The following is a 209122-nucleotide window of genomic DNA, read 5'->3' on the forward strand; positions in this document are numbered from 1 at the left end:
TAAGCCGATATGGCCAGAAAACCCGCCTCAATCGGCCAAAATCCCACCGCACGACAGCCAGTCTGTAAAAAATCAGACCCACAGCAAGCAACTGCGCCAACGCAGAGCGAATTTCAGCAGCCTGCTAAATCATTCGCCGGATTTCGTTGACAAGAGGTGCCAGCTCGCGGTGGAAGCTTTTGATCATCGCTTGTAGAAACGGCCCAGGGCGTAGTTCGCCTTCATCGACCTCATATCCTGCATTGCGCGCCAGCATCGTGAGGAAGACCAGCTGGATACGTCCATTGCCCTCACGGAATGGATGGATCGCGTTGATTTCCCCCAAAAACCATGCGGAACCTTCGGCAAAGGCGTCCTTTGTTTCGGCCGTTGCGAGATATCCGCGGCTTGCCAATTGAGCAAACAGTCGTTTGGCCTCCGCCTCGATGTATTCGGGAAAACCGAACCAGTTGTCACCCTTGCCTGTGCGGATGGTACGAATATTCCCGGCCCAGCCGTATACATCCTGGAAAAAATGGTAGTGTAGCGCGCCATAATGCGCGAAATCCAAGTTGCCGTTCGGGAGGGATTCCGTGGCACGAGAGTCGAACATGAGCTGCTCGAATTGGTCAAGCTGATCCTGATCTTCGATATCGGCTTTATTGACCAGGACGTGAGTGCCCGGATAACAGAGCGGGTCCTCGACGGCATTGTAGCGGACCACCCGTCAGACTTTCTTGAAAGCTTTGACTATCTCTCGGCGGTAAGCGTCCCCCTTAAGGTCGCCGGACGTCAGTTTCTGCGACAGCGCCTTGGAACCGGCACTCAGCTTCAAACCTTCGACCTCGGCAAATTTCGCCGCCTTCTTTTCACCGATCGGACGTGTGACAAATCGACCGGATTCAGCAGGCCGACCTGATTTCGTTTCTTTTGTCATATCGCATCGTAACATCCAGCCAACCCTCACGCGATCATAATTATCGGAGCCGCGGCCAGATTCGTCCGTCTGTCGCCGCGAGGACAAACCGGTCGAGCCGCCACAACTTCCGTCAGTGACGTCTTACTCAGCGAAAGCCGAAGAAACTCAAAATCGCGAGCACGATAACGACAGCGCCGACAAGCCAGATCAAATTGTTCATTGGGAACCGTTCTCCTGTTTGAATTGAGCCAACCGTGACCCGTTGACCTAACTGCGGGCGGGGCTTGCGGTTCCCTAACCATTCCCGTTGCTGCAGCGCGCCTCACGACGCGGTGATACCGCGGCTGCTCTCCTGGGAAGCGGGGTTCAGCAGCATCTCGCACTTCGGCGGCCCGGCAATCTCAGCGAAGCGCTGAACGAATGTCGGGCGCCAGCGCCATCAATAACTGCACGAGCGCGCGTTACCGGGCCTGAAGCCACCCGCGCATGCCGGGTTTACCGATGTATCCCGTTGATACTGAAAATCTTCGCGATCGTGCTTGCTGGGCGAGGTGCAGGAAGACGTGATCGCAGACACACCGATCAGCATTCCGGCAGCCACCAATGTGAGAAATCGATTCATTGAACGTCTCCTTGCGAGGTTGATCGTGGTCACAATCTACCATGCCGTCACGTTAGCTTGTGGAGCCTTGAAGCTAGATCGCTGATCAATTCACTCAAGATAATCTGATCGAGCTATTCTGTCATTATGGAAGTAGTTGCCGATGGTTTCAGCGAAAAACAGCCGTTTTTGTCTTGAATAAATTATGGTTTTTCAGTAATATTATCCCATAAAAAAGTAATATAAATGGGAGGAATACTATGAATGAAACTCGGTTCGATCCGGTTTTGCTTCATCGTCAGCATTTCATCGCTGAGATCACGTGTCTCGATGAAATCTTCGATATTCTCGGTGAATGGCCGGAGGACAAGCGAGGTCTGGCATATGACACGCTGTTGAAGGCGTGCAGAGACACGGCCAGCGGCCGTTTCCCGCTGAGTGCTGCGCGCGAGAATTTCCGGCGGTTTCTGAAGATGTCGGGTGTGCTGGCCAAGGTCGAGGGCACCCCCAAATTCGAACAGCTGATGGGCGATCGAAATATCGGCAATGCCTGATGATACTGAGTAGGCAGGGGCGCGCCGTCACATCATGTGCGGCGCGTCTTGCGTTCGATGTCGGCTGCCCCGCCCTCGCCACAAAGCGTCACGTCAAGCATGCCCGCCATTCGCCCATTCGCATCGGAAGACCATCATAGGCTTCGAAAACCCCTTGAGCCGACGGCGCGTGGCGTGGCCGAAGAGATCGGCGGCACCATACTCCCGGAAAATATTCTCCGAGACGAGAATCTGGTCGCTGGCGGCAACCGCACAAAGGCGCGCCGCAAGCTGCACCGTCGATCCGAAGAGGTCATTGCTGTCCTCGACCGGCTCGCCGCAATCAAGCCCGATGCGGATGTGGATCGGCTCGGCGTTTCCGCCGTTGTAACGCTTGAATTCCTGCTGGATCGTCATGGCGCATTCGACGGCGGCTGATGTGGCGGAAAAGGCGGCCATGATGCCGTCGCCGGTGTGTTTCACTTCCCGGCCTGACGTTTGGCCAAGGCATCGGCGCACGATCGCGTCATGGGCTCTCACCATTTCGGTCCCTATGCGGTCGCCGAGCCGCGCCGTCATCTCGGTCGATCCGACGATATCGGTGAAGAGGATTGCCCGGTGGCCGGGATCCACCTGCGCCGAGGATTGGCCAGCCGCCGGCTCGAGGTCATGAATTCGGCCGAGAAAAGCCTCGACCGCAGACAACGCGACCTCGACGATCTCGTTGGCGACGAAACCGTGCGCATCGCGATGCACACATTGGGCGGTCTCCATGTCAGGCGCATCGACGAGACAGAAGACGGTCCCGCGCTGCTGGTCGAACCAATAGGTGAGAAATTTGACGTCGTAGCGATCCTGAATGTCGAGATCCATGCGGTGCGCCCGGGCAACGTCGGCCGCCGACGTTCCCTCGAGAAAGTGCCGGTCCATGAAGATAGGCATCGCGCGTCCTCCCAGAAGGGATGGCATTGTACGATCTGGATGCGGCTGCGTCCACCTTTGGGACAATCAATATCCGATCATTTCGGCCTGTTGCTTCCAGAAATGCCAATGAAATCCTGTCAGTTCTATAGAATACTAGGGAAGAGATTGATTTTAATGAGTAGGTTCGGGAGGGAAAGCCTGATATTTACCATAATCTGTCGTTTGATAACTGATCGCCGGGTTCTCTGCGCCGATCGGGACGGTTCAAAGGTTGCATGTTCTCAAAGCGCCTGGCTGGAGGGACGAGGAGACATAGTTGCCCCGCAGGCGAGCGGCCCGCCAACGGCACGCAAATTGCATTGTTACTGGTACGCTCACCGAAATTGGGAAAAGCTGTAGCAAAGTGAGACAGACGGCACATTTTCGACCGGTCGGCTTGGCCTCAATAGGGCTCGGCCATTATGCCGTTATTAACTCTGTGTGGGATGCCGCGCGCACGCTGCTGCACGATTGGCCAGTAGACGACGGCGAAGAATATTTCGAAGCCGTGAAATCCTGCCTGGATGCGATCATCGGCGATCTCCCGCCGGATGAGGTGCGGGCATCCTTCATCAGGGCTGCGCAGGAAGCCGGCATCGCCGTCATCGAAGCTGCGGACTGAACGCCCGCCGTGTTTCTACCCCAGGCTCCGGCCTGATCCCGTTGAACACCCAAATCCCTCCCGACTTGACTTTTCCGGCCGAGGTTCTATTTTAGAACAAATCAGGAACATCGGAGATGGTCATGACGCATACGGAACAGGTGATCGCCAACGCCCTAGCTCTTGTCGAAGCGTCCCGCGCGGCGCGCGAGCGGGATCAGCTGCGGCGCGCCGCCTGGCAGAGAAAGGTCGAACTCAGCCGGCCGCTGCCGCCCTTGCCACGCCCGGTTCAATTGCCACTGGCGCTAAACTGATGCAGCCGGCAAAGATCTTGCAACCCGAGCCGGCTTGGCCCGATTCAGCGCGGCCCGATCCGGCTTGGCCCGATACAGCTTGGCCAGATCCGGCGTGGGAAGTCGAAGCCGTGCTTGCCTGGCATGACGACAATGCCAAGGCGGCGATCCGCTCGCTGCTCGACGACTGCAAACATCTGCGCCAGCAACTGGCGCTGGCGGAGAGAGCGATCAGCCGGGGAATGACCCGCGGTTGGACGCCGCGATACGAGCGCGACGCCCTCTGAAACATTTGCGCTGCGCGCCATTGGGGATCGGCGATCCGCCTGGCGGCGGGGCGACCGGCAGCCTGGAACGGGATGGTTTCAGGCCGGGTCCGCCTCAAATAGAATTCTGCTCCAAGCGGCTCAGGCATCATGTTCCAAGGCCGACATTTGCCAGATAGGCATCCAGCGCCAAGGCATCAGACGATCCGACGATGGCGCCGACATAGCCGTCCGGGCGCACGAGCGCCCAGTCACCTGGGGTCAGAGCGTAGGCGTCACGGAAGTGCCCGGCTTTATCAAGGATATCGCCGCGCCGGCCGATCCTGTGGATGTGCAATCCGCTGCGCGGCGGCACAGTGACTTGCTCGACCTCGTAGCCGAGCAGCGTCCAGTGCGCGCCGCTGAACAGTTCGAACAGCCGTCTCGGCTGGCCGGCCGCACCCGTGAGCGGCGCATCCGGCGCGCGGTCGCCCGCCAGCAGGCCGCCGCGGCGCTCCGGCTTTTCCAGCGCGATGGAGGATTCGGGATAGCCGATATCCAACTGATGGACCTCGCGGCCGCGCCGCATCTCGCCCCGCTTGAGTTGGTCGAGAAGATCTGTGGCAAGACCCAACATCGCCGCGGCGACCGGGCGACGCTCTTCCTCATAGCTGTCGAGCAGTGCATCAGGGCCGCCGGCGACGACTGCAGCCAGCTTCCATCCGAGATTATAGGCGTCCTGAACGCTGGTATTGAGGCCCTGTCCGCCGGTCGGCGGATGCGTATGGGCAGCATCGCCGACCAGGAACACGCGGCCGAGCCGGTAGCGATCGGCAAGCCGGGCGTTCATGGTGAAGGCCGAAGCCCAGGAGACCGAGTGGACGTGAATATCGTCGCGGCCGGTGCGCTCCGCGACCAAGGCGGTCAACCATGAAGCGGAAAGGTCGATCTCGCCTTCGAGCGGAATGGGTCCCTGGATCTGGAACAGTTCCGTTCCCGCGAGCGGGCAAAGTGCGATCTGTCGCCGCATGTCGCCTTCGCCGAAGCGATGCCAGGCGTCGCGCTCCAACCCCGTCAGCATGACATCGGCGACGATGGCGCGCACGCCGAGCGTCTTGCCGGGAAAACCGATATCAAGCGCGTGGCGTACGAAGCTGCGCCCGCCATCCGCGCCGATGAGCCATCGCGCCTGAATAGTCTCTTCGCCAAATGGTCCCGTGAGCCGCGCCGTCACGCTTGCCTCGTGCTGTTCGAAGCCGATGAGTTCGCATCCGAACTCCGGCTGGTGCCCCAGTTCGAGCAGGCGCTCGCGCATCACGCCTTCGGTCAGGAACTGCGGCACCATCAGCGGAAGATGGTAGGGCTCGGCGGGCGTCGGCTCCCCACGCAGCACGGCTTCGGATTCGCTGAAGATTCCGTCGTCGCGATATTCTCGCTGCAGGGGATAGGCGCCGCCGAGCGCGACGATCTGGTCGAGAATGCCGAGATCCTCGAAGACCTCCTGCGTTCTTGGCTGAATTCCCTTGCCGCGGGAGCCGCGGAACGGGTCGTTCAATTTCTCGATCAGGCGGAAGGATACGCCGCGCCGCGCCAGCTCGATCGCCAGCGTCAGCCCGGCCGCGCCGGCGCCTGATATCAGCACGTCGACTGAAGAATTCTGTGTCATTGCGATCTCCATATGTGTATTATGCACATAATAGGAGAATGGATATGGCGTCAACAAAAAACGTGCAAAATACACATATGTCCGAAAGGTTGCGCGAGTTGCATAGGGCATTGATCGAGATCGTCAGCGTCATGAACCGGCCCCAGCGCGATGAGCAGATGGTCCGCGAGGCCGGTATTTCGCTCGATCGCGCCCTGTTTCCGCTGCTGGTCACGGTGGAACGGCTTGGTCCGATCGGGGTGGTCGAACTTGCCGATCGCGCCGGGCGTGACTACACCACCGTCAGCCGCCAGGTCGCCAAGCTTGAAAGTCTTGATCTGGTGGAGCGCCGCGGCAGTACTGCGGATCGGCGCGTGCGCGAGGCGGTCATTAGCCCGAAGGGCAAGGCCATGACCGATCGCATCGACGCCGCGCGCGAGCGCATGGGCCGCGCCATCTTCGAGCGCTGGGACGAGCACGACTTCAATGAACTGGTGCGGCTGATGCGGAAGTTCGCCCGTGATATTAGTGGCGATATCGGCAATGGCGCCGAGGAGCCGCAGACAGAAGGCGGCTGACCGGCGGACGACCCGAGAGGCAATGTCAAAGCACTTTGGCGGCCGTGACTTCGACTTCCACGAGGAATTCGGGGCGGGTGAAGCCGCTGATGATGATCAGCGTCGAGGCCGGCTTCGGATCGAGTGTATAGCGATCGCGCATGGCCATATAGGCAGGGAAATCCTCACGCTTCGTCACGAAGCCTGAGATGCGGATGACGTCGGCAAAACTCATTTCCGCCTCGGCGAGAATTGCTTTGATGGCCTCGAAGCAAAGTTCTGCCTGTGCGCCGATATCTTCCGGCACTTTCTCGTCGAGACCGATCCCGAGCTGCCCCGAGGTCACGAGCAGCGAGGCCCCGGCCGGCACCAGCAGCCCGTGATTGTAATTTCCGAATGGACGACGGACAGACGCCGGATTGAAAATCTTCTTCATGGGCATTCCTTGCTTCAATGAGGATGCTACCACGACCAACCACCCGGTCGGGTCTTAAAACCGCTCCATCGCCATCTTTACCTTCTCCAAAAACCTGGCCCGGGTTTCCGGCGTGCAGTTGTTCATGTCGTAATGGGCAAGAAAGGTGACCGGCCGCAGCGGATTGATCTGCGCCCTCAGCACACGCTTGACGATCTTCTTCGGCGGGTTGCCGGCGGCGAAGGCGCGAAACGGCGTCGCGCCGTATGTCAGCACGGCCGCGAGTTTCCTGATGTGGCGCAGCCGCGATTCCACCTTGCCGTCGGCCAACTCGAAGGAGACGCCAGGAAGCCAGACGCGGTCAAAATAACCCTTCAGGATCGCCGGAAAACCGAAATTCCAGATCGGCGTCACCAGCACCAGCGCTTCGGCCTGCTTCAGCCGCTCGACATAGGATTTCACCAGCGCGGTATTGCCGGGATAATCGTGATAGGCGAGCCGGTCGTGGCGGGAGAGCACCGGATCGAAATTCTCGGCATAGAGATCGCACGCATCCACCTCGTGACCGGCCTCTCGCAGGCTTTCCAGCGTCTGTTTGTAGAGCGCCTTGCCGTAGCTTTCCTCGACCGGATGCGAATGAAGCACGAGAACTCTCATTAGGCCTCCATGACGCTCGCAAGCCCGGGGAAGAGATAATTCTTGCCGGCATTGAAATCGAAATCGGGATTCTCCCAGGCGATCATCTTGCCGGGGTTCAATAGCCCTCTCGGGTCCGTTTCCTGCTTGAAGGCGAGCTGTACTTTGTCGGTGCGCTTCATGCCGCCTTCCTCTAGCGTATAGCGATGCGGATTGAAGATCGGGCAGCCGTGATCCTGGTGGATCTTGATGATCTCCTCGAGGCGCTCCTCCGTGGTATAGCGCACCAGCGGCAGGCCGGAGCATTGGATCTGCCCGTCGAACCTGATGAATTCGAGATGTCCAGGCACTTCGTCGCCGAAGATCTCGACCATCTTGGCAACCTTGGCGACGTGATCCGGGCCTGGATACTGAACCTGCAGATAGGTGAAGCCGGGATCGACCTTCAGCGCACGCAGCGTCGTGTGGTTCCAGGCAAGCTCATAGGCATGCGGAATACCTTTCATGCTTTCGACCGTGTCGGAGCGGAAGATGATCTCGCCCTTGTTGGCGGCGGCAAAGGCGAGGAAAGCGTCCATCGAATGCGGCGCGATCATCAGCACCACCACTGACTGGCCCTTGCGGATATAGGGCCTGTGGCGGGTGAAATAGTCGTGCGGGATCGGTGCCGCGATCGGCGCGATTTCCTTGACGAGGATGCCGTTGCATTTGGCCAGCGCATCCGAGAAGCGCACCGATGCCATGAAGTCGTCATAGCCGACAAGCACGTCGACCCAATCATAGGCAGGGGCGAGCGGCATTTCGATTTCGGTGATGATCCCGTTGGTGCCGTAGGCATGGCTGACCTTCTGCAGGTCCCAGCCAGTCAGGTCGAGCACGCGCGGCTCGGCCTCCATGGTGACGACGCGCAGACGCAGGATATTGCCGAGATCGCGCAGACCGCCCCAGGTGATCGACCCGACGCCGCCGGAGCCGCCGGCGATAAAGCCGCCGACCGTCGCCGTCTGCGCCGTCGACGGGTGGAAGCGCAGCTCCTGGCCGGAATGCGCTTTGGTCTGCTTGTCGAGCTGGGCAATGACGATGCCCGGTTCGCAGACAACCCGGCCGGGATGGATTTCCTTGATTTTGTCCATGGCGGCAAGGTTGAGCACAATGCCGCCGGAAAGTGGCATGGCCTGGCCGTAATTGCCGGTGCCGGCACCGCGCGGCGTTACCGGCACGCCGTGCGCGAAAGCGACCTTCAGCGCCCGGATGACCTCTTCTTCGTTTTTCGGCGTGACGACGAGATCGGCCGTGACATTGTCGAGCTGCGCCTTCAGGATCGGCGAATACCAGTAGAAATCGCGGCTTTTCTGACGCACCAGCGCCGGATTGTCCTCGACGGCGATGCCTTCGAGTTGCTTTTTGATCGTCTGATAATCCGGCATGTCAGGCTCCAACGACGCTGTCGAGTTCACGGTAGTCCGGCAGGCTGCGGTCGATCACCTTGCCGCGGCGAAGCACGACGCGGTCAGACTGCGGACGGGAAAGAAATTCGCTCCAGCGCCGGGCGCTGAAGAGCACGAGATCGGCCAAGGCGCCAGCGGCGATGCGCCCCTTGTCGGGCCGGCCGAGAATATCCGCAGGCGAGGTGGTGACGACGCGCGCGGCCGTGTCTAGCGGATGATCGAGATGCAGAATGCGCACCGCCTCGCGCAACACCTCGACCGGGTCGAGATCACCATACGCATAGAAGGGATCACGCGTATTGTCGGAGGCCACTGCCGTCGCAACGCCGGCCGCCGCCAGTTCCTTGAACAGGGTGACGCCGCGCCAGCGAGGCGTCCGGCCGGGGTAGCGGTCCTGCAGATAGAGGTTGCACATCGGCAGCGAGACGATGGAAAGGCCGGCTTTTGCGACGAGCTCGACCGTGCGTTTTGCCGTCTCCTCGTCCTGCCTGGCGAGCGAGCAGCAATGGCCTGATGTCACCTTGCCGTCGAACCGATTGCGCAGCACGGCTTGTGCGATCGCCTTCAGCGTCTCGGCGGCAGGATCGTCGCTCTCGTCGACATGAAGATCGACGTCGAGGCCGTTATCGGCGGCAGCCCTGAAAAGCACATCGAGTTGGCTGTCGAGATCGGCGGTCATCCGGGTGACGCCGCCGATCAGCCCGCCTTTTTCGCGGACGACGGTGACCAGGTCGGCGAAATAGGTCGCGTCCACCATATTTTCCAGCGGGAAGAGCGCCACCGCCTGCAGCGTAATCCTGTCTTTCCAGGCCTCGCGCATCTCGGCAAAAACCTCGAAGGAAATACGGTGCTGCGGCGCCAGCGAATCGAGATGCGTGCGGATCAGGCTGGTGCCGTGCGCATAGGCCGAACGCAGCGAGAATTCCATGCGCTTGCTGACATCAGCCGCCGACCAGTGCGCCTCCCGGTCCGTCCGCACCGCGTCCAGGGCGCCGATGAAGGTGCCGTCGGGATTGGCGTTGCGCGGCCAGATATGCCCCTTGTCGAGATGGGTGTGCATGTCGGTGAAGCAGGGCCAGACCATGCCGTCCTTCAGATCGGATCGTGGCAATTCCACCGGCGCTGCGCCCGCCGGCAGCAGCGCGGAGATGACGCCATCGGCGATGACGATATCCGCCTTGACCAGCCCGTCGATCGCCGGCGCGTCAAATCCCTCGACGGCGACGGCAGGCAGCGTCGCATTGTTCAGCACGAAGCGGCCGGCATTGGGCGGCGAAAGGAAGGAATAGGTCATCAGTTTTCTCGTTTCAGGCTGCTCTCATGCCAACGGTGCAGGGCGAGCCAGGAAATGAAGGAGGTGACGGCGAAGATCGCCACGCCAAGCAGGGAGAGCATCAGCAGCGCGGCGAAGAGGCGCGGAATGTTGAGCCGATATTGTGCTTCGAGCAGCCGGAAGGCGAGGCCGGAGCCGGCGCCAGCCGAGCCTGCCGCGAATTCTGCGACGACGGCGGCGATCAGCGCCAGACCGCCGCCGATCCTGAGGCCCGTCATGAAATAGGGTTGGGCGGCGGGCAGTTTCAGAAAGAGCAGCGTCTGCCAGCGCGAGGCGCCGTAAAGCTCGAAGAGGTTGATGAGATTGTGGTCGACGCTCTTCAGCCCCTGGACCATGTTCGAAAGGATCGGGAAGAAGGCGACGAGGAAGGCGCAGATCAGCAGCGCCACCTGGGTCGACGGCGCATAGATCAGGATCAGCGGCGAGATCGCCACGACAGGCGTCACCTGCAGGATGACGGCAAGCGGATAGAAGGCAAGCTCGATCCAGCGCGACTGCACCAGGAAGATCGCAAAGCCGACGCCGCCGACAAGGGCCAGCATCAGCGACAGGAAGGTGATCTTGGTGGTCACCCAGAGGGCAGGGGCAAGCGTACCCCAGTCCGTCACGAAAGCGTTTGCCACTGCGGCCGGACCCGGCAGGATATAGGGCGGCACGCCCGAGAGCTTCACATAGGCGTACCAGATCAGGATCAGCAGACCGATAACGAGGAAGGGGATGGTGATGCGCAGGGCGAGATCGCGGCGCCTTGCGCCTGCGACATGGGGAATGGCATTTGCAGCAAGGTGAGGGAGCTGCGGCGGCGTATCAGTTTGGTCACGCATCAATGCTCTCCCGCCGCGTTGATTGCCCCGATCAGCGAAAGGGAGACCGTCTCACACGCCTTCCGGTATTCTTCCGAGGTGCGGTAATGCTCGTCGCGTTCCAGGCTGGTGGTCAGAGGAACATCGGCATGCACGCGTCCGGGCCTTGCCTTCATCACAACGATGCGGTTCGAGAGATAGGCGGACTCGAAGACCGAATGGGTGACGAAGATGACGGTGATGCCGGTCGCCTTCCAGAGCCGCAGCACGTCGTCGTTCAGCCTCTGCCGAGTGATTTCGTCAAGCGCCGCGAAGGGCTCGTCCATCAAAAGCAGCTTCGGTTTCGTCACCAGCGCGCGGGCGATAGAGACGCGCATCTTCATGCCGCCGGAAAGTTCGCGTGGATAGGCTTTGGCGAAATCCTGGAGGCCGACGGTGGTCAGCACCTGCATGATTTCTGCATGCGCTGACGCCTTCGAAATCCGCCTCAACCTCAGCGGCAGGTGGACATTGTCGAACACGTTCTTCCACGGCATCAGCGTCGGCTCCTGGAAGACGAAGCCGATATCGCCCTCCGGCAGGCCCTTCGAATTGATGCGCGAACTCGGCCAGTCGATCGTTCCCGACGTCACGTCGCCAAGGCCGGCGATGATGCGCAGCGCCGTCGACTTGCCACAGCCCGAAGGGCCGAGCAGGCTGACGAACTCGCCGCTTTCGACAGTGAGCGACATGTCGGAAAGGGCAACGGTGCCGCTGGAAAAGACCTTCGAGACCGACTGCATCGCGACCAGCGGCCGCTTGCGCGTCTCTTGCGGGGATCGGGCCTGGGCTTCTGCTAAGGGCATGCCTGTCTCATTCACCAGGGGAGGATGGGGTCCGCCACCTCAGGCGGACCATCGGCCGACGTCGGAGGGCTTACTTCTTCATCGCCATTCCGGTGCTCTTGCAGACGAATTTCGTCGTGAAGGCCTTGGTGTAGTCGGTCTCCGGCTTGAACACCTTGATCGCCACCATCTCGTCGAAGAACGCCTTGTAATGCGCGTCGGTGATGCAGCCGATGCCCTTGTCCAGGCTGTCACCGGATTCGATGATGCCGTATTCCTTCATTTTGGCGATGGAGTAGGCGATCTGGCCATCCGTCATTTCAGGATTGTCCTTCTTGATCAGCTCGTTCGCCTTGCTGTTGTCGCCGTAGAGGTAGTTGTACCAGCCCTCGATCGAGGCATCGACGAAACGCTGGACGACATCCGGTTTGCTGTCGACCATCGTCTGCGTGGTGGTGATCATCGTCGAATAGGGCGAATAGCCGTTATCGGCGAGCAGGAAGACCTTCGGTTCGAAGCCGGCCTGCTTCTGGATCTCGTAGGGCTCGGAGGTGAGGTAACCCTGCTGGGCGGATTCCTTGTCGGCAAGGAATGGCGCGGGGCTGAAATTGTAGGGCTTGTACTGCTCGTCCTTGAAGCCCTTGTAGTTCGCCTTCATCCATTCGAAATAGGTGAGGTAACCGTCCTTGCCGAGAAACAAGGTCTTGAGCTTGGCGAGGTCCGCGAATTTGTCGATACCCATGTCCGGATGGGCGATCAGGACCTGCGGATCCTTCTGGAAGATCGCTGCGACGTCGACCAGCGGGATGCCCTGTTCGACAGCCGATATCTCGCCCTGCGGCCCACCCATGTAGAAATCGATCTTGCCGGAGATCAGCAGCGCGCTGTTGGCCGCGTTCGGGCCACCCTGGACGATGGTGACGTCGAGGCCGTGTTTCGCATAGGTGCCGTCGGCGACCGCCTGGTAGAAGCCGCCGTGCTCGGCCTGCGCCAGCCAGTTCGTGCCGTAGCTTACCTTATCGGCCGCATGCGCCGAGACAGCAGCGGCGAGCGCGCCGCCAAGGCCGATGAGCGCGGAAAAGACCGTATTCTTCAGTGCATTGGGCATGATCAGCGTTCCCCTTCTGAGTTCGGAACGCCCATTGCGACGCCCGATTTTCTTCATTGGAGCGATTGCTTTGCTCTTTGAAAAGCATCAAATTTCGTGCGCAATGATGCCTTTTCGGCATCTCATCAGAAGCCTGTGCCTAATTTGTGCTGTCTGCTTTAATTTTATGCAACGAGGTTGCGATGCTGCACTCCAGAAAGCTTATCTACATCAATGAGATCGCGCGCTCCGGCTCGATCCGCAAAGCCGCAGCGCGGCTGAACGTGGCGTCATCGGCGATCAACCGGCAGATTCTGGCGCTGGAGGAGGAAATGGGCGCTCCGCTCTTCGAGCGCCTGCCGCGCGGCCTGCGCCTGACGGCGGCCGGTGAACTCTGCATCGAACATATTCGCGAGGTGCTGAAGAATTACGAGCGGCTGGAGGGGCGCATCCGCAGCCTGAAGATGCAGCAGGCGGGCAAGATCCGCCTGGTCACCACGGTCGGCCTTGCCGCTGGGCCGCTGCCGGAGATCATCGCCCGGTTCCAGTCGGAACATCCGCGCGTCTTCATGCAACTGCGCAATGATGCCGGCACGACAACGGTCAATCCGGTGCTGTCGGGCGAGGTGGATATCGGCCTCGGCTTCAATATCCCGGCGACACCCGGCATTCGAACGCTCGGCAGTTTCGATATTCCGATCGGCGTGGTGCTGCCGCCCGGCCATCACCTGATCGGTTCGGGTCCGATCAACCTAGCCGATATCGTCCAGGAACGCCTGGTGCTGGCCCAGCAAGGCACCAGCCTGCGTGAAGTGATCAACCTGGCGCTGGCGCGTCTCGATGTGCATGTCGAGCCGGTGCTTGAAACCAATGCGTCGGAGATGCTGAAGAAGCTGGTCAAGTCAGGGGCGGGGCTGACGATGCTGAACCCGCTCGACGTCATTACCGAATGCCGGCAGGGCGAGCTCGTCTTCCGGGCGATTGCTGAACCGCACGCGCGCCAGCAGCCGATGAAGCTTTTTGCCCGCGCCCGTGCGCCGCTCGATTCCGCCACCAGCCTGTTCGTTGAATATCTGCTGGCCGAACTTGCCGGCCTCGTGCAGGAACTGCAGGCCAAGGGCCATATCGCGATGGAAAAGCCGATCACCCAGTAGGTCGCCCTGGCCGGCGCTATTGTGAATAAAGGTTGGAAAGCGGATAGCGCGTCAGGTCGTAAAGCAACTCGATGAAGCCCCTGACTTGATGGCGGCAGATCGCTTCGCCTTTTTTGACGGTTCCGAGCGAGGCGTCGCCGACGACGCCGTTCGGATTGAGGTCGTGGGCGATCCAGGCGAGCGAATGGGGCGGCAGCGGCTGGATGTATTTCGATTGCTCGCGCATCCATTCGGCCTTGGACGCAAAATTCTGCGCCTTGTCCATCCGCACCAGATCGGGGCGGAAATGGAGCATCAGCGAGGTCTCGACCTCGCCGCCATGGATGCCGTATTTCAACTCGTGCTCGCTGATCATGCCTTCGGGATGGCCGAAGCGGCCCCATTGCGTCGAGATGACGGCCATCTGGTAGCGGACGCGCAGCTCGCGCGCGACGATACTCATGATGTCGACATTGCCGCCATGCGAATTGACGATGACCATCTTGCGGATGCCGGCTTCGGCAACCTTGGCGCCGATCGCCGTCCAGACTGGAATGAGCAGCTCAGCGCCGAGCGACAGCGTTCCCGGTCCGTAGATATGTTCGTTCGCCTTGCCGATCTCTTGCGTCGGCAGAACCAGGAAATCGAGATCGTCAGGCTTCTGCTTTCGCAGTTCGGCCAGCATGCCGTTGGCGATCGCCACATCGGTCGCGATCGGCAGGTGCGGGCCGTGCTGTTCCGTCGAGGCGATCGGCAGGATGGCAATGGTCGTATTGGCCGAAAGTCCGGCGAAATCGGAGCTGTTCAGTTCGTTCCAGTAAAATGGCATTGCCATCGCCGCGCCTCTCATTGCCGTTTCGACAGTGAGTAGGAAATATCGCTGCACGCGAAAAGCATCAATTTGCGCCCGCACCGATGCCTTTTTGCGGATGATACAGCAACGAGGGCCGCGCAGAGGGCAGAGAGCGGGGGCAGGCGGTAACCATTGCATAAGCCCTGGATGCGGCTGGGAACTCACTGGAGCCATTGCGCCGGCGCGCCTGCAATGGTTTTCTAGCGCCTCTGCAATTCAACGCTCTCCGGTGATTCCCAATGTTCGATATTCTGTGGCGCGGCCTGGCGATCGGTGCTGGCGCAACCATCCTCATGGACCTCTGGGCGATCGTGCTCACCAAGGTTTTCGGCCAGACGGCGCCCAATTGGGCCCCGGTCGGCCGCTGGTTCTGGCACCTTCGCCGCGGCAAGGTCTTTCACGACAGCATCGCCGATGCCGAGCCCTATACGCATGAACTGGCGCTCGGCTGGATCAGCCACTACGCCGTCGGCATTCTCTATGGCTTGATCTTTGCGCTCATCATGGGGCAGGCGTGGCTGGCGGCACCGACATTTCTCCCCGCCTGGATCTTCGGTATTCTCACCGTCGGAGCAGGGTGGTTCCTGCTGCAGCCCGGCCTCGGCATCGGCTGGGCCGCATCGAAACATCCGACGCCGAACAAGGTGCGGTGCTTCAATTTGCTCGCGCATACGGTTTTTGCGCTCGGGCTCTACGGCACGGCGCTGATCATTCGCTGAGACTGAGGCCTGCCCCTCACCCAGCCAACCGGGGTCGAGCCACTCGTCTCGACCCGTCCTTCGGACCGCCGTAAAAAACGGGGAGAGGGGACGTGCCGTGCGAGAGCTAGCGGGGAACGGAGAGGTCGCGGCTTGTCCCCTTCGCCCCGTTTACGGGGAGAAGGTGGCGGCAGCCGGATGAGGGGCCGCCGTCCGCGCGAACCTCGCCCTACCGCGCCGCCCAGTTGGCGCCGCGGCGGAAGATGGTCTTCATCTCGGGCACGTCGAATTCCTTGGCCTGGTGGCCGAGTGAAGAATAGAAGACCCGGCCCTTGCCGTATTTCCGCTTCCAGACGACGGGCATGACGACGCCGTCGATCCAGTAGGCGTGGTTGCCGGTGAATTTGGTCGTCGCCAGAACCTCGTTCGAGGGGTCGACATGCATGTAATATTGCTCCGACGTGTAGGGGAAATCGGCAATGCCCTCCATCAGCGGATCGTCGGGCCGGGTGATGTTGACGGTATAGTCGATGATGTTGCCGGGGTGCGCCACCCATTGGCCGCCGATGATGAACTGGTAATCGACCGAGTCGCGGAAGGCATCGCCCGCGCCGCCGTGATAACCGGCGATGCCGACGCCGCTCTCGATGGCGGCGGCGAGGTTCTTGACCTCCTCCTTCTCGATCTTCGACATCGTCATGATCGGCACGACGAGGCTGAGATCGTGGACCGAAGGGTCGGCAAGCGCCTCGGTGCCGTGTTCGAGATAGACCTTGAAGCCGTCCTCCTCGAGCATGGTCTTGATGACTTCGGCGCATTCCTGCGGCTCGTGGCCGCTCCAGCCGCCCCAGACGATCAGTGCTTCACGCATAGTCTTTCCTCCTGAATTTATTTCGCCAGCCGTCCGTCGACGATGGAATCGGACAAGGGGGCGGGGCGCACCACCGCCGTGGTGATCGCCACCGTGCGCCCGGTCGCAGACGCGGTGTGGAACGCTTCCATGACTTCGAGCACATGCAGCGCCAGATCGCCATTGGCCCGATGCGGCCGGTTGGAGCGGATCGCATGCGCCATGTCGGCAACGCCGAGCGAGCGATAATTGCCGTCGGCATAGGGTGCTGTGAGTGGCTGGTCCTCGAATTCGCCGCCCTTCTTCAGATATTCCACCGGGCCGCCGAATTTGTTGGGATCGGGGACTATAAGCGTGCCCTCGGTTCCGTAGATTTCGAGCGGCACATGCTTGTGGCCGGCGACATCGAAGCTCATGGCGATCTGCACGACGGCGCCGTTCTCAAAACGCATCATGCCGGCGACATGCGTCGGCACATGCACGGGAATATGTTCGCCGTTGCGCGGCTCGCTGGTCACCAGCCGCTCTGTACGCGGCGTCGACGCAAAGCCGACAACCTCAGACACCGGCCCGAGCAGATTGACGAGATCGGTGATGTAATAGGGCCCCATATCGAGCATCGGCCCGCCGCCGACTTCGTAATAGAAGGCGGGGTTCGGATGCCAGCGCTCATGGCCCGGGCACATGAAGCTTGCCGAGCCGCCGACCGGCTGGCCGATGACGCCCTGGTCGATCAGGATGCGGGCCGTCTGGTGGCCGCCGCCGAGGAAAGTATCGGGGGCCGCACCGATGCGAAGATTCCGCGCTTTGGCGGCGTCGGCCAATTTTTTCCCTTCTGCGAAATTAATCCCGAGGGGCTTTTCCGAATAGGTATGTTTGCCGGCTTCGAGGGCCTGCAGCGCAACAGCGACATGGGCTTTCGGGATCGTCAGATTGACGATGATCTCAACCTTGGGGTCGGCGAAAAGTTCCTCGACGGTCTTTGCCGGAACGTTGAATTCGATAGCCTTTGCCTCTGCCAGTTCCCGGTTGAGATCGGCGACGCCGCGGATATCGAGAATGGGAAAGGATGCCATCGCCTTGAGATAGGCGCCCGAAATATTGCCGCATCCGATGATGCCGATACCGACTTTATCCATGAAGTCCTCCATTCATTATGATTGTGCTGCTCGTCAGAGCGCCGGCCCCGTCGTGCTCCAGGGCGATTCGTAGAGTTCGTAGAGCGCCACCGCAGCCGCACCCTGGGCCCAGAAATCATCGGTCGAATCGTCGAAGACGAGTTCGCTGACGCCGCGCAGCGACGGCGGAATGGCGAGCGCATAGGCATCGCGCAGGCTGTTCAAAAACGGCTCGCCGAGCGCCAGGCTCGATCCCACCAGAATGACCCGTGGCGGCGCAAACAGCGTGACGATGTTGGCAACGGTCAATCCCACCGCTTCGCCGGCGCGGATGGCAGCACCAATCAGCCGGTCGTCATCGGCCTTGATCAGCGCCTGGGCATGGTTCATGCCGCGCCCGAGTCGGATCGCTTCGGCAAAACGCCCATCGGCCAGCTGTTCGCCGAGGATTGCGCTTTCGCCGGCCTGGCTGAACAGCCGCACGACGCCATTCGGTCCTGTGCCGAGCACGAGGTCGCCGAGATTGTGGCTGAGGCCACCGGCGCCGCGGAACAGGCTGTTGCCGTGCAGCACGCCGAGCCCCAGCGTCTGTTCCAGCGAAATCAGCACCATATCCTCGAGATCGCGCGCCTTCCCGAACCAGTGATGGCCAAGCGTGATGGCGTGGGCGTCGCTTTCGACGATGGTCGGTGTCGAAAGCCGCGTCGACATCTCGGCGGCGAAATCGACATTGGTGTCGCGAAAGATCGGGCTGCTGCGGATATAGCCGGTGCGGTGCTCGATGACGCCGGGAAAACCGAGGCAGACGCTGTCGACGTCTTCAAGCGACAGCCCGGCATCGACGACACAGCGCCTGACGCCATCCTCGACCAGATCGGCAATGACGCCGATCGGCTGCCGGTCGAGGCGGATCGGCAAAGCCAGCTTCGACAGCACGTCGCCGCGGAAATTGGTGACGACGAACACCATCCGGTTGGCGGCGATCTTGCCGCCGACCACACGCGCCGCATCGGGATTGAGTTCCAACATCACCCGCGGCCTGCCGCGCACCGCCTCATTGCGGATATCGCCTTCGTGACGCGGCAGGATCAGCCCGTCGTCGAGCAACGAGGCGGTGATGGCCGAAACCGTGGTGGTGGAGAGTTCGGTGCGCTCGCTGATCTCGATCCGCGAGATCGGCCCATGGCGTCGGACGGTATCGAGCACGTTCAAGCGATTGATCGCGCGCATTAATTCGGGATCTGCGGTCTTCATGAGAACTAGCCAGGCAAGCGTTTCGTTGGGCGGAACCCAAATATTTATAACGGGTTACGAAATAAATAGCCGGCAATTTCGTGGCCCTGTCAAGCGCATTTGATAAAAATAGCGGCATTGGGTTGACATTGGATGAAAGCTCCGGTGAATTAATCCGCATAGGGGAAAAATTGTGAGGATAGACCCCTGGGAGGAAAAATCATGAATTTTATGCACAAAAGCGCCGCTCTCGGCGGCAGGCGCATCGCATCCGTGGCCGCGGCAGCCGGCCTGTTGCTGTTGGGGGCAGGCGCCGCCTCCGCGACGACGGTGGTCAAGTGGCTGCATCTCGAGCTCGACCCGAAAAACGTCGCGGCCTGGGAAGACATCGTCAAGAAATACGAAGCCCAGCATCCCGACGTCGATATCCAGATGCAGTTCCTCGAAAACGAAGCCTTCAAGGCCAAGCTTCCCACTCTGCTGCAATCCGACGACGTGCCGGATTTCTTCTTCAGCTGGGGCGGCGGCGTCTTGAAGCAGCAGTCCGAGACCGGCGCGCTGCAGGATGTGACGGCAGCCCTCGATGCTGATGGCGGCAAACTGCGCAACGCCTATACCCCGGCCTCGGTCAACGGCCTGACCTTTGACGGCAAGACCTGGGCCATCCCCTATAAGGTCGGTCTGGTCAGCTTTTTCTACAACAAGGCGCTGTTTGCCAAGGCCGGCGTCAAAGCCGAGGACATCAAGAGCTGGGCCGATTTTCTCGCCACGGTGAAGAAGATTAAGGCGGCCGGCATTGTGCCGATCGCCGGCGGCGGCGGTGAGAAATGGCCGATCCATTTCTACTGGAGCTATCTCGTCATGCGCGAAGGCGGCCAGAAGGTTTTCGACGCGGCCAAGAAGGGCGAGGGCGAAGGTTTCCTTGATCCCGCCATCATCAAGGCCGGCGACGATCTCGCCGAACTCGGCAAACTCGAACCTTTCCAGCCCGGCTATCTCGGCGCGACCTGGCCGCAGACGCTCGGCGTCTTCGGTGACGGCAAGGCGGCGATCATCCTCGGCTTTGAAGCAACCGAAGCCAATCAGCGCAAGAATGCCGGCGACGGCAAGGGCCTAGCACCTGACAATATCGGCCGTTTCGTCTTCCCGACGGTCGATGGCGGCGCCGGCAAGCCGACGGATACGCTCGGCGGTCTGAACGGCTGGGCCGTTACCAAGAAGGCCTCCAAGGAAGCGATCGATTTCCTCGCTTTCCTGACGAGCGCGGAGAACGAGCGGGTGATGGCCAAGGCCGGCATGCTTCTGCCCGTTGCCGTCGGCGCCGATGATGGCGTCGTCAATCCGCTGCTGGCCGAATCGGCCAAACAGCTTGCGGGTTCGACCTGGCATCAGAACTTCTTCGACCAGGATCTCGGTGCTGCCGTCGGCCGTGTCGTCAACGACGTCTCGGTGGAAATCGTTTCCGGGCAGATGAATTCCAAGGACGGCGCCCAGATGATCCAGGACGCTTTCGAACTGGAACAATAACCAGCGCCAGCAGACCCTTCCCGGCGCTCCCAGCTAAAGAGCGGGAGCGCCGGCATTGCTGCCGACGACATGCGAAAGCAGGACCCATGGCCAATATTTCAGTCCCATCGATGACATCAGCCGCACGGCCGGCACGGAAAGCCGCAAACGCCAGGAGCTCGGTCGCCCATGACCGGCTGACGGTGCTGCTGATCTTTCTGCCGCCGGCGCTCTTGCTGTTCACGCTTTTCGTCATCATGCCGATGGGCGAGGCGGCCTGGTACAGCCTCTACAAGTGGAACGGCTACGGGACGCCGACCGAGTTCATCGCCCTGCGCAATTTCCAGGTTCTGTTTCGAAATGCGGCTTTCACCCAGGCGCTGCTTAATAACGGCCTGATCATCGTGATCTCGATCTGCATCCAGGTGCCGCTGGCCATCTGGCTTGCCACCATGCTGGCCCACCGCATTCCCGGCGTCGTCGCCTACCGCCTGATCTTCTTCCTGCCCTATGTGCTGGCCGACGTTGCCGCCGGCCTGATCTGGCGCTTCGTCTATGATGGCGATTACGGTCTGTTTGCCGCTGTTTCCAATTTCTTCGGTTTCGCCAACCCTTATGTGCTCGCCGATAAGGACCTGGCGATCTATGCCGTGCTCGGCGTCATCGTCTGGAAATATTTCGGTTTCCACATGATGCTGTTCATCGCCGGCCTGCAATCGGTCGACAAGAGCGTGCTGGAGGCAGCCGAGATCGACGGCGCCACCGGCTGGCAGAAATTCCGCTATGTCACGCTGCCGCTGCTCGGCTCGACCTTGCGCCTCTCGATCTTCTTTGCCGTCGTCGGCTCGCTGCAGCTCTTCGACATGATCATGCCGCTGACCGGCGGCGGGCCATCCAACTCAACGCAGACGATGGTCACCTTCCTCTACACCTACGGCGTCATGCGCATGCAGGTCGGCCTCGGCAGCGCCGTCGGCGTGGTGCTGTTCATCATCTGCGTCACGCTCGCCTTCGGTTACAAAAGGATCTTCATGCGCCATGACTGATATGAGTTCTTCCATCCGCATGCGCACCTCGACCCGCGTCTATCTCTACGTGTCGCTGAGCCTGATTGCCGCGATCGTACTCGTGCCGCTGCTGACGACGGCGCTCGGCGGCTTCAAGACGTTGGGCGACCTGCGCACCAATCCCTTCGGCCTGCCGATAGAGTGGCAATGGGCAAACTATACCGACATTCTGTTCGGCGAGCGCTACTGGCTGCAGATCGGCAATTCGCTGGTTATCGCCGCGCTCACCGTGCTCTTGACGCTGATCGTTTCGTCGATGGCCGCCTTCGCCTTTGCCCATGTCCGCTTCTTCGGCTCCTCCTTCCTGCTCAATTATTTCCTGCTCGGCCTGATGTTTCCGGCGGCAACCGCAATCCTGCCGCTCTTCATCCGCATCCGCGATCTCGGCCTGCTCGATACCTATTGGGGCGTGGTGCTGCCGCAGGTGGCCTTCGGCCTCGGCATGAGCATCCTTTTGTTCCGAAACTATTTCCGCAACCTTCCGGAAGAATTGTTTCAGGCGGCCTTCGTCGACGGCTGCGGCTATCTCAGATTCTTCTGGCATATCTCGCTGCCGCTTTCCCGGCCGATCGTCGCCACCGTCAGCATCATCTCCTTCGTCGGCAGCTGGAACAGCTACATCCTGCCGCTGATCATGTTGAACTCCGAATCGAAATATCCCTGGCCGCTCGGCATCATGGTCTATCGCGGCGAATACGGCACGGAATGGCAGCTGGTGCTGGCCTTCATCACGCTGACCATCCTTCCCACAATCATCGTCTTTTTCGTCGCCCAGAGACACATCATCGCCGGCCTGACCGCGGGCGCCGTGAAGTCCTGAGCCGAACCCTTGGAGGTGCATTTATGGCATCCGTTGAATTGAACGATATTCGCAAGACCTATGGCGCCGTCGATGTCATCCACGGCATCTCGCTGGATATTCAGGATGGGGAATTCGTCGCCCTGGTCGGGCCTTCCGGCTGTGGAAAATCGACGCTGCTGCGGATGATTGCCGGCCTTGAGGAAATCACCGATGGCGACATCTCCATCGGCGGCAAGGTCGTCAACGCCATGACCCCGCGCGAACGCAACATCGCCATGGTCTTCCAGTCCTACGCGCTCTATCCGCACATGACCGTGGCTGAAAACATGGGCTTCAATCTGAAGCTCGCCGGCGTTGCCAAGCCGCAGATCGAGGCCCGCGTTGCCGAGGCCGCCCGTATGCTCGATCTCGCCGAACTGCTCGACCGCAAGCCGGCCCAGCTTTCCGGCGGCCAGCGCCAGCGCGTCGCCATGGGCCGCGCCGTCGTGCGCAATCCGGCCGTGTTCCTGTTCGACGAGCCGCTGTCCAACCTCGATGCGAAACTCCGCGTGCAGATGCGCTCGGAAATCAAGACGCTGCACCAGAAGGTGAAGACGACCTCGATCTATGTCACCCACGACCAGATCGAAGCGATGACGCTCGCCGACCGCATCGTCGTGCTCAATCAGGGCAGGGTGGAGCAGCAGGGCACGCCGCTCGAACTCTACCGGAAGCCCGCCAATCTCTTCGTCGCCGCCTTCATCGGATCGCCGGCGATGAACATGCTCGACGGCACCGTCGACGGCGAAAATGGCGAACCCGCCGCCCGCCTGACCGACGGCACGGCAATCCGCATCGCGCCCGACCGCAAGGTCAGGCGCGGCCAGGCCGTCACCATCGGCCTGCGCCCCGAACATCTCATTCCCGGCATATCAGCCGGCACGCCGCTTGCCGGCCGCACCATGCTGGTCGAACCCACCGGCGCCCAGACCCATGTGGTTTTCGACCTTGCCGGACAGCAGGTGACCGCCATCGTCGACGGCGAATACCCCGTCCGCTACGGCGCGGTGTTCGAGGCAAGCATTGCCAGCGATCAGGTGCACGTCTTCGACCGCAACAGCGGCGTGGCGCTCTGAAGTGGATCGCATGTAGGTATCGCAAAATTGCTGCGCACTTTGCGCGACATGCCGTAGGCGTGATTTAACGGATGCCTGACAACGACAAAACCGCCGAGCAAGCCCGGCGGTCGTGACTGCTGATAAAGACAGCCAGAGACTATTCCGCCGCGATCCGCGAGACGCCGTTGGCCTGGACGATCTTGTCGAGCAGCGCTAGCTCTTCCTGAGTGAGATCCGTCAATGGCGGGCGCACCGGGCCCGGGTTCTGCCCAAGGACGCGAAGGCCGGCCTTGATGATCGAGACGGCATAGCCCTTCTTGCGGTTGCGCAAGGCGACGAACGGGAAGAAGAAGCTCTTCAGGATCTCGTCGACGGTCGCCTGGTCGCCGGTGCGCAAGGCGCCGTAAAAGCGCTGGGCGAGGGCGGGCACGAAGTTGAAGACGGCCGAGGAATAGGTCGTCACGCCGGCGGCGAAATAGGCCTGGGCATAGACTTCATGGGTCGGCATGCCGCCGACATAGACGAGACGGTCGCCAAGCAGGGTCGTGATCTCGATGACCTTGTCGACATCGCCGACGCCGTCCTTGAAACCGATCAGGTTCGGGCATTCCTCGGCAAGCCGCGCGATGCTTTCGGCCGTCAACACGGCGTTGTCGCGATTATAGACGATGACGCCGATGCCGACCGATTGGCAGATCGCCTTGACATGGGCGACGAGGCCGGCCTGTTCCGCAAACATCAGATAGGGCGGCAGCAGCAGCAATCCGTCCGCGCCTGCCTTCTCGGCCGCCTGTGCGATCTCGATGGCGAGCGACGTGCCGTAGCCGGTTCCCGAGATGATCGGCGTCTTGCCGGCCGACGCCTTGGCGGCCCTGATAACCTGCGGAATCTCGGCGGGATTGAGGGAGAAGAACTCTCCCGTGCCGCCGGCGGCAAATAGTGCAGCCGCATCGTAGCCCGCAAGCCACTCGACATGGCGGCGGTACTTCGCCTCGTCGAATTTCAGCTGATCGTCGAAATGCGTCACCGGAAACGACAGGAGACCGCTACCGACGGCCTTCTTCAATTCATTCGGGTTCATCATCAAGTCCTGTTCTTTACGTGTTGAATGTTGACCGTTCAGGCGCTTTCGAGCGCCTGCAGAAGGGCCGCGATATAGCCGTAGCAGTAAGCAAATGCGGTGGCGGAAGGATCCGTGCCGCTGACGGTCGGCACGTGGTCGGGCATCAGCATGTATTTGAAGCCGACTTCCTTGTAGATCCTGACCGAGCGGACCATGTCCATGTCGCCTTCGTCGGGGAAGGTCTCCATGAAGGAAAGCTTGCCGCCGCGAATGTTGCGGAAGTGAACATTGAAGATCTTGCCGCGCTGGCCGAACCAGCGAATGACATCGTCGATCTCCTTGCCGGGATTTTCGAGCATCTCGCCGATCGAGCCCTGGCAGAAATTGAGGCCGTGATAAGGGCTTTCCCGCATCAGCACGAATTTCTTCAGGCCTTCGACGGTGCCGAGCACCCGCGTGACGCCGCGATAGCCGGGCGGGGTATAGGGGTCGTGCGGATGGCAGGCGAGCCGGACGCGATTGCTGGCAGCGACAGGCACGACGCGCTCGAGGAAATAGTCGATCCGTTCCCAGTTTTCGTCTTCGGACAGCACGCCGGCAAGGCCGGGTTCGGCCTGCTGATCCGTCTTGTCCCAGCGGAAGCTGGCATTCATCGACCCGCCGCGTCCCGGTTCATCGGGTGTGCGGGGAATGCCGATCAGATTGAGGTTATATTTCACCGCCGGAATGCCGGCCGCCGCGGTATTCTCGATCAGCTTGCAGACGGCGTCGATCTGCCTGTCGCGATCGGGGCCGGCAAGCAATATATCGGGATAGGACGCCTTCTCGATCGGCTGCGAAGGCAGCGGCAATTGGATCATGTCGAGGATCAGGCCGAAGCTTTCGACCTTGTCGCGATGACGCTCGAGATCGGAAAGCGTCCAACTGCTGGGTTTTCCCGGCGGGTCGGCGTTGATATGCTTCACACCCAGTTGCGCGAAGATACGATAATCGTCGTCGTCCCGCGCTGCGACCTGTGTTCCCAGATACATTTGAGTCTCTTTCGAAATTACACAATGTCATATGACATAATATGAATTTCTGAGAGAGTCGAGCCCTATTGCTGCTCGGAGAGCATCCGATAGCGACGTTGACTGGCCATCATATGGGCGCGCATCGCCTGGCGGGCGCGATCCGGATCCTGATCGGCGATGGCCGACAGGATTTCGACATGTTCGGCATAAACCTTTTGAAGATAGTCGCGGTCATTGGCCTCGGGCAGCGTCGGAAACTGGCCGCGGGGGATGGCCTTGGGGCCGAATTGGCGCAGGACATCGACATAGAATCGGTTGTTCGTGGCGGCGGCAATCGCCATGTGGAAGGCGTAATCCGCCTCCACCGTCTGCTGCCCTGTTTCGATCAGGTTTGCCATTCTGCGATTGGCATCACGAATGGCCGCCTCCTGCTCGGCGGTGCGGCGATAGGCGGCAATCGCCGCCGCTTCACCCTCTGCCGCCATACGAAACTCCAGCAATTCCAGGGTCTCCGGAATGCTTTTGATTTCCACCGGCGTCAATGACAGGACAGAATTTGCCTTCGGATCTGCGACAAACACCCCTTTGCCCTGGATCGGCTTGACGAAGCCCGCCGACCTGAGATCGGCAATCGCCTCGCGCACCACGGTGCGGCTGACGCCGAACGTCGCTTCAAGCTGCGGCTCGGTCGGCAGTTGGTCGCCGACCCGCAGCTTCCCCGTCTCGATCTGCGCCCGCAGCTGATCGATGACCTGTTGCGCCAGTCTTTCTCGCCCACGGCCGAGTGTCGTCATCTTCCGTTCCCCAATCCCTTTGCACTCAAGTCTCCCGCTCGGGCCTTGTCAACCGTATCAGACTTCGCTAGATCATAATACGACATACGGGCGACATAATATGTCTCCTACAGTAATCCAGGGAGGAGTGACAATGAAGCATTTTTCTAAAGGCTTGTTCGTCGGCGCCGTTTTCGGCGCCCTGACGATCGCCGCACCGCAGCTGCAGGCCGCCACGCCGCAGGACCAGCTGGTGATCGGAACATCGCTGGCCCAGGTTCTGTCCCTCGATCCGCAGCAGGCGACCGAAGGCAAAGCGGTCGAGATCATGTCGAATCTTTACGACCGGCTGGTCGCCAGCACGGCGGACGGCAAGATCCTTCCGCAGCTGGCGGAAAGCTGGAAGGTTGACGACAAGGGCATCACATTTACGCTGCGCAAGGCCAATTTCGCCTCCGGCAACCCGGTCACCTCGAAGGACGTCGTCTATTCGCTGGCACGGCTCTTGAAGATGGATCAGGCCGCTGCCGCCAACCTCAAGCGCGTCGGTTACGACAAGAACAATGTCGAAAAGCTCGTCAAGGCGGTCGACGACCAGACTGTGCGCATCGATCTCTCCGACCAGGTGACCGCGGAGCTTCTGCTCTACCGGCTGACGACGACCACCACCAGCGTGGTCGACAGCGTCGAGGTCGAGAGCCACGCCGTCGACAATGACTACGGCAACGCCTGGATGCGGACGCATTCGGCCGGCTCCGGCCCGTTCACCCTCAACCGCTGGTCTCCGAACGAGCTTGTCATTCTCGACGCCAACAAGGGTTATGTCGCCGGCGCTCCGAAGATGAAGCGCGTCATCGTCCGCCATGTACCGGAAAGCCAGGTCGAGCGGCTGATGCTGGAGCGCGGCGATATCGATATTGCCAGTGCGCTCACGGCCTCCGATCTTGCGACCTTCCAGGCCAAGCAGGGCTTCGCCATTCAGCGTATTCCGACTGGCGGCTTCTACGTGCTGTCGATGAATGCCGGCAACCAGTACCTCGCCAATCCCAAGGTCCGCGAGGCCATTGCTTACGGCATCGACTACAAGGGCATCGAGAAGACGATCATGGGGCCTTACGGACGGGCAAGAACCGTTCCCGTTCCGGAGAACTTCGAATATGCGATCCCGAGCCCGGATTGGCATCTCGACGTCGAAAAGTCCAAGCAGTTGCTGAGCGAGGCAGGTTTCAAGGACGGCTTCTCGTTGACGCTGAAGACCATTGCGCAAACGCCGCGCATCGATCTTGCCACCGCCATCCAGGCATCGCTTGCCCAGGTCGGCATCAAGATCGACATCCAGCAGGGCAACGGCTCGGAAATCATTGCCGCCCATCGCGCCAGGGATTTCGATCTGCTGATCCCGCAGACCAGCGCCTACATGCCGAACGTGCTCGGTTCGATGGAGCAGTTTTCCTCCAACCCCGACAACTCGAAAGAGGCCAACAATGCCGGCAATTTCGTCTGGCGCTCGGCCTGGGACATTCCCGAACTGACGGCCCTGACGGCGAAGGCATCGATGGAGCCGGACGCCAAGAAGCGCGGCGAACTCTACGTTCAGATGCAGAAGATGTTCATCGAGCAGAAGCCGGCCGTGCTTCCGCTTTTCGAGCGCTTTGAGCCGATCGTCCTGACCAGCAAGGTTCAGGGATATGTCGGGCATCCGTCGCAGTTAACGCGTCTCGAGAACGTGACCAAGGTAGAAACCCAGTAAAGACTCCCAGGACAGCCGATCATGAAGGAACTCTCCGTAGCCGAATTTGGCCGACGCCTGGCGCATTTGCTGGTCAGCCTGTTCATTCTCCTCTGTGTGACCTTCGTGATCGGCCGCGTCTTGCCCAACGATCCGGTCGGCGCGATTGTCGGCGAGCTCGCCGATCCCGCCGCCTACGCGGCGATGCGGGCCCGCCTGGGGCTCGATCTGCCGATCTACCAGCAGTTTTTCCTCTATCTGAACGGGCTGGCGCATGGTGACTTCGGCACTGCCGTGCTCACCGGCAATCCCGTCTCCTCAGACCTCGCCCAAGCGTTTCCGGCAACATTCGAACTGGCGACGCTGGCGGTGATCATTTCGACATTCGTCGGCGTGCCGCTCGGCCTGGTCGCAGCTTTGTTTCGCGACAGCTTCATCGACAAGATAGCCCGGGTGGTGGCGCTCGTCGGGCATTCGATCCCGGTCTTCTGGTTCGGCATCGTCGGGCTCGTCATCTTCTATGCCGGCCTCAACTGGGTCGGCGGGCCGGGCAGGATCGATGTGTTTTATGAAGGCCTCGTCACGCCGAGGACCGGCCTGCTGCTGATCGACAGCCTGCTGCAGGGCGAGACGGAAATCTTCTGGAATGCGCTCGGCCACATCATTCTGCCTGCCATCATCCTCGCCTATGCGGCGATGGCCTATATCACCCGCATGACACGCAGCTTCACCCTGGAGCAGTTGAGCCAGGATTATGTCATCGCAGCCCGCGCAAAGGGTGTGAGCCCCTTCGGCACGATCTGGCGCCACGTCCTGCCGAACATTGCCGTGCAGCTGATTACCATCCTGGCCATTTCCTATGGCGGGCTGCTCGAAGGCGCTGTCGTGACCGAAATCGTCTTCTCCTGGCCGGGCATCGGCCAGTACATGACGAACGCCCTCATGATCGGCGACATGAACGCCATCGTGGCTGGCACCATCATCGTGGGATTCATCTTCATGCTGTTAAACTTCCTCGCCGACGTCGCTTACGCCGTCTTCGATCCGCGCATGCGGGAGGCAGCCCGATGAGTGACGCCATCCGCACTGACATTCATATCCGCCCGCCAAGCGTGTCGACCCGCATCGCGGCGTCGTTTGCGCGCGCCGGCCGCAAATTGGCTGCCGAGCCGCTTGGCCTTGCCGGTTTCATCATCCTCGGCCTACTGTGCCTGATTGCGATCTTTGCGCCGCTTCTGGCGCCTTATGATCCGGTCGTGCAGTCGCTTGGCGATGCCTTGCAGGCCCCGAGCCTCGCGCATTGGGCCGGCACCGACGAATTCGGCCGCGACATCCTAAGCCGCCTGATCTTCGGCACGCGCATCACCATTCAGACCGTGCTTTCGATCTCCCTGATCGTCGGGCCGATCGGCCTGCTGATCGGGGTCGTCGCCGGCTTCTTCGGTGGGCGCACCGATGCGCTGCTGATGCGGGCGACCGATATCGTTCTGTCCTTCCCGTCGCTGATCCTGGCGCTGGCTTTTGCGGCAGCGCTCGGCGCCGGCCTGACCACGGCAATCATTGCGATCTCGCTGACCGCCTGGCCGCCGATTGCCCGGCTTGCGCGCGCCGAGGCGCTGGTCGTCAGAAACGCCGACTATGTGGTCGCCGCCCGCCTCTACGGCGCCTCGCCGTTGCGCATCCTTCTCCTCTACATCGCGCCGATGTGCGTTCCATCGGTCATCGTTCGCCTGACACTCAACATGGCCGGCATTATCCTGACGGCGGCGTCGCTCGGCTTCCTCGGCCTCGGCGCGCAGCCGCCGGCGCCGGAATGGGGCGCGATGATCTCCAACGGCCGCAAGTTCATGCTGGATTACTGGTGGGTCGCCGTGATGCCGGGTGTCGCCATCCTCCTCACCAGCCTCGCCTTCAACATCGCCGGAGATGCTCTGCGCGACCTTTTGGATCCCCGCCATGCCCGATCGTGAAATGAATGACCATGATCTGCAACCCGTTCTGTCCGTCAAAGGACTGAGCGTTCGCTTCGGCCGTGGCGCCGTGCCCGCCGTTTCCAATGTCAGTTTCGACGTCGGGCGCGAACGTGTCGGCATCGTCGGAGAATCCGGTTCTGGCAAATCGACGACGGGCCGCGCCATCATGCGCCTTCTGCCGCCCGCAGCGGTCGTCACCGCCGAACGCCTGGACCTCGGTGGCGATCCGTTGCTTTCCAAAAGCGAGCGGCAAATGGGTGCGCTTCGCGGCAAGGATATCGCGCTGATCATGCAGGATCCGCGTTATTCGCTGAATCCGGTGCTCTCGATCGGCAAGCAGGTCGCCGAAGCCGCCCGCCTTCATCTTGGTCTTGGCAAGACCCAGGCGCTTGACGCGGCCCGCGCCATGCTGGAGCGCGTGCGCATCAGCGATCCGGATCGGGTCATGGCGCTTTATCCCCACCAGATATCGGGCGGCATGGGCCAGCGCGTCATGATCGCCATGATGCTGCTGGCGCGGCCGAAGCTTGTTATCGCCGACGAACCGACCTCGGCGCTCGATGTCAGCGTTCGCAAGGACGTGCTGCTGTTGCTCGATGAACTGGTCCGCGAGAACAATTCCGGCCTGCTGTTGATCAGCCACGACATTCGCATGGTGGCGGCCTTTTGCGAGCGCATCATCGTCATGTATGCAGGCCGCATCGTCGAGACGCTGACCAGTCTCGAAGCGGCCCGCCATCCCTATACGCGCGGGTTGATAGCCGCGTTGCCCGACCCGAAGAACCCGGTTCGCCGGCTGGCGGTTCTCGACAGGGCGAAACTCGATCTGGAGACGGCGCAATGATCAATGTCCGCGACCTCGATGTCGTCTTTGCCTCCGGCAAATCCAGCAACCATGTCGTCAGGGGCATCAGTTTTCAAGTCGCCCAGGGAGAGACGCTCGGCATTGTCGGCGAATCCGGATGCGGCAAATCGACGGTGCTGCGTTGCCTTGCCGGAATGGAGTCCGGCTGGGCCGGGCAGATCGAGCTTGGCGGCAGACCGATCGGCAAGCAGCGCTCCCGCGAGGAACTGAAGTTTGCCCAGATGGTCTTTCAGGACCCTTACGGATCCCTGCATCCGCGCCATCGCATCGGCACCGCGCTCGCCGAGCCGCTGCGCGCCATGCGCCATTCCGATATCTGGTCGAAGGTCGAAAAGGCGTTGATCCAGGTGGGACTGCCCGCGAGCTTCGCCAATCGATTTCCCCATGAGCTTTCCGGCGGTCAGCGGCAGCGCGTGGCGATCGCCCGAGCGCTGATCCTGTCGCCGCCCATCCTGCTGCTCGATGAGCCGACATCGGCGCTCGATGTCTCGGTCCAGGCCGAAATCCTCAACCTGCTTGCCGATCAGCGTGAGGAAAAGGGACTGACCTATTTGCTCGTCAGCCACGACCTCGCGGTCATCGCCCATATGTGCGATCGGGTGTTGATCATGAAGAACGGTTGTTTCGTCGACGAACTGAGCAGGGAGGATCTGCAGGCCGGCACCACGCATGATGCCTATGCGCGCGAACTGTTCGAAGCGAGCTTCATCGAAGCCTGATATTTGGGCTGACGGCTGCGACGCTACGCCTTTCGACGAGGTGGCAGGCAAGCTCGACGCGGCGGCGCGGCGCGGCCAGGCCGAGCATCATGTCGCGCAGCAGATCGAGGGCGGTGGCGCCGAGTTCGCGCATCGGGATATGCACCGTCGACAGTGGCGGATTAAGAAAGGCCGACTGCGGCAGGTCGTCGATACCCATGACGGAGACATCTTGCGGCACGGCATAACCCATCGCCTGCAATCCGCGTACTGCGCCGTTGGCAAGGCTGTCGCCCGCCGTCAGGACGGCGGTGAAGGAGAGGCCCTTGTCGCGGACAAGTCGGGTGAGAGCCTCGGCGCCGAGTTCCGGCAGCCAGTCGTCGACCTCGAGCACCAGATCGGTATCGGCCTTCAGCCCATGATGCTGCAGGGCATCGCGCCAGCCTTCCAGACGCCGCTCGATCGTTCGCCGTCCCGGCCGCAGCATGAATAGGATGCGTTCATGCCCTGTTTTGATCAGGTGCTCGGCGGCGATGAAGGCGGCCGAGCGATTGCAGGGCGTCACGCTCGAAAGCCGCATATAGGGATCGTCGCTATTGACGAGCACGACGGGCTTGCCGAGACCGGCGGCTGCCGCCAGCATATCCTCCTCGTCGACGGTCAGGATCAGCATGCCGCCGAAACTCGGATCATCCCGCATCTCGGCGACGACGCGCGCTTCATCCCCCTCGTCGGCGACCGGTCGCATCGCCAGTTCGATGCCGAGGGCCGCCGCCCGCGCATTCAGGCCTTCGAGCACATAAAGCGTGAACTGGTTGCGCACATAATCGATCATCGCCGCGCCGGAGGCGACGAGCATGACCTTTTTGCCGGCGACGCTTCCCGGCACGGCGTAGCTGACGGCACTTGCCGTTTCCAGCACCAGCTTGCGAATGTCCGGCCTGACGCCCTTTTCGCCGGCCAGCGCCCGCGACACCGTGCTGATCGAGACGCCGCACCGGGCGGCGATATCGTCGAGACGCGTGCGTCTGCCTTTTTTCTCGTCCGCCGCCATGTCGTTCTCCTCGCTCCCATTCCTTTATGCAAAAATCTTTCAGATTGCGCAAACGGAATGCCTATGCACAATTGCCCAAGAGGAGTCCGCGACAAGCGGCAGAGCAGGGAGGCTTTGAAGATGCGGCTTGACCGCCAGTCCATGCGTCGGCGTTTCCGACGTCTCACGGCTCGAGCGAGCTGAAGCATGACCGCTGAGAAATCCCATCTTCGCCGCGCCACCGGCAAGCAGAGCCCGATTGTCTATTGGCAGCTCGGCCACCTCTCGCAAGAGCGCTACGACGTCGCCGACCGGCCGATGGAAGGCAGGATGGATCCGTTTTTCTTCGTCACCAAGACGAAGAACTTCATCCCGCACGAATATCCCTGCCGCACCGAATTCAAAAAATCGTTCTCCGGCCGAAGACCGAAACCGACCGCCGTATTCGAACCCGTTCGCTGGTGGCTTCCCTTTGCCTCGCCGCGTGTCGATCTCTCCGGCTTCTGGTTTCGCCCGACCCGCATCGGCTGCTGGGCGCGCACTTTCCTCGATGCCCGCTCAGCGGCGCGAGCCACACTTCGCCTGTCGACCTGCGGCGGCGCCATCCTTTTCGTCAATGGCCGCGAGCAAGGCTTCATGGCGCCTTACGAGCGCAATCTGGAAGCCCAGCAGCTTTTCGAGGTCGAGCTTTCGGACGGCCCCAACGAGATCCGCATCTTTTTCGACGATCTCGCCGAACGCGACGCCCGCTTCTATTTCCAGCTGGATTATCTCGACGGTCCTGAGGTCGAAACCGCTGTTCCTGTTCCGATCGCCGCCGATGCTGCGGACGGCCTGGAGGCGATCCTCGAAGGCATGCGCTTCGACCGCACCGCCTATCTCGGCGAGGACGTGACGATCCTTTTCCCCGTGCCGCTGCCGGTGGCGCTGAGCTGCCATGTCGAGATCGAAGGCGACTTCATGTCGAGCGAGCGCTTCGACTATGACTTCGCGCTCGAGGAAGGCGCTACCAAGCTGGCGCTTGGCACCTCGGCGCGGATGCCCGCCGATTTCCGCCATTTCCGCATCACCTTCAAGGCAGGTGAACTTTCCGTCGGCCGCACACTCGGCGTCGAGATCTGTCATCCCCAACGCCAGGGGCAAGCGCCCGCCGCGCTGGAGGACCGCGTCGCCGAGGCACTTGAAGAAGTCGCCGCTCATTCAGAGCCGGATACTGTCTGCGCTTTCGCGCGTTTGGCTCTGGGGCAGGGCGGTGAGGAGACCGAAGCGATGATTTCGGCCATGCTGCCGGTCATCGAGGATTGCCACGACTGCGCCGATTTCGTGCTGGTGCCGCTGCTCTTTGCCTATACCCGCTGGAGCGATCTGCTGTCGCAGGCTCTCAGGCAGAGGATCGAACACGCCGTTCTCAATTACCGCTATTGGATGGACGAGCCGGGCAACGACGTTCAGTGGTATTTTTCGGAAAACCACGCGCTCCTCTTCCACACCGCCGCCTATCTCGGCGGCAAGCTTTTCCCCGATGCCGTCTTCGTTCGTTCCGGCCGTACCGGCGCCGAGCAGATGAAGGTCGGCGAAGAGCGCGTCCGCGCTTGGCTCGATCATTTCGAGCGCTGGGAAATGGCCGAGTGGAATTCCGTTCCCTATTTCCCGATCGACCTCAAGGGCCTGACGGCGCTCGCCGCCTGCGCGCCGGATGAGGCGATCCGCGCCCGGGCGAGTGCCAGCATCGTCCGCCTGATGGAGATCGTCGCCCGCTCGGCCCATCACGGCATGCTGACCGGCAGCCAGGGCCGCTCGTACGAACATACTCTGCGTCCCGGCCGCTCGGTGGAACTGTCCGCCATCGCCCGGCTGCTCTGGGGCCGCGGCTGGTACGGCCGGCGCGTCCATGCGCTGCCGCAGCTTGCCGTCTGCATCCGCGATCATGGCCTGCGTTTTCCAGAAGCACTTGCCGAAATCGCCGCGCACCAGTCCGACGACGCGCAGGAATGGACATTCTCGCAGGGCGAGAACAGTTTCGCCGCGCTCTATCACTATAAGACGCGCGACACCGCGCTCGGCACCATCGCCCATTATCGCCCCGGCGCCTGGGGTTATCAGGAGACGGTGCTGCATCTGCGCTTGGGCGACCGGCCGGAAGCGCAGATCTGGATCAACCATCCCGGCGAAACCATTCAGTTCGGCTACGGCCGGCCAAGCTTCTGGGGCGGCTGCGGGACGCTGCCGCGTGTGCACCAGTATCGCGATCTGGCGATCCTCGATTTCGCCATCCATGAGGGCCAGCCGGATTTCACCCATGCCTGGTTTCCCCTCGAAGCCTTCGACGACACGATGGTTGAAGGCAACCTGGCGCTCGCCCGCTCCGGCAACGGGTTTGCAATGCTGATCGGCAATGGGGCGCTGGAGCCGGTGAAGCAGGGCCCGACCACCGATATCGAACTGCGCCTCGCCGGCCGTAACGGCCGTTGGATCGTCCGCCTCTCCGATCTTGAGCGCGAGGGTGGCCTCGACGGAATGCAGGCGCGTTTCGCCACGCTTTCGGCCCGCCGCGATGACGAGGGCGCATTGATCGTCGTCGATCCGGATTATGGCCAGGTCGTCTTCGAGGAGGACGGCACTGTGCGCGCCGAAGGCCGTATTCTTCGTCCTTCGGACTGGTCGGTGCGGGGAGACGCGGTACATTTGGAAATACCCGGCAGGCAGCCTCGGCGCGCCGCCTCGTAGACGAGATGTCCGGCAGGCGGAGGACCGGCCGGGCAGGGGAATTCATCGGTCAAGAGGAGGAGAAAATGACCAGAATGAAATCGATCGGCGCGGCTTTGGCTGCTGTTCTCATGAGTTCCGTTGCCGCCCATGCCGGCGACGTGCGCATCATGTGGTATTCCGACGGCGGTGAAGGCGCTGTTATCAAGGATCTGCTGGCGCGCTTCTCCAAGGCCAATCCCGACATCAACGTCATCCTCGACGAGGTCTCCTACGACGTCGTCAAGGAACAGCTGCCGGTGCAGCTCGAAGCCGGCAAGGGGCCGGATATCGCCCGCGTCACCAATCTGAAGGCGCAGGCGCAGCACTGGCTTGATCTTCGCCCCCTCCTTGCCGACGCGAAATATTGGGACGACAATTTCGGCGCCCAGGCCGACTGGATGCGCCCTGACGGCTCGAACGCCATCACCGGCTTCATGACGCAGCTGACGCTGACCGGCGGCTTCGTCAACAAGACGCTGTTCGAGCAGGCCGGTGTCGAAATCCCCGGCCCGAAGGCAACCTGGGATGACTGGGCGGCGGCCGCCAAGAAGGTTGCGGACAGCCAGAAGGTCTTCGCCATGGCGATCGACCGCTCCGGCCACCGCGTCTCTGGCCCGAACATTTCCTACGGCGCCAACTATATCGCCGCCGACGGCAAACCGGCGCCGATCGATCAGGGCGCCAAGGAATTCCTCAGCCGCTTCGTCAAGTGGAACGAGGACGGCATCGTCAACAAGGATGTCTGGGTGAGTGCTGCCGGCACCACCTATCGCGCCGCGGCCGAAGACTTCATCAATGGTGGCCTTGCCTATTATTATTCGGGCAGCTGGCAGATCTCGGGCTTCGCCCAGAAGATCGGCGACAGTTTCGATTGGGTGATGGCGGGAAGCCCCTGCGGTACGGCCGCCTGCACCGGCATGCAGGGCGGCGCCGGTCTCGTCGCCGTCAAATATACCAAGAACCCGAAGGACGTCGCCAAGGTGATGGATTACCTGGCAGGCGCCGACGTGCAGAAGGAATTCGCCGAGCGGAGCCTGTTCATTCCGGCGCATAAGGCGGTGGCGGCCGGCCAGATGGACTTCAAGACCGACAATCCGCATGTGCAGGCGGCGCTGAAGGCCTTCGTCGAATCCGCCGGCCAGACGGCCGCACCCGCCATGAAGCTGCCGGGCTGGAAGTGGTCGGACGCCTATTACAGCGCCATCGTCGCCCGCATCAGCCAGGTGATCGCCGGCGAAATGAAGCTCGACGACGCCTATGCCCGCATCGACGAGGACATCAAGGCCAAGGTCGCCGGCAACTGACGGAAGAACAGATGGCGGAGAAGACGGTTACTTCTGAACCGCCGGCGAAAGCCGGTCTGCGGCAGGCGCTCGTTGCGCCTGTCCGGCTTGCCATGGGGCTGGTCGACGTTCCCATGCGCGCCTGGCAGAAGCTGACGGGGCTGAACGGCATGGCGGGTGTCTTCCTGGCGCCCAACATGCTGATCTTCACCGTCTTCGTGCTCCTGCCGCTGGTCATCAACTTCCTCTATTCGACGACGAGCGGCAGCGGCATCTTCCTGCAGAACAGGACCTATGTCGGCGCCGACCAGTATCGCATCCTCTTCGATTGCGGCTCTTATCTCGACCCTTCGACCTGCGCGGCCGACACCTTCTGGGCGGCTGTGCGCAACACCGCCGTCTTCGTCGTCTTCCAGGTGACGGCGATGCTGATCGCGGCGCTGGCAACGGCTTTGATCCTCAACCGCGAGCTTTCCAATCGGGGCTTCTGGCGGGCCGTGTTCTTCTTTCCGGTGCTGCTGTCGCCCGTCGTCGTCGGCCTGATCTGGAAGTGGATCTTGCAGCGCCAGGGCCTGCTGAACTATGCGCTGAGCCCCTTAGGCTTCGAACCCTTCTCCTGGCTCAGCGATCGTTTCTGGGCCTTCTTCTTCGCCGTCTTCGTCTCGGTCTGGGCGCATATGGGCTTTTACGCGCTGATCCTGCTCGCCGGCCTGCAGGCGATCCCGCGGGATCTCTACGAGGCGGCTGCGATGGACAAGGCAAGCCCCACCCGCATCTTCCGGCGCATCACTTTGCCGCTGCTGATGCCGAACCTCATCGTCGTCCTGGTCCTGGCGTTGATCCGCGCCGTGCAGATCTTCGACGAGGTCTTCGTGCTCACCGGCGGCGGGCCGGGCACCAGCACCATGTACATCACCCAATATATCTACGAGACCGGCTTTGCGAGTTCACTGCGCAATCCGGGGCTCGCTTCGGCCGCCTCGATCCTGATGGGCATCGTGCTCGTCATCCTGACGCTGGTCCAACTCGGAGCCAGCAGCCGTAACGAGAAAAAGGGAACACGCCAATGAGCGCTGTCGGCACGTTCCTGCTGCGCCGCCGCGGCCGCGGCTGGCACTGGACGGATGTCGTCACCTGGATCTGGCTGATCTCGGGCGTCTTCCTGATGTTCGGCCCGGCCGTCTGGCTGGTCTTCTCCTCCTTCAAGACGCCGGCCGCCCTTGCCGAGTTCCCGCCATCCTTCCTGCCCTATGTCACCGAACAGGCCGTGGTGCCGGGTTACGACAAGCCGCTGCCGCTCTATACCGTGACGATGCCCGATGGCAGCAGCCGTGTGCTCGCCGAAGTCCGCCGCATCGGCATCATCGGCCAGATGGTCGATCCGAAACAGCCGGGTGAAATCGTCAAGGCGAACATCAAGGACCGCACCCCGGTGCGCCAGGTCGAATTCGCCGCCGGCAATTACACCGAGCCGTTCCAGCGCTTCGATTTCTTCCTGTTCCTACGCAACTCCGTCTTCGTGACCGTCATCGCGACGGCGATCACGCTGCTGGTCAATTCAATGGCCGCCTTCGCGCTGTCGAAATACCAGTTCCCCGGCCGCACTGCCGTTATGCTGATGATCCTGGCGACGCTGATGGTGCCGCTTTCGGTCATCGTCGTGCCGCTCTATTCCGTCATCGGCACCTTGAACCTCTTCGACAGCCTCTGGGGCGTCATCCTGCCGACGGTCGCCACCCCGACGGGTGTCTTCCTGCTCCGGCAATATATGCTGACCATCCCCGACGAGCTGATCGACGCCGCGCGCATGGACAAGGCCAGTGAATGGCAGATCTACTGGCGCATCATCCTGCCGCTGTCGGCGCCGGCGCTTGCGGTGCTGGCGATCTTCTCGGTCGTCTGGCGCTGGAACGATTTTCTCTGGCCGCTGATCGTGCTGTCGCGCAAGGAACTCTATACGCTGCAGGTCGGTCTCAACGTCTATGCCGGCGAGCTCAACGTGCAATGGCACTACATCCTCGCCATGACGGTCGTCTCGATGATCCCGGTCGTGCTGATCTTCGTCTTCCTGCAGCGCTTCATCACCACGGGCATTGCCGGCTCGGGACTCAAATAGTCAAACAGGAGAGTGCATGAGCGGGCTCGAGCTCAGGAACATTGTCAAGAATTTCGGCACCGTCGAGGTCATCCGTGATGTCTCGCTTGCCGTCGACGATGGCGAGTTCGTCGCTTTCGTCGGCCCTTCCGGTTGCGGGAAATCGACGCTGCTACGTCTGATCGCCGGCCTCGACAAGCCCACAGGCGGCAGCATCGCTATCGACGGCAAGGATGTGACCGAGATCGGCGCCGCCGACCGCGGCCTTGCCATGGTCTTCCAGTCCTATGCGCTCTATCCGCATATGAGCGTGCGGGAAAACCTGGCCTTCGGTTTGGAGAATACCAAGGTGGCCAAGGCCGAGATCGAAGCGCGCATCGCTGACGCCGCCCGCATGCTGGAAATCGAGCCCTTCCTGCAGCGCCGTCCCGGTCAGCTTTCCGGCGGCCAGCGCCAGCGCGTGGCGATCGGCCGCGCCATCGTCCGCCGGCCGGATGCCTTCCTGCTCGACGAGCCATTGTCCAATCTCGACGCCGAACTCCGGGTCAGCATGCGCGCCGAACTCGCCGCCCTCCACGCCCGCCTGAAGGCGACGATGATCTACGTCACCCACGATCAGGTCGAGGCGATGACGCTTGCCGACCGCATCGTCGTGCTTCGAAGCGGCAGGATCGAGCAGGTGGGAACGCCGTTGGAACTATACAACACGCCGGCCAACCGCTTCGTCGCCGGTTTCATCGGCGCGCCGCACATGAATTTCCTGGAAGGTGCGATCATCGGCCATGAGAATGGTTTCGCCGAGGTGGAAACCGTCGGCGGCCACCGTCTCTCGGTGATTGCCAAAGAGACGCGCCCAATCGGCGAAAGGGTCAGCATCGGCATCCGGCCCCAGCACATCACCCTTGCCGATGGAACTGGTGCGCGCAAGCTGGACACCCGCATCACTCTTGTCGAGGAACTGGGCTCGGAGACCGTCGTCCACGCCGACGCAGGTGGAAAGAAGCTCATCGCCGTTTTTGCCGGCCAACAACGGATGAAATCAGGCGACAGCCTGCCGCTCCATCTCGATCCCGCTGTGCTGCACCTCTTTGGCGAGGACGGCCGGCGTCTGTCTTGAGCGCGCAAGAAAGGCCCGCGCCGAAGCGCGAGCCGGAAATTTTCAAATCAAGACAGCTTTACTGGCTGTTCTTGTGGCTCTGTTGACCAGCTTTTACATGCTGTTCATGGCTGCCGCCGCGGGTCCCGCTGGACTGCGCGTCGCTGCCACCTGAAGAGGAGCTGCGGGCGTTGGAGTCGTTCTTGTGACTCTGCTGCCCAGCTTTGACGTGCTGTTCGTGGGTTCCACCTTGGTTTGCCATACGGTTCTCCTTCGGTTTGAACGAGGCCACGTCGACCCCGAGGGAAGAACCTCGCTGAGGCGCATGTGTTCCCAATTTTAATATTTCGTGACCTCGTTTCGAAAACAGCGATGAGGAAGCGGACCGGGCGGGTAGGGAGCTCGCCTGCCATTTCGTTGGCCATCGGGAGAAAGCGGAAAAATCCCGATGTTTTCCAGCACCGTCGCGTCCGCTTAGCGCGGCCCGCAACCTCGCTTTGACAATGCCCGGTGGTGGCGGGAAGGTTCCGCAATCCACCCGATCCACCCATGCCGGAAGAGCCGCTGCAGCCCGCCGCCTCTTTCCAATTGACCTTGTCGCACTAGCTTAAAAGGCATGCAAAGAAAGGAGAAACCCATGTCCGACGCACCGAATACGGCGACCCCGGCGCGAAGAGTGTTGCGTGGGCGCCCCTATAGCATCAGCGAATTTGCCAGGAAATACCGGCTTGATGACGAGGAGGCCAAGCGCCTCTACGAGAAGTTCGGCCCCTCCGCAACCGAACTCGATCTGCTGATGGCGGCCAAGCGGCGCCCGCCGGGCTTGCCCACCAGTCTCGACGCCTGACGGCCGCCCCATGAGGATCCGCACCGGAAGCTGTCTATGCGGGGCGGTTGCCTATCGCGTGGAAGGCGAACCGCTTCGTGTCGGCCTCTGCCACTGTGCCGATTGCCGCAAATCGAGCGGCTCCGCCTTCGTCTTCTTCGCGGTCTGGCCGCGCCGGGCTTTTTCCCACAGCGGCGAGATCGCCACCTTCGCCGGTCGCAGCTTCTGCCCCGCCTGCGGCGGCAGGCTGTTCTGCCTGCAGCAGGAGACGACAGAAATCCGCCTCGGCTCGCTCGACGATCCGCCGAGCGACCTTGCGCCGGACTACGAAGTCTGGATTAAACGGCGCGAGCCCTGGCTGCATCCGCTGCCGGGCGCGGGGCAATATGCCGAAGATGCTGACTGACGTGCGCTTCCCCGCCAAAACTTGACTTTCCTTACCAATATTTCATTTCCCCCGTCCGCAATTCCGTGCCACTTCGGCGGCAATGCTAATGCCCGGTTCATCTGCGCTGTGCTTATTTCGCAGCGGGGCCGAGACGGCTCCCGACTGATCGAGGATGACATGAACGATACCGGAGCCAGCAAGAAGACCGGGGCAGAGACAAACGGCGCGTCCGATCTCGCAGCGGTCCTTGCCGCATCGGGACGGCAGGGCAAGCGCAGCCGCTGGCGCGGACGTCTGCTTATTCTGCTGATTCTCGTCGCTGCTGCAGCCGGCGCCGCATACTTCTATGTGGGGCGCGGGCAAAGCGAAGTGAGCTATGCCACCCAGCCGGCAAAACGCGGCGACCTGACGGTGCTCGTCACCGCCACCGGCTCGGTGCAGCCGACCGAGCAGGTCGATATATCGAGCGAACTTTCCGGCACGGTCCGCGACGTCAACGTCGATTACAACAGCACGATCAAATCGGGCGACGTGCTGGCGCAACTCGACACCAACAAGCTCGAGGCGGATGTGAAGAGCTCACGCGCCAAGCTCAATTCGGCCAAGGCGAATGTCGCCAAGGCCAATGCCGACCTGCAATCAGCAAGCACCTCGCTCGAGCGGCTGAAGAGCCTGGTCAAGAGCAACGTCTCCACCCAGCAGAGCCTCGACGACGCCAGCTACAAATATGATTCCGCCGTCGCCGCCAAACAGATCAACGAAGCCGAGGTCCTGGCCTCGGAGGCCGATCTGCAGCTTGCCGAGGTCAATCTCGCCAAGGCGAAGATCATCTCGCCGATCGACGGCGTGATCCTCACCCGCGCCGTCAATCCGGGTGCGACGGTCGCAGCCTCGCTTTCGGCGCCGATCCTTTTCACCATCGCCGGCGATTTGAAGAAGATGGAGCTGCAGGTCGATGTCGACGAGGCCGATGTCGGCCAGATCGCTGTCGGCCAGAAGGCGAAGTTTTCAGTGGACGCCTATCCCGACCGGAGCTTTCCGGCTGAGATCGAGCAGATCCGCTTCGCCTCCGAAGTGGTCAACAATGTTGTGACCTATAAGGCGGTCCTCTCCGTCGACAATGCCGACCTCTTGCTACGTCCCGGCATGACGGCGACGGCCGACATCACCGTCGAAGCTGTCAAGGACACGCTGATGGTGCCGAACACCGCGCTACGTTATGCTCCCCCGCAAGCCGAAAGGCGCGGCCGCGGCATTTTCGGGATCTTCGGCCCACCACGTCAGCGCGGCGGCAATTCAGGTCAGGCGTTGACGGGAGCGCAGCGGCGCGTCTGGGTGCTGCGCGACGGCCGGCCCACGCCTGTCGTCATCCAGGTCGGCTCGTCCGACGGTCAGTTCACCCAGGTCGCCTCCGGTGACCTCAAGGAAAACGACGCATTGGTGACCGACGCCACGACGCGTGCGAACTAGGCGGAGAGACGGATGGCAAGCCCGCCGCTCATCGAATTCAGGCAGGTCTCGAAAATCTACGGCGAAGGCGAAGCGGCGATCCGCGCGCTCGACCATGTCGACCTTGCAATCAACACTCACGAATTCGTCGCGATCATGGGTCCATCGGGCTCCGGCAAGTCGACGGCGATGAACATCCTCGGCTGCCTCGACGTGCCGAGTGCTGGCGATTACATCTTCGAAGGTATTCCGACTAGCGGCTTCGACCGAAGCCAGCTGACGCTTCTGCGCCGCCATATGCTCGGCTTCGTCTTCCAGGGCTTCAACCTGTTGTCGCGCACCTCGGCCGTCGAAAATGTCGAGCTGCCGCTGATCTATCGCGGGATGGCGGTGCGCGAGCGGCGCGAACGGGCCCGCGAAGCCCTGGCGCTGGTCGGGCTGTCCGGCCGCGAACATCACAAGACCCAGGAACTATCGGGCGGTCAGCAGCAGCGCGTCGCCATCGCCCGCGCCATCGTCACCGAACCGGCGCTGCTGCTCGCCGACGAGCCCACGGGCAATCTCGACACGAAAACCAGCATCGAGATCATGGATCTGATGACCCGGCTGAACCGCGAGCAGGGCATCACCATCGTCATGGTCACGCACGAACCCGATATCGCCGCCTATGCCCAACGGCTGCTGCGTTTTGTCGACGGCAAGCTGGAGACCGAGGTCGAGCATCGCAGGAGGGCGGATCATGTTCTTTGAGACGCTGAAGCTGGCGCTGCGCGCCATCAGCCGAAACATGCTGCGCTCGTTCCTGACTGTGCTCGGCGTCGTCATCGGCGTCGCCGCCGTTATCGCGCTGGTGACGATCGGCAATGGCACGACCGCACAGGTCTCGACCGAACTGTCGCGGCTCGGCACCAACATGCTGTTCGTCCGCCCCGGCCAGTTCGGCCCCGGCCGGGCGAGCTCCGAGGCCAAACGCTTCAGCGTCAAGGATGTCGCCGCCATCCGCGATCAGATCGGCGGCCTTAGAGCCGTGGCGCCGCTCAACCAGTCCACCGCGACCGTGATTTTTGGCGGCCAGAACCATTCGACCAGCGTCTCCGGCACCACCAACGACTATTTCGTGGCGCAGGATTGGAGCCTGGCGCTCGGCCGCAATTTTACCCCCGCCGAGGAACGCGGCCAGTCCCGCTGCATCATCGGCGAGACGGTGCGTTCGCAGCTCTTCGGCGCCGCCGATCCGATCGGTCAGCAGATCCGCGTCGGTAAGGTTTCATGCCCGGTTATCGGCGTGCTCGCCAAGCGCGGCCAGTCCGGCATGGGCACCGACCAGGACGATGTCGTCATCATGCCGGTCAAGGTGTTCCAGCGGCGCATCAGCGGCAACAGCAACGTGCCGCAGATCATCATCTCGGCGCGCGACGGCGTCTCCACAGCCAAGGTGCAGTCCGATGTCGAAGATCTGCTGCGCGAGCGCCGCAAGATCGTGCCCGGCCGGCAGGACGATTTCAACGTCAACGACATGACCCAGATCGCCGAGGCGATGACCGGCACGACGACGTTGCTGACCGGCCTGCTCGGCGCCGTCGCCGCCATCAGCCTGCTCGTCGGCGGCATCGGCATCATGAACATCATGCTGGTCTCCGTCACCGAGCGCACCCGCGAAATCGGCATTCGCCTGGCGATCGGCGCGCTCGAAAACCAGGTGCTGACCCAGTTCCTGGTCGAAGCGGTGGCGCTGTCACTGTTCGGCGGCATCACCGGCATCGTGCTTGGCCTGAGCCTCGGCTTCGGCGCGGTGACGCTCCTAAAAGTCCCCTTCGTTTTCAGCCCGATGATGGTCGCCGTCGCCTTCCTCTTCTCCGCCGCAATCGGCATGATCTTCGGCTATTTCCCGGCAAGACGGGCGGCACAGCTCAATCCGATCGAGGCGCTGCGGCATGAGTAAAAGGCGGGCGACCAATGGCTAGAGAGATGCAAGGGCGCGTGCCATGCGTCCCAACGCTTCCGCGAGGACTGAGCGCGGACAACCGACGTTGAGGCGGATGAAGCCTTCTCCACCTGGCCCATAGACGCGTCCATCGTACAAGTTGACCCCAGCCCGTTCGACGAAGAATCGATGAACGCCTCCCACTTTTGCGTCTAACCCCCGTGCGTCCAGCCAGATCAGATATGATGCGTCCGGTCGCATGGGCCTGATGCCCGGAAGATCGCTGGCCGCGATGCTCGATACGAGATCGACATTCTCCTGGACATAGGATGTAAGGCCGTCGAGCCACTGATCGCCCGAGCTATATGCGATTTCAAGTGCTAACCGCCCGAAATAATTCGCGTTCAGCATGAACGATGCTTGCATGGCTTGGAACAGCTCCTCGCGGCGTTTCGGGTCCGCAACCGAGAGGGTAGCCGCAGGTACACCGGCCAAGTTGAATGTCTTGGTGGGAGCAGTGCAGATGAAGGATTTCGCTGCCGCGGCGTCGCTGATAGAGGAGTATACCGTGTGGGGGCGGTCGTTTAGTCGAATATCGCAGTGAATGTCGTCGGAGATGACCAGAATGCCATGGCGCTCACACATCGCGTCGAGGCTCTGAAGCTCCTCACGTGTCCAGGCCTTTCCAGCAGGGTTGTGCGGATTGCACAATAAAAATGCGCGGGCACCGCTTGCAGCTTGCCGTTCAAAATCCTCCAGATCGAGCTCGTAGGCGCCGTCCACAAGCCTCAGGCGGTTGATGAGGAGGTTCCTGCCGTTCTCGCGGATGACTTGGAAATATGGGGAATAGACCGGAGCTTGAACGATGACGCCGTCACCGGGCTGCGTAAAGGTGCGTAAAATCACCGCGACTGAGGGCATGATCGCCGGAGCAGGAAGCAGCGTCTCGATATCAACGTTCCAGCCGTGGCGGCGCTCGAACCACGATTTTACGATTTCGTAGTGGTGCGGATCGCGCTTCGTATAGCCATAAATACCATGGTCAACGGCCTCGCGCAGGCGTGCAATCACCGGCTCTGGCGCACGAAAGTCCATGTCGGCCGTCCAAAGCGACACCAGTCCATCGCCCTCGACGCGGGGAGAGAATTCATCCCATTGGTTGGCCCATTTCGCTGACCCGAACTGGCTGCGATCATGAACAACATCAAAGCTCAACTCCGTAGCGGCCAGTTTCCTGGTCGCCGGCACACGTGACTGTATCATCGGCTTAGATTCCTAGTAGTAATGTGTGCGCCAGCCGCGCGATTGAACGGGCGGGACGATCACCTCAGGCCTGAAGCTCAACTGCGGTCTCGACGTCACCAGCCGGCGCGTATTTCGGATTGTCCAGCATCGAGATTTCCTATGATTTGTGACCGCGCGCGAGATGACGTTCCACGGACATGGAATACCGAGACATCCCAAAGCAGAAGATCCAGTAGACAACCGCGGCGAATAGGTAGCCGGTTGACGAGATCGTTGGCCCCGCCCAGGTCGGATCGATGCGGGCCGTTTCAATCGCTCGCAGGAAGTCCGCTATGCCGACAATCGCGACGAGCGTCGTATCCTTGAAAAGTCCTATGAATGTCGAAACGATGCCGGGAATCACGATCGCGAGCGCTTGAGGCAGGATGATGAGCCGCATGATCGTGAAGTAGCCGAGGCCCAGAGCCTGAGCGCCTTCGTATTGCCCACTGGGGATAGCCTGCAGGCCGGCACGCACCACCTCGGCCATGTAAGCCGCGGAGAAGAGGGCAGTGCCGATCATCGGGCGCAAAAGCCTGTCCGGCGTAAGCGCCTCAGGCACGAAGAGGGGCATCATGAAGTTCGCCATGAAGAGCACGGTGATAAACGGTACGCCTCGGACAACCTCGATATAGAAGACGCAAACGGCTTTGACGATAGGGAGTTCGGAACGTCTGCCGAGCGCGAGAACGATACCAAATGGCAGCGAAAACACGATCCCTATGACGGACATCAAGAGGGTGATCATCATCCCGCCCCAGAGGGTGGTGTCTATGACCGGTAGGCCAATCGTTGCCACGCCACGAAGCAGCGCAAACGCCACAATGGGATAGATTCCGAAAAACAGCAGTGCTGCCATGTTCCGACGCGGGGCATTCCGCCATAGGAGCCAACCGATCAAGGAAGCACCAACCACCTGCGTTAAGTCGACGCGCCAGCGCTCGGTTGCTGGATATGCTCCATAGCGAAGATAGTTCAGTTTAGCGCCGATAAAGGACCAGCATGCACCGTCGGGATTGATGCGACAGGCTTCGCTGTCACCGCTCCACACCGCCTTAAACAACGCAAAGCTCAGGAATTGCGAAACGAGCCACACCGCCAGACCGGTGAAGCACACGGTCAACAGGCAGGAAAAGGGACTTGAGAACAGGTTCTTTCGTGTCCAAGTCACGAGGCCGGGCTGGATGTCGCCCGGAGGCGGGACAGCAGGCAGATATTCATGCTGATATGGAGCCGGTGCATGAAGAGTTTCGTTCATCTCATCTCTCCACGAGCGCGAAACGCTGATTGAAGCCGTTCATGGCGGCCGATGTGATCAAGGAGATGACGAGATAGACTGCGAGCGTTATGGCCATCACCTGGACCGCCGCTCCCGTTTGGTTGAGCACCGATCCTGCGAAGACCTGAACGAGGTCGGGATAACCGATGAAAACAGCGAGCGACGAGTTCTTGATCAAATTCAGATATTGACTGGTCAGAGGCGGGATGATGATCCGCAAAGCTTGCGGGACCACAACGAGGCGCAACGTTTTGCCGTTCGAGAAACCGAGTGCGTGGGCTGCTTCTGTCTGCCCCCTGGAAACGGCCTGAATGCCGCCACGGACGATCTCGGCGATGAATGACGCGGTGTAGACAGAAAGACCGATCAGGAGAGCCGCGAACTCGGGATAGATTTGCAGGCCGCCGCGGAAATTGAAACCCTTCAATTCCGGATAGATGAAGGTCCAGGGGTTGCCCACCACCAGAGAAGCAAGCAGGGGCAGCCCGATAAGGGCGATTAGGGTGACGAGTAAGATCGGAAGCTGCTTGCCCGTTCGCTTCTGGACCGTCCGAGTGTAGGCTCCAAATGCGACAGCCACAGCCACCGCGGCAACAACTGCCACACCGATCCAGCCGGCCCCTGCCTGAAGCTCAACCGCCGGCATTATTATTCCGCGGTTGTTGAGGTAGATTCCCCCTGGAAGGGAGATCGATGCCTTTGGAGCAGGCAGCGGCTTGAGGACTGCATTGTACCAGAACAGAAGTTGAAGCAGCAGCGGGACATTGCGGATGACTTCGACATATGAGGCCGCGACCTTGGCTGCTATCCAGTTGGCGGAAAGGCGAGAAATACCGACGAGGAAGCCGATGACCGTGGCAAGCATGATACCGATTGCGCTGACCAGGAGCGTATTGGCAACACCCACCCAAAAAGCCTGGCCGTACGTCGATAAGCTGTCGTATGGGATCAGCGTCTGATTGATCTGGAAGCCTGACGTCTGCTTCCAGAAATCAAAGGTAAGAGGAATGCCGCGCTGTTTCATGTTGGAAACAGTTTGGGTTGCAACCCCGGCGATGATCACTGCAAGGCTCACAGCCAATGCGGTTTGATAAGCGATCCCGCGAAGCTTTTTGTCATAGAACGAGAAGTTCCTGCGCACCTGCGTAGGCTGAGAGATGGCAACCATTCGTTCCTCCAACTATGAAGAGGCCGCCGCTCCTCGTGGCGGCCTCGTGGATCAACGGATGGGGGGTGCGTACTGAAGGCCACCGGCGTTCCAGAGCGCATTCACGCCACGTTCTATCTTTAAGGGAGATTCCTTGCCGATCGAACGCTCGAAAATCTCGGAATAGTTGCCGACCTGCTTGATGATGTCCTGAGACCAGGTTTCTCCGAGCCCGACGTCCTTGCCGAAGCTTCCTTCGACGCCCAGGAGGCGGCGAATGTTCGGATCGTCGGAATGCTTCATTTCGTCGATATTCTTCGAGGTGACGCCGAATTCTTCGGCAGCCAGCATAACATTGAGCGTCCACTTGGCGACGTTCAGCCACTGGTCGTCACCCTGGCGGACTGCCGGACCCAGCGGCTCCTTCGAAATGATTTCAGGGAGCACAACATTCTCTTCGGGCTTCGCCATACGAATGCGCGCAGCGTTCAAGCTCGATGTGTCTGCGGAAAAAACGTCGCAACGCCCTTCTTCGTAGGCCTTGATAACAGCCTCTTCATCCGCAAAACCGACGGCACTGTAGCTCATGCCGTTGGTGCGGAAATAGTCGGCAAGGTTCAACTCGGCAGTAGTCCCCTGCGAAACGCAAATCGAAGCACCATCCAGATTCTTAGCAGACTGTATTTTCTCGGACTTGCGAACCATAAAGCCTTGGCCGTCGTAGAAATAAGTGCCGGCAAAGATGATACCAAGGGAGGTGTCGCGCGAGGATGTCCAGGTCGCATTATGGGCCAGGATGTCGATCTCACCGGACTGGAGCGCAGTAAATCGATCCTTGGCGTTGAGCGGTATGAACTTGACCTTCGTGGCATCGCCGAGGACGCCAGCGGCCACAGCACGGCAGTAGTCGACGACGAAGCCTGTCCATTTCCCATCGTTGTCAGGGACGCTGAAACCCGCCGTTGCCGGATTTGTCCCACATGTGAGCACACCTTTTGCCTTAACGTCGTCCAATGTCCCCGCCCAGACGGGGCATGCATGGGCGGCGATTGCTGCGCCGAAAACTGTAGCCAGTAATTTTCGCATTGAATGATCCCCTTTTTTAATTCTGTAAAAGAGGGTGGCTCGCTGGCGGCTAATCGTCAAATTGATTGTCGTCATCAACTTTATGAATGAAATTCATTCGGTGCCGCGGCCGTAATTTCCTCGCATCCATATCTAACGCCGGGCACACAGCCGGATGATGACGCTTGGATGCTTGTCGACGCTCCTCATCGCGCGACGATATTGTTTGCCAGTATGAGTTCGTTTTTTCGGATTTGAGCGGCGTGGTACAATTCGGTTATCAATCGACGCAGCCAGAGTGTTCCCTGATCGGCAGACATCTGCCGATGAGTGACGAGGTTCGTGCTGACTGAGGGAATGGGAATAGGCGGCGACAGGAGTGTCACCTCGCTTGCTTCATCAAGCATTTGAAAAATGCCGTCGCCACAATGCGTGATCAAGTCGGTCCCTCTGAGCACCCAGGGCATCACCAAGTAGTTCGAAATGGTTGCAACGACCTTTCGCCTAAGGCCACGCTCTTTGAGTGCCCCATCCGCCAACCCCTCAGAAAGACCATCGGCGGAAATTTGAAGGTGAGAGGCTGTAAGGTAATCTTCCAAACTCAACGGAACCTTGGCGATTTGGCTGCCACTCCAAACGGCACACAGCATCCTGTCCTGTCCAAGCTCGGTTTTTGTCAGGTTGGGGTCGTCTTTCAGACTTGCGCCCGTCAAAGTGCAGTCGACCTGGCGGAAATAATCTGCGCTTTCGGCTTCGGCGCGGTTCGCAGGGATGACATTCAGGGTGGCGTGTGGCGCCTGTCTGGAGAATTCCCGGATGAGACCCGGGAGGAAAATCATCGCATGATAGTCGGTGAGCCCCACGCGGAACTTTCGTTCGGTCGTTGCCGGGTCGAACAGTTTATATCGTCCGATCGACGTGCGAATTTTTCCGAGGGCATCAGATATGCCCCCGATAAGCTCTAATGCGCGCGGCGTTGGCCTCATCAATCCGCCGTCGCGGGTAAAAAGCTCGTCCTTGAAAATGATGCGAAGCTTGGCGAGCGAGTGACTGACCGCGGATTGGGTCCGGCCCAGATGATCGGCAGCGCTCGTCACGCTCCGCTCTTGCATCAGGACATCGAATACGCGCAGAAGATTGAGATCAACGTCGTCAGAAGACATTCCAGACTCCATGAAACTGCCTCATGGCTTCCATCGAAGCATTTCGTCTCGCGCATGACAATCGTCGGGTGCGGGACGTCGATATCTCATAGCGAGTTCGATGGCACTGAACGCTGAAGGGATAGGCTTCCACGAAGCCATCCTTCATGGGCACTTAGCCTTGAGACGGGTGGTTAACATGTTGTCGGCATGATGATATATCAGATGACCGCGCCGGATGCGGCACGCACATAAGATATATCAGTGGCATTGGACTCCAGCATGCAGACGTCACAGAGCCATCTAGCTTATCTCGCGCTCGAGCATCTGATCGTCACGCTGGCGCTGAAGCCCGGGGCGCTGGTTACCGAAAAACAGCTAATCGATATGGCGGGCCATGGGCGTACGCCGGTGCGCGAGGCGATCCAGAAGCTTGCCTGGCAGGGGCTGATCCTGGTGAAGCCGCGCGTCGGGCTGCAGGTGGCCGAGATCGCGCCGGAGGACCATGGCAATGTCATGCAGGTGCGCCGCGAGCTGGAGCCGATCGCAGCTAGCCTCGTTGCCAAACATGCAACCGACGAGCAGCGTGAACGCCTCATCGACTGCGCGCGTGCGATGGAGGAATGCGCCGTCACCGGCGATCTCGCCGGCTTCTTCGCCGCCGACAAGGCTTTCGACGAAATCCTTGAGGAGGCCTGCCCGAACGGCTTCATCATGGCAGCGCTCGGCCCGGTGCAGACGCATTCACGTCGCCTCTGGTATTCGACGGCAAGCCCGGAGCGCATGGATCGCGCCATCGCGCTGCATGTCGCCGTCATCCGCGCCATCCATCAGGGCAATCAGGATGAGGCGCGCGCCGCGATGGCGGTGCTGATCGACTATCTCGCCCAGACATAGAAACGGCCCCGTTTCCGGAGCCGCTGTCAGATCTGATTGTCGGAAAACGTCAGCCGACGAAAGCGCGTTCGATGACGAATTCGGCGGGCTTGCTGTTGGCGCCTTCATCGAGGCCGGCCTTTTCGAGCAGTTCCTTGGTATCCTTCAGCATCGCCGAGGAACCGCAGATCATGCCACGGTCGATCACCGGGTCGAGCGGCGGCACGCCGAGATCGGTAAACAGCTTGCCGGAGGAGATCAGGTCGGTGATGCGGCCGCGATATTCGAAATCCTCGCGCGTGACCGTCGGATAATGCCGCAGCTTGTCGCCGACGACTTCCTTCAGCAACTCGTCGTTCTGGATCTCGTGCACCAGGTCGAAGCCGTATTTCAGCTCGGCGACATCGCGTGTCGTGTGGGTGAGGATGACTTCCTCGAACTTCTCATAAGTCTCTGGATCGCGGATCAGGCTGGCGAAAGGCGCAATGCCCGTTCCCGTCGAGAACATGTAGAGACGGCGGCCGGGGGTCAGCGCATCGAGCACCAGCGTGCCGGTGGGCTTCTTGCGCATCAGTACCTGGTCGCCCGGCTTGATCGCCTGCAGATGCGAGGTGAGCGGGCCGTCCGGCACCTTGATCGAGAAGAATTCAAGCTCTTCGGCCCAGGCTGGGCTGGCGATCGAATAGGCGCGGAAAACCGGCTTGCCCTCGACCATCAGGCCGATCATCGCGAATTCGCCGGAACGGAAACGGAAGCCCTGCGGCCGGGTCATCGTGAAGCGGAAGAGCCGGTCGGTATAGTGGGTGACATCGAGCACCGTCTCGGCATAGACGCCGGCGGGGATGGACAAGGCGAAGTCTTCGGTCTTTGCAGGCGCGTTCATTGCGGTAGCGGATCCCGTATTCGTCGGATGAACTGTCGGATGCGAGCGAGATATTACAAATCGCGCCCGAATTAAAGGTATTCCATTCCACGCACCACTCCTGAAGGGAAATATGCATGCCATTGTCAGGATTCAATGGCTCGCGGGCAATGTCGTATTTCCCGCTGGCGAAGCCCGGCAAAGGATGCATATTAGGGCGGCGCGCCTGATATCGATGCCGGTTTTCGGCAAAAACGGTGCGACAACAAAGACCTACGGCGTCGGGACCCGATTCAGCAAGAGGGGTCCGGTGATAGTTGGCGAAAAAAGATGCTTGCCGGGGCGAGCGCGATAGGGCGGTCGGGGGAATATGAAGATTTTCAAGTACAAGCGTGTTCCTTACGCGGAGATGCGCGCCTTTTCCGTCCATATCCTGACGGCCTCCGGCTCCTTCCTTGCCTTTCTCGGCGTCGTTGCCGCCGCTGAGCACCGCTTCATCGACATGTTCTGGTGGCTGGGCCTTGCCCTTCTCGTCGACGGCATAGACGGGCCGATCGCCCGCAAGGTGCGCGTCAAGGAAGTGCTGCCGAACTGGTCTGGCGATACGCTCGACAATATCATCGACTACGTCACCTATGTGCTGCTGCCGGCTTTCGCGCTCTATCAGAGCGGCATGATCGGCGAGCCCTGGTCCTTCGTCGCCGCCGGCATGATCGTCATCTCAAGCGCCATTTACTATGCCGATATGGGCATGAAGACCGAGGAGTACTTCTTCTCCGGCTTCCCTGTCGTCTGGAACATGATCGTTTTCACGCTGTTCGTCATCGATGCCAGCGCGACGACGGCGCTCGCCGTCGTCATCGTTTCGGTGGTGCTGACCTTCCTGCCGATCAATTTCCTGCACCCGGTCCGCGTCAAAAGGCTGCGCCCGCTCAATCTCGGCGTCTTCTTCCTGTGGTCGGCGCTGGGCATCTTTTCGCTGCTGATGCACTTCGACACACCCGAATGGGCGCTCATTCTCTTCATCGTGACCGGGCTCTATCTTTACGTCATCGGTGCGGTGCTGCAATTCTTCCCCGCTCTCGGACGCGAAGCATAGGACAAGCCAGATGACCAAAACGCAGGCGGTTTCATTCTCGAGGACGGGCGGGCCGGAGGTTTTCGATTATGTCGAGCTCGATCTTGCGCCGCCCGCGGCTGGTGAGGTGCAGATCCGGCAGGCCGCCGTCGGCCTCAATTTCATCGACGTCTATTTCCGCAACGGCTCCTACAAGGTGCCGCATCTACCTTTCGTCACCGGCAAGGAGGGCGCCGGCACCGTGACATCGGTCGGCCCCGGCGTTACCGATTTCAAGCTCGGTGACCGTGTCGCCTATGCCAGCGCCGACGGCGCCTATAGCGCCGAGCGCAATATCGAGACCCGCCATCTGGTGCATGTGCCTGACGGCATCGAGCTCGAAACGGCGGCGGCGATGATGTTGAAGGGCATGACTGCCGAATATCTGCTGAACCGCACCTTCAAGGTCGGCCCTGAGACAGTGCTGTTGTTTCATGCCGCAGCAGGCGGTGTCGGGCTGATAGCCGGCCAATGGGCAAAGGCGCTCGGCGCCACCGTCATCGGCACGGCGGGCTCCGAAGACAAGGTCCAGCTGGCGCTCACCCATGGCTATGATCATGTGATCAACTACAAGAGCGAGGACTTCGCCGTCCGCGTCCGCGAGATCACCGCCGGCAAAGGCGTCGATGTCGTCTATGATTCGATCGGCCGGGATACTTTTCCACAGTCGCTCGATTGCCTGAAGCCGCGCGGCCTTTTTGCCTCCTTCGGCCAATCCTCCGGGCCGATCGAGAATTTCACCCTGGCGATGCTGGCGCAGAAGGGGTCGCTGTTTGCGACGCGGCCGACGCTCTTCACCTACATCGCCGCGCGCCAGGAATTGATCGACAGTGCAAAGGCGCTATTTGATGTTGTGCAAAGCAACAAAGTGCGTATCAATATCAATCAAACCTATCCGTTACGTGAGGTTGGGCAGGCTCACGCGGATCTGGAAACAAGAAAAACAACAGGAACGACGCTGCTGATTCCATGAGATCCGAACGGACCGGTTGGCAGAAGAAATGAGGGGAACGTGTCGCCATTGAATGTGCCGGAGTCCGGTGCGTTATTATCCGTCCAGAAGCTGACGAAGTTCTTCGGTGGCTTTGCAGCCTGCAATGAAATCGATCTCGATATCGCGCCGGGCGAAATTCATGCGCTTCTCGGCGAAAATGGCGCCGGCAAATCCACCCTGGTAAAGATGCTGTTCGGCGTGCTGGAGCCGACGGACGGGCATATCCTCTGGCAGGGCAAGCAGGTCTCGATCACCTCGCCGGGTGAGGCCCGCAAGCTCGGCATCGGCATGGTCTTCCAGCATTTTTCGCTGTTCGAGGCGCTGACGGTTGCTGAAAACATCGCGCTCTCGCTCGATGACGCCATACCGATCGACAGGATCGCCGAGGAGGCGAGGGCACTGTCGCAAGCTTACGGCCTGCCGCTCGACCCGCATGCCCATGTAGCCGATCTCTCGGTCGGCGAGCGCCAGCGCATCGAGATCGTCCGTGCGCTGCTGCAGAACCCGAAGCTGATCATTCTCGATGAGCCGACCTCGGTGCTGACGCCGCAGGAGGCCGACAGGCTGTTCGAGACGCTGTTCAAGCTGCGCGCCGAGGGCCGTTCGGTTCTCTATATCAGCCACCGCCTGGAAGAGGTGCAGCGTATCTGCGACCGCGCCACCGTGCTGCGCCATGGCCGCGTCACCGGTGCCTGCGATCCGAAGCAGGAAACGCCCGCCTCGCTCGCCCGCATGATGGTTGGCAGCGAGGTGGCGACTGTCACCCATCCGGAGCGCAGCGACAAGGGCGAGGTGCAGCTTGCCGTTGCCAACCTTTCCGTCGCCGCCCGCACGCCTTTCGCCATGCCGCTGCGTGACGTCTCGATGACGGTCCGCGCTGGCGAAATCCTCGCCATTGCCGGTGTCGCCGGCAACGGCCAGAGTGAACTCTTCGACGCACTGTCCGGCGAATATCCAGTCGCTTCGGCACAAGCGATCATCATCCGTAAAAAGCCGGTCGGCACCCAGGGCATCACCGCTCGCCGCCTGCTCGGCGCCGGCTTCGTGCCGGAGGAGCGTCACGGCCATGCCGCCGTTTCCGCCATGAAACTGTCGGACAATCTGGTGCTCGCCCGCAGCCAGTCGGACCGCAAGGCGTTTCTCGGCCTGCTCGGCATCATCCGCCATGGAGCGGTGAAATCTGCCGCGCGGCGGATTTCCGAGGCCATGGATGTCCGCAAGAGCGGCGATGATCCGGCCGCCGGCTCCTTGTCCGGCGGAAATCTGCAAAAGTTCATCGTCGGCCGCGAGCTCGACCGCCAGCCGGCGGTGCTCGTCGTCAACCAGCCGACCTGGGGCGTCGATGCGGGTGCTGCTAGCCGCATCCGCCAGGCATTGGTCGATCTGGCCAGAAGCGGTTCGGCGGTTGTCGTCATCAGCCAGGATCTCGACGAGATCTTCGAAGTGGCGACCGATATCGCCGTCATCTGCGAAGGCCGCCTTTCCAGCCCGGCTGCGGCCGGCGAGCTGACGCGCGAAAAGATCGGCCTGCTGATGGGTGGCCTGCACCAGAGCGGCAATGCCCCGGAGGCGCGCCATGCGCATTGAAGAGGCGCCCCATGCGCATTGAAGAGGCGCCCCATGCGCATTGAAGAGGCAGCCCATGCGCATTGAACTCGAAAAACGCCCCGACATCTCGAAGCTCTACGCTTTCGTCTCGCCGCTGCTGGCCCTTGTGCTGACTCTGATCTTCGGCGCCATCATGTTCGCAATGCTCGGCAAGGACCCTGTGGAGGCGCTGAACGCCTTCTTCGTCGAGCCGCTGCTCGAGGTCTGGTCGCTGCACGAACTGGCGATCAAGGCAGCACCCCTCATCCTGATCGCCGTCGGCCTGGCCGTCTGCTATCGCTCGAACAACTGGAATATCGGCGCCGAAGGCCAGTTCACCATCGGCGCCATCACCGGCTCCTATCTGCCGATCGTCTTTTACGATTGGCATTCGCCGCTGGTGCCGCCGCTGATGCTCATCCTCGGTGCGCTCGGCGGTGCGCTTTTCGCCGCCATTCCGGCGCTGCTGAAAGCGCATTTCAACACCAATGAGATCCTGACATCGCTGATGCTGGTTTATATCGCCCAGCTCTTCCTCGATTGGCTCATTCGCGGCGCCTGGCGCGATCCGAAGGGCTTCAACTTCCCGGTCTCGCGCGATTTCGCCCCTGAGGCGGTGCTGCCGGCGATCTGGGAAGAATCGGGCCGGGCGCATTGGGCCTTTATCTTCGCCATAGTCGCGGCCATCGGCGTCTGGTTCATGCTGCGTTATACGCTGAAAGGCTTCGAGATCGTCGTGCTCGGCCAATCGGAGCGGGCAGGGCGCTTTGCCGGCTTCTCGTCGAAGAAGATGATCTGGTTCAGCTTTCTGTTTTCGGGCGCTCTTGCCGGCCTTGCCGGGATAGCCGAGGTCTCCGGCTCGATCGGCCACCTGCAGCCGGCGATCTCGCCGGGCTACGGCTTCACCGCCATCATCGTCGCCTTTCTCGGCCGCCTCAATCCGCTCGGCATCATCGCCTCCGGCCTGGTGCTGGCGCTGACCTATCTCGGCGGCGAGGCGGCACAGCTGTCGCTCGGGGTCTCCGACAAGGTCACCCGCGTCTTCCAGGGGCTGTTGCTGTTCTTCGTGCTGTCCTGCGATACGCTGATCTATTACAAAATCCGCATTGTCTGGTCGCGGCTAAGGGGCGAGGCGGCATGAGCATCTTCGAAGCCATTCTGCTGACGGTCATCACCGCCTCGACGCCGCTCGTCATCGCCGCCCTCGGCGAACTCGTCACCGAGCGTTCCGGCGTGCTCAATCTCGGCGTCGAAGGCATGATGATCATGGGCGCGGTTGCCGCTTTTGCCGGCGCGCAAATGTCGGGCTCGCCCTATGTCGGCATCGTCTGCGGCATTGCGGCAGGCGCGCTTTTCTCTCTTCTCTTCGCCTTCCTGACGCTGACCCTGGTGGCAAACCAGGTGGCGACGGGATTGGCGCTCACCCTTCTCGGCCTCGGCGCCTCCGGCATGCTTGGCGAGGCCTATGTCAGCGTGCCCGGCATCCGGCTGGGAGAGATCGTTATCCCGGGCCTGTCGGATATTCCGGTCATTGGCCACGTTCTCTTCAGGCAGGATCTGGTCTTCTACCTGTCGATTGCGCTTGTCGTCGGTGTCAGCTGGTTCCTGTTCCGCAGCCGCGCCGGGCTGAAGCTGAGAGCGATCGGCGACAGTCACGGTTCGGCCCATGCGCTCGGCATTCAGGTTATCCGCACGCGATATCTGGCGGTGATGTTCGGCGGCGCCTGCGCCGGTCTTGCCGGCGCCCAACTGTCGCTTGTCTACACCCCGCAATGGGCGGAGAACATGTCGGCCGGCCGCGGCTGGATCACGCTGGCGCTGGTGGTGTTCGCCTCCTGGCGGCCGTGGCGGGTTTTTGCCGGCGGCTATCTCTTCGGCGCGGTCACCATCCTGCAGCTGCACGCGCAGGCATTCGGTCTCGGCATTCCCTCGCAGTTCCTCTCGATGCTGCCCTATGCCGCGACTATTGTGGTTCTCATCATCATTTCCCATAATCGGCGCACGACGTTGATCAATACGCCCGCCTCGCTCGGAAAAGCCTTCGTGCCGGAGCGATAAGGCAAGAACACAAAGACGGGTTCCGCAATAACTTCAAACCAACAGGGGTCACCATGAAGAAGTTCGCATTCACACTCGCCGCCTCGGCCGCCGCCGTGATCGGCATCTCGTCCGCCGCAGAGGCTGCTGATAAGACCAAGGTCTGCTTCGTCTATGTCGGTTCGCACACCGATGGCGGCTATTCGCAAGCCCACGATCTCGGCCGCCAGCAGGTCCAGGCCGAGTTCGGCGACAAGATCGACACGCCTTACCTCGAAAACGTACCGGAAGGCCCGGATGCCGAGCGCGCCATCGAGCGCCTTGCCCGTTCCGGCTGCAAGCTGATCTTCACGACGTCCTTCGGCTTCATGGATGCGACCGTCAAGGTCGCCGCCAAGTTCCCGAAGGTCAAGTTCGAGCACGGCACCGGCTACAAGTCCGGCCCCAACCTCGCCACCTACAATTCGCGTTTCTATGAAGGCCGCTACATCCTAGGCCAGATTGCCGCGAAGACCTCGAAGAACCACGGCGCCGCCTACATCGCCTCCTTCCCGATTCCCGAAGTGGTGATGGGCATCAATTCGTTTGAGCAAGGCGCCAAGTCGGTCGATCCGAGCTTCAAGCTGAAGGTCATCTGGGTCAACACCTGGTTCGACCCGGGCAAGGAAGCCGACGCCGCCAAGGCGATGGTCGACCAGGGCGTCGACGTCTTGACCCAGCACACCGATACGACGGCGCCGATGCAGGTTGCCGAAGAACGCGGCATCCACGCCTTCGGTCAGGCGTCCGATATGATCGCAGCCGGTCCCAAGGCGCAGATGACGGCGATTGTCGACACCTGGGGCACCTACTACTCCAAGCGCATCCATGCGCTTCTGGACGGCACCTGGAAGTCCGAGCAGAGCTGGGACGGTCTCAAGGACGGCATCTTGAAGATGGCGCCCTACACCAACATGCCCGACGACGTGAAGAAGATGGCAGAGGAAACCGAAGCCAAGATCAAGTCAGGTGAACTGCATCCCTTCACCGGCCCGATCAACAAGCAGGACGGCACACCCTGGCTGAAGGCCGGCGAAAAGGCCGATGATGGCACGCTGCTCGGCATGAACTTCTATGTCGAAGGAGTCGACGACAAGCTGCCGGCGCAATAAGTCGCCTTCAATTCGCAGTTGCGAAGAGCGCCCCTTGTGGGTGCTCTTTTTTTGCTGCAGTGCATGCCAAGATTCCGATTTACAAAAGTAATACTATATGATTTTTTGACCCTGCGCCGCGAGATGCGGCTTGGGAGGAAATCATGAAATTGAAGACTGCACTTTTGAGTGCCACGATTCTTGCTGCCTGCATGTTCGGTTCGGCTTCGGCCGGCGGACTGACCGTCGGCTTCTCGCAGATCGGCTCGGAATCGGGCTGGCGTGCGGCTGAAACGACCGTTACCAAGGAGCAGGCCAAGAAGCGCGGCATCGATCTGAAGTTTGCCGATGCACAGCAGAAGCAGGAAAACCAGATCAAGGCTTTGCGCTCCTTCATTGCTCAGGGCGTCGATGCCATTCTCATTGCGCCGGTCGTTGAAACCGGCTGGGACGACGTTCTCAAGGAAGCCAAGGAAGCCAAGATTCCGGTCATCCTTCTCGACCGCACCATCAAGGCTCCGGACGATCTCTACCTGACGGCTGTGACCTCCGACCTGGTCCATGAAGGCAAGGTCGCAGGCGACTTCCTGGTCAAGACTGTCGGCGACAAGAAGTGCAACGTCGTCGAGCTGCAGGGCACGACCGGTTCGTCGCCGGCCATCGCCCGCAAGAAGGGCTTCGAAGAGGCTCTCGCCGGTCACGACAATCTCAAGATCGTTCGCAGCCAGACCGGTGACTTCACCCGCACCAAGGGCAAGGAAGTCATGGAAAGCTTCCTGAAGGCCGAGAATGGCGGCAAGGACATCTGCGCACTCTACGCCCATAATGACGACATGGCCGTCGGCGCCATCCAGGCGATCAAGGAAGCCGGCCTGAAGCCAGGCAAGGATATCCTCGTCGTCTCCATCGATGCCGTTCCCGATATCTTCAAGGCGATGTCCGAAGGTGAAAGCAATGCCACGGTCGAGCTGACGCCGAACATGGCAGGCCCGGCCTTCGATGCCCTCGATGCCTACCTGAAGGACAAGAAGGCTCCGGCGAAGTGGATCCAGACCGAGTCCAAGCTCTACACCCCTGCCGACGAGCCGATGAAGGTCTACGAACAGAAGAAGGGTCAGGGCTACTGATCTGATTTGACACCGCTGCATAATCCCTGAATCGGGATCGATTTGAGGGTAGAATTATGCAGCATTCAAAGCGCTGCAGCGTCACGCGCCTGAAAAGTCGCCTGACGCTGTAGAACCGCACCGGCCCGTCATGGACCGGTGCGGAACTGCCTTGCCGCCTTGGGACCTCATGTCCGGCCGCGGCGCGGCCTTTGCGGTCAATATCAGGAAAACAGACCCTTATGACTGACGATTTCGAGAACGTTCTCGCGGCTTCCGGAATATCGAAATTTTTTCCCGGCGCAGTGGCGTTGGACAAGGTCGATTTCACGCTGCGCAAGGGCGAAGTGCACGCGCTGCTTGGTGAGAATGGCGCCGGCAAATCGACGCTGATCAAGTGCATCACCGGCGCCTATCATCGTGACGAGGGCAGTCTGACGCTCGACGGCCATGAAATCAATCCGGCCAATACACTCGCCGCCCAGAAGCTTGGCATCGGCACCGTCTACCAGGAGGTCAACCTCCTTACCAATCTGAGCGTCGCCGAAAACCTGTTTCTCGGACGCCAGCCAAGGCGTTTCGGCATGACCGACGTGCGCGCGATGAACCGCAAGGCGCGCGACCTGCTGACCGGCTACGGCGTCGATATCGACGTCACCGCCGAGCTTGGCCGTTTTTCCGTCGCTGTCCAGCAAGTGGTTGCCATCGCCCGCGCCGTCGATCTTTCCGGTAAGGTGCTGATATTGGACGAGCCGACGGCAAGCCTCGACAACCAAGAAGTGGCGCTGCTCTTCCGCATCATCGAGGACCTGAAGAAGCGCGGTCTGGGCATCGTCTTCATCACCCATTTTCTCGAGCAGGTCTATGCGATCAGCGACCGCATCACCGTGCTGCGCAACGGCAAGCTCGTCGGCACCCGCGACGCCGCCGATCTGCCGCGCCAGGGCCTGATTGCCATGATGCTCGGCCGCGAACTGGCTCATGTCGAGGAGACGGTCAGGGAACGCAGCGTTGCGGCCGGCGAAGTCCGATATCGTTTTGCAGGCTACGGCAAACGCGGCAAGGTCAAGCCCTTCGATCTCGACGTGCGCGCCGGTGAGGTGGTCGGCATTGCCGGGTTGCTAGGTTCCGGCCGCACCGAAACCGCCGAACTGCTCTTCGGCATCGAACATGCCGATAGCGGCAGCGCCACGATCGACGGTCAGCCGGTGGCGCTTTCGAGCCCGCGCGCCGCAATCGAAAAAGGTTTTGGCTTCTGCCCCGAGGACCGCAAGACCGACGGCATCGTCGGCGACCTGTCGATCCGGGAGAACATTGCCTTAGCGCTGCAGGCCCGCCGCGGCTGGACGCGGCCGCTGTCGCGCGCCGAGCAGAATGCGCTTGCCGATCGCTATATCAAGGCGCTCGACATTCGCACCACCGATCGCGAAAAACCGATTCGGCTGCTCTCCGGCGGCAATCAGCAGAAGGCGATCCTCGCCCGCTGGCTGGCGACCAATCCCAAGTTTCTGATCCTCGACGAGCCGACCCGCGGCATCGATGTCGGCGCTCATGCCGAGATCATCAAGCTCATCGAACAGCTCTGCGCCGAGGGCATGTCGCTGATCGTGATTTCCTCGGAACTTGAAGAACTTGTCGCCTATAGTTCACGTGTCATCGTACTTCGCGACAGGCAGCATATCGCCGAACTGACAGGCGAGCGCATCACCGCCGCCGGTATCGTCGATGCCATCGCCGCCGCCGAGCACAAGACGGAGCATGCATGAAGTCCTCGCTGAAGACGCTGGCATATCGCCTGGCGCCGCAATTAATCGCGCTCGTTGTCATTCTTCTATTGAATTTCATAACGTCACCGCAGTTTTTTAATGTTGTGGTTCAAAATGGCCGCCTCTATGGCAGCCTGATCGACGTCCTGAACCGCGGCGCGCCGGTGGCGCTGTTGGCGATCGGCATGACGCTGGTGATTGCCACCAAGGGCATTGATCTATCGGTCGGAGCCGTCGTCGCCATCTGCGGCGCCGTCGCCGCCTCGTCGATTGTCGCTGGAAATTCAGTTGCCTACACCGTCATCCTGACGCTTGCGATCGGCATTGCCTGCGGCGTCTGGAACGGTTTCCTCGTGGCAGTCCTCAATATCCAGCCGATCATCGCCACGCTGGTGCTGATGGTCGCCGGCCGTGGCATCGCCCAGCTCATCACCGAAGGCGCTATCCTGACCTTCAACGATGACGGCCTGACCTTCTTCGGCAGCGGTTCCATGGCCCTGCTGCCGATGCCTGTTGTCATCTGGCTGCTCGTCGGCCTGCTCGTCATCCTGCTCGTCCGCCGCACGGCGCTCGGCATGCTGATCGAGGCCGTCGGCATCAATCGCCGCGCCAGCACGCTCTCCGGCATCCAAACGCCGGTACTGCTGATGGCGGTCTACATGCTGAGCGGGCTCTGCGCATCGATTGCAGGCATCATCGTCGCCGCCGACATCAAGGGCGCCGACGCCAACAATGCCGGCCTCTGGCTGGAACTCGACGCCATCCTCGCCGTCGTCGTCGGCGGCAATTCGCTGCTCGGCGGCCGCTTCAGCATTCTCGGATCGCTGATCGGCGCGATGATCATCCAGGCGGTGAATACCGGCATTCTGTCCTCTGGATTCCCGCCTGAATTCAACCTGATCATCAAGGCCGTCATCATTATCGTCATCCTCGTCATCCAGTCGCCGGCGGTGCAATCGCTCGCCATCTTCGCCAGCCGCCGGCAGAGCGGCAGGGAGCAGCCGAAATGAACTCCAAATACCTGCCGCTGCTTGCGACCATCGTCATTTTCGTGCTCGCTTATGCCGGTTGCACGCTGCAATATCCGAACATGCTGTCGACGCGCGTCATCGGCAATCTCCTGACCGACAACGCCTTTCTCGGCATCGCCGCCGTCGGCATGACCTTCGTCATCATCTCGGGCGGCATCGATCTGTCGATCGGGTCGGTCATCGCCTTCACCGGCGTCTTCCTTGCGGTGATCCTGCAGAAGACCTCGATCCATCCGCTGCTCGCCTTCGCGCTTGTGCTCGTCATCACGACCGCCTTCGGCGCGGTCATGGGCGCAATCATCCACTATCTCGAAATGCCGGCCTTCATCGTCACGCTCGCCGGCATGTTCCTGGCGCGCGGCATGGCCTTCGTGCTCTCGATCGACAGCATTCCGATCGATCATGAATATTATTCGACGCTGACCAGCCTCTATTATCGTCTGCCTGGAGGCGGCCGGCTGACGCTGATCGGCGGCATCATGCTTCTGGTCTTTGCCGTCGGCATTTTCATCGCCCAGCGCACCCGTTTCGGCACCAATGTCTATGCACTCGGCGGCGGCCCGCAGACGGCGCGGTTGATGGGTGTGCCGGTCGGCCGCACAACAATCCAGATTTATGCGCTGTCCGGCTTTCTGGCAGGCCTTTCCGGGATCGTTTTTTCGCTGTACACCTCTGCCGGATATTCTCTTGCAGCAGTCGGCGTCGAACTCGATGCCATTGCGGCCGTCGTCATCGGGGGGACGCTGCTGACCGGAGGAGCGGGATTCGTGGCGGGAACCTTGATCGGTATCCTGATCCAGGGGCTCATTCAGACCTACATCACCTTCGACGGCACGCTGTCGAGCTGGTGGACCAAGATCCTGATTGGCCTTTTGCTTTTTGCATTCATCCTGATGCAGAAAGCCATCCTGTTCGTTTCCAGTCTGAACAAGAGGTACGCCTGAGGGGAGAGGGATCGCTTGCGCAACAAATTGGACGAGACCCGCAAGACGGGGCGCAGAGCCCGGACGAGCCACGCGCAGGTGGTCGACGAACTCGGCAAGGGTATCGTCGCCGGCACCTATCCTGTCGGCTCGATCCTGCCTGGCGACACCGAACTGGCGCAACGCTTCAAGGTGTCCCGTACCGTCTTGCGTGAGACGATGAAGACGCTTGCCGCCAAGGGCATGGTCGTCGCCAAGGCGCGGGTCGGCACGCGTGTGACCGAGAAGAACCTCTGGAACATGTTCGACAGCGAAATCATCGCCTGGCACTTCGACAATGGTGTGACGGAAGAGTTCCTGCTACAGCTCTACGATATTCGTCTCGCCTTTGAACCCTTCGCCGCCGGTCTTGTCGCCGAACGGGCGAATGCAGAGGATATCGAGACGCTGCGCGGACTGGCGCTCGAGATGGCGGCGAGCGGCCACACTGCCGACAGCCTGGCACTTGCCGACCTTAACTTTCACCTGGCACTCGCCGAGGCCTCGCACAATCCTTTCATGCGCACCTTGGGCAGCCTCATCGAAGCGGCCCTCGTCGGCATGTTCCGCATGAGCACGCCGCCATCCGAAAACGGTTTTGCCAATATCGCCGACACCCATATGCGCATCGTCGACGCGATCGTTTCCGGCGACGGCCTGGCTGCGCGCCGAGCCATGGAACTCGTCATCCTGGATGGCCGCCATCATGTGCACGAGGCCTTCGCTGCCCGCGGTGCGGAGACCGTCATAGTGCCGATTTCTGCCGAAATTTCACACCTGTAGAGACTTTGCTTATCTGAGAGCGCCGCGCGTCTTTTTCGGGCGCGCAAGGGATGTGCAAGACCTTCAATCCACGAAGCCTGCTTTCCGAAAATCGATTCCGATTTCAGAAATTATGCAGTATGAGGCATCAAAGCCGCCTCATGGCACGGATTCGCGGAGCACATCATGGAACGCACTTGTCTTGCCGTCATCCTTGCCGCCGGTGACAGCACGCGGATGAAATCCTCGAAATCGAAGGTGCTGCATCCGGTCGCCGGCCGGCCGATGATTGCGCATGTGGTCGAGGCAGTCGCCTCCGCCGGCATCTCGTCCGTCGCCCTCGTCGTCGGCCGCGATGCCGAGGACGTGGCAAAGGCCGCAAGCATTGGCGGTGTCGGCATCGAATCCTGCCTGCAGAAGGAACGGCTTGGCACCGGCCACGCGGTATTGGCGGCGCGCGAAGCGATTGCCAAGGGTTACGACGATATCCTCGTCACCTATGGCGACGTGCCGCTGCAGACCGACGGCCCCCTCAAGGCCGCCCGCCAAGGCCTTGCCGACGGCAGCGATATCGTCGTCATCGGCTTCCACACCGACCGCCCGACCGGCTACGGCCGTCTGCTCGTCAAGGACGGCGAACTCATCGCCATCCGCGAGGAGAAGGACGCGACCGATGCCGAGCGTACCGTCACCTGGTGCAACAGCGGGCTGATGGCGATCAACGGCCGCAAGGCGCTCGATCTTCTCTCGCGCATCGGCAACGCCAACGCCAAGGGCGAATTCTATCTGACCGATCTCGTCGAGATCGCCCGTTCGCTCGGCGGACGCGTCACCGCTGTCGATGCCCCTGAAATCGAGATGACCGGCTGCAACACCCGGGCCGAACTCGCTGTCATCGAGCGCTTCTGGCAGGAGCGCCGGCGCCACCAAATGATGCTTTCAGGCGTCACCATGATCGCGCCGGAAACGGTCTTCCTCTCCTACGACACCGTCATCGGCCAGGATGCGCTGATCGAGCCGAATGTGGTCTTCGGTCCCGGCGCGGTGATCGACAGTGGCGCCGTCATCCATGCCTTCTCGCATATCGAAGGCGCTCATGTCAGCCAGGGCGCGACCGTCGGCCCCTTCGCGCGGCTGCGGCCGGGCGCCGATCTCGGCATCGGCGCCAAGGTCGGCAATTTCTGCGAGGTCAAGAATGGTCGGATCGGCGAGGGCGCCAAGGTCAATCACCTGACTTATATCGGCGATGCCGTCATCGGCGCCGGCAGCAATATCGGCGCCGGCACGATCACCTGCAATTATGACGGCGTCAACAAGAGCGAGACGGTGATCGGCGAAAACGCCTTCATCGGCTCCAACTCCTCGCTGGTCGCGCCGGTGACGATCGGCGACGGCGCCTATATCGCCTCCGGCAGCGTCATCACCGTCAATGTGCCGGCCGATGCGCTGGCACTCGGCCGTGCCCGCCAGGAGATCAAGCCCGGCCGCGCAACGCTGCTGCGCGAGCGCGCGCTCGCCATCAAGGCGGCGAAGAAGGCGAAGGCTTGAGCCTGCTTTGCGTAACCGGCGGAAATTGAAAGTGACCGCCGAGGTGATTGAGAAATAAGCGGAAATCGTTAGGACTGGCCTCGTTATCGAAGCCTTATGGGGATGTTTTATGTGCGGCATTGTCGGGATCGTCGGAACTGCGCCTGTTGCCGGGCGCCTGGTCGATGCGCTGAAGCGTCTCGAATATCGCGGTTATGATTCCGCCGGCGTCGCCACCATCCATGAGGGCGTGATGGATCGCCGCCGCGCCGAAGGCAAGCTGTTCAATCTGGAAAAGCGCCTGGACGCCGAACCGCTGCCCGGTGTGGTCGGTATCGCCCATACGCGCTGGGCGACCCACGGCGTTCCGAACGAGACCAATGCCCATCCGCATTTCGTCGAAGGTGTCGCCGTCGTCCACAACGGCATCATCGAGAACTTCTCCGAGTTGCGCGACGAGTTGACGGCGGAGGGTTCGGTCTTCGAAACCCAGACCGATACCGAGGTCGTCGCTCAGCTGATGGCGAAATACCTGCGCGAAGGCCTGGAGCCGCGCGCCGCAATGTTGCAGATGCTGAACCGGCTGACCGGCGCCTATGCGCTTGCCGTCATGCTCAAGGCCGATCCCGGCACGATCATGGCCGCCCGTTCGGGGCCGCCGCTTGCCGTCGGTTATGGCCGCGGCGAGATGTTCCTCGGGTCGGATGCGATCGCACTGTCGCCCTTCACCAACGAGATCACCTATCTCGTCGACGGCGATTGTGCCGTCCTCACCCGCGACGGTGTCGCCGTCATCGATTTTGCCGGCAAGCCGGTCAAGCGCGCCCGGCAGATCTCGCAGGCGACCGCCTATGTCGTCGACAAGGGCAACCATCGCCATTTCATGGAAAAGGAAATCTACGAGCAGCCGGAGGTGATCTCCCACGCGCTCAGCCATTACGTTGATTTCGCCGAGAACACCATCGGCGCCAACGCCGCCGCGATCGACTTCAAGGCGGCGACCGGCCTGGCGATCTCGGCCTGCGGCACCGCCTATCTCGCCGGCCTCGTCGGCAAATACTGGTTCGAGCGTTATGCCCGTCTGCCGGTCGAGATCGACGTCGCCTCCGAATTCCGCTACCGCGAAATGCCGCTGTCGCCATCGCAGGCCGCTCTCTTCATCTCGCAGTCCGGCGAAACCGCCGATACGCTGGCATCGCTGCGCTATTGCCGCGACAACGGCCTGAAGATCGGCGCCGTCGTCAATGTCCGCGAATCGACGATCGCCCGCGAATCCGATGCCGTCTTCCCGATCATGGCCGGCCCCGAAATCGGCGTCGCCTCGACCAAGGCCTTCACCTGCCAGCTTGCCGTGCTGGCATCGCTGGCGATCGGCGCCGGCAAGGCGCGCGGCACTGTGAGTGCCGATGAGGAGAAGACGCTGGTGCGCCATCTCGCCGAAATGCCGCGCATCATGAGTCGCGTGCTGAACCTCATCCAGCCGCAGATGGAAAGCCTGGCGCGGGAGCTGTCGAAGTGCAAGGACGTGCTCTATCTCGGCCGCGGCACCAGCTTCCCGCTTGCTATGGAAGGTGCGCTGAAGCTCAAGGAAATCTCCTATATCCACGCCGAGGGGTATGCCGCCGGCGAATTGAAGCACGGACCGATCGCGCTGATTGACGAGAACATGCCCGTCATCGTCATCGCCCCCTACGACCGCTTCTTCGAAAAGACCGTCTCGAACATGCAGGAGGTCGCAGCCCGCGGCGGCCGCATCATCTTCATCACCGACGAAGCCGGTGCGGCGGCCTCGAAACTGCCGACCATGGCGACAATCACCCTGCCTGTGGTCGACGAAATCATCGCGCCGATGATCTTCTCGCTGCCGATCCAACTGCTCGCCTATCACACCGCCGTCTTCATGGGCACCGATGTCGACCAGCCGCGTAATCTGGCGAAATCCGTAACCGTTGAATAAGCCCGCGACAACCCGATCTTCGCGCCGAAACATATTGTGCGACGCCTCGAATTCTGGCAATTTTGGTCTGCGGACAAGGGGGAAGGGCCGGCGTTCCGGCCTGTCCAGGACTGAGATGGAGTTCATCAGTAGAGATGACCGACAACACCCCCAGAATGCCGGTGGCGACCCGGTTGAGGAACAATTTTCTCGCAGGCCTGATCATCTGCGCGCCGATCGCCATTACCATCTGGCTGACCTGGACCTTCATCCACTGGTCTGACAGCTGGGTCAGGCCCTATATTCCGGCGCGCTGGAATCCGGAAAGCTATCTCAATTTCGCCATTCCCGGTTTCGGCCTGTTGACCGCTATCGTGTTGATCACCGTCGTCGGTTTTCTCGGCAAGAACCTGATCGGCCAGAGCATCGTCCGTTTCGGCGAATCGATCGTCCAGCGCATGCCGCTGGTCCGCACGATCTATAGAAGCGTGAAACAGATTTTCGAAACGGTGCTGAAGGAACAGGCGAATTCCTTCAAGAAGGTCGGCCTCATCGAATATCCAGGCCCCGGCCTCTGGGCGCTGGTCTTCATCGCCACCGACGCCAAGGGCGAGATCGCGTCGAAGTTCAACGCCATGGGCCAGGATATGGTGGCCGTCTTCCTGCCGCCGACCCCGGTGCCGACGGCAGGTTTCCTCGTCTTCGTGCCGCGCGAAAAGATCGTCCTGCTCGACATGAGCCCGGAAGACGCCGCCAAATTCCTGATTTCCGGCGGTCTCGTTGCCCCCGGACACAAGCCGCCCGAGCCGAAGCAGAAACATTTGCCGCGGCCGAAGCCGGTGGCGGTTTCAAAGGCGGATTGAAGCATGTCGCCCAAAAGTGTCAGCGGTTTTGGGATAACGACATGCATGTAACAAAGATTTAAAGCGCGTCGCGGCGCGCTTTATCCCGCTCTCAGAAACCGGATCGCCTCGTCGCGGCGGAAGAGATAGAGCAGGGTGCGGATCGCCGTTCCTCTGTCACTGGTCAGCTCCGGATCGCGCTCAATGAGATAGGCCGCATCCTTGCGGGCGATTTCCAAGAGGTCGGCATGCGCCTCGAGGCTGGCGATGCGGAAGCCCGGCGTGCCGGACTGGCGGGTGCCGAGCAATTCGCCTTCGCCGCGCAGCTTCAGGTCCTCTTCGGCGATGCGAAAACCGTCCTCCGTCTCCCGCATGATCGACAGCCTCGCATGGCCGGTCTCGCCGAGCGGTCCCTTGTAGAGCAGGATGCAGGTCGAGGCCTGGTCACCACGCCCGACGCGGCCGCGCAGCTGATGCAATTGCGCCAAGCCGAAGCGTTCGGCATGTTCGATCACCATGATCGTCGCATCCGGCACATCGACACCGACCTCGACGACGGTGGTGGCGACGAGCAGCCGCGTTTCGCCGTTCTTGAACGCCAGCATCGCCGCGTCCTTCTCCGGGCCGTTCATCCGGCCATGGATGAGTCCGATACCCGGGCCGACATTGGAACCGAGCGCGGCGACCAGTGTCGCGTGCCGCTCCTCGGCCGACATCAGGTCGAGCTCTTCGGATTCCTCGACCAGCGGGCAGATCCAGTAGGCCTTCTTGCCCTCGGCGATCGCGCCCTGCAGCCGCCCGACGATTTCGCCGGTCCGCTCCATTGGCACGGTGATCGTCTGGATCGGTTTGCGGCCGGCCGGTTTCTCGGTGAGTTTGGAAACGTCCATATCACCGAAGGCGGCAAGCACCAGCGTGCGCGGGATCGGCGTCGCCGTCATCACCAGCATGTGCGGCGAGATGCCCTTGGCGGTCAGCCTCAGGCGCTGATGCACGCCGAAACGGTGCTGCTCATCGACCACGGCCAGCATCAGCTTGGCGTAGGCGACGCTGTCCTGGAACAGCGCATGCGTCCCAATGATGATCTGTGCTGCGCCCGAGGCGATGCGCTCGAGGATTTCCTCCCGCTCCCGCCCCTTGGTGCGGCCGGTCAGGATCTCGATGCCAAGTCCGGCGGAGGCGGCGAATTTCGAGATCGTCGCATGGTGCTGCCGCGCCAGGATTTCGGTCGGCGCCATCAGCACGGCCTGGCCGCCGCTTTCGATCACCGCCGCCATTGCCATCAGCGCCACCAGCGTCTTGCCGGAGCCGACATCGCCTTGCAGCAGCCGCAGCATGCGCTCGGCTCTGGCCATGTCCTTCAAAACACCGGCGATCGCCTCGTTCTGGCTTGATGTGAGCGAGAAGGGCAGGGACTTCAGAATCTCACCGCTGATGTCTCCCGTCGCATGCACCGGCTGGCCCGCCACCTTGCGCAGCCTCTGTCGCACCAGGCTCAGCGACAGCTGGCCGGCGAGGAATTCGTCATAGGCAAGCCGCCGCCGGGCAGGAGCCTGCGGGTCGATATCGGCAGGATCGTGCGGCTCGTGCAGCATATGGAAGCTGTCGCGGATCGACGGCAGGCCCTCTCTCTGCGTCAAGGCGAGGTCGACCCATTCCGGCAACTCGGGAAAACGCGGCAGGGCGGCGTCGATGATCTTGCGCAGCGTCTTCGGCGAAAGCCCCGCCGTCAGCGGATAGATCGGCTCGACCAGTGGCAGGTTTTCCGCCTCATCGGCCCTGACGATATAGTCGGGATGCACCATCGAGGCGCGGCCGTTGAACCAATCGACCTTGCCGCTGACCGTCACTTCCGCATCGATCGGCAGTTGTTTTTCCAGCCAGGCGGCCTGGCCGCGGAAGAAGACCAGCGTCAGCTCGCCGGTCTCGTCATGCAGGAAGACGCGATAGGGAATATTGCTTTTGCCGCGCGGCGGCACCTGGTGCCGGTCGACACGCGCCGTGATCGTCACGATCGCGCCCTGCGGCGCGCGGGCGATGCCCGGCTGGTTGCGCCGATCGATCAGCGAAAACGGCGCGTGGAAGATCAGATCGATGACCCGGCAATCCTCCGGCGTCTCGCGGCCGAGCAGCTTGACCAGCAGGTCGGCGATCTTCGGGCCGACGCCCGGAAGGCCCGAAATTGGGGAAAACAGAGGATCGAGAATGGCGGGGCGCATGCGGCCAAAATGCGATGAACAATGCGGCCTTGGCAAGGCTGACAAGCCGCTTTCCAGGGTCTATAGAGGCGCATCAACAGGAAGGTAATGCCATGACAGGTGTCACGCTCACCAGTGCCGGTCTCGACCCGCGCCGCCGCCGGATCCTTTTCCGCTGCTGGCACCGCGGCATCCGCGAGATGGACCTGGTCTTCGGCCAGTTCGCCGAAGCCGAGATCGCGACGCTTTCGGAAGCCGAGCTTGACGAGTTCGAGACGATCATGGCGGAAGAGGACAATGACCTTGTTCGCTGGATCATGGGAACATGGCCGGTGCCCGAGCGTTTCCAGACACCGATGTTTACCCGCCTTGCCGCCTACACACCCGATTTCGACCAGCCCCTCAGGACGCCGGAATGATCCCTGGTTTCGATGCGAAGAAGCTTGCGGCCATTGCCGAGCCGCTGACGATCGGCAATGTGCCGTCAGGTCTGGAACCGCTGCTGCTGGCCGAACTCGCCCGAGCGGGAGAGCCGGTCGCTTATGTCATGTCCGACGGCCACCGCATGGCCGATCTCGAGCAGATGCTGGGCTTTGTCGCCCCCGACATTCCTGTTCTCACCCTGCCGGCCTGGGACTGCCTGCCTTATGACCGCGTTTCGCCGAGTGCCGATACCTCGGCCCGCCGGCTTGCAGCACTCGGCGGCCTCATCGCCCACCGCAAGAAGCCGCATGCCGCCATCGTCCTCGTCACCGCCAATGCCATGCTGCAGAAGGTGGCGCCGCAGGATGTCATCGAAAGCCTGACTTTTTCAGCCCGTCCCGGCAACCAGCTGCGCATGGACGATCTTGCCGGCCGCCTGGAGCGCAACGGCTTCGAGCGTGTCGCAACCGTGCGCGAGGTCGGCGAATATGCCGTGCGCGGCGGCATTCTCGACGTCTTCGTGCCGGGTTCGGAAGAGCCGGTCCGCCTCGATTTCTTCGGCGACACGCTGGAATCGATCCGCTGCTTCGATCCGGGAAGCCAGCGCACGACGGGCCAGGTGCGCTCCCTCGATCTCAACCCGATGAGCGAGGTGACACTGACCCCGGATACGATCAGCCGCTTCCGCAAGAATTACCTCTCGGCTTTCGGCGCCACCACGCGCGACGACGCGCTCTATCTCGCCGTCTCCGAGGGTCGGCGTTATCCGGGCATGGAGCATTGGCTGCCGCTCTTCTACGAGAAGCTCGATACCGTCTTCGATTATCTCAGCGGCTTCCGTGTTGTCACCGACCATACGGTGCGTGAGGCAGCCGAGGAGCGCTCCAAGCTGGTCTTCGATTATTACGACGCCCGGCTGAATTCCGGCCAGCCGGCCAAGGGCCAGATGGCGCAGGGCACGCCCTACAAGCCGGTGACGCCGGGCCAGCTCTATCTCGACAGCAAGCTTTTCGCAAAGACCCTCGACGCGCTCGGGGCGATCCGCATCAGCCCCTTCAACGAGCATGAGGGCGAGGCGCGCCGCGTCGTCAATATCGACGCCCGCCAGGGCCAGCGCTGGGCTCGCGCGAATGCCGAAGGCGGCGGCGATGCAGAACGCATCAACATCTTCGACGTCGTCGTCAAACATATCGCCGACCGCCGCGCCGGCGGCGCGAAAGTGCTCGTCACCGCCTGGACCGAAGGTTCGCTGGAGCGCCTGCTGCAGGTGCTGAACGAACACGGCCTGGAAAAGGTCAAGCCGGTCGAGGCGCTGAAGGATCTCGGCTCGTTGGCGAGAGGCGAGGCGGCCGCCGCCGTACTCAGTCTCGAAGCCGGCTTCGAGGCCGGCGACCTCGTCGTCATCGGCGAGCAGGATATCCTCGGCGACCGCATGGTGCGCCGCTCCAAGCGCCGCAAGCGCGCCGCCGATTTCATCTCGGAGGTCGCGGGCCTCGACGAAGGCTCGATCGTCGTTCACGCCGAACATGGCATCGGCCGCTTCATCGGGCTGAGGACCATCGAGGCCGCAGGCGCCCCGCATGCCTGCCTCGAACTGCAATATGCCGACGAGGCCAAGCTTTTCCTGCCGGTCGAAAACATCGATCTTCTCTCGCGCTACGGCGGCGAGGGCACCGAGGCCCAGCTCGACAAGCTCGGCGGCGGCGCCTGGCAGATGCGCAAGGCCAAGCTGAAGAAGCGCCTGCTCGACATGGCCGATGCGCTGATCCGCATCGCCGCCGAGCGCCTGACGCGCCATGCGCCGATGCTGACGACGCCGGAAGGTCTCTACGACGAATTCGCCGCCCGCTTCCCCTATGACGAGACCGAGGACCAGGATGCCGCCATCGAGGCCGTGCGCTCCGATCTCGGCGCCGGCCGGCCGATGGACCGTCTCGTCTGCGGCGACGTCGGCTTCGGCAAGACCGAAGTGGCGCTGCGTGCCGCCTTCGTCGCGGCGATGAACGGCGCCCAAGTCGCCATCGTCGTGCCGACGACATTGCTCTCCCGCCAGCATTTCAAGACCTTTTCCGAGCGGTTCCGCGGCCTGCCGGTGCGCATCCAGCAGGCCTCGCGCCTGGTCGGGGCCAAGGAGCTGGCGCTGACCAAGAAGGAAGTGGCCGAAGGCAAGACCGATATCGTCGTCGGCACCCATGCGCTGCTTGGCGCCGGCATCAAATTCGCCAATCTCGGCCTGCTCGTCATCGATGAGGAGCAGCATTTCGGCGTCAAGCACAAGGAACGGCTGAAGGAGCTGAAGAGCGACGTGCATGTGCTGACGCTGTCGGCGACGCCGATCCCGCGCACGCTGCAGCTTGCGATGACCGGCGTGCGCGAACTGTCGCTGATCACCACGCCGCCGGTCGACCGCATGGCGGTGCGCACCTTCATCTCGCCCTTCGACAGTCTGATCATCCGCGAGACGCTGATGCGCGAGCATTATCGCGGCGGCCAGAGCTTCTATGTCTGCCCTAGGCTTGCCGACCTCGAGGACATACATGCCTTCCTGCAGTCGGATTTGCCGGAGCTGAAGGTCGCCGTCGCCCATGGCCAGATGCCGGCCGGCGAACTCGAAGACATCATGAATGCCTTTTATGAGGGCCGTTACGATGTGCTGCTGTCGACCACCATCGTCGAATCCGGCCTCGATGTGCCCACAGCCAACACGCTAATCGTCCACCGCGCCGACATGTTCGGCCTTGCCCAGCTCTATCAGCTGCGCGGCCGCGTCGGCCGCTCGAAGGTGCGCGCCTTCGCGCTCTTCACCCTGCCTGTGAATAAGGTGCTGACGGCCACCGCCGAACGCCGGCTCAAGGTGCTGCAGTCGCTGGATACGCTCGGCGCGGGCTTCCAGCTGGCCAGCCACGATCTCGATATCCGCGGCGCCGGCAACCTGCTCGGCGAAGAGCAGTCCGGCCACATCAAGGAGGTCGGCTTCGAGCTCTATCAGCAGATGCTGGAAGAGGCGGTCGCCGAGGTCAAGGGTATCGACGAGATCCACGACACCGGCTGGTCGCCGCAAATATCGGTCGGCACGACGGTGATGATCCCGGAGGGCTACGTGCCCGACCTGCATCTGCGCATGGCGCTCTACCGCCGTCTCGGCGAAATCACCGAACTCAAGGAGATCGACGGCTTCGGCGCCGAGATGATTGACCGTTTCGGGCCGATGCCGATCGAGGTCCAGCATCTCCTGAAGATCGTCTACATCAAGTCGCTCTGCCGCACCGCCAATGTCGAAAAGCTCGATGCCGGCCCGAAGGGCGTCGTCGTGCAGTTCCGCAACAAGGAATTCCCCAACCCGGCAAACCTCGTCGGCTACATCGGCAAGCAGGGCGCGATGGCGAAAATCCGCCCCGACCACAGCGTTTTCCTGACCCGCGACCTGCCGACGCCGGAAAAGCGCCTGCAGGGCGCTGCCGTTATCATGACGCAACTGGCCGAGATGGCGAAATAAACGGAAGGACTTGAGGATGGCGACATACGGCGCAAGGATCGCTTGGGACCGGAACGGCGAGACATTCACCGACAACCGCTACAGCCGTGCCCACCGCTGGAGCTTCGACGGCGGCATCGAGGTCAGGGCGTCCTCCTCGGCGCATGTCGTTCCGCTGCCCTATTCGGTCGAAGACGCCGTCGATCCGGAAGAGGCTTTCGTCGCCTCGCTCTCCAGCTGCCACATGCTCTGGTTCCTGTCGATTGCCGCCAAACAGCGGTTCTGCGTCGACAGCTACACCGATGCCGCCGAGGGCATCATGGAGAAGAACGCCGAAGGCCGCCTCGCCATGACCGTCGTGACGCTCCGTCCGCATGTCGTCTTCAGGGGCGACAAACAGCCTTCCCTGAGTGAGCTCGAAAGCCTGCACCATCGCGCCCATGACGACTGCTTCATCGCCAATTCGGTGAAGACCGAGGTGCGCTGCGTTCCAGTTCTGGGCTGACGCTGAAATCGTTGCCGGCCCTTTGCCGTCTGCTAGTTGAGCCCGGATCGCGCCTCGGCCTTCGCTTTGGCGATATCGCGCAACGCGTTTACTAGCACGTCGGGCGTCTGGGCGCCGCTGACGGCATATTGCTGGTCGAAGATGAAGAACGGCACGCCGTTGACGCCCATCTCCTGGGCCGCCGTGATCTCGGCAACGATCAGATCGCGATCGGCATCGGAGGCGAGCAGCGAGGCGGTGGCCGGGCGGTCGAGGCCGGCCTTCTCGGCGATATCGAGCAGCACCGCATGGTCGCCGACATTGCGGCCTTCCTCGAAATTCGCCGTGAACAGGGCGGCAACCACTTTGTCCTGCTTCTCGCGGCCTTCGATCATCGCCCAGTGGATCAGCCGATGTGCATCGAGCGTATTCGGGCCGATCCTGATCGCCTCGAAATCGAAGGCGATGCCGACCTCGCGGCCCAAATCGGTGAGCATCTTGTGGGCCTGCGCCACGCGTTCCTCGCCGCCAAGTTTCTCCGCCAGCGCCTTCTTCTGGTCGACTCCCTCCTTGGGGTACTCGGGATTGAGCCGGTACGGCCGCCAGTTGATGTCGACGCCGATTTGGTCCTGCACCTCGGCAATGGCAAGCTCCAGCCGCGCCTTGCCGAGATAGCACCAGGGGCAGACGACATCCGAGACGACGTCGATGGTGATACGCTCCATGATGATTTTCCTTATTCTCTGCGTCTCAGAACGGAGACATTCAGCCGGCCCGATTCGGCTCTTCTTACTGCACGCTCGTATCCCACCATACCGGCAGCTGATAGCCATTGAGCGGCACGCTCTCGGGATGGCCGATGCGCTTGCTGCGTGCCAGCCATTGCTGGTCCATATGGTAGAGCGGCAGCACGTAATGGCCGGAAAGCAGCAGCCGGTCATAGGAGCGCACCGCCGCGGTGAAATCCTCGGCGGAGCGCGCCCTGAGCAGATGGTCGATCAGCGTGTCGATATCGGGATCGGCGACACCGGCGAAACTGTCGGTGCCTTCGCGGGTCTTGGCGGCGGAAGACCAACGGCCGAGCTGTTCGTTTCCAGGCGATAGCGACGAAGTGTAGGACTTCATGATCATGTCGTAGTCGAAGCTGTTCGTCCGGCTCTGATACTGCGAATCGTCGACGGTGCGGATCGAAGCGGCAATGCCGATCGTCTGCAGCGATCGCTGATAGGCGACGGCGAGCTTCTCCTGGTCGGCATTTTGCGTCATGATTTCAAAGGCGAGCTGGCGGCCGGAGGCATCCACCATCTTGCCGCCCTGGATCGCATAGCCGCCCTCTTTCAACAATCCAACAGCCTGTTTCAGCACATTGCGGTCGCGGCCGGAACCGTCGGTGACCGGCAGCTTGTAGGTGCCGTCGAGAATGTCGGGCGCGATTTTGCTTTTGATCGGCCCGAGCAGGGCAAGCTCGGCGGCATTGACGGGTACGGCGAAGCTCGACAGCTCGGAATTCTGCCAGAAGCTCTGGGTGCGCTTGTAGGCGCCGGAATAAAGGTTCTTGTTCGCCCATTCGAAATCGAACACCAGCGACAGGCCTTCCCGCACCTTGAGATCGGCAAAGATCGACCGGCGCGTGTTGAACACGAAGCCGAGCATGCCGCTCGGCAGTTTCGGCGTGAACGTGTCCTTGAGGACAGAGCCCGAGGTGGCTGCCGGGAAATTATAGGCATTGGTCCAATGGCCGGGATTGCCGTCGGGATAGACGTCGACATCGCCCTTCTTGAAGGCCTCGAATAGCGTCGTATCCTGCAGGAAATACTGGACGGTGATCGTGTCGTAATTGTCGGTGCCGACCTTGGCGGGAATGTCCTTGCCCCAGTAATTCGGATCACGCTCATAGGTGATGCTCTCGCCGGGCTTCACCGTCCTCACCTTGTAGGGACCGGAGCCGATCGGCGGCGTCAGCGACGAACGGTCGAAGGTTTCCGGATCGATCGCATGTTTCGGCAGAACCGGGAAAAGGCCGAAGATCAAAGGCGTCTCCCGGTCAGCCTTGTCGTTGAAGGTGAAGCGCACGCTGTGTTCGCCGACCTTCTCCATCTTGGCGACGACGTTGAGGCGGTTGGCGAAGGGCACGCGGCCCTTGTCGCGCATCAGTTCGAAGCTGAACATCACGTCCTCGGGCGTCACCGGCTGGCCATCGGCCCATTTCGCCTTCGGATTGAGGTTGAACTGGATGAAGCTCCTGTCGTCGTCCCATTCGACCGTCTCGGCCAGCAGGCCGTAGAGCGTGAACGGCTCGTCCCTGGAGCGCTGCATCAGCGATTCGTAGACGAGATTGCCATATTCCGGATCCCACATTCCGCGCGCCGTCGTGCGCATGCTCTTCAGGATAAACGGGTTGAGGCTGTCGAAGGTGCCGACGACGCCGTAGGTGATCTTGCCGCCCTTTTTCACATCAGGATTAACGTAAGGGAAGTGTTTGTAATCCGCCGGCAAAGCCGGCTCGCCGTGCATCGCGATGCCATGCAGCGGCTCGGCGGCGACAGCGCCGCACAGCAGCGACAGGACGAGGGGGACGACGATCCGGAGCATTCGGCAATCCTTGAGACCACGAAAACGGGCATGATTCACCGCGGAGATTATCATGGGGTCGAGCGATTCCAACACGGAGCGCCGATTTCTTTGGCATCGCGACGAAATGCTCCTCAAATTGCCAAAGAAATGCTGGATATCTTGAACGCTGCGATGTAACAGGTGAACCCGAAGTTTCGGGGTCATGCATTTGCCTTATTTTTTTAAGAGGTGAGTGCCGAACGACCCGAGGTTGGGGCGGCAAGTCGCTGTCCTGAACGGATATCAGGAGACGGAATTCGTTATGATGTTCAAGTCTGAAAAGAAAATGCGGGCAGCGCTGTCCGTTCTGGCAGTGATGTTCGGCGCCGCTTCGGCTCCGGTCTCCTCCTTCGCCCAGGAAGCCGCGGCTCCTGCCGATGGCCAGGCGCAGGCCGCCGGCGCGCCGAAGCTCGGCTGGTACAAGACCTGCAGCAAGCAGGAAGACAACGACATCTGTGTTGTCCAGAACCTGATTCTCGCCAATGGCGGCCAACTCGTCACGGCCGTCGGCCTGATCTCGGTTTCCGGCAAGATCAACCGCAAGCTCCTGCAGGTCTCGGTTCCCACGGCACGCCTGATCCCCCCGGGCGTCATCATGCAGATCGACGGCGGCAAGGGCCAGAAGCTCGACTACGCCGTCTGCCTGCCGGACAAGTGCACGGCCGAAGTTCCGCTGACCGACGCGATGATCGCCAGCCTGAAGAAGGGCAGCGACGTGATCTTCACCTCGATCAACTTCCGTCGCGCCCCGAACCCGATCAAGATCTCGCTCGAAGGCTTCACCGGCGCTTATGACGGCGAACCGGTTTCCGAAAACAAGCTCGCCGCAAGTCAGCGCAGTTTGCAGGAAGGCATGCAGAAGAAGGCCGAAGAAGCCCGCAAGAAGCTGGAAGACGCCCAGAAGGCAGCCAAGGCGCAGTAATCCTGCCGCCATACTGAATAGAAACCCGGCTAAGCCGGGTTTTTTGTGCGCAAGGAAAAGGCCTCGTCGGGAACGAGGCCTTGAATGATGCTGCGGTCAGACCGAGTTTAGTGGGCGAAGCTCATCTTGGGTTTGAACTGCCCTGACGGGGCCTGATCGAAAATCTGGTAGATCTGCGGGTTGCGAAGCGGCGTGCCGCTTTCATCGTTCATCAGATTCTGCTCGGAGACATAAGCGACATATTCGCTTTCTTCATTTTCCGCGAGCAGGTGATAGAAGGGCTGGTCCCTGCTTGGGCGCACCTCGGCCGGAATGGAATTCCACCATTCCTCCGTATTCGCGAACTCCGGATCAACGTCGAAGATGACGCCGCGAAACGGGAAAACCTTGTGCCGGACCACTTCGCCGATACTGAACTTTGCTACTCTTTCTTTCATGGTACGACTTCCTTTCATCACCAAATTTGGTGATTGGTGCCGCGCAAATCAAGATTTTTGCGCAAGCTCGTCACATGAACGTCATATCCTCCTCCTGCATAATTCCTTAGATCGGCATCGATTTAAGGATGAAATTATGCAGCATTTCAAAGTGTTACAGCGTCTTTGTGCGTCTGAAAAGACGCGCGGCGCTGTGATGGCGTCCATGACCCTGGGAGGTGAAAGCCCCGGCGAACCGGGACTTTCCGTGTTCAGGCCAATCAGGCCGAATAGTACATGTCGTATTCGACAGGATGCGGCGTCATTTCGAAACGCATCACCTCAGCCATCTTCAGCTCGATGAAGGCATCGATCTGGTCGTCGTCGAACACGCCGCCGGCCGTCAGGAACTTGCGGTCCTTGTCGAGGCTTTCGAGTGCTTCGCGCAACGAGCCGCAGACGGTCGGGATCTTCTTCAATTCCTTCGGCGGCAGGTCGTAGAGATCCTTGTCCATAGCCTTGCCGGGATGGATCTTGTTCTTGATGCCGTCGAGGCCGGCCATCAGCATGGCGGCAAAGGCGAGATAGGGGTTGGCGGTCGGATCCGGGAAACGGACTTCGACGCGCTTTGCTTTCGGGTTGGTGCCGAACGGAATGCGGCAGGACGCCGAGCGGTTGCGAGCGGAGTATGCCAGCAGAACCGGTGCTTCGTAGCCCGGGACGAGACGCTTGTAGGAGTTCGTTGACGGATTGGTGAAGGCGTTGATCGCCTTGGCATGCTTGATGATGCCGCCGATGTAGTAGAGGCAGCTCTCGGAAAGACCGGCATATTCATCGCCTGCAAAGGTCGGCTTGCCGCCCTTCCAGATCGACTGGTGCACGTGCATGCCCGAGCCGTTGTCGCCGAAGATCGGCTTCGGCATGAAGGTTGCCGTCTTGCCATAGGCATTCGCCACCTGATGCACGACGTATTTGTAGATCTGCATCTTGTCGGCGTTGCGCACCAGCGTATCGAACTTGATGCCGAGTTCGTGCTGGGCGGCGGCGACTTCATGGTGATGCTTTTCGACGACGACGCCCATCTCGGAGAGAACCGTCAGCATTTCCGAACGCATGTCCTGGGCGCTGTCGACCGGCGGAACCGGGAAATAGCCGCCCTTGACGCGCGGGCGATGGCCGAGGTTGCCGGTTTCGTAGTCGGTGTCGTCGTTCGACGGCAGTTCGGTCGAATCGAGCTTGAAGCCGGTGTTGTAAGGATCGGCCTTGTACTTGACGTCGTCGAAGACGAAGAATTCCGCTTCCGGGCCGACGAAGATCGTGTCGCCGATGCCGGATGCCTTGAGATAGGCTTCGGCCTTCTTGGCAGTGCCGCGCGGATCGCGGTTATAGGCCTCGCCGGAAACCGGATCGAGAATATCGCAGACGATGACCATGGTCGACTGTGCGAAGAACGGGTCCATATGCACCGTCTCGGTATCGGGCATCAGCACCATGTCGGACTCGTTGATGGCCTTCCAGCCGCCGATCGAGGAGCCATCGAACATCACGCCGTCAGCGAACATGTCCTCGTCGACGCAGACAACGTCCATCGTCACATGCTGTAGCTTGCCCTTCGGGTCGGTGAAGCGCAGATCGACGAACTTCACGTCGTTCTCCTTGATCTGCTTCAGAATTTCGCTTGCGGTCGCCATTAAATACCTTCCTCCGATTTGCGATGACAATACATGGCTGCGCTGACCGTATCGAACTTTGCGCGCCAGGCAAAGTGGGTCAGATGGCGTCGATGCCGGTCTCGCCGGTACGAATGCGGATGACCTCTTCGACGTTGGAGACGAAGATTTTTCCGTCGCCGATGCGGCCGGTCTGCGCCGCCTTGCGGATCGCGTCGATGACCGCCTCCGCGTTCTCGTCGGCCAGCACGACCTCGACTTTTACCTTCGGCAGAAAATCGACGACGTATTCGGCTCCGCGGTAAAGTTCCGTGTGACCCTTCTGACGGCCGAAACCCTTGGCTTCTGTGACCGTGATACCTTGCAGGCCGACTTCCTGAAGGGCTTCCTTCACTTCGTCCAGCTTGAAAGGCTTAATGATCGCTTCGATCTTTTTCATGAGAAAATGTCTCTCCGCTTCTCCCGTTATGGCAGGAATTTTCCCGCTCGCCGGATATGATGCAGATATCGTGCCAGTTTGAAATCCATCTTCTTAAAAAAATACGAGGATTTTGCCGAAACCGCCGCATTTGTGGGGATTTTGATGACGGTTTGGCGGCAAACCAGCGGGAAAACTCGGTCCTTCGATCAAAATCATATCGAAAATCGAAAAAGACATGAGTTTAAGGAGTCGCGCAACTATGTCTTAGTGGGGTGAAAATATAGGCAATTGCACAAAATAGGCTCTTTTCTTTGGTGTTTCAGGCGGTTGTTTTTTAGGCGTTTTTTGATTGAATAGGCCGATGAGCCATGAACTGTCCGATCTTCTTCTCACGCCTGCCGAGATGGCCGCGGTCGACGCTGCCGCTGCCGCATCCGGCATCGATTCCTTCGCTTTGATGGAAAGGGCAGGGGCGGCGGTCGCGGCGGCTGCCTTGCGCCTTCATCCCGGAGCTTTGCGCTTCGTCGTGCTTTGCGGGCCCGGTAACAATGGCGGCGACGCCTACGTCGCGGCAAGACATCTGCGGGAGAGCGGGGCGACGGTGGCGCTCTTCCATCTCAGCGACCCCGCCAGGCTAAAGGGCGATGCGGCTCGCGCGAGAGCCGGATGCGCGATCCAGGGGGAACAGCTCCACCTCTATAATCCCGAAACCGGCGACGTCGTCATCGATGGCCTGTTCGGTGCAGGGCTCGGCCGTGAAGTGCCGGCCGATGTCCGCACGGTCATAGAGTGCGTCGCCGAGGCAGGTCTTCCCGTGCTTGCCATCGATCTGCCCTCCGGACTGGATGGCCGCACCGGCAGGGTGTTGGGGGCCGCCTTCCGGGCCTGCAACACCATCACCTTCATGACGCGCAAACCCGGCCATCTCCTGATGCCGGGCAGGGAGCTTTGCGGCGAGTTGGAGGTTTTCGATATCGGCATTCCCGCCCGCATCGTCAGGGCTGCGGCGGGCGGCGTCATCGCCGAGAACAGGCCGGATGCCTGGAAGGGTGTGCTGCCGGCCGAGCAGTTGGAAACCCACAAATACAAGCGCGGTCATCTGGTCGTCTTCTCAGGCGAGGCCGACAAGACGGGGGCCGCGCGCATGTCGGCGATCTCCGGCCTGAAGGCCGGCGCTGGCCTGGTGACGATCGCAGCCCCGCGCGCGGCGATGGCCGCCAATGCTGCGCATCTCACCGCCGTCATGCTGCACGCAATCGACGACGCGGCCGACCTCGACGATTGGCTCGCCGACAAGCGGTTGCAAAGCTTCGTTCTAGGCCCCGGCTTCGGCATCGGCGTCAGAGCGCGCGGCTTTGTCTCGGCCCTTGCCGAGCGCCATCTCGTGCTCGACGCCGACGGCATCTCCTCGTTCAAGGAAGACCCACAGCAGCTGTTTGATCTTTTCCGGGGTGAGCCGCGCTTGGTGCTGACGCCGCACGAGGGCGAGTTCGCCCGGCTCTTTCCCGATATTGCCGGCGACGATGGGCTCGGGAAGGTTGATAAATCAGTGGCCGCTGCCCGCCTCGCCAATGCCGCGATCGTCTACAAAGGCGCCGATACCGTCATTGCCGCGCCGGACGGACGTGCGCTCATCAATACCAACGCGCCGGTCTGGCTTGCCACCGCCGGTTCCGGCGACGTGCTCGCCGGCATCATCGGCGGATTGCTCGCCCAGGGCCTGCCGGCCTTCGAGGCCGCGGCCGCCGGCGTCTGGCTGCACGGAGAGGCCGGCCAACGCGCCGGCAAGGGCCTGACGGCGGAGGAGCTCGCGACCCACGTCTCGCCGCTTTAACCCGCCGATGCTTCAGCTTCGAGCCGCCGATGCTTCAGCTTCGAGCCGCCGATGCTTATGTCTTTAGCGCAAATCTCAGCCCGGCCTATTTTGCCAGCGCCTGCTGCAGGGCGATTGCCCCATGCGGCGCATTGACCTTGCCCTCGTGGATCATGAAGGCGAAGACGTCGCGTGGCTCGGCCTTCACCTTGCGATCCCCATCGATCAGCGGCAGATCGTCCGGGACCTTGCCCTCCGCCCAGGTCTCCAGTCGGCTTGCCCAGGCCTTCAGGTCCTTATCAGGATAGCAGGTCGGGATATCGTCCGATCCCTTTTGCAGCCTGGCATAGACGAAGTCGGCCGTGACATCGGCGATCATCGGATATTCGAAATGTTCGGCGCAGACCGGCGCCACGCCGTATTTCGCCAGCAGTGCCACGAATTCCGGCACTTTGAAGGAATCGTGGCGCACCTCGACCACGTGGCGGAGCGCCAGCCCGTCCTGCTTTGCCGGCAGCTGCTTCAGGAAGGCCTCGAAATCTTCCGGATCGAACTTCTTCGTCGGTGCGAACTGCCAGAGCAGCGGCCCGAGATGATCGCCGAGTTCGCTGATGCCCGAGGACAGGAAGCGTTCCATCGATTCACCGGCTTCGGCAAGCACCCGCCGGTTGGTGACGAAACGCGTCGCCTTTAGCGAGAAGATGAAACCGTCGGGTACGTCGGCCGCCCATTTGGCGAAAACCGCCGGCTTCTGCGTGCTGTAATAGGTACCGTTAACCTCGATAACCTTCAACTGGCGGCTGGCATAATTCAGCTCGTCCTTCTGTTTCAGGTCATCGGGAAAGAAATGCCCGCGCCAGGGCTCGAAGGTCCAGCCGCCGATGCCGGTGCGGATAGTGCCGGATTTGGTCATGTCGTCCTCCCTGTTTGCAGCCGTTCAGGCCGCATCGATCTGTTTCGCCATGTCGACGAGCGTCCATCCTGGCCGATATGGGTTCGGCCGGCGACCCGTTTCGTGAAATCCGACGGCGCGATAAAGGGCGATGTTCCGCTCCATCAGCGCATTGGTGTAGAGCCGGATTTCCGGCTTTGCCCACTCGCGCGCCTTGCCCTCCAGCCACTTGAGCATCGCCAGACCATGTCCGGCCCCCTGAAAGGCCGGCGAGACCGCGATGCTGAACAGCATGAGGTGATCGGAATGCCGCTCGACAACCATCAGCCCCGCGGTTTCGCCGCCGACCTCGCGGAGCCATACCTCGCCGCGTTCGATGCGAGGCGCGTAATCCTCCGTCATCAGGATCGGCGGAGCGCCGAACAGTTCGGTATAGGGCCGATAGGCGGCTGCTGTCAGCGTCGTGATCCTTTCCAGATCTTCGGGCGACGCCGGCCGCATCGTCATTCCGCCGCAGCCGCCCTCTTCGCCGGCCGCCGTTCCAGCAATTCCTTGAGGAAGTGCCCGGTATAGGAGCGCTTCTCCTTGACGATCGCCTCGGGCGTGCCGAAAGCCACAATCTCGCCGCCGCCATCACCGCCTTCGGGACCGAAATCGAGCACCCAGTCGGCCGTCTTGATGACTTCGAGATTGTGCTCGATCACCACCACGGAATTGCCCTGGTTGACCAGTTCGTGCAGCATTTCAAGCAGCTTGGCGACGTCGTGGAAATGCAGGCCGGTCGTCGGTTCGTCGAGAATGTAGAGCGTGCGCCCCGTCGAGCGTTTCGACAGCTCCTTGGCCAGCTTGACGCGCTGTGCCTCGCCGCCCGACAGCGTATTGGCCTGCTGGCCGACCTTGATGTAACCGAGGCCGACATCCTTCAGCGACTGCAGCTTGTCGCGCACGGCCGGCACCGCCGCGAAGAAGTCGACGCCTTCCTCCACCGTCATGTCGAGCACGTCGGCGATCGACTTCTGCTTGAAGGTGACATCGAGTGTCTCGCGATTGTAGCGCTTGCCGTGGCAGACGTCGCAGGTGACGTAGACATCGGGCAGGAAGTGCATCTCGATCTTGATGACGCCGTCGCCCTGGCAGGCCTCGCAACGCCCGCCCTTGACGTTGAAGGAGAAACGCCCCGGCTGGTAGCCGCGCGCTTTTGCCTCCGGCAGGCCGGCGAACCAATCGCGGATCGGCGTGAACGCGCCGGTATAGGTCGCCGGGTTCGAGCGCGGCGTGCGGCCGATCGGCGACTGGTCGATGTCGATCACCTTGTCGATATGCTCGAAGCCGTCAATGCGGTCGTGATCGGCCGGGTTTTCGCGCGCGCCCATGACGCGGCGCGCTGCCGATTTATACAGCGTCTCGATCAGGAAGGTGGATTTGCCGCCGCCGGAAACGCCGGTCACCGCCGTGAACACCCCGAGCGGGATTGCCGCCGTGACGTTCTTCAGATTGTTGCCGCGGGCGCCGACCACCTTGATCTCGCGGCCCTTCTTCTGTCTGCGGCGCTCGTTGGGAACGGGAACGCCGAGTTCGCCCGAGAGATATTTTCCGGTCAGCGACTTCGGATTGTCCATGATATCCTGCGGCGTGCCGTGGGCGATGACCTCGCCGCCATGAATGCCGGCGGCCGGGCCGATATCGACCACGTCGTCGGCCGTCATGATCGCATCCTCGTCATGTTCGACGACGATGACGGTGTTGCCGATGTCGCGCAGGTGCTTCAGCGTGTCGAGCAGCCGGGCATTGTCGCGCTGATGCAGGCCGATCGAAGGCTCGTCGAGCACATAGAGCACGCCGGTCAGCCCCGAGCCGATCTGCGAGGCCAGCCGGATGCGCTGGCTTTCGCCGCCCGACAGCGTGCCGGAATTGCGCGACAGGCTGAGATATTCCAGGCCGACATCGTTGAGGAAACGCAGCCGGTCGCGGATTTCCTTGAGGATGCGCACGGCAATCTCGTTCTGCTTGGCGTTGAAGCTGGTCGGCAGCGTCTCGAACCAGTCGCGGGCGACGCGGATCGACATGGCAGTCACTTCGCCGATATGCAGCGTGGCGATCTTCACCGCCAGCGCTTCCGGCTTCAGGCGGAAGCCGTTGCAGGAAGGGCAGGGTGCTGCCGACATGAAGCGCTCGATGTCCTCACGCGCCCAGGCGGAATCGGTCTCCTTCCAGCGCCGCTCGAGATTGGTGATGATGCCCTCGAAATTCTTCTGCGTCGTATAGGAGCGGGCGCCGTCGGCATAATGGAATTCGATCTTGTCGTCGGTGCCGTTGAGAATGACGTCCTTGGCCTCGTCGGAAAGATCGTTCCAGCGGGTGCCGAGCTTGAAGCCGTAATGTTTGCCCAGCGCTTCCAGCGTCTGATTGTAATAGGGCGAGGTCGACTTGGCCCAGGGCGCGATCGCCCCGTCGCGCAGCGTCCGTTCCGGCTCGGGCACGATCAGGTCGCGATCGATCTTCTGCTGGGCGCCGAGGCCGTCGCAGGTCGGGCAGGCGCCGAAGGGATTGTTGAAGGAGAACAGTCGCGGCTCGATCTCCGGAATGGTGAAGCCGGAAACCGGGCAGGCGAATTTTTCCGAAAACAGCACGCGCTCATGCGTCTCGTTGAGCGACTTGTTGGCCGAACCGCCGGCCGAGGTCTCTTCCAGCGGCAGCGGCTTGTCGGCGAATTCGGCGACCGCCAGCCCGTCGGCGAGCTTCAGGCAGGTTTCCAGGCTGTCGGCTAGGCGGGCCGAGACATCCGAGCGCACGACGATGCGGTCGACCACCACGTCGATGTCGTGCTTGTATTTCTTGTCGAGCACCGGCGCCTCGGCAATCTCGTAGAACTGGCCGTCGACCTTGACGCGCTGGAAGCCCTTCTTCATCAGCTCCGCCAGTTCCTTCTTGTATTCGCCCTTGCGCCCGCGCACGAGCGGCGCGAGAATATAAAGACGGGTGCCTTCGCCGAAATCGAGCACGCGGTCGACCATCTGGCTGACGGTCTGGCTTTCGATCGGCAGGCCGGTCGCCGGTGAATAGGGCACGCCGACGCGGGCAAAGAGCAACCGCATATAGTCGTAGATCTCGGTCACGGTGCCGACCGTCGAGCGCGGGTTGCGCGAGGTGGTTTTCTGCTCGATCGAGATCGCCGGCGACAGTCCGTCGATCTGGTCGACGTCGGGCTTCTGCATCATCTCGAGAAACTGCCGGGCATAGGCGGAGAGGCTCTCGACATAGCGCCGCTGGCCCTCGGCATAGATCGTGTCGAAGGCAAGCGAGGATTTGCCGGAGCCCGAAAGCCCGGTCATGACGATCAGCTTATTGCGCGGCAGATCGAGATCGATGCCTTTGAGATTATGCTCGCGCGCGCCGCGGATGGAGATCGTCTTCAGTTCGCTCATCGTCTCAGCTTGGTCCTTTGGGATAACAGCCCTTATTTAGTGATGCCGAACGGCGAGTCGAGGCTGAATGTCCGCAACACTGAAGGTTTTCGATTCTGTTGACAGGATCATACGGATAAACTAGAACAAAGAAAGAACAAAAATCCTGATGGATGCATGCGGTGTTCTGACGGAGAAATATGTGGATTAAGTGCCGCCCATGCGCATCGGCGGTCGTTGATGGTTTAAGGTGCGCCGATCGATTGAAACGCCGCCGGGCAGGGCGGCAGGTAGGGTGAGAGCATGGCTGGTAGCGTAAACAAGGTAATTCTGATCGGAAATGTCGGTGCGGACCCGGAAATCCGCCGCACCCAGGATGGCCGGCCGATCGCCAATCTTCGTATTGCGACCTCGGAGACCTGGCGCGACCGCAATTCCGGCGAGCGTCGTGAAAAGACCGAATGGCACACTGTCGTCGTCTTCAACGAGGGCCTGTGCAAGGTCGTCGAGCAATATGTGAAGAAGGGCGCCAAGCTCTATATTGAAGGCCAGTTGCAGACCCGTAAGTGGCAGGACCAGCAGGGACAGGACCGCTACTCGACGGAAGTGGTGCTGCAGGGCTTCGGTTCGACGCTGACCATGCTCGACGGCCGCGGTGAAGGCGGCGGTGCAAGCTCCGGTGGCGGCCGTGGCGGCAGCAGCAGCAATGATTATGGCGACGACTACGGCGCCCCGGCTCCCTCATCATCGCCAAGCCGCGGCGGTGGCGGCGGTGGCAACTTCTCGCGGGATCTCGACGACGACATCCCGTTCTGATCGGCCGTTCGTGGTTTATGATTTATCCGAGAGCATGACGTCTTTAACGGCGTCATGCTCTTTTTCTTTGATCTCGCGGCGGATGCCGTTTTCAGTGCGGCGTTGCGCTGATCAGATTGAACGCCGATTTCGCCCCGTCGACGACGAACTGTGCGGCAAGGGCCGCGAGGATAACGCCGAGAAGCCGCGTCAGAATTGCCCGGCCGGTGACGCCGAGGAAACGGTCCAGCCGTTCGGCGATCAGCAGCATTAGGAAGGTCAGCAGCAGATTGGCGGCAATGACGCCGATCAGTTGGGCTTTCCCGATGGAGGTGGCGAGCGTGCCGGCAAGCAGGATCGTCGCCGAGATGGCGCCCGGGCCGGCAATCAGCGGCAAGGCTAGCGGGAAGACGGCGATATTCTCGATGTGATCCTTGGTGATGGCCGCTTCGGTGGCCTTCTCCTTGCGTTCCTGGCGTCTTTCGAAGACCATCTCGAAGGCGATCCAGAACAGCAGCAGACCGCCGGCGATGCGGAAGGCGCCGATCGAAATCCCGAGCACGCCGAGTACGCCGGCCCCAAACAGCGCGAAGACGGCGAGGATGATGAAGGCGATAACCGAGCCGCGCAGCGCCACCTGCGTGCGCTGGGCGCGGCTCATGCCCATCGTCAGCCCCAGGAAGATCGGTGCGAGCCCCGGCGGATCGATGGTGACCAGCAGCGTCGTGAAGGCGTTGATCAATTGGTCGGCGCTTGCCATCGTCTCTCCGGAACCCCATATAGTCGGGTGGTTTTTATGCGTGGTTTTATGATTGTGAAGCGGCGATTCCGATTTGGCAAATATCCCGCGGCGGCCCGCGGCGGATTTGTCCGGTTCGGCCGCGCAACTTGCATGTTTTACCCTCTTTAAGCCGCAAAAGCCTGTTCAAAACGCCCGGTGAAATTGGCGCTGCAACGGGCTTTCCGCTATAAATCTTCAAGTGATTCTAGAAGAGATCGTGATCTGTTTTGACTGAGCAAACACCCCCCGGCGGCGGGAAGCTCCCGCCAGGCATCGAGCCCATCTCCATCATGGAGGAAATGCAGCGGTCGTATCTCGATTACGCCATGAGCGTCATCGTTAGCCGCGCGCTGCCCGACGTGCGCGACGGCCTGAAGCCCGTGCACCGGCGCATCCTCTACGGCATGTCCGAGCTTGGCATCGACTGGAACAAGAAATACGTCAAATGCGCCCGCGTCACCGGTGACGTGATGGGTAAATTCCATCCGCACGGCAATTCCGCGATCTATGATGCGCTCGCCCGTATGGCGCAGCCCTGGTCGCTGCGTCTGCCGCTGATCGACGGCCAAGGCAATTTCGGCTCGGTTGATGGTGACCCGCCGGCGGCCGAACGGTACACCGAATGCCGCCTCGAAAAGGCTGCCCATTCGCTGCTCGACGATCTCGACAAGGAAACCGTCGATTTCCGCGACAACTATGACGGTACGCTCTCCGAGCCGGTTGTGGTGCCGGCCAAATTCCCGAACCTGCTCGTCAATGGCGCAGGCGGCATCGCCGTCGGCATGGCGACCAACATCCCGCCGCATAATCTCTCCGAAGTCATCGACGGCTGCATCGCGCTGATCGACGATCCGGCAATCGAGCTGCAGGATCTGATCCAGATCATTCCCGGCCCCGATTTCCCGACGGGTGCGAAGATCCTCGGCCGTGCCGGCATTCGCTCCGCCTATGAGACTGGCCGCGGCTCGGTCATCATGCGCGGCGTCGCCGCCATCGAGCCAATGCGCGGTGACCGCGAGCAGATCATCATCACCGAGATTCCCTACCAGGTGAACAAGGCGACGATGATCGAAAAGATGGCCGAGCTGGTGCGCGACAAGCGCATCGAAGGCATCTCCGACCTGCGCGACGAATCCGACCGCCAGGGTTATCGCGTCGTCGTCGAATTGAAGCGCGACGCCAATGCCGAGGTCATCCTCAATCAGCTTTATCGCTATACGCCGCTGCAGACGTCCTTCGGCTGCAACATGGTGGCGCTGAACGGCGGCAAGCCGGAACAGCTGACCCTTCTCGACATGCTGCGCGCCTTCGTCTCCTTCCGCGAAGAAGTTGTTAGCCGGAGAACAAAATTCCTGCTGCGCAAAGCGCGCGACCGCGCCCATGTGTTGGTCGGTCTCGCGATTGCCGTCGCCAATATCGACGAAGTCATTCGCGTCATCCGCCAAGCGCCCGATCCGCAGTCGGCCCGCGAAGAATTGATGACCCGCCGCTGGCCGGCCGAAGATGTCGAAAGCCTGATCCGTCTGATCGACGATCCGCGCCATCGCATCAACGAGGACCTGACCTACAATCTCTCCGAAGAGCAGGCCCGCGCCATCCTCGAACTGCGCCTTGCCCGCCTGACGGCCCTTGGCCGCGACGAAATCGGCGACGAACTCAACAAAATCGGTGAGGAGATCAAGGATTACCTCGATATTCTCTCCTCGCGCGTCCGCATCCAGACCATCGTCAAGGACGAACTCCTCGCTGTCCGCAATGAATTCGGCACGCCGCGCCGCACCGAGATCATCGATGGCGGCCTCGAAATGGACGACGAGGATCTGATTGCTCGTGAAGACATGGTCGTCACCGTCTCGCATCTGGGCTATATCAAGCGCGTGCCGCTGACCACCTATCGTGCCCAGCGCCGCGGCGGCAAGGGCCGCTCCGGCATGACCACCCGCGACCAGGATTTCGTTAGCCGGCTATTTGTAGTCAATACGCATACGCCGGTTCTGTTCTTCTCCTCGCGCGGCATCGTCTATAAGGAGAAGGTCTGGCGCCTGCCGATCGGCACGCCGACCTCGCGCGGCAAGGCGCTGATCAATATGCTGCCGCTTGCACCCGGCGAGCGCATCACTACCATCCTGCCCTTGCCCGAGGACGAGGAGAGCTGGGACAATCTCGACGTGATGTTCTCGACGACGCGCGGCACGGTTCGCCGCAACAAGCTGTCGGACTTCGTCCAGGTCAACCGCAATGGCAAGATTGCCATGAAGCTCGAGGAGGAGGGCGACGAAATCCTCTCCGTCGAGACCTGTACCGAAAATGACGACGTGCTGCTGACGACGGCGCTCGGCCAGTGCATCCGCTTCTCCGTCGACGACGTCCGCGTTTTCGCCGGCCGGAACTCGATCGGCGTGCGCGGCATCAGCCTTGCCGGCGGCGACCGCATCATCTCGATGACCATCGTCCGCCATGTCAATGCCGAGCCGTGGGAGCGCGCCGCCTACCTGAAGCGCGCCGCCAACGACCGGCGTCTGACGACGGGTGAGGCCGAGGAGATCGCGCTGGTCGGCGAGGAAGTCACCGAGGAGGGACAACTGAGCGACGAGCGTTACGAAGAGCTGAAACAGCTTGAGCAGTACGTTCTCACCGTCTCCGAAAAGGGCTTCGGCAAGCGTTCGTCGTCCTACGATTTCCGCATCTCCGGCCGCGGCGGCAAGGGCATTCGCGCCACCGATACGTCGAAAACCGGCGAGATCGGCGAACTGGTCGCGGCATTCCCCATCGAGGACGGCGACCAGATCATGCTGGTTTCCGATGGCGGCCAGCTGATCCGCGTGCCGGTCGGCGGCATCCGCATCGCCAGCCGCGCCACCAAGGGCGTCACCATCTTCTCGACGGCCAAGGACGAGAAGGTCGTCTCGGTCGAGCGCATCAGCGAGCCGGAGGAGGACGAGACGGAGGAGGCCGTCGAGGTCGCCGACGGCGCCGCTATTACCGACGAAGATGCTGCGGGCGAAGCGCCGATTGCCGATGGCGATCCGGGGCCTGCCGAGGAATGATCAGATGAACGGGGCGGCTTCAAGCCGCCCTTTTCTTTTCAGTCCGGGGAATGGTTTAAAGCCACGCCCAAAGAAAAAGCCGGACGCTGGGTGCATCCGGCTTTGAATGGCCTTAGGCGACGGAAGGGTGCCGCTCAAGGTGGGGAAGAGGGAAGTAAAAAAGGAAAGTCAGAACGCTCTATGTTTTTCGTTCAGCGCCTTTACCTCTTCGCCTTCGCGCCGGAGCGCTGATATCGTCGAGGTTACTGACACGATGAACATGACGCTGATAAGGGCCGTGAGCACTGTCAAGATCGTGAACATAGGCATTCCTTTCCTGGGGAGTTGCGTTCCCGCCCCTCAGTACTGGCCCAGTACGGCCGTCCGGGCCGAAGCATAGGGACCATAAACCTTGGACGTATCAATCTTCTGATCATAGAGAGCGACAGTTGCAGTCAGCATGCCCGTGACCATTACCATCCAGAGCACGTTAATCATCGTAATCTTGCCGGGCATCTTTAGTCCTTCCTGCCGCGATAATCGCATCTATGTGTCGGTTGAATGAACGCATCCGTTTTAAAATGGTTCCGCCGGATGTTGACGGGTGTTTACCAACGCCGATCTGAAGCCTCCTTGAATGTCTCGTTCATCTGGCGTTCAGATTCGAACGTCGTTTTTCGCGCAGCCGGCCTTGAGCGCGCACGATCGCCGCATGCTCGGCAAGCGCCGGCCGCACCCAGCTCACCTCGTAGCGATCGGCGAAATAGCCATAGGCCAGCTCGGCGGCGAGGGAGGAAACGACGGCAAGTGCAACGAGCACGATCAGCATGGACTTGGTCTTTCGAGGGGGCGCCGGATGCCGGAATGGCATCGGCCGTCTTGATGATTTGAGTTAAGCAGATCCCGTCTGAAACCGCCTTGAACGGGCCATTCATCCGCCGTTCAACCGTCCGGGACGATTGGCCAAATCACTTGCGGCAAGGCGGCATCCGTGACAAAAGGCGTCAAACCAACGGTCGGGCCAGATGACGACAGCTTTTTATCCGGGGTCCTTCGACCCGATCACCAATGGGCATGTGGATGTTCTGGTCCAGGCGCTGAACGTCGCCGAAAAGGTGATCGTCGCGATCGGCATCCATCCCGGCAAGGCGCCGCTCTTTTCCTTCGAGGAGAGAGCCGAACTGATCCGCCGTTCCCTGGCGCAAGCGCTGCCCGGCAAGACCGGCGACATCGACGTCGTCGCCTTCGACAATCTGGTTGTCGATGCCGCCCGCAGCCATGGCGCCACGCTTCTGATCCGCGGTCTTCGCGACGGCACCGATCTTGATTACGAAATGCAGATGGCCGGCATGAACAGGACGATGGCGCCCGATATCCAGACCATCTTTTTGCCGGCGGGCACGGCCTCGCGGCCCATTACCGCCACATTGGTCCGCCAGATCGCCGCCATGGGCGGCGATGTCAGCGCTTTCGTGCCGGCCGCCGTCTTGCAAGCCCTCACATCCAAGCGCCCAGAATAGCAAGCGCCAAAACCAACGAACGCAAAGACTAGCAAGCGCAAAGACCAGGCGGAACCCGCCGCAACGGAGCCCATATGAAACTGTTTTATCTCACATTTGCCGGCGTGCTGTATCTCGCCTCCTTCGCGGGGGATGCGTTCGCCCAGTCGGCTGATCATTATCTCACCATCCAGCTGAAGAACGGCCCTGTCGTCATCCAGCTGATGCCTGAGGTTGCGCCGAAGCATGTCGCTCAGATCGAGGCGCTGGCCAAGAAGGGCGAATACGACAACGTCGCCTTCCATCGCGTCATCGACGGCTTCATGGCCCAGACCGGCGACGTCAAATACGGCAACATGGAAAAGGGTTTCGATGCGAGCCTCGCCGGCACCGGCTCCTCCGATATGCCTGATATTCCGGCCGAGTTCTCCAAGACCCCGTTCGTGCGCGGCACCGTCGGCATGGCTCGTTCGCAGGATCCGAATTCCGCCAATTCGCAGTTCTTCATCATGTTCGCCGAAGGCTCCTTCCTCAACGGCCAGTACACCGTCGTCGGCAAGGTCGTTTCCGGCATGGAGAATGTCGACAAGATCAAGCGCGGCGAAGGCCAGAACGGCGAAGTCAAAAGCCCCGACCGGATGGTCAAGGTTACCCTGGGCAAGAAGTAAGTTACCAGAGAAACAAGAGGAGAAGACAATGGCCGAGATCAAGGATCCCGAAAACACCGTCATTCTGGAAACCACCAAGGGCAAGATCGTCATCCAGCTTTTGCCGCAGGTCGCCCCGGAGCATGTCGCCCGCATCAAGGAACTCGCCCGCGAGAAGGCCTATGACGGCGTCGTCTTCCACCGCGTCATCCAGGATTTCATGGCCCAGACGGGCGACGTCGAATTTGGCAAGAAGGGTTCGGAAACCTTCAATCCCGGCCGCGCCGGCATGGGCGGCTCCTCCAAGCCGGATCTGAAGGCTGAATTCTCCGCGACGACCCATACGCGCGGCACCTGCTCGATGGCCCGTTCGCAGAACCCGAACTCGGCCAATTCGCAGTTCTTCATCTGCTTCACCGATGCACCCTGGCTGAACAAGCAGTATTCCGTCTGGGGCCAGGTCATCGAAGGCATGGACAACGTCGACAAGATCAAGCGCGGCGAGCCGGTTTCCGATCCGGATTCGATCGTCTCGATGCGGGTTGCCGCCGACGTCTGATTGTGATTTCTGCTGAAACCCGCTCTTGCGCCTAACCGCGTGGGGGCGGGTTTCGCTTTGAAAGTACCCTTATGCGCGTAGACCTTTTCGATTTCGATCTGCCCGATGAACGCATCGCATTGCGGCCCGCCGAGCCGCGCGACAGCGCGCGCCTGCTCGTCGTCAATCCCCACGCGGAAAGCGTGCCCGATGCGGAAAGCCTGCTCTCTGATCATCGCGTCGGCGATCTGCCATCGTTCCTGCGGGCGGGCGACGCGCTGGTCTTCAACGATACCAAGGTCATTCCGGCCCAGCTCGAAGGCATCCGCCACCGGGACGGCGCCAGCGGCCAGCAGGTGTCGGCAACGCTGCACATGCGCGTCGGCCCAAGCCGCTGGAAGGCGTTTGCCAAGCCCGGGAAGCGTATCAAGCAGGGCGACCGCATTGCCTTCGGCCATAGTGGCGAGAGCTGCTTGCTCGGCTCGCTTGACGCCACCGTCGAGGAAAAGGGCGAGGCCGGCGAGGTGACGCTCGCATTTGATCTTTCCGGCCCGGCGCTCGACGAGGCGATTGCCGCCGTCGGTCACATTCCGTTGCCGCCCTATATCGCCGCCAAGCGGCCCGAGGACGAGCGCGACCGCGCGGATTACCAGACGATCTATGCCCGCGAGGAGGGCGCCGTCGCTGCGCCCACCGCCGGCCTGCATTTCACGCCCGGCCTGTTCGAGACGCTCGACAAAGCTGGCATTGAACGCCATTTCGTTACGCTGCATGTCGGCGCCGGCACCTTTCTGCCTGTCAAGGCCGACGATACCGACGATCACCGGATGCATCTGGAAAGCGGCACCGTCAGCGCTGAGACCGCCGCCCGGCTGAACGCCGTCAAGGCAAAGGGCGGGCGTATCGTCTGCGTCGGCACCACCTCGCTGCGGCTGATCGAGAGTGCTGCGGAAGAGAGCGGCGAGATCCGCGGCTGGAGCGGCGCCACCGGCATTTTCATCACGCCCGGCTACCGTTTCAAATCGGTCGACATGCTGATGACCAATTTTCACCTGCCGCGCTCGACGCTGTTCATGCTGGTCTCGGCCTTTGCCGGCTTTAAGACCATGCATGCGGCCTACAACCACGCCATTGCGACGGGCTACCGCTTCTACTCTTACGGCGACGCGAGCCTTCTTTTCCGGAAAGACAAATGACAGAGAACTTTCAATTCACACTTGACAAGACCGATGCCGGCGCGCGCCTCGGCGAGATTTCCATGCCGCGCGGCACGATCCGGACGCCGGCCTTCATGCCCGTCGGCACGGTGGGAACCGTCAAGGCGATGTATCTCGACCAGGTGCGCGAAACCGGTGCCGACATCATCCTCGGCAATACCTATCACCTGATGCTGCGCCCCAGCGCCGAGCGCGTCGCCCGCCTCGGCGGCCTGCACAAGCTGATCCGCTGGGAGCACCCGATCCTGACGGATTCCGGCGGCTTCCAGGTCATGTCGCTGTCCGGCCTGCGTAAGCTTGATGAGCAGGGCGTCACCTTCAAATCGCATGTCGACGGCAGCCTGCATCATATGTCGCCGGAACGCTCGATTGAAATCCAGGGGCTGCTCGGCTCCGATATCCAGATGCAACTCGACGAATGTGTGGCGCTGCCGGCCGAGCCGAAGGAGATCGAGCGCGCCATGGAAATGTCGCTGCGCTGGGCCGAGCGCTGCCAGGTCGCCTTCGGCGAACAGCCTGGAAAGGCAATGTTCGGCATCGTCCAGGGCGGCGATATTCCGGCGCTGCGCATCCGTTCGGCTGAGGCGCTGAGCCAGCTCGATCTCAAGGGCTATGCCATCGGCGGCCTTGCCGTCGGCGAGCCGCAGGACGTCATGCTGCAGATGCTGGAAACGACGCTGCCCGTGCTTCCTCTGGAGAAGCCGCGTTACCTCATGGGCGTCGGCACGCCGGACGATATGCTGAAATCTGTCGCTCGCGGCATCGACATGTTCGATTGTGTCATGCCGACCCGTTCCGGCCGCCATGGCCTGGCCTTTACCCGCCGCGGCAAGGTCAATATCCGCAATGCCCGTCATGCCGAGGATATGCGCCCGCTCGACGAACAGTCGAATTGCCCGGCCTCGCGCGACTATTCGCGCGCCTACCTGCACCATCTCGTCCGCGCCAACGAGGCGCTCGGCGGCATGCTCCTCTCCTGGCACAATCTCGCCTATTACCAGGAATTGATGCAGGGTATCCGCAAGGCGATCGCCGAAGGCCGCTTCGCCGATTTCATGGCGGAGACGCAGGAAGAATGGGCAAGAGGCGATCTTCAACCCGTTTGATCTATCTCTCGCTCTATGCGACGCCCTTTAATCAGGGAGCTGGTGTGCAGCTCCCGACATCTGCCGGCTTGACGCGGCCGGCCTGAAGATCGCTCCATTGCGGTATGGACGGATCAGGGCCACCGATCGATGCCTCAAACGCGGCGCGGTTCAGCTTGATGAGCCGTCCGCTTGCAAGGATGCTCACCATCTCTTTCTTGTTGACATAAGCGAGGCTGGCATCCAGCCGGCAGAAGAACCGCTTGCTGCCGTTCGAGACGACCCAGCCGTAGCCGCCGGACTTCCCCTTGGTGAGTTTTCCGATGGCGTAATCCCGCCGTGCAAGCATTGAAAAGGATTCCGCCTGCGCAACACCCGGCATGACGGCAAAGCCGATCGCCGCGGCGGTGACCAACCACTTGAATGAAATGAGCATTGAGTTTTCAACCCCTGGGACAGAACCACATGAGCCCGTACGTTCCAGCAGCGCCGGACACAACTTTAATCTGCAGGGATGCTTAATCCGCTAAACCGCGTCGCGATCTTTCAGGTGCGGCTGTCGCGCTCCAGCTCTTTATTTTCTCGCATGTCGTTATCGCAAAACCGCTGCCCGCTTTTGCGCGACATGCTTTAGATGCCCTTGCTGTCGGCATCCGGCATGATCTGCACGCCGTTGATCCTGTAGCTGCCGTCGGGCTGTCGAGTCATCTGGTAGATCGCCGTCCAGTCCTTGCCGTCGCGGCCTGAAATCAGCACCTCGTGGTAGATCAGCGCGCCGTTGTCGATCGAGCGGCTGCGGCCGAAGGCGTAGTTGCCGGGATGATAGACCGGCTCGTAGCTCTTTTTCACCATGGCGAAGAACAGGTTCTTGTCGGGATACATCGCCCTGATGCCGGGAGCGGCGAAGGAATAGGCGGTCTCGGCATCGTCCTTGAGGAAGGCCGTGATCTGCTCCTCGATCATCGTTCGTGTCGTGGCGATCGGATCTTCGGCAAGGGCCGAGACAGCGGGGAGGATGGACGCGGCACACAGAATGAGAACTGCGAAGAAGGCGCGCATGGGGGTCTCCGGCTCTATCGAGGAAAGGACCCCGATAGCGCAGAAGTGTAGGCCATTTCTGGCGCAAGAAAAGTGGACTTTATGACCAGCGCCGAAAGAGGGCGCTGGCATTCACCCCGCCGAAGCCGAAACCGTTGGTGATGGCATAGTCCATTGCCAGCGGCCGCGCCGTCTTGCCGACGATATCGATGCCGTCGGCATCAGGGTCGGCCTCATCAAGGTTGCGGGTCGGCGGCGCGATTTGGTCGCGCAGCGCCAGGATGGTGAAGATCGCTTCCAGCCCGCCGGCGGCCCCGAGCAGATGGCCGGTGGCCGATTTTGTCGCACTGACGGCAATGTCGCCATTGCGGCCGAAGACCGTGGCGATCGCCGCGATCTCGCCCCGGTCACCGACCGGTGTCGAGGTCGCATGCGCGTTGAGGTGCTTGACCTCCGAAGCCGGGATCTTCGCCTGCTTGAGCGCTGCCTCCATCGCCCGGCGCGCGCCGTCGCCGTCTTCGGGGCCTGAGGTCATGTGGTAGGCGTCCGCCGCCGTGCCGTAACCGACGAGTTCGGCGAGCGGTGTGGCGCCGCGGGCAAGCGCGTGTTCGAGTGTTTCGATGACCAGGATGCCGGCGCCTTCGCCCATGACGAAACCGTCACGCGCCGTGTCGAAGGGCCGCGACGCCAGCTCCGGGGTGTCGTTGAAACCGGTGGAAAGCGCGCGAGCGGCGGCAAAGCCGCCGAGGCTTACCTTGTCGATACAGGCCTCGGCACCGCCGCAGATTGCCACATCCGCTTCGCCGGAGCGGATCAGCCGCGCAGCATCGCCGATCGCCTGGACGCTGGCCGCACATGCCGTCACCGGAGCGCCGAGCGGCCCCTTGAAGCGGTAGCGGATGCTGACTTGGCCGGCAGCGAGGTTTACGAGGAAGGAGGGCACGGTGAAGGGGGACAGCCGCCGCACGCCGCGCGTCTCGCCGATCCGCACCGCTTCGGCGATCGCCGGGAAGCCGCCGACGCCCGAGGCGATGATCGTTGCGGTGCGTTCGCGTTTCGCTTCGTCGGTCGGCATCCAGCCGGCCTGCTTCACCGCTTCCTCCGTCGCCGCCATGGCGAACTGGATGAAGCGGTCCATCTTCTTCTGGTCCTTGGGGGTGATGTAACGGTCGGGATCGAAACCGCTCTCTGCATCCTCGGCGCTGCCGGGAACGATGCCGCCGACCTTGGCCGGGAGTTCGCCGACGACACCGTCCGAAAGCACCCTCAGCCCCGAACCGCCGTCAAGAAGCCGCTTCCAGGCGAGCTCGACGCCGGTGCCGAGTGGTGACACAAGTCCCATGCCGGTGACAACGATGCGATCCATGATATTTTCCTCTTTATGCGTCGATGCCGAGATACCAGGCGCGCATGCGGGCGATCCGCTTGTGCACCTCGTCATCGGCTGCGGGGCCTGCAAGCAGGCTGGTGTTTTCGGGTGTCACTTGTTCGCCGGTCCGTGTGTCGACCAGCAGCGTCTCGCGCGCTTTGCCGGAGGCGGCATCGCCAAGCAGATAGGCAAGGTCTTCCTCTGGGATGTGCCGGCTTCCCCAGGAAAATAGGGACATCAGCACCGGAAAGAAATCGCGGCCCTTGTCCGTCAGCCGGTATTCGTAGCGGGCAGGGCGCTGATGGTAGAGCCGCCGTTCGAACAGTCCCTGATCCGTTAGGTGTTTCAGCCGCCGCGTCAGGATGTTCGGCGCCACACCGAGGCTCTTCTGGAAATCGTCGAAGCGCGACAGCCCCTGAAAGGCGTCGCGCAGGATGAGGATGCTCCACCAGTCGCCGACGCTGTCGAGCGCGCGCGCCGCCGGGCATTTGAATTGGCTGAAGCTCGTCCGCTGCATGGATCACGTCACTACAGTAGTAACTATCATCATGCAAGTTACTACATCAGCTGTCGCCGTCGAAAATCCGGGCGAGCAGGAGGCCGGTGACAAGCATGCCGGCCGCGAGGAAGATCGTATCGCCCGGCGTGCCGATATAGAGTGGCCCGATATTGGCAAACAGCAGGAAGGCAATGAGAAAATTCGCCCAGCCCCAGACGACATTCGTCGTCGGCGAACTGAACTGCGCCCGCGGTCCGAACGGAATGCGGAAACGCCGGCCGCTGACGCCGTTGACGAAATGCGGGATGCCGTTTGTCAGAAATGCCGCGGCGATGAAATGGGCGATATAGGCGATCCAGGGCAAAGGCTTCTCCGGTGCTGCGAGTTGCGTCAACGGAGGAATGTGGCCGGGAATATCACGCCGGCAAGGGGTGCCCGGAAACGCGCATGTGCGCTCGCACGCCGTCAGAAGACGACTGGCCGGCCGCATCAGACAAGCCCGAAATCTTTGAAGTGAAGCGCCGCAGAATTGTCGAGATCCGCAACATGGACTGCCGCACCCGCCGCACTTCCATCCGCGTCATAGAAGAGTCTGCCGCTGGCCTGATCGTAGATCAGCTTGTCATCCGCCTCGAGCGCTCTCGTTCCCTGCACGAAATTCTCATCCGAAAATCGAGATAGGCTGAGCGCGGCGAAAATCGAATGGTCGAGCAGCAGCTTGTCGCCCGCCGCGGAGGAGAAATCCGTAATCTTGTCAACGCTGACATTATCGGGCTTCACATCGAAGACGAAGCTATCGCCTCCACCGCCGCCGGTCAGCGTGTCTGCGCCGGCTTTGCCGATCAGCTTGTCGTTACCGAGCCCGCCGGTAAGCTGGTCGGCGCCTTTGCCGCCATTGATCGTGTTGCTGCCGTCGTTGCCGGTGAGAACGTTGGCGGTGTTGTTGCCTGTCGCGCTGAGATTGGCCGTTCCGGTCAAGGCGAGATTCTCGATCGTACCGGCCGCGTGCTTCACATCGGCCAGGCTAAAGGAGGTCGAAGCCTTGACGGTGTCCTTGCCGGATGCCCCTGTTTCATCGACAAAATCGCCCGCATTGTCGACCACATAAGTATCGTTGCCGGCATGGCCCGACATATGGTCGGCGCCAGTGCTGCCATCAAGGATATTGTTGCCGGAATTGCCGACGAGAGCGTTTGCCAGGCCATTGCCGGTGCCGTTCAGATTGGCGGTGCCGGTCAGCGTCAGGTTCTCGACGTTGCCGATCGTATGCGTCGTATCCTTGAGGCTGAAGCTGATCGACGACATGACCGTATCGGTTCCGCCGCCTCGGCTTTCGTCGACGATTTGAGTGGGGCTGCTCACGGTGAATATGTCGTTGCCCCTGCCGCCATAGATATGGCTGGCGGCCGTTGGCGGCGTGCTGGCGCTGCCGCCGCCGATGTCGATGATAACCGGATGGTCGACGACATCCACTGTCAGCGACGACACATTGCTGAGGCTTTTGATCGCCGTCGTCCCGCTCACCGGGTCGAAAACCTTCACGGAGCCGAACGAGGCCCCGAGATTGACCTTGACGCCCGTCGTCGCGGCCTGAATGGCCGTGTCGGTGGACTGGTTCCAGATGTCGGGCTCGTTCCAGATAATGATCTGGTAGCTGCCGTCCGATTTTTCGGTGAGCAAGCTGTGGGCCGAAGACGGCATGCCGTCGATCGAATAATTGAGGGCCCCTGCGCTGAAGCTCGCCTTTGCCGCGCCGTCGTCCGCCAGTATTTCAGTGAGATTGTGGATCGCCGTTGCCGCCGGCTTGGCTGAATAGTCGAGATGAAAAAGCCCGAAATGCTTCTCCTGGTTGGCGCCCTGCGGATCGGAATAGGCGTCCAGCAGCTCGTAGATGAATGTCTGCTTCGATCCGAGTGCTGCGCCGTCCATCAGCGTGTTGAGCACCAGCTTTGCCTGCGTCGCTTCACTGACGCCTTCCCAGCCGCCATTGGTGTCGGCGGTGAGGGAGGTGTGGTAACCGGTCTCGGTGATTGCCAGCGGCTTGCCCGGATCGGCAGCGCGCTGAACGCCGGCTTCGCGGGAAAGCCACGAGAATGGCTGGTCGCCATCCTTCGCATAGGTATGGATCGTCGTGTAGTCGGAGGCGGATGCGACCGTATATCCGGTAAAGCCGAGAACCGGGATGTTTTTCAGCAAGGGATCGGCGTTGACGGCGGCAGACAGGTCCTTTTGATAGGCGACCGCGGCTGCCTGGCCGCTAAGACCGTGATAGCTGACCGGCCAGTTATTGACTTCGTTCGGCCCCTCGATGCCGACGACCGACCCCGGATGGGCCTGCACGAAAGTATGCAGCCGCTGGGCGAGCGTGGTGGGGTCCACTTCCCGCTGGGCGCTGAAGACGAACTGCACGCCGGCTTCGGCAGCATCGCCGAGATGGGTTTGACCGTTAGGATCGGAAGCGGAGTTGGGGGCGTGATCGCGGACCGCATCAAGGCCAAGATAGTCTAAAACTTTGACAACTTCTCCGACATTGGAATATTTTCCGTCGGTGTAGTCGATATGCGTATCAATTCCAAAGGATTGAATAATATCGTTTATTCTAACGGCTTGAGCCATAAGTTTTTCTCCCAGTTGTAGAGGGAATCTGCGATGGGAATATATCCCCATTTCTGCTGCCGATTCGATTTAATACACGAGGAGGGGCCGTGCAGTATTGCCCGTTAACCATGATATATTGTCTTGAATGTGGCTCGTGCTGGATCGCCTTGAATGCCGAATCGGTGCTTGCATTTTGCATTCAGCCTGCCGATCACTGCTCAAGTGAGACAGCCGCATAAGCGGAGTCCGGCGAAATCCGATACCTCTGGAGGATCCGATGACCGTCAATGTGCAATTCCGGTTTCGCAGCGGCCTGCCGTCGATGGCGTTTGACAATGTCCGTCTCCGCGGCAGTTGGGACGAGCATGGCCGCCCCGCGAATGATTGGACATCGGTTCCTATGCAGGGCTCGCGTGACGAGGATGGATATGATGTCTTTGTCGCCAGGATTTCCTTTCCCGATGCCGAGATAGGCACGAATTTTCGATGGGGCATCGAGCTCGATCGGCCGGGCATGCCGGATCTATGGGCAATCACCGCCGAATTGGACGACGAGGCCTCGTCGGGTCGCGAACGTTCCTTCGATCTCCACCAGGAGATGGCGCCGCAGACCTATCACCTGACATGGATCGGCCGTCTGGGGGCGAACCGGGTTGAGAGGCGTGACGGTGTCGCCGGCATTCGCTTCTCGGTCTGGGCGCCGAACGCTCGGGAGGTCTCGCTTGTCCTCGCTGATCCCGCCATCGGCTACGTCGCCGACGACGGCACCGGAGCGCTCGGGACCATCGGCATGCGAAGGACCGGCGAGGGGATCTGGTCGGTTGAAACCGGCGACGATGGCCGCCTTACCGATTTCGACGGCATGGTCGGCACGCCGTATATGTATCGCGTCACCAAGGATGATGGATCGCTCGCCTACCGGACCGACATCTGGTCGCTGATGCAGATCGGTGCGGGAGATTTCGATCCGGATGGCGCGGCCTATCACGGATCGCCGGCTGGTTTGGACGGACCGCAGAGCTGCTCGGTCGTCTGCGACCCGAAGTGGGTGACGCTGCCGTCCGGGCAGGAGCTTGCCGCCGAGGCGTTCTGGGCTGACGAATTCGTGGCCGGCCGCAAACTTCCTGAGCGGCTCGAGGATCTGGTGATCTATGAATTGCATGTCGGCGCGCTCGGTTTCGGCAAGCCAGCGCCGGGAACGCTGGATGATGCGATCGCCTTCGTCGCGCATCTTTCCGCGCTCGGCGTCAACGCCGTGGAACTGCTGCCGATCGCCGAATTCGAGACGCGGGCCAACTGGGGTTACGGCACGTCGCATTTCTTTGCCGCCGATCAGGGGACCGGCGGCACCGACCGGCTGAAGTTATTCGTCAAGGCCTGCCACCAGCAGGGCATCGCCGTCATTCTGGACGTTTGTTACAACCACTTCGATCCGGATGGCGAGCGGGCGCAATGGGCCTATGATTCCAACGACCCCACCCGCAATATCTACTATTGGTACGAGGGACGCCCCGGCGATTACGCCGATCCGACGGGCGGCTATATCGACAACATCTCGACGGGATGGGCGCCTGCCTTCGATGAGGAGGCCGTGCGCCAGCTTTTCATCTCCAGCGCGGCATTTCTCGTCTCCGTCTGCCATATCGATGGTTTCCGGCTCGATCAGACCAGTTCGATCCATCAATATCCGGTGCTGCATGCCGACGGCCGGCGCGCCGATCGGGCCGCTGCGTCAGGCGCGAAATTCCTGAAGCAGTGGAGCCGCACGATGCGGCTGATCAAGCCCGAGGTTTTCCTGACGGCCGAGGATTATTCGGACTGGTCGGCGATGACGGAGCCGAGCCTGACCGGCGACGGGCTCGGCTTCGACGCGACCTGGTACGGCGATTTTCATCACAACCTCGTCGAATATCACGGCGGCGCTCAGGCGCAGCTTTTGAAGAATGCCGGTTTTGGCGACAAGCGGGCGCTGACCATGTCGTCCCTTGCCGGCGCCTTGCAGGCGAGCGCGCGATCCAAGGTGGTCTACAACCAATCGCACGACGATTGCGGCAATCGCGAGGGGTCGGCAAGAACCGCAGTCATCGCGGTCAATTTCGCACCGATCGTCGGCGAGACCAGGGCTTGGGCGGAGGCGAGATCCAGGTTCGCGGCGGCGATGACGCTGCTATCGGCCGGCACGCCGATGTTTTTCATGGGCGAGGAAATCGGCGCCCAGAAGCCCTATCGTTACAGTGATTTCCTGGAGAACCGCGAGAATATCCTCGGCGAGGCTTCGGGCAACGGGGCGGGGATGATCAGCTGTTATCGCGATCTGATCGCGCTCAGCATCCACCAAGATGCCATTCGTTCTCGCAACATCGCCGTTCCCTATGTCCATGACGAGGATCGGGTGATCGCATTTCATCGATGGAACGACGGCCAGGATTTCCTCGTGGTGGGATCGCTGAACGACGCTCCCTTCGAACGTGGCTATCGGCTGCGCAGCGAGCGTTTAGGAGATGACCTCTGGGAAGAGGTCTTCAACACCGATGCCCAGACATATGGCGGCTGGAATGTCGGCAACGGCGGCAGAAAGATCAGAGCCACGGCGGGAACGCTCGATGCCGTGCTGCCTGCGTCAGGTGTCCTGGTGTTTCGCAGGCTGTAACGCGTCACGCTTTTCCAAGGCAGAAGGTAATGGCGGGCGGCCCTCAGGCAAACCCGACCGGCAGGTTGTCCAGTTTTCTGCCGGCACCATAGTCGCGCTCATGCTGCGACCGGCGGCGGCCGTTGTGGCGAGCGGACAGATCGATCCGGTTTTCAGCAAAGATGCCATCGGCATAAGTGCCGGTGTCATGGCAATCGGTGTCGATTTGGGGGGCAAGGATTTTCAGGATCATCGAGGTTCCTCTACGGCGCACCACCAACACTCGGAAAGGCCGGTTCGTTCCCTTTATAAACTCTGAATTATTAATAAATTAACCATAAGGGCCGGGGTCGGTGCTGCCTTTAGTCGGGTCGTTCTCGCTGGATGACGTTCAATGGGCGACTGATGACGAGGACCTCGGCAGCAGCATGTCCTCGCCCGTCCGGATCAGCCGTGCCGTGCGCGCCATCACCTCGAGCCCCGCCTCGGTCTCGGCAATCTCGGGTGCCATTTTGTCTAGCCCATCGGCCACCTGAAACAGCATCGGCAACATATCACCCCGTCCGACCGCTTCGGCCGATCTGGCGAGCTTGCGCAACGCCTGCGAATATCGCGATATCAAGGCGAGCTTCTGGTCTGCGGGAATGTTGGAGAACGAATGTTTTTCTTGCGGCGACAGTGTTGACTTCGACATGGACGCGGACCTTTTGGACGTCAATGAACGCGCATCCGCCATTCTTTGTTCCAGCGCGGATGCTGTGCGAGGATCGGTCGCTGCCTTGTCTCGAAGTGGCGTGGAACTCACCGACCGTGATTGCCGTTGATATCGATGAACACGGGAGGTTTCCATGCAGTTGATCGATACACGAGTGACACAGGCCGGTGACGTCTTCACCGTCGAATTCTTGGGCGAAGGAGGAGAATCGATCTCCGTCAAGATCGACAACTCTCATGGCGAGCTCGACGACTCCACAGCCGTCGACCACGCCAAGGTGATGATGGTCCAGCTGACCAGCTTTGCTGCCGGGGAAGCGGATGGCAGCATCAACCGTTACGATGCCTTGAGCAACGGAAATTTCGACGAAGGCAGCAGGGGCCTGATCGGCCAGCCGAGCGCACGTTCGACCCATGACAGTAAGGTGCTGGAGGAAGAACTCAATGAAGGTCTTGAGGATAGCTTTCCGGCAAGCGACCCTGTCTCGGCCACGGTGTCGTCCATTCCTGCCAACGCGCGACGGCACTGAACTCATGCGTTTCCAGTTCCAAATGCAGGCGAAGGCTGCCCGCTCCAGCGGGCAGCCTTCTTCTTGCATGACAGATGGATGTCAAAACTGAGAAACAGCTGAAAACCGGCGGTGTCTGATTGACATGCGAGCCTTCTAGAGAGGGCACGAGAAGGAAGCACGCACCACGCGCTTCCCAGGTCTCGGAGACGCGCCGATGAAAATCATTCAGATCACCGACACCCATTTCAGTCCCAATAAGCCGCATTTCAACGGCAACTGGGCGCCGCTTCTGACCTGGATCGAAGCGACCGGCGCCGACTTGATCGTTCATACCGGCGATCTCACGGTCGACGGTGCCGACAAGGACGAGGACATCACCTTCTCGATGGATCTGATGCGCCAGGTGTCGATCCCAATGCTGATCGTCCCCGGCAATCACGATGTCGGCCACCTCAAGGGATCCGACCAGGCGGTCGATGCCGAGCGGCTGTCGCGCTGGCGCAGCCTTGCCGGTCCCGACCGCTGGCTGGAGGATGCGGCCGGCTGGCGTTTCATCGGATTGAATTCGCTGCTTCTCGGTCATGAGGATGACGAGGAGGAAGCCCAGTTCGAATGGCTCGACCAGGCGCTTTCCGACAGCGCGGGGCGGCGTGTGGCGCTTTTCGCCCACAAGCCGCTGTTCGTCGATGCGCCTGACGAAGGCGATACCGGATATTGGAGCGTTCACCCCGCTCAGCGCCGGCGGCTCTACGATATGATCTCAGCCCATGACGTGGCCCTGTTTGCCAGCGGCCACCTTCACTGGGCCTGGCAGGGCCGCTTCGACAATACCCAACTGACCTGGGGTCCGTCGGCCGCCTTCATCATCGACAAGATGGAGCGGGAGATGCCGGGCGAGCGTCTGATCGGCGCCGTCGTCCACGAATTCGATGCCGATGTCGAAAGCACTATCGTCGCCGTTCCCGGCATGACCGCTTATGTACTCGACGAGGTCGTGCACGAGGTCTATCCGCAGGCGGTCAGAGAGCGGGAACCCGTCGAATGAGCGCGCTCTCGATTCGCGGCATCACCAAGGCTTTCGGCGACAACCAGATCCTCGATGGCGTCAGCCTCGACGTCGAGGCCGGCGAATTCATCGCGCTGGTCGGCCCCTCCGGCTGCGGCAAGAGCACGCTCTTGCGCATTCTTGCCGGCCTGGACCATGCCGACCGCGGTGAGATCCTGATCCGCGGACGGGACATGTCCGGTGTGGCGGCCGCCGACCGCAACATCGCCATGGTCTTTCAGTCCTACGCGCTCTATCCGCACCTGACGGCCTCGCAAAACATTGCGGTGCCGCTGGCAATGCGCCGGTTGTCGAGAGTAGAGCGGCTGCCTTTCGTGGGATCGCTGATTCCAGGTCAGCGCGCTACCCGCGCGGCGATCGCCCGCGACGTCAGGGAGATGGCGACATCGCTGAAGATCGACCATCTGCTCGATCGCAAGCCCGGCCAGATGTCGGGCGGCCAGCGTCAGCGCGTGGCGCTCGCTCGCGCCATGGTGCGCCAGCCAAGCATCTTCCTGATGGACGAGCCGCTGTCCAACCTCGACGCCAACCTGCGCGTCCATGCCCGCGGCGAGATCGTCGACCTGCATCGGCGCGCCGGCGTGCCGACCCTCTATGTCACCCATGACCAGGCAGAAGCGCTGTCGATGGCAGACCGCGTCGCCGTGATGATGGGCGGCAAATTGCTGCAGATCGCCAGCCCTGAGGTCATCTACGACGATCCCGCCCATATCGAGGTCGCCCGCTTCATCGGCCAGCCGCGCATCAATCTGCTTCCGGCTGCGGCCGAAGGCGGCACCATTGCTTTCGGCGGCTTGCGCCTGACACTTGAAAATGCACCAGACAGGAAGGTGCCGGTCACGCTCGCCATTCGTCCCGAATTCGTCTTTCTGTCCAAGAACCGGCATGACGGCCTTGCCGCCCATGTCGAACGCGTCGAGTTCCTGGGCTCCGAGGTCATACTCCATTGCCGGCTTGATGCGGTCGGCGAGACTGTCGTTGCCAAGGTTCAACCATCCGAAGCCTCGGGCCTTACGGCAGACGATGCGGTGGGGCTTCGATTGTCGCCGGGCCGCACGCTGATCTTTGCCGAGGACGGCAGCCGGCTGGCCGGCAGCGTTGCAACAGGTGATGCCGGGCTCGGCAACGCCGATGCCGGGCTCGCGATGGGCGATGCCCCGCGGGAGAGGGCGCATGGCTAGCGTTGTTTCCATGGCCGCTCCGCACGATTCTGCTGTTGCGCATCGGCGTAGCGAGGCCCGCATCGCCTGGATGCTGGTGCTGCCGGCAATGATCCTGCTTTTTCTCTTCGTGCTTTTGCCGGTTGCTTCAGTCATCATGCTCGGCTTTACCGATTTCGAACTCGGCTACGGCAAGTTCCGTTTCGTCGGCTTCGAGAATTATGCCCATCTGATCACCGACCGGACGTTTCGCAAATCGCTATGGAATACGACGGTCTATACGGCGATTGTCGCACCGGCCTCGATCTTTCTCGGTCTCGGCATCGCCATGCTGATCGAGAGCGAAACCGCGGCCCGCAGCTTTTTCCGCACTGCCTATTTCCTGCCCGTCGCCTCGCTGATCGTCGCCATGGCGACCGTCTGGCAATATATGTTCCATCCGACGATCGGCCCACTGAACGCGCTGCTGGCGCTTGTCGGGCTTCCCGGCCCGAACTGGCTGGGCAGCTCCGGCACGGTACTTTACAGCCTCTCGATCATCGGCGTCTGGCAATCGGCTGGCTTCAACATGGTGCTGTTCCTGGCCGGGCTGACGGCGATCCCGCGCGAGCTTTACGCGGCCGCCGAAGTGGACGGCGCCAAATCTTCGCTCGACCGCTTCCTGCTGGTCACCTGGCCGATGCTCGGTCCGACGACGCTCTTCGTCATCACCATCAGCATCACCAATGCGGTCAAGGTCTTCGAGACGGTGAAGACGCTGACCGAGGGCGGTCCGAACAAGACGTCTGAAGTGCTGCTCTTCACGATCTACCAGGAGGGCTTCGTCTATCTGCGCGTCGGTTATGCCTCGGCGATGACGGTGGTGTTTCTGCTGATCCTGGTGGTGCTGATGTTCCTGCAGTACCGCCTTCTCGATCGCCGGGTACATTACACATGATGACCAGCGCTTTTTCCCTAGGCAGGATCATCCGCCTGAGCCTGCTTTCCCTAGGGGCGATCATCTTCCTGTCGCCTTACATCTTCATGATCTCCGCGGCCGGCAAGACGCAGAGCGATATCTTCACCTCATCGCTGTCGCTGATCCCGGCGCATCTCGCCTATGTCGAGAATTTCGCCAAGGCTTTGAGCCGGGTGCCGATGGGGCGGCTCCTGTGGAACGGCGTCGTCGTCTGCGGGCTGATCTTCTTCTTTCAGGTGCTGGTGGCGATCCCCTGCGCCTACGCCATGGCCAAACTTCGCTTCGGCGCCGCCCGCGCCATGATGGTGCTGGTCATGCTCGGCCTTCTCGTGCCGATCCATGCGACCGCGCTGCCGCTCTATGTCGCCTTCGACCGTGCCTCGCTGCTCAACAGCTATGCCGCTCTGGTCGCGCCCTTCACCATTTCGGTCTTCGCGATCTTCATGTTCCTGCAGTTCTTTCGCGCCATGCCGGACGATCTCATCCATGCCGCCCGTCTCGACGGCATGTCGGAGGTCGGCATCGTCGCCCGCGTCATCGTGCCGAATGCCTGGCCGGCGGTCACCGCCTTTGCCATCTTCTCGGTCGTCGCCCATTGGAACGACCTTTACTGGCCGCTGATCGTCATCAGCAAGCAGGACTATGCCACGCCGCCGCTCGGCCTGATGTATTTCCGCGCCGCCGAGGCCGGCGACGACTACGGCGCGCTGATGGCGGCGACCCTCATCATTACCCTTCCCCTCGTTGTCGCCTTCCTGCTCGCGCAGAAGCGGTTCGTCGAGGGCATCACCATGACCGGTCTCAAAGGCTGACCGGTTTCAACGTAAGGAGAACGAGCGATGAAACATATCACCCAGCTGCTCGCCGCAGCGGCCGTCTCGATGGCAATCGCGCTTCCCGCGCAGGCCGAGACGACGCTGACGGTCCATTACCCGATGCCGGGTTTCTTCAAGGACGTGATGGACACGATCTCGAAGAAGTTCATGGCTGAGAACCCCGATATCAAGATCCAGTTCGCCAGCCCCTCGGCAACCTATGAAGAAGGCATCCAGACGATCCTTCGCCAGGTCGGCACCAGCGAAATGCCCGACATTACCTTCATCGGCCTGAACCGCCTGCGCATGCTCGACGAACGCGACGTCGCCGTCGACCTCGGCCCGCTCGTCCGGAAGGACGGCAACATGGCCGAACAGGGCTTTTCCGACACGATCCTCAAGCTCGCCCAGGTCAAGGGCAAGCAAGTGGGCCTTGCTTTCGCGACCTCCAATCCGATCATGTATTACAACGCCGATCTCGTGAAGGCGGCTGGCGGCGATCCCGAAAATCCGCCGAAGACCTGGGATGAGGTCATCGCCCTTGGCGGCAAGATCAAGGCGCTCGGCAATGGCGTCGACGGCATCGATTTCCGCTGGCAGGGTGACGACTGGATGTTTTCGGCGCTGCTCTTCGGCGCCGGCGGCAGGATGCTGAGCGACGACGAAGGCAAGGTTGCCTTCAACGGTGCCGAAGGTCAGAAGGCCGTCGAGGTCCTGCATCGCCTGGTCACCGAAGGCGGCATGCCCGTTTTCACCAAACCCGCCGGCGAGCAGGCTTTCGCAGCCGGCAAGGTCGGTTTCGAATTCCAGACGACCGGCGCTCTGCGCAACACGATCAAGAATGTCGGCAGCAAGTTCGATCTGCGCACGGCCAAGATTCCGCTGATCGACCCGGTGAACGGCCATCTGCCGACGGGCGGCAACGCCGTTGTCATCTTGACGCATGATGCTGCCAAGCAGGATGCCGCCTGGAAATTCGCCAAATTCGCCGCCGGCCCTTATGGCGCCTCCGTCGTCGTGCCCGGCACCGGTTACGTTCCGAACAACGAGCTTGCCGCCAAGTCGCCCGAATACCTCGGCGACTTCTACAAGCAGAACCCGCTGTTCCAGGCAGGCCTCAGCCAGATGCCGGTGATGATCCCCTGGTATGCCTTCCCCGGTTCGAACGGCGTCAAGGTCACGCAGACGATCGTCGACAACCTCTCGCGCATCGTCGACCAGTCGGCCGAGCCGAAGGCAGCGCTTGACGACGCAGCCGCCGATGTCGAAGGCATGCTGCCGCGCAGCTGATTGGTTCCTTAGAAGCAATAAAGCAGGCCGCCACGCCGAGCGCTTGGCGGCCTTCGTGTTTCGCACGCTTCAGATGGCGCGCACCGTGCCGCCGCAGCGAAGGGTATAGGCGATATCGAGATGGCGGGCAGGGGCGGCATTCTCCGCCATGTCGAGAAGCAGCGAGGCGGCCGTTGCTCCCATGCTGGCATCCGGCATTTCAATCGTCGTCAGCGGCGGATCGATCAGCCGGCCGATGGCGATGCCGTCGAAGCCGGCGACCGAAACATCCCCGGGCACCGAGAGCCCCTCACGCTTCAGCGCGCCGATGACGCCGAGCGCCAGAAGGTCGTTGGAGGCGATGATCGCCGTCGGAGAAGGCGAGGCCATCGCGACACCGAGATCGAGCTGGTCATAGCCGCCGACGAAGGGGATCTGCATGGCATCGCGCGGTGTCAGCCCATTCTCGGCCATGGCGTCGAGATAACCCTGGTAGCGAAGGCGCGCGCGGTCGGAGGCGGCGAAATTGCCGGAGAGAAACAGAATGCGGCGATGGCCCATGCCGATCAGGAAGGTCGCGATCTCGCGGCCCGCGCCGCGATTGTCGGCGGTGACGGCCGCCGGAAACTGCGCCGTCGGCAGGTTGTTGAGCAGCACGGTCGGCGGCAGCCTGGCAAGCAGCGCCTCGCTGGTCGACGGATCGCAGACGGTGAGGATCAGCCCGGTCGGCCGGTCGTTCAGCAGTGCTGCGACGGCATCGGCCTCGCGCGCCGGGTCGTAATTCGACTGGGCGATCAACACGCCATGGCCGGCAACCAGCATGCGGTTCTGGATGCTCGACAGCGACGAGGCAAAGACCGGATTGGTGATGCTCGGAATCAGCACGCCGACCACCGGCCTGCGCCCAATCCGCCCGACGGACAGGCCGGCCGGGCGGTAGCCGAGTTCCGCCGCGGCGCGGCGCACCTTGCGCACCATCAGGTCGCTGGCCGGTCCGTTGCGGTTGAGTACCCGGCTTGCCGTCGCCAGCGAGCATCCCGCCCTGAACGCGACCTGCTCCAATGTCGCCATCGAAAACGCCTCCTGGTGACAGATAAGGCGCAATCCCTTAGGAGACTTCGATGACATTGGTCTGACACAGGCGGCTAATTCGAGTTTTCACTTCTTATCCAATCACACACATGGAAGTTGAAGCGAAATGCAACCTGTGGAATAGTCAGATCAACGCTTCCCATCTCTTAATGCTTATCTCCTGGACAAGAATGTCTCACAAAATGGAATGCGCCGCCGCCTGGCGGTTTCTCGCGACCGTCTCCCTTGTCGCAAACTTCGCCTCGCCGGCCTATGCGGACACCCTGTCCGCGTCCTGGCCACAGACGCAAAGCGATCTCCAGGCCGATTCCGACGTCCATTTCGGCACGCTCGCCAACGGTATGCGGTTTGCGATCATGCGCAATGCCACACCGCCCGGACAGGCCGCAATCCGCTTTCGCATTGGCGCCGGCTCGCTTGAGGAAAACGACAACCAGCAGGGCCTTGCGCATGTTCTGGAGCACATGGCTTTCAAGGGTTCGACGCATGTCGCCGAAGGGGAGATCATCCGTATCCTGCAGCGCAAGGGCTTGGCCTTTGGACCGGACACCAACGCCCATACCTCTTATGATGAGACTGTCTATGCGCTCGATCTTCCCGAGGTCGATGCCGACACGGTTTCGACGGGCCTGATGCTGATGCGAGAGACGGCAAGCGAGCTGACCCTCGATGCCGGCGCCTTTGATCGCGAGCGCGGCGTCATCCTGTCGGAGGAACGGCTGCGCGATACGCCGCAGTATCGCGCCGGGCTCGGAATCATGAATTCGTTGCTCGCTGGCCAGCGCGCGACCATGCGCGCGCCGATCGGCAAAGCTGACATTATCAGCAATGCGCCGGTGGACCTCGTTCGCGATTATTACCGGGCCAACTACCGGCCGGATCGGGCAACGCTGATGGTGGTGGGCGATATCGACCCCGCCGCCATGGAAATCGAAATCCGGCAGCGCTTCGGCGACTGGAAGGGCGTGGGTCCGACGCCTGCTAAACCGGATCTCGGCACACTGGAGACGAAAGGCGAAAGCACCGGCGTCCTCGTCGTTCCCGGCGGCATGACTAGCGTACAGATCGCCTGGACGCGTCCTTACGACGCCACGGCGGACACCTTCGCCAAGCGCCGCACCGAGCTTGTCGAAGATCTCGGCCTGATGGTGCTCAAACGTCGGGTGAGCACCATCGCCAGCAAGGCGGATGCCCCTTTCATCAGCGCGGGCGTCGGCTCCCAGGATCTCCTCGATTCCGCGCATGTCGTGCTGATCTCGGCAAATTCCGAGCCGGACAAATGGCAGGCAGCCCTCACGGCCATTGACCAGGAACAGCGTCGCATCGAAGAGTTCGGCGTTGCGCAGGCTGAGATCGATCGCGAAATCCTCGAATATCGCTCGGCCCTCCAGGCTGCCGTGGCCGGAGCCGAGACGCGCACGACCACCGACATTGCTTCCACACTGGCCAGCAGCGTCGATGATAATCAGGTCTTCACGTCGCCTGCCCAGGATCTCTCACTGTTCGAAACGATGACGAACGGCGTCACGGCGGCCGAGGTCAATCAGGCCCTGCAACTTGCTTTCACAGGCAACGGTCCGCAGGTCGTGCTGCAGGCAGCCCAATCACCGCAGGCCGGCGCCGATGCGGTACGCCAAGCCTATGACGCTTCAAAGGCTATTGCCGTCTCGGCGCCAGCCAGTGTCGCTGACGTCGCCTGGCCCTACACCCATTTCGGCGAACCCGGGGCTGTGGTCGAACGCCGCGCCGTCGATGATCTCGGCTTGACCATGGTGCGCTTTTCCAATGGCGTACGGCTTACCGTCAAGCCGACCAAGCTGCGCGCCAACGAAGTGCTGGTGCGCGAAGATATCGGCCGCGGCCGACTGGATCTACCGCACGACCGTCCCGCCCCGATCTGGGCATCCCCGGCCGTCGCGCTGTCCGGCGTGAGGGCCATGGATTACCAGGATGTACAGAAAGCGCTGACGGCCAACATCGTCGGCATCGACTTCTCGGTCGGCGACAGCTCCTTCCAGTTCGACGGTCGTACACGGACTGAAGATCTTGTGACGCAATTGCAGCTGATGACGGCATATACCTCTGATCCCGCGTACCGCCCCGAGGCGTTCAAGCGTGTGCAGCAGGCCTATTTGAGCGGCCTCGATCAGTATCAGGCGACCCCCGGCGGCGTCGTCAGCCGTGATTTCGCAGGTCTCGTGCATTCCGGCGATCCGCGCTGGACCTTCCCCGATCGCGCTGAGTTGTCCGCCGCCAAGCCAGGCGATTTCGAGGCGGTGTTCCGGCCTATGGTTTCCAGCGGCCCGATCGATATCACCATCGTCGGCGACGTTACGGTGGACGACGCAATCCGGCTGACAGCTGAAACCTTCGGTGCTTTGCCGCCGCGCCCGGAGGCGGGGCCGAGCAATGCTCGGGGCGACGTGCGGTTTCCGGCGGCAAACGAGAAACCCGTTTTGCTGACCCATAGCGGCAGGGCAGACAACGCCGCCGCCGCCGTAGGGGCTCCGATCGGCGATTTGCTCTCCGATCTGCCGCGGTCCTTCACCGCCAATATTGCCACCCAGATTTTCCAAAACAGGCTGATCGACCGGTTTCGTATTACAGAAGGCGCAAGCTACGCCGTGGAGGGCGACGCTAATCTGTCAAGGGAAGTCCCCGGCTATGGCTACGCATTTTTCTATGTCGAGACGGCCCCGGCAAAGATTGCGCGCTTCTATGCTCTTGTCGACGAGATCGCCAACGACCTGCGGGCGCATGATGTCTCTCCGGACGAGTTCGCGCGTGCACGGGAACCCATTATCGAGACACTGAAGCATCAGCGGCAGAGCAACGAATATTGGATCGAATATCTGCGCGGCGCTCAGACGGATGCGCGTCGTTTAGATCGGATACGCGACAATCTCAGCGGCTACGACAAGGTCACCGCCGGCGATATCCGCGAATTTGCCAAGACCTATTTCAGCCCGGAAAAATTCTGGAAATTCGAAGTGCTGCCGGCTGCGGTCCGATAGGCGCTTCGAAGCCCCGCCGGCGCATCTCGTCTCGGATGGGACCGGAGCCCGGCGCGAGACATCGTCCCGCGCAGCCGTGCGGAAAAGAGGTGCGTCGTGCACTCGCTCATGAGCGGCGTTTGACCACGCGCATATTCATCTCCGCGCGAAGCGTAAAGCCGAGCGCGAGATAGAGGGAAATGGCGGATGTGTTTGCCGCATAGGCATGCAGATAGGCGGTATCGCCGTTGGATGCGATTTCGCCGGCAACGAAGCGGAAGAGCAGGGTGCCGAGACCGCGCCCCTGGAAATCGGGATGGGTGCAGAGCCCGCTGAGCTCGATGAAACCGGTCTGCCGCATCCGCTGCCCAGCCATCGCCACCAGCCGTCCGTCGCTTCTGATGCCCCAGAAGCTCCCCAGGCACTGGGCGCGCAGAGTGAATGGCCCGGGTTTGGTCAGTGTCGCCAAAGCCAGCATGTCGGCGGCGTCGGCCTCCGTCAGCATCTCGATGCGGGAATCCGAAATTTTCGCATGCGGCTGCTCGGCAATCATCTGGACCAACGGTGCCTCCGTGGCGATGGCAAGGCCCGCTGGAATGGCGATCGGCCCGGCTTCGACGAGGATCATGCTCTCCTCCTGCGAAGGCAGATTCTCGAGGGCGTCGAGGCTTTCGGGCCTATCGTCAGCGGAGGCGGCGAAGGAGACGATCGATGGTGGGTATCGCCGCGCGTTTTCGTTCCCCTCCGCAAGGCCGGCATGCGCCGTCTTAAGCGCGGTCCAGATCGGCCGGTCGAGGATATGGGTCATGCTTCTTCCTCCTTGCCCGGCTTGCGGCGCGCAAGCGGCACCGCCGCAAGCCCGTCCTCGATGGCTGCGAGCTGTTGGAGAATAGGCCCTTCGAGATCGCCGCAAAGATCCGCAACGGCGGCCGCGATGCGCGGCCAGATCACCTTTTTCGAATGATCGACGAGGTCCTGTCCCTTGCTGGTCAGCGAGACCAGTTTGCGGCGCTGATCGTCCGCGGCCGGCTGCATATCGACAAAGCCGAGTTCGAGAAGCTGGCCGATGGTGCGCGTTGCACCGGGCTGGGTAATTCCTACTGCCTGGGCAAGCTCGCCGATCGTCAGCGGTCCGGCCCTGTCGATTGCCGCAAGAAAGGGATACTGACCCGCCTGGATGCCGAGACCGGCCTCGTCGATGACCTGCTGCGTATCGGCCTGCAGCCTCTCTCCAATACGCCGCAACCGGCTGCCCATGCACATAAAGCCGAGCGTTCGGACCACATCCTCGACCATGCCGCCTCTCCATTTGCAGTACAGGTTATATAACAGGTTATATAATTGATCAAATCGGAAATTTGGGGGCATGTGAGGCTAACTGCGAGAGCAGCAGAAGGAAAACGCCCTGGCGTGACCCGCCGCATATCGACTTCAGGCGCCACGGTCGCCGCACGGCTTGAGGATCGCCGGCCTATATCGCGATGGGCCGCGCCGCCCGCCAGACCAGGGGAACCAGCACCAGGGCGGCGGCCGGAAGCACGATCCAGTTGATCGTCTCCCAGCCGGAACTGTGGAGAAGCGATCCGGCCGAGAAGGACGCGCAGGCGACTGTACCAAAGACAAGGAAGTCGTTTGCACCCTGCACCTTGCTGCGTTCCGCCGGCGTATGGCAGTCGGCCACCATGGCGGTTGCGCCGATGAAGCCGAAGTTCCAGCCGATCCCGAGCAGAACCAGCGAGAGCCAGAAGTGGGCGATGTCGAAGCCGGAGAGCGCGACGGCCGCCGAGCAGCCGATGAGGAGGAGACCGACGGCTGCGATCCGTTCCTTGCCGAAGCGCACTATCAGGCGGCCGGTAACGAAACTCGGGGCATACATGGCGAGAATGTGCCATTGGATCCCCAGTGCCGCCTGGTCGATCGAGTGACCATGCCCGACCATCGCGATCGGTGACGCGGTCATCACGAAGGTCATCAAGCCATACGAAACGACACCGGTTGCGATGGCGAGGAGATAGCGCGGCGAGGTCAAAATCTGGACAAGCGGCCGTTCCGGGGCGCTTTCCGGTGCATGAGCCGCCCGCGGCGTCGATGTGCGAAGAAAGAGCAGCACCGGAAACGCCAAGGCGGCAAGGGCGGCCTGGCTGAGGAAGCTCCCGGCAAAGGGTGTTCCCGGAAGGGCGTCGCGCGTCCAGATGACGAGCTGCGGCCCGATGATCGCGGAGACCAGGCCGCCGACCATGACCCGGGCGATCGCTTTATGGCTCTGCGACCCGGTGGCGTTGTCGGTCGCGGCGAACCGGTAGCTCTGAACATAGGAGGAGTAGAAACCTGCAAGACAGGTGCCGAGACAGAAGACCAGGAAGCTGGAGAGCACGATCCCCAGTGCAGCGATCAGACCGGAGATCATGCCGATCGCCGAGCCCAGCAGATAGCCGGGCTTGCGTCCGAAGCGACGCATCACCCAGGCGGCGGGGAGCGTCCCGAGTGCCAGCCCAAGGCTGAGAAGACTGACGGGAAGGGTAACGAGATCGGGATCCGCTGACAAATGCTGTCCGACCAGACCGCCGAGCGAGACGATGATCGGGGCATTGGCGCCACCGAAGGCCTGCGCAATGGTAAGGACCCAGGAGTTGCGCTTCGCGACTGCCGGGTCGGCCGAGGCTTGATGTATGATGTTCATCTGGAATCCATCTTCGACAGAATGTCGGCGACTGCTCGACCCGCAGCGGTAACTGCGCCGGCAAGGTAACCAGGTTCGGAGGGGCTTGTCTCGCTCTCTGCCAGGATGAGGTGGTCCTTCCACAGGCCAGACACCCATTGCGGCTTCCGGGAAGCGGATGCCCGCCGCCGGCGCACAGCGGCGGTGATCCAGGCCGCAGTCGCGGCGAGGAGCGTCGCCCTCGTGCGCAAGGCGCTCGTGGCGCAGGAACTCGACAGCGGCAGGCTGGTCCATCTGTTGCCGGATATCCGCTGGCCGGTGAAGTGGGCGTATTACATCGTCGCCTCGCCAAAGGCGTTGCGTCGATACCAGGTTGCAGCGTTTCACGACTGGCTAGCCTCACGCCCGATGTAACGCCGAGGAGTAATCCCCGAACGCAAGACTGATCGCTTCAAACAGCCATATTCGAGGCTGCCGACATCACTTCCCGAGGGGCGGGACCGCCGAACATATGGCGGCCACCCTCTTCGACTTCCGTGAAACACCAGCGCACGACGCCATCCCGATCGAGCAGGAATTCGCCGACAAGCTGGCCATAGCCGGTAGCGATCATCTGCGTGTCATCCTCAGTGAATTCGTAACCATCCGCCTTGTCGAGATAGTCCACCGCCGCCATCACGTCCATGGGCTCCGGGAGCTCGCCCGGCATGTCGATACGCATCGAGGTCACCGTGCTCATGCTGAGCTTGTGCGGCCAGTCATTCTCGGCTTCGGTGAACTGGACATTTGGCAGGCCGAACGCCCTGTGCGACATCCGCTCAGGGTCGGAGGCCGCCAGCAGGTTGGGAAGCGGGTGGTAGCGGAAATAGAGGCGGGCACGGTCGATCGGCGTATTCACCACAGTCAGGCTGTCGATACCTTTTTCCTGCAATGCACCGGTGAGTTCGGCCATGGCGGCGATCTGCCGGCGGCAGAAGGGGCAATGCAGTCCGCGGAACAGCCCGACAAGCACCGGCTTTTGACCGCGAAAATCGTCGATGGCGATCTTGCCCTGGCGGGTGATCGCATCCAGCACCACGTTCGGCGCGCGATCTCCAGGCTGCAATGGTCTTTCCGAGTGGTTCTCCTGCATGTTTAATTCCTCCCTTTATCTGTCTGAATCAGTTCGACTAACCGATCTCCAGTCGTGGTACGAAGAGGAGGATCAGTCGAGGAACGGCAAGACGACAAGTGTGCCTGGATCGAGGTTGTGGCGAATGCACACATCCTGTGCCAGCGTGAAATACCGCTCCGCCTCGTCCATGTCGTCATGCTCGAGGCTCAGTGTCGCCAAGCCATCATAGCACGGAAAGAGCAGTTGCGGCTCGTCAATTTCCTTCGCAACCTCAAGGGCTTCCTCGTAATACTTACGAGCTAGCTTCGGCTCCCCGTGGCACTGATGAATCTGCCCGAGGACGATCAGCGGCACGGAGAGATGATCGCGCTGATCGAGAGCCCGGTCGATTTCGACGGCCTTCTCCGCCGACGGAACACCCTCGGCGGCGCAGCGATCGGTAAAGGTACAGCAGGAAACGGCGAGATTGGCGAGAAGCCGCGCCTGGAAGCCGAGATCGCCGATACGGGTGGCGACCTCCAGTCCGCGCCGGCAGATCCTGATGGCGTTGGCCGGGTCGACGATAGTGTAGAGAACGCCGAGATTGGAATAGGCGCGGCACGCTGCACTTTGCAAATCGGCCTTTTCGGCGACCGCAAGGCTGCGCTCCACTTCCTGCACGGCATCGCGGCGGCGTCCAAGGCGCGCCAGAGCCACACCCTTGGTGTTCAGCGCCTCCGCCATCGCGCGCGCCGCCTCCCGCCCGGCCTCGGTCGTTCCGTCGACCGGCAGCGTCTGCAGGCATTGCAGCGCCTGCGTCGCCCACTCGGCGGCGGCAGCTTGATCGCCCATGCGGAAGGCGAGATGGCCGCGCTCCTGCAGCAGATGCGCGTGCTCGACCGGCGCATCGATCGTCGCGATCATCGCTTCGGCCGCGGCGCAATGGGTCTCCGCCTGGTCGCGGCGCCCCGCATCAAGATGTAGACGGCCAATCTTTCGCAATATCCTCGCTGCAGCTATCCGGTCGTCTTTGGCGCGGTGGATCGCCAGCGCGCTATGATAATGGTTCAAGGCATCGTCGCGCCGGCCCGCAGGACCACAAAGATCGGCAAGACGCTCCAGCAGCGCCAATTGCTCCGGCGTCACCTCCGGCTCGTTGGCAAAGGCCGCAAGCGCCTGACGGTAAAGGCGCATCGCATCGTCATTGGCATAGGTTTTGCGCGCCAGATCGCCCGCCGCCATCAGATACCCGGCTCCCTTGGCCTTTTCGGTCGTCAGGCTGAAGTGATGGCCGAGCTGCGCCAGATGCTCCGGCCGATCGGGCGCCGCGCCATATTGGTGTTCCAGAACCCGGCCGATCCGAAGATGAAGCTCCATGCGCCGTTGCAACAGGAGATTATGGTAGATGACGTCGTGCATCAGCGTCTGGCTGAAACGATAGCCCGGCAACCCGCCGGCATCGGGACCGCGCAATTCTTCGATGATATTGGCATCGCAGAGAAAATCCAACGCGGCATCGATCGCGCCGGGGTCGGTCGCCACGGTGCGGAGGAGGGCGGTATCGAACTTCGGGCCGACCACCGCCGCCTCCTGCGCCAACCGTCTTATCTCTTGCGGCAGACGATCGACGCGAGCAAGCAACAGCGCTTGCAGATTGACGGGTATATCGACATCCGTATCGTCGGCCGCGAAATGCCAGCGCTGACCGTCATTGTGCAACGTGCCCATGTCGATCAGCACCCTAAGGATTTCTTCGATGAAAAGCGGATTGCCGCCGGCGCGGTCAAGGATCCGCTTTCGCATCGTCACCGGCAACTTGCCATGACCCTCGCCGAAAAAGGCAGCAAGCAGCTTCTGCCCCTCGGCTGCAAAGAGCGGTTCAAGACGCTGCACGGTGACGTTGACGCGATTGGAGTTCAGCGGATCGGTCTGCGATGTCGGCCGGTAGATCGCAAGCAGCATCAGCCGGCTGCGCTCCAGCCGATCCATCATGAAGCGGAGCACTTCCAGCGAGGCAACGTCCGCCCAGTGCAGATCCTCGATGACAAGCAGCAAGGGACCTTGCGCCAACCGCCGCTCGAAGACGGTGCGCACCGCATAGAAGATCTGTCGTCGCAACTGTTCCGGCTCGATGTGCCGTAACGCCCCGTCGGGATCGCCGAGACCGAGGACATGCAGAAAGAGCGGCAAAAGTCCCTCGACGTCCTCCTGCGTGAGATCGAGCGCGCGGAAACCTGTCGTCAGCAGTTGCCGTGTCCTGTCGAGATCATCCCGCTCGCCGATGCCATAAGCGCTGCGCACAACCGCGGCGAGGGTGCCATAGGATTGCTCGCCGAGGGGAGAGCAGGTGGCTCTGCGTATGGCAAGGCCCTGGAATCGGGCCGCATTGGCGGCGGTCCCGACGAACTCGTCGACCAGCCGCGATTTGCCGATACCGGCCTCGCCGATCAAGCGGACGAGCTGCGCCGCACCGCCGCAGGCAAGATCGAGGCATGTCAGCAACCGCGACAACTCCGTATCCCGTCCGATCATCGGCGCCTGAAGGCCGAAACTTTCGAGCCCGCGCGCCGTATGCGGCGCTTCCAGCAGCCCGGTCAGCCGATGGACGAGGACGTTTCCGCTTTTGCCGCGCAGGGTCTGTGCGCCCAGACTGTCGAAGGCAAAGGCATGGCGGGTGAGCCGATAGGTCAATGGCCCGACCAGGATATCGTTTTCGCCGGCCATCGATTGCAGGCGCTGGGCGGTGTTCACCGTGTCGCCGGTTACGGAATAGGATTTTGTGCTGACTGCGCCGAAGCCGCCGGTGACAACAGGTCCGCTATTGATGCCGATATGCAGACGCAGCGGCACGCCGGCGCGTGAGCGCCAGCGCGCGCCGACTGCAGTCGCCCGACCGATCATATCGAGTGCGGCCCCGAGCGCCCGAACCGGATCGTCCTCATGTGCGACCGGCGCGCCGAACAGCGCCAGCAGCGCATCGCCGACGAACTTGTCGACGAAGCCGCCATAGGCCTCGACCGCCTGGGTCATCTCTTCGAACAATTCGTTCTGCAGCAGCCGCATGATTTCAGGATCGATCTGCTCGCTCAGCGTCGTGAAACCGCAGAGATCGGCAAAGAGCACGGTCACCGGCCGCCGGTCGGCGTCGCCATCGGATTTGGACGGCACCACCTCGATGCTTGGCTTCGGCGCAGGCTGGGCTTTGCCTGAGATCGACGCGCCACATTTGGGGCAAAAGGCAAAATCGGGCTGACAGGGATTGCCGCAAGCGGCGCAGGAAAGAGGCTGCCTTGCGCCGCATCGCGGACAGAAGGCAAAACCGCTTTGAACATCGAAACCGCAGCCGGCGCACTCCATCGCAGGCATCTCACGAAAACCGATATGTGACGGCTAGGTCAGCCGCAACCAACGGGGCCAAAACAGAGAAACAGCATGAACCTGCTGCCCCGTGCCCGCAAGCATTAAACAGCCGGCGGAACGACCCGTACCCTGGCGACAATTACTCATTTTGCCCGCCGCTTATTTTCACTGAAGCACAAATCAACGACTTGTTCGACCGCTCCACTCGGGCATTAGATGACACCTACACGTGGGAGAGGGCGACCGGCCTCTATTGAGTGAAGGAACTGACGATATGCGAAATTTCGAATTGCCTGGACGATCGATGGCTGTCGGCCGCAACGGGATGGCGGCAACATCACACCCAATGGCGACCTTGACCGCCATCGACATACTCAAGGTGGGCGGCAAGGCGATCGACGCTGCAGTGGGAGCTTGCGCCGTGCAATGCGTCGTCGAGGCTGGTTCTACCGGCATAGGCGGCGATTGCTTTGCGTTGCTGTCATCAAACGGAAATGATGATGTCGTTGCCTACAATGGCTCGGGACGCGCGCCGGCTGCGGCGCATTTCGATTGGTTTCGGGAAAACGGGATCGCTTCCATCGAGCGATGGTCGCCGCATGCAGTGACGGTTCCTGGTGCGGTGGAGGCGTGGACGCGTCTCGTTGCCGATCATGGAAGAATGTCGCTGTCAGAAATCCTTGCGCCCGCAATTGCACTGGCTCGCGACGGTTATGCGATCACACCGCGGGTTGCCGCCGACCTCTCGAATCAAACTGATTTGCTGCTGCGCGATCCTTCGACATGCCGCATTTTCCTGGTCGACGATCAGGCCCCGCAGGTCGGATCGGTTCAACGTCAGCCGGAACTGGCACAAACACTGGAAACGATTGCGATTTCGGGGCGGGACGGCTTCTATCGCGGCCCCGTAGCGGACGACATGGTGACACGGCTGAATTCACTTGGCGGCCTGCATACACGTGAGGATTTTGCGTCTGCCGCTGGCGAATATGTCAAGCCTGTCAGTGCCACATATCGAGGGTGGACGGTGCATGAATGTCCGCCGAACGGGCAGGGCATCGTCGCGCTGATGATCCTGAAGATCTTGGAGCGCTTTGAACGCAGAGGCGATCCAATGGGCGTCGACAATCTGCACATCGAAGTCGAGGCCACTCGGCTGGCTTATGCCGCCCGCGATCGCTGGGTCGCCGACGCCGCAGGCGCGGATGTTCCGGTCGATTTCCTGTTGTCCGAGGAACTTGCCGACAATCTTGCCGCCAAGATCGACATGCATAGGATCGCCGACGCCGGCGCGGCCATCGACGGCGTCGAGCATTCGGACACCGTTTACATTTCGGTCGTCGACAAGGACCGAAATGTTGTCAGCTTCATCAACTCTATCTTCCATCCCTACGGAAGCGGCTTGATGGCTCAGAACTCCGGCGTCCTGTTCCACAATCGTGGACAGAGCTTCAATTTGAAGCAGGGCCATCCGAACGCGATAGCGCCGCGCAAGAGGCCCATGCACACGATCATCCCAGGCCTGGTCACACGCCATGGTAAAACTGTTTTATCGTTCGGCGTCATGGGGGGACACTATCAGGCGATGGGCCACGCCCACTTCCTCTCCAAGCTTTTTGATTTCAATTTGGACATCCAGAGCGCAATCGATTTACCCCGGCTCTTTCCGCTGCCTGGCACGGCGATCATCGAGGCCGAAGCACTTCTCCGTGCCTCGATCGGTCCTGATCTCGAAGCGCGCGGTTTCAAGGTTACCGCTCCGAATTGGGCGATCGGCGGTGCCCAGGCAATCTGGATCGACGATCAACACAACACGCTGTTGGGCGCCTCCGATCATCGGAAAGATGGTTGTGCGCTCGGCTACTGACCGTAATGGAGAGCGCCGCATCGCGAAAATCCTCGCTATGGAGGCGATTGCATCGCCGCGATCGCTTCTGCGAAATCAGACCGGCTGCACCGCATCGATCATAACCCTGCAGCGTGTTGACATTGACCAGTGCGTCGAGAGGCGAGACTGTCGCATCTCTAACTGGCCCAACTGTCGCATTACTAAATAGCCTCTACATGTGAATATCGCATAAGATGGATTATGGAACAACAATATGCCGTTTGATTACAATGGTATACCATTGTCATCCATCTCGGCGTCCAACTCTTTCAAACCAATCCTCGCGAATTTGCCTTTTGAAGCACATCTTCGGTTTCATCTCCGGACCTTCCCTCGTAAAGCGGCTAAGCATTGCCCACAGACTGCTTCGAGACCCATGTCTCTGACGATGCGCGCTTGGCGACAACGGGGTCAGCGATTGCTTCGAAGCATTCGATGGAAAGCCGCCCGTGGCTCGACGCGGTTACTCCTGAGGTGTTGGGATGACTTTTGATGGCCGTTGTAGTTCCGCGGCGGCGGCGGAGGCTATTGCATCTCCCGTCCCGCTGGAAACATGAACCGTCGGAGTTGCAAACTGGATGCCTTTTTCCGCGAATGTCTTCCTGAGCATGGCGAGGGCCTTCCGGCGAACGCCGAATTGTTCGCCGGGTTTCGCCATGAACTTCAGCCGAATTTGTACACCGTAATCGGCCATCTGCTCGATCCCCTGCATTTTCAAGGGCTCGATGATGTTGGGCCCGAGTTCGGCATCCTCCAGAAGCTCGACGCCGATGCGCTTGATGGTCTTGCGGACCTCCTCAAGGTCGCTGTCATAGTTCAGGGTAAGAGTAATGATATCGATCACCCAGTCGCGGCTCAGATTTTGCACCGCGCCGAGTTCGCCGAAGGGAACGATGGTGACTGGACCGCGATGATGTCGCAGGCGGATGGATCGTAGCGAGAAACCTTCGACCGTCCCTTTGTATTTTGCTGCCTGAATGTACTCACCGATGCGAAAGGCATCGTCGAACAGATAAAAGACGCCGGAGATGATGTCCTTGACGAGTGTTTGTGCACCGAAACCGACGGCTATGCCGACGACGCCAGCGCCCGCCAGCAGCGGTCCGATCTGAATGCCGACCGCATCCAGGATCATCAGGAAACCGACAGCCCCGATCGCCAGAAACAGCACGTTGCGAAGGATCGGAAGCAGGGTATTCAACCGCTGACGCCGGCGCACGTCGGGTCCGTCCTGATGCCCAGCCTCCGCACTTCGCGACGCCACCGCCATCTGACTGTCGATCAGCGTGCTTGCGAGCTTCCAGATGACATCGGTCACCAGCAGCACGATAACGATGCGGATCCCTGCGCGGATCAAACGTGTGGTCACCGTCTCGGCTGCGGCAAGGTCACTGAGATTGACATCCCACGAACGGGCAATGAGCAGCGCGGCGACCACGATGAGGCCGTTACGCAGCGTTTGCATGATGACCACCGACCATCCGACGATGGCCGGATCTTCGACGGCGTGCTCGCCGCCGGATCGTATAATGCGACCAATGATATCACGAGCCACGGAAACAGTAAGCGGCAGAAGCGTCATGACGATCACTGTCCAGAATGCTCCGCGGAGCCCGGACACCCATAACAGCCACGACAGCATGATGCTCGCGCTGAAGCCGACACAGACCAGGCGGTTCACCGGCGGCCCATCAGAACGAAAATGCCGCAGCCAAATCATGGCGACCAGCGTGATTGAAACGACACCGAGCCACGCCGCGGTAAAAAGGTCGACCAGGATGGGTGAAGCCCCGATGGTCTGGAATACTTCGATGATCGCCCAGCCAGCCGCCAGCACGGCGACGATTGCGAGGAGCCAGTAGTACCAGAACCACGCAAGCGAGGTGGCAAGCGTCAGAAGCCGCATGTGCGGCAGCCGTGCGCCGGGCGCGATGACAATGCGGCCCACAAGCACGCCGAGGCGCACCATCAGCGCCGCTGATAGCAGAATGAGCGCAATATCGCGAAAGACGGCAGGCCAAGGAAAGAGGATAAACGCGCCGAGGCTTCCGATCAGATAACCGACCAACGCGAGAAGGCCCATTGAAAGCCGGCTCGCATGGAGCTTGATCCGCTGTCGCACGGTGTCGGCAGGCGCGGTCAGCACAAAATGAAGCAGCCCTCGCCCGGACCACCAGGCAACGCGCTGCGCAGCGAATCCGCCTGCTATGAAGAGGGTAACCGCCAGGATCAGTCCGACGGCATCGATACGATCATCCGTTTGGAAGACCCGGATCGCCGTTTGGATCTGTCCCGGAAGGGTCGGGACTGCATCGACGAGTATGAGCAACCTTTGGCGCAAATCCTGTAATGCAGTGGCAATCGACGGCGGTGCCGCCTCCTGCGGTGCCGCTGCCGGTTGCGCCGGTTCCTGAGTGCCGGGGACGATCCGATTGACCAGCGCGCGTCCGGCATCATCATTCGGAAATTCGATGATAACCCGGATCGGTCCCGAGGAACCGGTCGGTTCGGCCGCTGTGGCGGCCGTTACGCTCGCGAGCAGAAGCGTCGAAAATACCACCGTCAGGACTATGGACACTCTGCCGAAAAAATGACGGTTGTCGTTGATGCGCATGTAGCCGTGGTCCCCGCGACGTTGGCGTCGCTTCTGCTTGGTTGGTAGAAACTTCGGACGTTGTGAAGCGTTGCACAATCAACGTCAATCGACGAACCCGTCTGACGGACGAAAGCCTAACGTTTGCCCCCGCGCGCAAATGGCCGCCGTTACCCGGAGATCCCTTCGACGGTGGCCTAAGCCCATGTTTTCAGGCTTGCAGAGGGGTGATGCGAGGATCAGCCACTGGCCGTCCGTGAACTCGTCGCATGATCACCGGCGATCAACGTTCCCTCGCCCCATCGGCGGCTCATGACCGCACCGTCTTGAACCCTGCCCTGATCTCCTGACTGAAGAGTTCCGGTTCTTCCCAGGCAGCGAAGTGGCCGCCCTTGGCGACGCGGTTGTAGTAGACCAGCTTCGGATAGGCTTTCGACAACCAGTGCTTGGGCGGCTTGTAGACCTCTCCGGGGAATACGGTGACGGCGACCGGTATTTTGACCTCCGTGAGCTTCGCGCCCGCCATCGCATTTTCCCAATAGATGCGGCCACTCGAGGGGCCCGTGTTCGTCAGCCAGTACAGCGTGATGTTGTCGAGGATGGCATCTTTGCCGAGCGCCTGTTCGGGGTCGCCTGGGGTGAACACCCAATCGGCGATCTTGTCGTAAAGCCAGGCGGCGAGGCCAACGGGAGAATCCGCAATGCCGTAACCGACCGTCTCCGGACGTGTGCTCATGATTGCGGCGTAGCCGAAGCCATTGTTGAGGAAGTCCCGCGCCTCGTCGAAGACCACTTTCTCGTCCGCAGACAGGGTACCGGGAGCCGGTCCTCCATTTTTGAGAGCTTGGGCTGCGTCCGATGGGAACGTCGTGGCGCGCTCGACCCTGTTGACGTGGATCGCGAGCAGCCCGTCGGGCGCCTGGCGACCCAGGGCGTCGCTGATGATCGCGCCCCAGTCGCCGCCTTGCGCGACGTAGCGGTCATAGTCGAGCCGCTTCATCAGCACGTCCCAGGCAGCCGCTATTCGCTGCGGGTTCCAACCCGTCGCCGGAGGTTTCCCGGAGAAGCCGAATCCCGGAATCGAAGGGATCACCAGGTGGAAGGCGTCCTCCGCCGAGCCGCCGTGCGCCGTCGGATCCGTGAGTGGTCCGATGACATCAAGCAGTTCGAACACCGAACCCGGCCAGCCATGGGTCATGATCAGCGGCAGCGCGTTTTCATGGCGGGAACGGGCATGGATGAAATGGACGTCCAGTCCTTCGATATTGGTGAGAAATTGCGGAAAGGCATTCAGCCTGCTCTCTGCCTTGCGCCAGTCGTAGGACGACTGCCAGTAGGCCACCAGCTCCTTCAGCCTCGCGGGCTGGACGCCCTGCGAACGATCCGTGACGGTTTCGCCGTCGGGCCATCGGGTCTCGGCAAGTCGCCGCCTGAGATCGGCGAGCGCTGCCTCGGAAACCTCGGCCTTGAACGGTCGGATCTCCGCCGCTGCGGCGGTGACATCGGCAGCCTCTGATGCGAGCGGAAGGAGAACCGCGGATATGCCGGCGGCGGCACTTCCCCACAGCAGCGAGCGTCGCGACATAGGCCTGTGGTTCAAAGAGGTCAGCAGCGCCATGACGTGTGTCCTTTCCTGACATCGAGGGTCAACGGACAGGTTCGACAAGGGCTGTTCCCTTGATGGGTTCAATTCGGTCAGTCATATCAGTTCTTCCTCATGCTGTCGCCCGACGCTCTGCCTCCCGCCTCGATACGCTAACGAGCTTTCTCAAATCGGCGGCTGGTAGCTATTTGGGTCGGTCGAAGCAGACCCAGCACCTTGAGAAATTAAGAGGCAGCCTCTCGATCGAAAAAGCATTGCGCAGCGGCGTCGCAGCGACATCGAGAGGGTTCCTCTCATTTTCCCCGGCTACCGCGCGGCGACGGCGTGGCCACTTATTTGCGCAGACAGAACCATTGACCCGTCGTTCAGGAAAGGACCTCCTATGTCTGAGAACAAAACCGCAAATAGCGCCGCATCGGTCGCCGCAGCTTCATCCATCCCCCTCGGAGAAGTCTTAGCGTCCGCGGAAACCCGGCACGGCGCCGTCGACTTCATCGAGATCGACGAGATGCTCACGCTGAGGAGAATGATTGTTCGCGCCCCGGCGCCAAAAGGCACCGCGCTTTTCCTGCATGGGTTTCCGGAAACGCTGACGGTCTGGAAGCATATCGCGAGCACGCTTGCTCGCGACTATGACGTTCATGCCTTTGATTGGCCGGGCTACGGCCAGTCGTCGCGCCCGATCCTGCAACGGTTTTCCTACGCGCCGCAGGCCTACGCGGCGGTGTTGAAGGCCTATATCGAGAGGGCCGGCATCGACCGGTCGAACCTCGTGATCTATGCGACCGATATCGCCGCCCTCCCCGTTCTGCTGCTTGCTCTCGATGAGCCGGCGATCGCCAGGCGGATCATCGTCGGAGACTTCGCGCCGTTCGACCGGCCGCAATACATGTGGGAGAGCCTGCAGAACCTCAAGGCCGAGCCGACGGCCTCGCCGACCCGAGCGTATATGAACAAGACAAGCGACGAGATCCTTCAGAACGTGCACAGGCGCGGCCTGTCGCCCGCTGAGCAATTCGATTTGCCGACCGACGTCCAGCGGGACATGGTCCGTTCGTGGAGCCTCGATGGGATGACGTCAGCGGACGCCTTTGCCCACTACTACGCGAGTTTCACGCGCGACCAGAACGTCCTCGAGGCCAACCTCGAGCGACTGAAGACGCCGGTCAAGCAGATCTGGGGCGAAAAGGACGTCTACATAAGAAAGGAAATGGGCATCGAGTTGGCCGCCAAGATCGGTGCGAAAATCGATATCCTGCCGGGTATCGGCCACTTTCCACATCTTCAATATCCTGAACATACAGTTGAAGAAATTCGCGCATCATTCAGATAAAGCTGGATTATCTTCTTTCTTCGATCGCGCGCCTAATCTTGGCGAAGCCCAGTCGACAAAAGCGCGTACCTTCAGCGCCAGAATCCTCTGGCGCGCGTAAACGATATGAATCGGCTGTGGTGCTCCATCGAAATCCCGCAGGATGGGCACGAGCGCGCCAGACGCCAGCTGGTCCGGAACCTGGTAGTCGAAGAGCCGCGCGATCCCCGCTCCGCCGACGGCTGCTGCGACGCAGTTCGCCGCTGTATTCACTTCCAGCCGGTTGCGGGGCGCCGCCTCCATCGGCCTGCCGTCGACGTCGAATGTCCAGAAGAATGTCCGCTTGTTGAAGAATATCCCCTCGCGATCGATGAGATCGCCCGGACCCTGAGGTTCGCCATGTCGCGCGAGATAGGCAGGGCTCGCGCAGGTCAGCAAACGGAATTCGCCGATTTTGACCGCATGGAGGAAGCTGTCGGCGAGGTCGCCGAGGCGAATGGCGATATCCACCTGCTCGGACACGAGATCGACCGTGCGATCGAGCGATAGAAGGTTCAGCGACACCTCCGGGTATCTGTCCAGGAAACCGAGCGCAACGGGCAGCACGTACCGGTTCCCATATTCGATCGGCATCGTGATCGTGAGCACGCCTCTGGGCGTCTGGTATTCGCCGGACGCCCTTCGCTCCGCCTCCTCGAGATCCGCTATGATCTTTCGGGCGGCGTCGACATAGTCGCGGCCGGCATCGGTGAGCTGAAGATTGCGGCTGGTGCGGACAATGAGGTTTGCGCCAAGATGGCGTTCAAGGTCGGTTACCTTGCGGCTGACGCTGGGCAAAGGCGCGTTCAGCCTCCTGCTGCCGGCCGAGATGCTTCCGGCGTCGACAACGGCCAGCAATATGCGCATCGCTTCGAAACGATCCATTGGCCACCGCCCGCAAGATAGCGCTTCTGCTCATCATCGGCCAGCAGACTATGACGTTGCCCTGAACCGCAGGCAATCCTAATCCAGCAGTTTGCGTATGGCCATGATCCCCTTTGCAGCATCCGACCAGGATTGCCGCCAGATCAAAACGCCGACGCTGAGGACGGTCGCGACAAGGAAGGGTATTGGCCCAATGAACCAGAATGCGGCAGCGACGGTGAAGTAGTAGGATCGGACGCCGACGCTGAACGATCGAAGAGCCGGGTTCAAGACCAGGGTCAGGGCGTTCGTCCAGCTGACGATGTCCCTGTCTTCATCGCGCGACGGGCTCGCCCCGATCGCCGCAAGGCAATAGTTGATCTGCCGGACTGCCCATATGAAATCGGACAGGCCGCGCAACAGCGTCGCCATGATCAAGAGCACCTTGCATTGGAAGAACCAGGCGGGATCCTGCGCCGCAAACATCGCGATCAGCCCGCCGCCCGATCCGTAATTCGGCTCCATGAACAACGCACCGCTGAGCCCGACGATGACGATGAGGTTGGCCGATCCGAAGAAGGATGCCGAATTGATCGTGTGCCCGAGGATCGCCGCGTCGCCGATGAAGTTGTTGTCTCGAGTCAGCACCTCGCGCATCCAGGCCGCGCGAATGCGCACCATGTCGACGGAAAGACTGTCGTTCCGCCGCGGCCATCCCATTGCCATCAAAGGCTCGAGTGCCATCCAGACGAGAAGGAAGAATACGATCGCCGCGACGTTCAAAAAATCCATGGTGTCCCCCGAACTGAATGGCGTTTTTCCAGACACTACTTCGAGGGAACGGCGGCTCCAAGCGTCTATCGTCGTCCCCGGGTTCCTTCGGTGCGCACAAGCGCCAAGGCGCTACCAGCGGCGCGTCGCGAGCTTCTATGGCAGTCTCGGGCCTCGTGCACGAGGAAGATCAAAAAAGTCGATATTGCGTCCGGTCGAAAGGCGACTAAGATTGAGTGGCACCAGCCGCGTGACGTGGTCAACCGGCAGCGCTGGCGGTCAGACTGGGGATACGGAATGGACCTTGCCGAAGAGCCTGGCATCTTCACGTGGGACTTGGCGACCGACACGGTTTATGCGGATTCGGCGCTGGCAAACCTCTTTGGGCTTGATCCGGAGCAGACCATCTCGGGGCTGCCGATCATAAAATACCTCGACAGGATTCACCCGGACGACAAGCCATCCGTGGCCAAGGCGATTTCAGACTCTGTGATGACAGGAGATCCCTACCGCCATGACTATCGGGTATTTGATGGAAGCGGGCAAATGGTGGCCGTGGCCGCTTTCGGCCGCTGCTTCCGGGATCAAGCCGGAAACCCATCGCAGTATGCGGGCATCGTATTTCGGACGACTGATCACGTCCAGCAAGACGAATTGTATGCTCACTGCAGGGAAGCGCTGAAAATCGCGCAGTCATCCGGCCTGCAGACGACGGCCGATGCGCTTGAAGCGATTCTGAAAGAGCTTGCCAAGCCGATGCCTTCGGACGTTGTACCGCTTCATTGACTTCCTTCCAAGCCATGGTGTCGATGGGTCTGCTCTTGCCGCGCTGACCGCTCGTCCCTCAGCCGGTCACCGCCGCCTCGCCTCCCAGGCATGGCCGGCAGAGCCCGCAAGCAGCACGTCGAACGGCAGGCGCCGAACCAGCCTGGCGGCAACGAAGGTCGCGCCGATCGCCGCGGCTAGCTTTGCCCAAGGGTAGTCGCCGAGCTGAACATGGGCGTTTGCATCGACCGACGTGGCCTTGGCTTTGAGTGCCGCTTCGGCATCCTCGCGCAGCGCGGATATTCGGACCCGCAGCAGCCTTAGCTCCTGCCGCAGGGCGTTCAGGTCCTGATCGGCTTTTTCACGCGCGGTCTCGGCGGCGGCATCCGCAAACGGCGGCTCACCTTCGGCGATCAGTTCATCGGGGTCGAGCGGAAGGTGGCCGTCCCGGTTGATGGATGATTGCATGGACATGTCCTCCAATGACAGGCGAGAGAAAATAGGGCCCGGCATCGCCACCGGGCCGTGGGTTACGGCAGGTACTCATCAGTGGTCGCGTCGGAAACCCTGGCTCTGGTTGGATCCGCCTTGCGACTGGGTTTGCGATTGGCTATTGGCATCTTCCGACGGCGCGGCATCCCTGCCGCTCAATGTGTAGGCACGCACCTTGGCGCTTCCATGCGCGCTGTCGCGCATTGCGACCGGGCGTGCATCATCAGAAGCCGACGCCTCGAAGGCACTTTCGGACACAGCGAGGTCTTCTGACGCTTTGCCGCCAGAGGACTGGCCGGCAAAACCGGTATTGGATGCGCCTTGCTGCCGGTCCTCTAACGACCAGAGGTCCGCCCGGTCATCCATATCGATGCTGCCCTCGTCGTCGAGAATGTCGTGGACGGTCTCATAGAGCGCGTCATCGATATCATTGACCTGGACGAGGAAGCCGCCTCGCCGCAGCCCTTCTGCGTATACCGCACGATCCTCATCGGGAAAGAAGAAGTCCGCCAGCGCGTCGAAGAAACCGCTGCGGTCGTCGCCCATCGTGCCGGCGGTTTTTCCATCCGCCTGATATCCCGGCATCAACCTGATTCTGGCAACCGGCACACCCGCGTCCTCAAGACGAGACACGGCGGATTCGGCTTCCGAGCGGCTGTCGAAAAATGCGGTGAGGCTGCCGCCCCCTGTCGGGCCTGAGAAGGCCGGATTGGTATCGTTATAAATGCTGCTCATGGGATTGTCCTCTCGATGCATAGACCCACGCCGTCGATCCGCCGGCTGGTTTCCTGTTCAGAAAAACAGGTGGACGACAGGAATGTTCCAAGCGAATGCGGAGGATGTAAATGGCGGCTCCCCGATATCGAAATGAGGAACGTTTTGGCATCGAGGATCGTTGTCCGGCGCCGCCGCAATTCCAAGCGCTGTAGCGGTTGACGTCAAACCTTCGAGACGCTAGCACGGCTCTTGACGCATCGGGGATAATTCATATGGACATCTTTACGGCAGCCGGTCTCACGGCTTTGCTGCAGGTCATTGCTATCGACCTCGTTCTCGCCGGCGACAACGCCGTGGTTATCGGTCTTGCCGCTGCCGGCCTCGAGGCCACGCAACGCCGCAAGGCGATCATCGTCGGCATTCTGGCAGCGACCGTCCTGCGTATTCTCTTTGCCAGCGTCGCGGTCTATTTGCTGGCGGTTGTGGGCCTGCTGCTTGCCGGCGGCCTGCTGCTGCTGTGGGTCTGCTGGAAGATGTGGCGCGAGATTCGTGCCGGCCATGGCGACAATCACGATGCGGCGAGTGCCGAAGGCGCGCCGAGAAAGACCTTCTTTCAGGCGGCGACCCAGATCGTCATCGCCGACGTCTCGATGTCGCTCGACAACGTGCTCGCCGTTGCCGGTGCCGCGCGCGAACACCCGAGCGTGCTGGTCATCGGTCTTGCCCTGTCGATCGCGTTGATGGGCATCGCTGCCAACCTGATCGCCCGGTTGCTCAACAATCACCGCTGGATCGCCTATGTCGGCTTGCTTATCATTCTCTACGTTTCGCTCGACATGATTTATCGCGGCGCCGTCGAGGTTATGCCCTACGTATAGTGGCCCTGGAGCAGAATGATTTTAGGCCGGACCGGCCTGAAATCTGAATTCTGTTCGAGGTGTTCAGTCCCGGCAGCGTGCTCTGGAGGCGGGGCTCAAGCCCCGATCCTCACTTCGATTTCGAAACTCATCTGGTCATAGGCCGGCACCACGTGGTCTGGCGTTTCAGCCATCACCGTGTCGTAGTCGAGCGGCGTGTGCATATGCGTGAGGATCGCCCGTTTCGGCTTCAGCCGGCCGATCCAGTCGAGCGACTGTTCCAGCGACAGGTGGCTCGGATGGTAGGTATACTGCAGTGCGTCGATGATCAGCACATCGAGATTGTGAAGCTTGTCGACGGTCTGCGGCGGAAAATCGCTGATATCGCTGCAATAAGCCACATCGCCGATACGGAAACCGAGCGAATGAATATCGCCGTGCTGTTGGATATGCGGATGAAACTGTATCTTGCCGCCGGGGCCGCGGATTTCGACGGGTTCGTCGAGGTTTTCGATGACAATGGGCAGCACGATCGGCGGATAATTGCTGCCCGGCGGCGTTTCCAGGCAATAGCCGAAGGCCTCCCGCAGCCTGTCCATCGTATATTGGTCTGCAAAGATCGGCACCCGGCGGCGGGTGTTGTGAAAATAGCCCCGCAGATCGTCGATGCCATGAATATGGTCTGCATGTGGATGGCTGTAGAGCACGGCATCGACATGGTCGGCCCCCGCCCTGATCATCTGCTCGCGAAAATCCGGTCCGGTGTCGACGACGACGGTGGTGACACCGCCATCCGGCGCAAATTGCTGCACCATGAAGGCGGCGCGCGTGCGCCGGTTCTTCGGATTGTCGGGATTGCAGGCGCCCCAGTCGCCGGTAATACGTGGCACGCCGGGTGACGACGAACAGCCGAGAATGGTGAAGCGCCGCCGGTAGAGCACGCGCTAGACCCTCGGCATCTTCGTAAACAGGCGCAAAGCGTTCTCCGTTGTGATCCGTGCGACCTCTGCGTAGGAAAGGCCGATCGTCTCGGCGAGCACCTCGGCGGTGTTGACGACATAGGACGGTTCGTTGCGCTTGCCCCGCCAGCGCTTCGGCGCCAGATACGGCGCGTCGGTTTCCACCAGCAGCCGATCCTGCGGGATTGTCTTGGCGATCTCGCGCAGCTCTTCCGACTTCGGGAAGGTCAGGATGCCGGAAAAGGAAACATAGCCGCCGAGTTCGACGCCGGTCCGTGCCAGTTCCGCGCCTGCCGAGAAGCAGTGCAGGATGAAGGGGAAGGCCCCCTTCCCCGTTTCCTCGGTCAGGATCGCTGCCATGTCCTTATCGGCGCTGCGGCTGTGGATGACGAGCGGCAGCTGCGTCTCGCGCGCCGCCGCGATATGGCGCAGGAAGCCGGTCTGCTGGTCCTCGGGGTTCTGCGTGTCGTAGAAATAGTCGAGACCGGCCTCGCCGATCGCCACCACCTTCTCATGGGCATTGGCAAGCCGCACCAGTTCTTCCGTCTGGATATCCAGCTCTTCGTCGGCATTGTTCGGATGCGTACCGACCGAGCAGAACACCGATGGATATTTTTCGGTGATCGCCAGCAGCCCGTCGAGCTTGCGCACCCGCGTCGAGATCGTCACCATCTGCTTAACACCGGCCTGGTGGGCGCGCACAACGATTTCGTCACGCTCCGCCCCGAAGTCGGCGAAATCAAGGTGGCAATGCGTATCGATCAGCACGGCCTCAAGCCTCCGGAGCCACGTAGCGCGGGAAGACCGGCGTCGGCGCTTCGAGCGGCGTTCCGGCAACGAGACGGCCGGCTTGCCCGAGAGCAGCGAAGTCGCGCTTGTCTTCCGATGCCGCGACGAGATCGAGCAACTTGCCTGATGAATCAGGCATGAATGGCTGTAGCAGGATGGCGATCTGGCGTACGACTTCGGCTGTGACATAGAGCACCGTGCCCATACGCTCGGGATCGGTCTTCTTCAGCGCCCACGGCGCCTGCCCGGCGAAATAACGGTCGGTTTCGGAAACGACCGAAATGATCGAGGCGAGCGCCCGGTGGATCTGCTGCTTGCCCATGTCGTCGCGTGTCGAGGCATGCAGCGCGTCGGCCTGCGCCAGCATTGCCTTGTCCTCGTCGGTCAGCGGCCCGCATTCGGGGATCTTGCCGTCGCAGTTCTTGACGATCATCGACAGCGAGCGGCTGGCGAGATTGCCGATGCCGTTGGCGAGGTCCGAATTGATGCGGATGCCGATCGCCTCTTCGCTATAACTGCCGTCCTGGCCGAAGGACACTTCGCGCAGGAAGAAGTAGCGCACCGGGTCGAGGCCGAAATGGTCCACCAGATTGACGGGATCGACGACGTTGCCGAGCGACTTCGACATCTTCTCACCCTTGTTGAGCAGGAAGCCATGGGCAAAGACCCGCTTCGGCAGCGGCAATTTCGCCGACATCAGGAAGGCCGGCCAGTAGACCGCGTGGAAGCGGATGATGTCCTTGCCGATAATGTGCACGTCGGCCGGCCAGTATTTTGCCAACGGACCGTTCTTGTCCTCGATATAGCCGGTCGCGGTGATGTAGTTGGTCAGCGCGTCGACCCAGACATACATGACATGGGCGGGATCGTTCGGCACCTTGATGCCCCAGTCGAAGGTCGTGCGCGAAACTGAGAGGTCCTTGAGGCCAGACTTGACGAAGGAGATCACCTCGTTGCGGCGCTCGGCCGGGCCGATGAAGTCGGGATTTGCCTCGTAGTGGGCAAGCAGCTTCTGCTGATATTCGGAGAGCTTGAAGAAATAACTTGCCTCTTCCACCCACTCGACCGGCGTGCCCTGCGGCCCGTAACGCACGCCGTCGGCGCGCAGCTCCGTCTCGTTTTCCTGGTAATAGGCCTCGTCGCGCACCGAATACCAGCCGGCATAGCTGTCCTTGTAGATGTCGCCATTGTCGGCCATCAGGTTCCAGATGTTGCGCGATGTCTCGTGATGACGCTCCTGCGTGGTGCGGATGAAGTCATCGTTTGAGGCATTGAGCAGCGTGGCCATTGCCTGGAATTCGCCCGAATTACGATCGGCGAGCGCCTGCGCGGTGATCCCTTCTGCGCGCGCCGTCTGCTGCATCTTCTGCCCGTGTTCGTCGGTGCCGGTCAGGAAGAACACGTCCTTACCGTCAAGGCGCTGGTAGCGCGCCATCGCATCCGTCGCGATCAGCTCATAGGCATGGCCGATATGCGGCTTGCCATTGGGGTAGGAAATCGCGGTGGTGATGTAGAAGGGTGTCTTGTCTGTCATGGCGGCCAATGTCCGGCTAAGTCTATAAAAATGGTCAGCCGCTCTTAGCGCATGTCACCGTCAAGCGAAACATCAAGTTTTACCGCCGCCAATGATTTCCGGGACGTTGGCGTGGTGAACTTGACTCAGCTTCTGCCGCAATCTACCCGTCATGGAAAAGAGGGCGGGACAGAACGAAGTGCCAGTTTTCATCTATCCGGTTTGTCGTGGCTGCGCGCCGTCGGAGGCGCTTGATTGACATTCGAACCTCTCTATTCACTTTCGGGCCTGTTTGTCGGCGCACTCGTCGGCATCACCGGCGTTGGTGGCGGTTCGCTGATGACACCGTTGCTGGTGCTGCTCTTCGGCGTCCATCCCGCAACCGCCGTCGGCACCGATCTTCTCTATGCGGCGATCACCAAGACCGCCGGCACCGCCGTTCACGGCATGCACGGGCGCGTCAACTGGAAGATCGTCGGCAGCCTCGCGATCGGCAGCGTGCCGGCCGCCTTGCTGATGCTCTGGCTGCTGGCAGGCGTCGACCGCAAAAGTATCGGCGTCACCAACACGATCACCTCGGCACTTGGCTGGCTTCTTGTCATGACCGCGATCATGCTGATCTTCCGAGCCCAGATACTTGAACTGGCGCGGCGCGCCTTCGGCGATCGCACGCCGCCGCAGCCGCGAACCATCCTTGCCCTCACCGTCGTTCTCGGGTTCTTTCTCGGCGTCCTCGTCACCCTGACTTCCGTCGGTGCCGGCGCGCTGGGTGTGACGATCCTGCTGGTCCTTTATCCCAGGCTTGACGTGCGCGAGATCGTCGGGTCCGATATCGTCCATGCGGTTCCGCTGACCCTGATCGGCGGCACGGGCTATTGGTTGATCGGCGAAATCGACTGGCCGATGCTGTTTGCCCTGCTCATCGGCTCTATCCCCGGCATCATCATCGGCAGCTTGCTGGCGCCGAAGTTGCACGAACGCACCATCCGCATCGTCCTTGCCTTGACACTCGCCGTCGTCGCCTGGAAGCTGTTGACCGGCTGACCGGAGCATCGGCATCCCAAGGTTAGCGGCCCGGCTGCTTGATGTCGGCGAGAATGCTGATGATCGTCTGTTTGCGGTCGAGGTTGTAGGCATCCGAAATGGTGAGCCGCTCGGTGATCTCGGAATAGAGCCGCGCCAGCCGCTCAGCAGTCGAGATCTGCCCCTCGCCTGCCGCTGCGCGAGCCCGGTTCATGATGTCGTCGCCGACATGGCTGACGAAGAAATCGAAGATCGTGTCACTTTCCCTGCCCGAAAGCGCGTCGGCCAGCCGATGCATGGCCTTGCGGGCCGTCGCTCCTTCGGCCGCCAGCATCTCGTCGTAGGCGGCGATAATCTCGCCGCCGCCGTAATTCAACAGTTTCAGCGCCTCGCCGACGCTGCCCTTGGCGGCCGAAAGCACCGCCCCACCCTCGCCTGACATGCCGAGATGGGCAAGCGCCGCCATGAGCGCATCGTCGGCCAGTGGCGCCAGTTTCAGCGGCAGGCAGCGCGAGCGGATCGTCGGCAGCAATCGTCCAGGCGCATGCGAGAGCACCAGAAACAGCGCCCGCTTCGGCGGTTCCTCCAGGATCTTCAGGATGGCGTTGGCCGCATTGCGGTTCATGTCGTCCGCCGGATCGATGATGACGATCCGCCAGTTGCCGGTGCCTGATGTCTGCGAGAAGAATTTGCCGGCGCGGCGCACTTCGTCGACGGTGATCGACGACTTCACCTTGCCGGTCTTTTCGTCCACCGGCCGGGCAAGATGCAAGAGATTATGCGAGGCGCCGGAGGCGATCTGCCGGCTGACGGGAGAGGCTGGATCCGGATCGCCGATCGTCTCCGGCGCCCTCTCGGGATCGGGATGCGAGAGCACGTGATTGGCGAAGCGGAAGGCGAGCGTCGCCTTGCCGATGCCTTCCGGCCCCTCGATCAGGATGGCGTGGTGGCCCTTGCCGGACCGATAGGATTGCGCAAGGAAGGCTTCCGCCTCCTCATGGCCGAACAGCCTGGTATTTTCCCCCGGCCAAATGGCGCCGTCGAGCAGTCCGGGCCGGTCTTCACTCATAACGGGCTTCACTCATGATGGGCGGCTTCCGGCGTCCGGGCACGGTCCGCAGGCGACATGAGCTGCCGGACGATCGCCAGAATCTCGGCGGCGATCGCCTCTTCGCCCTGCATGGCGTTGATCACGTGACAGCGCTCCGGCTCGCGGGCGGCGATATCGAGAAAGGCTTCGCGCCGTTTCTCGTGCGTTTCGAGGCGCTCTTTCTCGAAGCGGTCGGGAGCGTCGGCGGCGGCGCGCTTCTGCGCCCGCTCCAGCCCGATTTTGGCGGGGATATCGAGGATCACTGTGCAATCCGGTATCACGCCGTTGATGGCGATGCGCTGCAGGGTTTCGATGAAATCGGGCTCGAGATTGCCGGTGATGCCCTGGTAGACGCGGGAGGAGTCAATAAAGCGGTCGCAGAGCACGATCTTGCCGGTGGCAAGTGCGGGCCGGATCACCTCTTCGACATGGTCGTTTCGCGCCGCTGCAAACAGGATCGCCTCCATCCGCGTGCCGAAGGCTTCGGCAGCCCCTGACAGCAGCACGTGGCGTACGGCCTCGGCACCCGGCGATCCGCCGGGTTCGCGCGTCATCAGCACGTCGCGACCTTCGCCCTTCAGTGCCTCGGCGAGGCGGCGGATCTGCGTGGATTTCCCAGCGCCTTCCCCGCCTTCAAACGTAACGAATAATCCCGTACCGGATGACAATGACAACTTCCCGCATTCCGGGCGCCGCGCGCGCTCCATCTCTTCTATCTATCCGAAGATATCAGGGAGGAAAACCTTTCGCCGCGGCGACATATTCACCTTTCCCGGCAAATTGTATCAGAATGCCGGGTGTTCAAGCCCAGGCGTTCAGCCGGGCGCGGACTTGTCCCAGAGCCAGGAGAAAAACAGCGATTCGCCGAGTTCCAGCATGGCATCAACCGCCCGGCTGCTGAGCGAACCCTCACCGACCGCCTGCATGGTGTAGAGCGGCACTTCCCTGAGCAGCCGGCTGCCCGCGAGAATCCTGAGCGTGCCTGCCTGGGTATTCGCCGTCACCGGCGCCGTCAGCGGCCAACGATAGACGATGCGTGCCGACAGCCTGTCGGGATTGCTGATCGGAATGTAGACGCTGACCGGCGCCTTGGCGATGAGATCGACGGTGCGCGCCGTGCCGCCATAGACGCTGGCGGCTCCAATCACTTCCTTGTCGGCGAAGATCTGCCGGCTCTCGAAGGCGGTCAGCCCCCATTCGAGCACCCGCTTGGCCTCCTCCGTCCGCTCCTTGTCGGAAGCGATTCCGGCAAGCGCCAGAAACAGCCGCCTGCCGTCGCGCTCAACCGACGCGACGATCGAGTAACCCTCCCCCTCGGTAAAGCCGGTGGCCAGCCCGTCGGCGCCGAGATCGAGCCCGAGCAGTGGATTGCGGTTGCGCTGGAAGATCTTGTTCCACTCGAAATCCGGCTGCGCGAAATAGGGATAGAGCTTCGGATAGGATTGCTGCAGGGCCGTGGCCAGCGTGACCATCTCGCGCGCCGTCACCTTGCTCTTTCCATCGGGAAGGCCGGTGGAATTGCCGAACTCGGCCTTCTCCATGCCAAGCTCACGGGCGCGCCGCGTCATCGACACGGCAAATTGCTGCTCGCTTCCAGCCATGCCTTCGGCGAGGATGATGCAGCTGTCATTGGCGCCCTGGATGGCGATGCCCTTGATCAGATCCTCGACGCGCACGCGCGATTTAAGGCTGGCAAACATCGTTGCCGTCCTCGACGGAGCGCCACCGGTTCTCCAAGCATACTCGGAAACCGGATATTCGGTATCGAACGTGATCTGGCCCTTTGTCACCGCCTCGAAGACGAGATCCATCGTCATCAGCTTGGCGAGCGAAGCCGGCGAAAAGCCCTGGTCTTCGTTTTTGGCGAGAAGCACCGTGCCGGTGGCGGCCTCGATCATATAGGCCTGCGTCGCCTTGGTGACGAAACCGGCAGCACCGCTATCGGCCGCAAGCGCCCCGGTGATGAACGGCATAAGGCATGCCAGAGCAATTCCAGCAAAAGTGCTTAGCGAAAAGGTTAGAGCGGTTCGGCGCTTCGATGGGAAGCTGAACCGCTCTAAAAGGCAAAGCACAGGCTTCAGCATCAACAGTTTCCATCGATCGAGCGGCGTGTCGTGAGGAAGTTAGAGCGAGAGGAAATCCGATGCAATTGCCGCGCTCAGCGCGCGGCGAATTTGGCCTGCTGGCGCTTGGCCGAAGCAAGGATCGACTCCTGCGTCAGCCCGTCGTTGCGCACCATCACCGCGTCGAAGGCGAGATCGACGGTTACCGTCTTCACGTCCTCGTTCTGGTAACCGAGCGCGAGAGAGCCAAGCGGCCGTTCGTAGGGCATGGGACCAATCTCCGGCAGCACGACCATCTGGTCGAAGGCCTGCGGGGCATTGTTGACGGACGGTGCTGGCGGCGCCACCAGAACATGCGCACCCGGAGCAAGAGCGGGTGCCGCATTATAGCGCGCGCTCGGCGTCGAGCCGGCATAGGAGGTCGCCGACATCGGTACCGGCACGTTGGCCGGCGTCTCGTAATCTTCCGAACTCTGCAACTGGTCGCGGGTGATCTTGCGGCTGTTGGAGGCGACCATTACGCCGGTTGCGATCTGGCCTTCCGGATTGACGCCGGGAAGACGGCTGCCCTTCGGCGCGTAGGAGGCCATTAGATAGGGCATGTCGTGTCCGTCCATGCGGGCGCGACCGACATATTGCACGCGCACCTTGCCGGTGCCGCTGTGCTGCAGATCCAGCATGTCGGCCGTCTTGTTCGAAAGGTCGATGATGCGGCCTTCATGATAGGGGCCGCGATCGTTGACGCGCACGATGACGGAGGAACCACTTTCGAGATTGGTGACGCGCGCATAGCTCGGCAACGGGAAGGTCGGATGCGCCGCGGAAAGATGCATCTGGTCGTAGACTTCGCCGTTCGCCGTCAGGCGCCCATGAAAAGCCGAGCCATACCAGGAAGCGACGCCGACCTTGTTATAGGCGAAGTCTTCCTTCGGATAATACCACTTGCCCTTCACCTCGTAAGGGTTGCCGACGATATAGCGGCCGCCGCCCTTGGGGATATTGTTGCCGGTGGCGACCCTCGGGCTCGCCTTCACGCCATATTCGGATTCGGAGAAATATTCTTTGCCATGGGATTTCTTCTTCGGCACCGCCTGCGTCGTGCCGCACGCCGCAACCGTCGCACACATCGCCGATACCGCCAGCCACCGTGCTGTCGTTGCGAAAGACGCCGCCCCGTATCCCAATGTCATATGCCCCACGCCGCTCAACGATCGTTATGGTTAAGGAACTTCGCCCCATACTGGGCCAATAACGCCTTATCCCCACCCGCCTAACGAGGATTTAATCTTGCTAAGTTCGTGGCAAATTTACGAACGATTTCGCAGCGATAGCGACAATTCTAATAATTATGGTTTATAAATCACTAACGCGAGCCGCCCCGCCCCGCCCTTCCGCTGCCGCAAAGAGGCCTGAAATTCCCGTGCCGATGCGGTGAATATGGTAAACGTTCGGCCGCTTCAAAGCGCTCGAAAAGCTTTATATTGAGACGCTGTCGGCGATATGACGCTATGCACACGCAGTGTCTCGTATTGACCCTCCGCAACTGCGCGGGAACGAAATGTCCGCCACCGGCTTTGAAGGTTTATGCCTTTGGAGGATCACCATGAACGATGAAATCATTATGCAGCTCGAGACGGTCAGCCAGCAGTTGCATGCCCGGTCTCGCGCGCTTTCTCAGCCAGATCAAGACAACGACATCGCAATCCTGATGTCGGCACTCGCGGTGACGATGGCGGCAGTTCGATCTCTTTGCGAGGATATGAACCAACTCAACGGTCCAAAGGGCCTCGGATCTGACGGACGTTAGATCTGATGTCTCCGGCGCAATTCACACAGAGCTTGCAGCGGCAACGAGATATGCGCCAAACGCAAACTCCCATTGGCGTCCAAAGCTTGCCGGCAGTATCTGAAAGAACAGCGCTTTCTTCCGTTGGATTGTCGCGCGGCGTTCATCGAAAAGTAGATTTTAGCCGCTATTCCAACCCCGCTTCTCATCTCATATCGAGTTCCGGCAATGGATCTTGCGACAGTCCTTCTTCTACACAAGTCTTCCTTCATCGTGGGGGCAATCTGCTTCTTTTACGTGAGATGGCGTTCTGGAGCGACGCCAGGGCTCGGCGTACTTGCCGTCGGTTTCTCCTTGCTCGCGATCGCCTCAACGCTCGCCGGTCTGGATGAGCGCCTTCACATGTCCAATGATGCCAGAACATTCTGGAGTTTTTCGCTTGGCGCCAATGGTTACGGGCTGATGGCGGTGGGTCTTTTCGGCCTCAGCCGGCGTCATAGCTCTCTTCGAGACTGGTGGCCGTTGCTCCTGCCCGTCGTTCTGACGCTGAGTGCCGCGATCACGCCGTGGTATTTGGACAACGGGCTCAGAGCATCCGTGTTCAACGGCAACGCCGCCATTCTGCTTGCCTTGTCAGGGTTCGTGATCGCCCGCGACTTCTTCGACGAGCGTCTGACCGCGCGGCTCGGTCTTTCCGCGGCTATTTTTGTAGCGACGTCCGCGTTGGTCGTGGTCGGTTTCATCTTTCCCAACGATGCGCCTCTTCCCCCGCGCTACGCATTCTTTTTGCTGATCATCTGTCATTTCGCAGTGGCTCTATTCGTGCTCGTGCTCGTGCAGGAACGAGCCGAAGAGAAGCTAACCAGACTTGCCAATACCGATATGCTGACCGGCGTTCCCAACCGGCAGCATTTCTTCAATTCGCTTCCTAAAGGCCTCGGACCCGGAGACGCATTCGTCCTTATCGATATCGACTTTTTCAAGAGTGTGAACGATCGGTTCGGACACGACAAAGGTGATGTTGTTCTCGTAAATGTTGCTCGGACGATTGCTGACAGCATACCCCAGTCCAGCGTCTTTGGTCGGCTGGGCGGCGAGGAGTTCAGCCTCTTCCTTCGCGGCGAAACCGAGGCCTCTGCTTTCGCACTCGCGGAGCAGATACGTGAGGCGGTCAACGCCTTGAGTCTCGTCTTCGACGGAAAACAGGTCTCACTGACCGTCAGCGCAGGTGTGGCGCTGTGGGAAGCGGGCCTCACGGAACAGGACGTCCAGAAGCGTGCGGATCAGGCGCTTTACAGTGCCAAAAATAACGGTCGCAACCGGGTGGAGTTGTTCACCGGCATCGGGTTGACCAATAGCACCCCTGCACTGGAACTGCGATCGGCCCGCGCAGGCTGACAAACACTGGAGCTCGGTCACGCTCAGACTGACTGGCACGCCATAGCGGAATGCCGGCATATGCTACAGAGCAAGTTGACGCTGCGATCAAAGCTGCTAAAACCCAGCCATCGAGTGATTGGGTCGCAAACCGGCACTAACAGCCGGTTGGAAGAAATCAACGAAATGTGATTTCTTAACCTTTCAATCAGATGGAAGAGTGTCCGAGTGGTTTAAGGAACCGGTCTTGAAAACCGGCGTGCGGGAGACCGTACCGTGGGTTCGAATCCCACCTCTTCCGCCATACCGCCAGTCGGCAGGATTTTACTCCCTCGCATGATCTCAGAATGACGGTCCATCCGGCCTGAAATCATAGATTGCTGGAAAAGCTTGCAAGCTGACGGCCGGCAATAGCTCTTACAATGCCGGAGGGCGTGTCCGAGATGTTTTGTAGGGTCGCGGTGCAACCCGATTAAAGGGATTTACGGCCTGGATATAGCGTGACCGGCAGCTGAAGACGCCGCCCCACTCACGAAAACAGCGAGTAGACCCAGAGGCCAACAGAACCCCAGAAGATAACCGGCATCAGTATCATTCCCAAAACGAAAATCTTCGTCACCGCAAAACCCCGCAACTCCACCAATGCCGCAAAATCTATTACGGTGACCGTGAGTTGCCATGGGCACGAAGTCCGGGATCGATCGGACCTTGGTCTAAGTTTCGATCCCTTATTGCATAGTTAAATCGGAATTGGTTCGGCGCCGGTAGGTCGCCGCCGCGATGGCAAGCGCCGTAGCGATCAATGCCGCTGCGACAGCGAAGGTGATCTGCATGCCTGAATGCACGGCCTCGGGACGCGCCGCGGCGATCTCGGATGCTGCCGATCCGTACGCGAACACGGCTCCCATGACGGATGCGCCGGTGATCAGCCCGAGATTGCGCGACAGGTGGAGCACGCCGGAGATGACGCCGCGCTGGTCGGCGCGGACATCCGCCATAACAGCCGTGTTGTTGGCTGCCTGGAACAGCTGATAGCCAGGCGTCAGCACAGCGATGGCGGTGATGTAGCCGGCGATTCCGGGCAGCACGGCGAGAGCGATGGAACCGGCGGCCATGGCGACGAGCCCTGCGGCAATGACGAAGGGCGCGTCCAGACGATCGACCAGGCGACCGGCCGGGACACCGCTGAGGATGGAGATGACGGGACCGATCGACATGACGGCTCCGACCAGCGCTTCGTTGAGCCCGAGCGCACGGGAGAGATAGAAGGGCGCGACCACCAGCGTCGCCATCATGACCGTCGAAACGAGCGCGTTCATCACCAGACTGGCGGTGAGCACGCGATTGCGGAATAGCGCCACCTGGATCAGCGGCGATGCCGTTCTGACCTCGGCGAAGACAAAGAGAGCGGCGCCGAAGCCGGCGGCGAGCAGCAGTGCCAGGTTCAACAGGCCAAAGCTGCCATGCCCGACCGTCATTGCCAGCGCATAGGCCGAAAGCGTCAGGGCAAGCAGTAGCGTGCCCAATGTATCGAAGCCGGCCCGATCCTTCTTCTTCTGTCCGCCGATCTCGTCCGGCAGATAACGATAGGCGAGAACGAAGGTCGCAATGCCGAGCGGTACGTTGACGAGGAAGATTGCCGGCCAGCCGAAAGAGGCGATCATGAGCCCGCCGAGCGACGGCCCAAGAGCCGTGCCGACCGCCGACATCGTTCCGAGCAGCCCCATGGCGCTCCCGGTCCTCGCCTTCGGCACCGTATCACCGACAAATGCCATGGTGAGCGCCATCATGATGGCCGCGCCCAGACCCTGTAGCGCGCGCGCCGCAATCATCAGCCACAGCGTCGGTGCAAGGCCGCAGACGACCGAGGCCAGCGTGAAGAGCAGGATGCCGATGAGCAGCAGCCGGCGGCGGCCGGTAATATCGCCGAGCCGCCCGACGCTGACGATCAGCGTGGTGATGGCAAGGAGATAGGCGAGCACGATCCACTGGACGTCCTGGAAGGAGGCGTTGAACGCCCGCGCCAGGCTCGGCAGGCCGACATTGGCGATGCTGGTGCCGAGCGATGGCAACAACATGGAGAGGGAAAGACTGGTGAGTGCCCAACGGACGGAATATGTGCGTTCGACACCGGCCTCGCCTGGCTCTGCAATGATCGGCTTCACCGTGAACTCCTCGTTACTGCTCCCGAAACGGAGCGAAGGAAACATAACGCTCCGGCCGATATGGCGAAACGCGCAGCATTTGCATTGTATTGATGCGTTTGGCGCCACATCAAACAGTGTTATATCGGATGTATGTCGACACCCGATCTCAACCTGCTTGTCACCCTGGATGTGCTGCTTGCCGAAGGCAGCGTTGCGCGTGCGGCCCAAAGGCTGCGGCTCAGCCCGTCGGCGATGAGCCGGGCGCTGGCGCGATTGCGCGAAACGACGGGCGATCCGCTGCTGGTGCGCGCCGGCCGCGGCCTCGTCCCCACGCCCCGGGCGCTCGAACTGCGCGAACGGGTCGGCCGGATCGTCGAGGAGGCGCAAACGGTCCTGCGCCCTGCCGAGGCGCTCGACCTTCAACGCCTGGTCCGAACGTTCACGCTGCGCGCCAGCGAGGGCTTCGCCGAGAGCTTCGGACCCGATCTTATCGCCCGCCTCGGTGGTGATGCGCCCGGCGTGCGGCTGCGTTTCGTGCAGAAGCCAGACAAGGACAGCGCCCCATTGCGCGACGGAAGCGTCGACCTGGAAACCGGTGTCGTCGGCGACACGATGGGCCCGGAGGTGCGGGCGCAGGCCCTGTTCCGCGACCGCTTCATCGGGGTCGTTCGAACGGGGCATGCGCTTTGCCGGGACGATGTCACACCCTCCCGATATGCGGCCGGCCGGCACATCCATGTCTCGCGGCGCGGGCTCGACAAGGGCGCGATCGATGAAGCCCTTGATGCGCTCGGGCTGGAACGGCAGATTGCCACCATCGTCGGCGGTTTTTCCACCGCGCTGGCTCTCGCCCGCGCGTCGGATTTGATCGCCAGCGTGCCGGAACGGCACACCGGAGCTTTGCGCCAGGGGATGCACAGTTTTCCCCTGCCGGTTCCGACCCCTGAGATCACCGTTTCACTGCTGTGGCATCCCCGGATGGATGCCGATCCGGCCCATCGCTGGCTGCGCGGCTGCGTTCGGGACGCTTGCGCGGCGGGGTGATCGGCGGCCACGTCGAACTGACCGGCGAGTGATCGATCCGTTCGCAATGGTTGACTATCCCTTGTAGACGTGATTTCCCGCGCCCAAGATCATCAGGCGAATTATCAGGCGGAAACATCATGGCCGACGACATCATCGTAAAGGACAGCAACGGAAGCCAGCTTCACGATGGCGATTCCGTGACGCTGATCAAGGACCTCAAGGTCAAGGGAACCTCCGAGACGCTGAAGCGCGGAACGCTGGTCAAGGGCATTCGCCTGACCTCCAATCTCGGCGAGATCGAGTGCAACACCAAGCAGGTCAAGGGTCTGGTGTTGAAAACGGAATTCCTCAAGAAGGCATAGGATCGGCCTCGCCCGCCCCGTCCTGCGGCACTTCCTCGGTGATCACCTCGAAGCGGGAGAGCGTTGCCGGGCCGAAGGCCGTCGACATCGCGACGTCGGTGGCGTCGCGGCCGGTCCCCATCAGTATCCTGCCGATGCGCGGCCTATTGTGGCGGGCATCGACCGTATGCCAGTGGCCGCCGAGAAAAACCTCGAACCAGGCGCTGAAATCCATTGGATTGGGATCGATCGGGACACCGATATCGCCGAGATAACCGGTGCAGTATCGGGCTGGGATATTCATGCATCGGCAAAGCGCGATGGCGAGGTGGGCAAAGTCGCGGCAGACGCCGGCCTTGTCGGTGAAGCCGCCATGCGCGGTTCGCAGCAAATCGGCCTTCTGGTAGTCGAAGGTGATGTGGTCATGAACGAAATCGCAGATCGCCTGGACGCGCGCCCAGCCGAGCGGCGTCGACGAGAATGTTGCCCAGGCAAAATCGCCAAGCCTGTCGGTGTCGCAATAGCGGCTGCCGAGCAGGAAGACGAGCACATCGTCCGGCAGGTCATTGATCGCATGTTGGATGGCATCGTCGGGAACTATGTCCGGTTGCCCGCTGTCATAGATCTCGAATTCCGTGGAAATCGTTGTAAGGCCTGGCGGGGCGACGATCCGGCTGCAGGCATTGCCGAACACATCGGTATAGCCCCAGGCCTCGATCGGCTGGTCGAATGTCAGCACCTGCTCGCTGAGAAGATCGGCGCGACGGGAGGGATGAATATTGAGGACGAGCAGCATCGGTGTCGGCTGCGTACATTCATAGCCCAAATGAAACCCGGCGCGTATCTTCATTGTGGCTTCCTTGTGTCCCACATAGGTGGCGTGACTATGCAACGTGGATCGCGCTGCCCGGTTCCCGCAGCCGCGGCTGTCGCCGCAAAACTCGGGATGTCCGATATTACTTCGTGGTGACGTTGACCTGCACCGTCATGCTGTCGAAATCCGTCCCATCCCCATCATAGCTGCCGCTCAACGGGACTGCCTGGCGCGGATCGCGGGCAACGGCGACACGAATGAGATCGCGGTTGCCGACGATCCCATTGGTCGGATCGAACTCCGTCCAGCCGGCGCCCGGAAGATAAATCTGGCACCACGCATGGGTGGAACCGCCGCCGAGCACGGTGGAGCCGTCGCGATCGGGAACATAGACATAACCCGTGACAAACCGCGCCGCGAGGCCGAGGACGCGTGCCGCCTCCATCATCAGCAGCGCGAAATCCCGGCAGGTGCCGGAGCGAAGCTGCAAAGTCTGCTGCGGCGTCTGCGTTCCGTGCTCCATCCGGCGCGCATAGACGAAGCTTTCCCGAATGGCATAACAGAGCGTCATCAGCAGATGCCCGGTCTCTGTCGGACGTCCCTGCCGCACGAACTGGCGCGCCCAGCGTCCGACATCGTCGTTGGGGTCGGGATAATGGCGCTGCATCGCCGGCGTCAGATCGGCAATTTCGTCCTTGTCGTAGGAGAATGGATAGGTCAGGGCCTGGTCGTCTACCTTGAGATCAAGGGCGACCTGGGGTGTGTGATCGAGCGTGATCCAGGTTTCGAAACGAAGCTCGGACGCCGGCCTCGAAAAATCGATGAGCGCCACGCAATTGCCGAAAACATCGTGGATCCAGCGCACATGACTTTCCTTAGGATATATCGTCAACGACGCTTCGATCAGCCGCTGGTCAAAACTGTCGCGCGGCCGGAACATCAGGCGATGCTCGCCGAAATCGACCGCCCTGACGTACCGATAGGACGTGATGTGGCGGACGGAAAAAATCGTCATCGGCCGCCGTCCGGTAATCTTTTCACTTCCTTGCTCCAAGACGGCGACGCCGCTCTTCCTCTACGGAGGCGCCCTCGCCGCTTCGCCGCTCATCCCGATTTCTTGTCATATAAGCACATTCGAAAAATTGCTATTCTACATCAAGCGATCGACGGCAGAGCCGTCCAACCTAAGAGGATAAAATGCATATCATCTGGGACGTTCTGACGCTTCTGCTGACAATCGGCTCGCTCTATGGCGGTCGCGAATACCGGATTATTCGCGCCCGTGCCCGCGCCCAGAACTGGGGCAACTTCTGATTGGATTAGACTTGAACGCATCGCTGTCGCCACGGTGGCGGTTACGTCGAATGACGTAAAGCCATACGCTTAAGGAAATGCTTCATTAGCCGAGACGGCGTCTATCCGTCCATTCTCCCTGTTATTGCAAGCCCGCCTCACCCCAGGCGGGCTTTTTTCGCCGTTGACCCTTCTTCGCCTGCCGCGAGAATATTGGCGCACGTCTCACTTCTTGGCACCTGCCGAAAGCACCCGATGTGTCGCATTGTCCATGGCGTGGCTCGCCTCCTGCCCATCCTTCTTCAGCCCGTATGCGGTATTGCCGCAGCCGGAAAGCGTGAGCAGGCAGATGCAGGCGATGGCGATTGCAGCTTTTGACATCGAGTTTCCCCAGATGGAGTGGCGATCAGGGAAAGATGATGCATTTCCTGCCAAAATCAATCCGCCGGCCTTCGGTGCGGATCGCATATGGAACTCTATGGCGCGAGCGGCGTTTACAGAAGCCATCCAACCGGGATCAACGACATGGATTATCAGATTGCCTTCGCCGCGACCGTCGCGACAGCGTCCTTCCTCGTCTTCATGCTCGTCGTTCACCGGACATAATCGCCCGGAGGTGTGTAGCGGTGCCGGCAGAACCCCATGCATTAAAACAAAGCGCTAAAACGCGTTGCATGAATTATTTTGATGCGACGGACTTCAGACGTTCATAGCACCGACGACACGACGGAGATTAAGATTGGCACAATAAACGCAGCTTATCCGTCAGTGCACCCCTAAATATTAGACAAGAAACGTTTCAATTTATACAAGCATTTAAACCATTATCGAATGTATTTAATTTTAGTTAAATGTCACGTTTAACTATCCATTAACAATATCCTTGCGCGCCGTCCGCTTCCGCTTATGCTTTATGCAAAGGGGAGAGGAACGATGTTTAGCAAAAGCCTGATCATGCCGGTGGGATTTGCAATACTTGCCATTGCTGGCCTCTTGTTTCAGATTGCTATCCACGCGTTGGAGTCCCCAGTTACCATGCTGCAGCCGTAAGTCACATAAGTTGCTGAACTCGCAAGCAATCTCGTAACTGGGAGTGGAACTTCCCTTCGATTCGTGCATTCTGTGACTCGTTTTGCCAGGAGGGAGATAATCATGGAAAACGCAGGCGTGGGTTGGATTGCAGCCATCATCATCGGTGGCATCGCCGGATGGCTGGCGGAAAAGGTCATGAGCAGCAGCATGGGCTTGCTCATGAACATATTGCTCGGCATCGTCGGCGCCATCGTCGCCAACTGGATCCTGGGTCTGTTGCACATCCAGCCGCTTGCAGGTTGGCTGGGTTATCTGATCACCGGCTTTATCGGTGCCTGCATCCTGATTTTCATCGGGCGCGTCATCCGCCGCTGAAGGTCGCGCTAGCCTTCAAACATCGAAAGCCGGGCTATCATTGCGCCCGGCTTTTCATTGTCCTGAATTCTTTCTAGCGGCGGCTCAGCAGGCCGAAAACATAGGCAATGCCTGCCGTCACCGCGAGCGCCATCAGCGGTTCTTCACGAACCTTGTCGCGCAGCTGTTCCGTCATCAGCGATGCCTCGTCGGTCACCGCCGACTTTGCCCCCTGGCCGAGCGCGACCACGCTTTCCGTCAGCCGGGAGAGATCGTTGCGAAGGGCCGCGACCTGCGCCGACAGATCGTCTGCTGCGATATCGGCCTTGACCCGCGCAGCGGTGGATTCGGCGGAAGCGGTTTTCAATTCAGCCATGGTCTGCTCCTGTTTCATGGGATGCGGCTTCAACGAAATGGCGGCCCGAAAGGTTCCGCCGCAACCGATCTTTTGTTCGCCGCAGAGCCGCCACGCCGCCGCCGCCGCCCGGCGCAGCTTTTCGCGCGACAAACCCTTCATTTCCTGTCGCGTTTGTTCTAAGGAACGTCAAATGTCCGCCCGCGCGCGGGTTAATGATACTGCGAGGTTTGCGTTTCTATGTTCCATATCCTGAGAAGAGCCGCTCAGACCTGGGTCGCCAAGCTGCTGATGCTTCTGCTGGTCGCGTCCTTCGGCATCTGGGGCGTCTCCCGGTCGCTGATTACCGGCAGCAACAGCACCACGGTCGTGACCGTCGGCGATCAGCATGTGGACGTCAACGAATTCCACCTCGCCTACCAGCGCCAGGTGGCAAGCCTCAGCCAGCAGTTCGGCACGCGCCTCACGCCGGAACAGGCCCGCGCCTTCGGCGTCGAGCAGCAGGTGCTGGCCCAGCTCGTCGCCGGCGCCTCGCTCGATCAGCTTGCCGAAGAAATGAACCTCGGGCTGTCCGAAGATCGCCTCGCCCAGTTGATCGCCGATGATCCTGCATTCAAGGCTGTCAACGGCAAGTTCGACCGTGAACTCTTCATCTCGCGCCTGCGCAATGCCAATATCCGCCAGGATGATTACATCAAGGAGCGCAGCAAGGTCGCCGTCCGCAGCCAGGTCGTCGATGCCATCTCGAACGGCTTTACCGCTCCGAAGACGCTGGTCGACGCCCTGAAGCTCTATGGCGGTGAAAGCCGCAGCGTCGACTATTTGCTGCTCACCAACGCCAATATCGAGCCGATCAAGGCGCCTGCCGACGACGTGCTGGCGGCGTGGTTCGAGGGTGTGAAGCAACGCTACCAGGCGCCTGAGTACCGCAAGCTCGTCTATCTCAAGCTGCAGCCCGCCGATATCGCTGACGCAGCGACGGTCGCCGACGACCAGATCCACGAAGCCTTCGACAAGAGCAAGGATACCTACCGCACGCCGGAAAGCCGCACCATCGAACAGCTGACCTTCACCAGCAAGGATCTTGCCACCGCCGCCGAAACGGCCCTGAAGGGCGGCACCAGCTTCGATCAACTGGTCTCCGACCAGGGCAAGACGGCAAGCGACGTACTGCTCGGCGAGTTCACCAAGGACAAGGTTCCCGACCAGGCTGTTGCCGATGCGGCCTTCGCGGTTTCGCGCGATGGCGGCACGACACCTGTGGTCGAGGGCTCCTTCGGTTCCGTCATCCTGCGCATCACCAACATCAAGCCGGAAACGACCAAGAATTTCGACGAGGTGAAGGAGGACATCCGCAAGCAGCTGGCGCTTTCCAATGCCTCTCAGGAAGTGATCAACGTTCATGACCGCATCGAGGATCTGCGCGCCGGCGGCGCCACGCTCGAGGATATCGCCGGCCAGTTGAAGCTGAAGGCCGTGGCCGTCGACGCCGTCGATATGACCGGCGCAGACAAGGACGGCAAAGAGGTCAAGGATATTCCCGTCAAGCAGCAGCTGCTCGGCGAAGCCTTCAAGACCGAGGTCGCCGTCGATGCGCCGCCGCTGCCGATCGGCAATGATGGCTATGTCTGGTTCAACGTCCGCGAAATCACGCCGACCCGCGAGCGCCCGGTCGCCGAGGTGCGCGAAAAGGCGGTCGAGGACTGGACGGCGGAACAGCAGAAAGCCGAACTTGCCAAGAAGGCCGACGAATTGAAGGCCGCAGCCGCCAAGGGCACCGCGCTTGCCGATATCGCAACGCCGCTCGGCATCGCCGTCGAAAGCAAGAGCGGCGTCACCCGCTCAACCGATGATCCGGTGCTTGGCCGCGCCGGCGTCACCGCCGCTTTCTCCGGCCCCATCGATACGGTCGCGAGCGCTGTCGGCGCCGATCCGTCGACGCAGATCCTGATGAAGGTCACAGAGGTCAACAGCGAGCCGACCAGCGATGCGCTGAACAACCGCGATGCCCAGATCACCGCCATGGCCAATGCCGCCGGCGACGATATTCTCGATCAGATGGTCAACCTGCTGCAGACGCAGTACGGCGCGCAGATCAACCAGACGCTCGCCGAACAGGCGACGCTTCGTTAGGAGGCCTTTATGACCGATCTGAAGCCGTTCCTGGCCAAGGCCGCAAGCCGCGAGCCGCTGACGCGTGACGAGGCTCGCGCCGCCTTCGACATCCTGATGTCGGGCCAGGCGACGCCCTCGCAGATCGGCGGCTTCCTGATGGCGCTGCGCGTGCGTGGCGAAACCGTCGACGAGATCGTCGGCGCCGTCACCGCGATGCGCTCGAAGATGCTGACCGTCGAGGCTCCGGCCGATGCGATCGACATCGTCGGCACCGGCGGCGATGCCAGCGGCACCTACAATATCTCGACGCTGGCGGCGCTGATCGTCGCCGGCGCCGGTGTCCCCGTCGCAAAACACGGCAACCGGGCGCTGAGTTCGAAGTCGGGTGCGGCGGACAATCTGGCGGCACTCGGCGTCAAGCTCGATGTCGGCCCCGAGATCATTTCCCGCTGCATCACTGAGGCCGGCGTCGGCTTCATGTTCGCGCAGCTTCATCATTCCGCCATGCGCCATGTCGGCCCATCCCGGGTCGAACTCGGCACCCGCACCATCTTCAACTTGCTCGGGCCGCTCTCCAGTCCGGCCGGCGTCCGCCGCCAGCTGCTGGGGGTCTTCTCGCCGCAATGGCTGGTGCCGCTTGCGGAAGTCATGCGCGATCTCGGCTCCGAATGCGTCTGGGTGGTTCATGGCGACGGCCTCGATGAGATCACCACGACCGGCATCACCAAGGTAGCCGCACTCGAAAACGGCAAGATCCGCACCTTCGAGCTGTCGCCCGGCGATTTCGGCGTCAGCCCCAGCGTGCTTGCCGACATCAAGGGCGGCGATGGTGTCGCCAACGCCGCAGCGCTTCGCGAGGTGCTCAGCGGCGCGAAGAACGCCTATCGCGATATATCGCTTGCCAATGCCGCCGCCTCGCTGGTGATCGCCGGCAAGGTCGAAACGATTCGCGACGGCATGACGCTCGCGGCGCAGTCGCTCGATAGCGGCGCCACCGCGCTCGCTCTCGACAAACTCATCGCCGTTTCCAACGATATCGACTAGGATTACCCCGATGACCGATATCCTGAAGAAGATCGAACTTTACAAGCGTGAGGAGATCGCCGCCGCCAAGGCTGCGGTGTCGCTTGCCGACCTGAAGGCGATGCAGGCCGGCCAGTCCGCCCCGCGTGGCTTCCATCGCGCCCTTGCTGCCAAGCGTGACGCCGGCAATTTCGGTCTGATCGCCGAGATCAAGAAGGCGAGCCCGTCGAAGGGGCTGATCCGCTCGGATTTCGATCCGCCGGCGCTGGCAAAGGCCTACGAAGCCGGTGGCGCGGCCTGCCTTTCCGTGCTGACCGATACGCCGAGCTTTCAGGGTGCGCCGGAATTCCTGACGACGGCACGGGCCGCCTGCGGTCTACCCGCTTTGCGCAAGGATTTCATGTTCGAGACCTATCAGGTGCATGAGGCGCGCGCCTGGGGTGCTGACTGCATCCTGCTGATCATGGCCTCGCTTTCTAATGACGAGGCCGAGCGTCTGCAGGACGAAGCTTTCTCCCTCGGCATGGACGTGCTGGTCGAGGTCCACGACGCCGAGGAGATGGAGCGGGCGCTAAAACTGTCCTCGCCGCTCATCGGCATCAACAACCGCAATCTGCGTACTTTCGAGGTCAGCCTGACTGTCAGCGAGACGCTGGCCGCCATGGTTCCGGCAGACCGGCTCCTCATCGGCGAAAGCGGCATCTTCACCAATGCCGATTGCAAGCGCCTGCAGGCCGTCGATATCAGCACCTTCCTTGTCGGCGAAAGCCTGATGCGAAAGGATGACGTGACGGCCGCCACCCGCGCGCTGCTCTTTGGCGAAGCCGCCATCGCGGCCGAATGATATGAGCGGCGGAAAGGCTAACCTAACGCATATCGATGCCTCCGGCGAGGCGCATATGGTCGACGTTTCCGACAAGGCCGAGACGCTGCGTATCGCCACGGCCGAGGGCTATGTGAAGATGGCGCCGGAAACACTCGCGCTCATTCGACAAGGCAATGCCAAGAAGGGCGATGTGATCGGCACGGCGCGCCTTGCCGGCATCATGGCGGCAAAACGTACCGCCGATCTCATCCCGCTCTGCCATCCGCTGATGCTGACGAAGGTGACCGTCGAGATCGAGGAAGACGCCGCCCTGCCTGGTCTGCGCGTCACGGCAACCGCCAAGTTGACCGGCAAGACCGGTGTGGAGATGGAGGCGTTGACCGCCGTCTCGGTCGCCTGCCTTACGATCTACGATATGGCCAAGGCCGCCGACAAGACAATGGAGATCGGCGGCGTCAGGCTGCTCGAAAAATCCGGCGGCAAGTCGGGCAATTTCCGTCATCCGGAGGCGAGATGAACCTTCTCCCGGTCGCCGAGGCGCAGAACCGTCTCCTGTCCCGCGCCAAGCCCGTCGAAGCCTCTGAAACGCTGCCACTTATCGATGCCGAAGGCCGCGTCCTGGCCGTCGATCTCAAGGCAGGCCTGACCCAGCCGCCCTTCAACTCCTCCGCTATGGATGGTTACGCCCTACGTCGCGAAGACGCGCCGGAGCCGGGCGCCTTGCTGAAGCTGATCGGCACCTCCGCCGCCGGCCATGCCTTCCGAGGCGAGGTCGGCAAAGGCGAGACCGTCCGCATCTTCACCGGCGCCCCAGTTCCCGCAGGCGCCGACAGCGTCCTTCTGCAGGAGGATGCCGAGAAGACTGAAGGCGGCATCCGAACCAATTTTCCTGTGCGGCAGGGCCAGCATGTGCGTCCCCGCGGCCAGGATTTTGCCGAAGGCGAAGCCGTGCTGTCGGCCGGCACAGTGCTTGATTTCTCGCGGCTGACGGTCGCTGCCGGCATGAACCGGCCCGATGTCGAGATTCTCAAACGCCCGCTGATCGCCATCCTTGCGACCGGCGACGAATTGCTGCCGCCCGGAAGCGCGCCCGGCCCGTCGCAGATCATCGCATCCAATACATTCGGTATTGCAGCCCTTGCCCGCAAAGCCGGCGCCGAGGTGCTCGATCTCGGCATTGTCCCGGACGACAAAGCCAGGATCACCGCGGCGATCGACGCGGCGCGAGACGCCGAGGCCGATGTCATCGTCACGCTCGGCGGCGCTTCGGTCGGCGACCACGATCTGGTGCAGGCGACGCTGATCGAGGCCGGCATGCAGCTGGATTTCTGGCGCATCGCCATGCGTCCCGGCAAACCGCTGATGGTCGGCAGCTTCGGCGAGACCCATGTGCTCGGCCTGCCCGGCAATCCGGTATCGAGCCTCGTCTGCTCGCTGCTCTTCCTGGAGCCGCTGATCCGCAAACTCGCCTCCCTGCCGCCGGTGCGGCGCGAGACAATGGTGGAGGCAGCCGTCACGCTGCGCGTCAATGACCACCGCCAGGACTATATCAGGGCGAAACTCTCGAAATCCGCCGCCGGGAACTGGCTCGCCGAACCCTTCGACAAACAGGATTCGTCGATGATGAAGGTGTTTGCGCAAGCCGATTGCCTGATCATCCGCCCGCCGCATGCACCGGAGCTACCGGCTGGAGCGCCCTGCCCGGTCATGCTGTTGCGGCCGGATCTTCTGGCATAATCGCAGCCTTTCAGCCATCTCCGGCAAGTGAAAAGACGCCTGCCGGCACCACCTTGCCCCCCGTACCCGCGCCGAAATCTGCGACCGCATGGGTCGCGATTCGCCTAAGGTGTCCCTGCGGTAGATAAGCGCGCTCGGGATCGCCGATCAGCACCTCGATGCCGCTCGCTTGGCAACGCTGCAAGAAATCCATCACCCGCAAGGCAAGTGCGGGATCGTAGAACAGGTCGCCGACAACGACGAGATCAGTCTCCTCCGGCGGCGGCGCCTCGATGATATCGGCGGCGACGGCTACGATCTTCACGCCGTTGATCGCCGCGTTGAGACCGATTGCGGCGATGGCATTGGCATCGACATCGACCGCCGTGACCGTAGCAGCTCCGGCCTTCGCCGCCGCGATGGCGACGAGCCCGGAGCCGGCGCCAAGGTCGAGGACGCGGCGCCCCGCGACCACCTCGGGGCGATCGAGCAGATGGCGGGCAAGCACGGCGCCGCCGGCCCAGGGATAAGCCCAGTAGGGCGGCGGATCGGTTTCTCCCCGGCCGGCAAGTCGCCAGAGCCCGCTCGCAGGGCCTGCCATATAGAGCAGGATTTCGGAAATGGCCGGAACGGGGGAGATTGGCAGATTGGCCTGGATGAAGGCGGCCGGATCGGGACGTGGAATGCCGGAGCGTTTCATCGTCGTCCTGCTCCTGGCCCGCTATAAAACTAACGATTCAATAGCTCTTCATGGCGAGATGCGGCATGCCGCCGTCGAGAAATTCCGCTTGCGGCTAGCCGTCAGATAAAGCCCTCCGCCTGAACCGGCGAAGGGCCTGCGGCGCAATCAGCCGGGCTTCTTCTTCGAAAACTTGCCCTTCGGCCCGGCGCCGCCCTTGCCTTCATATTTCGGGCGTTCGGATTTGGCGCCTTCGGATTTCCCGCCTTCGAATTTCGGCTTGTCGTATTTTGGCTTGTCGAATTTCGGCCCATCAAATTTAGGCTTATCGGATCTCGGGCCATCGAAGCCGGGCTTGCCCGGTTTCTTGCTCCAGGGCTTGGTGTCCTGTCTTTGCTGGCCGCTATTGTCAGCTGCAGCATATCCGCCGCCCGGAGCCTTGCCGAACTTGTTGTTCGGGCGTTCCTCGCGGAATGTGTCGCCCGGTCGCTCGTCACGCGACGACTTGCCGGCATAGGGCTTTGGCGACGGCGCCCGGCTGAAATCCGGCGTGCCGGAAAGCTTTGTCACACGGATGCCGCGTTCGAGCGCCTTGTTCGGTCCGATCGCTGCCAGGAAGCTTTCGGCACTCGCTGCTGCGATCTCCACAAAGGTTTCCTCAGGCTGCATCTTGATCGCACCGATCTCGCGCTTCGTGACATTGCCGTTGCGGCAGAGCATCGGAATCAGCCAGCGCGGCTCGGCATTCTGCTTGCGTCCGACCGAAACGGAGAACCAGACGCTGGCGCCGAAATCCTCGCGCGGTCCCCTCTGTGCCGGCTCGAACGGCTCGGCATTGTCGCGGCGCTTGCGGCTGCGATCGTCCTGCACGGTAACCTCGAGGAGGTCTTCCGGCGCCGAATGATTGGTGCGGTAGAGGCGCAGGAAGGCGGCGGCTAGCTTTTCGGCTCCGTGGCTGGCGAGTAGCTGCTGTACCAGCCCCTGTTCTTCTTCCTGCGGCGCTTCGCTGAAGATCGGATCGGCGAGCAGCCGCTCGTCGTCGCGCTCATTGACCTCCTCGGCCGACGGCGGCCGCGCCCAGGCAGCCGAAATTCCGGCATTCTCGAGCAAGCGCTCCGCCTTGCGCCGTGCATTCAGCGGCACGATCATAGCGCTGATGCCCTTGCGTCCGGCACGGCCGGTGCGGCCGCTGCGGTGCAGCAGCGTATCCGGATTGGTCGGCAGATCGGCATGGATGACGAGATCGAGGCCCGGCAGGTCGATGCCGCGAGCGGCGACGTCGGTCGCGATGCAGACGCGGGCGCGCCCGTCGCGCATCGCCTGCAGCGCGTGGGTGCGTTCGTTCTGCGTCAGCTCGCCGGAGAGTGCCACGACGGCGAAATTGCGGTTGTTGAAGCGCGCGGTCAGATGATTGACGGCGGCGCGCGTCGAGCAGAAGACGATGGCGTTGGTCGCCTCGTAATAACGCAGCACGTTGATGATCGCATTCTCGCGGTCGCTGGGGGCTACCATGAGCGCGCGATATTCGATGTCGACATGCTGCTTTGCCTCGGCCGCGGTGCTGATGCGCACGGCGTTGCGCTGATAGCTTTTGGCAAGCTTGGCGATCGCCGCCGGCACCGTTGCCGAAAACATCAGTGTCCGGCGCTCGTCCGGCGCCGCATCGAGAATGAATTCCAGGTCTTCGCGGAAGCCGAGATCGAGCATCTCGTCGGCCTCGTCGAGCACGGCGGCCTTTAGGTCCGACATGTCGAGCGCCCTGCGACGAATATGGTCGCAGAGCCGGCCGGGCGTGCCGACGACGATATGGGCGCCGCGTTCGAGCGACCGGCGCTCGCTGCGAATGTCCATGCCGCCGACACAGCTGACGATCACCGCGCCGGTCATCTCAAACAGCCAGTCGAGCTCACGCTTTACCTGCAGGGCAAGCTCACGTGTCGGGGCGATGACGAGCGCCAGCGGGGCGCCGGCATTGCCGAAACGCTCACTATCCTCAAGCAGGGTCGGTGCCAGCGCCAAGCCGAAGGCGACGGTCTTGCCGGAACCGGTCTGGGCCGAGACCAGCGCGTCGGAAGCGGCAAGCGCCGGATCGAGCATCGCCTTCTGCACCGGGGTGAGTTCGGCGTAACCGCGCTTCTGCAACGCCTTGGCGATCGCCGGAACGACGCCGTTGAATTCTGTCATGAGTTCGATCTTTCGGAGCTGTCAGGCGCGAAATGCGCCATGGCCGGAGCCAGCCGGCGGGTATTTGCGCCGTTCCTAGCCGCTCCCGCCGCGATTGTCAAAGCGTGCGGCTGCGCCACAGCCACGCGTCGATATGCCTTGCCCGGCCGCGCAGCGTCGTTTCCAACGGACCCTCCATGCGACCCGCCTGCAGCAACGCGCTGTCGGGGCCGGCCGCGCGGACGATTTCGGCGCTCAGCGCCAGCTCGACGCCATGGCGGGCGGCGACCTCCATCAGGCGGCTGCCGACGTTGATGGTGTCGCCTGCCGCGGTGATCTGTTGCCGGTCGCCGGTGCCAAGGCGCGAGGCGACGATCGGGCCGCAATGGGCGCCGACCTTGAAGCCGATCCTCTTCTCCGCGAAGCCTCCGTGCGATCCAAGCCAGGCCCGCGTGCGCTCGCACAGGCTGACGGCGCAGGCAGCGGCCCGGGCGGCATCGTCATCGGCAGGCTCCGGCAGGCCGAACAGGATCATCGCCCCGTCGCCCATGAAGCTGGTGATGGCGCCGCCGTGGGCGCGCGCCTCCTCATCGACCAGTTCGAAGAATCCGCTCAGAACCTCGCTCACCTTGACCGGGCCGAGGTTTTCGCTGAGGCCGGTGAAACCCGAGAGATCGATGAAGATGACGGCAGCGTTCTGGCGCACCGGTGCGGCGAGGAAATTTGGATCGCGTGCCAGCCACTCGCCGAGGCCGGGCGCCTCGATGCGCTGCAGCAACGCGCTCTGCTCGGCAAAATGGCGGGCGCGGCCGCGGTCGAGCCAGAGTTCGGCTGCACCGAAGATCAGCGCCGGCGGCAGCGCTGCGGCGATCGGCAGCGCCGCGCTCAGCCAATAACCATGCGCAAAGGCCGAAAGATTGAGCAGCGCCCAGACGATCAGCGTCAACACGATGATGAGATAGCCCATAGCACTCCGTCGCCAAGCAATCAGCGAAACGAGCACGATCGGCAGGCCGACGGCGATGCCGGCATCGATCAGCCTTATCCGGTGGTCGCGCACCATGCCATCGCCGCTGACGAGATGGGTGATCGCCGTCGACATCACCTCGACGCCGGGCATAACCGGATCGAACGGCGTCGGGAAGACGTCGCCGCCGCCGGTGACCGTCGAGCCGATGACGACGATGCGGCCGGCAACCGCATCGGCCGAAAGCGTGTCATCCAGCCCATCGGCCGCGCTGAAGGTGGCGATGCTGCCGTGCCCGCCATAGAAGGTCACCGGCAGCCGCTGGCCGATATCGGTGGGGATACGCAGCTTTCCGAGCATGATGGCATCGGGTTCGATGCTGGGGTCGACGCCGAGCGCCACCGAAGCGGCGCGCAGCGGAAAGGCCGGATCCAATCGATCCGCGGCGCGTGAGATCAGCGGAATGTAACGCGGCGTGCCGGTCTGGTCGGTTGCGACATTGACGATGCCGACGGCGGCGGCCTCGGCAAAGCGGGGAAGCGGCAACAGAAGCTGACCTGCCTCGGGGATGGCGGCGAGCGGATCGTTGGCGGCATCGGTGACCTGCTGGCTGCTTCTGGTGAAGGTGGCTGCGGCCGCAATCACGCTCGGCCCCTGGGCAAGGGCGGTAGCCAGCGCCGCATCGCCCTCCTCCGGCCCGGGATCGACCAGCAGAATGTCGAGCGCCAGGGCCTTCGGCTTCAAGGCGTTAATTGCGCTGACAAGGCGCGCAAGTGTGGCCCGATCAAGGGGGTAACCGTGGGACGCCGCGGTGCGGTCGTCGATGGCGATGATCGAGACGCCGGGAGGCGGTGTTTTCGCCCCGACGATAACGCTGCGGATATCGGTGAGCGAGGCCTCCATCCGGTCGAGAAGGCCGCTTCCGGCAGTGAGATTGGCATAGCCGAGCGCAGCTCCCCAAAGGCCGGCGAAAAACAGCGCGATCACCGTCTGCAGGCGATGGTTCATCGATTATTGGCCGAGGCGGGCAAGGAGAGCGGCGGCGCGCGGCGCCGGCCAGCGACGCACGATGAGGGGTTCCGTTCCGGCACTGACATCGACGCCCTCGCCCGGCGACAGCACCACCTGCTCGCCAGCCGGTCGGCGGACCGCGACGCTGCCTCGCACGACCAGCACCGAGGTCTTGCCGCCTGCGACGTCGACGGCCCATTGCGTGCCGCGCACGGCGGCGATCGCCTGCGGCGTCACCACCTCAAAACCACTCGCGTGCTGGCTGCTGTCGACATCAACGAGGATGGCCTTGCGCCGCAGCGACGCTGAATCGGGGCTGCCGTCACGGTTGCGGTCGGCAAGGCGGAAGGAGGCGCCGGCCTCCGCCGTGATCTTTACTCCGCCGGGACAAGTGAACACCTGGCGGGCGCCGGCGTCGCGCGAGATCGTGCAGCCGGCGGACTGCGCAAAGGCCGCCTCATGTGGAATGAGGCCGACAGCGAGTGCGGCGGCAAGCAGGCTGCGAAGTTTCGTATTCATGGAAAGGCCCCCATGACCGTGCGGGCAGCTTTTTCCAAAGCGTCCGCCAACCGTCTTCTTCCATGGCAGGCATGATAGCCGAATTCGGATAATTCCCTAGGTAAAAAAGCAAACCGCCACAATCGCCAGCCGATTCTTAGGGGCTGGTGTTGGTATCCGGCGCTGGTCCGGCATAACGCGCCCGCGGCCGGATCAATTCGCCGCTGTCGATCTGCTCCATCGCATGCGCAAGCCAACCGGCGGAACGAGCAAGCGAGAACATGATGATCGGCGCCTCCTTTGGAAGATCGAAGGCGGCGGCCATCGCGGCAAGCGCGAAATCGAGATTGACCTTCTCGCCGACCATTGCTTCGCCCGCATCACGAAGGTCTGCAAATTCCAGCGGCAGGGGAAAATGCGAGAGCAGCGCGATAGCCCTGATATCGCCGTCGGGATAGAGCGGATGGCCAAAGGCCGACAGGCGATGGCCCTGAGCAAGCGTGCGGCGGATCGCCTGCTCGGCCCCGAGGGTGACAGCGGCTTCGATCAAGGCGTCGACACCCTGCCAGGCGGCGCCATGCAGTGGCCCGGTCAGCGTCGCCAGTCCGGAAAGCACGGCGGCCGAAAGCGCAGCACCCGTCGATGCCGTGACCCGCGCCGCAAAAGTCGAGGCGTTGAGTTCGTGATCGGCAAGCAGCACCAGCGCCCGACGCAGGCAATCGGCAGCATCCGGCCGCTGCCAGCTTTCCGCAAGCCGCAGATGCAGCGGCCGATCCGATGGCCCCGGCGCCAGAGCATCGGCGACGGTGGAGAGGACTCCCTGCGCCTCGCGGCGAAGTGCCGCCTGCGATCGGCCGAGCGACGGCAGATCCGATGTCACCCGCCCTGCCAGCGCAAGGAACGCAGCCTGCAGCGACGGAGCGGCGTACCCGGCGTCGGCGCCGGAGAACACCGCTTCCGCACCGTTCCAAAGCAGTGCCGCCGTCTGCTCCAGCGTCGCTGCCTCGGCAAAAACGGCCGCATCGAGTCCGCGATAGGAAAGCCGCCCATTGATAATGGTGGAGATTGCCGACGAGAGAACCGGATCGCCCCACTTTATCGCCTCGGCGGCAACGGTTTCGGTCTTGCGGCGGCCGGCATGACGCTCGGCAAGCCGCTGCACGTCCGTCGCCTGGTAGAGGCTGCGGCGTGGGTCGGTGGGATCGGCCTTGGCACGGATGCGACCGCGGCTGACATTGGCGTAGAGCGTCTGCGGCTTGGTCTTCAGCGCCCGTAGCGCCTCCTCGGCGGTCAGCCACGACATCGGAGCCTCATATTGATCAATTACGTCAAGATTGACGTCAATGAGACTAGGTTGGATCATCCCGGCCGTAAAGGAGAAAACATTATGAAAAACGGCTTGGAAGATGTCATTGCCGCCGAAACGCAACTCTCGGATGTGGATGGCGAAGCGGGGCGACTGGTCATCCGCGGCATATCGCTGGATCATCTGGTCTTAGACGGCACCTATGAAGGTGTCGCCGCGCTATTGCTCGACGGGCTGATGGAACGAAGCTTCGGTGAAACAGAATTGCGCGGCTGGCTGGCGAAAGCCCGAACTGGGGTGTTCGATCATATCAAGGCTGCCGATACCGCCCTGCTCGCCCTGCCCCCGGTCGATGCGATGCGGGCACTGATCGCCCGGCTGCCAGACGGTGAGGATTTCGATACAGCGCTCAGCCTTCTGGCAGCGCCCGCCGTCTTCCTGCCGGCTGTTCTGCGCCTGCAGCGCGGCGAAAAACCGATCAGGCCCGACGCCTCGCTGCCGCAGGCGGCCGATATCCTGCGCATGCTGACCGGCAAATTGCCGACCAGGGAGCAGACGGCGGCGCTCGACGCCTACCTCGTGACGATATCGGACCATGGCCTCAATGCCTCGACCTTCGCATCGCGCGTCATCGCCTCCACCCAAGCCGGCCTCACCTCTTCGGTCCTGGCGGCGCTGAGCGCGCTGAAGGGGCCGCTGCATGGCGGCGCGCCCGGTCCGGTACTGGACATGCTGGACGCGATCGGAACGGCCGAGAATGCCGGGCTATGGCTAGGCGAAGCGCTTGATCGCGGCGAACGGCTGATGGGCTTCGGCCACCGCATCTACCGCGTCCGCGATCCGCGTGCCGATGCGCTGAAGGGCGCCCTGAAGCCGCTGCTCGCCACCGGGCAGGTCGACAGCGCCCGCGGCGCGCTGGCGGAAGCCGTGGAAGCTGCCGCCTTGGCGATCCTGAAGCTGCGCAAGCCCAACCGGCCGCTCGACGTCAATGTCGAGTTCTACACGGCGCTGCTGCTGGAAACGCTCGGCTTCCCGCGGCAGGCCTTCACCGGCGTCTTCGCGATCGGCCGCACGGTCGGATGGCTGGCGCATGCCCGCGAACAGGCGCTCGACGGTCGGCTGATTCGCCCGCGATCGGTCTATATCGGCCCGCTGCCGGCCGCTGCCTGAAGACTGAAATGGGCGGCGGGGCGTGTCCCCGCCACCAACCGTCAACCGCCGACGAAAGCAGCCAGGTTGTCTAACGTCAAACGGCACCCTTCCTCATTGTCTTCAAGGCGGATGCCGGAGGGAATGTTGTCGCAGGCCATCGTCACATCGGTGCCACCATCCACCGGTGACAATGTCGTGCTGACCATCATCTCGCCGGAAAAGCCTTCATCTTCGGAATCGAAGACTGTAGCCCAGACGATCCGCTCATCAGGCACGAGTCTTGCGAAACGGCCTTCGAACCTGTCGGTCTTGTCGGAGGTCTTGCCCGGCTGCGACGCCTCGTCATCAGGATAGACGAGCGACATGCTGAATGCGCCGCCTTCCCTGCCTTCGAAAGCATGGACGATCCCGCGCATCGAACCGGGCGGAAGCCAGGTGGCGACCGCCTCCGCATCCAGGAAGGCACGGTAGATGCGCTCAGGTGGCGCGGCGATGAAGCGTGAAACGGTCGTGCTGCGTTGGGTGGCCATGCCGGCAAAATAGAGCACCACAAGCACTTGCCCAGATCGCGCCTGAAATCGCGCGATCTGGATCATCATTGTGATTAGACGAGGCGGCTCTGTTCCGTTGCCGCTTCGATGAAGCTGGCAAACAGCGGATGCGGGTCGAGCGGCCGGCTCTTCAGTTCCGGGTGATACTGCACGCCGATGAACCAAGGGTGATCGGCATATTCGATCGTCTCCGGCAGCACACCATCCGGCGACATGCCGGAGAAGACGAGGCCGCAGCTCTCGAGCCGGTCCTTGTAGTCGACATTGACCTCGTAGCGGTGGCGATGACGCTCGGAAATATCGGTGGAACCGTAGATATCCGCGATCTTCGTGCCCTTCTTCAGCGCCGCCTTGTAAGCGCCAAGACGCATCGTGCCGCCGAGATCACCGGCTGCCGTGCGCTTCTGCAACTCGTTGCCCTTGACCCATTCGGTCATCAGGCCGACCACCGGCTCCTTGGACGGGCCGAACTCGGTTGAGGACGCGCCCGATACGTCGGCGAGATTGCGCGCTGCCTCGATGACGGCCATCTGCATGCCGAAGCAGATGCCGAAATACGGCACCTTGCGTTCGCGGGCGAAGCGGGCTGCGTGAATCTTGCCTTCCGAACCGCGTTCGCCGAATCCGCCCGGCACGAGGATGCCATGCACCTTTTCGAGATAGGGCGCCGGATCTTCCTTTTCGAAGACCTCGGACTCGATCCATTCGAGCTTGACCTTGACGCGATTGGCGATGCCGCCGTGATGCAGCGCCTCGATCAGCGATTTATAGGCATCCTTGAGGCCGGTATATTTGCCGACGATCGCGATCGTCACCTCGCCCTCCGGCGTGCGGATGCGGTTGCAGACCTCTTCCCACGGGTCGAGACGCGGCTTCGGCGCCGGCTCGATGCCGAAGGCAGCCAGCACTTCGTCGTCCAGGCCTTCCTTGTGGTAGGCAATCGGCACATCGTAGATGTTGGCTACGTCCAGCGCCTGGATGACGGCGGACGGGCGCACGTTGCAGAACAGCGAGAGCTTACGGCGCTCTGCTTCCGGAATTTCGCGGTCGGCGCGCACCAGCAGGATATCGGGATGAATGCCGAGCGCCTGCAATTCCTTCACCGAATGCTGGGTCGGCTTGGTCTTCAGTTCGCCGGCCGCCGGAATGTAGGGCATCAGCGTCAGGTGGACGTAGACGGCGGTGCCGCGCGGCAGGTCGTTGCCGAGCTGGCGGATCGCCTCCATGAAGGGCATCGCCTCGATGTCGCCGACCGTGCCGCCGATCTCGCAGATGACGAAGTCGTATTCGTCATTGCCCTCGATGACGAAATCCTTGATCTCGTTGGTGACGTGCGGGATGACCTGCACCGTCGCGCCGAGATAGTCGCCGCGCCGTTCCTTGTCGATGATGTTCTTGTAGATGCGGCCGGTGGTGATGTTGTCGGTCTTGGTCGCCGAACGCCCCGTGAAGCGTTCGTAGTGGCCGAGATCGAGATCGGTTTCCGCGCCGTCGTCGGTGACGAAGACCTCGCCGTGCTGGGTCGGGCTCATCGTGCCCGGGTCCACGTTCAGATAGGGGTCGAGCTTGCGAAGCCGGACCCGATATCCACGGGCCTGTAGCAACGCTCCGAGAGCCGCGGCCGCAATTCCTTTTCCGAGAGAGGAAACCACGCCGCCAGTGATGAATACGTATCGCGCCATGGGATTCACCGGATACCTTTTCAAAAACGATTCCACCAGCCCCAAAAATTCTTTTCCGGAATTTTCGAAGCGTGGCGAAGGAATCTGAACAAAAGAAAACCGGCAGACCCGAGGGCCTGCCGGCGGTTTATGTCGAAGACCGGCTTACTGTCCCGTCGGGACGCCGGCGGGCTGAGCCGGTGCCGGCGCGGCCGGAGCAGTCGTTGCCGGAGCGTTTGCGGCCGGAGCCGTCGTGGAAGGTGCGGTAGCCGCCGGGGCCTGCGCTGCCGGAGCCTGAGTTGCCGGCGCTGGTGCGGCAGGCGTTGCCGCCCCGCTGCTCGGAACGCCGTTGCCGGCCGGCAGACCTGCCGGCGCCTTCGCACCGCCGCCGAGCGAATCGAGAATGCCGTTGCCCTGCCCGCCCGTTGCCGGAATGCGGTCCAGAATATCGCTCGGACGGCCTTGGTAACGCGTCAGTATCCCGAGGCCGAGCGAGGTCAGGAAGAACAGCGTCGCCAGGATCGCGGTGGTGCGCGTCAGCGCATTGGCCGTGCCGCGGGCCGACATGAAGCCCGAACCGCCGCCGATGCCGAGGCCGCCGCCTTCCGAGCGCTGGATGAGCACGACGCCGACAAGCGCGAGCACGATCATGAGATGAATGACAATCAATACGGTCTGCATGGGTCCAGTCCTGCCCGCCTGGAGACGGACATAAGTAAGAATTCTGGCGGCTCTTTACATGAGGCTTTGATCTATTCCAAGCCCTTCGGCCCGGAATAAACTTGGGAATTCACAATGCCTCAGGCGAGCAGCGCCTCATAGGCCCGGTAGATGGCGAGGAAGTCGGCTGCTTTCAAGCTCGCCCCGCCGATCAGCGCACCGTCGACATTGGCGATGCCCATCAGCTCGCCGGCATTGGCCGGCTTGACCGAGCCGCCGTAGAGAAGGCGCATCTTACGGCCTTCATCGCCGAAGCGGGCCACTAGCTCGGCGCGCATGAAGGCATGCGCCTTTTCGACATCGCCTGATGTCGGCGTCACACCGGTGCCAATCGCCCAGATCGGCTCGTAGGCGATGACCGTGCTCTCGGCGATGGCGCCGTCCGGAACCGAGGCGGAAAGCTGACGCTTGATGACGTCGAGCGCCTGGCCGGTCCGGCGTTCATCCGCCGTCTCGCCAATGCAGATGATCGCCGTCAGCCCGGCGGCGAAGGCAGCCTCCGCCTTGGCGCGGACCAGATGATCCGTTTCAGCGTGGTCGGTGCGCCGCTCGGAGTGGCCGACGATGACATACGTGCCGAAACAATCGGCAATCATCTCGGCCGAGATGTCGCCGGTATGCGCGCCTGACGGGTTCTGATGGCAGTCCTGGGCGCCGATCGCCAGCGGGCTGTCGGTGCAGAGCGCCGTCGCCACGTAAAGCAGCGTCGTCGGCGGGCAGATCAGCGCTTCGACCTTGTCGGCCAGCGGCGAGGAAACACCCTCGGCGATCGTCTTGATCTGATCCAGGGAGGCACGCATGCCATTCATTTTCCAGTTTCCCGCCACGAGCGGGCGCACGTCAGGTGTCATGCCAGCCTTCCAAATTCTGCATATGCCCAAATTCTGCATATGCATTGGGCAATATCAAAAGCGCGCGGCAAAGAAAAGCATCATGCCCTTGACGTAAGGGGAATCTCGGCGATCCAGCCTATATTTCTGCCGAAAAATGCTAGGGAGCCCGCTTCAGCCGGCGAGAATCCAGTTCAAGACTCGGCGCCAGTCGATCATCCGGATCGGCGTGCCGTGATTTCCGGTCTCAAACAGCGTGAACCGTGTCGGATATTTTGCCTTGTGCAGGCTTTCGAACAGCGCCTGCTGGTCGCTGGCGGCATAGACCGGGTCGCGGCTGCCGTGCGCGAACCAGAGCGGCAGCTTCGCCTTGTAGAAGGCGCTCCTGGTGAAATCGGGATCGGCGACGCCGCTCATAACAAGCATGCCCTTCAGCCGCTTGACGCTGTCGCCGTCGCGCGCAATGCCCCAGCAGACCTGGCTGCCCATTGAGGCGCAGGAAAGGATGACCGGCCGGCCCGGCGATTGGGCGCTGGCATAACGGATGAGGCCGGCGATTGCCGCAACGCCATTGCTGTCGAAACTCCTGACCGTCGGCGAATAATAAACGCCTCCATTGCCGGCGACGAGGTTCTTCAGCCGGTTGAAATTGCCGCCGAAGCTGTAATCGTTGGCCCCCAGCCGGCGATCGCCGTCGCGGCCATGGATGAAAATTACCGTGAAGGCGGCATTTTCGGCCGGTCCCACCCTGGTGACATCGAGCTTGATGCCGTCGAGAGGCAGCGTCTCGTCGGCTTGAGCCTTGCGGATGCCGAGCGCCACATATTTCTGCTGCACTCGCTTTTGCGGGATCTGGTCGCGGCCGTTGATATCGCGCATCTCGTTATAGTCGATGACCTCGAATGCACCGTCATCGCCTGTCTGCAGCATGGCCTGCTTCGAAAACAGATCGTCCTTGAAAGGCGGCAGCGCATCGGCCGCCCGCGCCGGCCCGACAGCAGACAGGATGGCCGCGGACAAGAAAAACGCCGCAATTGCGGTGATGATGGTGCAATCACTTGTGGACATTCGCATTCGGATGGCTCCTGAAGCCTGCCGCCGCTTGCCATTCCGCGCCCGGCAACGCAAATCATTTGGGAAAAGCCGCCAAAACCGGCGGTGTCGCGTATAGAGGTGCTTTCTGGCAAAATCTGCCTGATTCGCAAACGTGACATGAAATGCGGTGATTTTGGGTCGGCGGCGGATGCCCGCCCAAGACAGGATGAAGATCTGAACGGATCCATGGACGATAGCAACGATCTCTTTTCCGGAATGCCCCTCTCTGAAAAACGCGAGGAGGCGCAGAAGCCTGCCGCGCCGGCCGAGCGGCCGCCGGTCACGGCTGCGCCCGCCCCTGCCCCACCCGCCGCCGCACCCCCTACTGCCGGAGCATCAGCCCGGCCGGCGCCCGCTGCGTCGAATTCGGACGAATACGGCGCCTCGTCGATCCGCGTCCTCGAAGGCCTCGAGCCGGTGCGCATGCGCCCGGGCATGTATATCGGCGGCACCGATGAAAAGGCGCTGCATCACCTTTTTGCCGAAGTCATCGACAACGCGATGGACGAGGCGGTCGCCGGACACGCCAATTTCATCGAGGTCTATCTTGACCTCGAAGGTTATCTCACCGTCTCCGACAACGGCCGCGGCATCCCGGTCGAGAACCATCCGCAGGTACCGGGCAAGTCGACGCTCGAAGTCATCATGACAAAACTGCATGCCGGCGGCAAATTCGACGGCAAGGCCTACGAGACCTCGGGCGGTCTGCACGGTGTTGGCGTCTCGGTCGTCAACGCCCTTTCCGACGACCTCGAAGTCGAGGTGGCCCGCAACCGCAAGCTCTACCGCCAGCGCTTTTCCCGCGGCCTGCCGCAGGGTGGCCTCGAAGAGTTGGGCGACGTCCACAATCGCCGCGGTACCCGCGTGCGCTTCCATCCCGACCCCCAGATCTTTGGCGATCATATGAAGTTCGATGCCGCCCGCGTCTTCCGCATGGCGCGCTCGAAGGCCTACCTATTCGGCGGCGTCGAGATCCGCTGGAGCTGCGAGGCGGGCGTTTTGCCTGAAGGGTCCGAGGTCCCTGACAAGGCCGTCTTCCACTTCCCCGGCGGCCTGAGGGACTATCTCCAGGCGACGATGGGCAAGGAATTCACCGTCACCCGCGAGATCTTTGCCGGCAAGACGGAGAAGGTGAGCGGCCACGGCTCGATGGAATGGGCGATCACCTGGTACGGCGGCGATCCGCAGGTTCATTCCTATTGCAATACCATTCCGACGCCCGATGGTGGCACGCACGAGGCGGGCCTGCGCATCGCGCTGACCAAGGGCCTCAAGGCCTATGCCGAGCTGACGCAGAACAAGCGCGCCGCCCAGATCACCACCGATGACGTGATGATCTCGGCCGTCGGCATGCTGTCGGTCTTCATCCGCGAGCCGGAATTCGTCGGCCAGACCAAGGACAAGCTCGCGACCGTCGAGGCTCAGCGCATCGTCGAGAACGCGCTTCGCGATCCCTTCGACCATTATCTTGCCGACAATCCGAACGAGTCGGCCAAGCTGCTCGACTGGGTGATCGAGCGCGCCGAGGAGCGCCTGCGCCGCCGCAAGGAAAAGGAAGTCAACCGCAAGACCGCGGTGCGCAAGCTGCGCCTGCCCGGCAAGCTCGCCGACTGCTCGCAGAATACTGCCGAGGGCGCCGAACTCTTCATCGTCGAGGGTGACTCGGCAGGCGGCTCGGCCAAGCAGGCGCGCAACCGCGCCAACCAGGCAATTCTGCCGCTGCGCGGCAAGATCCTCAACGTTGCCAGCGCCGGCCGCGAAAAACTCGGCGCCAATCAGCAGCTCGCCGATCTCATTCAGGCGCTCGGCTGCGGCACGCGCTCGAAATACCGCGACGAAGACCTGCGCTACGAGCGCATCATCGTCATGACCGATGCCGACGTCGACGGTGCCCACATCGCCTCGCTGCTCATCACCTTCTTTTATCAGGAGATGCCGGAGCTGGTGCGCGGCGGCCACCTCTTCCTCGCCGTGCCGCCGCTCTACAAGATCACCCAAGGGTCGAAATCCGCCTATGCCCGCGACGACAATCATCGCGCCGAGCTGATGCAGACGGAATTCAAGGGTAAGGCCAAGGTCGAGATCAGCCGCTTCAAAGGTCTCGGCGAGATGATGGCCTCCCAGCTCAAGGAAACCACGATGGATCCGTCCAAGCGCACCTTGCTGAAGGTCATGATCGACGAGGTGGATTTCGAGGGCACCCGCAGCGCCGTCGACGATCTGATGGGCACCAAGCCGGAAGCCCGCTTCCGATTCATCCAGGATCGCGCCGCCTTCGCCGAAAACCTCGATATTTAAAACATATGCGAGCGGGATAGACGTGGGTTCGGCGCGGCCTGCATTTTAGCATCTGCGATTTCACGGAACTGACGAAGAACCGTAACAAGGCCTTCAAACAACCGGCGCATGAAGCGGTCGGCGCGCCTTCCCCTCTGGGGAGCAGCTGCGCCGGTTCGAACCGTTTCAACCCCCTGCCGGATCTTTGCCATGACCAAGCGTTTTCTCGCGGCTGCCGCTTTCATTCTTCTTTCCAGCACCGTCATCGCCAGCGCCACAGATATCCGCGCGACTGAGATCGGCGCCACCTTCGAGACCGCCTGCCCCTTCGGCGATTGCGCCGCCGGCATTTCGCTCTCCTATCTCGGTGAATTCGTGATCCCCACAGGTCACATGGAAAACGGCGTCGAATTCGGCGGCATTTCCGGCCTCGATTTCGATGCCGTCACCGGCCACTATCTCGCCATCAGCGACGACCGCTCCGAACGGGCGCCGGCCCGCTTTTATGAACTCGACGTCGATGTCGGCGCGTCCGGTCTCAAGGGTGTATCGGTCGTCAGCCAAGTGACGTTGAAGGACAAGAACGGCGAGCCCTTCGCCGCCAGGACCGTCGACCCAGAGTCGATCCGTCTCGGCAAGGGCGGCATCTATTGGGGCAGCGAAGGCGACGGCAAGGCGCTGCTGCCACCCTTCGTCCGCGTGACAGCACTGGACGGCTCATTCGTGCGCGAATTCAAGCTGCCGCAGGGCTTTGCTCCCACAGCCGACAAGTCGACCGGCATCCGCGACAATCTCGCCTTCGAGGATCTCGCCGTCGCGCCCTCCGGCTATGTCTTCGTCGGTGTCGAAGCCGCGCTCTATCAGGATGGCCCCAACCCCTCGCTGACGTCGGGCAGCCTGTCGCGTATTATCCGCTACGACGGCGCGAGCGGCGAGCCGAAGGCCGAGTATGTCTACCCGGTCTCACCGATCCCGCAGGCCGCCACCAAGGCCGATGGCGGCAATGACAATGGTATGTCTGAAATGCTTGCGCTCGACGACCATCGCCTGCTCGCCGTCGAGCGCAGTTATGCCCAGGGCTACGGCAACACCATCAAGATCATGATGATGGATCTGGCCGACGCTACGGATGTTTCCGCCATCGCTTCGCTCGCCAAAAACGACCAGCGCGTCGTCCCGGCCCGCAAGAGCCAGGTCCTAGATTTGAGAGCGATCGGGCTCGTCCCCGACAATATCGAGGCCATGTCGCTGGGAAAGGCCAAAGACGGCACCGACGTTCTCATTCTCGGTTCCGACAACAATTTCTCGACCGGCCAGAAGACGCAATTCTACGCCTTCAAGGTTGTCAGGCGTCTGCAGCAGTAAGACGCTCGGTCTGGCGGCCGATTGGCGACGCTTTGTATACGCTTTCACGGTGCGGACCTTGAAACCGCCGGGTTGATGGCCCATAACCAGAGTACAAGAAAAAGAAGAGGCGCGCGTGGGTGTGTTCGACCGTCAGAAAAGCAATCATGAACCGCGATGGCTCGGGTCGTCGGCACCGACACGCACGCCGCTGATTCCCTCCATTTCGGCTGCGCGCTGGCTGCTTGTTCTGATCGTCGCGGCCGGTGTCTACTTCTTCTACGGCTTCCTCGTACCGGTGCTGGCGTCGCTGGTCATCGGGTTCGCCAGCTGGCCGCTCTACCGCAAGCTTCTTGCCCGCGTCGGCGGCAATACGACGATCGCCGCGACCATAGCCATCATCATGATCATCACTTTCCTGGTCATCCCGATCGGCCTTGCCGTCACCTATACGACGGGTGAAGTGCGCACCTGGGTTGCCTGGGCAATCCACGCCAACCGCGCCGGCGCCCCGACACCGGCCTGGATCGTCGCGCTGCCGTGGGCAGGCACCTATCTCGATGAAGTCTGGACCAAATATATCGGCAGCCCCGGCGCCCTGGGCGAGGTTATCCAGGCGGTCAGCGGAGCCAATATCGGCAATATCTACCGTGCCGTGCTTGCGGCCGGCGGTGGCGCCTTCCATCTCCTGCTGACGCTGCTCTTCATGCTGATCGCGCTGTTCTTTGTCTATCGCGACGGTTTTTCATTTTCCAAGCAGATCGACATGCTCGGCGAACGCATCCTGCCTAACCGCTGGGAGCGCATTTCCCGTGTCGTGCCGGCGACAATCAGCTCGACAGTCATGGGTATGACGCTGATTGCGATCGGCGAAGGCATCGTGCTCGGCCTGGCCTACTGGATAGCCGGCGTACCGTCGCCGGTGACACTCGGCGTGCTGACTGGCGTGATGGCGCTGATCCCGGGCGGTGCGCCGCTCTCCTTCACGCTGGTCTCAATCTATCTGCTGGCAAGCGGCTCGCATGTGGCCGGCATCGGTCTCTTTGTCTGGGGAACCGTCGAGCTCTTCATTGTGGACAAGACGCTGCGGCCGAAGCTCGTCGGCGGCCCGATCAAGCTGCCCTTCCTGCCGACCTTTTTCGGCCTCGTCGGCGGCGTCAAGACGATGGGTTTCCTCGGCCTCTTCATCGGCCCGGTGCTGATGGCGTTGATCGTCGCCATCTGGCGCGAATGGATCCACGAGGCCCGCAACGCCGACAAGAGCGAGACGGGACCGCAGGTTCTCATCGACGAACAGGCCCCGCCGGCAATCCCCGAATCGCCGAAGACGATCCCCCGTATTGCCGAAGGCTGAACCGCCTTAGCAGACCGTCATCCCAGCCGCTTTTCCATGAACAGGCTGAGCGGGTCCGGCAGATAGCTGCCGAAAGGCTCGATGTCCCGGTATCCGTATTTGCGGTAGAGAGCGATCGCCTCGGGCTGGTAGATGCCGGTTTCGAGCCGGATCGCCGATAGCCGCTTTTCCCTAGCGATCGCTTCGAGCGCGTTCATCAGGCCGCTGGCGACCCGCAGCCCCCTCGCCTCTGGATCGACGAACATGCGCTTGATCTCGGCCGTGCCGTCGCCGGCCTCGACCAGCGCGCAGCAGCCGACGATCGCATCGCCGTTGCGCGCGACCAGGAATCTCACCGACGGCTTCTCCAGCAAGGAGAGGTCGACCAGATGGTTGCTCTCTGGGGGATAGAGCGATTGCGCATAGGCATCGGACAGATCGAGAAGGCGGATGACGCCGTCCTGACGCGGTGGCTCCAGGGCGATGGTGACGGACATGCTGCCTCTTTCTGTTGGCGCAGGGCAAGATTTTTCCGGAGATGACCAAGAGTTAATGCTCCTGCCTTCATTCGGTTGGAATTGCGCCCTCTAAGACGATGGCATGCTCAATAGCCACGGAGGCAAAATATGCAAGCGGTGCTGATCGCGATGACCATTCTCGGTTGCGACGATTCCATCAGCCAGTGCAGCTATGTCGCGACGGTCGACAAACGCTGGGAGACGGTTGCCGCCTGCGATGCCGAAGCCGAACGCCGGTTGAAAACCTATGCCAATGTCAGCTATCCCTCGGTGATCGCAGTCTGCGAAGCGCCCAAAGCAGTCGCTGCCGCCGAACCGCCGAAACCGGCGCCCGTAACGCCGGCCGCACCCGAAGCGGCCGAACAGCACCCGCAGGGACTGCGTGGTTTTGCCGACGACATTGCCGGACAGGTCCGCGACCATCTGCCCTCCGGCAGAAGCGTCAAGGACACGCTCGCCAAACCGGTGCATTTCGTCTCCGCCAGCTATTCTTGGGTCGTCACGCGGCTGGCCGATTAATGCATGTCGCCCGGAAGTGTGCAGCGGTTCTGGGACAGCGACATGCATAAAAACAAAGGGCTAAAGCGCGTCGCATGAATCAAATTTGATGCGACGCGCTTAGGCGGCCGCAAGCGCCGCATAGACGCGGGCCGATTGCCGCTGTTCGATGACATGCAGCTTTTCCACCATGTCGAGCAGCTCGCCGACCGCGCCGTGCGCGTCGTGATGGCGGAATTTTTCGAGAAGACGGCCGCAGACATTGCCGAGCACGCTGCCCGGCGCTTTTCTTGCTGCGTCACGCCACAGCATTGTGGCTTCGACGAAGATCACGCTGATGTCCCTGGACAGGCCGGCGGACTCGTAGAGCGCGCGCACCGCATGCATGCGCCCGGTTGCCAGGATCGAGCGCACCCGGCGCTCGCCGCAACCCGTCAGCTCGACGACCGCTCCCGCAAAGAAATCCACCTTGCCGGCGCAGAGCGCGTGCATCAGGAAGGATGGCGTCAGCCGGCCGTTGAGGCGCAGATGCTCGACGAGATCGGGTATCTCGCGCGGCGCGATGTCGCCGGCGATCGACACGATGGCAGCCTCCGTCGCCTCGCGGCTGATGCGTTGGAGCCGCTGCAGGCCGATCGCCGCCTGTGCGAGCGGTAGCCCAACCAGCGCATTGCTGACATGCTGGGTAAGCAACTGCCGGGCATCGGCGGGAAGATCGCTGCGGTCGAGAAGCAGATTGCGAATGTCGCAGCAGTCGCCAAGCCGTTCGGCGATGCGTTTCAGCGATTGGCTGGAGATCGCCGCACCGTCGTTCTCGAGCAGGCAGAGCAGCTCCTCCTCGTCGCCGACCTCCGCAAGCGCTGCGCAAACCGGGCGCGTCACATGCGCCCTCACCGCGATCAGCATGCGGGTGGCGCCATTGCCGCGCGCGGCGAGATCGACGAGATCGGCATCGCTCAACAGCGGCGAACAGGTCACCGCATGGCAGGCAACCTCAGGCTGGTCTTCGGCAAGCGAAAGAATCAGGCTGCGTGGCGCATCGGGCGACCAGGCGATCGCCTCGGCAAGTGCCAACCGCACGCGCGGCGACGGATCGTCGAGCAGAAAGGTCATCGCCATTTCGGCTGCCGCCCGCTCCTCCACCGTCATCTTGGACTGAAGATAGGCTCGCCCGAGCGCGTTTGCTGCCCGGGCCCGGTCACCGGTCTTGGCCGTTTCGATCCAACGAAGGAAAGCTTCTATGATCACACGACGCCCCAGCACTTGAACGCGATTCCCTCGCGTTTCATTCAATGCTGCGACCGTAGCGACAAAAGGTTTAAGATTGGTTCACCATATTTCTTAAGTCTTTGTAGGCCTTGCGGCTGGATCTAAACCTTCGGCAGATGCGGCCGGAACATTTCGAAGACCTCGCTGGCTTCGCTGTAGTCCATATAACCCAAACGCGCGACGGGGCGGGCGAGCGACATGTCGAGGCGGCCATCCCTGACGATCGCCTCGTCGATGCGGATGCCGACCACTTCACCGAAGATGAAGACGTTTTCGGACGGTTCGCCCGACAGCGTCTTCGGTTCGATGATCTCGGTCACCTTGCATTCGAGCACTGCGAAAGCCTCGCCGACATACGGCGCGTCGATGAGTTCGGCCGGCTTCGGCGTCAGGCAGGCGAAATCGAATTCGCTGTCGCCGTAGGGCAGCGCCGCCGAGGAAAGGTTCATCTTCTCGGTGAGATTTCGGCTGACGAAATTGCAGGTGAAGACACCGGTCTCGGCCGCATTGCGCTGGCTGTCCTTGCGCCCGCTGGAGGAAAACATCACCAGCTTCGGCCGGTCGGAAACCGCATTGAAGAAGGAATAGGGCGCGAGATTGATCGAGCCGTCCCTGCCCTTGCTGCCGATCCAGCCGATCGGCCGCGGCGACACGATCGCCTTGAAGGGATCATGCGCCAGCCCATGCCGGTTGCTGTCGGTGGTGTAAAACATCAGTCCTCTCCGCCGACCCAGGTCACCGTATCGGCAAGTTCCGGCCGCGGCCGCTCGATCGCCGGAAATGTCGTCGAGCCGATATGGATGAAACCCGCCACCTTTTCATCCGGGCCGACGCCGAGCAGCGGATAGGCGCGCTCGTCATAGGCAAACCACTCGGTCAGCCAGTTGGCAACGTAACCGCTGGCATTGGCGGCGAGGATGAGGTTGAAGCAGAGCGCGCCGGCCGACATCAGTTGTTCCCATTCCGGGATCTTGATATGCGGCCCAGCCTTGCTGACGACGGCAACGACCACTGGCGCGCGGGTGAAACGGGCGCGCTCGACCTGGATCATCTCTTCGGAAAGCTCGGGCTTCATTGCGAGTGCCAGCTTTAGAAGCTCCTCGCCGAGACGCACACGCTGGTCCCCGCGATAGACGATGAAACGCCATGGCGCGATCTTGCCGTGATCGGGAACACGCGAGGCAAGACGCAGGATTTCTTCGATCTCGGCCTTCTCCGGACCTGGTTCGCACATCTGGAAAGCGGGGATGGAGCGGCGCACGGCGAGGTAGTCGATCAGCTTGATATCGGATTTCATGCGGGAGAAACTTCCATTTTTATGCTGCTGCAAAGGGTGGGTCTTGAATTTGCCATCGCGTTGGTCTTGAAGTGGCCTTTGCGATTTCAGAAGTCAATCGGTTCACGAAACAGATGTTTGGCATTTCGCCTCTTGCACGCATCGGCCTTGCCATTGCCCTGATGATACTGACGCCGCTCGGCGCCGGCGCTCAGGATGCCTTCAAGGAATTCAAGCAGCTTGAATCGACGCCGAAGATGCCGAAGCTCGATGCCTTCATCGCGCCCGGCACGGCGCCCGAAGGGGTCAAGCTGCGCAACGTTGCGATGGAAGCCAAGCTGACGGCGGACGGCACGCCGGTCGAGGAAGGCCTCTCCTGGTACGTCTTCAGCCCGATCGCCGGTACTGACGGCAAGCTGCCGCTGATCGCCAGCGCCAAGGGCGGACCCGCCGCCTTCCAGCTCGCTCCCGGCGATTATTTCGTCAACGTTTCCTTCGGCCGCGCCGGCGTTACCAAGAAACTGACCGTGCCCGCTGACGGCGAGGTCGACAAGCAGGTGATGGTGCTCGATGCCGGCGGCCTGCTGCTCAATGCCGTCTCCGGCACCGATGCCCGCATCCGCCCCGATCAGTTGAGCTTCTCGATCTATTCCTCGGAAGTGCGTGACGACGGCGAGCGCGGCCTCGTCATGGCCGACGTCTCGCCGAACACCGTCGTCCGCCTGAATGCCGGCACCTATCACATCGTCTCCGAATATGGCAGCGTCAACGCCGTCATCCGCGCCGACATCCAGGTCGAAGCCGGCAAGCTGACCGAGGCGACGATCCAGCATCGTGCCGCGCAGGTCACCTTCAAGCTGGTCTCGGATGCCGGCGGTGAGGCGATCGCCGATACGGCATGGTCGATCCTGACGGCGGCCGGCGACAGCGTCGGCGAAAGCGTCAGCGCCTTCCCGACCATGGTGCTCGCCGAAGGCGGATATTCCGCCGTCGCCCGCAACAAGGACAAGATCTACCAGCGCGATTTCACCATCGTCGCCGGCAGGAACACCGATGTCGAGGTTCTGATGAAGGACCAGCAGCCACAGCCGCCGGTGAACGATGCGGCCCGCACGGTGCAGCAAGTGCCTGTGGGAACGCCGCCGCCACCAGGTGTCCAGCCGGCGCCGGTGGCACCACTCCCTTCCTACGAACAGCTCGCACCGCAAGGCGGCGACGACACAAGCCTCGATTGATTGTGTCGCGAGCGGTTTTCGGCTCAGCCGAGATGTTTGGGTCCGGCCCGTTTAGGCGGCGCCACTGGCAAGACTGGCTCGTGACCGCGCCCGACCGTGCCGATCAAAGGCGTTCCAGACGCGCGTTCCATCATTGGCATGGAGAATTCTTTGAAGCGCATTGCAGCGTGGTTATTGGCTGCATGATCGTGGCGGCAACATCGCAGCCCTTGATCAGCTTCCGACAGCGCCGAAGTCCGGCGCTGTCGGATAGACGCGTTTTTTAGGCCGCCTTGGCTTTCTTTGCTTCGGCCTTGCGACGGATGTCGGGCGGCGTCGCTTCCAAGGCAAGGCTCTCGACGGCGACATCGAGCTCCATCGAAACCTGGTCCTGGCTGCCGAGGCGGCGGATGTTGACCGTGCGCTCCTCGGCTTCCTTCCGGCCGCAGACGATGATGACAGGCACCTTGGTGACCGAGTGTTCGCGGACCTTGTAGTTGATCTTCTCATTGCGGAAATCGGTCTCGACGTTGAGACCGGCCTCGCGCAGCGCCTCGGCCACTTCAAGCCCGTAGGTGTCGGCTTCCGAAGTGATCGTCGCGACCACCACCTGGAGCGGCGATACCCAAAGCGGCATGTGGCCGGCGAAGTTCTCGATCAGGATGCCGAGGAAGCGCTCCATCGAGCCGCAGATGGCGCGATGGATCATCACCGGCTGCGTCTTTTCGGAGTTGCTGTCGATGTAGAAGGCACCGAAGCGTTCCGGCAGGTTGAAGTCGACCTGCGTCGTGCCGCATTGCCATTCGCGGCCGATCGCATCCTTCAGCGTATATTCGAACTTCGGCCCGTAGAAGGCGCCCTCGCCCGGCAAGATGCCGGTCTTGATGTTGTTCGACTGCTGCTGGATCGTCTCCAACACATTCATCATCACGCTTTCGGCGCGGTCCCAGAGATCGTCGGAACCGACGCGCTTGTCCGGCCGGGTCGAGAGCTTGATGGTGACCTCGTCGAAGCCGAAATCCTTGTAGACCGAGAGGATCAGATCGTTGATCTTCAGGCATTCGGCAGCCATCTGCTCATCGGTGCAGAAGATGTGCGCATCGTCCTGCGTGAAGCCACGCACGCGCATCAGCCCGTGCAGCGCCCCCGACGGCTCGTAGCGATGGACATTGCCGAATTCGGCAAGCCGGATCGGCAGCTCGCGGTAGGATTTCAGCCCATGTTTGAAGATCTGGATATGGCCGGGGCAGTTCATCGGCTTCAGCGCGAAAACCCGGTCGTCGTCGGTGTCGTCACCGGCAACCGTCACCTTGAACATGTTGTCGCGGTACCAGCCCCAGTGACCGGAGGTCTCCCACAGCGACTTGTCGAGCACCTGCGGCGCGTTGACTTCCTGATAGTCACCGGCTAGCCGGCGGCGCATATAGGCGACCAGCGTCTGGAAGACGCGCCAACCCTTGCCGTGCCAGAAGACGACGCCCGGGCCCTCTTCCTGGAAATGGAAGAGATCCATCTCGCGGCCGAGGCGGCGGTGATCGCGCTTCTCGGCTTCGGCAAGCATATGCAGATAATTGTCGAGTTCCGACTGCTCGGCGAAGGCCGTGCCGTAGATGCGGCTCAGCATCGGGTTGTTGCTGTCGCCGCGCCAGTAGGCGCCGGCGACCTTCAAGAGCTTCAAGGCGCTGCCGATCTGGCCGGTCGAGGCCATATGCGGGCCGCGGCAGAGATCGAACCAGTCGCCCTGGTAATAGATCTTCAGATCCTGCCCTGCCGGGATGGCGTCGACGAGTTCGACCTTGTACTGCTCACCCTTGTCGGCGAAGACCTGTTTGGCCTTCTCGCGCGACCAGACCTGCTTGGTGAAGGGGGCGTTGCGGGCGATGATCTCCTTCATCTTCTTTTCGATCTTCGGCAGATCGTCGAGCGTGAAGGGCTCGTTCTTGGCAAAGTCGTAGTAGAATCCGTTTTCGATGACCGGGCCGATCGTCACCTGAGTGCCGGGCCAGAGCTCCTGCACCGCTTCGGCCATGACGTGCGCCGCGTCGTGGCGGATAAGTTCCAGGGCGCGGTCGTCGTTGCGGGTGATGATCTCGATCCGGCCCGTCGTCACGGGATCGGAAAGGTCGCGCACGGTGCCGTCGATCGCAATGGCGACCGCCTTCTTGGCAAGCGACTTGGAAATGGATTCGGCGACATCCCGGCCGGTTGCGCCAGCATCGTAGCTGCGCACGGAACCATCGGGAAATGTCAGCGAAATAGCTTGGGACATCGAAATTCTCCTTGTCCAGTCCCGCCAACGAATGCGGGTGGTTGCAACGGCAGCGCCTCCGTCTTTGGATGCGCTCCCGCCTGATAATCAGATTTCTCTCGTGAGTAAAGAAGAAGCCGGCCTACATGATCATCTCGGCAAGGCCGCACACGGTGTTCCAGTTACGCATCGTCCCGACGCCTATCCGCTTGTTCGTCAGGGCCGAAAGCAGCTTGGATTGGCTGGGTTTGCCGGCAAAATCGATCCAAAGATCGCCGCCGACGACGGCGATGCGCTGTCCCTCCGTCATCAGCGGTTTCAGCGCCTCCACCTTCTTCGGATCGACCGGCAGTCGCATCACCCGGACGATGACCTGGTCGGCGTTGCCATCCTTGAAGGGATTGGTGCTGCAAAGCGCCATCCAGCTGCAGTCGTTGCGCACGACGATATCGACGTGTTTGCCGAACTTTTCTTCAAAGCCCTCTTCCAAGGTCACCTCGAGTTCGTGCGGCCGCATATCGTCGGCTTCGAAAACCAGATTGCCAGTGGAAACCAGCGTGCGCGGTTCGCGATAACCGAGCTCTTCGGCCAGTGCGCGCAAATCCTGCATGATAACGCGGCGATCGGGCGTCAGGACAATGCTGTGCAGAAGGGCGATGAAGGTACTCATGGCGCCCACCCTTTCTTGCGTCCGAGGGAGAGATACCGCCACGGCGTCCACCAGCGGAACTGATCGCCGAGCACTTCAGGCACCTGGTCGAGGCCGCTGGTGCCACCCGGGCCGCAGCGGCCGACCCGAAACAACGTCATCCAGCCGCCAGCCCACAGGCCGTGGCGGGCGATCGACTCATAGCCGTATTCGGAGCAGGTGGGGATATGGCGGCAGGAATTGCCGACAAAGCTGGAAAGCGTCAGCTGGTAGAGGCGGATAAAACCCATCCCGAGCAGGCGGTCGGGAGTCTTGCGGAACGGACCGGTATAATTGCGGGATGTGTGTGCGGCCTTTTCACGCGGTTTTTCAGGTCCGGCGGCACCGCCGTCATCCTCATCGCTTGCCTGCAGGGCGCAGAACTCGCACATCTCCGTTACGCCTCGACAAACTCAGCCCGTTTCGCCTCGATCTGCCCGATCGCATCGACGACCGCATCGAAGGTCAGCATCGTCGAGGCATGGCGGGCCTTGTAGTCCCGCACCGGCAGCAGATAGCGCATGTCTTCGAACCGTCCCTCGGGCCCCGCTCCATCCGCCTTCAACATGGCAAGCATGTCCTGGCGTGCCTGGCGCAATTCGCCCGATGTGGCGCCGACGACATGGCGGGCCATGATCGAGGACGAGGCCTGGCCGAGCGCGCAGGCCTTCACGTCATGGGCAAAACCGGTCACGGTATCGCCGTCCATCTTCAGCCAGATTCGCACCTTCGAGCCGCAAAGTTTCGAATAGGCCTGGGCGCTCGCATCGGCCTCCGCCAACGTGCCGGTCAACGGAATATTGCCGGCGAATTCGAGGATCTTGCTGTTGTAGATGTCGTCCATGTCGGATTTCCGCTCCAAAATCACTGCGGATCGGCCTCAATAAGGGCTGTTATTGTTATTGAAACAAAAAACACACCGTGTCATCTGAGGATACTTACATACGATGGCCGTCTTCCTATATGTATGTCGTTCGAAGGCCATGAAAATGCAATGGCCTCGTGTAAGTTTGATTGGGAAACCGTGCCGGACGGGCGTTGAATGCGCCTTGAAAGCCCCGGAGCCTGCCAAAGGTGCATGAATTCCCGCATGGGATTGACCAGTGGCGATTCCGACAGATGGGTCCGCGGTGCGGACCAGGAGACCATTGTTCATGGACGCCATCGTAAAAAACTTTCCGCAGACCAACCGCGACTCCGATCGCCCCTCTCAGCAGGAGGCGGAGGAAGCCGTTCGTGTGCTGCTGCGCTGGGCCGGTGACAACCCGACCCGCGAAGGCCTGCTCGAAACGCCGGCCCGTGTCGTCAAATCGTACCGCGAGCTTTTTTCCGGCTACGACATGGCGCCGGAAGACGTGCTCGGCCGCACCTTCGAAGAGGTCGCCGGGTACGACGACATGGTCCTCGTCAAGGACATTCCGTTCTTCTCGCATTGCGAACACCACATGGTGCCGATCATCGGCAAGGCCCACGTCGCCTACATGCCGGACGGGCGTGTGCTCGGCCTGTCGAAGATCGCCCGCGTGGTCGAGATTTATGGCCGCCGCCTGCAGACGCAGGAAACGATGACCGCGCAGATCGCCCGGGCCATCGACGATACGCTTAATCCGCGCGGTGTCGCGGTATTGATCGAGGCCGAACATATGTGCATGGCGATGCGCGGCGTTCAGAAGCAGGGCTCGACCACGTTGACGACGACGTTTACGGGTACGTTCAAGACCGAGCCGGCCGATCAGGCCCGTTTCATGACCATGGTGCGGAGCCGCTGATACCGGCTCCCTCAGGAGGGCCGCGATGAGTCAAATGATCTTCAATCAACCATCCGAGGACAAGTCGGCGTTGGAAGACGCCGGCGATTTCACGCCGCGTTTCGATGACCGCGGCCTGATCACCGCGATCGTCACCGACGCTGGCGACGGCGAGTTGCTGATGGTGGCGCACATGAACGCCCAGGCGCTGGCGCTGACCATCCAGACCGGCACGGCTCATTATTTCAGCCGTTCGCGGGGCAAGATCTGGAAGAAGGGTGAAACCTCGGGCAATCTCCAGACGGTGAAGGAAATTCGCACCGATTGCGATCAGGACGCCATCTGGCTGAAAGTCGAGGTCGCCGGCCACGACGCCACCTGTCACACCGGCCGCCGCTCCTGCTTCTATCGGACGATTACGCTTCAAGACGGAAAGCCAATGCTGGATATCGTCGACGACGAGCGTCATTTCGATCCGCAGGACGTTTACGGGAAATAAGCCGAACGCGCCGGCATTTGCTCCTTATTGCGCCAGAAACCGCTTCTATATACCATTTGGAAACTGATCGGGCACACTATCGGGACCCAAAGTGTTCTGCTGGGAGGGAGAGCGCCATGCTGAGCTGGAATTTGCATCGTCAAAGCTCTGAAGGCGAAGGTTCCGGTACCGCCATATCCACCACGATCGAGGTGATCCCGCCTCCAGCACCCATCAAGAAAATCAAGATCGCGCTGGCGCTCGGCGGTGGTGCTGCCCGCGGCTGGGCCCATATCGGCGTGCTGCGCGCCCTCGACGAGGCAAAAATCGAGATCGGCATGATTGCCGGCACCTCGATCGGCGCGCTGGTCGGCGGCTGCTATCTCGCCGGCAAACTCGATGAACTCGAAAGTTTCGCCCGCTCGCTGACGATGCGCCGGATCGCAAGCCTCCTCGATCTCACCATCGGCGGCAGCGGCCTGTTCGGTGGCATGCGGCTGACCAAGCGTATGCAGGAACATCTGGAAGGCTTGAACGTCGAGGATCTCGACCGGCCGTTCGTCGCCGTCGCCGCCGAGGTCAATACTGGTCACGAGGTCTGGATCGCCAATGGTTTGCTGATTACCGCGCTGCGCGCCTCCTATGCCCTGCCCGGCATTTTCGAGCCCGTGCGCAGCAATCACCGCACGCTGGTCGACGGCGCGCTGGTCAACCCCGTCCCCGTCTCCGTCTGCCGCGCCTACGAGCAGCCGCTGGTCGTCGCAGTCAATCTCAATTACGATCTCTATGGCCGCTCGGCCGTCGTCCGGCACAACGCCAGCCTTTCGCCGCAGGAAGTGCAGAAGCAGGAAGAGGCGCCCTATGCCCGTCTCGGCATGACCGGCGTCATGGTGCAGGCATTCAACATCATCCAGGATAGGATCGCCCGCGCCCGCCTTGCCGGCGACCCGCCGGATATTTCGCTGCAGCCGCGTCTGAGCTACATCGGCCTTTCGGAATTCCACCGGGCCGGCGAGGCGATCGAACGCGGCTACGAGGAAGCCAGGGTAAGACTCCCCGAAATCAAACGCATGCAGGAAGTTTACGCCACCTCCCCCTGATGGATATCGTCCGAAAGCCCGTAGCGCTTGAGGCCGGCAAGACCTCAGCCGGCGATATAGGCCTTGATCTCCTCGGCCTCGCGCTCAACTTCGGCGATGCGAGATTTTACCACGTCACCAATCGAGATGATGCCGGCAAGCTTGCCGTTGCTTTCCACCGGCACATGCCGGAAGCGGCGGCTGGTCATCAGCTCCATCAGCTCGTTGACGGTCGTCTCCTCATGGCAGCGGTAGACCTTCGCAGTCATGACCTGGGCAAGCGACTGGTCGAGCCCGTCCTTGCCGTGTTTGGCGATCGCATGCACGAGGTCACGCTCGGTGAACATGCCGGAAATCCGGTTTTCCATGCCGACGACGACGATAGCGCCGATCTTCTTCTTGCTGAGGATGGCGGCCGCCTCGGCGACGGTGGTGTTCGGCCCGGCGGTGACGACGTCCCTGCCTTTCAGGTCGAGGATTGCTTTGACTGAACTGGTCATTCGAACCTCCTATGTCCGTGAAACACTTGTCACAGGCATCCGCGGCGGTTTCTCCCCCCATCGCGGATAATAGGTCGATGGTGCACCGCCCGGCTCAGGATTGCAACAGATCCTTCTCTGTTCCCGCAGCTTCCATCCCCGGTGGGCGCGGCGCCCGGTCGAACAGCGAAAACAACAGGAAGCCGAAGACGAAGCCGCCGATATGCGCGTCCCAGGCAATCGCCTGATCACTATCGCCGACGAGCGGGATGCCGACGGCGATCAGGGCGTTGCCGACCAGCCAGAGCAGCATGAAAATGACGACCGTGCGGCTCTGCAGCGCCTCGACGATGGAAAGCCGGGCATTGAGATGCGCAGGCAGCATCGGCCGACGTTCGGCCGGAAAGGCGAATCGGCAGGCGGCGCCCATCAACCCGGAAATGACGCCCGACGCGCCGATCAGCAGCGTCACATCTCCCCAGTTCAGGACCGCATGCAAGGCCGCCGATGCGACGGCCGAAAAAAGCCAGAAAAGCACAAAACGCAGCGTTCCGATGCGGCGCACGACCGGCGCGCCGAAGGCCATCAGCCAGAAGGCGTTGAAGACGATATGCTGGACGCTGCCGTGCAGCAGTGAATAGGTGACCGGCGTCCAGAACAGCTCCAGCCCTTGCTGCGACAGTGGAATCACATAGCGGGCGGGAACGAAGCCGAAGGTGAAGAATAGCCAACTCAGCGCATCGTCTGAAAGCACGAGCTCCTGCACCGCATAGATGACAACAAGCAGACAAAGGCTGAAGAACAGCGCCGGCGGAAGGTTGAAGACCGGCACGCGCGGCGGCTTTGCCAGCGGCTGGACCTCGGGAGGTTCGGGCGCCTTATGCGGCTCGGCCGTCTGCTCATTCATTTCAATATCGCCTCGTTGAGGCCACAGCCATACAGGACCACCTGTCAAAAAAAAAGCCGTCCGAAGTGCCGGACGGCATACCGGGAGTTCAAGGAAAGACCTCGGCCCGGGCAGGTTGTGCTGAACTTCGAAAGTCGAAGCGATGACCGGACAGTGTCACGACGGGCACAGCATCTCAACCGAAACCGTTTCTTAACCTTAACCGCCGCGGTTTGGCATGAAATCCGCAAGGTAGAGCCTGTCGGGGCAATGATTGCCCGAAAATGATCCGGAATGGGACAGGTTGGTGTAAAATGCGTGTGCAAACGACCATCGAGATTTTTGACTACTGGAACCGTATCCGCGGCGCTGCCGATGCGCCGCTGAAACAGCAGGTCGAACCCTCCGCCGTACCCCATCTGCTCCAAAGCCTGTTTATTCTCGAGACGCGCGAGGGAGGTGACATCGGCTTCCGGCTCGCCGGCACCCGCATCTGCGATCTGTTTGGGCGGGATCTGCGTGGTGAACGTTTCGCCTCGCTCTGGGCAAACGGCCAGCACGCCGACATCGAACGCACGGCAATGGGTGTGATGGACCATACCATGCCAGCCCTGTTCAATGCGACGGGCTACAGCACCGTCGGTCATCAGGCCTCCTTCGAGATCATCATGATGCCACTGCGCTCGCCGGGCGGCGCCTGCGATCGGCTACTCGGCGGGATCGCACCCACGGCGGCTGCGAGCTGGCTGGAGATCGTGCCGCTGGAATTCCTGGCGCTCGACCGCAGCCGACTGCTGCCCGGAAAATTCGGCACGGCCACACCAGCTGAACAACGCCCCATCAACGAAATCGTTGCCGGCAAAAGCCTCGGCTTCGGGCAGGTCATGCGCCGCATGGTGTCGCAGCTGCTGAGTGCGGAGGCGCACTGACCGTTTCGTTTCGGGACATAGCGGATACTCGTTTTCCGCTATGTCCGAATGAGGCCAAACAACCTTCTGTTAAGGGATTGCGGGTAAAGATCAGTCTCTGCGATTTTGATGAAGAAGCCATTTGATGCACTCGTTCCAGCCAGCTCAGACGCAAAGACCTGCGCCGCGCCCTGAACAGGGCGTTTTTCAGCGCGTGCCCATCAATATGCAGGGCCGGCTGATGCTTGCGAATTACGAGGAGTTCGAATGCATAGTGATCGACATGTCGCCTGGCGATATGTACGTCACCTGCCTCGGTCGGCCACGCACCAACGAACGTGTCGTCGCCTATATTGACCATCTCGGCCGCGTCGAAGGTTATGTCCAGACGCTCGATGGCCGCGGCTTCACCATGTCGATCAATGCCACCGAGCGGAAGCGCGAGAAGCTCGCCGCCCAGCTCACCTGGCTTGCCAACAAGCACGAACTCGGCCTGCCGGAAGACCGTCGCCATGACCGCCTGACGCCACGCGACACGAATACCGAGCTGACGCTCGAAGACGGCACACGTTATACCTGCCGCATCATGGACCTTTCGCTGTCGGGCGCTGCCGTCGACGTCGAGATGCGCCCGTCGATTGGAACGGCTGTGCGGCTCGGCAACATGCGCGGTCGCGTCGTCCGCCATTTCGTCGAAGGTGTGGCGATCGAATTCCTGTCGATCCAGTCCCGCGACACGCTGCGCGAATTCCTCTAACAGACCGCGACGTTGCCGCCGCTCTTCGTGGTGGGTGCAATGTCCTGACGGACTCCGCTGAAGATGATGGCAGGTCCGGGCCGCACCCGGTCAGGTCGTGTTGAAACGCCTGGGCTTCACCGCAACAGATCTGCAAGCGGAGACCAATCTGGCTTTGGAAAGCAAGCAGAACATCCTGTCGCAAGTGGTTCCAACCTATCTTCTAGTAAAGGTTATGAGTGGAACAACCTGCGACAGGCAGAACGATGGCAGCTCTCTATCCGAAAATCGAACCCAATGATTATGGCCTGCTCGACACGGGCGACGGCAATCTGATCTATTGGGAGACCTGCGGCAGTCCCGCGGGCCGGCCGGCGCTGGTGCTGCATGGCGGGCCGGGCTCCGGCTGTTCGACGGCGGCGCGGCGCCATTTCGATCCCGATGCCTACCGAATCATTTTGTTCGATCAGCGCAATTGCGGCCGCAGTCTGCCGAGCGCTGCCGATCCCGAAACCGATCTTTCCCACAACACCACCTGGCATCTCGTCGCCGATATCGAGCGGCTGCGGGTCTTCTTCGGCGTCGACACCTGGCTCGTTTTCGGCAATTCCTGGGGATCGACGCTGGCGCTTGCCTATGCCGAAACCCATCCGCGGCGCGTCGCGGGGATCGTCCTGTCGGGCGTGACCACCACAAGGCGCTCGGAAGTCGACTGGCTCTATCGTGGCATGGCGCCGCTGTTTCCGGAAGAATGGCATCGTTTCCGCCAGGCGGTCCCCGCAGGCAGCCGGCAACAAGATGACGACATGGTGGCCGCCTATCATCGTCTCCTCAATGATCACAACCCGGAAACGCGGCTGAAGGCAGCGTGCGACTGGCATGACTGGGAAGCGGCCTCGATCCTGCTCGCCGACCCCAAAGGCCTGCCGCGCGCCGCTGGGTCAATCCGGCCTATCTGCTGACCCGGGCTCGCATCATCACCCACTATTTCACCAACGGCGCCCGGCTGGAAGACGGCCAACTTTTGAGGAATGCCGCGAGGCTCGCCGGCATACCGGGTATCCTGCTGCAGGGACGGTTCGACATCGAAGCGCCGCTTGTCACCGCCTGGGAACTGGCCCGCGCCTGGCCGCAAAGCGAGCTCCAAATCCTTCCGCATGCATCCCACTCCACCGCAAATCCCGATATGAGCGCCGCGATCGTCGCCGCTACCGACCGATCTCGGGATTACCCGCAAAAATAATTTTGCCGCCGGAATCTGAAATCCGAGCGATGACCTGCTTTGACCGGGCCGAATCGTCTGATTCCGGCTGCCTTGCCAGCCTGCCGCGCAGCGCCGAACCGCAGCCGGCATTTATCCGGCTCAACGAAAATCCTTAACGCCGGGACGGCAACGCAACCTTTTATCGGGCGAAAGCCTTGTTGCGAGAATTACAATTTTAATCGAATTCGAGACAAATGCGCGTCGAATTTTATGCGCATTCGACTCTGTTTTTAGCCAGATTTTATCGGCATTTGATTCAACTAAGCCTTTAATTCTATTGCGTAATTTTGCGTGAGATAAAAACGTCCGTGTCATTGTCGCCTCAACTTACGGGGAGACGGCAATGACAACTGCAAACATCCTGAAAGGCGGCCTTCTGGCCGGTGCCCTCATAATGGCAATGGCGGGTTCGGGCCAGGCGATGCCAGCCAGCATGGCCCTGGCGGGTAATGCCAGCCCGCCGATCGGCCACTATGAATTCTGCAAGGCGAATCCAACCGAATGTGCCTTTGCCGGCGGCGATGCCGGACCGGCCATCCTCAACGAGGATCGCTGGAAGGAAATTCTCAAAGTCAATTACACCGTCAATTCGGCGATCCAGCCGGAGACGGATGAACAGATCTACGGCGTCGAAGAACGCTGGGCCTATCCCACAACCGTCGGCGATTGTGAGGATTATGCCCTGCTGAAGCGCAAGATGCTGATCGAAGACGGCTTCTCGCCCTCCGACACGCTGATCACCGTCGTGCTGCAGCCGAACGGCGAAGGCCATGCCGTGCTGACGGTCCGCACCGATCACGGCGACTTCATCCTCGACAACATGCGCAACAAGGTGCTGCTGTGGTCGGATACCGAATACACCTACCTGAAGCGCCAGTCCGCCGACGATCCGGCCCGCTGGTCGAAGCTCCAGGACGGCCGCACTGTCGCGGTTGGTAGCGTCAAGTAAGAATAGTCTGCGGCCCGGTCAGTCCCCGCATCCCGTCCCGACCGGCGCCCAAGAGCCGTTCCCGCTGTCCCGGGAACGGCTCGCTCTTTTTTGGACAGGCATTCGCCCCCAGGCGACCCACACCCCTGAAATCTTAGCGAATTATTAACCGTGCCAGTCCGATCATGCCGATCAGACTCACCATCGGCACCGGCGGCTCATGTTCCTCCTGCGGCGGACCGAAACACGAAGAACCGCCATGAGCCATGCCGCGCGCAGCGCACCCGACGAGCAGCCGCTTTTTTCCTTGGGCTTTCTGCTCCGCACGATGGCGGTGATTGCCGTCCTGGCGGTCCTGACGGTTGCCATCAGCATCGGCGGCCGTTGGTTCGGCCGGCATATCTCGCTTGCCGGCAACACCGACAGTACGGTCGAGATCACGCTGGCCATCGGCCGCGACACCGTGAAATTCCCCGAGAACGCCATTCGCTTCCCGAGTCAAAGGCATGACGGTGCGGCCGAGCGTGTCGATCTCTATCTCGCCTGGCCTGATATGCGGGGCTACGGCAAGGAAAACCACCTTCGATTCGACGATATCGCCCAATCCTCCGGCCTGATCTTCCTGCAGATTACCCAGAGCACAATGTCGCGCGACATGTCCGGGCGGCTGGAGCCGATCTATTCGCATCTGCTCGAAGGACCGGCCGCACCCTTCCGCGACGGCCTGACGCTGCACCGTCTTCGCGCCGACGCCGGTTACGGCGACGAGGTGCTGCTGACGGCGCCCGTCAAGGGCGGGCCGGATTACGTCGTGCGCTGCCTGTTGCCTTCCGTCCCCGACAAGGCGTCGAGCGGGGATTGTCAGCGCGATATCAAGGTTGGCAGGGATCTCAGCGTTCTCTACCGCTTCTCAAGCAGCCATCTCGACGACTGGGAACATATTGATGCCGCTATCCGCACCATTGTGGAAGCGCGTCTTGTGAACCGTTCTGCGACAAGTCCCTAAAATGCTCCCCGGACAGCGAAATAAACGATTCATCATAAACGGATTGGTAACGCCCAATCGGTAGATTTTGAAGACGGGCTGTACGGCGGGAGGTGTGCGGTTCCTGCCGATAGTTGAGGTGCCAAATATCTGAAATGCAAGCGAAGAGTGGAATAGTGTCAAGGTCAGTCTCCCCCGTACCATCGTCCCGATCCGGCAGCTTTTTCGCCAAGCTACTGGCGATCCTTTCGGTGGCCGTCACGATCGTCTTGGTCGATTCGGTAAGCGCCGAAGCTGAAGCGGCGAATTCGAAATATGCAGGCATCGTCGTCGACGCCAAGACCGGCAATGTTCTCTACAGCGAGAATTCCGACCGGCTGCAATACCCCGCCTCCCTGACCAAGATGATGACCATCTACATGACCTTCGAGGCGCTGGAGCAGGGTCGTATCCGTCTCGATACGCCGGTTCCCTTCTCCGCTCATGCGGCAGCCCAGGCGCCGACCAAGCTCGGTGTTCGCGCCGGCGGCACGATCACCGTCGAGCAAGGCATTCTCGGCCTCGTCACCCTGTCGGCCAATGATGCCGCAACGGCGCTCGGCGAAATGCTCGGCGGCGGCAGCGAGGATCGTTTCGCCCAGTTGATGACCGCCAAGGCGCATGCGCTCGGCATGACGCGCACCACCTATCGCAATGCCAACGGCCTGCCGAATACCGCGCAGATGACGACGGCGCGCGACCAGGCCCGCCTCGGCATCGCCCTTCGGCAGCATTTCCCGCAATATTACGGCTACTTCTCCACCCGCGCCTTCAAGTTCGGCAGCCGCACGATCCGCAGCCACAACCGCCTTGTCGGTTCCGTGCGTGGCGTCGACGGCATCAAAACCGGTTATACCCGCGCTGCCGGCTTCAATCTGGTCAGTTCGGTGCAGGTCGACGGCAAGTCGATCGTCGGTGTCGTGCTCGGCGGCGCTTCGACGCCTGCCCGCGATACCCAGATGCGCAATCTGATCGCCACCTACCTGCCGAAGGCATCGAGCCGCGGCGGGTCGTCGGCCCTGATCGCAGAGGCGGCCCCTGCCCCGGCGATGATCGAGACACCTGCTCCGGTCATGCCACAGAAGGTCCAGCAGAAGGCCCAGCCGCAAATGGCCAAGGTGATCACCGCAGCGCAGCCGCCGGTTTCGGCCGCTGCCGCCGATCTCAGCCTGCCGCACAAGGGCCCGCTGCCGGATGCCCGTTATCAGGTCGCCGAGACCGAGGTCGCTTATGTCGAGACGGCTCAGGCGAAATCCGACAACCCGCTGGTAGCCCAGCCAATGCCGGCGCCGACCAAGGTCAAGACCACGACCATCAAGCAGCAAGCATCGCTCGCCGTGCCGAAACCGGCACCCGCTGCCTTGCCGCAGGAACGGGAAGATACGGCGGTCGACAATGTCACCACCGCTTCGACCACGCCGACCTCGACCAGTGCCGCTTCAACCGACAATGGCCCGGCCGGCTGGGTCGTGCAGGTCGGCGTCTCGCCGAGCCGGCAGATGGCCATGGATCTCCTGGAAAGCGCCAAGAGCAAGGGCGGCAAGGCGCTGGCCTCGGCAAAGCCTTTCGCCGTCGCCTATGCCGCTGGCGGTGACCAGCTCTATCGCGCTCGCTTCGGTGGTTTCGACGACCAGCGCGATGCGGTCAATGCCTGCAAGGCCTTGAAGAAGGCCGGAATCAAGTGCTGGGCGGCTGCCCAATGAGCTATTCGATGCTGCCTGCAAGATGGCCGGCGGCATCGGTAATGGCCGGAATCGGTGTTTGCGTTTCCGGCCACCGTTCTTGAACTCGATCAGTGTTGCGTACGGGGAAAACAATGGCAATCAATGAGAATGTTCCGGGAATGCCTTCAGACCGCCGCATGCCGGCCAAGGGGCGCTCATCGCTGCATCCGTTGCACGAGGCTGCGTTGCGGCTGGCCGAAATGGGCCTGCAGCGTCCGAAGGCGAAGTCTCCAAAGACCCGCGATCTCATCAATCTGCTGCTTAGCCATGGTGCCCGCGCCTGGCGCTATTCGCAGCCCGAGGCCCGCATCCATCTGCATGTGACCTCGCAAGACGGCAGTGTGCCGGTGCAGCTGCGCCTGCGTTGAAGCTTGGTAGTGTAGCCCAGAACCAGGACGCGTTTTTGGGCGACAGACGTTAGAGCAGACCAAGTTCCGTCAGCTCGCGGCGCAGGTCCGCGGGCATTTCGACAATGCCTGCCCCAAGGCTCATCAGGTCGCGCGGCACGTCATCCTCAGTGTAATAACGCCAGCCCTGGAAGGGACGCTTCGGCTGCACGGCCGTCTCGATGACCTCCGGGCCCAGCATCAGGCGGCAACGCGAAATACCCTCGCCGTCAGTGAAGGTCTCGATGTCGAGCAGCCTCTGCCGCGCCTGCACCTGGCCTTTGATCACCCAATAGAGCGAGCCGCCGTCAAGCAGCTCGTCCATGCGTTTCGGCGCCATGCGCGTCGTGTGCACCGAATGCGGCTCGAGCCCGGCGGCGATGGCGCGCAGCGAGCGTTCCGCCACCCATTCGCGCAGATCCTCTATCGAGTCGGCGCCGACGCAGAGTTTGATGAGATGCAATGCCATGCCGCCGTTGAAATCCTTTTGGCAGCGGGCGTCAAGCAAGAAGCATCACGCGTCCACAAACTCAGCACTCGACCACGTTGACGGCAAGGCCGCCGGTCGAGGTTTCCTTGTACTTCTCGCTCATGTCGTGGCCGGTCTGGCGCATCGTCTCGATACAGGCATCGAGCGGCACGAAGTGCTGGCCGTCGCCCTTGACGGCGAGTGACGCTGCGGTCACCGCCTTGACGGCCCCGAGTGCGTTGCGCTCGATGCAGGGAACCTGCACCAGGCCCGCAACCGGATCGCAGGTCATGCCAAGATGATGTTCGAGGGCGATCTCGGCGGCGTTCTCGATCTGCTCCGGCGTGCCGCCCATGACGGCGGCAAGGCCTGCGGCCGCCATTGCCGCTGCCGAGCCGACTTCGCCCTGACAACCGACCTCTGCGCCCGAGATCGAGGCATTGTGCTTGATGATGCCGCCGATGGCCGCAGCCGTCAGCAGGTAATCGCGGATGCCGTTTTGATCCCAGTCCTCGTGGAAATGCTCGTAGTAGCGGATCGTCGCCGGGATGACGCCGGCCGCACCGTTGGTCGGCGCCGTGACGACGCGCCCGCCGGCGGCATTCTCCTCGTTGACGGCCATCGCATAGACGCTCAGCCAGTCGTTGGCGAGCAGCGGGTTGACGCGGTTGCTGCGCCACTCCTCTTCCAGCTTGTCGTGAATCCTGCGGGCGCGGCGCTTGACGTTGAGGCCGCCCGGCATGATGCCATCGACCTTGAGGCCGCGCTCGATACAGGAGCGCATCGCCTCCCAGATGCGGTCGAGCCCCTGATCGAGCTCCTCCTGGCTGCGCTGGCTCTGCTCGTTTGCCCGCTTCATCTGGGCGATCGACAGCCCTGAGCGCTCCGCCATCTCGAGCATCTGTTTTGCGGTGGCGAAGGGATAGGGCACGCGCGTGCCGCCGGCCGCGTTCTTCTTCGCCCGCATCTGCTCCAGCTCGGTGTCGGTGACGACGAAGCCGCCGCCAACCGAATAATAGATACGCTTGACGAGCAGCCGGCCGTCCCTGTCATAGGCGGAAAAGACCATGCCGTTGGCATGACCGGGCAGCGGCTGTTTCTTGTCGAAGATCAGGTCTGTCTTCGGCTGGAACTGATAGGCGGGATGCCCCTCCGGCGTGATGCGGCCGGTGCGCTCCACCGTGTCGACGATGCCGTCCATTTTGTCGGGATCGACACTGTCGGGCGCCTCGCCCATCAGGCCGAGAATGACCGCCCTGCCGGTGCCGTGGCCGATGCCGGTATGGGCAAGCGAGCCGTGCAGGCTGACCTTGATCGCGACGACCTGGGCGCCTGAGGATGGGCGCGGCCATTCGTCAGACAGGATCAGGTCGAGAAACCGGTTGGCCGCCGACATCGGACCCATCGTGTGCGAGCTCGACGGCCCGACACCGATCTTGAAGACATCGAATACCGAGAGAAACATGGATGCGCCTTCTGATTACGAGGATGCAAGCTTAAGCGATGCCGGTTTTCAATCCGTGCGGCACACCGACATCGCATGGAGCCGGTGCGACATTGCGGCTGAACACTAAAACGATGAGGCCCGCCTTACCAGTCATTGCAGCATTTCGATGCATATGTAAGGTGGCCGCACTTCATGCGGAGACTGAATCACTGATGACGACGGCGGACTATATCGCTCTGGCCTTCTTTGCCTGTGTCTGGATGGGCTATTCCTGGCTGCTGCATGGCCGCACCTTCTTCGGACGCACCAGCCTCACCCATGCGATGATCGAACGGCGGCGGGAATGGATCTATAACTCGCTGCGCCGCGACCTGAAGATGATCGACACGCAGATCATGGCAGGCCTGCAGAACGGCACCGCCTTCTTCGCTTCGACCTCGATCTTCGCATTGGGCAGTTGCTTTGCGCTGCTCGGGGCGACGGAGAAGGTCGACGCCGTCTTCGCCGACCTGCCCTTCGTCTTGCATGGCGGCCATGCCGTTTTCGAGATGAAGGTCGGCGGGCTGGCAGTGCTGTTCGGCTACGCCTTCTTCAAGTTCGGCTGGTCCTATCGGTTGTTCAACTACTGCACCATTCTGTTCGGCTCGATCCCGATGCTGCGCGATACCGAACGCGACGTCATCGCCGCCGAGCGGGCCGCCGAACGCGTCATCCGCATGAATGTCATTGCCGGCAGCAATTTCAACGAAGGCCTCAGGGCGATCTTCCTGTCGATCGGTTATCTCGGCTGGTTCATCAACCCTTATGTCTTCATGCTGACGACGGCGATCGTCATCTTCGTTCTGACACGGCGGCAATTCTTTTCGCAGGCGCGGTTGGCGATCATGGATGCCGGCCCGCCGTCGAATTTCCACCTTTCCGCGTTTGGCCGCGACATGCCGTCGAGCGACGGACGTGATTTGCCCGAGGGACTTTAATGACATTGCCGGCAACGCAAGCCGATGCGGCGGTAAAGCCGCCGCGCATCGGCCTATTGGACACGGCGCGCGGTCTCGCGCTGATCGCCATGGCGAGCTATCATTTCAGCTGGGATATGGAGTTCATGGGCTATCTCGCGCCGGGCACGGCCGAGACAGGCTGGCTGAAGATCTATGCCCGGGCGATCGCCACGACGTTTATCTTCATCGTCGGCATCAGCCTGGTGCTCTCGAGCAAACCCGAGGTCCGCTGGCCCGCCTTCTGGAAGCGTTTCGGCATGATTGCCGCGGGAGCCGCCGTCATCTCGACCGCCACGCGCATCGCGATGCCGAACGAGTGGATCTATTTCGGCATCTTGCACTGCATCGCGGTGCTGACGCTGATCGGCATCGTCTTTATCAGATTGCCGCTCGCCGTCACGCTCGTCGCGACGGTGGCGCTCATTGCTGCCTGGCTTACCGATAATTTCGGCACACCCGGCCTGCTTCGCTCATCCTTCTTCGATCCCAGATATCTCGCCTGGATCGGCCTTGCGGTGATGCCGGAACGGTCCAACGACTATGTGCCGCTGTTTCCCTGGGCAACGCCCTTTCTTGCTGGATTGAGTTTCGCCTCGATCGGCATCAGAACCAGACTGCTGCATCGGCTTGCCGCCATCGGCACCGGTTCATGGTGGCCGGCAAGGCTTGGCCGCCACAGCCTTGCTTTCTACCTCATTCACCAGCCGGTGTTGATCGCCATCGCCTACGGGCTTTCCCTCGTCGTCCCGCCGCAGGCGCCGGATCCGGTCGCGACTTACCTAAAGCAATGCAACGCCTCTTGCGTCATGCAGCAGGGTGAAGCGCTCTGCCACAGCTTTTGCCAATGCACGCTGGAGAAATTGCAGGCTCAAGCCCTGTTCACGCCGCTGCAGGCGGGCGCGATCGATATACAGAATGACGAGCGGGTGCAGACCATCGCCGCCGAATGCAGCGCCGAAGCGGAATAAGTCTCGTTCCGCTCAGGTGGTGACGCCGATCTCGGCGAGGCGACCGAGGCAGGCCTCTTCGATATTGTCGAGTTCCACCAGCGTGTCGTCGATATCCTTGCGCTTCTGGCGCAGATCGTCACGCTTCTCGTCGACGCGTTTCATCAGCAGCTTCAATTGACCGAGCTCGCCCGGCGGCTCCTTGTAGACCTGGATGATCTCGCGGATCTCTGCGATGGTGAACCCGATGCGCCGGCCGCGCAGAATTTCGCCGATGAGCCGTCGGTCGGCCTGGCGAAAGAGACGGGTGCGCCCTCGCCGCTCCGGATGAATCAGTCCCTCGTCTTCGTAGAAGCGAAGCGTGCGCGTCGAGACCCCGAATTCGCGCGTCAGCTCCGTTATGCTATAATATTTGTTCACCAGCATGGGTTCCCCGTCATGAACCGGCAATAATATTGACTTTTACGTAATAGTCAATTTCATCAGACCGTTCAGATGCCGAACCACCAAGTGGCGATGCCGAGAAAGGCGAAGAAGCCGGTACAGTCGGTCACCGTCGTCACGAAGACCGACGACGCGATCGCCGGGTCGGCCCCCACCTTATCGAGCAGCAACGGCAGCAGAATACCGGCAAGCGCCGCCGCCATCAGATTGATGATCATCGCCGCCGCGATCACCCCGCCGAGCTGATAGTCGTGGAACCAGGTGCCGGCGATCATGCCCATGATCGTCGCGAAGACGATGCCGTTGAGGATGCCGACGCCGGCCTCCCTGCGGATGATGCGGCCGGCATTGTAGATGTCGAGATCGCGGGTGGCGAGCGCGCGCACCGTCACCGTCATCGTCTGCGTGCCGGCATTGCCGCCCATCGAGGCGACGATCGGCATCAGCACCGCAAGTGCGATCATCTTCTCGATCGAGGCGTCGAACAGGCCGATGACGCTGGCCGACAGCATTGCCGTGCCGAGGTTGATCAAGAGCCACAGAAAACGCGAACGCGCCGTCGAAAGCACATTGTCCGACAGCTCTTCGTCGCCGACGCCGCCAAGGCGCTTGATGTCCTCGTCCGCCTCCTCGTGGATGACGTCGACGACGTCGTCGATGGTCAGCACGCCGACCAGCCGGCCGTTCTCGTCGACGACGGCGGCCGACAGAAGGTCATACTGTTCGAACAGCTGGGCGGCCTCCTCCTGGTCCGTCTCGGCCGGAACCGGATGGTTGGTCTCGCGCATGATCTGCTCGATCTTCGTCTGCCGCTTGGTACGCAGGATCTGGTCGAGAGCGACGGCGCCGAGCAGCTTGAAGGTCGGATCGATGACGAAGATCTGCGAGAAGGAATAGGGAAGATCCTCTTCGTCGCGCATGTAGTCGATCGTCTGGCCGACCGTCCAGAACGGCGGCACAGCGACGAATTCCGTCTGCATGCGGCGCCCGGCCGAGCTTTCGGGATAGTCGAGCGCCCGACGCAGCCTGACCCGCTCGGTAAACGGCAGCTGAGCGAGGATCTCTTCCCGGTCTTCCTTGTCGAGATCTTCGAGAATGTAGACGGCATCGTCCGAATCGAGATCGCCGATCGCGGCGGCGATCTGCTCGTTCGGCATCTGGTCGACGATCTCGCGGCGGATCGCCTCGTCGACCTCGGTCAACGCAGTCATGTCGAAATCGTCGCCAAGCAGGCGCACCAGCGCCAGGCGCTGATCCGGCTGGATCGCTTCCAGCAGGTCGCCTATCTCAGATTCATGCAGGCGGGCAACATTCTGGCGCAGGAACAACGTGTCGCGGTCGGCGATCGCGGCGCCGACCAGCGCCAGGAAATCGCTGCGGACATTGCCGTCCTCGTCGTAGATATCGGCTTCCTCGTCCTCGGGACGCCTGCGGATGCGGTCTTCCCCATCGGTCGTCGTCATCTGCCGCCCTCGCATCTGGTTCGAATTTCAACGACTACAGCGCCACATTCGCAAATGTCGGCCGAAAACACATTGTCAACAATCAGATAAGCCAGTCCCGCGCGCGGCTTCCGCGGTGGGATTCATGGCTTCTGCTAGCCCAAAGCATCCCTGCCGTAAAGCCGCAAACCTGCCTCTTGATGACAATGCCCACGGCCGGCGATAGTTTCGCCACCTGTCCAAACCCCGGCCAAGCCCCATCCAAGTAAAGAAAGCCTGCCCCATGCCCCTCCGTCCGATTCTGCGCTATCAGCATCCTGGTCTGAAGACCGTCTGCGCGCCGGTGACAGCCTTCGATTCGTCGCTCGCCGCGCTTGTCGACGACTTGGTGGCGACGATGCGGGCGGCGCCCGGCGTCGGCATCACCGCCGCCCATATCGGCGTCTTCAGCCGTGTTACTGTGCTGGAGCTCGACAAGACGGACGGCGTGCGGCTCTACATCAACCCGGAGATCACCTGGTTCTCGAAGGAGACGATGCGCCATGCAGAAGGCAGCGTCTCCATGCCCGGCGCCACTGAAGAGGTCACACGCCCGCGCGCGATCCGCTTCCGTTACCAGAATGCCGAGGGCATCGTGCACGAGGAAGCAGCCGAAGATTTCCACGCCATCTGCATCCAGCACGAGGTCGACCAGCTCGACGGCATTTTCTGGCTGCAGCGCCTCTCGCGGCTGAAACGCGACCGTCTCGTGAAAAAATGGGAGAAGGCACCAATCTGACAATCAAGCCTGACAATCAAGCCTGACAAATCGCCACCTGCACCGAACCATTCGCCACTGCCGGCGTTTCCCGCAGAGACCCCCCCGCAGAGAAACCCCCTCAGCGAAAAAGGAGCGACTGCAATGGCAAGGATCGGTGACAAGACCCAGTTTTCCCGGGAGAAGCCTGAGCTTTCCCGGGAGGAAGATTATCGCGACCTCGAGGAACGCAATCTCGACGACGGTTGGCCCTATGCCGACGCCACCGGCGCCGACCCGGCCAACCGCCCCTATGGCGAGACCGCGGCAAATTTCGACAGCGATCCCAACAAAGGCTTCCGGATCGACGGCACGGATGCAGACGGCAACGAGAACCGCTTGAAGGATTCGCTCCGCGCCGATACCATCGACCGCGATGAAAGCGACGACCTCGAAGCACGGGTGAACGACAATCTCGAAAATATTCCCGAGGTCGACATCAATAGCATTGAGGTTCATGCCGACGGACACGTCGTCACCCTGGAAGGTTCGGTGGAAACGATCGGCATCGCCCGTAAGGTCGAGCTCGGTGCGCTTTCGGTCGACGGTGTCCACCATGTCCGCAACAAATTGCAGCTGACCGGTGTCGACGCGCATATCCCGAACGAGGACTAATCGCGCACCAAGATACGGAAGTCATGCGGGAGGCATCGATGCCTCCCGGCCGCCCCTGTCAAAATTTCAGTCGGCCGACATTACCAAAAGTTAACAATTTCAGATTGCATCGCAATTTAGACCTTTTGCTTAGGCGGCTTGTGTAACAAGAACGTCAATTTCATTGACAACACTGTGATTTCATTTGGACAAAAGGTCGCGGCCACGCCGTCAATTTATCACAAAATTGCCTGAATTGGGGCGCGAACTCGCAGCTGCCGAGGGTTAGTTTATGTTGTGAAATTCAACAGCAGATTGAGGAGATAGACCCATGCGCATCAAATTTGCCCTTGCCGCGTCACTGTTCGCCGTCAGCCTTGCAGGCGCTGCCTTCGCCCAGCCGACATATTCCGACGACTATACCAACGATAGCGACGGTTTTTCACAGAGCCCGATGTCGAAGCCGGCCCCCGTTCACTACACCAACCGCAAGGCCGCGGCCTATTCCAGCGATTATACCAATGATAGCGACGGCTTCGCCCCGAGCGCGATGGCGGCCCCTGCCGTCGACAAGACCGCAACGGCGAGCATCAACGCCCTGCCCCCATGCCACAGCATGATTGGCCCGAGCGGCTCCCACACCAAGGGTGCCGACAGCGGCGCCTCTCGCACCGACGCATGCCGCGCGACGCATTGATCCAAACAAAAGAAAGGGCCGGAATCCGGCCCTTCTCTTTTTCATTTCGCTCTCTGTCGTCTTAGAACACGAATGGAACCAGCCGATAGCGGGTCGTGGCCATGAAGGCCGTATAAGCAGGATCCTGCTGGAGCAGACGCTCCTCCGCCAAGAGGCGGAAACATTGTGCGGCAAGCGCCGTTGCATAGATGGCAAAATTCCAAAGGCTCGGATGAGCCATGAAGAATCCGATATGTGCCATCAGATAACCCGCATACATCGGATGACGGACAAACTTGTAGGGTCCGCCAATCTTAATACCGCGATTGGCCGGCAGCAGGCCGAAGCTTCGCCGCAATGACAGCTTTGCCGATATCTGCAGCACGAAACCGAGTGCCAACACCGTGCCGCAGAGTGCGAGCGGCGCAAGCGGCTCTGTCGCGGAGGGTGAGGCGAGCAGCGGGAAGAGCGTGCCGATGGCGGTGACCATCCAGTCAAACAGGCGCAGCGACGCATTTCTCGTCGGCCGGCGCGTCAGGATAAGGAAGGTGGCGGCCGCCTCGGAGACCAGCAGCAGGCCGTCAATAATCGCCCTGTTGTCCTGCATCTGCGGCAGCATTCGCATGACGATCGCAGCGAAGAAATAGCCGATGAGGACTTTCTCGAGAATGTCGAGAACGAAATACACGTCGAAGAATGACCAGCTTGCCACTGCCTGTTTTTTCATTATTTGCAAAGACTTCCGCATCACGAGATTATGGTGTCATATACATGCGGCAGCGCTAATAATAAGTTAAAGCTTTCGTTGCGGACGTTCTTACCTTGCCGATCCTCACTGCAGAATCTAGCGGCGGTGAAAGGCACCAAATTGCCGTCGAGAAAGGTCAGTTTTCGCTCGTCGTTTCGCCGAAAACCGCCTCGAAGGCGGTGCGCAGCCGGATATCGACATCAGCCATCATCACCAGCAAGCCAAGATCGACGAGGCTGGTGACGCCATAGGCTGAAATCCCGCAGGGCACGATGCCGCCGAAATGATCGAGATCGGGATCGACGTTGAGCGACAGTCCGTGGAAAGTCACCCATTTCCGCAGCCTTATGCCGAGGGCGGCGATCTTGTCCTCTGCCATTGTCCCATCGGGAAGCAATGGCTTTTGCGGCCGGCGCACCCAGACGCCGACGCGATCTTCACGTCGCTCGCCGCGCACATTCATCATGTCGAGCGTGCGGATGACGACATCTTCAAGCGCGGTGACGAAGGCGCGCACGTCCTGGCGTCTGCGCTTCAGGTCGAGCATCACATAGGCGACGCGCTGGCCAGGCCCATGATAGGTATATTCACCGCCTCGCCCCGTCGCAAAAACCGGAAAACGGTCTGGCTGGACGAGATCCCTGGCATTGGCGCTGGTGCCGGCGGTATAGAGCGGCGGATGTTCGACGAGCCAGACGAGTTCGTCGCCGCCATCTGATATCGCCGCCACCTCGCGCTCCATTGTCTCCACAGCCTCCGCATAGGGAACGAGGCCATCGGCGATGCGCCAACGCACCGGGCGGGTGCCGAGATTCGGGAGCATGGAGAATTCGAGATCGGTGCGAAGCATGGCCATTCCTTGCCGCTGTCCCCGAAATGCCTGAAAAAAGGGGCGGCAGGACAGCTATATGGACCCGTTTCGGGGGCAATTCAAATGCTGTGACCGCTTTTGAAAAAAACTGTCATATCGCCCTTGTGCACCCCAAATGCTTTTGCTACATGCTGCCCCGCCGACGCAAATCGGCACCTACCACGATGCGGTCGTGGCGGAATTGGTAGACGCGCAGCGTTGAGGTCGCTGTGGGGCAACCCGTGGAAGTTCGAGTCTTCTCGACCGCACCATTTCCCTTCTGGGAATCGCTTTCTAAGCGACGATTTGGATTTCACCTCGAAGCTATTTGCGGTTGCTCTGCTTGATCGATCGGCCTTCTCATGGTTGATGGCGTCATCCCTGCCAAGAACCGGCCACCATGACAGAGCATCCAGCCCATCAAAATTCCCTGCCGGGCATGGCGATCATGTCCGGCGCCATGCTGATCCTGCCGATCATGGATGCGATCGCCAAATACATGGCGACCTTCGAGGCGATGTCGCCGGGCCAGGTGACCTTCTACCGATTCTTTTTCCAGATCGCCTGCACCCTGCCGATTCTCTTTGCCCTTTTCGGGCTGAAGGCGCTTTCGGCAAAACGGCCATGGATGAACCTGCTGCGCGGCGTGCTGCACGGTGGCGCGAGCCTGCTTTTCTTCGTCGCCGTCAAATACATGCCGCTTGCCGACGTTTTCGCCATTTATTTCGTCGAACCCTTCATGCTGACGGCCATGTCGGCGCTGTTCCTCGGGGAGAAGGTCGGCTGGCGGCGCTGGATGGCAATCGTCGTCGGTTTCGGCGGCGCGATGATCGTCATTCAGCCGAGTTACGAGATTTTCGGCCTGAAGGCGCTGCTGCCGGTCGCCTGCGCTTTTCTGTTCTCGCTCTATCTGTTCCTCAACCGCGCCATCGGTGACGCCGATTCGCCGCTGACCATGCAGACGATGGCCGGCATCGGCGGAACGGTCTTCATGGCGGCGGCCCTTCTCGTCGGAAGCAGTTCCGGCAATGCCGATTTTGCCGTCTCTCTGCCCGCCTCAGGTCTCGGTCTTGTCCTGCTTCTCGTCCTCGGCTCGATTTCGGGATATGCGCATATGCTCATCGTCCGGGCTTTCCGCCTCGCACCACTGTCGCTGCTTGCACCGTTCCAATACTTCGAGATCATCTCGGCGACCGTTCTCGGCTACGCGCTGTTTAATGATTTCCCCAGCTTTTCCAAATGGATCGGCATCTTCATCATCGTCGCATCAGGTCTCTTCATCATCTGGCGCGAGCGGCTGCAGGCGCAATCGTTAAAATCTTCCTCACCCCGGGAATGTCGGGTTAACTCCTCTTCTTGAGGGATCGTCAATTCGCAGGCGCTAAAACTGTCTCCGGCTTCATGATGAAGCCTGGAGCTAAAACATGAGCGAATTTCGTCTCGCTTTTCCGGCCTGTGTGGTGGCCGGCAAGCATCGGCTGACGGCCGAAGATATAATGCTATTGCGCGAACATGCTTTTCCGGAGGGTATCCGGACATCCGACGATGTCGTGGCGATGTTGGCGCTCAACAATTCCTGCCCTGAGAAATGCGCTGCCTGGAACGCTTTCTTCGTCGAGCAGTTCGCCGGTTTCATCGTCCATTACACCTATCCGCAAGGCTCGCTTGATGAAATCAACGTCGCCTGGATCATGCGCATGTTCACGACCGCCGGTGTCGTCAACTCGGCGCTGGAACTCGAGCTCATTCTCCACGTCATGGAGATTTCGACCGTTGTCCCGGGTGAATTGAGAGCGCTCGCCCTCGACCAGCTCCGTGTGGCGATCACCGACAATATCGGTGGCTACAAGCTGTCGCGTGCCGTCGATCGCCGGGGCATTACCCGCCAGGACGTCGATTTTGCCATGCGCATCTTCAGAAGCGTCGCCGAAGGTGGTGTCATTCCCGTCTCGTCGGTCGAATACGGCGTGCTCCAGCAGATCGAGCAAGCGACGCTGCCCGGCGCCAATCATCCGCACTGGGCCGGCATCATGGCCGCCGTCCAGTTGCGCGACTATGCCGAACCGCGGCGCAGCCGCTGGCTGCGTATCGTCGATGAGGAACCCGTCTCGCAGGCAGCTGTCGCCTGACGCTGCTCAAGCCTGATTGTGCGTTCCGGTGTTTTATGCGTAAAACTCCGGAACGCATTTCTGGGTGGAGTCTCGATGTTCAAGAAAATCCTGATCGCGAATCGCGGCGAAATCGCCTGCCGCGTGATCAAGACCGCGCGCCGCATGGGTATTTTGACCGTTGCGGTCTATTCGGATGCGGATCGGGACGCTCTGCATGTCGAGATGGCCGACGAGGCCGTTCATATCGGCCCGGCCGCAGCCTCCGAGAGCTACCTGGTTGCTGAAAAGATCGTCGCCGCCTGCAAGGCAACCGGCGCCGAGGCGGTGCATCCGGGCTACGGCTTCCTGTCTGAGCGCGCCTCCTTCTGCGCTGAGCTGGAAAAGCAGGGCATCGTCTTCATCGGCCCGAAGCCGAAGGCCATCATGGCGATGGGCGACAAGATCGAATCGAAGAAATTCGCCAATGCCGCCGGCGTGTCCACCGTGCCCGGCCATCTCAGCGTTATCGAGGATGCCGCCCAAGCGGAAGTGATATCAGGCGGGATCGGTTATCCCGTCATGATCAAGGCATCGGCCGGCGGCGGCGGCAAGGGCATGCGCATTGCCTGGAATGATGGCGAGGTGCGCGACGGCTTCGAGCGCGCCCGCTCGGAGGCGAAGAGCTCCTTCGGCGACAACCGCGTCTTCATCGAGAAATACATCGTCGAGCCGCGCCATATCGAGATCCAGGTGCTGGCCGATGCGCATGGCAACGTCGTCTATCTCGGCGAGCGCGAATGCTCGATCCAGCGGCGGAACCAGAAAGTGGCAGAAGAGGCGCCCTCGCCCTTCCTCGACGAAAAAACCCGCAAGGCGATGGGCGAACAATCGGTGGCGCTGGCGAGAGCGGTCGATTACCAGAGCGCCGGCACCGTCGAATTCATCGTCGACCGCGACCGCAATTTCTATTTCCTCGAAATGAACACCCGTCTGCAAGTCGAACATCCCGTGACCGAACTCGTCACCGGCATCGATCTCGTCGAACAGATGATCCGTGTCGCAGCGGGGGAGCCACTTCCCCTCACCCAGGAAGACATCAGGCTCGACGGCTGGGCGATCGAAAGCCGGCTCTATGCCGAAGACCCCTACCGCAACTTCCTGCCGTCGATCGGCCGCCTGACGCGCTACCGCCCACCGGCCGAAGGCCGGACCGGCAATGTCGTCGTCCGCAACGATACCGGTGTCTTCGAAGGAGCCGAGATCTCGATGTATTACGATCCGATGATCGCCAAGCTCTGCACCTGGGCACCGACGCGGGTCGAAGCGATCGAGGCCATGGGCCGGGCGCTCGACGGTTTCGTCGTCGATGGCATCGAGCACAATGTCCCCTTCCTGGCGGCGCTGATGAAACATCCGCGCTGGCGCGAGGGCCGGCTGTCTACCGGCTTTATCGCCGAGGAATATCCCGACGGTTTCGCGCCGATGAAACCGGACCGCAAGGAAGAGGCCACGCTTGCCGCCATAGCCCTTTCCGCCGGCCTGATCGAGACGAACCGGCGCGAGCATTTCGCCGATCGCCTGCGCGCCGCATCGGGCGCGCTGCGCGAGCACTGGGTGGTCAAGATCGGTGACAACTACGTCGCTGCAAGATTGCTCGATGGCCTCGTCACCATCCCTTTCGATATGGACATGGCGGTCGAGGGGGCGATTGACGGCGAGAGCATCAGCGTTGTCACCGACTGGAGACCGGGCGATCCCGTCTGGAGCGGCAAGGTCGGCGGCCGCGATATCACCGCGCAGATCCGCCCGCTCCTCAACGGGTTGCGCATCGACTGGCAGGGGCTTTCGGTGACGGCCAAAGTCTTTTCGCCGCGTCATGCCGAACTCGACAAGCTGATGCCGGTGAAGCTGCCGCCCGATACCTCCAAACTCCTGCTCTGCCCGATGCCCGGCCTCGTCGTCGCCATCGCGGTTGCCGAGGGCCAGGAGGTCAAGGCCGGGGAGACGCTTGCGATCGTCGAGGCGATGAAGATGGAAAACGTGCTGCGCGCCGACCGCGATCTCGTCATTTCGAAGATCAATGCCGCCGCCGGCGAAAGCCTGGCCGTCGATGCCGTGATCATGGAATTCGCCTGAGAGGAAAAGGCCGGCGGCCGGTTTTCGCTTGAGCGCGGCTCGCCGACCGTGCCAAGGTCGCCCCAATAAATTACCAGGGAGATTGTGAAGATGGACGTTCGCGCCGCCGTTGCCGTTCAGGCCGGAAAACCGCTGGAAGTGATGACCGTGCAGCTGGACGGCCCGAAGGCCGGCGAAGTGCTGGTCGAGGTCAAGGCGACCGGCATCTGCCACA

Annotated in this window: 197 protein-coding genes, 2 tRNA genes and 3 pseudogenes; 105 read left to right on the plus strand and 97 right to left on the minus strand. The window is 61.6% G+C overall.

Features of this window, described 5'->3' with window-relative positions; all coding sequences use genetic code 11:
- Positions 1-124: 124 nt before the first annotated feature.
- Together HJB83_RS21355 and HJB83_RS21360 are read right to left on the minus strand one after the other, a co-directional pair.
- Complete coding sequence (locus HJB83_RS21355) at positions 125-703, minus strand: Fic family protein (RefSeq protein WP_207584151.1); 579 nt, start codon at positions 701-703, stop codon at positions 125-127.
- 3 nt (positions 704-706) lie between these two features.
- Positions 707-916 (minus strand): hypothetical protein, encoded by a 210-nt coding sequence (locus HJB83_RS21360; RefSeq protein ID WP_207584152.1) that lies wholly within the window; start codon positions 914-916, stop codon positions 707-709.
- A gap of 843 nt (positions 917-1759) precedes the next feature.
- Between HJB83_RS21360 and HJB83_RS21365 the strand changes: the two genes are divergently transcribed.
- Positions 1760-2053, plus strand: a complete 294-nt coding sequence (locus tag HJB83_RS21365; RefSeq protein ID WP_221132585.1) for a DUF982 domain-containing protein — start codon at positions 1760-1762, stop codon at positions 2051-2053.
- 93 nt (positions 2054-2146) lie between these two features.
- Here HJB83_RS21365 and HJB83_RS21370 read toward each other — a convergent pair whose 3' ends face one another.
- The gene (locus tag HJB83_RS21370; protein ID WP_207584154.1) at positions 2147-2974 is read right to left on the minus strand and encodes a nickel-binding protein; all 828 of its coding nucleotides are present in this window, start codon (positions 2972-2974) and stop codon (positions 2147-2149) included.
- 385 nt (positions 2975-3359) lie between these two features.
- Here HJB83_RS21370 and HJB83_RS21375 point away from each other — a divergent pair, with 385 nt between their 5' ends.
- The 3 genes from HJB83_RS21375 (at position 3360) to HJB83_RS21385 (ending at position 4176) form a co-directional block, all read left to right on the plus strand.
- Complete coding sequence (locus tag HJB83_RS21375) at positions 3360-3617, plus strand: DUF982 domain-containing protein (protein ID WP_207584309.1); 258 nt, start codon at positions 3360-3362, stop codon at positions 3615-3617.
- A gap of 122 nt (positions 3618-3739) precedes the next feature.
- On the plus strand, positions 3740-3910 hold the full coding sequence (locus tag HJB83_RS21380) for a hypothetical protein (RefSeq protein ID WP_010069037.1): 171 nt from the start codon (positions 3740-3742) through the stop codon (positions 3908-3910).
- A complete protein-coding gene (locus HJB83_RS21385) occupies positions 3910-4176 on the plus strand; it encodes a hypothetical protein (protein ID WP_207584155.1) in 267 nt (88 codons plus the stop codon). The genes HJB83_RS21380 and HJB83_RS21385 overlap by 1 nt, the downstream gene beginning before the upstream one ends.
- A gap of 127 nt (positions 4177-4303) precedes the next feature.
- Here the strand turns inward: HJB83_RS21385 and HJB83_RS21390 are convergent, their stop codons facing one another.
- Entirely contained in the window at positions 4304-5800 is a 1497-nt protein-coding gene (locus HJB83_RS21390; RefSeq protein WP_207584156.1) for an FAD-dependent oxidoreductase, read from the minus strand.
- Positions 5801-5844: 44 nt separating this feature from the next.
- Between HJB83_RS21390 and HJB83_RS21395 the strand changes: the two genes are divergently transcribed.
- A complete protein-coding gene (locus HJB83_RS21395; protein ID WP_207584157.1) occupies positions 5845-6357 on the plus strand; it encodes a MarR family winged helix-turn-helix transcriptional regulator in 513 nt (170 codons plus the stop codon).
- Between the two features lie 25 nt (positions 6358-6382).
- On the opposite strand, the gene HJB83_RS21400 is transcribed toward HJB83_RS21395, so the two are convergent.
- The 7 genes from HJB83_RS21400 to HJB83_RS21430 all read right to left on the minus strand — a co-directional run bounded on the left by HJB83_RS21400 (position 6383) and on the right by HJB83_RS21430 (position 12903).
- Positions 6383-6772 (minus strand): RidA family protein, encoded by a 390-nt coding sequence (locus tag HJB83_RS21400; RefSeq protein WP_221115941.1) that lies wholly within the window; start codon positions 6770-6772, stop codon positions 6383-6385.
- A gap of 54 nt (positions 6773-6826) precedes the next feature.
- A complete protein-coding gene (locus HJB83_RS21405; RefSeq protein ID WP_221132586.1) occupies positions 6827-7408 on the minus strand; it encodes an NAD(P)H-dependent oxidoreductase in 582 nt (193 codons plus the stop codon).
- Positions 7408-8814, minus strand: a complete 1407-nt coding sequence (locus HJB83_RS21410) for an FAD-binding oxidoreductase (protein ID WP_221132587.1) — start codon at positions 8812-8814, stop codon at positions 7408-7410. Before HJB83_RS21410 ends, HJB83_RS21405 begins: the two co-directional genes overlap by 1 nt.
- Before the next feature lies 1 nt (position 8815).
- Positions 8816-10129, minus strand: coding sequence for a cytosine deaminase (locus HJB83_RS21415; RefSeq protein ID WP_221132588.1), 1314 nt, complete (start codon positions 10127-10129; stop codon positions 8816-8818).
- Positions 10129-10992: an ABC transporter permease gene (locus HJB83_RS21420; RefSeq protein ID WP_259669482.1), complete on the minus strand. Its 864-nt coding sequence runs from the start codon at positions 10990-10992 to the stop codon at positions 10129-10131. Before HJB83_RS21420 ends, HJB83_RS21415 begins: the two co-directional genes overlap by 1 nt.
- Positions 10992-11816 (minus strand): ABC transporter ATP-binding protein, encoded by an 825-nt coding sequence (locus tag HJB83_RS21425; protein WP_221132589.1) that lies wholly within the window; start codon positions 11814-11816, stop codon positions 10992-10994. The genes HJB83_RS21420 and HJB83_RS21425 overlap by 1 nt, the downstream gene beginning before the upstream one ends.
- A 70-nt stretch (positions 11817-11886) precedes the next feature.
- A complete protein-coding gene (locus tag HJB83_RS21430; RefSeq protein WP_207584163.1) occupies positions 11887-12903 on the minus strand; it encodes an ABC transporter substrate-binding protein in 1017 nt (338 codons plus the stop codon).
- 182 nt (positions 12904-13085) lie between these two features.
- Here HJB83_RS21430 and HJB83_RS21435 point away from each other — a divergent pair, with 182 nt between their 5' ends.
- Positions 13086-14036: a LysR family transcriptional regulator gene (locus HJB83_RS21435; protein ID WP_207584164.1), complete on the plus strand. Its 951-nt coding sequence runs from the start codon at positions 13086-13088 to the stop codon at positions 14034-14036.
- 16 nt (positions 14037-14052) lie between these two features.
- On the opposite strand, the gene HJB83_RS21440 is transcribed toward HJB83_RS21435, so the two are convergent.
- The gene (locus tag HJB83_RS21440; RefSeq protein WP_207584165.1) at positions 14053-14850 is read right to left on the minus strand and encodes a creatininase family protein; all 798 of its coding nucleotides are present in this window, start codon (positions 14848-14850) and stop codon (positions 14053-14055) included.
- A gap of 257 nt (positions 14851-15107) precedes the next feature.
- On the opposite strand from HJB83_RS21440, the gene HJB83_RS21445 reads away from it, so the two are divergent.
- Complete coding sequence (locus HJB83_RS21445; RefSeq protein WP_207584166.1) at positions 15108-15587, plus strand: DUF2938 domain-containing protein; 480 nt, start codon at positions 15108-15110, stop codon at positions 15585-15587.
- Between the two features lie 208 nt (positions 15588-15795).
- Here the strand turns inward: HJB83_RS21445 and HJB83_RS21450 are convergent, their stop codons facing one another.
- Genes HJB83_RS21450 through HJB83_RS21460 form a run of 3 tightly spaced genes read right to left on the minus strand, consistent with a single transcriptional unit; the run spans position 15796 to position 18788 of the window.
- Positions 15796-16437, minus strand: a complete 642-nt coding sequence (locus HJB83_RS21450) for a ThuA domain-containing protein (protein ID WP_207584167.1) — start codon at positions 16435-16437, stop codon at positions 15796-15798.
- A gap of 17 nt (positions 16438-16454) precedes the next feature.
- Positions 16455-17555, minus strand: a complete 1101-nt coding sequence (locus HJB83_RS21455) for a Gfo/Idh/MocA family protein (RefSeq protein WP_207584168.1) — start codon at positions 17553-17555, stop codon at positions 16455-16457.
- A 33-nt stretch (positions 17556-17588) separates the two neighbouring features.
- A complete protein-coding gene (locus tag HJB83_RS21460) occupies positions 17589-18788 on the minus strand; it encodes an ROK family transcriptional regulator (protein WP_207584169.1) in 1200 nt (399 codons plus the stop codon).
- Between the two features lie 201 nt (positions 18789-18989).
- On the opposite strand from HJB83_RS21460, the gene HJB83_RS21465 reads away from it, so the two are divergent.
- The 4 genes from HJB83_RS21465 to HJB83_RS21480 all read left to right on the plus strand — a co-directional run bounded on the left by HJB83_RS21465 (position 18990) and on the right by HJB83_RS21480 (position 23257).
- Positions 18990-20294 carry an ABC transporter substrate-binding protein gene (locus tag HJB83_RS21465; RefSeq protein WP_221115947.1) on the plus strand — a complete coding sequence of 435 codons (1305 nt, stop codon included), beginning with the start codon at positions 18990-18992 and terminating at the stop codon, positions 20292-20294.
- A gap of 86 nt (positions 20295-20380) precedes the next feature.
- Positions 20381-21319, plus strand: coding sequence for a carbohydrate ABC transporter permease (locus HJB83_RS21470; RefSeq protein WP_207584171.1), 939 nt, complete (start codon positions 20381-20383; stop codon positions 21317-21319).
- Positions 21312-22160, plus strand: a complete 849-nt coding sequence (locus HJB83_RS21475) for a carbohydrate ABC transporter permease (RefSeq protein ID WP_207584172.1) — start codon at positions 21312-21314, stop codon at positions 22158-22160. Before HJB83_RS21470 ends, HJB83_RS21475 begins: the two co-directional genes overlap by 8 nt.
- Before the next feature lie 23 nt (positions 22161-22183).
- Positions 22184-23257 (plus strand): ABC transporter ATP-binding protein, encoded by a 1074-nt coding sequence (locus HJB83_RS21480; protein WP_207584173.1) that lies wholly within the window; start codon positions 22184-22186, stop codon positions 23255-23257.
- Positions 23258-23396: 139 nt separating this feature from the next.
- On the opposite strand, the gene kdgD is transcribed toward HJB83_RS21480, so the two are convergent.
- The 3 genes from kdgD to HJB83_RS21495 form a co-directional block, all read right to left on the minus strand.
- Positions 23397-24323 carry a 5-dehydro-4-deoxyglucarate dehydratase gene (gene kdgD, locus HJB83_RS21485; RefSeq protein WP_221132590.1) on the minus strand — a complete coding sequence of 309 codons (927 nt, stop codon included), beginning with the start codon at positions 24321-24323 and terminating at the stop codon, positions 23397-23399.
- Between the two features lie 35 nt (positions 24324-24358).
- Positions 24359-25333 (minus strand): mannonate dehydratase, encoded by a 975-nt coding sequence (locus HJB83_RS21490; protein WP_221132591.1) that lies wholly within the window; start codon positions 25331-25333, stop codon positions 24359-24361.
- 65 nt (positions 25334-25398) lie between these two features.
- Positions 25399-26109, minus strand: coding sequence for a FadR/GntR family transcriptional regulator (locus HJB83_RS21495; protein ID WP_207584176.1), 711 nt, complete (start codon positions 26107-26109; stop codon positions 25399-25401).
- Positions 26110-26242: 133 nt separating this feature from the next.
- Here HJB83_RS21495 and HJB83_RS21500 point away from each other — a divergent pair, with 133 nt between their 5' ends.
- From HJB83_RS21500 to HJB83_RS21520, 5 genes are read left to right on the plus strand one after another with little or no spacing between them, the layout of a single operon-like run.
- Complete coding sequence (locus HJB83_RS21500; RefSeq protein WP_207584177.1) at positions 26243-27838, plus strand: ABC transporter substrate-binding protein; 1596 nt, start codon at positions 26243-26245, stop codon at positions 27836-27838.
- Between the two features lie 21 nt (positions 27839-27859).
- The gene (locus HJB83_RS21505; protein WP_221132592.1) at positions 27860-28888 is read left to right on the plus strand and encodes an ABC transporter permease; all 1029 of its coding nucleotides are present in this window, start codon (positions 27860-27862) and stop codon (positions 28886-28888) included.
- Positions 28885-29787, plus strand: a complete 903-nt coding sequence (locus HJB83_RS21510) for an ABC transporter permease (RefSeq protein ID WP_221115950.1) — start codon at positions 28885-28887, stop codon at positions 29785-29787. Before HJB83_RS21505 ends, HJB83_RS21510 begins: the two co-directional genes overlap by 4 nt.
- 1 nt (position 29788) lies before the next feature.
- Positions 29789-30634 (plus strand): ABC transporter ATP-binding protein, encoded by an 846-nt coding sequence (locus HJB83_RS21515; RefSeq protein WP_207584311.1) that lies wholly within the window; start codon positions 29789-29791, stop codon positions 30632-30634.
- Complete coding sequence (locus HJB83_RS21520) at positions 30631-31374, plus strand: ABC transporter ATP-binding protein (RefSeq protein WP_207584180.1); 744 nt, start codon at positions 30631-30633, stop codon at positions 31372-31374. Before HJB83_RS21515 ends, HJB83_RS21520 begins: the two co-directional genes overlap by 4 nt.
- Here HJB83_RS21520 and HJB83_RS21525 read toward each other — a convergent pair.
- Positions 31361-32407: a LacI family DNA-binding transcriptional regulator gene (locus tag HJB83_RS21525; protein WP_207584181.1), complete on the minus strand. Its 1047-nt coding sequence runs from the start codon at positions 32405-32407 to the stop codon at positions 31361-31363. The two genes, HJB83_RS21520 and HJB83_RS21525, sit on opposite strands and share 14 nt — an antisense overlap.
- A gap of 186 nt (positions 32408-32593) precedes the next feature.
- Between HJB83_RS21525 and HJB83_RS21530 the strand changes: the two genes are divergently transcribed.
- From HJB83_RS21530 to HJB83_RS21550, 5 genes are all read left to right on the plus strand, one after another.
- Entirely contained in the window at positions 32594-35113 is a 2520-nt protein-coding gene (locus HJB83_RS21530; protein ID WP_221132593.1) for a hypothetical protein, read from the plus strand.
- A gap of 65 nt (positions 35114-35178) precedes the next feature.
- On the plus strand, positions 35179-36438 hold the full coding sequence (locus HJB83_RS21535) for an ABC transporter substrate-binding protein (RefSeq protein ID WP_207584183.1): 1260 nt from the start codon (positions 35179-35181) through the stop codon (positions 36436-36438).
- 11 nt (positions 36439-36449) lie between these two features.
- Positions 36450-37487 (plus strand): carbohydrate ABC transporter permease, encoded by a 1038-nt coding sequence (locus HJB83_RS21540; RefSeq protein WP_221132594.1) that lies wholly within the window; start codon positions 36450-36452, stop codon positions 37485-37487.
- The gene (locus HJB83_RS21545) at positions 37484-38533 is read left to right on the plus strand and encodes a carbohydrate ABC transporter permease (RefSeq protein ID WP_207584185.1); all 1050 of its coding nucleotides are present in this window, start codon (positions 37484-37486) and stop codon (positions 38531-38533) included. Before HJB83_RS21540 ends, HJB83_RS21545 begins: the two co-directional genes overlap by 4 nt.
- 16 nt (positions 38534-38549) lie before the next feature.
- Positions 38550-39629, plus strand: coding sequence for an ABC transporter ATP-binding protein (locus HJB83_RS21550; protein WP_221132595.1), 1080 nt, complete (start codon positions 38550-38552; stop codon positions 39627-39629).
- A gap of 58 nt (positions 39630-39687) precedes the next feature.
- Here the strand turns inward: HJB83_RS21550 and HJB83_RS21555 are convergent, their stop codons facing one another.
- Positions 39688-39870 (minus strand): hypothetical protein, encoded by a 183-nt coding sequence (locus HJB83_RS21555; RefSeq protein WP_221150716.1) that lies wholly within the window; start codon positions 39868-39870, stop codon positions 39688-39690.
- Positions 39871-40245: 375 nt separating this feature from the next.
- Here HJB83_RS21555 and HJB83_RS21560 point away from each other — a divergent pair, with 375 nt between their 5' ends.
- The 5 genes from HJB83_RS21560 to HJB83_RS21580 all read left to right on the plus strand — a co-directional run bounded on the left by HJB83_RS21560 (position 40246) and on the right by HJB83_RS21580 (position 44213).
- Positions 40246-40455 (plus strand): hypothetical protein, encoded by a 210-nt coding sequence (locus tag HJB83_RS21560; RefSeq protein ID WP_164015325.1) that lies wholly within the window; start codon positions 40246-40248, stop codon positions 40453-40455.
- A gap of 10 nt (positions 40456-40465) precedes the next feature.
- Entirely contained in the window at positions 40466-40840 is a 375-nt protein-coding gene (locus HJB83_RS21565; RefSeq protein WP_207584193.1) for a GFA family protein, read from the plus strand.
- 159 nt (positions 40841-40999) lie between these two features.
- On the plus strand, positions 41000-42292 hold the full coding sequence (locus HJB83_RS21570; protein ID WP_221115956.1) for an efflux RND transporter periplasmic adaptor subunit: 1293 nt from the start codon (positions 41000-41002) through the stop codon (positions 42290-42292).
- Positions 42293-42304: 12 nt separating this feature from the next.
- Positions 42305-43021, plus strand: a complete 717-nt coding sequence (locus tag HJB83_RS21575) for an ABC transporter ATP-binding protein (protein ID WP_221132597.1) — start codon at positions 42305-42307, stop codon at positions 43019-43021.
- The gene (locus HJB83_RS21580) at positions 43011-44213 is read left to right on the plus strand and encodes an ABC transporter permease (RefSeq protein WP_207584196.1); all 1203 of its coding nucleotides are present in this window, start codon (positions 43011-43013) and stop codon (positions 44211-44213) included. Before HJB83_RS21575 ends, HJB83_RS21580 begins: the two co-directional genes overlap by 11 nt.
- An 18-nt stretch (positions 44214-44231) precedes the next feature.
- Here HJB83_RS21580 and HJB83_RS21585 read toward each other — a convergent pair whose 3' ends face one another.
- The 5 genes from HJB83_RS21585 to HJB83_RS21605 form a co-directional block, all read right to left on the minus strand.
- Entirely contained in the window at positions 44232-45458 is a 1227-nt protein-coding gene (locus HJB83_RS21585) for a MalY/PatB family protein (RefSeq protein WP_207584197.1), read from the minus strand.
- Between the two features lie 139 nt (positions 45459-45597).
- Positions 45598-46737, minus strand: coding sequence for an amino acid ABC transporter permease (locus HJB83_RS21590; protein WP_221132598.1), 1140 nt, complete (start codon positions 46735-46737; stop codon positions 45598-45600).
- A gap of 1 nt (position 46738) precedes the next feature.
- The gene (locus HJB83_RS21595; protein WP_207584199.1) at positions 46739-47926 is read right to left on the minus strand and encodes an amino acid ABC transporter permease; all 1188 of its coding nucleotides are present in this window, start codon (positions 47924-47926) and stop codon (positions 46739-46741) included.
- A gap of 51 nt (positions 47927-47977) precedes the next feature.
- The gene (locus tag HJB83_RS21600; RefSeq protein WP_207584200.1) at positions 47978-48991 is read right to left on the minus strand and encodes an amino acid ABC transporter substrate-binding protein; all 1014 of its coding nucleotides are present in this window, start codon (positions 48989-48991) and stop codon (positions 47978-47980) included.
- A gap of 185 nt (positions 48992-49176) precedes the next feature.
- Positions 49177-50133 carry a LysR family transcriptional regulator gene (locus tag HJB83_RS21605; protein WP_221132599.1) on the minus strand — a complete coding sequence of 319 codons (957 nt, stop codon included), beginning with the start codon at positions 50131-50133 and terminating at the stop codon, positions 49177-49179.
- A 261-nt stretch (positions 50134-50394) separates the two neighbouring features.
- Here HJB83_RS21605 and HJB83_RS21610 point away from each other — a divergent pair, with 261 nt between their 5' ends.
- Positions 50395-51009 carry a GntR family transcriptional regulator gene (locus HJB83_RS21610; RefSeq protein ID WP_221132600.1) on the plus strand — a complete coding sequence of 205 codons (615 nt, stop codon included), beginning with the start codon at positions 50395-50397 and terminating at the stop codon, positions 51007-51009.
- 49 nt (positions 51010-51058) lie between these two features.
- On the opposite strand, the gene HJB83_RS21615 is transcribed toward HJB83_RS21610, so the two are convergent.
- On the minus strand, positions 51059-51871 hold the full coding sequence (locus HJB83_RS21615; RefSeq protein WP_003539571.1) for a ferredoxin--NADP reductase: 813 nt from the start codon (positions 51869-51871) through the stop codon (positions 51059-51061).
- A gap of 349 nt (positions 51872-52220) precedes the next feature.
- On the opposite strand from HJB83_RS21615, the gene pcsA reads away from it, so the two are divergent.
- The 14 genes from pcsA (at position 52221) to HJB83_RS21685 (ending at position 68668) form a co-directional block, all read left to right on the plus strand.
- Positions 52221-52949, plus strand: coding sequence for a phosphatidylcholine synthase (gene pcsA / locus HJB83_RS21620; RefSeq protein ID WP_207584203.1), 729 nt, complete (start codon positions 52221-52223; stop codon positions 52947-52949).
- A gap of 10 nt (positions 52950-52959) precedes the next feature.
- Positions 52960-53940 (plus strand): quinone oxidoreductase, encoded by a 981-nt coding sequence (locus HJB83_RS21625; protein WP_221132601.1) that lies wholly within the window; start codon positions 52960-52962, stop codon positions 53938-53940.
- Positions 53941-53979: 39 nt separating this feature from the next.
- Entirely contained in the window at positions 53980-55548 is a 1569-nt protein-coding gene (locus HJB83_RS21630; protein WP_221132602.1) for an ABC transporter ATP-binding protein, read from the plus strand.
- Positions 55549-55603: 55 nt separating this feature from the next.
- Positions 55604-56689, plus strand: coding sequence for an ABC transporter permease (locus HJB83_RS21635; protein WP_221132603.1), 1086 nt, complete (start codon positions 55604-55606; stop codon positions 56687-56689).
- Positions 56686-57606 carry an ABC transporter permease gene (locus tag HJB83_RS21640; RefSeq protein WP_207584207.1) on the plus strand — a complete coding sequence of 307 codons (921 nt, stop codon included), beginning with the start codon at positions 56686-56688 and terminating at the stop codon, positions 57604-57606. The genes HJB83_RS21635 and HJB83_RS21640 overlap by 4 nt, the downstream gene beginning before the upstream one ends.
- A gap of 53 nt (positions 57607-57659) precedes the next feature.
- Entirely contained in the window at positions 57660-58736 is a 1077-nt protein-coding gene (locus HJB83_RS21645; protein ID WP_221115961.1) for a BMP family ABC transporter substrate-binding protein, read from the plus strand.
- 143 nt (positions 58737-58879) lie between these two features.
- Positions 58880-59842: a galactofuranose ABC transporter, galactofuranose-binding protein YtfQ gene (gene ytfQ, locus HJB83_RS21650; RefSeq protein WP_207584209.1), complete on the plus strand. Its 963-nt coding sequence runs from the start codon at positions 58880-58882 to the stop codon at positions 59840-59842.
- A 221-nt stretch (positions 59843-60063) separates the two neighbouring features.
- Positions 60064-61587 (plus strand): galactofuranose ABC transporter, ATP-binding protein YtfR, encoded by a 1524-nt coding sequence (ytfR, locus tag HJB83_RS21655; protein ID WP_207584210.1) that lies wholly within the window; start codon positions 60064-60066, stop codon positions 61585-61587.
- Positions 61584-62597 (plus strand): ABC transporter permease, encoded by a 1014-nt coding sequence (locus HJB83_RS21660; protein WP_207584211.1) that lies wholly within the window; start codon positions 61584-61586, stop codon positions 62595-62597. The genes ytfR and HJB83_RS21660 overlap by 4 nt, the downstream gene beginning before the upstream one ends.
- Positions 62594-63562, plus strand: coding sequence for a galactofuranose ABC transporter, permease protein YjfF (gene yjfF, locus HJB83_RS21665; protein ID WP_207584212.1), 969 nt, complete (start codon positions 62594-62596; stop codon positions 63560-63562). Before HJB83_RS21660 ends, yjfF begins: the two co-directional genes overlap by 4 nt.
- 15 nt (positions 63563-63577) lie before the next feature.
- The gene (locus HJB83_RS21670; protein ID WP_207584213.1) at positions 63578-64363 is read left to right on the plus strand and encodes a FadR/GntR family transcriptional regulator; all 786 of its coding nucleotides are present in this window, start codon (positions 63578-63580) and stop codon (positions 64361-64363) included.
- 165 nt (positions 64364-64528) lie between these two features.
- On the plus strand, positions 64529-65890 hold the full coding sequence (glmU, locus tag HJB83_RS21675) for a bifunctional UDP-N-acetylglucosamine diphosphorylase/glucosamine-1-phosphate N-acetyltransferase GlmU (RefSeq protein WP_207584214.1): 1362 nt from the start codon (positions 64529-64531) through the stop codon (positions 65888-65890).
- Positions 65891-65999: 109 nt separating this feature from the next.
- Entirely contained in the window at positions 66000-67826 is a 1827-nt protein-coding gene (gene glmS, locus HJB83_RS21680) for a glutamine--fructose-6-phosphate transaminase (isomerizing) (protein WP_207584215.1), read from the plus strand.
- 134 nt (positions 67827-67960) lie between these two features.
- Positions 67961-68668: a DUF502 domain-containing protein gene (locus HJB83_RS21685; RefSeq protein WP_207584216.1), complete on the plus strand. Its 708-nt coding sequence runs from the start codon at positions 67961-67963 to the stop codon at positions 68666-68668.
- An 80-nt stretch (positions 68669-68748) separates the two neighbouring features.
- Here the strand turns inward: HJB83_RS21685 and recG are convergent, their stop codons facing one another.
- Positions 68749-70866, minus strand: a complete 2118-nt coding sequence (gene recG, locus HJB83_RS21690; protein ID WP_221115964.1) for an ATP-dependent DNA helicase RecG — start codon at positions 70864-70866, stop codon at positions 68749-68751.
- A 92-nt stretch (positions 70867-70958) separates the two neighbouring features.
- Between recG and HJB83_RS21695 the strand changes: the two genes are divergently transcribed.
- Genes HJB83_RS21695 through HJB83_RS21705 form a run of 3 tightly spaced genes read left to right on the plus strand, consistent with a single transcriptional unit; the run spans position 70959 to position 75248 of the window.
- Entirely contained in the window at positions 70959-71264 is a 306-nt protein-coding gene (locus tag HJB83_RS21695; protein ID WP_221132604.1) for a succinate dehydrogenase assembly factor 2, read from the plus strand.
- The gene (mfd, locus tag HJB83_RS21700; protein ID WP_207584219.1) at positions 71261-74764 is read left to right on the plus strand and encodes a transcription-repair coupling factor; all 3504 of its coding nucleotides are present in this window, start codon (positions 71261-71263) and stop codon (positions 74762-74764) included. The genes HJB83_RS21695 and mfd overlap by 4 nt, the downstream gene beginning before the upstream one ends.
- A gap of 16 nt (positions 74765-74780) precedes the next feature.
- Entirely contained in the window at positions 74781-75248 is a 468-nt protein-coding gene (locus tag HJB83_RS21705; RefSeq protein WP_207584220.1) for an OsmC family protein, read from the plus strand.
- A gap of 32 nt (positions 75249-75280) precedes the next feature.
- On the opposite strand, the gene HJB83_RS21710 is transcribed toward HJB83_RS21705, so the two are convergent.
- Both HJB83_RS21710 and HJB83_RS21715 read right to left on the minus strand, forming a co-directional pair.
- Positions 75281-75952 carry a DsbA family oxidoreductase gene (locus HJB83_RS21710; RefSeq protein WP_221132605.1) on the minus strand — a complete coding sequence of 224 codons (672 nt, stop codon included), beginning with the start codon at positions 75950-75952 and terminating at the stop codon, positions 75281-75283.
- 64 nt (positions 75953-76016) lie between these two features.
- Positions 76017-77819 (minus strand): extracellular solute-binding protein, encoded by a 1803-nt coding sequence (locus tag HJB83_RS21715; RefSeq protein ID WP_221132606.1) that lies wholly within the window; start codon positions 77817-77819, stop codon positions 76017-76019.
- 283 nt (positions 77820-78102) lie between these two features.
- Here HJB83_RS21715 and HJB83_RS21720 point away from each other — a divergent pair, with 283 nt between their 5' ends.
- On the plus strand, positions 78103-78762 hold the full coding sequence (locus HJB83_RS21720) for an invasion associated locus B family protein (RefSeq protein ID WP_207584223.1): 660 nt from the start codon (positions 78103-78105) through the stop codon (positions 78760-78762).
- A gap of 107 nt (positions 78763-78869) precedes the next feature.
- Here HJB83_RS21720 and hspQ read toward each other — a convergent pair whose 3' ends face one another.
- The 3 genes from hspQ to HJB83_RS21735 all read right to left on the minus strand — a co-directional run bounded on the left by hspQ (position 78870) and on the right by HJB83_RS21735 (position 81287).
- On the minus strand, positions 78870-79199 hold the full coding sequence (gene hspQ, locus HJB83_RS21725; protein ID WP_207584224.1) for a heat shock protein HspQ: 330 nt from the start codon (positions 79197-79199) through the stop codon (positions 78870-78872).
- Positions 79200-79459: 260 nt separating this feature from the next.
- Entirely contained in the window at positions 79460-80869 is a 1410-nt protein-coding gene (gene glnA / locus HJB83_RS21730) for a type I glutamate--ammonia ligase (RefSeq protein WP_003559365.1), read from the minus strand.
- A gap of 79 nt (positions 80870-80948) precedes the next feature.
- The gene (locus HJB83_RS21735) at positions 80949-81287 is read right to left on the minus strand and encodes a P-II family nitrogen regulator (protein WP_003539626.1); all 339 of its coding nucleotides are present in this window, start codon (positions 81285-81287) and stop codon (positions 80949-80951) included.
- 343 nt (positions 81288-81630) lie between these two features.
- Here HJB83_RS21735 and HJB83_RS21740 point away from each other — a divergent pair, with 343 nt between their 5' ends.
- Complete coding sequence (locus tag HJB83_RS21740; protein WP_221115969.1) at positions 81631-83103, plus strand: NAD(P)H-hydrate dehydratase; 1473 nt, start codon at positions 81631-81633, stop codon at positions 83101-83103.
- Between the two features lie 85 nt (positions 83104-83188).
- Here the strand turns inward: HJB83_RS21740 and HJB83_RS21745 are convergent, their stop codons facing one another.
- From HJB83_RS21745 to uvrA, 3 genes are read right to left on the minus strand one after another with little or no spacing between them, the layout of a single operon-like run.
- Positions 83189-83995 (minus strand): DUF72 domain-containing protein, encoded by an 807-nt coding sequence (locus tag HJB83_RS21745; protein WP_221132607.1) that lies wholly within the window; start codon positions 83993-83995, stop codon positions 83189-83191.
- A gap of 24 nt (positions 83996-84019) precedes the next feature.
- Positions 84020-84481, minus strand: a complete 462-nt coding sequence (locus HJB83_RS21750) for a GNAT family N-acetyltransferase (protein ID WP_221132608.1) — start codon at positions 84479-84481, stop codon at positions 84020-84022.
- Complete coding sequence (gene uvrA / locus HJB83_RS21755; protein WP_221132609.1) at positions 84478-87399, minus strand: excinuclease ABC subunit UvrA; 2922 nt, start codon at positions 87397-87399, stop codon at positions 84478-84480. Before uvrA ends, HJB83_RS21750 begins: the two co-directional genes overlap by 4 nt.
- Positions 87400-87681: 282 nt before the next feature.
- Between uvrA and HJB83_RS21760 the strand changes: the two genes are divergently transcribed.
- Positions 87682-88194: a single-stranded DNA-binding protein gene (locus HJB83_RS21760; protein WP_207584229.1), complete on the plus strand. Its 513-nt coding sequence runs from the start codon at positions 87682-87684 to the stop codon at positions 88192-88194.
- Between the two features lie 91 nt (positions 88195-88285).
- Here HJB83_RS21760 and HJB83_RS21765 read toward each other — a convergent pair whose 3' ends face one another.
- On the minus strand, positions 88286-88933 hold the full coding sequence (locus HJB83_RS21765; RefSeq protein ID WP_207584230.1) for a MarC family protein: 648 nt from the start codon (positions 88931-88933) through the stop codon (positions 88286-88288).
- Between the two features lie 248 nt (positions 88934-89181).
- Here HJB83_RS21765 and gyrA point away from each other — a divergent pair, with 248 nt between their 5' ends.
- Complete coding sequence (gyrA, locus tag HJB83_RS21770; RefSeq protein ID WP_207584231.1) at positions 89182-92001, plus strand: DNA gyrase subunit A; 2820 nt, start codon at positions 89182-89184, stop codon at positions 91999-92001.
- Between the two features lie 168 nt (positions 92002-92169).
- Here the strand turns inward: gyrA and HJB83_RS34215 are convergent, their stop codons facing one another.
- From HJB83_RS34215 to HJB83_RS21780, 3 genes and pseudogenes are all read right to left on the minus strand, one after another.
- The gene (locus HJB83_RS34215; protein WP_259671381.1) at positions 92170-92304 is read right to left on the minus strand and encodes a hypothetical protein; all 135 of its coding nucleotides are present in this window, start codon (positions 92302-92304) and stop codon (positions 92170-92172) included.
- Between the two features lie 36 nt (positions 92305-92340).
- Complete coding sequence (locus HJB83_RS21775; protein WP_003586478.1) at positions 92341-92496, minus strand: hypothetical protein; 156 nt, start codon at positions 92494-92496, stop codon at positions 92341-92343.
- Positions 92497-92626: 130 nt separating this feature from the next.
- Positions 92627-92915 (minus strand): annotated as a pseudogene (locus tag HJB83_RS21780) (hypothetical protein).
- A gap of 90 nt (positions 92916-93005) precedes the next feature.
- On the opposite strand from HJB83_RS21780, the gene coaD reads away from it, so the two are divergent.
- The 5 genes from coaD to tgt all read left to right on the plus strand — a co-directional run bounded on the left by coaD (position 93006) and on the right by tgt (position 96987).
- A complete protein-coding gene (gene coaD / locus HJB83_RS21785; RefSeq protein WP_207584232.1) occupies positions 93006-93500 on the plus strand; it encodes a pantetheine-phosphate adenylyltransferase in 495 nt (164 codons plus the stop codon).
- A 74-nt stretch (positions 93501-93574) separates the two neighbouring features.
- On the plus strand, positions 93575-94147 hold the full coding sequence (locus HJB83_RS21790) for a peptidylprolyl isomerase (RefSeq protein WP_221132610.1): 573 nt from the start codon (positions 93575-93577) through the stop codon (positions 94145-94147).
- A gap of 28 nt (positions 94148-94175) precedes the next feature.
- Positions 94176-94685: a peptidylprolyl isomerase gene (locus HJB83_RS21795; protein WP_007628975.1), complete on the plus strand. Its 510-nt coding sequence runs from the start codon at positions 94176-94178 to the stop codon at positions 94683-94685.
- 71 nt (positions 94686-94756) lie between these two features.
- Entirely contained in the window at positions 94757-95860 is a 1104-nt protein-coding gene (gene queA / locus HJB83_RS21800) for a tRNA preQ1(34) S-adenosylmethionine ribosyltransferase-isomerase QueA (RefSeq protein ID WP_221132611.1), read from the plus strand.
- On the plus strand, positions 95857-96987 hold the full coding sequence (tgt, locus tag HJB83_RS21805; protein ID WP_221132612.1) for a tRNA guanosine(34) transglycosylase Tgt: 1131 nt from the start codon (positions 95857-95859) through the stop codon (positions 96985-96987). Before queA ends, tgt begins: the two co-directional genes overlap by 4 nt.
- Positions 96988-97018: 31 nt before the next feature.
- Here the strand turns inward: tgt and HJB83_RS21810 are convergent, their stop codons facing one another.
- From HJB83_RS21810 to HJB83_RS21835, 6 genes are all read right to left on the minus strand, one after another.
- On the minus strand, positions 97019-97402 hold the full coding sequence (locus tag HJB83_RS21810; RefSeq protein ID WP_221132613.1) for a hypothetical protein: 384 nt from the start codon (positions 97400-97402) through the stop codon (positions 97019-97021).
- A 194-nt stretch (positions 97403-97596) separates the two neighbouring features.
- A complete protein-coding gene (locus tag HJB83_RS21815) occupies positions 97597-98025 on the minus strand; it encodes a DUF4864 domain-containing protein (RefSeq protein ID WP_221132614.1) in 429 nt (142 codons plus the stop codon).
- A 79-nt stretch (positions 98026-98104) separates the two neighbouring features.
- Complete coding sequence (fabF, locus tag HJB83_RS21820; protein WP_221132615.1) at positions 98105-99370, minus strand: beta-ketoacyl-ACP synthase II; 1266 nt, start codon at positions 99368-99370, stop codon at positions 98105-98107.
- 13 nt (positions 99371-99383) lie between these two features.
- The gene (locus HJB83_RS21825; protein WP_207580480.1) at positions 99384-99890 is read right to left on the minus strand and encodes a helix-turn-helix domain-containing protein; all 507 of its coding nucleotides are present in this window, start codon (positions 99888-99890) and stop codon (positions 99384-99386) included.
- Between the two features lie 46 nt (positions 99891-99936).
- Positions 99937-100236 (minus strand): hypothetical protein, encoded by a 300-nt coding sequence (locus HJB83_RS21830; RefSeq protein WP_207580481.1) that lies wholly within the window; start codon positions 100234-100236, stop codon positions 99937-99939.
- A 125-nt stretch (positions 100237-100361) separates the two neighbouring features.
- A complete protein-coding gene (locus HJB83_RS21835; protein ID WP_221132616.1) occupies positions 100362-102488 on the minus strand; it encodes a calcium-binding protein in 2127 nt (708 codons plus the stop codon).
- 259 nt (positions 102489-102747) lie between these two features.
- Between HJB83_RS21835 and HJB83_RS21840 the strand changes: the two genes are divergently transcribed.
- On the plus strand, positions 102748-105120 hold the full coding sequence (locus HJB83_RS21840) for an alpha-amylase family glycosyl hydrolase (protein WP_221132617.1): 2373 nt from the start codon (positions 102748-102750) through the stop codon (positions 105118-105120).
- A gap of 43 nt (positions 105121-105163) precedes the next feature.
- Here the strand turns inward: HJB83_RS21840 and HJB83_RS21845 are convergent, their stop codons facing one another.
- Positions 105164-105352, minus strand: a complete 189-nt coding sequence (locus HJB83_RS21845; RefSeq protein ID WP_221132618.1) for a hypothetical protein — start codon at positions 105350-105352, stop codon at positions 105164-105166.
- A gap of 138 nt (positions 105353-105490) precedes the next feature.
- On the minus strand, positions 105491-105793 hold the full coding sequence (locus HJB83_RS21850) for a hypothetical protein (RefSeq protein WP_207584312.1): 303 nt from the start codon (positions 105791-105793) through the stop codon (positions 105491-105493).
- A 154-nt stretch (positions 105794-105947) separates the two neighbouring features.
- On the opposite strand from HJB83_RS21850, the gene HJB83_RS21855 reads away from it, so the two are divergent.
- The 6 genes from HJB83_RS21855 to HJB83_RS21880 all read left to right on the plus strand — a co-directional run bounded on the left by HJB83_RS21855 (position 105948) and on the right by HJB83_RS21880 (position 111614).
- Positions 105948-106343, plus strand: coding sequence for a hypothetical protein (locus tag HJB83_RS21855; protein WP_221132619.1), 396 nt, complete (start codon positions 105948-105950; stop codon positions 106341-106343).
- A 196-nt stretch (positions 106344-106539) separates the two neighbouring features.
- Positions 106540-107370, plus strand: a complete 831-nt coding sequence (locus tag HJB83_RS21860; RefSeq protein WP_207580486.1) for a metallophosphoesterase — start codon at positions 106540-106542, stop codon at positions 107368-107370.
- Positions 107367-108572 carry an ABC transporter ATP-binding protein gene (locus tag HJB83_RS21865; RefSeq protein ID WP_221132620.1) on the plus strand — a complete coding sequence of 402 codons (1206 nt, stop codon included), beginning with the start codon at positions 107367-107369 and terminating at the stop codon, positions 108570-108572. The genes HJB83_RS21860 and HJB83_RS21865 overlap by 4 nt, the downstream gene beginning before the upstream one ends.
- Positions 108565-109488 (plus strand): carbohydrate ABC transporter permease, encoded by a 924-nt coding sequence (locus HJB83_RS21870; protein ID WP_221115983.1) that lies wholly within the window; start codon positions 108565-108567, stop codon positions 109486-109488. The genes HJB83_RS21865 and HJB83_RS21870 overlap by 8 nt, the downstream gene beginning before the upstream one ends.
- Positions 109485-110321 carry a carbohydrate ABC transporter permease gene (locus HJB83_RS21875; RefSeq protein ID WP_221115984.1) on the plus strand — a complete coding sequence of 279 codons (837 nt, stop codon included), beginning with the start codon at positions 109485-109487 and terminating at the stop codon, positions 110319-110321. The genes HJB83_RS21870 and HJB83_RS21875 overlap by 4 nt, the downstream gene beginning before the upstream one ends.
- A 27-nt stretch (positions 110322-110348) precedes the next feature.
- Complete coding sequence (locus HJB83_RS21880; protein WP_221115985.1) at positions 110349-111614, plus strand: ABC transporter substrate-binding protein; 1266 nt, start codon at positions 110349-110351, stop codon at positions 111612-111614.
- 69 nt (positions 111615-111683) lie between these two features.
- Here the strand turns inward: HJB83_RS21880 and HJB83_RS21885 are convergent, their stop codons facing one another.
- Positions 111684-112664 (minus strand): substrate-binding domain-containing protein, encoded by a 981-nt coding sequence (locus tag HJB83_RS21885; RefSeq protein WP_221132621.1) that lies wholly within the window; start codon positions 112662-112664, stop codon positions 111684-111686.
- Between the two features lie 191 nt (positions 112665-112855).
- On the opposite strand from HJB83_RS21885, the gene HJB83_RS21890 reads away from it, so the two are divergent.
- Positions 112856-115699: a pitrilysin family protein gene (locus HJB83_RS21890; protein WP_221132622.1), complete on the plus strand. Its 2844-nt coding sequence runs from the start codon at positions 112856-112858 to the stop codon at positions 115697-115699.
- 106 nt (positions 115700-115805) lie between these two features.
- On the opposite strand, the gene HJB83_RS21895 is transcribed toward HJB83_RS21890, so the two are convergent.
- From HJB83_RS21895 to HJB83_RS21905, 3 genes are all read right to left on the minus strand, one after another.
- Complete coding sequence (locus tag HJB83_RS21895) at positions 115806-116486, minus strand: GNAT family N-acetyltransferase (protein WP_221132623.1); 681 nt, start codon at positions 116484-116486, stop codon at positions 115806-115808.
- Positions 116483-116974, minus strand: a complete 492-nt coding sequence (locus HJB83_RS21900) for a MarR family winged helix-turn-helix transcriptional regulator (protein ID WP_207580490.1) — start codon at positions 116972-116974, stop codon at positions 116483-116485. Before HJB83_RS21900 ends, HJB83_RS21895 begins: the two co-directional genes overlap by 4 nt.
- 175 nt (positions 116975-117149) lie before the next feature.
- Positions 117150-118358, minus strand: coding sequence for an MFS transporter (locus HJB83_RS21905; protein WP_221115989.1), 1209 nt, complete (start codon positions 118356-118358; stop codon positions 117150-117152).
- A gap of 183 nt (positions 118359-118541) precedes the next feature.
- Between HJB83_RS21905 and HJB83_RS21910 the strand changes: the two genes are divergently transcribed.
- The gene (locus HJB83_RS21910) at positions 118542-118751 is read left to right on the plus strand and encodes a hypothetical protein (protein ID WP_259671076.1); all 210 of its coding nucleotides are present in this window, start codon (positions 118542-118544) and stop codon (positions 118749-118751) included.
- A gap of 37 nt (positions 118752-118788) precedes the next feature.
- Here HJB83_RS21910 and HJB83_RS21915 read toward each other — a convergent pair whose 3' ends face one another.
- A complete protein-coding gene (locus tag HJB83_RS21915) occupies positions 118789-119469 on the minus strand; it encodes a peroxiredoxin-like family protein (protein ID WP_207580492.1) in 681 nt (226 codons plus the stop codon).
- Between the two features lie 72 nt (positions 119470-119541).
- A complete protein-coding gene (locus tag HJB83_RS21920; protein WP_207584313.1) occupies positions 119542-122787 on the minus strand; it encodes an adenylate/guanylate cyclase domain-containing protein in 3246 nt (1081 codons plus the stop codon).
- Between the two features lie 277 nt (positions 122788-123064).
- On the opposite strand from HJB83_RS21920, the gene ggt reads away from it, so the two are divergent.
- Positions 123065-124657 (plus strand): gamma-glutamyltransferase, encoded by a 1593-nt coding sequence (gene ggt, locus HJB83_RS21925; protein ID WP_221132624.1) that lies wholly within the window; start codon positions 123065-123067, stop codon positions 124655-124657.
- 484 nt (positions 124658-125141) lie between these two features.
- Here ggt and HJB83_RS21930 read toward each other — a convergent pair whose 3' ends face one another.
- Both HJB83_RS21930 and HJB83_RS21935 read right to left on the minus strand, forming a co-directional pair.
- The gene (locus HJB83_RS21930; protein ID WP_221132625.1) at positions 125142-127292 is read right to left on the minus strand and encodes a mechanosensitive ion channel family protein; all 2151 of its coding nucleotides are present in this window, start codon (positions 127290-127292) and stop codon (positions 125142-125144) included.
- Positions 127293-127581: 289 nt separating this feature from the next.
- Positions 127582-128889 carry an epoxide hydrolase family protein gene (locus tag HJB83_RS21935; RefSeq protein WP_207580502.1) on the minus strand — a complete coding sequence of 436 codons (1308 nt, stop codon included), beginning with the start codon at positions 128887-128889 and terminating at the stop codon, positions 127582-127584.
- Between the two features lie 367 nt (positions 128890-129256).
- Between HJB83_RS21935 and HJB83_RS21940 the strand changes: the two genes are divergently transcribed.
- Positions 129257-130207 (plus strand): alpha/beta fold hydrolase, encoded by a 951-nt coding sequence (locus tag HJB83_RS21940; protein WP_221132626.1) that lies wholly within the window; start codon positions 129257-129259, stop codon positions 130205-130207.
- On the opposite strand, the gene HJB83_RS21945 is transcribed toward HJB83_RS21940, so the two are convergent.
- Together HJB83_RS21945 and HJB83_RS21950 are read right to left on the minus strand one after the other, a co-directional pair.
- Positions 130196-131110: a LysR family transcriptional regulator gene (locus HJB83_RS21945; protein WP_221132627.1), complete on the minus strand. Its 915-nt coding sequence runs from the start codon at positions 131108-131110 to the stop codon at positions 130196-130198. The genes HJB83_RS21940 and HJB83_RS21945 overlap by 12 nt on opposite strands.
- A gap of 78 nt (positions 131111-131188) precedes the next feature.
- A complete protein-coding gene (locus HJB83_RS21950; protein ID WP_207580505.1) occupies positions 131189-131881 on the minus strand; it encodes a DUF599 domain-containing protein in 693 nt (230 codons plus the stop codon).
- 276 nt (positions 131882-132157) lie between these two features.
- Here HJB83_RS21950 and HJB83_RS21955 point away from each other — a divergent pair, with 276 nt between their 5' ends.
- Positions 132158-132646 carry a PAS domain-containing protein gene (locus HJB83_RS21955; RefSeq protein ID WP_207580506.1) on the plus strand — a complete coding sequence of 163 codons (489 nt, stop codon included), beginning with the start codon at positions 132158-132160 and terminating at the stop codon, positions 132644-132646.
- 66 nt (positions 132647-132712) lie between these two features.
- Here the strand turns inward: HJB83_RS21955 and HJB83_RS21960 are convergent, their stop codons facing one another.
- Both HJB83_RS21960 and HJB83_RS21965 read right to left on the minus strand, forming a co-directional pair.
- Positions 132713-133093 (minus strand): hypothetical protein, encoded by a 381-nt coding sequence (locus HJB83_RS21960; RefSeq protein WP_207580507.1) that lies wholly within the window; start codon positions 133091-133093, stop codon positions 132713-132715.
- Between the two features lie 78 nt (positions 133094-133171).
- Entirely contained in the window at positions 133172-133852 is a 681-nt protein-coding gene (locus HJB83_RS21965; RefSeq protein ID WP_221132628.1) for a hypothetical protein, read from the minus strand.
- 254 nt (positions 133853-134106) lie between these two features.
- On the opposite strand from HJB83_RS21965, the gene HJB83_RS21970 reads away from it, so the two are divergent.
- The gene (locus HJB83_RS21970) at positions 134107-134712 is read left to right on the plus strand and encodes a TerC family protein (protein ID WP_207580509.1); all 606 of its coding nucleotides are present in this window, start codon (positions 134107-134109) and stop codon (positions 134710-134712) included.
- Between the two features lie 95 nt (positions 134713-134807).
- Here HJB83_RS21970 and HJB83_RS21975 read toward each other — a convergent pair whose 3' ends face one another.
- The 3 genes from HJB83_RS21975 to metG are packed head-to-tail and all read right to left on the minus strand — an operon-like array spanning position 134808 to position 137973.
- The gene (locus HJB83_RS21975; RefSeq protein WP_221115997.1) at positions 134808-135632 is read right to left on the minus strand and encodes an MBL fold metallo-hydrolase; all 825 of its coding nucleotides are present in this window, start codon (positions 135630-135632) and stop codon (positions 134808-134810) included.
- Positions 135633-135635: 3 nt separating this feature from the next.
- The gene (locus HJB83_RS21980; protein ID WP_221132629.1) at positions 135636-136418 is read right to left on the minus strand and encodes a TatD family hydrolase; all 783 of its coding nucleotides are present in this window, start codon (positions 136416-136418) and stop codon (positions 135636-135638) included.
- A gap of 4 nt (positions 136419-136422) precedes the next feature.
- Positions 136423-137973, minus strand: coding sequence for a methionine--tRNA ligase (gene metG, locus HJB83_RS21985; protein WP_221132630.1), 1551 nt, complete (start codon positions 137971-137973; stop codon positions 136423-136425).
- Positions 137974-138207: 234 nt separating this feature from the next.
- Here metG and HJB83_RS21990 point away from each other — a divergent pair, with 234 nt between their 5' ends.
- Positions 138208-138996, plus strand: coding sequence for a sulfite exporter TauE/SafE family protein (locus tag HJB83_RS21990; protein WP_207580513.1), 789 nt, complete (start codon positions 138208-138210; stop codon positions 138994-138996).
- 22 nt (positions 138997-139018) lie between these two features.
- Here HJB83_RS21990 and HJB83_RS21995 read toward each other — a convergent pair whose 3' ends face one another.
- The 4 genes from HJB83_RS21995 to HJB83_RS22010 form a co-directional block, all read right to left on the minus strand.
- Entirely contained in the window at positions 139019-140044 is a 1026-nt protein-coding gene (locus HJB83_RS21995) for a DNA polymerase III subunit delta' (RefSeq protein ID WP_221132631.1), read from the minus strand.
- Positions 140045-140052: 8 nt separating this feature from the next.
- Entirely contained in the window at positions 140053-140733 is a 681-nt protein-coding gene (gene tmk, locus HJB83_RS22000) for a dTMP kinase (protein ID WP_207580515.1), read from the minus strand.
- A 147-nt stretch (positions 140734-140880) separates the two neighbouring features.
- On the minus strand, positions 140881-142038 hold the full coding sequence (locus tag HJB83_RS22005; protein ID WP_221116001.1) for a D-alanyl-D-alanine carboxypeptidase family protein: 1158 nt from the start codon (positions 142036-142038) through the stop codon (positions 140881-140883).
- A 185-nt stretch (positions 142039-142223) separates the two neighbouring features.
- Positions 142224-143318 (minus strand): septal ring lytic transglycosylase RlpA family protein, encoded by a 1095-nt coding sequence (locus tag HJB83_RS22010; RefSeq protein WP_207580517.1) that lies wholly within the window; start codon positions 143316-143318, stop codon positions 142224-142226.
- Positions 143319-143731: 413 nt separating this feature from the next.
- Here HJB83_RS22010 and HJB83_RS22015 point away from each other — a divergent pair, with 413 nt between their 5' ends.
- The 3 genes from HJB83_RS22015 to HJB83_RS22025 all read left to right on the plus strand — a co-directional run bounded on the left by HJB83_RS22015 (position 143732) and on the right by HJB83_RS22025 (position 145595).
- Complete coding sequence (locus HJB83_RS22015) at positions 143732-143935, plus strand: hypothetical protein (RefSeq protein WP_207580518.1); 204 nt, start codon at positions 143732-143734, stop codon at positions 143933-143935.
- A gap of 207 nt (positions 143936-144142) precedes the next feature.
- The gene (locus HJB83_RS22020; protein WP_221132632.1) at positions 144143-145312 is read left to right on the plus strand and encodes a GGDEF domain-containing protein; all 1170 of its coding nucleotides are present in this window, start codon (positions 144143-144145) and stop codon (positions 145310-145312) included.
- Between the two features lie 193 nt (positions 145313-145505).
- Positions 145506-145595, plus strand: a tRNA-Ser gene (locus tag HJB83_RS22025).
- Between the two features lie 424 nt (positions 145596-146019).
- On the opposite strand, the gene HJB83_RS22030 is transcribed toward HJB83_RS22025, so the two are convergent.
- Positions 146020-147456: an MFS transporter gene (locus tag HJB83_RS22030; protein ID WP_221116004.1), complete on the minus strand. Its 1437-nt coding sequence runs from the start codon at positions 147454-147456 to the stop codon at positions 146020-146022.
- A gap of 132 nt (positions 147457-147588) precedes the next feature.
- On the opposite strand from HJB83_RS22030, the gene HJB83_RS22035 reads away from it, so the two are divergent.
- Both HJB83_RS22035 and HJB83_RS22040 read left to right on the plus strand, forming a co-directional pair.
- Entirely contained in the window at positions 147589-148482 is an 894-nt protein-coding gene (locus HJB83_RS22035) for a LysR family transcriptional regulator (protein ID WP_221116005.1), read from the plus strand.
- 119 nt (positions 148483-148601) lie between these two features.
- On the plus strand, positions 148602-148826 hold the full coding sequence (locus HJB83_RS22040) for an alkylphosphonate utilization protein (RefSeq protein ID WP_207580522.1): 225 nt from the start codon (positions 148602-148604) through the stop codon (positions 148824-148826).
- Here the strand turns inward: HJB83_RS22040 and HJB83_RS22045 are convergent.
- From HJB83_RS22045 to HJB83_RS22055, 3 genes are all read right to left on the minus strand, one after another.
- The gene (locus tag HJB83_RS22045; RefSeq protein WP_207580523.1) at positions 148813-149655 is read right to left on the minus strand and encodes a transglutaminase family protein; all 843 of its coding nucleotides are present in this window, start codon (positions 149653-149655) and stop codon (positions 148813-148815) included. The two genes, HJB83_RS22040 and HJB83_RS22045, sit on opposite strands and share 14 nt — an antisense overlap.
- Before the next feature lie 106 nt (positions 149656-149761).
- Positions 149762-150634 carry a transglutaminase family protein gene (locus HJB83_RS22050; RefSeq protein ID WP_207580524.1) on the minus strand — a complete coding sequence of 291 codons (873 nt, stop codon included), beginning with the start codon at positions 150632-150634 and terminating at the stop codon, positions 149762-149764.
- A gap of 503 nt (positions 150635-151137) precedes the next feature.
- Entirely contained in the window at positions 151138-151293 is a 156-nt protein-coding gene (locus HJB83_RS22055; protein WP_018495827.1) for a hypothetical protein, read from the minus strand.
- Positions 151294-151380: 87 nt separating this feature from the next.
- Between HJB83_RS22055 and HJB83_RS22060 the strand changes: the two genes are divergently transcribed.
- The gene (locus HJB83_RS22060) at positions 151381-151518 is read left to right on the plus strand and encodes a hypothetical protein (protein WP_207580526.1); all 138 of its coding nucleotides are present in this window, start codon (positions 151381-151383) and stop codon (positions 151516-151518) included.
- A gap of 546 nt (positions 151519-152064) precedes the next feature.
- Complete coding sequence (locus HJB83_RS22065; RefSeq protein WP_207580527.1) at positions 152065-152319, plus strand: GlsB/YeaQ/YmgE family stress response membrane protein; 255 nt, start codon at positions 152065-152067, stop codon at positions 152317-152319.
- Between the two features lie 73 nt (positions 152320-152392).
- On the opposite strand, the gene HJB83_RS22070 is transcribed toward HJB83_RS22065, so the two are convergent.
- A complete protein-coding gene (locus HJB83_RS22070) occupies positions 152393-152674 on the minus strand; it encodes a hypothetical protein (RefSeq protein ID WP_026188395.1) in 282 nt (93 codons plus the stop codon).
- 219 nt (positions 152675-152893) lie between these two features.
- On the opposite strand from HJB83_RS22070, the gene HJB83_RS22075 reads away from it, so the two are divergent.
- Genes HJB83_RS22075 through glp form a run of 5 tightly spaced genes read left to right on the plus strand, consistent with a single transcriptional unit; the run spans position 152894 to position 158354 of the window.
- Positions 152894-154786 (plus strand): peptidylprolyl isomerase, encoded by a 1893-nt coding sequence (locus HJB83_RS22075; RefSeq protein ID WP_207580528.1) that lies wholly within the window; start codon positions 152894-152896, stop codon positions 154784-154786.
- A gap of 9 nt (positions 154787-154795) precedes the next feature.
- The gene (trpD, locus tag HJB83_RS22080; RefSeq protein ID WP_221159585.1) at positions 154796-155812 is read left to right on the plus strand and encodes an anthranilate phosphoribosyltransferase; all 1017 of its coding nucleotides are present in this window, start codon (positions 154796-154798) and stop codon (positions 155810-155812) included.
- Between the two features lie 10 nt (positions 155813-155822).
- On the plus strand, positions 155823-156635 hold the full coding sequence (trpC, locus tag HJB83_RS22085; RefSeq protein ID WP_207580530.1) for an indole-3-glycerol phosphate synthase TrpC: 813 nt from the start codon (positions 155823-155825) through the stop codon (positions 156633-156635).
- Position 156636: 1 nt separating this feature from the next.
- Positions 156637-157134, plus strand: a complete 498-nt coding sequence (gene moaC / locus HJB83_RS22090) for a cyclic pyranopterin monophosphate synthase MoaC (protein ID WP_221132633.1) — start codon at positions 156637-156639, stop codon at positions 157132-157134.
- Positions 157131-158354, plus strand: coding sequence for a gephyrin-like molybdotransferase Glp (gene glp, locus HJB83_RS22095; protein WP_221132634.1), 1224 nt, complete (start codon positions 157131-157133; stop codon positions 158352-158354). Before moaC ends, glp begins: the two co-directional genes overlap by 4 nt.
- Positions 158355-158364: 10 nt before the next feature.
- Here the strand turns inward: glp and HJB83_RS22100 are convergent, their stop codons facing one another.
- The 5 genes from HJB83_RS22100 to HJB83_RS22120 form a co-directional block, all read right to left on the minus strand.
- Complete coding sequence (locus HJB83_RS22100; protein WP_207580533.1) at positions 158365-159033, minus strand: methyltransferase; 669 nt, start codon at positions 159031-159033, stop codon at positions 158365-158367.
- Positions 159034-159180: 147 nt separating this feature from the next.
- Positions 159181-161196 carry a DEAD/DEAH box helicase gene (locus HJB83_RS22105; protein ID WP_221132635.1) on the minus strand — a complete coding sequence of 672 codons (2016 nt, stop codon included), beginning with the start codon at positions 161194-161196 and terminating at the stop codon, positions 159181-159183.
- Positions 161197-161293: 97 nt separating this feature from the next.
- On the minus strand, positions 161294-163150 hold the full coding sequence (locus tag HJB83_RS22110) for a CHASE2 domain-containing protein (RefSeq protein ID WP_221132636.1): 1857 nt from the start codon (positions 163148-163150) through the stop codon (positions 161294-161296).
- A 3-nt stretch (positions 163151-163153) separates the two neighbouring features.
- Positions 163154-163672, minus strand: a complete 519-nt coding sequence (locus HJB83_RS22115; protein WP_207580536.1) for a FecR domain-containing protein — start codon at positions 163670-163672, stop codon at positions 163154-163156.
- A gap of 136 nt (positions 163673-163808) precedes the next feature.
- Positions 163809-164954 (minus strand): citrate synthase, encoded by a 1146-nt coding sequence (locus HJB83_RS22120; protein WP_221132637.1) that lies wholly within the window; start codon positions 164952-164954, stop codon positions 163809-163811.
- An 84-nt stretch (positions 164955-165038) separates the two neighbouring features.
- Here HJB83_RS22120 and HJB83_RS22125 point away from each other — a divergent pair, with 84 nt between their 5' ends.
- The gene (locus HJB83_RS22125) at positions 165039-166127 is read left to right on the plus strand and encodes a citrate synthase/methylcitrate synthase (RefSeq protein WP_221132638.1); all 1089 of its coding nucleotides are present in this window, start codon (positions 165039-165041) and stop codon (positions 166125-166127) included.
- A 41-nt stretch (positions 166128-166168) separates the two neighbouring features.
- Here HJB83_RS22125 and HJB83_RS22130 read toward each other — a convergent pair whose 3' ends face one another.
- The 5 genes from HJB83_RS22130 to HJB83_RS22150 all read right to left on the minus strand — a co-directional run bounded on the left by HJB83_RS22130 (position 166169) and on the right by HJB83_RS22150 (position 170945).
- Positions 166169-166639: an SRPBCC family protein gene (locus HJB83_RS22130; protein ID WP_221132651.1), complete on the minus strand. Its 471-nt coding sequence runs from the start codon at positions 166637-166639 to the stop codon at positions 166169-166171.
- 74 nt (positions 166640-166713) lie between these two features.
- Positions 166714-168342 (minus strand): CTP synthase, encoded by a 1629-nt coding sequence (locus tag HJB83_RS22135; protein ID WP_221132639.1) that lies wholly within the window; start codon positions 168340-168342, stop codon positions 166714-166716.
- A 144-nt stretch (positions 168343-168486) separates the two neighbouring features.
- On the minus strand, positions 168487-169002 hold the full coding sequence (secG, locus tag HJB83_RS22140) for a preprotein translocase subunit SecG (protein WP_207580539.1): 516 nt from the start codon (positions 169000-169002) through the stop codon (positions 168487-168489).
- A 119-nt stretch (positions 169003-169121) separates the two neighbouring features.
- Positions 169122-169892 (minus strand): triose-phosphate isomerase, encoded by a 771-nt coding sequence (gene tpiA / locus HJB83_RS22145; protein WP_207580540.1) that lies wholly within the window; start codon positions 169890-169892, stop codon positions 169122-169124.
- Positions 169893-170045: 153 nt separating this feature from the next.
- Complete coding sequence (locus HJB83_RS22150; RefSeq protein WP_221132640.1) at positions 170046-170945, minus strand: alpha/beta hydrolase; 900 nt, start codon at positions 170943-170945, stop codon at positions 170046-170048.
- Between the two features lie 207 nt (positions 170946-171152).
- Here HJB83_RS22150 and parE point away from each other — a divergent pair, with 207 nt between their 5' ends.
- From parE to HJB83_RS22165, 3 genes are all read left to right on the plus strand, one after another.
- Positions 171153-173264, plus strand: coding sequence for a DNA topoisomerase IV subunit B (parE, locus tag HJB83_RS22155; protein WP_221132641.1), 2112 nt, complete (start codon positions 171153-171155; stop codon positions 173262-173264).
- A 189-nt stretch (positions 173265-173453) separates the two neighbouring features.
- Positions 173454-174608 carry an esterase-like activity of phytase family protein gene (locus tag HJB83_RS22160; RefSeq protein WP_221132642.1) on the plus strand — a complete coding sequence of 385 codons (1155 nt, stop codon included), beginning with the start codon at positions 173454-173456 and terminating at the stop codon, positions 174606-174608.
- Positions 174609-174723: 115 nt separating this feature from the next.
- Positions 174724-175941 carry an AI-2E family transporter gene (locus tag HJB83_RS22165; protein WP_221132643.1) on the plus strand — a complete coding sequence of 406 codons (1218 nt, stop codon included), beginning with the start codon at positions 174724-174726 and terminating at the stop codon, positions 175939-175941.
- Positions 175942-175958: 17 nt separating this feature from the next.
- On the opposite strand, the gene HJB83_RS22170 is transcribed toward HJB83_RS22165, so the two are convergent.
- A complete protein-coding gene (locus HJB83_RS22170; protein WP_207580545.1) occupies positions 175959-176417 on the minus strand; it encodes a GNAT family N-acetyltransferase in 459 nt (152 codons plus the stop codon).
- 129 nt (positions 176418-176546) lie between these two features.
- On the opposite strand from HJB83_RS22170, the gene HJB83_RS22175 reads away from it, so the two are divergent.
- A complete protein-coding gene (locus HJB83_RS22175) occupies positions 176547-176957 on the plus strand; it encodes a hypothetical protein (RefSeq protein WP_207580546.1) in 411 nt (136 codons plus the stop codon).
- 99 nt (positions 176958-177056) lie between these two features.
- Here the strand turns inward: HJB83_RS22175 and HJB83_RS22180 are convergent, their stop codons facing one another.
- The 3 genes from HJB83_RS22180 to HJB83_RS22190 all read right to left on the minus strand — a co-directional run bounded on the left by HJB83_RS22180 (position 177057) and on the right by HJB83_RS22190 (position 179502).
- Entirely contained in the window at positions 177057-178199 is a 1143-nt protein-coding gene (locus HJB83_RS22180) for a DUF2336 domain-containing protein (protein WP_207580547.1), read from the minus strand.
- Positions 178200-178306: 107 nt separating this feature from the next.
- Positions 178307-178918 (minus strand): flavin reductase family protein, encoded by a 612-nt coding sequence (locus tag HJB83_RS22185; RefSeq protein WP_207580548.1) that lies wholly within the window; start codon positions 178916-178918, stop codon positions 178307-178309.
- Positions 178918-179502 carry a nitroreductase gene (locus tag HJB83_RS22190; RefSeq protein WP_207580549.1) on the minus strand — a complete coding sequence of 195 codons (585 nt, stop codon included), beginning with the start codon at positions 179500-179502 and terminating at the stop codon, positions 178918-178920. Before HJB83_RS22190 ends, HJB83_RS22185 begins: the two co-directional genes overlap by 1 nt.
- A gap of 113 nt (positions 179503-179615) precedes the next feature.
- Here HJB83_RS22190 and HJB83_RS22195 point away from each other — a divergent pair, with 113 nt between their 5' ends.
- A complete protein-coding gene (locus HJB83_RS22195) occupies positions 179616-180716 on the plus strand; it encodes a hypothetical protein (RefSeq protein ID WP_207580550.1) in 1101 nt (366 codons plus the stop codon).
- Positions 180717-180978: 262 nt separating this feature from the next.
- On the opposite strand, the gene thrS is transcribed toward HJB83_RS22195, so the two are convergent.
- The 4 genes from thrS to HJB83_RS22215 all read right to left on the minus strand — a co-directional run bounded on the left by thrS (position 180979) and on the right by HJB83_RS22215 (position 184475).
- Complete coding sequence (thrS, locus tag HJB83_RS22200; RefSeq protein WP_221132644.1) at positions 180979-182964, minus strand: threonine--tRNA ligase; 1986 nt, start codon at positions 182962-182964, stop codon at positions 180979-180981.
- 121 nt (positions 182965-183085) lie between these two features.
- Positions 183086-183613: a DUF1697 domain-containing protein gene (locus HJB83_RS22205; protein ID WP_207580552.1), complete on the minus strand. Its 528-nt coding sequence runs from the start codon at positions 183611-183613 to the stop codon at positions 183086-183088.
- A complete protein-coding gene (gene yidD / locus HJB83_RS22210) occupies positions 183610-184023 on the minus strand; it encodes a membrane protein insertion efficiency factor YidD (RefSeq protein WP_221116015.1) in 414 nt (137 codons plus the stop codon). Before yidD ends, HJB83_RS22205 begins: the two co-directional genes overlap by 4 nt.
- Positions 184024-184028: 5 nt before the next feature.
- Positions 184029-184475, minus strand: coding sequence for an iron-sulfur cluster assembly scaffold protein (locus HJB83_RS22215; protein WP_207580554.1), 447 nt, complete (start codon positions 184473-184475; stop codon positions 184029-184031).
- A gap of 310 nt (positions 184476-184785) precedes the next feature.
- Here HJB83_RS22215 and folE point away from each other — a divergent pair, with 310 nt between their 5' ends.
- The 3 genes from folE to HJB83_RS22230 all read left to right on the plus strand — a co-directional run bounded on the left by folE (position 184786) and on the right by HJB83_RS22230 (position 186957).
- Positions 184786-185400: a GTP cyclohydrolase I FolE gene (gene folE, locus HJB83_RS22220; protein WP_164014590.1), complete on the plus strand. Its 615-nt coding sequence runs from the start codon at positions 184786-184788 to the stop codon at positions 185398-185400.
- 25 nt (positions 185401-185425) lie between these two features.
- Positions 185426-185878, plus strand: a complete 453-nt coding sequence (gene hisI, locus HJB83_RS22225; protein WP_207580555.1) for a phosphoribosyl-AMP cyclohydrolase — start codon at positions 185426-185428, stop codon at positions 185876-185878.
- 116 nt (positions 185879-185994) lie between these two features.
- Positions 185995-186957 (plus strand): patatin-like phospholipase family protein, encoded by a 963-nt coding sequence (locus HJB83_RS22230; RefSeq protein WP_221132645.1) that lies wholly within the window; start codon positions 185995-185997, stop codon positions 186955-186957.
- 44 nt (positions 186958-187001) lie between these two features.
- Here HJB83_RS22230 and HJB83_RS22235 read toward each other — a convergent pair whose 3' ends face one another.
- Both HJB83_RS22235 and HJB83_RS22240 read right to left on the minus strand, forming a co-directional pair.
- Positions 187002-187436: a CBS domain-containing protein gene (locus HJB83_RS22235; RefSeq protein WP_164014594.1), complete on the minus strand. Its 435-nt coding sequence runs from the start codon at positions 187434-187436 to the stop codon at positions 187002-187004.
- 94 nt (positions 187437-187530) lie between these two features.
- Positions 187531-188322 carry a rhomboid family intramembrane serine protease gene (locus tag HJB83_RS22240; protein ID WP_207580557.1) on the minus strand — a complete coding sequence of 264 codons (792 nt, stop codon included), beginning with the start codon at positions 188320-188322 and terminating at the stop codon, positions 187531-187533.
- Between the two features lie 263 nt (positions 188323-188585).
- On the opposite strand from HJB83_RS22240, the gene HJB83_RS22245 reads away from it, so the two are divergent.
- From HJB83_RS22245 to HJB83_RS22275, 7 genes and pseudogenes are all read left to right on the plus strand, one after another.
- Positions 188586-189230: a PAS domain-containing protein gene (locus tag HJB83_RS22245; protein WP_221116016.1), complete on the plus strand. Its 645-nt coding sequence runs from the start codon at positions 188586-188588 to the stop codon at positions 189228-189230.
- A gap of 124 nt (positions 189231-189354) precedes the next feature.
- Entirely contained in the window at positions 189355-189966 is a 612-nt protein-coding gene (locus tag HJB83_RS22250) for a PilZ domain-containing protein (protein ID WP_207580559.1), read from the plus strand.
- 245 nt (positions 189967-190211) lie between these two features.
- Positions 190212-191188 (plus strand): annotated as a pseudogene (gene pip / locus HJB83_RS22255) (prolyl aminopeptidase).
- Between the two features lie 364 nt (positions 191189-191552).
- Positions 191553-192158, plus strand: coding sequence for a transglutaminase-like cysteine peptidase (locus HJB83_RS22260; protein ID WP_221132646.1), 606 nt, complete (start codon positions 191553-191555; stop codon positions 192156-192158).
- A 199-nt stretch (positions 192159-192357) separates the two neighbouring features.
- Entirely contained in the window at positions 192358-193143 is a 786-nt protein-coding gene (locus tag HJB83_RS22265; protein ID WP_221132647.1) for a hypothetical protein, read from the plus strand.
- A 134-nt stretch (positions 193144-193277) separates the two neighbouring features.
- On the plus strand, positions 193278-194864 hold the full coding sequence (locus HJB83_RS22270; RefSeq protein ID WP_221132648.1) for a serine hydrolase: 1587 nt from the start codon (positions 193278-193280) through the stop codon (positions 194862-194864).
- Positions 194865-194977: 113 nt separating this feature from the next.
- Positions 194978-195253, plus strand: coding sequence for a hypothetical protein (locus tag HJB83_RS22275; protein WP_164014607.1), 276 nt, complete (start codon positions 194978-194980; stop codon positions 195251-195253).
- Positions 195254-195302: 49 nt separating this feature from the next.
- Here the strand turns inward: HJB83_RS22275 and HJB83_RS22280 are convergent, their stop codons facing one another.
- Positions 195303-195740 carry a DUF1489 family protein gene (locus HJB83_RS22280; RefSeq protein ID WP_221132649.1) on the minus strand — a complete coding sequence of 146 codons (438 nt, stop codon included), beginning with the start codon at positions 195738-195740 and terminating at the stop codon, positions 195303-195305.
- A gap of 61 nt (positions 195741-195801) precedes the next feature.
- Positions 195802-197205, minus strand: coding sequence for an L-serine ammonia-lyase (locus HJB83_RS22285; protein WP_221116019.1), 1404 nt, complete (start codon positions 197203-197205; stop codon positions 195802-195804).
- Positions 197206-197399: 194 nt separating this feature from the next.
- Here HJB83_RS22285 and HJB83_RS22290 point away from each other — a divergent pair, with 194 nt between their 5' ends.
- Together HJB83_RS22290 and HJB83_RS22295 are read left to right on the plus strand one after the other, a co-directional pair.
- Positions 197400-198164 (plus strand): DUF599 domain-containing protein, encoded by a 765-nt coding sequence (locus HJB83_RS22290; protein ID WP_207580565.1) that lies wholly within the window; start codon positions 197400-197402, stop codon positions 198162-198164.
- Positions 198164-199153, plus strand: coding sequence for a heparan-alpha-glucosaminide N-acetyltransferase (locus HJB83_RS22295; protein WP_207580566.1), 990 nt, complete (start codon positions 198164-198166; stop codon positions 199151-199153). Before HJB83_RS22290 ends, HJB83_RS22295 begins: the two co-directional genes overlap by 1 nt.
- 12 nt (positions 199154-199165) lie before the next feature.
- Here HJB83_RS22295 and HJB83_RS22300 read toward each other — a convergent pair whose 3' ends face one another.
- Both HJB83_RS22300 and mgtE read right to left on the minus strand, forming a co-directional pair.
- Entirely contained in the window at positions 199166-199558 is a 393-nt protein-coding gene (locus HJB83_RS22300; RefSeq protein ID WP_037073057.1) for a MerR family DNA-binding transcriptional regulator, read from the minus strand.
- 65 nt (positions 199559-199623) lie between these two features.
- On the minus strand, positions 199624-201039 hold the full coding sequence (mgtE, locus tag HJB83_RS22305) for a magnesium transporter (RefSeq protein WP_207580567.1): 1416 nt from the start codon (positions 201037-201039) through the stop codon (positions 199624-199626).
- A 262-nt stretch (positions 201040-201301) separates the two neighbouring features.
- On the opposite strand from mgtE, the gene HJB83_RS22310 reads away from it, so the two are divergent.
- The 3 genes from HJB83_RS22310 to HJB83_RS22320 all read left to right on the plus strand — a co-directional run bounded on the left by HJB83_RS22310 (position 201302) and on the right by HJB83_RS22320 (position 203105).
- The gene (locus HJB83_RS22310; RefSeq protein ID WP_207580568.1) at positions 201302-201796 is read left to right on the plus strand and encodes a peptide deformylase; all 495 of its coding nucleotides are present in this window, start codon (positions 201302-201304) and stop codon (positions 201794-201796) included.
- A 123-nt stretch (positions 201797-201919) separates the two neighbouring features.
- Entirely contained in the window at positions 201920-202429 is a 510-nt protein-coding gene (locus HJB83_RS22315) for a BON domain-containing protein (RefSeq protein ID WP_207580569.1), read from the plus strand.
- A 310-nt stretch (positions 202430-202739) separates the two neighbouring features.
- Positions 202740-203105: a hypothetical protein gene (locus HJB83_RS22320; protein WP_207580570.1), complete on the plus strand. Its 366-nt coding sequence runs from the start codon at positions 202740-202742 to the stop codon at positions 203103-203105.
- A 61-nt stretch (positions 203106-203166) separates the two neighbouring features.
- Here the strand turns inward: HJB83_RS22320 and HJB83_RS22325 are convergent, their stop codons facing one another.
- Together HJB83_RS22325 and lipB are read right to left on the minus strand one after the other, a co-directional pair.
- Positions 203167-203811 (minus strand): isoprenylcysteine carboxylmethyltransferase family protein, encoded by a 645-nt coding sequence (locus HJB83_RS22325; RefSeq protein WP_207580571.1) that lies wholly within the window; start codon positions 203809-203811, stop codon positions 203167-203169.
- A 157-nt stretch (positions 203812-203968) separates the two neighbouring features.
- Complete coding sequence (lipB, locus tag HJB83_RS22330; RefSeq protein ID WP_207580572.1) at positions 203969-204688, minus strand: lipoyl(octanoyl) transferase LipB; 720 nt, start codon at positions 204686-204688, stop codon at positions 203969-203971.
- Positions 204689-204869: 181 nt separating this feature from the next.
- Between lipB and HJB83_RS22335 the strand changes: the two genes are divergently transcribed.
- From HJB83_RS22335 to HJB83_RS22355, 5 genes and pseudogenes are all read left to right on the plus strand, one after another.
- Positions 204870-204954, plus strand: a tRNA-Leu gene (locus HJB83_RS22335).
- Between the two features lie 128 nt (positions 204955-205082).
- The gene (locus tag HJB83_RS22340; RefSeq protein WP_207580573.1) at positions 205083-206042 is read left to right on the plus strand and encodes a DMT family transporter; all 960 of its coding nucleotides are present in this window, start codon (positions 205083-205085) and stop codon (positions 206040-206042) included.
- A gap of 64 nt (positions 206043-206106) precedes the next feature.
- Complete coding sequence (locus HJB83_RS22345; protein WP_221132650.1) at positions 206107-206811, plus strand: hypothetical protein; 705 nt, start codon at positions 206107-206109, stop codon at positions 206809-206811.
- A gap of 75 nt (positions 206812-206886) precedes the next feature.
- Positions 206887-208908 carry an acetyl/propionyl/methylcrotonyl-CoA carboxylase subunit alpha gene (locus HJB83_RS22350; RefSeq protein ID WP_207580575.1) on the plus strand — a complete coding sequence of 674 codons (2022 nt, stop codon included), beginning with the start codon at positions 206887-206889 and terminating at the stop codon, positions 208906-208908.
- 90 nt (positions 208909-208998) lie between these two features.
- Positions 208999-209122 (plus strand): annotated as a pseudogene (locus HJB83_RS22355) (S-(hydroxymethyl)glutathione dehydrogenase); the annotation flags it as partial.

This window comes from Rhizobium sp. NZLR11 (assembly GCF_019685115.1).
Taxonomy (GTDB): domain Bacteria; phylum Pseudomonadota; class Alphaproteobacteria; order Rhizobiales; family Rhizobiaceae; genus Rhizobium.

Excerpts from the sequence above, each read along its gene's own strand:
- HJB83_RS21515 (WP_207584311.1), top strand. The coding sequence starts at position 29,789 with ATGAATGACCATGATCTGCAACCCGTTCTGTCCGTCAAAGGACTGAGC.
- recG (WP_221115964.1), bottom strand. The coding sequence starts at position 70,866 with ATGCGCCCCGCCATTCTCGATCCTCTGTTTTCCCCAATTTCGGGCCTT.
- HJB83_RS21930 (WP_221132625.1), bottom strand. The coding sequence starts at position 127,292 with ATGCGCATCAACGACAACCGTCATTTTTTCGGCAGAGTGTCCATAGTC.
- glmS (WP_207584215.1), top strand. The coding sequence starts at position 66,000 with ATGTGCGGCATTGTCGGGATCGTCGGAACTGCGCCTGTTGCCGGGCGC.
- HJB83_RS21365 (WP_221132585.1), top strand. The coding sequence starts at position 1,760 with ATGAATGAAACTCGGTTCGATCCGGTTTTGCTTCATCGTCAGCATTTC.
- HJB83_RS21605 (WP_221132599.1), bottom strand. The coding sequence starts at position 50,133 with ATGTCTTCTGACGACGTTGATCTCAATCTTCTGCGCGTATTCGATGTC.
- lipB (WP_207580572.1), bottom strand. The coding sequence starts at position 204,688 with ATGGCCATGCTTCGCACCGATCTCGAATTCTCCATGCTCCCGAATCTC.
- uvrA (WP_221132609.1), bottom strand. The coding sequence starts at position 87,399 with ATGAGCGAACTGAAGACGATCTCCATCCGCGGCGCGCGCGAGCATAAT.
- HJB83_RS22185 (WP_207580548.1), bottom strand. The coding sequence starts at position 178,918 with ATGTTTTACACCACCGACAGCAACCGGCATGGGCTGGCGCATGATCCC.
- HJB83_RS22110 (WP_221132636.1), bottom strand. The coding sequence starts at position 163,150 with ATGAACCATCGCCTGCAGACGGTGATCGCGCTGTTTTTCGCCGGCCTT.
- glp (WP_221132634.1), top strand. The coding sequence starts at position 157,131 with ATGAACCTTCTCCCGGTCGCCGAGGCGCAGAACCGTCTCCTGTCCCGC.
- HJB83_RS21660 (WP_207584211.1), top strand. The coding sequence starts at position 61,584 with ATGAAGTCCTCGCTGAAGACGCTGGCATATCGCCTGGCGCCGCAATTA.
- HJB83_RS21505 (WP_221132592.1), top strand. The coding sequence starts at position 27,860 with ATGAAGGAACTCTCCGTAGCCGAATTTGGCCGACGCCTGGCGCATTTG.
- HJB83_RS21790 (WP_221132610.1), top strand. The coding sequence starts at position 93,575 with ATGAAACTGTTTTATCTCACATTTGCCGGCGTGCTGTATCTCGCCTCC.
- HJB83_RS21840 (WP_221132617.1), top strand. The coding sequence starts at position 102,748 with ATGACCGTCAATGTGCAATTCCGGTTTCGCAGCGGCCTGCCGTCGATG.
- HJB83_RS22245 (WP_221116016.1), top strand. The coding sequence starts at position 188,586 with ATGATCCGGAATGGGACAGGTTGGTGTAAAATGCGTGTGCAAACGACC.
- HJB83_RS21545 (WP_207584185.1), top strand. The coding sequence starts at position 37,484 with ATGAGCGCTGTCGGCACGTTCCTGCTGCGCCGCCGCGGCCGCGGCTGG.
- HJB83_RS21945 (WP_221132627.1), bottom strand. The coding sequence starts at position 131,110 with ATGGATCGTTTCGAAGCGATGCGCATATTGCTGGCCGTTGTCGACGCC.
- trpC (WP_207580530.1), top strand. The coding sequence starts at position 155,823 with ATGACCGATATCCTGAAGAAGATCGAACTTTACAAGCGTGAGGAGATC.
- HJB83_RS21865 (WP_221132620.1), top strand. The coding sequence starts at position 107,367 with ATGAGCGCGCTCTCGATTCGCGGCATCACCAAGGCTTTCGGCGACAAC.
- HJB83_RS21405 (WP_221132586.1), bottom strand. The coding sequence starts at position 7,408 with ATGAGAGTTCTCGTGCTTCATTCGCATCCGGTCGAGGAAAGCTACGGC.
- HJB83_RS22215 (WP_207580554.1), bottom strand. The coding sequence starts at position 184,475 with ATGGACGACATCTACAACAGCAAGATCCTCGAATTCGCCGGCAATATT.
- HJB83_RS21520 (WP_207584180.1), top strand. The coding sequence starts at position 30,631 with ATGATCAATGTCCGCGACCTCGATGTCGTCTTTGCCTCCGGCAAATCC.
- HJB83_RS21750 (WP_221132608.1), bottom strand. The coding sequence starts at position 84,481 with ATGACGATGCGGCCGGCGTCGCCCGAAGATCTGGAAAGGATCACGACG.
- HJB83_RS22275 (WP_164014607.1), top strand. The coding sequence starts at position 194,978 with ATGGCAATCAATGAGAATGTTCCGGGAATGCCTTCAGACCGCCGCATG.
- HJB83_RS22015 (WP_207580518.1), top strand. The coding sequence starts at position 143,732 with ATGAACGATGAAATCATTATGCAGCTCGAGACGGTCAGCCAGCAGTTG.
- mfd (WP_207584219.1), top strand. The coding sequence starts at position 71,261 with ATGATCCCTGGTTTCGATGCGAAGAAGCTTGCGGCCATTGCCGAGCCG.
- hspQ (WP_207584224.1), bottom strand. The coding sequence starts at position 79,199 with ATGAAAGAAAGAGTAGCAAAGTTCAGTATCGGCGAAGTGGTCCGGCAC.
- HJB83_RS21445 (WP_207584166.1), top strand. The coding sequence starts at position 15,108 with ATGTTCGATATTCTGTGGCGCGGCCTGGCGATCGGTGCTGGCGCAACC.
- metG (WP_221132630.1), bottom strand. The coding sequence starts at position 137,973 with ATGACAGACAAGACACCCTTCTACATCACCACCGCGATTTCCTACCCC.
- HJB83_RS21760 (WP_207584229.1), top strand. The coding sequence starts at position 87,682 with ATGGCTGGTAGCGTAAACAAGGTAATTCTGATCGGAAATGTCGGTGCG.
- mgtE (WP_207580567.1), bottom strand. The coding sequence starts at position 201,039 with ATGACGACGACCGATGGGGAAGACCGCATCCGCAGGCGTCCCGAGGAC.
- HJB83_RS21815 (WP_221132614.1), bottom strand. The coding sequence starts at position 98,025 with ATGCGCGCCTTCTTCGCAGTTCTCATTCTGTGTGCCGCGTCCATCCTC.
- HJB83_RS22105 (WP_221132635.1), bottom strand. The coding sequence starts at position 161,196 with ATGACAGAATTCAACGGCGTCGTTCCGGCGATCGCCAAGGCGTTGCAG.
- thrS (WP_221132644.1), bottom strand. The coding sequence starts at position 182,964 with ATGTCCCAAGCTATTTCGCTGACATTTCCCGATGGTTCCGTGCGCAGC.
- HJB83_RS21625 (WP_221132601.1), top strand. The coding sequence starts at position 52,960 with ATGACCAAAACGCAGGCGGTTTCATTCTCGAGGACGGGCGGGCCGGAG.
- HJB83_RS21685 (WP_207584216.1), top strand. The coding sequence starts at position 67,961 with ATGACCGACAACACCCCCAGAATGCCGGTGGCGACCCGGTTGAGGAAC.
- HJB83_RS21735 (WP_003539626.1), bottom strand. The coding sequence starts at position 81,287 with ATGAAAAAGATCGAAGCGATCATTAAGCCTTTCAAGCTGGACGAAGTG.
- HJB83_RS22310 (WP_207580568.1), top strand. The coding sequence starts at position 201,302 with ATGCCCCTCCGTCCGATTCTGCGCTATCAGCATCCTGGTCTGAAGACC.
- HJB83_RS22315 (WP_207580569.1), top strand. The coding sequence starts at position 201,920 with ATGGCAAGGATCGGTGACAAGACCCAGTTTTCCCGGGAGAAGCCTGAG.
- HJB83_RS21885 (WP_221132621.1), bottom strand. The coding sequence starts at position 112,664 with ATGGCGACATTGGAGCAGGTCGCGTTCAGGGCGGGATGCTCGCTGGCG.
- HJB83_RS21440 (WP_207584165.1), bottom strand. The coding sequence starts at position 14,850 with ATGGCAATGCCATTTTACTGGAACGAACTGAACAGCTCCGATTTCGCC.
- HJB83_RS21455 (WP_207584168.1), bottom strand. The coding sequence starts at position 17,555 with ATGGATAAAGTCGGTATCGGCATCATCGGATGCGGCAATATTTCGGGC.
- HJB83_RS22035 (WP_221116005.1), top strand. The coding sequence starts at position 147,589 with ATGTCGACACCCGATCTCAACCTGCTTGTCACCCTGGATGTGCTGCTT.
- HJB83_RS22130 (WP_221132651.1), bottom strand. The coding sequence starts at position 166,639 with ATGGCCACCCAACGCAGCACGACCGTTTCACGCTTCATCGCCGCGCCA.
- HJB83_RS34215 (WP_259671381.1), bottom strand. The coding sequence starts at position 92,304 with ATGTTCACGATCTTGACAGTGCTCACGGCCCTTATCAGCGTCATGTTC.
- HJB83_RS21380 (WP_010069037.1), top strand. The coding sequence starts at position 3,740 with ATGACGCATACGGAACAGGTGATCGCCAACGCCCTAGCTCTTGTCGAA.
- HJB83_RS22175 (WP_207580546.1), top strand. The coding sequence starts at position 176,547 with ATGCAAGCGGTGCTGATCGCGATGACCATTCTCGGTTGCGACGATTCC.
- HJB83_RS22125 (WP_221132638.1), top strand. The coding sequence starts at position 165,039 with ATGAAAAACGGCTTGGAAGATGTCATTGCCGCCGAAACGCAACTCTCG.
- HJB83_RS21765 (WP_207584230.1), bottom strand. The coding sequence starts at position 88,933 with ATGGCAAGCGCCGACCAATTGATCAACGCCTTCACGACGCTGCTGGTC.
- HJB83_RS22005 (WP_221116001.1), bottom strand. The coding sequence starts at position 142,038 with ATGCCGTTCATCACCGGGGCGCTTGCGGCCGATAGCGGTGCTGCCGGT.
- HJB83_RS21525 (WP_207584181.1), bottom strand. The coding sequence starts at position 32,407 with ATGGCGGCGGACGAGAAAAAAGGCAGACGCACGCGTCTCGACGATATC.
- HJB83_RS21880 (WP_221115985.1), top strand. The coding sequence starts at position 110,349 with ATGAAACATATCACCCAGCTGCTCGCCGCAGCGGCCGTCTCGATGGCA.
- parE (WP_221132641.1), top strand. The coding sequence starts at position 171,153 with ATGGACGATAGCAACGATCTCTTTTCCGGAATGCCCCTCTCTGAAAAA.
- HJB83_RS21715 (WP_221132606.1), bottom strand. The coding sequence starts at position 77,819 with ATGCTCCGGATCGTCGTCCCCCTCGTCCTGTCGCTGCTGTGCGGCGCT.
- HJB83_RS21845 (WP_221132618.1), bottom strand. The coding sequence starts at position 105,352 with ATGATCCTGAAAATCCTTGCCCCCCAAATCGACACCGATTGCCATGAC.
- HJB83_RS21460 (WP_207584169.1), bottom strand. The coding sequence starts at position 18,788 with ATGAAGACCGCAGATCCCGAATTAATGCGCGCGATCAATCGCTTGAAC.
- HJB83_RS21420 (WP_259669482.1), bottom strand. The coding sequence starts at position 10,992 with ATGCGTGACCAAACTGATACGCCGCCGCAGCTCCCTCACCTTGCTGCA.
- HJB83_RS21720 (WP_207584223.1), top strand. The coding sequence starts at position 78,103 with ATGATGTTCAAGTCTGAAAAGAAAATGCGGGCAGCGCTGTCCGTTCTG.
- HJB83_RS22115 (WP_207580536.1), bottom strand. The coding sequence starts at position 163,672 with ATGAATACGAAACTTCGCAGCCTGCTTGCCGCCGCACTCGCTGTCGGC.
- HJB83_RS22240 (WP_207580557.1), bottom strand. The coding sequence starts at position 188,322 with ATGAATGAGCAGACGGCCGAGCCGCATAAGGCGCCCGAACCTCCCGAG.
- HJB83_RS21825 (WP_207580480.1), bottom strand. The coding sequence starts at position 99,890 with ATGCAGCGGACGAGCTTCAGCCAATTCAAATGCCCGGCGGCGCGCGCG.
- HJB83_RS21580 (WP_207584196.1), top strand. The coding sequence starts at position 43,011 with ATGTTCTTTGAGACGCTGAAGCTGGCGCTGCGCGCCATCAGCCGAAAC.
- HJB83_RS21385 (WP_207584155.1), top strand. The coding sequence starts at position 3,910 with ATGCAGCCGGCAAAGATCTTGCAACCCGAGCCGGCTTGGCCCGATTCA.
- HJB83_RS22055 (WP_018495827.1), bottom strand. The coding sequence starts at position 151,293 with ATGTCAAAAGCTGCAATCGCCATCGCCTGCATCTGCCTGCTCACGCTT.
- secG (WP_207580539.1), bottom strand. The coding sequence starts at position 169,002 with ATGCAGACCGTATTGATTGTCATTCATCTCATGATCGTGCTCGCGCTT.
- HJB83_RS21615 (WP_003539571.1), bottom strand. The coding sequence starts at position 51,871 with ATGAACGCGCCTGCAAAGACCGAAGACTTCGCCTTGTCCATCCCCGCC.
- HJB83_RS22285 (WP_221116019.1), bottom strand. The coding sequence starts at position 197,205 with ATGTTTCTCTCGGTATTCGATGTCTTCAAGATCGGTGTCGGGCCGTCG.
- HJB83_RS21995 (WP_221132631.1), bottom strand. The coding sequence starts at position 140,044 with ATGAGTGAAGACCGGCCCGGACTGCTCGACGGCGCCATTTGGCCGGGG.
- coaD (WP_207584232.1), top strand. The coding sequence starts at position 93,006 with ATGACGACAGCTTTTTATCCGGGGTCCTTCGACCCGATCACCAATGGG.
- HJB83_RS21955 (WP_207580506.1), top strand. The coding sequence starts at position 132,158 with ATGGACCTTGCCGAAGAGCCTGGCATCTTCACGTGGGACTTGGCGACC.
- ytfR (WP_207584210.1), top strand. The coding sequence starts at position 60,064 with ATGACTGACGATTTCGAGAACGTTCTCGCGGCTTCCGGAATATCGAAA.
- HJB83_RS21810 (WP_221132613.1), bottom strand. The coding sequence starts at position 97,402 with ATGCTCATTTCATTCAAGTGGTTGGTCACCGCCGCGGCGATCGGCTTT.
- HJB83_RS22120 (WP_221132637.1), bottom strand. The coding sequence starts at position 164,954 with ATGTCGTGGCTGACCGCCGAGGAGGCGCTACGGGCGCTGAAGACCAAG.
- hisI (WP_207580555.1), top strand. The coding sequence starts at position 185,426 with ATGAGTCAAATGATCTTCAATCAACCATCCGAGGACAAGTCGGCGTTG.
- trpD (WP_221159585.1), top strand. The coding sequence starts at position 154,796 with ATGACCGATCTGAAGCCGTTCCTGGCCAAGGCCGCAAGCCGCGAGCCG.
- tpiA (WP_207580540.1), bottom strand. The coding sequence starts at position 169,892 with ATGACACCTGACGTGCGCCCGCTCGTGGCGGGAAACTGGAAAATGAAT.
- HJB83_RS21530 (WP_221132593.1), top strand. The coding sequence starts at position 32,594 with ATGACCGCTGAGAAATCCCATCTTCGCCGCGCCACCGGCAAGCAGAGC.
- HJB83_RS21560 (WP_164015325.1), top strand. The coding sequence starts at position 40,246 with ATGTCCGACGCACCGAATACGGCGACCCCGGCGCGAAGAGTGTTGCGT.
- HJB83_RS22065 (WP_207580527.1), top strand. The coding sequence starts at position 152,065 with ATGGAAAACGCAGGCGTGGGTTGGATTGCAGCCATCATCATCGGTGGC.
- HJB83_RS21875 (WP_221115984.1), top strand. The coding sequence starts at position 109,485 with ATGATGACCAGCGCTTTTTCCCTAGGCAGGATCATCCGCCTGAGCCTG.
- HJB83_RS21585 (WP_207584197.1), bottom strand. The coding sequence starts at position 45,458 with ATGATACAGTCACGTGTGCCGGCGACCAGGAAACTGGCCGCTACGGAG.
- HJB83_RS22235 (WP_164014594.1), bottom strand. The coding sequence starts at position 187,436 with ATGACCAGTTCAGTCAAAGCAATCCTCGACCTGAAAGGCAGGGACGTC.
- HJB83_RS21775 (WP_003586478.1), bottom strand. The coding sequence starts at position 92,496 with ATGCCCGGCAAGATTACGATGATTAACGTGCTCTGGATGGTAATGGTC.
- HJB83_RS21480 (WP_207584173.1), top strand. The coding sequence starts at position 22,184 with ATGGCATCCGTTGAATTGAACGATATTCGCAAGACCTATGGCGCCGTC.
- HJB83_RS21425 (WP_221132589.1), bottom strand. The coding sequence starts at position 11,816 with ATGCCCTTAGCAGAAGCCCAGGCCCGATCCCCGCAAGAGACGCGCAAG.
- HJB83_RS22075 (WP_207580528.1), top strand. The coding sequence starts at position 152,894 with ATGTTCCATATCCTGAGAAGAGCCGCTCAGACCTGGGTCGCCAAGCTG.
- HJB83_RS21745 (WP_221132607.1), bottom strand. The coding sequence starts at position 83,995 with ATGACCAAATCCGGCACTATCCGCACCGGCATCGGCGGCTGGACCTTC.
- HJB83_RS21740 (WP_221115969.1), top strand. The coding sequence starts at position 81,631 with ATGAGCCATGAACTGTCCGATCTTCTTCTCACGCCTGCCGAGATGGCC.
- HJB83_RS21475 (WP_207584172.1), top strand. The coding sequence starts at position 21,312 with ATGACTGATATGAGTTCTTCCATCCGCATGCGCACCTCGACCCGCGTC.
- HJB83_RS21470 (WP_207584171.1), top strand. The coding sequence starts at position 20,381 with ATGGCCAATATTTCAGTCCCATCGATGACATCAGCCGCACGGCCGGCA.
- HJB83_RS21960 (WP_207580507.1), bottom strand. The coding sequence starts at position 133,093 with ATGCAATCATCCATCAACCGGGACGGCCACCTTCCGCTCGACCCCGAT.
- HJB83_RS22325 (WP_207580571.1), bottom strand. The coding sequence starts at position 203,811 with ATGAAAAAACAGGCAGTGGCAAGCTGGTCATTCTTCGACGTGTATTTC.
- HJB83_RS21535 (WP_207584183.1), top strand. The coding sequence starts at position 35,179 with ATGACCAGAATGAAATCGATCGGCGCGGCTTTGGCTGCTGTTCTCATG.
- HJB83_RS22300 (WP_037073057.1), bottom strand. The coding sequence starts at position 199,558 with ATGCTGGTGAACAAATATTATAGCATAACGGAGCTGACGCGCGAATTC.
- HJB83_RS21565 (WP_207584193.1), top strand. The coding sequence starts at position 40,466 with ATGAGGATCCGCACCGGAAGCTGTCTATGCGGGGCGGTTGCCTATCGC.
- HJB83_RS21710 (WP_221132605.1), bottom strand. The coding sequence starts at position 75,952 with ATGGAGCGTATCACCATCGACGTCGTCTCGGATGTCGTCTGCCCCTGG.
- HJB83_RS21430 (WP_207584163.1), bottom strand. The coding sequence starts at position 12,903 with ATGCCCAATGCACTGAAGAATACGGTCTTTTCCGCGCTCATCGGCCTT.
- HJB83_RS21595 (WP_207584199.1), bottom strand. The coding sequence starts at position 47,926 with ATGGTTGCCATCTCTCAGCCTACGCAGGTGCGCAGGAACTTCTCGTTC.
- HJB83_RS22100 (WP_207580533.1), bottom strand. The coding sequence starts at position 159,033 with ATGAAACGCTCCGGCATTCCACGTCCCGATCCGGCCGCCTTCATCCAG.
- HJB83_RS21495 (WP_207584176.1), bottom strand. The coding sequence starts at position 26,109 with ATGACGACACTCGGCCGTGGGCGAGAAAGACTGGCGCAACAGGTCATC.
- HJB83_RS21590 (WP_221132598.1), bottom strand. The coding sequence starts at position 46,737 with ATGAACGAAACTCTTCATGCACCGGCTCCATATCAGCATGAATATCTG.
- HJB83_RS21360 (WP_207584152.1), bottom strand. The coding sequence starts at position 916 with ATGACAAAAGAAACGAAATCAGGTCGGCCTGCTGAATCCGGTCGATTT.
- HJB83_RS21540 (WP_221132594.1), top strand. The coding sequence starts at position 36,450 with ATGGCGGAGAAGACGGTTACTTCTGAACCGCCGGCGAAAGCCGGTCTG.
- HJB83_RS21795 (WP_007628975.1), top strand. The coding sequence starts at position 94,176 with ATGGCCGAGATCAAGGATCCCGAAAACACCGTCATTCTGGAAACCACC.
- HJB83_RS22320 (WP_207580570.1), top strand. The coding sequence starts at position 202,740 with ATGCGCATCAAATTTGCCCTTGCCGCGTCACTGTTCGCCGTCAGCCTT.
- HJB83_RS21860 (WP_207580486.1), top strand. The coding sequence starts at position 106,540 with ATGAAAATCATTCAGATCACCGACACCCATTTCAGTCCCAATAAGCCG.
- moaC (WP_221132633.1), top strand. The coding sequence starts at position 156,637 with ATGAGCGGCGGAAAGGCTAACCTAACGCATATCGATGCCTCCGGCGAG.
- HJB83_RS22350 (WP_207580575.1), top strand. The coding sequence starts at position 206,887 with ATGTTCAAGAAAATCCTGATCGCGAATCGCGGCGAAATCGCCTGCCGC.
- queA (WP_221132611.1), top strand. The coding sequence starts at position 94,757 with ATGCGCGTAGACCTTTTCGATTTCGATCTGCCCGATGAACGCATCGCA.
- HJB83_RS21950 (WP_207580505.1), bottom strand. The coding sequence starts at position 131,881 with ATGGATTTTTTGAACGTCGCGGCGATCGTATTCTTCCTTCTCGTCTGG.
- HJB83_RS21435 (WP_207584164.1), top strand. The coding sequence starts at position 13,086 with ATGCTGCACTCCAGAAAGCTTATCTACATCAATGAGATCGCGCGCTCC.
- folE (WP_164014590.1), top strand. The coding sequence starts at position 184,786 with ATGGACGCCATCGTAAAAAACTTTCCGCAGACCAACCGCGACTCCGAT.
- HJB83_RS21935 (WP_207580502.1), bottom strand. The coding sequence starts at position 128,889 with ATGGCGCTGCTGACCTCTTTGAACCACAGGCCTATGTCGCGACGCTCG.
- HJB83_RS22290 (WP_207580565.1), top strand. The coding sequence starts at position 197,400 with ATGACGACGGCGGACTATATCGCTCTGGCCTTCTTTGCCTGTGTCTGG.
- HJB83_RS21550 (WP_221132595.1), top strand. The coding sequence starts at position 38,550 with ATGAGCGGGCTCGAGCTCAGGAACATTGTCAAGAATTTCGGCACCGTC.
- HJB83_RS22270 (WP_221132648.1), top strand. The coding sequence starts at position 193,278 with ATGCAAGCGAAGAGTGGAATAGTGTCAAGGTCAGTCTCCCCCGTACCA.
- HJB83_RS21490 (WP_221132591.1), bottom strand. The coding sequence starts at position 25,333 with ATGTATCTGGGAACACAGGTCGCAGCGCGGGACGACGACGATTATCGT.
- HJB83_RS21465 (WP_221115947.1), top strand. The coding sequence starts at position 18,990 with ATGAATTTTATGCACAAAAGCGCCGCTCTCGGCGGCAGGCGCATCGCA.
- HJB83_RS21390 (WP_207584156.1), bottom strand. The coding sequence starts at position 5,800 with ATGACACAGAATTCTTCAGTCGACGTGCTGATATCAGGCGCCGGCGCG.
- HJB83_RS21640 (WP_207584207.1), top strand. The coding sequence starts at position 56,686 with ATGAGCATCTTCGAAGCCATTCTGCTGACGGTCATCACCGCCTCGACG.
- HJB83_RS22060 (WP_207580526.1), top strand. The coding sequence starts at position 151,381 with ATGGAACTCTATGGCGCGAGCGGCGTTTACAGAAGCCATCCAACCGGG.
- HJB83_RS22265 (WP_221132647.1), top strand. The coding sequence starts at position 192,358 with ATGTTCCTCCTGCGGCGGACCGAAACACGAAGAACCGCCATGAGCCAT.
- HJB83_RS21870 (WP_221115983.1), top strand. The coding sequence starts at position 108,565 with ATGGCTAGCGTTGTTTCCATGGCCGCTCCGCACGATTCTGCTGTTGCG.
- HJB83_RS21600 (WP_207584200.1), bottom strand. The coding sequence starts at position 48,991 with ATGCGAAAATTACTGGCTACAGTTTTCGGCGCAGCAATCGCCGCCCAT.
- HJB83_RS21635 (WP_221132603.1), top strand. The coding sequence starts at position 55,604 with ATGCGCATTGAACTCGAAAAACGCCCCGACATCTCGAAGCTCTACGCT.
- glnA (WP_003559365.1), bottom strand. The coding sequence starts at position 80,869 with ATGGCGACCGCAAGCGAAATTCTGAAGCAGATCAAGGAGAACGACGTG.
- HJB83_RS21555 (WP_221150716.1), bottom strand. The coding sequence starts at position 39,870 with ATGGCAAACCAAGGTGGAACCCACGAACAGCACGTCAAAGCTGGGCAG.
- HJB83_RS22260 (WP_221132646.1), top strand. The coding sequence starts at position 191,553 with ATGACAACTGCAAACATCCTGAAAGGCGGCCTTCTGGCCGGTGCCCTC.
- HJB83_RS22160 (WP_221132642.1), top strand. The coding sequence starts at position 173,454 with ATGACCAAGCGTTTTCTCGCGGCTGCCGCTTTCATTCTTCTTTCCAGC.
- HJB83_RS22340 (WP_207580573.1), top strand. The coding sequence starts at position 205,083 with ATGACAGAGCATCCAGCCCATCAAAATTCCCTGCCGGGCATGGCGATC.
- kdgD (WP_221132590.1), bottom strand. The coding sequence starts at position 24,323 with ATGATGAACCCGAATGAATTGAAGAAGGCCGTCGGTAGCGGTCTCCTG.
- HJB83_RS22010 (WP_207580517.1), bottom strand. The coding sequence starts at position 143,318 with ATGACATTGGGATACGGGGCGGCGTCTTTCGCAACGACAGCACGGTGG.
- fabF (WP_221132615.1), bottom strand. The coding sequence starts at position 99,370 with ATGGATCGCATCGTTGTCACCGGCATGGGACTTGTGTCACCACTCGGC.
- HJB83_RS21695 (WP_221132604.1), top strand. The coding sequence starts at position 70,959 with ATGACAGGTGTCACGCTCACCAGTGCCGGTCTCGACCCGCGCCGCCGC.
- pcsA (WP_207584203.1), top strand. The coding sequence starts at position 52,221 with ATGAAGATTTTCAAGTACAAGCGTGTTCCTTACGCGGAGATGCGCGCC.
- HJB83_RS22205 (WP_207580552.1), bottom strand. The coding sequence starts at position 183,613 with ATGAGTACCTTCATCGCCCTTCTGCACAGCATTGTCCTGACGCCCGAT.
- HJB83_RS21920 (WP_207584313.1), bottom strand. The coding sequence starts at position 122,787 with ATGGAGTGCGCCGGCTGCGGTTTCGATGTTCAAAGCGGTTTTGCCTTC.
- HJB83_RS21915 (WP_207580492.1), bottom strand. The coding sequence starts at position 119,469 with ATGCAGGAGAACCACTCGGAAAGACCATTGCAGCCTGGAGATCGCGCG.
- HJB83_RS22250 (WP_207580559.1), top strand. The coding sequence starts at position 189,355 with ATGCACTCGTTCCAGCCAGCTCAGACGCAAAGACCTGCGCCGCGCCCT.
- HJB83_RS21895 (WP_221132623.1), bottom strand. The coding sequence starts at position 116,486 with ATGACCCATATCCTCGACCGGCCGATCTGGACCGCGCTTAAGACGGCG.
- HJB83_RS22190 (WP_207580549.1), bottom strand. The coding sequence starts at position 179,502 with ATGAAATCCGATATCAAGCTGATCGACTACCTCGCCGTGCGCCGCTCC.
- HJB83_RS21645 (WP_221115961.1), top strand. The coding sequence starts at position 57,660 with ATGAAGAAGTTCGCATTCACACTCGCCGCCTCGGCCGCCGCCGTGATC.
- HJB83_RS22280 (WP_221132649.1), bottom strand. The coding sequence starts at position 195,740 with ATGGCATTGCATCTCATCAAACTCTGCGTCGGCGCCGACTCGATAGAG.
- HJB83_RS22230 (WP_221132645.1), top strand. The coding sequence starts at position 185,995 with ATGCTGAGCTGGAATTTGCATCGTCAAAGCTCTGAAGGCGAAGGTTCC.
- HJB83_RS22345 (WP_221132650.1), top strand. The coding sequence starts at position 206,107 with ATGAGCGAATTTCGTCTCGCTTTTCCGGCCTGTGTGGTGGCCGGCAAG.
- tgt (WP_221132612.1), top strand. The coding sequence starts at position 95,857 with ATGACAGAGAACTTTCAATTCACACTTGACAAGACCGATGCCGGCGCG.
- HJB83_RS22195 (WP_207580550.1), top strand. The coding sequence starts at position 179,616 with ATGTTTGGCATTTCGCCTCTTGCACGCATCGGCCTTGCCATTGCCCTG.
- HJB83_RS22135 (WP_221132639.1), bottom strand. The coding sequence starts at position 168,342 with ATGGCGCGATACGTATTCATCACTGGCGGCGTGGTTTCCTCTCTCGGA.
- HJB83_RS21835 (WP_221132616.1), bottom strand. The coding sequence starts at position 102,488 with ATGGCTCAAGCCGTTAGAATAAACGATATTATTCAATCCTTTGGAATT.
- HJB83_RS21855 (WP_221132619.1), top strand. The coding sequence starts at position 105,948 with ATGCAGTTGATCGATACACGAGTGACACAGGCCGGTGACGTCTTCACC.
- HJB83_RS21965 (WP_221132628.1), bottom strand. The coding sequence starts at position 133,852 with ATGAGCAGCATTTATAACGATACCAATCCGGCCTTCTCAGGCCCGACA.
- HJB83_RS21900 (WP_207580490.1), bottom strand. The coding sequence starts at position 116,974 with ATGGTCGAGGATGTGGTCCGAACGCTCGGCTTTATGTGCATGGGCAGC.
- HJB83_RS21395 (WP_207584157.1), top strand. The coding sequence starts at position 5,845 with ATGGCGTCAACAAAAAACGTGCAAAATACACATATGTCCGAAAGGTTG.
- HJB83_RS22295 (WP_207580566.1), top strand. The coding sequence starts at position 198,164 with ATGACATTGCCGGCAACGCAAGCCGATGCGGCGGTAAAGCCGCCGCGC.
- HJB83_RS21370 (WP_207584154.1), bottom strand. The coding sequence starts at position 2,974 with ATGCCTATCTTCATGGACCGGCACTTTCTCGAGGGAACGTCGGCGGCC.
- HJB83_RS21850 (WP_207584312.1), bottom strand. The coding sequence starts at position 105,793 with ATGTCGAAGTCAACACTGTCGCCGCAAGAAAAACATTCGTTCTCCAAC.
- ytfQ (WP_207584209.1), top strand. The coding sequence starts at position 58,880 with ATGAAATTGAAGACTGCACTTTTGAGTGCCACGATTCTTGCTGCCTGC.
- ggt (WP_221132624.1), top strand. The coding sequence starts at position 123,065 with ATGCGAAATTTCGAATTGCCTGGACGATCGATGGCTGTCGGCCGCAAC.
- HJB83_RS21970 (WP_207580509.1), top strand. The coding sequence starts at position 134,107 with ATGGACATCTTTACGGCAGCCGGTCTCACGGCTTTGCTGCAGGTCATT.
- HJB83_RS22050 (WP_207580524.1), bottom strand. The coding sequence starts at position 150,634 with ATGACGATTTTTTCCGTCCGCCACATCACGTCCTATCGGTACGTCAGG.
- HJB83_RS21610 (WP_221132600.1), top strand. The coding sequence starts at position 50,395 with ATGCAGACGTCACAGAGCCATCTAGCTTATCTCGCGCTCGAGCATCTG.
- glmU (WP_207584214.1), top strand. The coding sequence starts at position 64,529 with ATGGAACGCACTTGTCTTGCCGTCATCCTTGCCGCCGGTGACAGCACG.
- HJB83_RS21415 (WP_221132588.1), bottom strand. The coding sequence starts at position 10,129 with ATGACCTATTCCTTCCTTTCGCCGCCCAATGCCGGCCGCTTCGTGCTG.
- HJB83_RS22045 (WP_207580523.1), bottom strand. The coding sequence starts at position 149,655 with ATGAAGATACGCGCCGGGTTTCATTTGGGCTATGAATGTACGCAGCCG.
- yjfF (WP_207584212.1), top strand. The coding sequence starts at position 62,594 with ATGAACTCCAAATACCTGCCGCTGCTTGCGACCATCGTCATTTTCGTG.
- HJB83_RS21510 (WP_221115950.1), top strand. The coding sequence starts at position 28,885 with ATGAGTGACGCCATCCGCACTGACATTCATATCCGCCCGCCAAGCGTG.
- HJB83_RS21705 (WP_207584220.1), top strand. The coding sequence starts at position 74,781 with ATGGCGACATACGGCGCAAGGATCGCTTGGGACCGGAACGGCGAGACA.
- HJB83_RS21410 (WP_221132587.1), bottom strand. The coding sequence starts at position 8,814 with ATGCCGGATTATCAGACGATCAAAAAGCAACTCGAAGGCATCGCCGTC.
- HJB83_RS21500 (WP_207584177.1), top strand. The coding sequence starts at position 26,243 with ATGAAGCATTTTTCTAAAGGCTTGTTCGTCGGCGCCGTTTTCGGCGCC.
- HJB83_RS21890 (WP_221132622.1), top strand. The coding sequence starts at position 112,856 with ATGTCTCACAAAATGGAATGCGCCGCCGCCTGGCGGTTTCTCGCGACC.
- HJB83_RS21450 (WP_207584167.1), bottom strand. The coding sequence starts at position 16,437 with ATGCGTGAAGCACTGATCGTCTGGGGCGGCTGGAGCGGCCACGAGCCG.
- HJB83_RS22170 (WP_207580545.1), bottom strand. The coding sequence starts at position 176,417 with ATGTCCGTCACCATCGCCCTGGAGCCACCGCGTCAGGACGGCGTCATC.
- yidD (WP_221116015.1), bottom strand. The coding sequence starts at position 184,023 with ATGTGCGAGTTCTGCGCCCTGCAGGCAAGCGATGAGGATGACGGCGGT.
- HJB83_RS21905 (WP_221115989.1), bottom strand. The coding sequence starts at position 118,358 with ATGAACATCATACATCAAGCCTCGGCCGACCCGGCAGTCGCGAAGCGC.
- HJB83_RS22020 (WP_221132632.1), top strand. The coding sequence starts at position 144,143 with ATGGATCTTGCGACAGTCCTTCTTCTACACAAGTCTTCCTTCATCGTG.
- HJB83_RS21940 (WP_221132626.1), top strand. The coding sequence starts at position 129,257 with ATGTCTGAGAACAAAACCGCAAATAGCGCCGCATCGGTCGCCGCAGCT.
- HJB83_RS22040 (WP_207580522.1), top strand. The coding sequence starts at position 148,602 with ATGGCCGACGACATCATCGTAAAGGACAGCAACGGAAGCCAGCTTCAC.
- HJB83_RS21570 (WP_221115956.1), top strand. The coding sequence starts at position 41,000 with ATGAACGATACCGGAGCCAGCAAGAAGACCGGGGCAGAGACAAACGGC.
- HJB83_RS21400 (WP_221115941.1), bottom strand. The coding sequence starts at position 6,772 with ATGAAGAAGATTTTCAATCCGGCGTCTGTCCGTCGTCCATTCGGAAAT.
- HJB83_RS21575 (WP_221132597.1), top strand. The coding sequence starts at position 42,305 with ATGGCAAGCCCGCCGCTCATCGAATTCAGGCAGGTCTCGAAAATCTAC.
- HJB83_RS22070 (WP_026188395.1), bottom strand. The coding sequence starts at position 152,674 with ATGGCTGAATTGAAAACCGCTTCCGCCGAATCCACCGCTGCGCGGGTC.
- HJB83_RS22150 (WP_221132640.1), bottom strand. The coding sequence starts at position 170,945 with ATGCGAATGTCCACAAGTGATTGCACCATCATCACCGCAATTGCGGCG.